This is a genomic window from Hymenobacter terrigena, from assembly GCF_054776515.1.
The window spans coordinates 459999-665643 of sequence record NZ_BAAHBU010000004.1; the positions used below are offsets into that span (position 1 = coordinate 459999).

Consider the following 205645-nt stretch of genomic DNA (forward strand, 5'->3'; position numbering starts at 1 on the left):
GAAACCATACGCCCCCGTGAGCAGGAGGCGCGGGTAAGCGCCGGCCTGCCGGTTACGCAGGTCGAGGCCCGCGAGGGCCTGTTGCGTTTCCAGGGTCGAGAATTCGATGCGGTTATTATAGTTGAGCGCCCCACGGGCTGCGATGGGCATACCGCCCGATAGGGCTGCCTGCTGGTCGAGGCGGCTTTGGGCGGCGGCGTTATCGAGGCCGGGCGGGGTGGGCGCAGTGGGCACGGCCCCTACGCCAGCGCCGCCCTTCTCCATATCGGCCGCGCCGAGGCGCTGGCGCAGGGCCCCGGCATCTACCACGGCCGCACCAAGCGAGTCGGTGAGCTGCACGGCTTGCTGCTGCGGCAGCCCCATCTGAAACTTGAGCAGCGCCACGCTCAGCTCGGTGAGGCGGGCGGCCTTCTGCTGCTCCACCACCAGGTTGTTGCGCTGCACGCGCAGGCGGTCCACATCCAGCTTCTCGGCGAAACCCGCCTTGAAGGTCTGGTTGGTCTGAAACAGCACGGTATCGAGGCGCTGCACGTTGCGAGCTAGCAGGGCAAGGCGCGAACGGGCCACGAGTGTGCTGTAATAGGCCTTGCTCACCTGCTCCACCACGTCGATTTCGGCCTGCTGGGTTTGCTTTTTGGCCAACTCTTCGTACACTTTAGCCGCCTTCAAACCAATCAGATACGCGCCATCAAATAGCAACTGCGATACCGAGGCACTGGCGTTGCCGGCATATTGCAGGCCGAAGGCAAACGCCTGGGGCGGCAGCGGCGTGCTGGGCAGCGTCACGGGCTTGATGTTCACCGTCTGGCCCGATTGCGCGGCCGTAATATCAGCCGCCGTGAGCGGCGTGGCCGTGGAGCCGCCGCCCAGAGCCGAGAAATCGACTAGGCTTTTCTGCAGCTTAAAGTTGTCGGAAACCGTGGCGGCCACGTTCACCTGCGGCAGGCCGGCGCTCTTGATTTCGCCCACCTTGGCGCGGGCCGTGGCCTCGCCCAGGCGGGTAGCCAGCAGCGTCGGCTTGTTCTGCACGGCGTAGCTGATGGCCTGTTGCAGGCTCAGCGGCATGGTGCCGGCCGTGGGCGTGGTCGCCAACGCCGCGTTGGGCCGGGTTTGGGCAAGCAGCGCCTGAGGCACGGCCGCACTCAGGGCGGCCACCAGCAGGAATCTGGTTCGAAACAGCGTGTTCATAAAAACAGCAAAAAGGAAAACGGGTAAGCGGGGGAAAACGGGTGGTTATTCTTCGTCGGTGACGTTGCGGTACTGGTTGATGAGCCGGTGGCCCTTCAGTGTAGCTACGCCGAGCATGAAGTGCTCCAGCAGGGCCTGCGACACCCGCTCGTTGGGGAATTGCAGGGGCGGGTACACCTCGGAGTTGAACATGATTTCAATCTGGGCCAGGCGCATCCGGGCGATGACGTCCACGTCGAGGTCGGCCCGGAACAAGCCTTCTGCAATGCCCCGACGCAGGTTCTCAATGATTTGGGTGAGGATAAACTGGTTTTTATGAGCCAGCCAGAGCTTCCAGGTGCCGGGATGAAACTTCTGCAGGTCGTAGAAAATGCTGGGGTGCACGTTGCTGAATTCCTGCCGCGTCCACTTCATCATTTGAAACAGTTCGTCGATGGCCGAGGTGGCCGATTGTATCATGGCCGTGCAGTCGAACTGCGTGCCGGCCAGGTGGCGGGTCATCGAAGCCTCCACAATCTGGTCCTTGTTTTCGAACCACTTGTAAAGCGTCTTTTTCGACATGGCCATGTCGGCGGCGATGTCATCCATGCTCACGCTTTTGATGCCGTTGCGCATAAAAAGCTGCTGGGCGTGGTTCAGGATTCGGTCTTTGATTTCCATAGTTAACGCCGCAAAGATACAGCGGAAACTTTTAACGTGCTCAAAGTTTCCAACGCATTTTTACGGTCTGCAACCAGTGCAAGGCCTTTTTGCGCGTAGCCAGACGCGCACGCCTCCCGTTTACTTTAGCCCAATGCGAAAAAAGGTATTCAGGCCCCTGCATGACTAACTAATTTTATTGGTAATGCAAAGCTAATAAATTTAGCTTAATAGTATTCCCAAATCAGATTATTTATTTGTGACCTACGCTCAAGCCTACTGCGCGGCGGAAGCGCGGGGCGCGGGTACTTTTGCGCCGGGCCGCGGTGGCCCGCTTGCATTCGCGCTTATGAAAATCCGGACCGGCTTCGGCTACGACGTTCACCAATTGAAAGAAGGGCTGCCCTTCTGGCTCGGCGGCATTGAGGTGCCGCACACCCACGGCGCCCTCGGCCACTCCGATGCCGACGTGCTCATCCACGTCATTTGCGACGCGCTGCTGGGCGCGGCCAACCTGCGCGACATCGGCTTTCACTTCCCCGACACCGACCCGCAGTACAAAGGCATCGATTCGAAGAAGCTGCTCTCCGGCGTGATGCGCCTGCTGCGCGAGCGCGGCTACGAGGTGAGCAACATCGACTCGACCATTTGCCTGGAGCGCCCCAAGGTGAACCCCCACATCCCGGAAATGCAGCGCGTGCTGGCCGCCGTGATGGGCATTGCCGAGGAAGACATTTCCATCAAAGCAACCACCACCGAAAAACTGGGTTTTGTGGGCCGGCAGGAAGGCGTGGCCGCCTACGCCAGCGTGCTGATTGTGAAAGCGTGATTCGACAACACACCCCGAACAACTCTGTCATCCTGAGCGGAGCGAAGGACCTTATTACGCCTGAACAAATAGCTACCCAGCGGTGATAAGGTCCTTCGCTCCGCTCAGGATGACAGATACATAAAAAGCCGTTTTTTAATCGGCTGCTCCCAAAATATCAATCCCACCATCCAAAATCAATGAAGCAAACCCCTCTCCTGCTGGCCTTTCTCGCGCTGGCCAGCGCGGCCCCGGCCCACGCCCAGGGCAAGGTTAAAGTAAAAAGCAAGCCAGCGGCCGGTGCGTCCGCCATCAAAATCAAAACCACCAACGGCAAAACCGCCGGCAAAGACTGGAGCGTGAAATACGCCGACCAGGTAACTGCCGAGCGCCTGCGTACGCACCTGGCCGTGCTGGCGTCGGATGAGTACGAGGGCCGCGAAACCGGCCAGAAAGGCCAGCACATGGCCGCCGACTACGTAGCCAAGCAGTTTAAGGACGCGGGCCTGACGGGCCCGGTAACCACCGGCACCGACCCTTACCAGCAGCATTTCGACGTGGAGCAGGTGACCTGGGCCGAGGGCAACACCCTGAAAGTGGGCAGCACGAGCTACGACTGGCTGACCGATTTCTATGGTTTGGGCGACTCGCCTTTCGGCCAGGAAACCAGCGTGAAGCCGGTTTTTGTGGGCTACGGCATCGAGCAGTCCGGCTACTCCGACTATGCGAATGTGGACGTGAAGGGCAAGGACATTCTGGTGCTGCTGGGCGAACCCACCGGCGACGGCGGCAAGGCCCTGCTCAGCGCCGACGGCTCACCCACCAAGTGGGGCGCCGACTACCGCGGCAAGGCCCAGCTGGCGGCCCAGAAGGGCGCCCGCACGGTGTTTTTCGTGAGCTTCAACCCCACCAGCAACTTCGCCAAGCAAACGGCGCGCATGGCCCCGTTCATCGCGCGGCCGTCGATGGTGATGGTGGGCAACGACAAGCCGAGCCGCGTGCCGTCGTTCTTCATTTCGCCGGCCGTGGGCCTGGCCGTGCTGGGCACCACGGATGCCGCGATACAGACGTATCTGGGCAAAATCAATAGCACCAAACAACCGGTGGCCGCCACGTTCAACGTGGTGCCGATGCAGATTAAGGCCGAGCGCAAGCGCGAAAAGCTGGACACGCAGAACGTGCTGGGCTTCATCGAGGGCACCGACAAGAAGGAGGATGTCATTGTGATTTCGGCTCACCACGACCACCTCGGCAAGCACGACGGGCAGGTGTTCAACGGGGCTGACGACGACGGCTCGGGCACCACGGCCATTATTACGATGGCGGAGGCCTTTGCCAAGGCGAAGAAAGAAGGCCACGGCCCGCGCCGCAGCTTGCTGTTTCTGAGCGTGACGGGCGAGGAAAAGGGTTTGTTTGGCTCGGAATATTATTCGAAGCACCCCATTTTCCCGCTGGCCAGCACCGAGGCCGACTTGAACGTGGACATGATTGGCCGCACCGACGTGGAGCACGAGGGCAAGCCCGACTACGTGTACGTCATCGGTTCGGACAAGCTGGCCTCGGAGCTGCGCGTGATTTTGGAGGCGGAGAACAAGCAGTACGGCCCCATCGACCTGGATTACCGCTTCGACGACCCCGCCGACCCGAACCGCTTCTACTACCGCTCCGACCACTACAACTTCGCGGTGAACAAGGTCCCGGTGGCCTTTTTCTTCAACGGCGTGCACGCCGACTACCACCAGCAGAGCGACGAAATCGAGAAAATCCAGTTCGATAAAATGGAGAAGCGCGCGCGGCTGGTGTTCCACACCGCGTGGGAGCTGGCCAACCGCGACGGCCGCATTGTCGTTGACTCGAATAAGCCGTAATTTTAGTTGTCGTTCAATCCGTCTGTCATCCTGAGCAAAGCGAAGGACCTTATCACGTTTGAGCAGTTTGCAAGCGTCAATTGCTGCTAATCGTTCAGCCGTGATAAGGTCCTTCGCCGCGCTCAGGATGACAGACGTTTTTTATTGCATCCCCTCCTCAGTCTTTCCTCGCACCCATGCTGAAAACATACGCGCTGGCCACCTTGCTGTTGGCCAGCTATCTACCCGCCGCTGCTCAGACCGCGCCCGCCAAAATCAAGGTAAAAGCCAAGGGCACAGCCGCTGCTCCCGCCGCGCCCGACCTCTCCCAAACCTACGCCGCCCTCATCCAGCCCGCCGACCTGCGCGCGCACCTCACGGTGGTGGCGTCGGACGCATTTCAGGGGCGGGAGACCGGCCAGCCGGGCCAGAAGTTGGCGGCGGAGTATCTGGTGAAGCAGTTTGCGGAACTTGGCCTGCAAGGGCCGGTGGCGGGCAGCGACAACCCGTATTTGCAGCACTTTCAGCTGACGCACAGCCTCTATGCGCCGGGTGGCTTCATTAAAGTGGGCGGTCAGCGCTACGACTACCTGAGCGACTGGTTCAGCTACGGGCCGATGCCGTCGCCTTTTCTCACCGAAACGACTTCGCAGCCGGTGTTTGCGGGGTTTGGGGTAGAGCAGGGCGCGTATTCGGACTACGCGGGGCTCGATGTGAAGGGCAAGGACGTGGTGGTTATGATGGGCGAGCCGCAGGACGAGCGGGGCCGCAAGCTGCTCAAGCCGCTGGGCCGCAAGGCCGACTATTGGGACTCGGGCCTGCGCAAGGCGGCGCTGGCCAAAGCCCACGGCGCGCGCAGCATTTTCCTGATGACGTTTGCCCCGGCAACGGTTTTCCAGAAACAGACTTCTGAGTTGGGCGAGTCGCTGCGCGAGCCGGCATTTTCCCTGCCCGACCCCGGCCCCGAAATCATCGACACGGTGGCCGAGAATATTCCCCCGGGTATCGGCGTGTACTTCACCTCGCAGGATTTGGGGCTGGCCATGGCGGGCACCACCATGAACGGGCTGATTGACTACGTGCGGGCGCTGGGCCAGGCGGGGCGGCCGGTGCCGGCGGGATTTCAAGCCCCAACGGCGACCATTTATTTGCCCCAAAACCAAGCGCCGCTCACCACCGAAAACGTGCTGGGCTTTCTGGAAGGCTCCGATAAAAAGGACGAAGTGCTGGTGGTATCGGCCCACTACGACCATCTGGGTGTAAAGCACGACACCATTTATAACGGGGCCGATGACGACGGCTCGGGCACGGTGGCGGTGCTGGCGCTGGCGAAGGCATTTGCCCAGGCCAAAAAGGACGGCCACGGCCCGCGCCGCAGCATATTATTTGTGCTGATGACGGCCGAGGAAGAAGGCCTGTTCGGCTCCGAATATTACACGGCGCATCCCGTTTTCCCACTGGCCAGCACCATTGCCGACCTCAACATTGACATGGTGGGCCGCACCGACCGCAAGCACAGCCCGAAGCGGCATTTTGTGTGCATCGTGGGCTCGGATAAGCTGTCGTCGGAGCTGCACGCCATCAACGAGGCGGCCAACCGCGACTACACACACCTGGAACTGGACTACCACTTCAACATTCCCGGCGAGCCGGAACACATCTACTACCGCTCGGACCACTACAACTTTGCGCGCCGCAAAATCCCGGTCATCTTCTACACCACCGGCGAGCACGCCGACTACCACAAGGCCACGGACGACGTGGAAAAAATAGAATTCGATAAATTGGCGGAACGCGCGCAGCTGGTGTTCCACACCGCCTGGACGCTGGCCAACCGCGAGCAGCGCATCGTGGTTGACTCCAACAAGCCCTGATTTGCCATGACCACCGCCACCAAAGCCAGCCAGTTTCAGCTCGACGCCGAGAAGAAAGCCTTCGACCGCGAGCACCGCCGCAAAATCCGCTTCAACATCGGCAAATATGATGCGGCCGTGAGCGCCGGCATGAAGCTCTACGACCAGCACGAGCTGGCCCGCGACCGCGGCGCCTACATCAAAGCCACCGTACTCGAAAAGCTGGACGAATACCTGCTCCAATTCGAGGCCGCCTTTACGGCGCGGGGCGGGCGCGTAATCTGGGCGCGTGATGCCGCCGAGGCGCTGGCCGAAATCGGCAAACTGACCAAGGCCCGCGCCACCAAAACGGTGGTAAAAGCCAAGAGCATGACCACCGAGGAAATTCACCTCAACAAGTACCTCGCCACGCAGGGCATCGAGTCGGTGGAGACGGATTTGGGCGAATACATCGTGCAGCTGAACGGGGAGCGGCCCTACCACATTGTGACGCCCGCCATGCACCTGAGCAAGGCCGACATCGCCAATATTTTCGTGAAGCACCTCGGCATTGAACATACCGACGACGCTCAGGAACTGGTGCTTACAGCCCGCCGCCTGCTGCGCAATAAGTACACCGCCGCTGAAGTGGGCGTGACGGGCGGCAACTTCCTCATTGCCAAAGAAGGCGCCGTGGCCGTGACTGAGAACGAGGGCAATGCCCGTCTCTCGGCTACCTTTCCCAAGCTGCACATTGCGGTGGTGGGCATCGAAAAAGTTATTCCGCAGCTCACCGATTTGGATTTGTTCTGGCCGCTGCTCAGCACCAGCGGCACGGGGCAGCAGGTCACGGTTTATAATACCGTGTACTTCGGTCCGCGCCAGCCCAGCGAGGTGGACGGGCCGGAGGAAATGGTGGTGATTCTGCTCGATAACGGCCGCACCAACCTGCTGGCCCAGCCCGACAAGCGCGCGGCCCTGCGCTGCATCCGCTGCGGGGCCTGCCTGAACGTGTGCCCGGTGTACAAGAACATCGGCGGCCACACGTATGAAACCACCTATTCCGGCCCCATCGGCTCGGTCATCAGCCCGCACTTGAGCGGCTTGCCCGAACACAAGCACCTGAGCTACGCCAGCAGCCTGTGCGGAGCCTGCACCAGCGTGTGCCCGGTGCGCATCCCACTGCACAACCTACTGCTGCTCAACCGCCAGCAAAGCGTGCAGGAAGGCCACACGCCCACCGAGGAGCGCGCCGCCATTGGCCTCTGGAAGTGGAGCATGCAGCACCGGTGGGCGCTCGATTTGCTGCCCGTGAAGCTAAAGGACTGGAGCCTGGGCCGCCTGCTGGGACAGGTGGGCTGGAGCAAGCGCCGCGAGAGCCTGCACATCGCCGGCCCCTCGTTTCGGGAGCTGTGGAAAGCGCGGGCGGCCCAACATTAGCCGCGCTAGAACATTAGCTATTCGGCTTTTCAGCGTTTTCGCCCGTATTAGTGGTTTTGCTGAGCCATGCCCGCCTACTTGCTTGTTGCCCTGCGCGTGATTACCGGCCTGGGCGGGGTTGTGCTGGTCATAACCACGCTATCAGCGGCCATTCGGTCATTTGTGCTGCCCCGCAACGAGGTGGTGCGCCTGAATGTGTGGGTGTTCATGGGCATTCGCGTGTTTTTTGATTTGGCGGCGAAAGTGTCCAATTCCTACGAGCGGCGCGACAAAATCATGGCGCACTACGCCCCGGTGGCGCTGGTGGCGTTGCCCGTGGCCTGGGAAGCGCTGGTGGGCCTGGGGTACACCTGCCTGTACTGGGCGTTGGGCGAGGGCAGCTGGCTGCGCTGCTACGAGCTGAGCAGCAGCTCATTGATGACCCTCGGCACGACCGACACCCGCCACGTATTTATTTCCGTTTTCACGTATTCGGAAGCCACCTTGGGGCTGCTGCTGCTCACGCTGCTGCTTTCGTATTTGCCCACCATCTACCAAGCCTTTGCGCGGCGCGAGTCCACGGTAGCCCTGCTGGAGCTGCGGGCCGGCACGCCGCCCACGGCCACCTGCCTGCTCAGGTGGCTCAACCACGACGGCTCGGTGCAGAACGACGACCAGCAGTGGGCTGATTGGGAGCGGTGGTTTGTCGAGATTGAGGAAAGCCACACCTCGCTGCCCATCCTCTCGTTCTTCCGCTCGCCGCAGCCGGGGCGCTCCTGGGTTACGGCCGGCGGGCTGATTCTGGACACGGCCGCGCTGCTTTTTGCCGCCGTAGACGGCCCCCAGCCACGTCAGGCCCAGATTACCTTCAAGGCTGGCTGCCTGGCCCTGAACCGGGTGTACCGGTTTTTTGACACCAAAGCCGGAGCCGAACCCGCCAGCTTGCTGCCCGACGAAGAGGCCGCCCCCGGCCGCGCCGATTTCGACCAGGCCTGCCAGGAGCTGGCCGAACACGGCCTAAAGGTGTGCGCAGACCGCGCCGATGCCTGGCGGCGCTACTGCGAGCTGCGCAGCCGCTACGCCACGGCCTTCGGCTTCCTGGCCCGCCTCACCATGGCACCGGGCGTGAAAAGCAGCAATTAGTCTCTCTTAACGGCATTTTCCGGAAAATGACTTGGTACTCGCTCAGCCTGGGCACCAAGGACAGCCGTGCGCCGCCTAAAGGTTTGGTTAGAATATATCTTGCGGGCAAAAACCGGCTTAACATGGTAGCAGAATGGCTTTTGCATAATTTCCGCAACAAGAAGGACTACGTCCTTACCAAGGATAATAGCCAAGCACTGGAATATTGATTAATTTACGCCCCCATTTGCTGGGCTTATTCCATCTACGCTTTTTTCATTTCAACTTCTCTCTTCACCCTCATCCCCAACTCTATTTCCAAACCTCTATGCACACACCTTTTCTAAGCAACCGGCTGGGCCGGTGGCTGGCGGTGACGCTGCTGGCGCTGCTAAGCGCTACGTCGGCGCGCGCTCAGCTCACTGGCACTAAAGCCATTCCGGGCGACTACTCCACCGTGGCCGCCGCCATCTCGGCCCTCAATGCGCAAGGCGTAGGCGCGGGCGGCGTCACGTTCAACGTAGCGGCGGGCTACACCGAAACGGCTGCCAATCTGGTCATCACGGCCACTGGCACCGCCGCCAACCCCATTGTGTTCCAGAAATCGGGCACCGGCGCTAACCCGCTCATTACGGCGGGCGTAGGCGTGAGCACTTCCGTGGATGCGGTAATTGCCCTGGCTGGCTCCGACTACGTGACGTTCAATGGATTGGACGTGGCCGAAAGCGCCGCCAATACCACGACCACCACGCAGATGGAGTTTGGCTACGCGCTGGCCCGGGCCTCGGCCACCGACGGCGCGCAGTTCAACACCATCCGCAACTGCGTGGTGACGTTGAACAAGACCAATACCGCCACAATCGGCATCGCGGGCCTGGCTTCGACTGTTGCCAATACCACGGCCGTGCCGGCCACAAGCGCGGCCGGAGCCAACTCTGGCAACAAGATTTATGGCAACGTAGTAACCAATTCGCTGGTTGGCATTTACTTGGCGGCCGGTTCGGCCACGGCCGTTGCTTATTACGACCAGAACAACGAAATCGGAGTAACGGCGGGCAACACCATCGGCAACTTCGGGGGCACGGCTTCGGGCTACGGCGCGGGCGGCACCTACCAGAACGGCCTCAAGATTTCGGGCAACACACTGAACAGCACGCTGAACTACACCTCGGCTACGGCCTCGACGGCCGTGGCGGCCAGCACGGTGACCAGCACCCTACGCGGCATTTACACGCCCAATGGCACGTCGTCGAACCTCGACATTACCAACAACACCTTGGTGCTGGCCAGTGGAGCCACCACTTCGCAGCTGTCGGGCATTGAGAACTCCATGGGTGGCACGGCGGCGTCGAACACGGTTAACATCACGGGCAACACCTTGTCGATGTCGTACCTGACGGCCACTTCGGCCACGGTGTACGGCATTTACAACAACATCTCGCCGGCCACCATCAACATCTCGAACAACACGCTCAACGCCACGACGCTCTCGACCACTGGCAGCACCTATCTTATCTACAACAACCACAGTGCCGCGGTAGCAACCATAAGCGGCAACCAAGTATCGGGAGTGACGCGCACGGGTGCCTCAGGCACGATGTACGGCTACTACAACAACGGCGCGGGGGCCGGCACACATTCGTTGACCAACAACGTGTACAACAACATTTCGGTGGCGGGTTCCTCGGTATTCTACGGCCTGTACAACACCAGCTCTTCGAGCGAAACGGAGCTGTGGTCGGGCAATCAGATTACCACCATCACGGCGGGCTCTACGCCCACCGGCACGCTGTATGGCATCTACGACACGTACGGGGCCAGCGGCTCGCAGTTCTTCAACAATACGGTGACGGGCCTGAGCGGCGGCAGCACGGTGTACGGCCTGAACCTGACCAATTCGTCGCTGGCGCAAGCCGCTGTTTACGGCAACACGGTTGGCGGGCTGAGCACTTCGGGGGCTTCGTCGATTTATGGCATTTACACGTCGGTTACGACGCCCACCATCTACCGCAACAAGGTGTACGGCCTATCGGGCACCAACGCCGGCGTAACGCTTTACGGCATTTATACGGCCGGGGGCACCACCATCACCCTGTACAACAACCTGGTGGGCGACCTCCAGGCGCCCGCAGCCACGGGCCTGACGGCAGCCAACGGCCTGTACTTCAGCTCGGGCACTACCATCAATGCCTATTTCAATACGGTGTACCTGAATGCCAGCAGCACGGGCGCCACGTTCGGCACCTCGGGCATTTACTTCTCGAGCACGCCTACTACCGTGGACCTGCGCAACAACATTGTGGTGAACAAGTCGACGGCCGCTGGCACGGGCGGCTACACCGCCGCGTTGCGCCGCAGCACGGGCACGGCGGGTACGGTGCCCACCAACCTGGCCACTACCACCAACAACAACCTCTACTACGCCGGCACGCCCTCGGCCACGAACCTGATTTACGTGGAGGGCACCACCACGGCCACCAACGCGCAGCAGACCCTGGTCGCCTACAAAACCTTCGTGGCGAACCGCGACCAGGCAGCCGTAACCGAAGACGTGCCCTTCCTGAGCACCACGGGCACGGCGGCCACCTTCCTGCACATCAACCCGGCCGTAGCAACGCAGGTGGAGAGCGCCGGCGCTCCCATCAGCAGCATCACCAACGACTTCGACAACGATACCCGCAACACAACCACCCCCGACCTGGGTGCCGACGAAGGCACCTTCACCCCGCTGGATTTGACGGGCCCGACCATTACGCTGGTTGCGCTGGGCAACACCAGCAGCACGGCCAACCGTACCCTCACTGTCACCATCACCGACGCAAGCGGCATTTCGACGACGGCCCCGCGCATCTTCTACCGCAAGGGGACGAGCGGCGCGTTCACGTCGGCCCTGGCCACGAGCGTGAGCGGCAACGCCTACACCTTCACGCTGAACAGCACCACGATGGGCGGCGTAGGGATTGGCGATGTTGTTCAGTATTATGTAGTGGCCCAGGATGTGCCCGGCAACATTGCGTCGAACCCGGTGGGTGGCACCTTCAGCACCAATCCGGCCTCTGTTTATCAGTACACCATCCTGAGCGCGCTGAGCGGCGTGTACTACGTGGGCGCGGGCACCTCGCCCAACCCGGCCCGGACCTACGCTACGCTCACAGCCGCGGCCACGGCCTACAACACCAGCGGCCTAGCCGGCGCGGTTACCTTCCTGCTGCTCGATGCGACGTATTCGACGGCGGAAACCTTCCCCGTTGCCTTCGGCAACAACCCGGAAGCCAGTGCCACCAACACGCTCACCATCAAGCCCAACACGGGCATAACGAGCACCATCAGCGGTGCCACGTCGCTGTTGGCCTTCCAAAACCCGCGCTTTATCACGCTCGACGGTTCGAACGCCACCAATGGCACCTCGCGCGACCTGACCCTGACCACCACCAGCACCACCAGCGGCGCGTACCACGTGCTGGTGCTGAGCCCCACCACCAATACGCTCGGCTCGACGAATATGACCATTCGCAACCTGAGCATTGTGGGCGGTAGCGCCATCACATCGGGCTTGTTTGGCATTGTAGCCCAGGGAACCGATAACGACAATCTAACGGTGCAGAACAATAGCGTTGTGGGCGTTACGACGGGTATTCAGCTTAACGGCGCAGCCACGGTTTCGGCCGGTGGCAACGACAACACCGTGGTACAGGGCAACATTGTGGGCCCCGCCACGGCCGCGACTGCAACTAACATTGGTACTACGGCCCTATACGTGGGCAACGCGGTGAACGCCACGGTATCGGGCAACACCCTGCAAAACGTGACCAACTCTTCGGCTCCCTTTGGCCTGAGCCTGGTGGGTGTGACCGGCGGCACGGTGAGCGGCAACACGGTGCGCGGCATTGTGAACACCGGCACGGGCGGCTACGCCTACGGCATCAACGTGAGCACGGCCTCGACGGGCCTGGTCATCGACGCCAACCGCATCAGCGGCGTGGTGGGCGTGGGCACGGGCGGCTACGGCGGCTACGGCATCCGGGTGTCGACGGCCACGGCCAACAGCAACCTGCGCATCAGCAACAACTTCATCAGCGACATTCAGGGCACCAGCTACACGACCCTGACATCCGGTGCCACAGTCGGCCTGCTGCTGACCTCGACGATGAGCGGCGTGAACGTGTACTACAACTCGGTGAACCTGACCGGCAACTACAACTACGCCGCTGGCTTCTCGGTAGCCTTTGGCGTTGATGCCTCGGTAACGGGCCTCAACGTGCAAAACAACATCTTCGCCAACGCGCAGGTGAACAGCGCCGGCGCGGGCAATGCCTATTCGTTCTACAGCGCGGCTCCGGCTACGGCCTACACCACGCTCAACTACAACGACTACTACAGCAGCGGCACCCAGGCCACCCTGGCCTACTTCAGCAGCAACCAGACGACCCTGGCGGCCCTGCGCACGGCCACCGGCAAGGACGCCAACTCCATCAGCGCGGACCCATTGTTCGCCTCGGCCACCGACCTGCACGCCTCCGCAGTAGCCCTGAACGCCGCCGCAACGCCCATCGCGGGCATTACGACCGACTTCGACGGCGAAACCCGCAATGCTTCGACCCCCGATATTGGGGCCGATGAATTCACGCCGCTCTCCTTCGACCTGGCCGCCATGGCACTGGTGGCCCCAGCCACGACCAGCACCTGCTACGGCACCGCCGAGCCGGTGAGCGTGAGCATTCGCAACGCCGGTACGGGTACACTCGACTTCAGCACCACGCCGGCCACCATCAACGTAGTTGTGACGCTACCCAGCGGTGGCACCACGCCCCTGACCACGACTCTGAACACGGGCACGCTGGCTAGCGGCGCCACTCAGACCGTGACGCTGCCTGGCACGCTCAACATGAGCACTGCGGGCACGTACTCGTTCGCCGTCACGGCCACCGTGACCGGCGACGGCAACACCGCCAACGACCTATTGACGCCTACCCCCACCCGCACGGTGGCGCCCCCGGTGGCCGGCACGTTGGCCCCCGCCGCTAGCAGCCTCTGCGTGAGCGGCACGGCCACGCTAACCCTGACGGGTGCAGCCAATGGCAGCATCCAGTACCAGAGCAGCACCGACAACGTGAACTTCACGGACATCGCCAATGCGACCAGCGCTACGTACACCACGCCGGTTCTCACGGCCACCACGTACTTCCGCGCCCAAGTGCGCTGCAATACCGGCACGGCTACTTCCAACGTGAGCACCATCACGGTGAACAATCCGCTGGTGGTTTCCACTAACACGCCGGTGGCCATCTGCGCAGGCAGCACGGCTACCCTCACGGCTACGCCTTCGGCAGGCGCTTCGGTGCGCTTCTTCAGCGCGGCCACGGGCGGCACTGCCCTGGCTACGGCCGGCACCTACACCACGCCGGCCCTCACGGCTAACACGACCTATTATGCCGAAGCCTTTAACCTGACAGGCGGGAGCGAGGCAGTGGGCAAGGCTACCTCCATTCAAACCAACGGCGGCTACAGCGGCACGGGTACGGGCGTGGTGTTCACCACTACCGGTCCCCTGACCCTGCTATCCACCACTGTGTACAATGCCACGGCTACGGCCGGTTCAATGAGCGTCGACCTGGTGAACAACACCACTGGTGCCGTTATCACGACGGTTGGGCCGTTTGCCATCCCGGCCGGTAGCACCACGGCACTTGTTCCGACGGTATTGCCGCTGAACCTGGCCGTACCGGCTGCCGGTACCTACCGCCTCGTCACGTCGAGCACCCCCACGCCGCCCACGCTGTACCGCGACTCGGGTAGCAACACGTTCCCCTACACTTCGCCCAGCGGCCAGATATCGGTTACGGGCGGCTACATCAGCGGAGCAAGCTCGACGTACTACTTCTTCTTCAATATCCAGGTTAGCGCCGAGTGCGTAGGCGCGGCCGCTCGCACGGCCATTCAGGTGAACGTGACGCAGCCGGCTACGGCCAGCTTCCCGGCCGCCACGGCCAGCACCTGCGGCACCTCGGCCTTCGCACTGACGGGTACCGTAGGCGGCTCGGTTACGACCGGCACCTACAGCACCAGCGGCACGGGCACGTTCTCGCCCAATGCCACCACGCTCAATGCGACCTACACGCCTTCGGCCGCTGACGTGGCTGCTGGCACGGTGACCATCACGCTGACGTCGGCGGCTTCGGGCCCTTGCGCCGCTGCCACGGCTACGCAGACGCTGAGCATCAGCCCCGCTCCAGTGGCAACGTTTAGCTACCCGACGGCCACGACGTATTGCGCCGGCAGCACCAGCACCGTTTCGCCCACGCTGGGCACCGGTGCCACCGCGGGCACGTTCTCCTCGACCTCGGGCTTGAGCATCGATGCTACCACCGGTGTTATCACGCTCAGCACTTCCACGGCCGGCACCTACACTGTGACCAACACGGTGGCTGCCAGCGGTGCCTGCGCCGCCGTTTCGGCAACGACTACGGTGACCATTACCCCGGCCACCACCGCCACGTTTGCGTACACCACGGGCACGTTCTGTGCCAGCGGCAGCAACCCGACCCCCACGGTGACAGGCACGGCCGGGGGCACGTTCAGTTCGACGACCGGCCTGAGCATCAATGCTACCACCGGCACTATCAATCTCAGCGCTTCGACCCTGGGCACCTACACCGTGACGTACACGGTAGCCGGGGCTTGCGGCAGTTCCGCTACGGCTTCGGTAACCATCACGGCGGCTCCGGTGGCAACGTTTAGCTACCCTACAGCTACCACATACTGCGCGGGCAGCACCAGCACCGTTTCGCCCACGTTGGGCACGGGCGCTTCGGCCGGGACGTTCTCCTCGACCACGGGCCTGAGCCTGAATGCCGCCACCGGCGTTATCACGCTCAGCACTTCGACGCCCGGTACCTACACCGTGACCAACACGATTGCGGCTTCGGGCTCGTGCGCCGCCGCGACGGCCACCACAACGGTTACCATCACGCCGGCTACCACGGCTACATTCGCCTACTCGGGCACGACGTTCTGCGTCAGTGGCACGAACCCCACTCCCACGGTGACGGGCACCAGCGGCGGCACGTTCAGCTCAACCACGGGCCTGAGCATCAACGCCACGACGGGTGCCATTAACCTAAGCGCATCGACGCCAGGCACCTACACCGTGACCTACACGGTAGCCGGGGCCTGCGGCAGCTCGGCTACGGCTTCGGTGACCATCACCGCCGGCCAAGTCGCTACGTTCAGCTACGGCACCACTTCGACTTACTGCGTGAGCGGGACCACGGCTCCGACTGTCGTGCTGGGCACGGGGGCTACGGCTGGTACGTTCACTTCGACCACGGGCCTGACCCTGAATGCCACCACGGGTGCCATCACCTTGGCCTCGTCCACCCCCGGCACCTACACCGTGACCAACACGGTAGCCGCTGCCGGTGGCTGCGCGGCCGCCACGGCTACTGCTACGGTGACCATCACGGCGGCTCCGACGGCCACGTTCAGCTACGCCACCACGGCGGGCTGCGCGGGTTCGACCACGGCCGTGACGCCCACACTGGGCACGGGCGCTTCGGCCGGTACGTTCACCTCGACCACGGGCCTGGTGATTAACGCCATCACCGGCGCCATCAACCTGGCCACTTCGACGGCCGGCACCTACACCGTGACCAACACGGTGGCTGCTGCCGGCGGTTGCGCCGCGGCCACGGCAACGGCCACCTTCACGGTGAACCCCCGCCCGGCCACGCCCACCATCAGCGTGGTGTACAACGGCACGACGACGACGCTGACTTCCAGCGCCACGACCGGCAACCAGTGGTACCTCAACGGCAACATCATCACTGGTGCCACGGGCCAGACCTACGTGGTGAACGGCTTGCCCGCTCAGTACGGCTCCTACACCGTGACCACGACCAACGCCAACGGCTGCGTGTCGCTGCCCTCGACTCCGCTGGTTATCACGGCAGCTCGCAACAGCATTGCCGGAGCCAGCCTCCAGGTGTACCCGAACCCCACTCCTACGGGCCAGATGACCCTGGAGCTGACCGGCTACCGCCTCGTTACCCAGCTCACCGTGCTTGACGCATTGGGCCGGGTTCTCATCAGCGAGCTGCTGCCGGCCAACGCCGGTACCGCCACCCGCACCCTCGACCTGACGGGTGTGGCCACGGGCGTGTACCTGCTGCGCCTGCGCAACGCCGACGGCGTGGAAACCCGCCGCCTGGTGCGCGAGTAGTCGCGGTAAGCACCCATTGAAAAGCCCCGCTGGCAATGCCAGCGGGGCTTTTTTGTGCGTTGTTGGCAAGCCTAATGGTCGGCTTCGTCGGGCAGAATGTTCACATCCTGCACCAGCACCATTTTCTCGATTTCCTTGCCGCGCTTGGTGGCGGCTAGGCCGCCGAGGGCGGTTTCCTTATAGCGGGTTTCCATGGCCTGGCCCACTTCGCCGAGGGCGGCCACGCACTGGTCGACGGGAATAACCGGGTCGATGCCGGCGATGGCAATCTGGGCCGAGGAGAAGGCAATGGCGGCGGCCGAGGCGTTGCGCACCACGCAGGGCACTTCCACGAGGCCGGCCACGGGGTCGCACACCAGCCCGAGCATGCACTGAATGGTGACGGCCACGGCAGCAAACACCTGCTCGACCGGCCCGCCCAGGCAGTACACGATGGCCCCGCTGCCCATGGCGGCGGCCGAGCCGGTTTCGGCCTGGCAGCCGCCCACGGCCCCGGCCAGCGAGGCATTTTGCTCGATAATCAGGGCAATGCCGGCCGCTACGAGCAGGCCCTCCAGAATCTGGCGGTCGCTCAGCTTGTGCAGGTCCTGAATGGTGACCAGCACACCGGGCAGGATGCCCGAGGCCCCGGCCGTGGGCGCAGCCACCACCCGGCCCATGCAGGAGTTCACCTCCTTGGCACCCAAGGCGCGGGTGATGAGCTGCTTGAACTCGGGCGAAAGGACGGTGACGGGCGAGGCAGCAATTTTCTTGGCCCCGTTGTTTATCATGCCCGAACGCGAGGTCATGTCGCCGGTCAGGCCTTCCTTCACGGCATCGCGCATCACGTCGTAGGCGCGTTGCAGGCCGGTCCAGATTTCGTCTTCGGTGCGGCCTTTCTGCTCGATTTCGTAGGCAAGGACAGGCTGGTAGAGGGGCTCGCCGGTTTCGGCGCAGTGTGCGGCCCAGGAGGCGAAATCATTAAATAACAAAGACATGGCGCGGGTGGGAAGGTGGGCTAAAAAGTAGTAAACGCAAAGCCCCGGCCGAAGGTGTCTTCAACCGGGGCTTAAAGCTACGGGATTGGGGCAAGGCAGGACGGCTGGCCTGCCATCAGCCACTCGCAAAATTACAGCTGCTGCCAGCGCGCCTGCCACTGCCGGCTGCCGGCGCGCAGGTGCACCAGGTACAGTCCGGCCGGCAGGTTGGCGGGGAGCGCCAGGGTGCCGCGCAGGGCCTGCGCGGGGGTGCTGGATAGCACGGCCACCTGGCGGCCCAACTGGTCGAACACGGCCCCACTGGCAGCGCCCCCTCCGGTTTCCAGCAGAATTTGGGCTTGAGTGCCCGCTTCGCTGGGATTTGGCACCACGGCCAGGCGCTGATGGGCCAGCGCCCCGCGGCTGCTCGTCACCTGCTGGTAGTTGAACAGCACCCGCGACACATTCACGAAGGCACTACCCGTCCAGTCCTGGCTCGTGAGCGAGGCGATGTCGCCGGCGGCGTTGTAGGCGTACAGATTCTGCGAGCCAAGGGCCCACGCATTATTGACCCACTTATCGGTAGTCACTACCGAGGGCCGGTCCTGCGCGTCGTACTGGTAAGTATCGCGGGTGGAGTTGGCGTACACGCCGGTGGTAGGCGGCGCCGTTTCGTTGATTACCTGCTGCACCTTGCCCGTCGCGGTGTACGTGGTGGTGCTGCGGGTAGAAGGCACCCAGGTAGCGCCGTTGTTGAGGGTGTTTTGGGTTTCCTCAATGGATACCAGGTTCTGGGCATTGTAGGTGTACAAGTCGCGCGAGGTGGCCAGGTACGTTCTCGCCGCGTAGAACTGGTGGAGCACCTGCGTAAGCTGGCCGGCCGCGTTGTAGGTGTGCGTGCTGCGGCTCGTCGAATCGAATGGCACGCTGGCGGCGCTGCCCGGCGCCCGGCTCAATGTCCACTCCCAACGCACCTGGGTGGGGGTGTTGTAGGTATTGACCAGCACGGCAAACGGCCCAAACGTAGGCTGCTGGAACTGATAAATCGTGTCGGTGAGCACCAGCCCGGCCGAGTTATAGCGCAAGTGGCTGGCCGAAGCAAGGGTCCAGGTAGTGCCGGTTCTTCGGTCGGTTTCAATCAGGCCGGGCAGCAGCGGAGCGCTGTAGCGCGAGTATCGGGCGCGCGAAAAGTCGACCCAGTCGCCGTTGGTGTAGTTCTGAAAGACGGCTTCCTGCAATGGCAGGGCGGTGATTTGCCGCAGAAGCGAGACGGGCACCCCGCCGGTGGCCTGGCTTTCCAGTTGCCCACCCGTGGCGCTGGGCGGAGAACTAACAGTTTGGGCCGAAGCTACGGCTCCCGCCAAAAACAAGCCTGCTGCGATGGAAAAAGTAGTTTTTAACATGGCGCTAGGGATTTGGGATAAAAAAAGCCTGGTCAGTCAGCAGAAGCTGACCAACCAGGCACAATTTACTAAATATATTAAATAGTATATATAATATATTATTTAGAAATCATCAGCCGTTGGCGGGCTGCTCCTGCTGCACCAGCTTGATGCTGGCCGAGTTGATGCACAGGCGCAGGCCGCTGGGCGCGGGGCCGTCGGGAAACACGTGCCCCTGGTGGGCATCGCACACGTTGCAGAGCACTTCCACGCGGGTCATGCCGTAGCTGGTGTCCTTCTTGTAGCGGATGGCCGTTTCATCGACGGGCTGCGTGAACGAGGGCCAGCCGGTGCCGGACTCGAACTTGGTGCGCGAATCGTAGAGCGGCGTGCCGCAGCACACGCAGGCGTAGAGGCCGGCCTCGTGGGCCTCGCAATACTCGCCGGTGAAGGCGCGCTCGGTGCCGTGCTCGCGGGTGACGTGGAACTGCTCGGGCGTGAGCAGGGCGCGCCACTCGGCGGGCGTTTTCTCCACGCGGCGCGGCGAAGGGATGGGGTGGTTGGCGAGGCGGATGACGTCGTTCCAGGTTTGCATATCAGCGAGGAGGGTTAAGGGAAAGCGGAGGAACAAGGTAAACGCGGCCAGGACCGGGAAGTTTTCGGCCGCGCTGGGCAGACGATGTCCCGGTTCCTTCCTTACACGCTGCGGCTCGCCGCCAACTCCCCCGATATGGGCGCGGTCACGTTGCCGGTGCGCTGGAGCACGCCCCAACTTTGCAGCTCGCCCTTGATGGCGCGCAGCACCGAGCGCAGCAGCACCACGTACATCAGCTGGCGGTACACGAAGCGCTGGGGCAGCAGGCCCCACAAGCGGCTCCGGCGCTCGCCCTCAAAGCCGAAGGCCAGCGCAGCGGCGGCGGCATCGACCAGCAAAAAGGCCAGGTAGTAGCCCAGCACCGGGCCGCCCTGCCCGGTAAAGAGCGAGTAGAGCATCAGCAAATCGGCCAGCGGGTTGAGGAAGGGCAGGATGAGCTGGAACACCAGCAGGTTGGGGAAGGCCACCAGCCCGAGCGCGCCGTAGCGCGGGTTGAGGCACACGGCGCGGTGCTTCCAGAACGCCTGCATGATGCCGAACGACCACCGGAAACGCTGTTTCAGGAACATGCCCACGGTTTCGGGCGCTTCGGTCACGGCCAGGGCGCGGGGGGCGTAGGCGACGCTGTAGCCGGCCCGCTGCAGCCGGATGGTGAGGTCGCAGTCCTCGGCCAGGGTATCGGTGGTGAAGACCCCAACGGCCCGCAAGGCTTCGGTCCGAAACGCGCCGATGGCCCCCGGCACCACCGTGATGCAGCCCAGCAGCTCGAAAGCCCGGCGGTCGAAATTCTGGCTCGTAATGTACTCGATGGCCTGCCAGCGGGTGAGCAGGTTGCGCTCGTTGCCCACCTTCACGTTGCCGGCCACGGCTCCCACCTGCGGCGAATCGAAGTGACTGATGAGCTGGCGCAGGGCGGCCGGGTCGAGCTGGGTGTCGGCATCGATGCACACCACGAAGTCGCTGGCGGCGCGGGCAATGCCGTAGTTCAGGGCCGAGGCTTTGCCGCCGTTGGGCTTGGTAAGCACCCTCACCTGCGGATGGCCGGCGAAGGCCGCCGACACCAGCGCGTGGGTGGCATCCTTCGAGCCATCATCGACAAACACCACTTCAAAATCGGGGTAATCGAGCCGCAGCAGGCTTTCGAGGCTGCGCACGGCGTTTACCTCCTCGTTGTAGGCTGGCACAATGATGCTCAGGCGGGGCCATTGGCCGGCGGTTTCGGCGGGCGGGGCGGGTGCGGCGGCTTCACGGGCGCGGGTGCGGCGGTGCTGCACCCAGGCCAGTGCGGCCACGGCCAGCTGCCGCCCCAGCGTGAGGATGATGCCCAGCAGCATGAGCGTGTAGAGGCCGTGCTCCAGGAAATACAGGCCCACCACGGTGGCCCAGTTGGCTTCGGCCAGGTCGCGGTCGCGGCCGGCGGGCAGGGCGGGCATCAGCTCGGCTTTGGGCTTGTGCATCAGCTCCGACACGGTGATGAAACGGTAGCCTTGCTGCTTGAAATAGTGGATAATGCGCGGCAGGGCGGCCACCGTGGCTTCGCGGTTGCCGCCGGCGTCGTGCAGCAGAATCACGCTGCCGTTGGCCTGCTCCTTCACTACCTGATTGAAAATCTCATCGGCCGTAACGCCCTTGCGCCAGTCCTGGGGGTCGATGCTTTCGCCCACCGTGAGGTAGTTTTCGTGCTTGGCCAGCATGATGGGCTCGATTTCCTGCAGGCTCTGCGGCTCCGAGTCGGCGTTGTAGGGCGGGCGGAACAGGATGGTGCTGTGCCCGGTCACGCACTCAATGAGGCGGCGGGTGGCGTTGAGCTCCAGCGCGGCGCGCCGGGGGCTCACATTGGCGATGTTGGGGTGCGAGAAGGTATGGTTGCCGATTTCGTAGCCGTCGTCGTAGAGCTGGCGCAGCAGCGGCACGTTGTTCTCGGCGTTTTCGCCCACCACGAAAAATGCGGCCGGCACGTTTTCCTGCTTCAGGATATTGATAATCTGCGGCGTGTAGGTTTCGTCGGGGCCGTCGTCGAAGGTCAGCACCACGGTTTTGGGGGCCAGGCCGAGCTTGCGCACCACGTAGCTGGTGGGCAGCACGGCATAGTTCTCCTCACTGATGAGCTGGTCGGGCGCATTGAGCCCGAGGCCGATGCGTCCGTTTTGCGGGCCGCTGAGGATGTCAAGCACCTCGCCTTCGCCGATGTAGTCCACATCGGTGGCGCCCACCGGCCGACGCAGGCGCTGCATGAGCGCGGGGCCGGATTTCTGCAAACTGTCGGCCCGCAGGCTGCGGTTGAAGAAGGTCCACAGGCGTGGGTCTTCGGAACCCAGGCGCCACACGGCTACGCCCGCCAGGCCCTGGTCGTCGGCCGTGCGCATGGCGTTAAAGTTGGTGGCTGCATCGGTGAAAAACACCTGGTGCGGGCGGTCGTACTCGTCGGCGTAGCTGAAATCGAGGTTGTAGGTGTCGTTATCGAAATGGATTTTGCCTTCCGATTCCTTGGCCGTGGTCAGGGCTTCCTGGTAGGTGAGGTCGGTGCCTTCGATGTGTTTTTTGCCGCCGTCGGTGCGCCAGTCGTAGCCGTAGGCGGCCAGGCCCAGCACCAGCTTTTGGGGGTCAACCTGGGCTTCCATTTTGGTCAGAATGTCCTCCACCCACTTGTGGGCGGCCACGGGACCGGGGCCGCTGCCGGTTTCGTGCTGGTCGTAGGCCATCAGGATGAGGTAGTCGTTCGAGCGGGCCAGGGTGGCGGGGTCGTAGTCGTCGTTGAGCGGGGCGATGTCCTGCGTCACGAGGTAACCGCCAGCGTGCAGGGCGGCGTAGAGCTCGCGCTGAAAAGTTTCGAAGGGGGCGCGGTCGTCGAGGTTCAGGTTCTCGAAGTCGATGTTCACGCCCTGAAACCCGTAGCGCCGGATGGCCTGCAACACGTTGGTGATGCACGCCTGGCGGGTGCGCTCGGTGGCAATCATGCGGCGCACGTTGCCGCCGTTCCACTGCTCGTGGTAGTAGTTCGAAATCATGGGTACCACGGCCACGCCGGGGTGGCGGCGCAGCAGCGCTAGGGCCGCCGTGTCAACGTCGGTGCTGAGATGGCCGGCCTGGTCGGGCACAAACAGCCACTCGGGCAGCACCATGTTCATCTTATCCACCTGATGCCGCAAGGTATTGAGTGATTGTGCGTCCCAGTTCACGTAGAAGCCCGCCCGGATGGGCAGGCCATTGCGGAAGGCCGGGGCGGGGTTCCGGCGCGGGGGCACCTGCTGCGCCAGCGGTACGGCGGCGCGGCTGCGCGGGTCGCGGTAGCCGTGGGCGTGCTGGGGCAGCTGCTTCCGCAGGGCCTGGTAGGCACGGTTGTGGCGGTTGGCCAGCGTGGCGAGGCGAGCGGGGTTGAGAATCTGCTTGTAGGTTTCGTTCGGCCCGAAGGCTTTCGGCAGCAGCGTGGCCGACTGCTGGAACAAGGCCCAGGCCAAGCCCGCGCCGGCCAGCAGCAGCAGCGCCACAGCTAGGCGCGCGCCCCACACGAAGCGTTGCCAGCGCCGGGGCGAGAAACTCTGAAAAACCTGGGGGGAAGACTCGGCGGCGGACATGACCAGGGCAGAAAGCGTGAGGGTTGAGAGTAGCAAAATTCCCTCATTAAGATGTAGGCTGAATGAATAAGCCCACCCCACTTTTATCCCATAAAACATTCATTTAACGCCGGTTAATCTTGTCCCGAAGGCGTTGGTCTGACACCATTGGCCGGGCTGTTTCCGTCGGCTATCGGGGCACACCTCACGCCCCTTCTTTCGCTTCCCTCCCCTTGCTGTTTGCGATGTGCCTATTGCTTATGTTTCTGCCGTTTTTGATGCTGCCGAAGTTGCAGCCAGCTGCCGCCCAAAGCCTGGCTCCGCCCGCCGACTCAGTGGCAGCCCGTCGGGCATTATCCAGGCCAGCAACGCCGCCGCGCTTCGTCGTGGACCTGACCACGGCCAACCGCAACGCCTACCTCATGCGCGCCCCCGAGGCGACCGACGACCACGGCTACCTCGGCACCCAGCTCACCTACCAAACCCGCAGCGGCCTGTACGCCGGGGCCTACCTCAACAGCTCCTACGGTCCCGGCCAGCCGCTTTTCGACGACTACGAGGGCACCCTGGGCTACGTCCATGCCGGCCACGGCCCCGCCGAGTGGAGCCTGCAATACACCCACCTCTTCGTGCCGGCCGACAGCAAGCTGCTCCGCGCCACCATCACCGACAACGTGGAAGCCAGCCTGTCCCACGATTTTGACTTTGCCTACGCCAGCCTCACCGCCGATGCCTTTTTCGGCGGCACCCGCGACGTGGTGCTCACCTGGAATGTATCGCACGCCTTCCCGTTGCCGGTTTTCGCCCACGACACCCTCAACATCACGCCCACCTTCGAGTTGGGCACGGGCACGCAGCGCTTCTACGCCGCCGGCCTGGCCCGCCGCGTGCAGCAGCAAGTCATGACTACTAAGAAGAACGGCCAGACCAAAACCAAAACCAGCAACGTGCTCGAAACGCCCGATACGCCGGGCTTCACCAGCACCGGCTACACGCTGTCGTTGCCCATTTCGCTGGATGCGCGCCGCAGCAGCTTCGCCCTTATTCCGGCCTATCTCGTGCCGCTGCACGTGCCGGACTGGGGCAATGCCGAGCGGCTGTTCTACGTATCGGTGGAGTTCACGCGGCGGTTTTGGTAGGTGGCGATTAGGGGAAATGACGGGCTGCCTTCGGCAACTCCCACTTCCTTTACATTCATCCCAACTCCTCCAGCAGCGCCAGGCCCACCGGCCACTCGCCGTAGCCGCTGGCGGTGTTGATGTGGCCGGCGGTGCCGATATCGACCAGCTCGCTGCCCCAGGCCTCGGCAAACTGCCCGGCGCGGGCCGGCGTCACCCATTCATCGTTCTGGCTGAACACAACTTTGCTGGGGAAGGGCAGCCGGGCCAGCGGCATGGGCGCGAAGCCGGTGGTGGGGAAAGCGGCATAATGCGCGGTTTCCACGTCGCTGGGCGCCACCAGCAGCGCACCTTTGATGCGGTGGCCGTACTGCCCGGCCCAGTGCGCGATGGTAGCGCAGCCCAGACTATGGGCCACCAGCACCACCTCGCTCAGGTCTTCGCCATCGAGAGCGTCTTCGAGGCGGGCGACCCATTCGGCGCGGTCGGGCGCGTCCCACTCGCGCTGCTCAATGCGCGTAAAATTCGGCTGTGTGCGCTCAAAATACGTTTGCCAATGGTCGGGGCCCGAGCTGCCGAGGCCAGGCACAATGAAGACGCGGGTGGTTTCTTGCATGCTCAAAAGTAGCCGCTCTGTTCCTTTCCCAACTGCTATGAAAATCCTGACCGCCGCCCAAACCCGCGACCTTGACCAGGCCACCATCCGGGAGCAGCACCTGCTCTCGGTGGAGCTGATGGAGCGGGCCGCAACCGCTTTTCTCCAGTGGTTCAGCAGCCACTTCACGCCGGCCGAAGCCGGCGAAACCCTGATTCTCTGCGGCCCCGGCAACAACGGCGGCGATGGCCTGGCTATCGCCCGGCTGCTGCTCCAGCAGAACTACGCCGTGCGCGTGGCCCTGCTGCCCGCCGACCAGCACTCGCCCGACTGGCAGCACAACCGCAAGCACCTGCCGGCCGCTGTGCCCGTGGCCGACCTATTACCCCAACACCTGCCCGCCATTGCCCCGAACGCGCTGGTTATCGATGCCCTGTTCGGCACCGGGCTTTCGCGCCCATTGGATGGCGTGGCGGCGGCCGTGGTGCAGCACCTGAACGAGGCCCAGGCCCGCGTCGTGGCCGTAGATATTCCCAGCGGCCTCTTCGCCGACGCGCCCCAGCCGGCCAACAGCCCCGTGGTGCGGGCGCAGCACACCGTCAGCTTCGGCCTGCCCAAGCTGGCTTTCCTGCTGCCGCAGAATGCGGATTTTGTGGGCGAATGGCATGTGGAGAACATCGGACTGAGCGCCGGTTTCATTGCCGAAGCAGCCACGCCCTGGCACTATACCGATGCCGCCGCCGTGGCCGGCCAGCTGCCGCCTCGCCCCAAGTTCAGCCACAAAGGCACCTTCGGGCACGCGCTGCTGCTGGCCGGCAGCCGGGGCAAGATGGGCGCGGCCGTGCTCTCGGCGGGGGCCTGCCTGCGCGGCGGCGTGGGGCTGCTCACGGCCCACATTCCCGGCTGCGGCTACGACATCTTCCAAATCAGTCAGCCCGAAGCCATGTGCCTGACGGATAAGCAGGCCGATTTCATCAGCGAATTGCCGGAGCTTAAACCCTACCAGGCCGCAGGCATCGGCCCCGGACTGGGCCAGGCACCAGCCAGCCTCGCCGTGCTGCGCCAGCTGCTGAAAGCGGCCGATAAGCCCCTCGAAAAAACCAGCCAGCCGCTCCCCCTCGTCATCGACGCCGACGCGCTGAACCTGCTGGGCAGCCACCGCGCGCTACTCAAGCAGCTGCCCGAAAACACGGTCCTCACCCCCCACCCCAAGGAGTTCGAGCGCCTCACCGAGCCGGCCCGCGACGACTACCACCGCCTGGAATTGCTACGTGACTTCGCCACCCAACACCGCTGCCTCGTGGTGCTGAAAGGCGCTTACACCTGCCTGGCCACGCCCACCGGCGAGCTTCACTTCAACAGCAGCGGCAACGCCGGCATGGCCACCGGCGGCAGCGGCGACGTGCTCACGGGCCTGCTGCTGGCCCTGCGCGCCCACGCCCAGCTGCCAGCTTTCGAGGCGGTGCGGCTGGGCGTGTACGCCCACGGCCGGGCCGGCGACTTGGCTGCCGCGCAAACCGGGCAGGCCGGGCTCGTGGCCGGGGATATCGTGCGACACATCGGCCCGGCGCTGGCGGAGGTGTAGCCCTTGTTATTCCTCGGCCGCTGCCAGAAACGCCGTTGCATCGCCCGTCAACAGCGGAGCGAAGCGGGTAATTTTCTCGATGGGCCAGTCCCACCACGCCAGGGCCAGCAGGCGGGCGACGGTGCCGGCATCGAAGCGCATGCGAATGACGCGGGCGGGGTTGCCGCCCACGATGGCATAGGGCGGCACGTCGCGCGTGACCACGGCGCAGGCTCCGATGATGGCCCCGTGCCCAATGCTCACGCCCGGCATGATGGTGGCCCGGTAGCCAATCCAAACGTCGTTTCCCACCACGGTATCGCCTTTGTTAGGGTAACTTTTGCCGGCCATGGCCCCGGCCCAGTCGCCGCCGAACACGGCAAACGGGTAGGCGCTCACGGCTTCCGCCAGGTGGTTGGCCCCGTTCATGATGAATTCTACGCCCGAGGCCAGCATGCAGAATTTGCCGATGCGCAGGTGGTCGCCGGTGAAATCGAACAGGTAGCGCACACGGCGCTGGAAGTTGGCAACGTCTTCGAAGTCGTCGTAATACGTGTAGTCGCCCACAGTAATCTGCGGGTGGTCAACCACGTTTTTCAGGAAGCACAGCCGTTCGTAGCCGGCCAGCGGAAATACGGTAGAAGCGTCGGGAACGGCCATAGAAGGGCATTCAAAGGTGAGCAGGAGAAAACACGGCCGGCCACTACACCACCAAATTCAGCACGGCCGGCACCAGCAGCACCCCATCGGCCAGGAAGGCGAAGAAGTAGTCGTTGCGGCGCTCGTCGGCCAGCAGGATGACCGTGGCGGCGGAGAGGCCCGTGAGCAGCAGCCCCAGCGGGGCCACGCCACGCTCGAAGCCCAGCAGCATGGCGGCGGCCAGAAAGGCCAGCGCCACGGCTTTGGCCCCGGCCAGGCCCAGCACCACCGGGAAGGTGCGGGTGCCGGCCGCCCGGTCGCGGCTCTGGTCGCGGATGTCGAACACGATGGCCAGGGCCAGCACCAAGCAGAAGCGTTGGGCCAGCAGGCCTGCGGCCTCGGCCAGGGGGCGGTGCAGGGCCAGCGCGGGCAGCCCCACCGTGATGGCCGACCACACCCCCGCAATCAGAAATATTTTGAGCAGCGGCACCTCGCGCAGGGCCCGGGGCCGCCCGCGCCAGCGCCCCAGCGGCCACGAATACAGCAGCGCCAGCGCCGCCAGCGGCAGCAGGGCCGGCAGGTAGCGCCACCAGCCATCGGCCATAAACAGGTAGCCCGCCACCAGCGCCGCAATGCCCGCCAGCACCGCCAGCCCGCGACGGTGCCGCTGCTGCCAGGCCTTGCGGCCGGAACTGCCGGCCGGCTGTCGGTGCTTGAAGGGCAGCACAGCATCAAGGTTATAAACCAGCAGCGTGGCGGCAAATACGAGTAGCACCACGCGGTAGCTCACGCCGCCAGCGGCGGTAGGCCAGCGGCGAAAGCTGGCGGCCGTTTGGGCCGCGGCCGCGCCGGCCAGCCACACGCTGCTGAACAGCAGCGCATCGAAGGCCCGGCGCGGAAAACCACGGCCGGCGGCTGGCACAACGGGGAGCGATGACGAAACCACACGCGAAGGTAAAGCCGCGAACGGCTGCTTATTTTCCGGTTTCGTGGTGGGCCGCATCTACGGGCTTGCTTTCGGGGGAGCCGTGCTGGCGCAGGAAGATGCTGAGGCCCACGATGCTCAGGATGCTGAGAAACTCGCTCTGCCAGTTCTGCAGCGACTCGAACCAGAACCGCGACGTGCCCATGTATTCCCAAAGGCTTACGGCCGACTTGCCGTCGTGCACTTGCTCGATGCTGTAGACCTCGGCCCCGCCCCGGGCGTGCAGGAAAAATGCCCCCAGAAACAGTACGAAAAACGCCAGGCTCAGGGAGCTTTTGTAGAGCTTGAGCACCAGGCCGCCCTGCCGCACGGGCCAGGGCGCGTCCTTTTTAGACGGGTCGGGCTCGGCATCTACCTCATCCTCTTCGTACAGCTTTTTCGACTCGGAGGAGCCGCGCTGGCGCAGCCACACCGTGAGCAGCACGTAGAGGGCCATTTGCAGAAACTCGCTCTCCCAGTTCTCAAACGTGGCTTCGAGGAAGTGGCCGGAGTGGAAGTATTGCCCGGCCGAAAGCGGGGCCAGCTTCATCTCCTGTAGCTCGTCATTGTAGTCGTGCCAGCCCGTGACGAACTGCCCGGCCAGGGCGCCCACCGTGAACAGCAGGATGATAATGGTGAGACTATTCTCGTATAAAAAACGCCAAAAAGGCGAAGCAGGACGCTGTATTGCCATGCTTCGCCTTTACGGGCATTCCAGAAAAACGTAGCTCGAACGCCGTTATTTAGCGGCGCGGTCGCCGAAGGTTTCTTCGTAGAGCTTGATGCTGTCGTTGATGATGCGGTAGGCGTCTTCCTTGCCCATGAAGCGCTCCACCACCACGTGCTTGTTGTGCTCCAGGGCCTTGTAGTCCTCGAAGAAGCGCTGCATTTCGAGCAGCGTGTGCGGGGGCAGGTCGGAGATGTCGTTGTAGTGGTTCACCGAGATGTCGTGGGCGGCCACGGCGATGATTTTATCGTCCTCCTCGTTCTGGTCCACCATCTGCATTACGCCGATGACCTTGGCCTCCACCAGGCACATGGGTACGATATCGACCGAGCAAAGCACCAGGATGTCGAGTGGGTCTTTGTCGTCGCAGTAGGTTTGGGGGATGAAGCCGTAGGCGGCCGGGTAGTGCACGGCCGAGAACAGCACGCGGTCGAGCTTCAGCAGGCCGCTTTCTTTGTCGAGCTCGTATTTGCCTTTGCTGCCTTTGGGGATTTCGATGATGGACTGAACGACGGTAGGGGTTTCGTCGCCGCGCGACACGTCGTGCCAGGGGTTGAAGTGGGTCATATTCAGGGAAAGCAGCCGCCTATCTTGACGGCCAGGGACAAAATTACAAGCGGATAAGCGAGTTTGTTAATTAAAATGTAGCGTGGACTCTGCGAGTCCGCACGTCGTCCGGTCCAAGCGCGGACTCGCAGAGTCCACGCTACTGCACTTACCGGCCCAGCACCTCGCGCAGTGGCACCCCCGAGCACCCGCTGGGCTCCTGGATGTGCAGAAACTGCGCGATAGTGGGCGCAATGTCAATGGTGTGCACGGCGGCCGACGACTCGCCGTGCTTCACGCCCCAACCCCAGAACAGCAGCGGCACGTGCGTATCGTACGCGCCGGCCGAGCCGTGGGTGGTGCCCTTCACCACGGGGAAGGCGTAGGCTTCGAGCCAGCCAGGGGCCAGCACGGTGAGCACATCGCCGGAGCGCGGGGCGTAGAAGCCGTTTTCCTGGTACATGCCCAGGCCCTCGCTCCAGTGGGCGCGCTGCAGGTCGAGGGCGGTGAGGGCCTGCGTGACGCCGGGCAGCGTGAGCAGCGCGGCGGCCACGTCCTGCTGGGCCTTAGCCAGGTCGATGTTCTTCTTTTTGAGCAACGGACGGTTGAGGTACACCTGCTGGTTTTCGTAGCTGAGCACCCACTGGCCGGGGCCGTAGTGGCGGGTGAGGGCACGCTGCACCGAGTCGCGCATCACCGACGGGCCCACCCCGCCGCCGGGCAGCCGATGGGCCTGCGAGAAGCCCACGGCGTGGGCGGCGGCGTGGTCGGCGGTGAGGAAGACGAGGGCCTGGCCCTTGCCCACTTGCTTGTCGAGGGCCTCGAAGAGGCGGGCCAGCTCGCGGTCGAGGCGCAGGTAGGTGTCTTCGGCTTCGATGGAGTTGGGGCCGAACTGGTGGCCCACGTAGTCGGTGCAGCTGTAGCTCACCGCCAGGAAATCGGTGATGTTGCGCTGGCCCATCTGCTCCTGGCGCAGGGTTTCGAGGACAAAGTCCGTGGTCAGGCTGTTGCCGAAGGGCGTGCTGCGGATGAGGTCGAGGTTCTGGGTGGGGGCCTGCGGGGCCTTGGTCGCCTCGCCGGAATTCTTGAGGGCGGGCTGCACCGAGGCGGGCGCGCCGGCCGAGAGCACCGGCAAGTCGTGTGGAAACACCGGCTTGGCTTCGCCCTTGAAGGCCCCTTCCCAGGGCACGTCGTCGGCCGAGCTTTCGGTGTAGTCGGCGATGGGCAGCAGCGTGTTCCAGGGCTTGGAGAGGTACTGGGCGGCGTGGCCGGCGGCGTTGAACTTGGCTACCCACTCGGGCAGGGCCGGCTGGTAGAAGGTGCTGCTGATGAAGGCTCCGTTGGTGCCGTCGTACCAGTAGGCGGCGGTGGCCGAGTGGCCGGCCGGCAGGATGCTGCCCCGGTCCTTCATGCTCACCCCAATGGTTTTGGCCTGGAAATTCGTGGCCAGGCGCAGCTCGTCGGTGATGGTGGTGCTCAGCAGGTGGCGCGGCGACATCTGGCCGGCGGCCTCGGTGCCGCCCACGGCTTTCACGGTCTTGTCCTCGGTCACGTAGGTTTCGCGGCCTTCCTCGCGCACCCACCAGTTGTTGCCGATGATGCCGTGCACGGCCGGCGTGGTGCCGGTGTACACGCTGGCGTGGCCGGGGCCGGTGTAGGTGGGCACGTAGTTGTAGTGGCAGCTTTCGTAGCTGAAGCCTTCGCCCAGCAAGCGCCGGAAGCCGCCAGCCGGGTACTTGCTCCAATAGCGGTAGATGTAGTCGTAGCGCATCTGGTCCACCACGATGCCCACCACCAGCTTGGGCCGCGGCACAGGCTCTTCGGGTTTGGCCGCCAGCATGGGCAGGGCCAGGAAAGCTAGGGCAAGAAGTCTCTTCATGAAATGGCAATTGAGCGAAAGCTCGGCAAAGATACCGCCGCGCTTGCCCTGCCGTGCGTACGCCAGATTATGAAACCAGCCCTCATCTTCGACATGGACGGCGTCCTCGTCGACAACACGCCCGTGCAGGCCCGCGCCTTCCAGCTCCTCTTCCGCGACCTCGGCCTGACCACCAACGCCCGCCAGCTCCTCAAGCGCCTCAACGGCATGCCCGCCGGCGACATCATCCAAAGCGTCTTCCGCCACCCCATCCCCAAAAAGCAGCTCGACATCTATGCCGAGCAGCGCGAGCTCCTCTACCGCACGCTGTACTGGAGCAAGCGGCAGGCCTTGCCCGGCCTCGTGGCCTTCCTGCAAGCCGCCCGCGCCGAGGGCTTCCCCATCGGCTTGGGCACCGGCTCGGGCGGCCCCACCCTCAGCTATATCCTCGACCACCTCGACCTGCGCCGCTACTTCGATGTGGTCATCGGCAAGGACGACGTGCCCAAGGGCAAGCCTCATCCCGACACCTACTCCATCACCGCCGCTAAGCTGGGCGTGCAGCCGGAGAACTGTATTGTGTTCGAAGATGCCGTGCTGGGCGAGCAGGCCGCCTACCGCGCCGGCATGCGCTGCGTGGCCGTGGCCACCACCCTACAAGCGCAAGACTTTCAGGCCCCGCTTACCGTCATCAAGGACTTCACCGGCCTCACCCCTGCCCGCCTGCTGGAGCTGCGACAGCAGCAGTCCGAAACGCCCAAGCCCCAGAAGCGGCGCGGCTAAGGTTCCTTCGACGGCAAGCCTGACGGCGGTTCTCGCTTCTTAGTACACTATAAGGCGCCGAGTTTCGGTGTGCGGGCCAGCTTGCAGCCGCAGTAGGTACGCGCCAGCCGGCAGCTGGGAACCGTCAAGGCTGACTTGGGCTCCACTGGCGGGTAATCCGGCCTGCTGGTGCCGCACAGGTTGCCCCAGCATATTCAGCAGCGTAAGCTGCACCGTGGCCGCACCGGCCACCGGCGGCACCACTACCGTAAACTGGCCAGGCCCGGGGCTCGGATACACTAGCAAGCCGGCCGCCGGATGGGCGGTGGCAGCGGCCAGCGCACCGCTGGTCACAAAGCGGGTATTGCTGGTGAGAATACCCCGGGGCGTGGTGATGGTGACGGGACCGGCGGTGGCCCCGGCGGGCACCACCGCCTGCAGCAAAGTGGGCGAAACGATGCTAAAGCTGCCCGCCGGCACCGGGGTGCCGTTGAAGCTCACGGCGGTGGCTCCGGTTACGTCGGTGCCTCGCAGCATCACGGTCGTGCCCACCGTGCCGGTAGACGGGGCCAGCGTGGTGCGCAGGCTGGAAAGCTGGTTCAGGCGCACGCTTACGGTGCCGGTGCCCCCGCCCGAGCCGCTGCCACTGTTGTTGTTATTCGCCGTCAGCAGGTCCAGGTTGCCGTCGCCGTCCACGTCGCCCAGGGCCACGGCCCACGGAAAGCTGGCCCCCACCGCCGGCTCCGGTGCGAAGACGGGCTCCAGGAAAAGCCCGCTGCCCAGGCCGCCATTCAGGCGCAGGGTCACTGCCCCGGTGCTGTTGTCGTTGCCAATCAGCATATCCAGGTCGCCGTCGCCGTCCACATCGCCCAGGGCAATGTCGAGGGGCTGGCGCGAAACGCTTATGCTTTGCGAGGCTACGAATCCATTACCGCCGCCATTGAGCCAGGTATCCACGCTGCCAGTCATGGTTCCTTTGCTCACCACCAGGTCGGGGTAGCCGTCGTTGTTGATGTCGCCCAGGGTGGCTTTGTTGGTGAAAGCCCCCAGGCTAAAATTCGCATTCGAGGCGGGGGCCACGAAGGTGCCGCTATTCAGGCCGCTATTCAGCCGCACGCTGGCCAGGCTGGTGTTCCCGGCGCAAATCGCTACCAGGTCCAGGTCGCCGTCGCCGTCAATATCGCCCAGCAAGACCTGGCTGGGGCTGGTTCCGATGAAGACTTCGGCCCCGCTGGCCGGGGCCACAAAAATCCCGCTGTTCAACCCGTCATTCCGGCGGATGCTGACCGTGCCGCTGCCCGAATTTGCCGTGAGGGCATCCAGGTCGCCGTCGCCGTCCACATCGCCCAACGCCAGGCCGAGCGCGAAGCCGCCCACGGCCACAGCGCCCTGGCTGGAGGGCACGAAGACGCCGCTGTTCACCCCGCTGTTCAGGCGGATGCTCAGGCTGCCGCTGGCCGAGGCGGCCAGCAGGTCCAGGTCGGTATCGCCGTCGATGTCGCCCAGGGCAAGGCGGACCGGCCCCGGCGAGGTACTCGGCGAAAAATCAGGGCTGGTGCCGGAGGGCATGAAGGTGCCGCTGTTTAGGCCACTGTTCAGGCGCACGCTCACCACGCCGCCCCCGGTGCCTACCAGCATATCTAGGTCGCCGTCCCCGTCCACGTCGCCCACGGCCAGGGCCTCGGGGCCGGTAGCCACGGGCACCAGACCGGGGCTGGAAGCTGGGGGCGCAAACGTGCCGCCGCCAAACCCGTCGACCCCGGTCGTGAACTGGTAGCAGTAGGGCGCCGCCCCACCGCCCGCCGCGTTCTGCACCGTAGCGGGTACGGTCACCTGAACGGTTTCGCCGGGCAGAAAGGGGGTGGTCGGCGCAAAGACAACGGTGTTGCCACTGGCGCTGAACGTGCCGGCTTTCCGCCCGCCTGCCCGCCCCGAATGCACCTGCACCGTTCCCGCCGAACCCGAGGCAATGGCCTGCGACAAGGTGATGCTGACAGGAGCCGTGCGCGGAGCCGCTACGGCATTGCGGCCCGGCTGCAGGCCGGTAACCACAGGGCCCTGCGCACAGGCAGCGGTGCTAAGCAGCAGCAGGCAGGCAACGGGTAGAACTACTTTATACATCTGGGACAGGAAAGAATGATGAGCGAAAGGAGAGCCGGCAGCAGCGCAATCGGCGCTGCAAAGTACGCCGGCACTCCGGCCCGAGCCCATTATTCTCCGCCACAAAAAACTCCACCTGGCAGAGGTGGAGTTTTTTGTGGCGGAGACAACCTGCTTACTCCACCGTGAGGCGCAGGGCGTGGGTACCGGCCCGCACCACGTACACGCCGGCGGCCCGGCCAGCCGGCAGGGTCAGCGTGGCTGTGCCGGTGGTATCGGCAGTGGCGGCCAGCACCGGGCGGCCCAGCGCGTCGAACACCGTCACCACCGTACCGGGCAACGCCCCCGTGAGCGTGGCGGCGCGGGTGGCCGGGTTGGGGTACAGGGCCAGCCCTGCGGCCGCGCCCGCCAGGGCCACCGTGCGCACGGGCGAGTAGCTGAACGTGCCGTCCGCGTCCACCTGCTTCAAGCGGTAGTAGAGCGTGGTTGCGCCACTGGGCAGCTGGGCATCGAGCAGCTCGTAGCGGCGGGTGGCGCTGCTGCCGCCTGCTGCGGCCACCGTACCGATGGTTTTAAATATCTCGCCATCAAAGCTGCGCTCTGCATCAAAGCGGGCGCTGTTCTTTTCCGAAGCCGTGGCCCACTGTAGCTGCACAGCAGAGCCCGCCAGGGTGGCGGTGAAGGTGGTCAGCTCCACGGGCAGGGGATTGCCGGTGGGGGCGGCCAGGGCCACCTGAATGGAAGTGCCCACGGAAGTAGGCACCGCCAGGTCCAGGGCCCCGTCGTTGTTCAGGTCGGCCAGGGTGGCCGTTCGGTTATTGGTCCCGCCCGCAGTTGTCAGATAAGTAGGGCCGCTGAAAGTGCCGGTAGCATACTTGAACACGGCCACGTAGCCGGCACCCAGGTTGGCAATAGGGGCCAGCAGGTCGATGCTGCCGTCACCGTTCACGTCGCCGGTGCTTAGCGAGAAGGCCTGCCCGCCTCCCGCGTAAGGAACCAGGCCGGTGGCAATGGCCGTGGCGTTGATGCTGCCACTGGCCGTGCCGGCCCACACGCTAATCGGAGAGTTGGTAGCAAAAGGCCGCAGGGCCGCCACGTCCACGTAGCCATCGCCGGTGAAGTCGGCCAGGGCCACGGTCAGGGCCCCGGAAGCGGGCAGTTCCTGGCTGGTGGCATCGGCGGCTGGCAGGAAGCCGCCATCCCCGGTGCCCCGCCGGACGCTCACGCTGCCATTGGTATTGCCGCCGCCCCCGTCGTAGGTGGCTGCCACCAGGTCGAGGCGGCCGTCGCCGTTCAGGTCAGCCAGGGCCACGCCCCGGGCACAGTTGGCCAGGCCGGAGTACTGGCGGATGGAGAAGCCCAAGGCACCGTCGCCCAGCGCCACCTGCGCCCAGCCCACATTGGAATAGGACTGCGGCACCACTAGGTCGAGGTTGCCGTCGCCGTTGAGGTCGCCCAGGGCCGGAATGCCGGCCGCCGCCACCGTCAGGGGCGTGCCGGCCGTGAAGGTGCCGTTGCCGTTGCCTTGCAGCACGTCCACCTTGCCCGCGCCCGGGCACACCACCAGCAGGTCGAGGTCGGAGTCGTTGTCCAGGTCCGCCAGCAGCACGTGCTCGGCGCCCGCGTCGATGCCGGTGCTGACGGTGCTGGTGTTGCCGACCGGATAGGCCCCCGCGCCGTTGTTCAGCAGCACGCTCACCGTGCTGGCGCCGCCGCCGTTGTAGTTGGCCACCACCAGGTCCAAGAAGCCGTCGCCGTTGAGGTCACCGGCGGCCATGCCCCGGGGCTGGGTGCCCACGGTGGTGCTGGTGGCGGCGTTCAGGCCGCTGGTGGTGCGGGTGCGCACCGTGAACTGGCTCACGTAGGCGGCCTCCAGCGGCGCGCCGGCGCTGGAGGTGGCCGCCGTGGTGAGGCTCACCTGCACCACTTCGCCGGCCTTGAAGCGCCCGGCCGGGTCAAAAATGATGGTGTTGCCGCTGGTGCCGGTGGTGCCAGCTTTGCGCCCGCCGTACTGCAGGCTGCTCACCTTGAGCGGGGCCGTGGTGCTGCTATTGGCAGCGGGCGCGGCGTTGAATGTGGCCACCACACTGGTGTACTCCTTAGCCGTGGTGGCGTTGGGCGCGGGCGTGAGGCTAACCACCGCGAAGGGCAGCACGGTAAACGCGACGCCGTTGCTGGCCCCGCCGGCCGTGTACACCAGCAGCGGCCCGGTGGTAGCGCCTACGGGCACCGCCACGGTAATGGTGTTGGGGCTGACGCTGGTGTTGAGCGTGAACGTGGTGGTTTCCGTGCCGTTGAAGCTCACCCGCGTGGCGCCGCCAAAGGAGTTGCCCGAGATGACGACGGAAGCGCCCACGGCTCCCGCCGTGGGATTCACGCCGGTAATCACCGGCGTTACTTGGAACACGCCGCCGCCAGCGGTGCTGCCGTTGGTCACCGTCACGGCCCCGGTCAGGGCCGTGGCGGGCACGGTGGCTGTAATCTGCGTATCCGAGTTCACCACAAAGCTGGCCGCCACGCCGCCAAAGCTCACGGCCGTGGTGCCCGTGAAGCCCGAGCCGGTGATGATGACCGAGGTGCCTGCCGGCCCGCTGGTGGGGCTAAGGCCGGTGATGGCCGGCCCCGCCACGGTGGTGATGGTGAAGCTGGCGTCGGAGATGTCGAAGAAATAGTTGTCAGCGGCTTCTACCATGATGCGGGCCGTGGTGCTGGCCACGTTGGGCACCGTGATGTTGGCCGTGCCAGTGCCGTCGGCGTTGGGCACGCCGGCGGCCAGCAGCGTGGGGTAGCTCAGGCCGCCGTCGGTGCTCAGGCGAATGTTCACGGTCTGGCAGTTCACGGCCGAGGTTTTGGTGCCCACACCGTTCCAGGTCACGCTTTGGGTGGTGCCGGCGGCCCAGGTCACGGTGGTGTTGGGTGCCGTCACGGCGAAGGGCGTGGGATTGGCCGCGCTCACGGTCAGGGTCACGGTGGGGCTCAGCGTCACGCCGCCCACAATGCTGGAGTTGGTGCTGGTAGCCACGGCGCCGCTCACGGCGTGGTTGTCGCGCACGGTGCAGCGCAGGTTCAGAGCGCGGGCCACGGTGGGCAGGCGCTCGGTGGGGCTGGTGCCGGTGATGCCGTTGTAGTTGCTCAGGGCCGGGAAGTAGCGCACGTTGCCCGTGAGGCTGGGCAGCAGCGAGCGGAACAGCGGCACGTTGTTGTTGGCGGTCTGGGGGGTGTTGAGGTTGGCGGCCGGGCCCAGGTCCAGCTCTTCCCAGGTGTACTTGAGGGTGGCGGCGTCGGCCGCGTCGGCATCGGTCCCGGTGGCGGTTAGCTTAAATGGCGTGCCCTGGGGAATGGTGCGGTTGGCCGGCACCGCGATGGTAGGCGCGGTATTGCCCGAGTTCACCTTGGTGCCCACGGCCGGGATGCTTTCGATGTAGGTCCGTATCTGCTCCAGCGAGCCGGTGTGGTAGTAGTCGTCGGAGCGGGCCTGGATGACGTTGCTGTTCGGCGAGTCGCAGCCGCCGTCGGTATAAGCCATGATGGTCGAGCCCTTGCCCGGCTCCCAGGCCGAGGCCGTGGGGAAGGGGCTGCACGAGCCCTGCGCGTTGCTGAACGTGTGCGTGGCCGAGAACTGGTGGCCCATCTCGTGGGCAATGACGCTGGTGGAGAAGTACGAGGCCGGCGAGGTCCGGTTCAGGTTGCCCGACACGGCCCCGGCCTTGTAGGTATTGGCCGCGCCGCCGGTGGCAGTGGTGCCCACCACACCCGTGTAGGCCAGGCCGGTGCCTGAGGTGGCAAACAGGTGCCCCAGGTCGAAGGCCGCCGCGCCGAACTCCGTTTCCACGTTGCTCCGGTTCTGGTCAATCATTTGGCTGTCACTGGCCTGGTTGTAGCCGCCATCGGCCCCCACCTGGTAGAAGTGGGTGCCCACCAGCGTCATCGTCACGGCCAGGTCGCGCTCCTGAATGGTGCGCACGTTGTTTACCAGCGCCGTCACGTCGGCCAGCACGGCGGCATCGGCACGGCCGTTGGTATACTCCTTGGTGGTGGTCACGATGAGGCGGTACACCGTCAGGGTGGGGCCAGTGGGCTGGGTCAGGTTGCTGGGGCCGGGGGCGGCGGGGCTACTTTGTCGGTTGGCGGGCGGCAGCACGCGGGGCAGCTGGTCGGCCCCGCAGCCGCCCCGGCCGCCGGCCAGCGGGGTCACGTCGTGGGCGTAGTAGCTCAGGTAGTGGTCGGCATCGGTCGGGCTGGTCATTTCCAGATAGGCCGCACCCTGGGGCTGGTCGCTGAGCACCTGGGCCTGGCAGCTGGCGGGGCTCACGGTCAGGCTCAGCAGGGCCGTGGGGTCGTCGAGGCCCCGGCCGCCGTAGGTGTGCAGGTCGGGGTACTGGGCTGCGAGGGCGGGGGCCAGCAGCGGGGCCTCCCACACGGCAAAACGCTGGGCCGTGCCGTCGGGCAGAGGCAGGCTGATGACCAGCGGAGTAGCGGCCGCCTTGTTGCGCAGGGGGGCAGCGGCCAGGGCGGTGCGCAGGCCGACCAGGTCCAGGGTGAAGGCCCGGTACTGCCCCAGCCGGGCCACCAGCGGCGAGGCGGCGGCGGCCCGCGCGGCAGGCGCATCGGCTGCGAAGAAGGGGGCCGGGCGCTGCTGCGCCCGCGCCGCGCCGCTCAGGCCCGCCAGCAGTAGAAGGGTGAGGTACCAGAATAGTCGGGACTGGCCGGCGGAGGAAGGTTGTTTTGGGTAAGGGTGCTTCATATAATATTATTAAGGGTGCTTCATATAATATTATAATGAAGAGAGGATGGGTGTGCAGAAGAAAGCAGAAGGCCAGCAGCGCGGCGGCTTGAGCCCGTGGCCCAAGCCGCCGCGCTAAAGTTTCGCCCCCCCTGGACCTGCAAAGCTACGCCCCGTGCCCGCGCGGCCGGGCGTCCTGGCCCGGTTATATTTTGTCTGGCCCATTGTGCAAGCCGCCGCCCCGGGCAGAACAGCGGCCACGGTGGTGGGAATAAGCATGCCTCACTAGCCCTAGCCGAGCCACGCCCAACCCTAGCTGCGCCGTGCCTGGCCCTGGCTACGCGCGGCTGCTTATCCTTAAGATGGTACGCTTGGTCTTGGCCACACGCCGCCGGGCCTTGACTACGAACAATGGGGTCTGGTACGTTGGGTAGGCTACTAACGCCCAAAGGCCGGTCACTGGCTAGCCCTTGGGCGTATTCGTTCAGTGGGAAGTGTTACTCCACTATCAGGCGCAGGGCCGCGCTGCCGGCGCGCAGCAGGTACAGGCCGGAAGCCAGGCCACTCACGTCCAGCATGGCGGTGCCGGCCAGGGCAGGCACGGCGCGCACCACGCGGCCCAAGGCATCGTGCAGCTCAGCGCGGGTGGCGGCGGGCGGTAGGGTGAGCTGCACCTGGCCGGTGGCGGGGTTGGGGTAGGCGGTGAGGGTGGCTGAGGCGCGGCCAGCTGCTGTGGCCAGCGGGCCGCTGCCGCTGTTCAGGCGCACGCTCACGGTGCCGACGGCGGTGGCGTTGGCCGTGAGCAGGTCCAGGTCCAGGTCGCCGTCTACGTCGGCCAGGGCCACGTCGGCGGGGCTGCTGGGGGCCGTCGTGGCATCGCCCACGGCCACATTAGAGCCGCTCCCGAAAGTGCCGCTGCCATTGTTGAGGCGCACGCTGGCCGTGCTGTTGCCCGAGTTGGCCGTGAGCAGGTCCAGGTCGCCGTCGTGGTCCACATCGCCCAGCACCACCGTGGGCGGGTAGCTGCCCACGGCCACGTTCTGGGTGCCCGAAAACTGCCCGCCGCCGTTGTTCAGGCGCACGCTCACAATGCCGTTGTAGAGGTAGCTCACGGCCAGCAGGTCGAGGTCGCCATCTTGGTCCACATCGCCCAGCGCCACCCCCAGGGGCTGCCCCCCGGTGGGCACCTCCTGACCGCCCGAAAAGGCTCCGGCCCCGTTGTTGAGGCGCACGCTGGCGGTACTGGCCAGCAGGTTAGTGGCCACCAGGTCCAGGTCGCCGTCGCCATCCACGTCGCCCAAGGCCAGGCCCTGGGGGCCATCGCCCACCAGCACGCCCCGGCTGCTGCTGAAGCCGCCCAGTCCGTTGTTCAGGCGCACGCTCACCGAATCCACGTCGCGGTTGGTGGCCATCAGGTCCAGGTCGCCGTCGCCGTCGAGGTCGCCCAGGGCCAGGCCCTGGGGACCGAAGCCGGCGGGCACATCGGGGCCGGGACCAAAGGTGCCGCCGTTGTTGAGCCGGATGCTCACGGTGTTGCCCACCGCATTGGCCGACAGCAGGTCGAGGTCCCCGTCACCGTCCACGTCGCCCAGCAGCAGCCCCCGCGAGTTGGCGGCCACAGCCACTTCCGCGCCACCCGCGTAGACGCCGCGGCCGTTGTTGAGCCGCACGCTCACGGTAGCCGCGCCTAGGTTGCCGGTCAGCAGGTCGAGGTCGCCATCGCCGTCGAGGTCGCCGACTGCCACGCTGCCGGGCTGCGCCCCCACGGCCACTTCGGTGCCCGGCGCAAAGCTGCCCGTGCCCGTGCCCCCCACCGCCGTGGTAAACTGCTGCACCCGCGCCGTAGCCAGCGCCCCGCTGACACTGGCCGCGGCGCGCGTCACGGTGAGCTGTACCGTTTCGCCGGGCCGGAAGTCGTAGGCCAGAGGAAAGAAGCCCAAATTGCTACCCACCACCGTGGTCGTTCCTCCGCCCCGCAAGCCCCCGCGCTGGCTGCTGAATACCTTAAGGGCCGTGGCCGAAGCCGCCGTGAGCGGCTGGCTGAAGCTGGCCACTACGCCGCCATTGCGGGGCGCGGCCACGGCATTGGCCGCCGGCGCAACGTTGATGAGAGCAGGAGCCTGAGCCGAGGCCGTGCCCAGCACAGCCAGCAGCAGGGCCACCCCGGCGCTGGCCGGCAGGAGGAAGTGATTCAACACAGTAGCAAGTAGAAAGATGATGGCAGCACCCCGGCCCGCACCTGGCAGTGGCGCAGCCGGGGTGCAAAGCTACGCTGGCCCCGGAGCCGCGTCGGCTCCCCCGCCAACACCGGAACCACGGCCAACGCAACCAAGGGTCAGGAAGCTGCCCTCCCCTACTCCACCTTCAGGGTGCGGGCCACGCGCGCCGCACCGGCCCGCACCTGCACGCGGTAGAGGCCGGGGGCGCGGCCCAGCAGCGGCACCTCGGCCGCGCCCCCGGCCCCAGTCAGGCTCACGGGCTGCTCGAAGATGACGGTGCCCAGCGCGTCGGTCAGGGTCACGGTGGCCGTATCGGCCCCCGGCACCGCCGGCACCTGCACCGTGGCCCGGATGTGGGCGGGGTTGGGGTACACGCTCACCTCGGCCAATGGGGCCGGGGCCTGCGCGCCGGCCGTCGGCCCCAGCAGCTCCAGCAGGGCGGGCACGGCCAGCAGAGCCAGGCGGGGCGATAATACGATGCTTATCATAGTGGGATAGGATAGAGAAAATATAACGGCAGCATAAAGCAGGCCTGTGCACTGTGGCCAGCGCCCGTCGCGGGTTCCGTTCGGGTGGTGTCGTAGGTTGGGTTATCGACTTCGCTGCTCCATCAATCATTGCCCCCTCCCTACTCGAAAGCCAGCCCCGGAATTTACCCCGCTATAAACAAGGCCCGCTCCTAACGGCACCGGGCCTTGTTTATTTTGTTCGGCTTAGTGCAAGCCGCCTGCCGCCTGCCGCCTGCGGCGCCGCAGATACGGGCAAAAGGCTGCCAATTGTATCCAACTGTATTCAAAGCAAGCGGCTTGCGTAGCTAACCGGGGTGCAGCCATTGCACTATCAGGGAGCAGCTGGCCTGCTGATTCCCGGCTTCTACTGGCAAGCGGTAGAGCCCGGGTGCCACGCCACCAACGATACCCGGGCCGCGGCTCCGGTAGCCGGCAGCGCCAGGCCGTGCCATTCCACTTGGCTACCAGCGAGGCGGCCACTCCGCCGGCCGCCCGTCTGGTGTCATGCCCACGACATAGACTCGGATATTGCATGAGCCGCGCACTCCAGCCCGCACCGTATCGTCGGAATTAAGTAAGGCATTCTTTTTCAGGCTACCATTTGCACCAGAATAAGCCAATTTTAGCAATGCAAGCAGCAACAGCCATAACGAAAGCCCCCGTTTTGTGGTAGTTGAACAACCTCAACTAGTGCTGAGGAAAGAAGGTGGGTTATGTTTCATGTAAACTGAAACAAGCCATTGAGATGCTGCGAAATTAATCTCATCATTCACCACTTTCTTTCGCATCCGTGCAGTACTTCCGCCCAAAAATGCAAAAGGCCTGCTTCCTCTCGGAAACAGGCCTTTTGCATTTTATAAAAACGAACCCAGCTTACCCCGCCGCCAGCGCCTCAGCACCGCCCACGATTTCGAGAATCTCGGTCGTGATGGCCGCCTGCCGTGTCCGGTTGTAGGTTAGCTTGAGGGCCTTGAGGAGCTCACCGGCGTTGTCGGTGGCTTTGTCCATGGCCGTCATGCGGGCACCGTGCTCCGAAGCGTTGCTTTCCAGCACCGCTTTGTAAAGCTGAATCTTGATGGACTGCGGAATCAGCGTCTGCACGATTTCCTCTTTCGAAGGCTCGAATAGGTAGTCCACGTTCGAAACCGGCGTAGCCGTAGCGGGCGCTTCTTCCTGCACCAGCGGCAACAGCTGCTGGGTGCGGATAATCTGCGTCGCCACGTTGCGGAACTCGTTGTAGACCATCACTACCTCGTCATAAATGCCGTTGCGGAAACCGTCCATCGCTACTTCAGCAGCAGCGCGCACCGTCTCGAACGAGAGCTTGGCGAAGACGTGCGTGTAGTCGCCTACCGTCTGGCCGCGCCGGCCGTAGTAGTCGTGCGCCTTCTTGCCAATGGCCATCACCGAGATGTTGGCCGCCGGCAGGTGGCTGTAGCGGGCCGCAATGGCCGCGTTCACGCCTTTGAACACGTTCGTATTAAAGGCCCCGGCCAGACCACGGTCCGAAGTGATGGCAATAACCAGCACCTTGCGCACCTCGCGGGCCACGCCGTAATCGCTCACGATGTCGGAGTCGGCATTGCGGGTCAGGTTGGTCAGGATGGCATTCAGGCGCTGGGCGTAGGGCCGCATCCGCACGATGTTGTCCTGGGCCCGGCGTAGCTTGGCCGCCGCCACCATTTTCATGGCTTTGGTAATCTGCTGCGTGCTGGTCACCGACTGAATACGGTTGCGGACTTCTTTTAAGCTTGCCATTTATCAAGTTAAGAGTTAGGAGTTAAGAGTGATGAGTTAGGGGCCAAGAGCCGCCGTCTGACAACTCTTAACTCCTAACTCTTAACTCTTAACTTACTTGGCGTAATTCGCCGAAACGTCCTTGGCTACCTCGCGGATGGCCTTGGTGCCAGCGTCCTCCAGCTTGCCGGCTTTCAGGGCCTTCAGCACGTCGGGGTAGCGCGAGTTCATCACCTGGCCGAACTCCTTCTCGAACTCCCGCACGCGGTTCACGGGCACGGTGTCGAGGAGGCCGTTGGTGGCGGCATAGATGATGGCCACCTGGTCCTCCACCTTCACGGGCGAGTACTGGGGCTGCTTTAGGATTTCGAGGTTGCGACGGCCACGCTCGATGGTGAGCTTGGTCGAGGCGTCGAGGTCGGAGCCGAACTTGGCGAAAGCTTCCAGCTCGCGGAACTGGGCCTGGTCAAGCTTCAGCGTACCGGCCACTTTCTTCATCGACTTAATCTGAGCGTTACCACCCACGCGCGACACCGAGATACCCACGTTGATGGCCGGGCGCACGCCCGAGTTGAACAGGTTGGTCTCGAGGAAAATCTGGCCGTCCGTAATCGAAATCACGTTGGTCGGGATGTAAGCCGATACGTCGCCAGCCTGCGTCTCAATCAGGGGAAGAGCCGTCAGCGAACCGCCGCCTTTCACCAGGTGCTTGATGCTGTCGGGGAGGTCGTTCATATCCCGCGCAATCTCGTCCGAGGAGTTGATTTTAGCGGCCCGCTCCAGCAAACGGCTGTGCAGGTAGAATACGTCGCCAGGGTAAGCCTCGCGGCCCGGGGGACGACGGAGCAGCAACGACACCTCGCGGTAAGCCACGGCCTGCTTCGACAAGTCATCGTACACCACGAGGGCCGGACGACCCGTGTCGCGGAAGAATTCGCCGATAGCAGCACCCGTGAAAGGCGCATAGAATTGCAGCGGAGCCGGGTCAGAAGCCGAAGCGGCTACTACCACGGTGTAGTCCATCGCGCCGCCTTTAGTCAGGGCGTTCACCACTTGGGCCACGGTCGACGCCTTCTGGCCGATAGCCACGTAGATGCAGAACACGGGCTTGCCGGCCTCGAAGAATTCGCGCTGGTTGATGATGGTATCGATGGCCACGGCCGACTTACCCGTCTGGCGGTCACCGATAATCAGCTCGCGCTGGCCCCGGCCAATCGGAATCATCGCGTCAATCGACTTGATGCCGGTCTGCATAGGCTCCGTCACGGGCTGACGGAAAATTACGCCGGGGGCTTTGCGCTCCAGCGGCATGTCGTACAGCTCGCCGGCAATGGGGCCGCGGCCGTCGATGGGCTGGCCCAGCGTGTCCACCACGCGGCCCACGATGCCCTCGCCTACTTTGATGGAGGCGATTTTGTTGGTGCGTTTCACCGTGGCGCCTTCCCGGATTTCCGAGTAGTCGCCCAGCATTACGGCACCCACGTTGTCTTCTTCCAGGTTGAGCACAAGGCCTTGCAGGCCGTTCTCGAATTCAATCAGCTCGCCGGCTTGAGCTTTGCTCAAACCGTAGATGCGGGCCACGCCGTCGCCAACCTGCAACACGGTGCCGACTTCTTCGAGCTCGGCTTCGGACTTGAAATTGGACAGTTGCTGCCGCAGGATTGCGGAGACTTCATCCGGACGTACTTCTGCCATTTTGGGAGGGAATAAGGTATAGGGAACACGGGATATGGGGCGGGGACGACGGGAACTTATCCCCTATCCCAACTTCCCTATACCCTACAGTTTTTGTTGGTAAGAATTTTCTTGCAGCGACGTGCGCAGCTTGCGAAGGCTGGTCCGCACGGAATCGTCAATCTGATTATCGCCCACCCGCAGCACGAAGCCGCCGATAAGTTCGGGGTCAACTTTCTCGGTGAGCTGTACCTCAGCAAGACCGGTTTGCTTGGTCACCAGCGCCCGAATCTCGGCACGCGAAGCGGGCGTGAGCGGCGTAGCCGACGTGACTTGAGCCGACTGTATGCCCTGCATTACGTTGTACTGCGCCAGAAACTCGGGCCCAATGCCCTCGATAGCCGACTCGCGGTTTTTCTCGGTGAGGATGGTGAAGAAGCGCATCGTCATGTCCGACACCTTGCCTTTGAAGATGGCGTTCAGGATGGCCAGCTTCTTGTCGTGCTTCACAATCGGGTTGCGCAGCAGCAGGCGTAGCTCGCGGCTTTCGGCCATGGTCTTGCTCAGCAGGTCCATGTCGTCTTTCACTGCGCTCAGGGTGCCCATCTCCTTGCCCAAGTCGAGGAGCGACTTGGCGTAGCGGGCCGCTACTCGTTGGTCAGCCATTGGTTGGTTGTTGTTGTCATGCTGAGCGTGCGAAGCATCTTATCACGCCTGCTCGGCTCGGGTAGTTACTAAATTCTGGCGAAAGCAGCGGTGATAAGATGCTTCCTTCGTCAGCAGGACAGAAACTAGTTCAGTTTCACGTCTTTCAGGTAAGAATCGACCAGCTGCGTTTGGGCGGCGGGGTCGGTCAGCTCGCGGCGCAAGATGCGCTCGGCAATGTCGAGCGACAGCTTGGCAGCGGTGTTTTTCACTTCGGCCAGGGCCGCGTTTTTCTCCTGTTGGATGGCTTCGCGGGCTTGCTGGATGATGGTGTTGGCTTCGGCCGTAGCGCGGGCCTTTTCGGCTTCGCGGTGCTGGTTGGCCATTTGGGTGGCCTCCTGCATCATGCGGTCGCGCTCGAGGCGGGCGTCGGTCAGCAACTTCTCGTTGCCGGCTTTCAGCTGCTGCATTTCAATCTTGGCCTGGTCGGCCATGCGCAGGGCGCCTTCGATGCTGTCTTCGCGCTCTTTGAGAGCAAGCAGAATTGGCTTCCAGGCAAACTTCGCCAGCAGGAACAACACCAACAGGAAGATGACCAGTTGCCAGAAAATCAGGCCGAGTTCAGGGGATAAAAAAGCTGGCAGCATTGCTATTGTTTTTTAGAAAATGTCAACTAATCGAATAAGAGATTAGGAGCAGGTAAGCCCGCCGCGCCAACTGCGTATTGCAGCAGCGGGCGGCGGGCTTCCAACTACTTCCGGGCCCGAAGCCCGGCCCGGCACTAAACGAGTTTCGTCCAGATAAGAACGCAGACTACAACTGCGAACAGACCCAGACCTTCAATCAGAGCGGCGGCGATAATCATAGCCGTCTGGATTTTGCCCGAAGCGTCCGGCTGACGGCCGATAGCATCCATGGCGCTGCCGCCGATGCGGCCAATGCCCAGGCCAACGCCCAGAGCCACCAGACCTGCACCGATACCGGCACCCATTACAGCCAGACCAGGACCGTAGTTAGCCGCCATAGTGACAGCTTGCAACAACAAAGAGAGCAACATAAAAATTGGAAAAAGGGGAAAAAGATAAAGTTCGTCAGTCCCGCAGCGGGGGGGGGGGATTGCCACGGTCTGGCCGAAACAGCCAGTTGGTCGGATGGCGGGCATCCGTCCGGTTAAGTCAGATTAGTGGGAAACGTGGGTCGAGGCCGAGCCGTCGTCGTAGCCCATTTGCAGGTCGGCGTCGTGGTGGTCTTCCACCGCGCCACCGATGTACATCGAGGTCAGCAGCGTGAAGATGAAGGCCTGCAGAACGGCCACCAGCAGCTCAAGCACGTTGATGAACAGGCCGAAAGCCAGGGTCACCGGTGCGACAGCCCACGATTTGAAGATGAACACCAGGCTGATAAAGCTCAGCACCACGATGTGGCCCGCCGTGATGTTGGCGAACAGACGAATCATGAGCGAGAAGGGCTTGGTGAAAATGCCAATCACTTCTACGATAATCATGATAGGAAGCAGCGGCTTGGGCACGCCGGGCGTGGCGAAGATGTGGGCCCAGTAGTATTTGTTGCTCGAAGCCAGGGTGATAACCAGCGTTATCAGAGCCAGCACCATGGTCACGGCGATGTTGCCGGAGAGGTTGGCCGCGCCGGGCGTGAGGCCCAGCAGGTTGTTGAACCAGATAAAGAAGAACACCGTGAGCAGGTACGGCATGTAACGCTCGTACTTGGGGCCGATGTTTTTCTTGGCTACTTCGTCGCGGATGAAAACGATGATGGGCTCGAAAAACGACTGAATGCCTTTGGGGGCGCGGCCGTGGTTCTTGCGGTAGCCGCTGGCTACGGCGGTGAACACCACCAGCATCAAAATGGCGCTGCCGATGAGGCCGGCAACGTTTTTGGTGATGGAGAAGTCGTAGAGCTTGCTGCCGTCGGTGCTCACGAGTTTCTCGTGGTCGAGCTTCAGGCCGTCGTATTCTTTGGCGGGGCCTTCCGATTCGCCGTTGGAAATGTGCTTCGAGGAGAACACCGACAGACCCTTGCCGGGACGGTAGGCGATGATGGGCAGGTAGGTGGTGAAGTTGCCGTTGTCAGTAGCCAGCCAATGCCACTCGTGCGAATCGCCGATGTGGTGCAAAATCATTTCACCAGGATTGAAGCCTTCGGCCTTTGTGCCCTCGGCAGCGGGTTCGTTAGCAAAAACGGACAGGGAGACGAAGCAAAGGAGAATCGAGAGTAAACGCTTCATTCAAAGTTAATTAATGACCAATTCCGGGCTAACGCATTATCATTGCGCTACTTGCTTTCCTGAAATCGGCCGCAAGTTACTCAAAGTAGCCCAGATTTCAAACCCGGCCCATGAAAAGTACAGGACGAAGAAGGCGCCGAGGAAGGTCCAGACACCCCTTGGCTCGCGCGCAATTCCGCCCGCCAGCAGCCACGTGACGAGGCCCAAAGAGACAAGTAACCGGACCGTCATGCCGATGAGGTAACCCATGGCCAGGCTATGCGGGTCGCGGGCCACGAGGCGCGCCGTGAGGCTGTAGGCGAAGTAGGTGAGCGCCGCCATGACGGCAAAAAGGAGCCCGGTGCGCGGGTGCACCACGGCCGGCCCGTAGATGCGGTGCAGGGCGTAGATGGGCAAGCCCAGCGCGGCGGTGAAGACCAGAAACTGACGCAGGAACTTGGGCATAGACGTTACGAACGGTGCGGCCGCGCCTTACAGCGACTCCTTGGTGAGGCTGCGGATGACCTGGAACACGGCCGCGAACACGCCCAGCAGCAGCAGGCCAATGGTGAGCCAGGGCTGGGTGTGGAAACGACCGTCGAGCCAGGTGCCCAGCCAGGCGCTGCCCCCGATGATGGCCAGCATCTGGAAAGCCAGGCCGGAATACTTCATGACGGCCTGTAGGCGGTTGTTGCCGGCGGGCTGAGGGTCGGAGGGAGTGGGCATGGGCGGGATGGGAAAGACGGTTGACAAAGTTACGGCGCGGGCGGGGCTACGTTTGCCCGGGGAAAAACGTAATTTTACCCGTGCGGCTTCGTTATCTGACAGAGCCGTCGAACATTTCCGGCTGCTTTGGGCGTTCCGGCTGCTCCGGGCCGTCCTTTCCCTCGCTTTGATTTTGACACATTATTCGCTGACATATCGCTGGGCAGCGCTGCTCACCTTCCTGCTGGGAGTGGGGGCGGCGGGCTGCGCATCGGACAAAAACCTGGTGGCGCACGCCTTCAACAACGTGGCCGCCCGCGACAATGCCTACTTTCTGGCCCGCGAAAAGCTGCACGCCGCCGAGGACAAGATGTACGCGGCCCGGGTGAACGACTACAACCAGACGCTGCCGCTGTTTCCGACGCTGGACAGTGCCAGTGTGAAGGCCAACCGGGCCGATTTGAACGACATCATCAAGAAGGCCTCAATGCCGATTCAGAACCGGCCGGGCTCGGACTGGACGGATGACGCTTACATCTTGGTGGGCTGGGCGCGGTTTTATCAGATGCAGTTTGACGACGCGGCGCAGACCTTTAAGTATGTAAACTCGACCAGCAAGGACGCCAATGCCAAGCACGAGGCGCTGATTGGGCTGATGCGCACGTTTGTGGCGCAGGGCGAGATGGAAAGCGCCAAAGCCGTATCGGACCTGCTGGACAAGGAAGAGGGCCTGCCGCAGGATGCGCGCCAGCTGTTTCTGACGCGCGCCGACTACTACATCCGCACGGAGGAGCCGGCCAAGGCCATTCCGCAGTTGGAGAAGGCCATTCCCCTCATTGAGTTCAAGAACGAGCGGTCGCGCACGCGCTACATTCTGGCGCAGCTGTACCAGGATGCCGGCGAGAACAAGAAGGCCTACGAGCAGCTGGAGCAGATTATCGCCCGCAACCCGCCGTACGAGCTGGACTTTCAGGCCAAGCTGATGCTGCCGCAGGTATCGGACCTGAGCCCGGCCGACCGCGTGAAGCTCAACAAGAACTTCGCCGCCCTGCTGAAGGACCCAAAGAACAAGGACTACCGCGACAAAATCTACTACGAGATGGCGCGGCTCAACTACCGCGAACAGAACTACCCCGAGGCGTTGAAGCTGCTGCGGCAGTCCATAAAAGCGACGACCACCAACCGCCTCCAGAAAAGCTATACCTACCTGCTGGCCGGCCGCATCTACTACGAGAATTTGCAGAAGTACCGCCTTGCGGCAGCGTACTACGACAGCACGGTGCAGAACCTCAACAAGGAGGCCAAGACCTACGCCGCCATCAAGGAGCGCAGCGGCATCCTGAAGGATTTTGCCAAACAGTACACCATCATCGAAACGCAGGACAGCTTGCAGGCACTGGCCAAGCTGGCACCCGATGCATTGAATCAGCAGCTCAATACTTACGCCGAAGCTGAACTAGCGGCCAAAAAAGCTGCCGCTGACCGACTTGCCGCGCAGCAGAAGAAGCAAGCGGCGGCCGCTGAGTTTGCCGGGCGCACCACTTCGAGCAGCAGCAACCTGGGCAGCAACCTGCCCGGCGGCGCGCCCAGCCCCGACCCGATGGCGTTTGACCCCACGGCCGTGGCGTCGGGAGCGCAGTGGTATTTTGATAATCCGGCCACGCTGGGCACGGCCCGTGCCGACTTCATCCGGAAGTGGGGCGACCGGCAGCTGCAGGACAACTGGCGCACCAGCCGGCAGGCCAGCAGCTCGCCCAACACGACGGCCAACGGCGGCGTGCCCTTGTCGATGACGGGCAACGATAACACGCGGGTAAACGGCGGCCGGCCCGATTCGGCGGCTACGGCCGCCGCGGCCAACCCCGACGCCGCCCGGAATGCCCTGGTGGCGCAGTACCGCGCCGCGATTCCTACTACGCCCGCCCAGCTGGCGGCTTCCGATAAGCAGGTGGAAGGCGCGATGTATGAGTTGGCTGGCATCTACAAAGAGCAGTTGAAGGAGCGCGAGAAAGGCTTCGAAACCTATGAAAAGCAGGTGACCCGCTACGCGCGCGGCGAACATGCCCCCGATGCTTATTACCTGCTGTACCTCTATTACAAGGACAAGCCCGATGCGGCCAAAACGGCGCAGTACGCGGCGGCGCTGCAACGCGAATTCCCACAGTCGCTCTACGCCAAGCTCATTGCCGACCCGCTGTACCGCGAGCACCAGCTGGCCCTGCACAATGCCGTGGCCAGCCGCGTCGATTCGGCCTTTACCTACTACAAAAACCAGGAATTCCGCAAGGCCACGGCCGTATTGGCGCGCACCGAGCAGCAATACCCCAAGAGCGACCTCAGCGACCGGGTGGCTTACCTGAAAACGCTGCTCGTGATTCGGACGCAGCCGCCGCTCACGGCCCGCTCCTCGGTGGAGCAGTTCTATAAGGATTTCCCAGAAAGCCCGCTGGTACCGCAGGCCCAGGCGCTGGCCGCCACTTATCAGAAGAAAGACAATGGCCAGATTGCTGGCGCGCTGGCATCTACCGAAAAGCCCGTGGTGTCCATCTTCCGCCCCGGCGAAATCGACAACCGGATACGCATCGTGTATCGGGAAGGCGACACCCCGGCCAAAGCGCTGGGGCCGACGTCTCCGCCCCCCGGCGCGCCAACCCCTCCCACCGCGCCGGCATCGGATGCTATGCGCGTCCTGCCCAAGCGCTCGGCGGCCGTTGAAGCCAAGCCAGAAGCGGAGGTTCCAGCTGGCGCAGCTGGCTCGGCAATGACTCCTTCAAAAGAAACTCCGACTACCGCTCCGGCCGCAAACGCAGTTCCCGTACTCACGCCGGGCGGGGCACCAGTTACAGCAGCTCCGGTTCGCAAGGGCCGGCCGACCCGTAAGCAATTGGCGGAGGAAGCTGCTGCGAAAAAGGCGGCCGCAGCCGCGGCAACTCCCGCTGCCGGCGCATCGCCAACCACCGCAGAGAGCAGCCCGGCCAACAATGCACCTGCATCTGCTACCGCACCGGTTACGGCTGGTTCCCCGGCCGCTACCACGGCTACGCCAGCAACGGCAGCCCCCGTACACAAGGGTCGCCCCACGCGCAAGCAATTGGCCGATGAGGCCGCCGCAAAAGCAGCAGCGGCTAAAGCGGCGGCAGTAACGGGTGGTACCTCCGGCAGTTCGACTCCTGCGCCGGGCAACACCGCTCCGACAACTGCTGCTCCAGTTTCCACCCCGGCAGCCACGCCTACCACCGGAGCCAGCACGGCTTCCTCAGCTCCGGCCACGGCCTATACCACGCAGTTGAACAGCCCCCACGTGGTAGTGCTGGCATTTCCGAAAGACTCGCCCGCTTTGGCGGGCCTAGCGGCGCAACTGGCCACGTATAATACCCGTTTCTTCAAGGCGAATAACCTGACGGTGGAATCTGTGCCGCTAGGAGCTGACCAGGAACTTGTCGTAGTGAAAACGTTGCCTTGGGCCAAAGTGGCCCAGAGCTACGCCACCAAGCTGCGCGGGCCGCAGTCGCCGCTGGCCAAGCTGCGCGGGGCCGGTTACCAGACGTTGGTTATTAGCCCGGAGAACCTAGCCTTGCTGCAAGCCAGCGGCGACTTGGCGGGGTATTTGACCTTCTACCAGCGTGTTTACAAATAGCCGGTTGTCGACCTGAGCAGTACTTCAAAGCCTCCGGCGCGGCCGGAGGCTTTATTTTTGCTGAATAATTCCGTTTTTGATTCCTATGCCCACCTCCTCCCCTGCTCGTCGTCCCAAGCCTATGCCCCCGAAACCGGCCCGTTCGGGGCGGTTCACGGCGTTTGTGCGTACCATGTGGCTGCTGTTTGGCGTGGGCGTGGTGGGCCTGGGCCTGTTTGTGCTGGCCGTGAGCGGCAACTTCCTGAACCTGTTCGGACGCATGCCCAACCTCAAAAGCCTCGAAAACCCGCGCTCGGAGCTGGCCTCCGAGATTTATTCGGCCGATGGCGTACTGCTGGGCAAGTATTTCCGCGAAAACCGCACCCCCGTCGACTTCAAGGACCTGCCGCAGAACCTGATTGACGCCCTGATTGCCACCGAGGACGTGCGTTTCGAGCAGCACTCGGGCATCGATGCCAAGAGTGTGCTGCGGGCGGTGACGGGTGTGCTCACCTTTTCGCACAACGGCGGCGGCTCCACGCTCACGCAGCAGGTAGCCAAGGTGCTGTTCCGCACCCGGGGCGACCTGAACGATGGAACCCTGAACGGCACCGGAAAGCTGGGCCTGCTCATCACGAAGACCAAGGAATGGATTCTGGCCATTCGGCTGGAGCGCAACTACACGAAGCGCGAAATCATTCGGATGTACTTCAACACCGTGGAGTACGGCTCCAACGCCTTCGGCATCAACACAGCGGCCAAGACCTTCTTCAACAAATCGCCCAAGAGCCTGACCACGCCCGAGGCCGCCACCCTGGTGGGCATCGTGAACGCGCCGGGCCGCTTCAGCCCCGTGCTGCACCCCGACCGCTCGCGCAAGCGCCGCAACTGGGTGCTGCGCCAGATGGCCAAGTCCAACTACATCACCGCCACCGAGTTGGCCCAGGATACCGCCAAGGCTATTGTGCTGCACTACTCCGTGGAGAACCCCAGCAAGGGTCTGGCCCCCTATTTCCGGGCCGAGGTGGTGAAGTCGCTGCTGAGTTGGGCCAAGGAAACCGACCACGACCTGTACGCCGACGGCCTGAAAATCTACACCACCATCGACTCGCGCATGCAGGCCTACGCCGAGAAGTCGATGGCTGAGCACATGACGCTTCAGCAGAAATGGTTTTCGGCCCACTGGAAGGGCCAGCTGCCCTGGCGCGATGAGAACGGAAAGGTCATCCCCAACTTCCTCGTGAATTCCATGCGCCGCACCCAGCGTTACAAGTCGCTGATGGCCCAGTACGACGGCAACCGCGACTCCGTCAACTACTACCTGCACAAGAAATACAAGATGCCGGTGTTCACCTGGCAGGGCGAAAAGGAGATGCTGATGTCGCCCTACGACTCGCTCGAATACTACAAGCGCTACCTCCAGGCTGGGTTCATGGCCATGAACCCGCTGAACGGCCAGGTGAAAGCCTGGGTAGGCGGCCCCAACTACAAGTTCTTCAAGTTCGACCACGTGCGCCAGGGCAAGCGCCAGCCCGGCTCCACGTTCAAGCCCATCGTGTACGCCGCCGCCATCGACCAAGGCTACTCGCCCTGCTACCCGCGCCCCGACGTGGCCACCACCTTCCCCGCCGTGGCCGGCCGCGCCGCCTACACGCCCCACAACTTTGAGGGCGGCTTCTCGGGCCGCACCTTCACGCTGCGCCAGGCCCTGGCCCGCTCCATGAACTCCATCACCGCCTGGCTCGTGATGAAGCTCGGCCCCGAAACCATCGCCAAATACGCCAAGCAGTTGGGCATCACCTCGCCTGTCGATGCCGTGCCCTCCATGGGCTTTGGCACCTCCGATTGCAGCATTTATGAGCTGTGCGGCGTGTATTCCACCTTCGTGAACAAGGGCGTGCATACCGAGCCCATCATGGTCACCCGCATCGAGGACAAGAACGGCAACGTGCTACGCGAATTCATACCTCAGACCAAGGAAGTGCTCGGTGAGGAAGTGGCCTACATCATGACCAACATGCTGCAAGCCAGCACCACCGAGCCCGGCGGCACCAGCACCATCCTGCACACCGGCTTCAAATTCCCCTATGAAATCGGGGCCAAAACCGGCACCACCAGCAACTACTCCGATGCCTGGTTCATGGGCATCACCCCCGACCTGGTGTGCGGCATGTGGGTGGGCGGCGAAGACCGCAGCATCCACTTCCGCACCGGCACCTACGGCCAGGGCGCCCGCGAGGCCCTGCCGCTCTACGGCCTGTTCATGCAGAAGGTGTACAAGGACAAGAGCATCGGCATCAACACCGGCCCCTTCCCCGCTCCTGCCGCCCCGCTTAGCATCGAAATCGACTGTTCGAAGTACTACGGCGGTCAGCGCGACACCATTCCCGCCGACCAGAAAATGCAGGTGCCCGACGCGGGAGATTTGGACGATAAGGATATCTAGTCTCCACTTTAAACCGTGGCATTTGCCTTTTTTCAAAAATGACCGGCGACTTTTGCCGGTCATTTTTTGTTATTTCCGTACGCTGAACTGCGGGCTTTTCTCGCCGCATTCTGCCGAATTCGTCTGTCTAACTCTGCGCTATGGCCGCCAACCCCGAACTGCAAGCCCAAATCTCTGCCCTGCCCCACAAGCCCGGCGTCTACAAGTATTTCGATGACGAGGGCATCATCTACGTAGGCAAGGCCATCGACCTGCGCAAGCGCGTGAGCAGCTACTTCACCAAAAATGACCACAACAAGAAAACCCAGCAGTTGGTCCGCAACATCAAGCGGCTGGAGTTTACCATTGTCGACAGCGAATCTGATGCCTTCCTACTCGAAAACAACCTCATCAAGCAGCACCAGCCCAAGTACAACATCCTGCTGAAAGATGGCAAAACCTACCCCTTCCTCTGCCTCACCAACGAGCGGTTCCCGCGCCTCATCCCCACCCGCAACAAGATTAACGACGGCTCGCGCTACTACGGCCCCTACGCCAATGGCACCGCCCTCAACGTGCTCCTGGAGCTCATCCGCGCCCTCTACCCTCTCCGCACCTGCAACTACAACCTGAGCCAGCAGAACGTCGAAGCCGGCAAGTTTAAGCCCTGTCTGGAGCTGCAAATTGGCAACTGCAACGCCCCCTGCATCGCCCGCGAAGACGAGACCACCTACAACACCTATATCCAGCAAATCCGCAACATCCTCAACGGCGACCTGCGCATTCCCAAGCAGTATTTCCGCGAGCGCATGAGCGCCGCCGCACAAGACATGCAGTACGAGCTGGCCCACCAGTTCAAGGTCAAGCTCGATAAGCTAGAAGCCTTCCAGGCCAAATCCACCATCGTGAGCGACACGCTCACCAACATCGACGTGTTCGCCATCGCCAGCAACGAGAAATCGGGCTTCATCACCTATTTAAAAGTGATGAACGGCAGCATCATCCTCACCCAATCCCTCGAAGTCACCAAAAAGCTCGACGAGGATGACGCCGAAATCCTCGCCCCGCTCATCATGCAGCTCCGCCAGGAATTCGAAAGCGAGTCGCGTGAAATCCTCACCAACGTCGCCGTTGAGTTGCCCCTGCCCGGCACCACCCTCACCGTCCCCCAAATCGGCGACAAACGCAAGCTGCTAGAGCTCGCCATCAAAAACGTGCTTTACGCCCGCAAGGAGAAGGAAAGCATGAACGAGAAGAGCAAGGACGTGAACGAGGTGCGCATCATGGAAACCATCAAAAAGGACCTGCGCCTCACCGAGTTGCCCAAGCACATCGAGTGCTTCGACAACTCTAACTTCCAAGGCGATAACCCCGTCTCGGCTATGGTTTGCTTCCGTAACGCCAAGCCCAGCAAGAAAGACTACCGCCACTACCACGTCAAAACCGTGGTCGGCCCCAACGACTTCGATACCATGTACGAAGTCGTCACGCGCCGCTACCGCCGCCTGGTCGACGAAGGTGCCAGCCTCCCCCAACTTGTCATCATCGATGGCGGCAAAGGCCAGCTCAGCATGGCCGTCAAAGCCCTGAAAGACCTCAACCTGTGGGGCCAGATTCCCGTCATCGGCATTGCCAAGCGCCTCGAAGAAATCTACGTCCCCAACGACCCCCTCCCCATCTACATCGACAAACGGAGCGAGTCCCTGCGCCTCTTCCAGCGCATGCGCGACGAAGTCCACCGCTTCGGCATCACCTTCCACCGTTCCCGCCGCGACGCCGGCACCCTCAAAACCGAGCTCACCGATGTCAAAGGTCTCGGCCCCATCACCGCCGACAAGCTCCTCAACAAGTTCAAGTCCGTCAAGAAAATCCGTGAGCTCAGCGAAACCGAATTAATCGCCGAAGTTGGCAAAGCCAAAGCCAAAATCCTCCAAACCTACTTCGCCGAAAACGATGCCCCAGCCCACCCCATGCCTCCCCGACAGTTACCGGCCTAAGCATCTATCATCAAACAAAAAGGCCACCGCATTGCTGCGGTGGCCTTTTTGTTTCAGTAACCGAATGATGCTAGAAGCTCCACAGGTTGTATTCATACTCTACCAGGTCAGCCGCCGTCTGCTGAGCAGCGAGAATGCCCTGTTGGGCACCGCCGTAGATATCATCCAAACGGCTGTCGCCAGCATTCGATACCTTGGTGATGTAGGAGTTGAACAACCACAGCTCAAATGCATCAGCGAGGTTCTTATGCTGTGCATCGTTCTCGGCGTTGAACCAGATGGCATTCTGCGGATTGTTGCGGAATACCTTCACCAAGTCGCTGTATTTGAAGTAGCCAATCGGCTTTTCAATACCCGAGGTGTTGGCGGGCAACGTCGAAGGAACAAAAAGGCCAATGGACTTAATGTCGTGATACATTCGCGACCGTTTCTTGTCGAAAATCATATCTTCCTTCAACTCCATCTCATACAGGTCTTTGTACCGGTACAGGTTGGCGGGGGGGGGAGGCGGGGCTACCGGAGCAACTGCTACGGTTTCGTAAATGGTTTTGCCCTTTTTGTCCTTCATCGGCTTGCCATTGGCCCCAATCTTGGGCTGGCGAACCGTCTTGGCACCGGTGGTTTTCTTTTTAGGAGCCCCCCAGTCATCACCGCCACCGCCCAGGTCGGACTGGCTGAAACCAGCTGCCTTTTCCTCGTCGCTCAGTTTCACAGCTTCGTCGGCAAACGACATATTACCGGAAACTTCCGTCGGCGTCAGCGTAGACGTCAGCGAATCATTCTTGAATGCCTGTAATTCGCCGCGCTTCACTGCCTCCAGAATCACCCGGCTGATTTCTTTGCCTTCGGAGAACATGGGCTTGTTCTGCTTCTCGCGCAGGTCTACCTGCCGCCAGATGCTCTTGCGAAACATTTGGTCCGACGGCGGAATCGGCCGGTGCGAGCCCGTGCTGCTCGCCGTAGTGGCTTGCTCCTGGGCCGAAACCGACAGAGAAAGCGACAGGCCCGCCGCAATGGCGGCCAAGGTGTGAATGGATTTCATAACGGGCAAAAGCAAATTGATTTTAAGATAGTTCGCTAACGTGCACTGCAGCGTAGATATTATAGCAGCGGAATGTTGAACTGTTTCGAAACGCTCACCGGCTCCACGTTACCCTGGAAGGTCTGGCGCTGTACTTCTTTCACTTCGATGTACAGACGGTCACCATCGCGGTAGGCATTCACTACATCGCTCAAGTCAGCCTGCGGGCCAGTGATGGTTTTCGTCGGCAAAGCCGGACGACGGCCACGTACCAGCGTCACTTCGTAACGCGACACGCGGAACTTCGCGTCGTCGGGCAGGAAAGTTGCGAAGCCAGCATCTGGGATAGCGCGCAGGTTCAGCGAGCGCACAGCCGTACCGGGGGTACCCTGCTTCTCGTTGGCCTGACGGCCGCCTACCCAGCACTCGATAGTGGGCTTAGGAATGGGACGCACCTGGAAAGTCTGCGAGCCAATTGCATTGCCACCGCTGCTAACGTTCAGGGTTACTTCTTTCGAGTTCGGAATCAGCGTTACATCGCCCACTTTGCTACCCTGGATAGCCGAAGCACCCGAAGCCGAGAAGCTAGGCTTGTACTGGGCACCCAAAGCCGGAACCGAAACGTTCAGCTTGTTGCCGCACTTGAAGTACAAAGCTTGTACAGAAGCCGACTGAATCTGCATCACCGGCTTGGTGATGGTGTATTCTACTTTTTTTGTAAAAGTCGTATCGCGGCCGTTCTGGTTGAAACGGATGGTGCCAGTCCAAAAAGCTTTAGCATTGCCCGAAGCATCAAAGTTGCCGGGACGAGCCGTGAATTCTATTTTACCGTGGCCATCGGGACCAACCGGAATTGGCGAGCCATTCAACGCCATTTTCTGCTGAAGGCCGGTAGCCGAAGCAGTCAGGAACAGTTCAGCTTTGTACTTGGTGCCAGCAGCCACCGTGTTCGACTCAGCGCTAGCAAAAGCACCGATTTTGTCGAACGAAACGATTTTGGCACCTACTTTTTTAGCTTGCTCCGATAGCGCATCAGCTTCCAGCTTCAGCACTGCCGTTTCCTTCTGCGACAGTACTGCCAGAGCAGCTACCAGCGGCGTATTCTCAAAATTCAGCTCAGCAAAATCCTTGTTGCGCTGCTCCATGGTCGTATGCTCCTTGGAGTTGATAATACGCGCATCCTCTCTGCCGTCCAGTGCCAGCGGGGTTGCGTTGGGCACGTAGGTTTTGATGAAAGTCGAGTAGTTGTTCAACTCTGCTTTCAGCGGATACGCCAAACCATTCTTCTTGCCGCCCAGCATGATAGGCATCACTTTGTTGTTGGCGTCCGGGTCTTTGAAGTCGGGCGAACCCTTTACGTTACCCGTGCCAGCAATGAGCTTATCACGAACATCCTGCAGATAGGCAATCATTGCCTTCGTTTTGGCGCGGATTTCCTCGCTCTGCTTCAACACAGCCACATCACTGGCCATGTTGTGATTCTTGTCCACAGCCGCCTGAATACCTTTCACGGTATTATCAGCCGCCATGTTCGTTTTGCCATTGACGTCAATCAAGCTGTCGTCGATGAACTTGAACTTCAGCAGAATCGCTGAGTTCACTTGGAGCGCCAGAAGAGCGGTTAGCACGAGGTACATCATGCCAATCATCTTCTGCCGCGGGGTTTCTTTTCCGCCTGCCATTATCTGTTTCCGCTAAAATTGGATGAAAACTATCTGATGCGCTGGGTCGGTGCTTAGGCCTGAGCCGGGGCACGCATGGCGTTCAGCATGTTGCCGTACACCCGGTTCAACGAGGTCAGGTTGCTCGTCAGGTCAGATACTTGCTTCTGGAATTGCTCGGTGTCTTTGCCAGCTTGGGTCATGTTGTCCATAGCCTTGCTCAACGTACCGTAGAACTGGTTCATAGACTTCAGGTGCGTGTTGGCATCCTGCAGTTCCATTTCGTACACAGCGTTCAGTGCGCCCAGGTTTTTGGTCACGTTCTGCACCTGCATGTGGTACTCTTTGGCATCCGAAGTAGCATTCGACATTGCCGAAATAGCTTCTACTGTGTTGCCGTAAGCTACATTGATTTTGTCGAGCGAGTCAGCAGCCGAGCGCACTTTCTTGGTGTATTCGTCGGTCACGTTAGCAGCTTCGCCAAGTTGCGACATCTGCGAAGTGGTGGTGCTGAGGCGATTCAGTCCCTGGCCCAGGCTGGTGAGAGCCTCGGGGGTTACGTTAGCATTTTTCAGCATATCGTCCAGCTTCATCGTCAGGCCTTTGGCATCGTTAGCACCACCTACCTGGCGGCTGCTGGTCGAAGGGTCGTAGCCATCGTTCAATTCCGGATAAACCAAGCTCCAATCGGGCTCGTGTGCCTGCGGCTGGAATGCGCTCAGAGCAAAGATGAGAGCCTCCGTACCTAGACCAACAATCAACATCGTATCAGCACCGGCCCAGTGCTCAATTTTAAACAATGCACCGACGATTACAACTGCTGCACCGAGGCCGTAAATTTTGGGCATCAGCGAATCATAAAGAAAACTTTTAGCTGCCATGAGGATTAACGATTGAAAGAGGTTGAAGAAGGTGTGGGGAGGGTGGTTAAAAGATGGCGTCAGCCGTTTAAAATTTTAGTTAAGGGAGCTGTTCGTACCCATCCCGATTTGAATCATCGAGCACCGGAAGCCGATGTAGGAGCGAGCCGAATCCTGATATTCGAAATTGCGGGTGCCAGTTTCGAGGAAGTAAGCAATGTCTTTCCACGAACCGCCACGTACTACTTTGCGGGGCTCGTTATCGTCCGGGTTGGTCGGGTTCAAGTCCCAAACCACCGGCACCGAAGACTCCATGTAGGCATCATCGCACCATTCCGAGACGTTGCCGGCCATGTCGTAGAGGCCAAAATCGTTGGGGAAGAACGAACCAACCTCCGACGTATAGGCAAAGCCATCGGAAGCGTAGTCGCCACGGCCAGGCTTGAAGTTAGCCAACATGCAGCCTTTGCTGTTGCGCAAGTAAGGACCACCCCAAGGGTAGGTAGCCAAGTCACGACCGCCGCGAGCGGCATATTCCCACTCAGCCTCGGAGGGCAAACGGAAGTTCGGGTCGGCAGCCGAGCCGGTTTCTTCGCGGGCAGCGTTCCGGAACTTGGTGCGCCAGTTGCAGAAATACTTTGCCGCAAACCAATCGACGCCAACCACCGGGTAGTCATCGAAGGCGGGGTGCGTGTAGTAGTACTCCAGCAGCGGGTCGCCCATGTGGTAGGTGAAATCGCGTACCCACACCGTGGTATCGGGGTAGAGTTCGGTCATCACGTACTCTTCGCCCAGCACATCCAACGAGTCCTGTTTGATGGCATCGACGAACTGGCGGTATTCGTTGTTAGTAATCTCCGTTTCGTCCATGTAGAAGCCGGCGATAGTCACCTGCTTGTTCATGTTCACCATCGAGGCAGAAATATCCTGGTCGGTCTGGCCCATGTGGAACGTGCCTCCTGGGCAGGGTACCATTCCGAATGGCACTTCCTGAGGATTAAAGAACGGACGGTCCTCGGAGCCGACCAAGTCACCCGTAGGGCCTTTGCCAAATCCACACCCGCCTAATAATGCCCCGGAAATAGCGAAAAGGGATATTGCTAGAAGCTTGTTCATGAGAGTTAGAAATTCTGTTTTAATTGCCAATACCGCTAAAGTACATTTGGATGGGCTGGCAAATCTACACTTTTTTAGGTCGCGGTGCAATACCTGCCTTTCGCAAAAGGCGACCAAATTGAGGGTAAACACGCTGAATAGCGTAAATAACTCGGTTAATCCGTTTTATTCTCTGCGAGGCCGACTAAATTTTATCCTAACTGAATAGGATAATGCTCATCCTGAGTACAAGATAAGAAAATAGGAAAATTAGAAGCTATAACGAGGCGTGCGAATGGCTGGCCGGGTATTAATCGTCGCTTTGGGCAAGCGGTAGGAGAGCATAATTTCGTGCGAGCTGAACGCCCGGGCATCCTGGTTGAAGGCAATGAAGTCGAATGCATAGCCCAGACGCACGGCGTTATCCTTTGCAAAGCTTAAGCCAAGAAGTCCCGAAACGGATTCCTCGGTGCGATAGTTGGCACCAATCCAATACTTATCATCAATGGTAGCACGAACGCCGCCTTCGAAAGAGTAGTTCTTAGAGTTGTTAAATTTGCTTGAGCTGGAGAATTCGCCCGGCAATACTGCTTTCGCAAGCACCATCGGAGTCACTATAACGGAAGAAGAGGCCTCAATATTGTAGCCGGCCGTGAAGTAGGCGTGATTTTCCGCGATGTACTTGCTCGGCTTGCCAGCGTTGCCCGTGCTTTTGAAGGAATACTCCGAACGCAGCAGGTTGTTGACACTGAGGCCGGCGTAGAATTTCGGCGATTCATACCAGACACCGGCACCGGCATCGAACTTGCTGTCGGAAGCGCCGCTGGGCACGTTCACGTCGTTTGCATCGATGGCGATATAGGTGCCCTTGCTCAGGTAAGTATAGATGCCCTGAATGCCGAAACCCAGCTTACCCGAACCCAGCTTGACGTGCTGCGAGTAGGAAAGGGCCGTATTGGTCATTTTCGACTGGCCCACCTGGTCGTAGTACACGGACAGGCCGACGCCACCGTTGAGCGCCAGGACGGGCAGCGAAGCCGTAATCATGCCCGTGCGAGGCGAACCGTTGTTGCCGTCGAACGTGCCGTTGTAGTTATAATACTGGTAACGGCCAATGAGGTTGACCTCTCCTTGGCCTTTAATACCGGCGTAAGCCGGGTTTAAATACATGCCATTCAGGCCATAATGCGTGAACTGGGGCTGTTGTTGGGCAAGCGCCGAGCCAGCCGCAGCCGTGAGCAGCAGAGTAGCGAGTAACGTTCCTTTCATAAGGCGGGGTGGTGATGGTGAAAGAAGAGGGAGGTGGGGGTGCAAAAAAGTGCGGGGGTGGGCACAGTTTAGGAGAACAGCTTCCAAATGTAAGGGAAAAACCGGCGCTAAAAAACTCGGGCAAAAAAAACCGGCGCAATGATGGGTTGCGCCGGTTCTCAGTTGCTTACGGAAACCACTCGTTGGGTTAGGCGTTTTTAACGTTCGGCTTGCCGACATCGGTTTGGGCGTGCCGCCGAATGTAGGCCTCGATGGCCCCGGTCATGGAAGGCGCGTTGGGGTGAGGCGCTTCAATGTCGAGGATGAGGCCAGCGTCGATGACGGCTTTGGCCGTGGTGGGGCCGAAAGCGGCAATGCGGGTGCCCTCCTGTACAAAATCGGGGAAGTTGATGAACAGCGAACTGATGCCGGAAGGGCTAAAGAACGCAATACAGTCGTATTTCACGTCCGACAGGTCGGACAAGTCGCTGGCTACGGTGCGATAAATGACCGCCTCCGAAAACTTGAGGTTGTTGGCCCGCATGAACACCGGCAGGTCATCCTTGCGGATGTCGGAGCAGGGGTACAGGAACTTCTCGCCTTTGTGTTTCTTGATGACGTCGAACAAATCGGCGGCCGTGCGCTCGCCCACGAACAGCTTGCGCTTGCGCAGGACGATGTACTTCTGGAGGTAATTGGCAGTCTGCTCAGAAATACAGAAATATTTCATTTCTGCCGGCATTTCCAGCTTGGCTTCCTGGCAAATGCGGAAGAAGTGGTCGACGGCATTGCGGCTCGTAAAGATTACGGCCGTGTACTCCAGAATATTGATTTTGTCCTTCCGGAAATCCTTGTAGGATACGGGCTGCACATCAATAAATTCCCGGAAGTCCACTTTAATACCGTATTTCTCGGCAATGGAAAAGTAGGGAGAAACGTCGGTGGTGGGTTTGGGCTGGGTAACCAGAATGCTGCTTATGCGCTTGGCGTGCCGGCCTGTACCCGGCTTATCTGCACTATCGGCCATACAGGTAGGAAAGGGTAATGCTTAGGACAATAAGAGAGACGAAAGGAGCTGAACGATACTGCCTGTGAAGGACAATTAATACGTAAAAACAATAAGTTTAAGTAAAACCAGTAAAGGCAGTACTTCAGTAGCACAAAGATAGGCAAACAAATGTAGATTCAGGAGGGAGGCATAGTGGTGCAGGGTACGGGCCACGCGCAACACCGCGCCGACCAGCAAAACGCCAATGGCTGCGCTGGCCGCCCACGCGACGGTGTGGGGCCAGTTGCCGTTGAGGCTGAGATAGAGCAGCAGCACCAGCGGCAGGAACAAACCAGCCAATAAGGTGGTGCGCAGAAACTCACGGTACTGGATATCGGCTAGGGGCTCCAAGCCAAATATGTAGCCCATTATTTTGACATACAGGTACTTACCAAACACGAAGGTGGTGATAACGGCCGTGTAGAGCAGCACCCGGGCTACGATGGCCGTTTCGGGCACATCGAAGAAACGACGGAGCAGGGGAAGGTTTTGCAGGTCGGTGTGGATGGCAGTGAGCAACAACGCAAACGACAGGGCAAAGAGCAGAACCAACAATAAATTGAGCAGCGAGAAGGCCGGCTTGATTAGGAAAGACTGCTGGTCGCTGTTGCGGCCAAACAATTCATCAAGCTGAAAAATGCGCGCCATGCCGGGCTGATAGGTAGTACGAACGGCACCGTAAGACAAGCCTAAGACCAGGAGAAAACCCAGGTAAACGTTCTGGCCCTGGGGGCCGGGCAGGCGGGGCTGGGCCTGGCCGGTGCTGGCTTTGGCCAACTGGCCGGTACCGGCGGGGGCACTGTTCACGCCCGAAAACGAAGCCAAGGCGGGGGAGCCATCGGGCTGCCACACGGCGAGCAGGTGCTTGCCAGAAGGGAGATTGGGAGGCAACAGCCGGGCCAGGTCAAGCGAATAGTTACCAGCCGTAGCAGCGGTGAATACCAGCTGATTATCAATAAACAGGCTTAGGCCACGCTGGGCGGCAAAGGAAAGCGGGAAGGGTTGCGTGTGGCTAACGCGCACCCACTGGTAATACGCGTGCGCCGGCTGGTGATAACCGGGCAGGTAAAAAATGAGGCGGTTGCGGGCGGCGTCGTGGATGAGCCAGTCGGCCGAGAGAGACGTGGGGGAAGCCGGGGGTAGCTGGCGGTACTCGCTGGCGTACGCGGGCCCGCGACTGGCTGCGGAAGCCAGCCACAGACTGATGGCCAGTAGCCATCTCATACGCCACAAGCCCGCGGTTTTCATGAGTGATAACGGCTAATTTCTGCTTTCGGCCGCCAGCAGCTGGCGGCGGGAAATACGACTCTGGTACACCCCGAAGAAGATGCTCAGCAAGGCGGAGAAGATGGCCAGGGCGATGATGAGCACGGTGTTGCCGAGGTAGGCAAACTGGATGACGGAAAGCGTGACCAATATATTGAGCAGTCCCAGCAGCAGCACGGTGCTGATTTGCTGAAAACCCATGGCCAGAATGCGGTGGTGAATGTGGTTTTTATCGGGTGAGAAGGGCGACTTGCCAGCCGCCATGCGCAGCGAGAACACGCGTAGCGTATCAAATAGTGGCACAAACAGGATGCCCACGGCGACCGATGGCGATGAGGAGCCGAACGGCTGGCCGACGCGCAGGCCCATTTCGATGAACTGAATGGCCAGCACCGATACGATGAAGCCGCAGACAAGCGAGCCCGTGTCGCCCATGAAAATGGGGGCGCGGTGGAAGTTGTAGCGCAGGAAGCCCAACAGGCCGCCAATGAGGCAAACGGCTACGTAGGCGTAGTTGCCGTAGCTGGCCCCGCCGTATTGGTAGAAATAATAACCAAATGTGCTGCAGATGATTAGCACCATGGTTCCGGCCAGACCGTCGAGGCCGTCGATGAGGTTGATGGCGTTGGTGATGCCCACAATCACGAAGAAGGTGAAGGCGTAGCTGATGCCCACCGGCAGCGTGCCGATGCCGAGAATGCCTTGGAAGCTGGTAAGGCGCACGTCGGCCATTATCATCACAATGCCCGTGGCCAGGAGTTGGCCCACGAATTTTTTAGAGACGGACATTCCCACCAGGTCATCCTTCAGGCCCACGAAAAACAAGATGATGCAGCCGGCCAGCAGCTCCTTCACGCCGTTTTCGAGGGGGGCGAAGATGGTGAGGGCCGACATGAAGCCCGCGAACACGGCCACGCCGCCCAGGCGCGGCGTGAGCGACTGATGCACGGTACGGCCGTTGGGCGTATCGAGCATGTTTTTGAGATGGGCAATGTAGATGATGGACGGCACTGCGAACAGCGATACCAGCATAGCCCACATCCAGGAAAGACCTAATGGGATATCGAGATGACTCATAGACAATACAGTAAAAAGACGGAGAGAAGCACCGGCGCGCCGCCAGCGCAAGGCGTTTAGCTGTGCAATACGCCCACCCGGTCGAGCAAGGCAATGTGGGTAAAATTATCGGGCACGATGGAATCGGGCACGAAAATAAATTTCTTGTCGAAAATCTTGGGACCGTGGTAGTAGCTTACCCAATACTGATTATTGAGATGCAGCAAGGCCGAATCCAAGGGCTCGATGGGCACGGCGGAGTGGGGCGGCACGGCCTCGAAGAGGTAGCGCAAGGTGGAAGTCCGGATTTTTTCGCCGTCTTCGGGCTGACTGTAGCCGTTGGCGTTGACGATGACGTTCTCCAAAGGGAAACCGTTGTGATTGAGCAAGTAAACCTGCCAGATGGGCTGACCATCGGGCGTGAGGGCGTTGTCTTCGGCGGGCACTACGGCCACCGAAACGCCTTCTACGGGGTCAAAAGAAATGTCTTGCTTCACGAACCGCGGTATTAATTGATTTTAACGGGATTGAGACGGATTACTGGGGGCTGGCGGCCTTGGCACCGAGCAGGGCCAGCAGGTGGGGCAGCAGGCGCTCCTGCACTTCGGCAACGGACACGGAGGTAGTGCCCCCCAACTCCTGGGCCAGGGAGGTCACGGCTTTGTCGGTGATGCCGCAGGGCACAATGTGGCCGAAGTACGAGAGGTCGGGGTTGACGTTGAGGGCAAAGCCGTGGAGCGTGACCCAGCGGCTGCACTTCACGCCGAGGGCGCAGATTTTGCGCGGGTTGGGCGCGCCGGCTTCCCAGTCGAGCCATACGCCGGTGAGGCCGGCAATGCGGCCGGCGTTCAGGCCGTACTCGGCCAGGGTGCGGATGACGGCCTCCTCCAGCACGCGCAGGTACCAGTGGATGTCGGGCCGGAAATTGTCGAGGTCGAGGATGGGGTAGCCCACCAGCTGGCCGGGTCCGTGGTATGTGATGTCGCCGCCGCGGTTGATGCGGTGGAAGCTAGCTTCGTGCGCCGCGAGGGCGGCTTCGTCGAGGAGCAGGTGCTCGGGCTTGCCGCTTTTGCCTAAGGTATAGGTGTGCGGGTGCTCGCAGAGCAGCAGGTGGTTGGGCGTGGGCTGGGGGGCTTCGCCAGTGGTTTCGGCGGCGCGGTTCTGGACCTTGATGGCCAGGGTGGCGTCCATGAGCTGCTCCTGCAGCTGCCAGGTGGGCACGTAGTCGACCAGGCCCAGGCGCTGCACGTGCACTTGCCGGTTGGGAGCGGGGCGGGCGTCGTCGGGAGCGGCGGCGTCGAGCAGTTGCGGGGGGAACTGTTCTACGAAGGAGGCCATGAGGTGGGGTTGATGAAACAGGATGCAAAGGTACTAAGCGCCGTAAGCTTTAGCCTGTCCTATTGCGTGGTTGTTGGCGCGCGCCGACCAAACCGCTAGCTTGCACTGCGCTTGGCCCCTACCCTATTCATTCAATCGCCACCCTTTTGCCAGCTACCAGCCCATGGCCCATGCTCCTCACGAATTAGGCCAGGCCGGCGAAACAGCGGCGGCCGACCACTTCTTAGCCCAAGGCTACGAGGTGCTGGCCCGCAGCTACCGCCACGGCCGGGCCGAGGTGGACCTGGTGCTACGGCGTGGCAATGAGCTGCTGGTGTTCGCGGAAGTAAAGACCCGTTCCTCCGGTCAGTTCGGTCCGCCCGAGACGTTTGTTTCGGCCCGCAAAAAAGAACTATTCCGCCTCGCGGCCACGCACTTGCAGGAGGAGTTGGACTGGCGCGGTGACATCCGCTTCGATATCGTGGCCCTTACCCTGCTCAGCCAAGGCTTCCGCATCGAGCACTTCGAGGACGCTTTTTATTAACTTCCTTACCGGCGCTTGGGCTGCACCTTGGCCGGGGCGCGGGGTACGGTGCGCGGGCTTACGGTGGGCCGGTGCTGGCCGGGGCGGTCTTCCACGTCGGGCTGGCCGCGCTTGTCGATGTTTTTTTCCTTGTCGTAGATGAGGACGGCGTTGCGGTTGTATTCGCGCACCAGCTCGGGCTCGGTCACCTCGGGGTCGTAGCCGGATTCGGCGTACTGGTACTCGTAGCGGCGGCGGGCCCGGAAGCCCCAGTATTTGGTCCAGGTGCCCACGCGCTTGCCGTTCTCAAACTGACCGCGCCAGTCGGGCTGGCCGTTGATGAGAAACTTGGCGTAGTCGCCTTCCAGCTTGCCGTTTACGTAGGGCACCACTTCGTTGATGAGGCTGCGGTCTTCGCCGTAGTAGCTCACGTTGGCATCGCGCGGGAAGCCCATTTCGTAGTGGGTTTTGCTCAGCAACACGCCATTTTTGTCAAACTTCTCCCAACGCAGGTGACGCGTGCCGAGGGCGTAGTAGCCGGTTTCGAGCACCTTGTTGTTTTGCATCACCTTGTAGGGGCCGTGCATAATTTTCAGGTTCGATGCATCCTCCGGAATCTCGGCCAGCTTCAGGATTTTATGCTTCTTGGTGTCGTAGTAATAATAGGCCGGCGCGTAGGCACTCAGCGGCCTGGGGTACTTCAGGAAGTAGAAAATGGCAATTTCCTGGTTGCGTCCCTTGGGCCCGCGCTTCACGAAGGCCCGCTTAATTTTCTCGCCCAGGAAGACGTTTTTCTTCTTCTTTTTTGATTTGCGCTGGGTGTCCTTCTCGGCATCCTTGGCGGCTTTTTCCTGCTCTTTGGTGAGCACCACCTTGCGGGCCGTGCTCAGCGACGGCTTGCCGTTGAGCGAGTCGGTGGTGCGCGTGAGCGTATCGGTACCGAGCGCGGCCAGCGCGGGCTGCTCAGGGTTGCTGTTGAAGGAAACGGCTTTGCGGGTGCACGCCCACGGCAGCAGCGTGAGCAGCACCAGGGCCATGGCCAGAAAGCGTAGCGGCCGGAGCCACAGACTAATAATACGCATGAATCGCACGGGATATTTTCGCGGCATCAACGCAAAGGTAGGGCGATTTGGTGCCCACGAGGCGCGGCGCTAAAACAGAAAAACGGGCCCCGACTCAGTGGGCGCGGCAGCTGGCGATGGCGTGCCCAGGTGCCGCCCGGTATTCGGCTGCCCGGCACTTTATCTTTACCGGTTCCAATTCCTTTCCCCTTTTCTTCAATGAAGCGACTCCTACCCTTAGCGGCTATCTTACTGCTCAGCAACCTGCCCAGCGCGGCCCAAGCGCAGCCCGCAAATCCGCCGGCGTCGGCCACTCAAACCCTTGAATTCATTGAAAACAAAGGCCAGTGGGACGGCCACGCCCGCTACGTGGCGGCGCTGCCCAGCGGCCGTCTCTTCGCCGAAGCCGATGGGCTCACCTTTGCCCTGCTTGATGCGCCCGCCCTGGCCCACCACGGCGCAGCTGCTCACCACGAGCCCGTCGACGGCCAGCCAATAGCCCCGGCCGATTCGGTATTTCGTGGGCACGCCGTAATGCTGCGGTTTGTGGGCGCAGCCCCTACTACCCGTCTGGTGCCCGCTGAGGCCACTGCCGACCGGCGCAACTACTTTCTGGGCACCGACCCAAAGCACTGGGCCCAAGATGTGCGCGGCTACCACCGGCTACGCTACGCCAGCCTGTGGCCCGGCGTGGATGGCCAGGTGTACGAAAGCACTGACCAGCAGCTGGAATACGATTTTGAGCTGGCTGCCGGAGCCGACCCCGCGGCCATTGTGCTGCGCCACGACGGGGCCGAAAAGGTACAGCTCGACATCAACGGCAACCTCCTGCTGCAAACCAGCGTGGGCCGCATCACCGAGCGCGCCCCGCAGGCCTGGCAGACCGATGCGGCCGGCCAGCGTCAGGCTGTAGCCTGCCGCTACCGGCTGGCCGCCGATGGCACCGTGCGCTTTGCGCTGGGAAACTATAACCGGCAGTTGCCGCTGACCATCGACCCAGTGGTGGTGTTTTCGACTTACACGGGCTCGTTTGCTGATAACTGGGGCTTCACTTCGACTTATGATGCGCAGGGCAACCTGTACTCGGGCGGCATTGTGTTTGGGGTGGGCTACCCGACCAGCCCGGGCGCTTTTCGCACCACGTTTGCCGGGGTCACAGACATTGCCATCATCAAGTACAATACGGCCGTGAGCGGTACGGCGGCGCGGGTGTGGGCCACCTACCTGGGCGGCAACAACGCCGATTTCCCGACCAGCATGGTGGTGAACAGCCAGGGCGAACTGGTGCTGCTGGGGGTCACCTCAAGCAGCGACTACCCCACTACTACCGGGGCTATTCAGCGCACTTTCGCGGGGGGTGCCTACACCGACCCTTACGGCAGTGGCGGCAACACCAGCCTACCTAATGGCACCGACCTGGTGATTACCCGCTTCAATGCCAGCGGCACCGGGCTGGTGGGCTCGACGTACCTGGGCGGCAGTGGCAACGACGGTGTGCTATCTTTCGACCGATTTCCGGTTACGGGCCAGTTGGTAAATAACTACGGCGATTCTTTCCGGGGCGATATTACGGTCGATGCGACCGACAACGTGTATGTGGCCTCGCACACGGCTTCGACTGGTTTTCCGGTGGCGCGGGGCCTTGCGGGCGGCTACCGCGGCGGGGCCACCGATGGGCTGGTGCTCAAGCTCAACCCGGCCCTGACCACTTTGGTGTGGGGCAGCTTCCTAGGCGGCAGCGGGCCGGATGCGGCTTATTCGCTGCAAGTGGAGCCCGTGAGCGGCGATGTGTACGTAGCGGGCGGCACCATCGGCGCCAATTTTCCTATCACGACCGGCAGCTACCGGCCTACCGCACCCGGTTTCATTGATGGGTTTGCGGTGCGCATCGCGGCCAGCGGCACCAGCCTGTTGCGGGCTACCTACGTGGGCACGCCGGACTATGACCAGGTCCATTTCCTGCAGTTGGGCTCCGATGGCGGGGTGTACCTGCTGGGCCAAACACTGGGCACTTACCCCCGTACGCCGGGCACTTTCGGCACCACCAATGGCAGCTTGTTTGTGCAAAAGTTGGCAGCGGACCTGGGCAGCAGCTTGATTTCGACCACCTTCGGCAGCACCGATACCCGCAACCTGGGCCACGTTTCCCTTTCGCCCACCGCTTTTCTGGTGGACCAGTGCGACCGGGTATACGTGTGCGGCTGGGGCGGCGGGGCCAACCAGAGCAATAGTTTCTCGTCCTACCTGGCCAACAACGGCTCCACGTTTGGCCTGCCCGTGACGGCCGGCGCCATCCAGCCCAACACCGACGGCAGCGACTTTTACCTGGCGCAGTTCACGGCGGGCCTCACGGGGCTGGCGTATGGCACCTACTACGGCCGGAATGGCAGCACCGGCGACCACGTGGACGGCGGCACGGCGCGCTTCGACCCGCGCGGGGTGGTGTACCAGGCGGTGTGCTCCTGCACGGGTTCAGGCTTCCCGATTCTGGGCGGGGTCAATACTTTTTCGCCCACCAACAATAGCAACAACTGCAACAACGCCGCCTTCGTCCTGAACTTCCAGCCCAGCATTGCCAACGCCGGCACCGACCAGCAAGTATGTGCCACGGCCGGCCCCCAGGCCCTGGTGGGCACGCCGGCCGGCGGCGTCTGGACCGGACCGGGCGTCACGGGCAGCGTGGCCACGGGCTTCGTTTTCACACCTTCAGTTGCCCTGCTCGGCCTGCAAACCCTTACCTACACGGTGGCCAGTACGGGCATTTGCACCACCACCGGTACCCGCCGCATCACGGTGGGCAGCCCGCCCACGGTCACGTTTGCGCCGGTGGGCACGGGCGTGTTTTGCCGGGCCGCTACGGACCCGGCATTGGCCCGGGTGCCGCTGGTGGGCACGCCGGCCGGCGGCACTTTCAGCGGCCCCGGCGTGGCCAATGGATTTTTCGACCCCATGGTGGCCGGCGCGGGAACGCATACGCTCACCTACACCTATTTCAACGGCTGTACCGTGGCGCTTGCGCAGCAGGTACGGGTGTCCTTTGTGACGGCGGGGGCGGCGCAGCGGGTGTGCACGCCGGGCCCGCCGGTGGCCCTGACGGGCAGCCCGGCGGGCGGCACCTGGGCGGGGCCAGGCGTGACGGGCAGCGCCGCCACGGGCTTTGTGTTTACGCCGACCGCCGGGCTGGCCGGAGCCAATACGCTGACCTACACGGCCTCCACCACGGCGCCGGCTACGGCGGCAGCGTGTACGGCCAGTAGCAGCGTGGTTTTCACAGTGGTGCCCACGCCGGTTATCAGCCTCACGCCGCTGCCGGCTTTGTGCACGGCCACACTCACGCGCCAGCGGCTGGTGGCCACCCCAGCGGGCGGCACCTGGACCGGGCCAGGCGTGGGATTTGATGCCGCAGGCTACTTCTTTCAGCTGCCGCAGGGTCTGGTGGGCACTTACCAGTACACCTACACCGTGGGCGACAGTCCCTGCACGGTTTCGGCCGTGCTGAGCGTGGTAATTTCCGGCTTGCCCGTGGTGACCGTGCCGGCCGACACGGTGCTTTGCCCCGGCAGCACCACGCCGTTCCGGCTGCGCGGCACGCCGGCGGGCGGCATCTGGACGGGGCCGGGCGTGACGGGCAGCGCCGCCGCGGGCTACCAGTTTGCGCCGGCCGGGCTAAGCGGCTTCGCCAGCCTGACCTATTCGGTGGCCAATGTGGGCTGCACGGGCACGGCCACCCGGCGCATATCCATTGCGCCGGTGCCGGATATGGTGCCGTCGTGGGTGCCCGAAATCTGCGCCGAAACCCGGCTGGCTCCGCTCACGGTGCGCTTCCGGCTGGCCAGCACTCCGAGCGTGGCTTACACCGGGCTGATATGGGAGTTTGGCGACGGCACACAATCGGCCGATATCACCCCCCTGCACACTTACACCACGCCCGGCAGCTACCAGCCCCGCCTGCGCACCCGTTACAACCAGGGCCGCTGCGAAACGCAAACCACGCTGCCGACAGTGGAAGTAAAAGAGCGCAAAATCCCCAACATCATCACGCCCAACGGCGACGGCCAGAACCAGACCTTCCAGCTTGGGCCCGACTGCCCACCCCACCTCCAGGTGTTTTCGCGCTGGGGCCAGCGGGTGTTCGAGGCCGCCACTTATCGGGATGACTGGAACGCCGAGGGGCAGCCCGATGGCGTATATTATTACCTAGCCAGCTACCCGGACGGTCATCAGCTCAAAGGCTGGGTGGAAGTGCGACGGTAGCGGCACATTCGGCAAAGCCAGCAGGGTGTAAATTTCACCCTGCTCTGGCTACCAAGCAGCGGTTTGGTCGTACTAATCAGCACATTGTTTTTCAATTAGCGCACATGAAGCAATTGCTACTCTTGGGGCTGGGGCTGCTGGCTGGTTTCAGCAGTTTTGCGCAGGCAAATAAATATAATGAGCATACTACGCACACGCTGGAGTTCATCGAAAACAAAGGCCAGTGGGATGCTCACGCCCGCTACGCGGCGGCCCTGCCCGGCGGCCGCCTCTTCGCCGAAGCCGATGGCCTGACCTTCGCGCTGCTGGCTGATGAGGGCCGGTCGCACCACGGGCGGCACACAGCCAGCGACGCGCCTCCGGCTAGCCGTATTGTGCATGGCCACGCTCTCACCCTGCGCTTCGAAAACGCTGCCCCTACCCTGCTCACGGCCGAAACCCCAACCGCCGAACACCGCAGCTACTTTCTCGGGGCCGACCCCAGGCACTGGGCCGGCGACGTGCACAGCTACCGCGAGCTGCGCTACGCCGAGCTGTGGCCCGGCATCGGAGCCCGGGTATATGAGAGCGCCGACCAACGCCTGGAGTATGATTTCACACTGGCCCCAGGGGCCAACCCAGCCGCCATTGGCCTGCGGCACGACGGCGCCGACGACCTGACCCTGGACGGCGAAGGCAACCTCGTGGTGAAAACCAGCATCGGCAACCTCACCGAGCGCGCCCCGCGGGCCTGGCAGACCGATGCCGCCGACCAGCGCCACGCCGTGCCCTGCCGCTACGTGCTGGCGGGGCGCACCGCGCACTTTGCCCTGGGCCGCTACGATACTTCCCGCCCGCTCACCATCGACCCGGTGGTGGTATTTGCGTCTTACACCGGAGCCACGGCCGATAACTGGGGCTTCACCGCGACTTATGATGCGCAGGGCAACCTGTATTCGGGCGGCATCACCTTTGGCGCGGGCTACCCGGCCAGCCCGGGCGCGTTCCAAACCACGTTTGCGCAGCTGATTGACATTGCCATCATCAAGTACAACCCCCATGTGAGCGGGCCGGCGGCGCGGGTGTGGGCCACGTACATCGGCGGCAACGGACCGGAATTTCCGCATAGCATGGTGGTGAATAACCAGGGCGAGCTGCTGGTGCTGGGCTCGACGGGCTCCGGCGACTACCCTACCACGGCCGGGGCCATTCAGCGCATTTTTGGCGGCGGCCCTGCGGCGCAGCCGTTTGGCAATTTTGGGCCGCCCTATGACTTGCCCACCGGCTCAGACATTATTGTAACCCGCCTGAACGCCAACGCGACGGCCCTGGTGGGCTCCACCTACCTGGGGGGCAGCGACAACGACGGCGTGTTGCCGTTGTTTCCCAACCTCTACCCTTCCAGCTCCGCAAAGCAGCTGGTGCACAATTACGGCGACCCTTTTCGGGGTGACATTCTGGTGGACGCGGATGACAACGTATACATCGCCTCGCACACGGCGTCGACCGATTTTCCAGTGACGCGGGGCCTTGGCCTTACCTATCGCGGCGGCAGCTCCGATGGCGTGGTGTGCAAGCTCACGCCCGCCCTCACGGCCCTGACCTGGGCCAGCTACCTGGGCGGCCGGGGGGCCGATGCCGCTTACTCCATCCAGCTGGAGCCCACCAGCGGCGATGTATACGTGGCGGGCGGCACCACCAGCAACAACTTTCCGGCCACGACCGGGGCCTACCGTACCACCCCGTATGGCGATGTGGAAGGCTTTGCGGTGCGCATCGCGGCCAATGGCAGCAGCCTGCTGCGGGCCACCTACGTGGGCACGCCGGACTATGACCAGGCGTATTTCCTGCAATTGGGCACCGATGGCGGGGTGTACCTGCTGGGCCAGACATTGGGCCAGTTCCCGACCACGCCCGGCCTGTTCCACACGGCCAATGGCACACAGTTTATTCAGAAGCTCGATGCCAACCTGGGCCAGAGCCTGCTCGCCACGTCTTTCGGCAGCCTCGACTCTGTCAATGTGGGCCGGGTCAGCTTCTCCCCCACGGCTTTTCTCGTCGACCGCTGCGACCGGGTGTACGTGTGCGGCTGGGGTGGCATGGTGAACGGCCGCTACCTGCCCGATTTTCCGGCCGCTAACCCTTACCAGGAAGGCAACGGCAGCACCACCCGCCTGCCCCTGACCCCCGATGCGCTCCAGTCCGCTACCGATGGCAACGACTTCTACCTGGCCCAATTTTCGGCCGGCCTCACGGCGCTGACCTACGGCACCTACTACGGCAACGTGGACCCCAACGCCGAAGGCGAGCACGTGGACGGCGGCACCTCGCGCTTCGACCCGCGCGGCGTGGTTTATCAGGCCGTGTGCTCGTGCTTTTCTTACACGGGCTTTCCCATTCCGCCCGAGGCGAATACGTATTCGACAACCAATAATAGCGGGACGCTGGGCGGGCCGGCCGGTTGCAACAACGCGGCGTTTGTGCTCAACTTCCAGCCCAACATTGCCAACGCCGGTCCGGCGCAGGCGCTGTGCGTCACGGCCGGGCCGCTGCCGCTGGTGGGCAGCCCCGCCGGTGGCACGTTCACGGGGCCGGGGGTATCGGGCAGCGTGGCCACGGGCTTCGTGTTCACGCCCACGCCCGCACTGGTGGGCGTGAACACCGTGACCTACACCGTGCTGAGCACTGGCCTGTGCACCACCACCGACACCCGCCGCATCACTGTGCTGGCCCCGCTCACGGCCGGGGCTGATACCGTGGTGTGCCCTGGCAGCACACAAGCTATTCGGCTGAGCGGTACCCCGGCGGGCGGCACGTTTAGCGGGCCGGGGGTGACGGGCAGTGTGGCCACGGGCTTCGTGTTCACGCTCCCGACGGGTTTCACGGGCACCGCTACGCTGACTTACACCGTCGCCAATATCACTTGTTCGGGGGCCAGCACGGCTACCCGGCGCATCTCGGTAGCGCCCGTTCCAGCGGTGCAGGCCAGTTGGCAACCCGTGGCCTGCCCCGAAAACCGTCAGGGTCCGCTCACCTTGCGTTTCACACTTATTAGCTCAAGTAATTCTTCAACGCCTGCTGTGGTCTGGGAATTTGGTGATGGCACCCAGTCGACTGAGGTGAGCCCCGTCCACACCTATACCACGCCCGGCAGCTATCAGCCCCGCGTGCGGCTGCGCTACAACTTGGACCGCTGCGAAACCACCGCGACCACGCCACCGGTAGAAGTGCAAGAGCGCAAACCCATACCCAACATCATCACCCCCAACGGTGACAACCAAAATCAGACGTTCCAGCTCGGCCCCGGCTGTCCGCCGCGCCTGCAGGTGTTTTCGCGCTGGGGCCAGAAGGTATTCGAGGCCGCCGCTTATCGGGATAGCTGGAATGCCGAGGGGCAGCCCAACGGCATCTATTATTATTTAGCCACTTATCCCGATGGGCAGCAGTTGAAAGGCTGGGTGGAAGTGCGGCGGTAACAGGCATGAATTACAGGTGCTGAACCACACGCTGCCACAGCCAGCGCACATCGGCCCAACCCGGCAGAATATCCGCCCACGTCGCCTCAATGGCCCGGCGGTAGCGCCCCACCAGGTACAGCACCCCGGCCGCATACGAAGCCGACATGCTCAGCGCCGCACCCACGATGCCCAATTGCGGCACCAGCAGCAAGCACGCGGGCACCGTCACGGCCAGCCCCAGCAGCGTAGCGCGGTTGTTGATGCCGTACTGGCCCGTGCCGGCGAAATACGTGCTGGCCTGCATCCCCGCTCCGTTGATAAAAATACCCGGAGCCAGCGCCATTATCACGCCGTGCGCCGCCCCAAACTCCGGCCCGAAAATGGCGGCCAGCCACCCGGCTGGCACGGCGGCCAGCACCAGTACGGCCCCGGCCGTAGCCAGCAGCGTGAGCCGGCTGCCGCGCAGGGCCGCGTGGGTCTGCTCGCGCTTGTCGGGTGCATTCACCAGCGCCACGTATTGGATGAGGGCAGTGCTGCGCGGAATCAGCCAGATAGCCTCTGCCAAAGCCACGCCGACCGAGAGGATGCCCAGTGCTCGCGTGTCGGCCAAATACACCACGGCGTAGTAGCTGAAGCGGTAGTTGGCAAAGGCTAACAGGTTGGATAAGTGCGCGCCCCGGCTGTGACGGGCCAGTTCCCGGGCTGCCGCCCGGCGACGAATGCGGCGGCTGCCCCAGGCATCGGGCAGGCGCAGCAGCAGCACCGTGCTGATGAGCCACGGCAGACCATAGGCTAGGTAATTGGCGTAATAATAGGCTTCGATGGAAAGCCAGCATAATGCAGCAAACGCCACCGCCAGCGCTACGGCCAGCAGCGCCGCTTGCACGGTGGTGAGCACGTTATACGTCCGCTCCCGCTGCCGGCCCAGCAGCAGAAACACGTTGATGGACAGCAGCACCTGCACCAGCGTTACCATCCCCAGGTGCAGCACATAGGCCACGCCCACCGGCCGCAGCAGGCCCACAATGGCCGCCCCGCCCAAGCTCACCAGCGCGCCCCAACCGTAGGCAGGCAGCAGCAGCAGCCACACGTTGCGGCGCGGCACCAGGTATATCAGCGAAGAGCCACCCACCAGCCCGGCCAGCAGTGCCAGACCCGCCACATCGGTGATGAACAGGCTGACCTGCCCGCGCCCCGCTGCTCCCAGATAGCGCGCGGTGAGCCACACCACCACGAAGCTTAGCCCCGCCGTGAGCACCCGCGCCGCGAAATGCTGAAGAATGCGCTTTATCATACCAAAGAAGGAATCGGTCGAAATGGAAGGCGCATAGTGCTGTCGGAACCGCAAATCCGGTTTTTGTACCTATTCTGTACTTTTATTACTCGTTTAATACTTTTTGATATAATTTTCCAAACGCCTGCCCTACTGCCGCCGGGGCGCAGCGGGCCGTTGCATCGGCCCGCAATTGGGCTGAATCGAAGCGAACACCTCCGGTAATCACCTGTTTAATAGCTAATTCTAACGCAGCCTCATCATCAGGATTTACCAGTAGCCCGAAGGTATTTTCGGGTTGAAAAAGCTCCGGCACGCCGCCGGTGCGGGTAGCCACCACCGGGCAGCCGCTGGCCCGGGCTTCCAGCAGCACGCAGCCGAAGGTTTCGGCTCGGCTGAACGACACCAACGCAGTAGCACGAGCCATCTCGACCGCTACGGCCTCATGCGGCAGTTTGCCCAGGAGGGTCACGGTACCGTCGGCAAGCAGGTTTAGCTCGGTGGCATAGGCGCGGAGCATCTGCTCATCGGGCCCGTAGCCGGCAATGCGCAGCTTCAGGCCGGGCCAGACGGTGCGCAGCCGCGCCACTACCCGCAACACGCCGGAAATATTCTTCACCTGGTCGTGAAACGCCGAAACGTGTAGCAGCGTGGACGAAATAATGGCTTCGTCAGCAGTTGATGAAGCATCAGCTACTTTAGTTTCAGTCAATTTTTCAGGATGGAAAAGCTCCGTATCCACCACGTTGGCGATGACTACAGAGCGCGGATTCACGAAGCCCAGCGCGGCCATGGCCCGTCGCAGTCCATCCGACACGGTGTGCAGGGCCGCCGCCCGCCGCACCACAGCCCGTGTGAGTACCCGCCGCAGCCACGAAATGCCGCCCGCCCGCTCGGGCAAATACAGCGTCCAGTGCTCGGTAACGATGAACGGAATGCCGCGCACCGCCCGCAATGCCCACGCAAACAGGCCCGTGCGCAGCAGCACGTGCACGTGCACCACATCAGGCCGCCGGCCGGCCCAATACCGCCGCAACCGCCGGTAGCCGCGCAGCAGGCACCAGAAATACAGCAGCAGTTTCAGCGGCTTATCAACCAAACCCAGGCCGGTGGGCGCGGCGCGGTAATAGTAGCGCAGCGTGGGCCACGCGCCGCTGAAATCCTCATCGGCCTCAATTAATCCCGGCAGCGGCCCGCGCGCTACGGTCGCAAACAGCACTGCTACCTCCGCTCCACCGTGCGCCGCGATGGCCGCCACGTGCCGCGCCACGAAGTCGCCGTCCTGGTCGTCGTAGCGGTTGGGGTACCACTTGGGCAGGTGCAAAACGCGGGGCGCTTTCAACGGTTAATAGTGCGTAATTAGTAGTTAATGAATCTGCAAAGCTAGGCTTTCGGCAAGCAGCGACTCTAAAAACAAAGCCGGCCCTGAAAATCAGGACCGGCTTGCTTAGCATAGTCCCGGCATATAACGTGTATTTACCGGGACGGAATTATGGGGCCAATATTTCATGGCAGCCACCCGCCACGGCATCAGTCACTTGGCTTTAAATAGGCGGAACGTACCCCATAGAAGTTCAAGGTCACTTCGCCGGACTGGTCCACTTGCTGTTGCGTATCCGAAACCGCCACGGCAGCCCGGCCGCCTCGGCCCCGGCGTAGGCCAGTCCCACCCGCGTACTGGCCACTACCTCAGCTTCGGCCACCGTTTCGCCGTGGTCTTCAAACCAGATAACATTTCCGGTAACCGGCTGGCCGGTAAGCATGGGAGTGATGCCCATCGCCTGGCTTAGCACGCCCGGCCCCGCCGTGAGGGCGCGCACGGACTTGGTCAGCCCGCGCCGGTGCAGCATTTCTTCCACGCCAATGATGGGCTCGATGGCGCGGATGAGCACCGCGTCGGGATGGTGGGCATCGTGCGTGGCAATGTTGAACAGGGCGTGCCGGTTATACACGGTGTAGATGTAGGCGTGGCCGCCGGGCACGTGCAGGCCCTGGGCCTGGTGGCGCTTGCGCTGCAGGTGCATCGTAAGCGAATTGTCGCCCTCGTGCCGGTAGGCCTCGGTTTCGACAACGCGGCCGGCGGTAAGCCCCCCGTCGATGCAGGTGTAGAGGTGCTTGCCCAGCAGGTCGCGGGCAATAGCCAGCACATCGGGGCGCTGGAAGAAGGCGATGGGGAGTCTCTTAGGCATGACGGGGAGTTGATAAAGTGCCCACCGGGCCCTACCGCAACCGGTACAGCAGCCCGAGGCTGAGCAGCCAGGGCCGGGGCTGCCACGGCAGCGCAGCGGCGGGCTGGTCGTTGGCCCGCACGATTACGTCGGGGTGGGGCAAATCGACGGCGGCAGCACGGCGGGTCAGGAAAAAACCACTTTCCTCCGTCAGCTGCAGTCGGGTGCGGGTGCGCAGCAACCTTAGGTAGCTGGCATCGGCCACCAGTTCCAGCCGGTGGCTGAGTTCCAGGCCCAAGCCCAGACTGGGCTGCAGGGCATCGGTCACGGTTTGCACCTGGGCGCTTAGCTCATCGGCCCCGAGATGGGTACCGGCCACCCGCAGGCCGGCATCAGCATTGGAAAACGTGCCCAGGCTGCGGCCCGCGGCCTGCCGGGTGTAGGCCAGGCCGGCGCGGCCATAGAGCGGTCGGTGCCGGGGCCGGAGGTTGCGTTGGTAGCTCAGGCCCGCCGTCCAGCCGTCGCTGCTGAACTGCCCATACAAGTGCTGGGTGGCCAAGCGTACGGCCAGTTCCCGAGTCAATTCAAATTGGTATTCAGCCTGCGAAAAGATGGAAATCGACTGCGCCTTCACGTCTTTGTTCGACTGAAAATTAAAATGATAACCAGCCGGCGCGTACGTCACCGCCAGGCTTGCTGCGGCCACCGAAAGCGGCCATACCCCCACTGTCCCCCCGTAGCGGAAGCGGCTCAGAAACTTCCCAAACAACGTTTGTGGGGCATTGGGTGCTTTTTGGGTTGCGGTTGAATCGCCGGCAGCCACTGGCCGGAAGAGCGAGTCGGCCCGGTGCTGGCGCTGCTGGTCGAGCAGGGCTTGCCGCAGGGTTTCGGGGGGTAGCAGCGTGGTGTGGCCCCGCCAGAAAGCCGAATCATAGGCCACGGCATTATGCAGGAATACGTCGTGGTACTGCGCCCGTTCCAGGTAGCTGGGCCGGGCCGTTTGCGCCGTGTCGATGGCCGTGGTCAGAAATTCACCGAAGTAGTTCAGTGGTGGGCCGATGGGTAGGCGGGCTTTGGTTTGCCACCACACGGTTTTGAGGTGCCAGCGCCCGGCGTAGGGCTGATAAGCCACGCGCAGGGCGCGCGAGTCAGCCCGATTGGTAGAATGCCGCAGGCCGACGGGTGTGTAGTGCCACTCAGCCCCTAAAAAAGCATAGGTATCCTGGTCGATGTACATGCGGCCCGCAAAATCGGCGCGGCGGTTGCCGGCTTTTGGGGCGAAGGTGATGACGTATACCGGCCGGTCCTGGAAGCTGCTGCCAGGCGCCAGGCGGTAGTCATAATCCCGAAAATGCGCGGGGTCGATAAACTGCTCCCGGCGGTGCACAAAATCGGCCAGGTGGGCAATGAATGGCCCGCCCGCCCAATCAATCCGCACCAGTTTATCCAACCGCAAGTCAATCTTGCGCGACTGCTGAATTGTGACTTCGCCCGTGCTCGTGCGCTGCTGGTACGGAGCTTTGTATACCGTCAGCAGGCCCTCCACCAAGTAGCGCGGCCGCCCCAGGCTGTCGTTGTCCGACTCGCGATAGAAGCCCGTGAGCTGCGTGGGCCGTGCCGCATAGTTGTGCGGAATGCGCACCACGGCCTCCCGCACAATGCCCAGCACCGAGCCCGTCACCTGTACTTCGCCCAGTGCCTCCGGACTGATTTTCAATTCAATAAGCAATTCCGGCCCGGGCAGCGGTGGCAGCGCCTGGCTGTAGCTTTTGTAGCCCAGTAGGGCCACCGTCAGCCGCTCCTGGGCGTAGGCTGATGGAACACTTAAGGCGAAGCGGCCGGCGTCGTTGGTACTCGTGCCGATGCGGTTATCGGCCACGCCCACCTGGGCGTTGGGGATGGGTTGGTGGGTTTCGGCGTCCAGTACCCGGCCGCGCAGCACCTGGGTGGTTTGGGCCCACCCCTGCCCCGCCCGCAACACCAACCACCCCAGCAACAAGCAGCGTATCGTACTCATCATAGCGTTTTTGTGAAACAGCGCCCGGCCCATGCGGGTCGGTTTGGCCGGTAGATGCACGACCTGCGTCGGTGGTTGCTTCGGTCCCCACGCATTTTCGCCAGGCCAATTTCCAGCCGCCCGCCGGGCCCATCAACGCAGGGGCTCGGCCTTTCCGTATGCCAAACGGCCCCGGCCGGGCATTGCTGCACCGCCGGGGCCGTTTGGCTTTTGGGGTTGGGGTTTTAGCTGTTTCGCTCGAACCTACTTGCTCACCAGGTATTCGGCAATCTGCACGGCGTTGGTGGCGGCGCCTTTGCGCAGGTTATCGGCCACCACCCACATATTGAGGGTTTTGGGCTGGGTTTCGTCGCGGCGTAGTCGGCCCACCAGCACAGCGTCTTTGCCGTGGCTGTCTTTGGGCATAGGGTAAGTGTTGGTCGAAGGTTCGTCGACCAATTCCACGCCGGGCGTATTGGCGAGGATTTCGCGCACCTCGGCCAAATCAAACTCCTCGGCAAACTCCACGTTGATGGATTCCGAATGCCCACCCATCACCGGAATCCGCACGCAGGTAGCCGTCACGCGGATGCTGTCGTCGCCCATAATTTTCTTGGTCTCGTTCACCATTTTCAGCTCCTCCTTGGTGTAGCCGTTGGGTTCGAACACGTCGATGTGGGGCAGCACGTTCAGGTCGATGGGGTGCGGGTAAGCGGGGTTGCTGGCCGTTTGGCCGGCGCGCTCTTCCAGGAGCTGGTCCACGGCTTTTTTGCCGGTGCCGGTCACGCTCTGATAGGTGCTTACCACAATGCGGCGCACGTGGTATTTCTTGTGCAAATCATTCAACGCCACCACCATTTGGATGGTCGAGCAGTTCGGATTGGCAATAATTTTATCTTCCGGCGTGAGGGTATCGGCGTTCAGCTCGGGCACCACCAGTTTTTTGGTGGGGTCCATGCGCCAGGCCGAAGAATTGTCGATAACGGTAGTGCCCACGGCGGCAAAGCGCGGCGCGTGCTCCTTGCTCACCGAGCCGCCGGCCGAGAAAATGGCAATGTCGGGCCGGGCGGCAATGGCGTCGTCCATGCTCACTACCGGATATTTTTTGCCCTGAAAATCAATAAACTGGCCCACCGATTTGGCCGAGGCCACGGGCAACAGCTCGGTGAGCGGAAACTGGCGTTCCGCCAGCACTTTCAACATCTCTGTGCCCACCAAGCCGGTGGCACCCACAACAGCAACTTTCATACAGATAATAAATTACGGGCTGCCATTCCATCTAGCCGCCTACCGCAAAGGTCGCCAAGAATTGGCTAACGGCCTCATCGTTCAGGCCCCACTTTTTGGTTGGCCGAAGCCGCTACTGCCCAAATCGACCACCCCGCTATGCGCTACGCATGTCCAACGGAGCGCCCGACTATTTGCTCGGTTCACGGCGGCTGCTCCGCGGCAAGCAGCCTGGCGAAATAGACGGGAGCCCAAACTTGTATTATAAATTCCAAAATACAAAACATGACATTTCCACAAAAATGCTCCAATAAGCCAATGATGTGCTTAATTTCTTACTTTAATTATATATAAAATATATTTTCTGTATTCTTTTAATAATAACTCCTGCTATAAATTTGTGCCCCGCACTTACCAACATATTTATATGCAGTTTAAAATTATACTTTTCTTTGTTTTTGCCATTTTTCTACCTTGCACCCTATCGGCTACTACTTATTACGTTAGCAATACGGGCAATGATGCCAATGCCGGGACTTCCCAGGCCCAGGCGTGGCGCACAACGGCCCGCGTCAGCGCGGCGCATTTTCAGCCTGGCGACCGGGTTTTGCTGGCCGGTGGGCAGGTATTTGCCGGAGGCATCTGGCTGCGGGGCAACAGCCAGGGCACGCCCGCTCAGCCGATAGTTTTCCGGTCGTACGGCGCGGGGCGGGCCACCATCCAGAGCGATTCTTCCTATGGATTTTATGCACACAACGTGGCCGGCATCGAGCTGCGGCAGCTCAACTTTGTGGGCTCGGGGCGACTCAGCAATCGCAATTCGGGCGTCGTATTCTACCTGGATTCAGCCAATGCCAACCTGCCGCACCTGCGCTTCGACAGCCTGGACGTGAGCGGCTACCGCAGCACGGGCCTTTCCATCGGCAGCTGGAACGGCACGAGCGGCTACACCGATGTGCGCATCACCAACTGCCAGCTGCACGCCAACGGCGAAGCGGGGCTGAGCTCCTACGCTGAATACCCGCTCCTGGGCCACCACAACTGGTACGTGGGCAACTGCGCGGTGTATGACAACGCGGGCCGGGCCGACATTACGACGACGCACACCGGCAACGGCATTGTGCTCTCGGGCATCGACCAGGCGCTGGTGGAGCAGTGCACCGCCTACCACAACGGCTGGCTGAACGCCAACGCATCGGGCGGGCCGGTGGGCATCTGGGGCTGGAATTGTAACCGGCTCACCATTCAGCGCTGCGAATCGCACCATAACCAATCCGGCACGGCCCTCGACGGTGGGGGCTTCGACCTGGACGGCGGCTGCACCAATTCGGTGTTGCAATACAATTACTCGCACGACAACCAAGGACCGGGCTACTTGCTGGCCCAGTTTGGGGGCGCTCCGGCGATGCACGACCTCACCGTGCGCTACAACATCAGCCGGAACGATGCCCGAAACTATAACCAGGGGGCTATTGAACTCTACTCCTCGGGGTCGAACGGCGGCATTGTCCGGGCTGCCATTTACAACAATTCCGTGCTGCTCGACCAGCCCGCGAATGGCAGCGCCCCCAAAGCCGTATATGTGCTAAGCGGCGGAATCACCGACGTGACCCTGCGCAACAACGTTTTGCAAACGGCAGCGGGCTTGCCAGTACTGGCCACCAACACCACCACGGGCCTGCGCCTGGAAGGCAACTGCTACTGGACGCCCAACGCGGCCTTGGCCATCGATTGGCAGGGCACGGCTTACACTTCGCTGGCTGCCTGGCGGGCCGGCACCGGCCAGGAAACCCTCGGGGCCGCGCTTCGCGCCACGGGCATCTGCGCCGACCCTGCTTTTGCCGCTCCTACGGCTACGGCCTCTCTGCCGATGACGGATGCGCTGGCCTGCTACATCCCGCGCCATCCCTCGGCGCTGCTGGGAACCGGCCTCAGCCTCAGCGCCGAATTTGGTATTGACCCCGGCACGCGCGACTTTTTTGGCAACCCCGCGCCCGCGCCCGGCACGGCCGGCAACATTGGGGCCGCCGAGGCGCAGCCCGCGGTGGTGAGCGCGACCGCCCACAGCGCCCCGGCCGATGCCTCGGCCTGGTTCCAGGTGTACCCCACGGTCGTGCGCGATGAAATCCGGGTCGTCTCCGGGCACCGTCTGCTGTCAGCGGTCAGCTTTCGGCTGTTCGACATGCTGGGCCGCGAATGCCGGACGTGGAGTGGCCCCGGCCCCCAGTTGCAGGCGGGCGGCCTGGTCTTGCCGGCAGCTGGCTTGCCACAAGGTCGTTACGTGCTGCACATCCAAAGCGAAAATCATTCGCAGCGTCAGTCCCTGGTAGTAGCCGAGTAGCTAACCGCCGGTACCGAAGCCGCCCTCACCAGCACCGGAATGTTGGCTGTGCCCACGCCGCCGTGCCCGTCGAATACGCGGGCATAGAGCCGGTAGAGGCCCGGCTGGCTAGGCATCCGCACCAGGGCTTGCTGTTGGCCGGTCTGCATTATCAGCCCTGCCAAGGGTTCCAGTGGCGTTGTCACTTCTTTGATGCCGGGCCTATAACGCATTTCCGGCAACATCTGCCAGCGGGTCGTGAGTGAATCGCCCTCCGGGTCGGATACCGTTACGACGGCTGGATACGAACGCCCGGCCACCAGCTGCACGTTGTTTACCGCCCTTTTGCCGTCCAGTCGCATCTCGGTCAGGTGTGGGCAGCGGTTGGCCGGGTAGTGCCCTTTCCACAGCAATTGCAACTCATCCACCAGTTCGGTTTTTTCGCCGGTCGGCTCAAATAAGCTGAACCAGGTAGGGGTATATTCAAATTTGGAGCCCCAGTAAAAAACATACCCTCCCAGGCAGGCAGAGTCGTGCGCGATAACTTGCCGGTACCGTGTGCTCATAAAGGCAGCTTTGGTGGCGCTGGTTTGCTCAATTGGCACTTGCCAACCGGTCGAGTCCGTTTCCCAGTAGCCATTGCCCCCGTACTCGCTGACGATGTAAGGGCCGTGCCAGCCGCTCATTTTCAGCATTACTGGCAAGTAGCTCATGCCGCCGTAAATGTTAATGGACAGGATATCCACCGCCGGGGCCAATCGTTGAAATTCAGCCGCCTTGCCCACAATATTGCTGAGGGAATAGGTTACAGGATGATACGGGTCCAGCTCATGAATCATGAGAGCCAATTCATTGATGGCGTTGAACAACCGGGGGCCGGGGGCGGTCAGCTCCAGTTCGTTGCCTACGTTCCACATTAGCAAGGCCGGGTGGTGACGGAAACGTAGTACTTGTTGTCGCACCCGCTGCCGCTGGGCCTGCACCATGGCCGGGTCATAGTAGGTAAAATACTTACTTTCCGGCTCTAACCAAATCCCCAGCATAACCGTCAGGCCCTGGCTATGGGCGGCGTCGAGGAGTGGCCCGGCGTAGTCGGTGCTCCATAGCCGCACGGTGTTGCCGCCGGCCGCCCGCAGCTGAGCAAACTGCTGCAACCCACCACCGCCCCGCAGAAAATATGGCTGGTCACCGCGCAGCAGCCGGTAGCCATGCCCGGTTTTTTCCACCCGCACGGCTACCACGCTCTTGGCACTATACCCGCGCTGCACCGCCGCGGGCGGCCGCTCCGCCGGGCCGCTACAGCCTAGCAGCAGTCCCAACCCAGCGTGTAACAATACTCCGGCGCTCAGGCGAAACAATCGAACGCCTGCGCAGGAACGAATAAAATGGCGTAGGGAGGCAAGCATACGGTACGACTAAGCTTAGGCAACTGCTCGGCAACGGAAACAAATTACAGAGAAAAGTGAACCTTTTTTCTAAAAAGCCATATCAATTCCTTAAATAAGAACAAATATTAATTAAGCACATCTATAAGAAAAGCAATAGTTTTTATTGTTTATGTCATCAAATAAACGAACAATTGAAAATATTGTCTTAGATTAGCATCTATATCACAGCAAATTCTTGGATGGGTCATAAATCTGCCAAACATTATTGTACTATGCGCCTGTAAACATCGCTTTCACTTTATATAAAAATTATTAAAGACTTATTTTAATTATTTATGAGGTATCCTTTCCAGCGAGCAAATTCACCTATTACCAATGCCGGGCCAGGTGCAACGCCCTACCGCGTAGCCTACCAGCAGGTAGCCGGACTGGGCACGATGCGCTGGCTGGTAGCCGCCGGCTTCGCGTGCATGTTTTTTTTCCTGTGGTGGTTTTTCAGCACGCTGCGGGTGGGCTACGCGCCCCTGTTCTGGCTGCTGGCGGTTTCGTTTGGCTTCAAGCTGCTGCGCATGCTCCACGAATGGGTGCACTACATACAGATGCAGGTGCCCGTGCCGCCCACTTATGCAGCCGCCCCGCGCCGGGTCGACGTGCTGACGACGGCTTGCCCGGGCGAGCCCCGGGCCATGATTGTCCGCACCCTGGAAGCCATGCAGGCCATCCGGTACCCGCATGCCAGCTACCTCTGCGACGAAGGCGACGACCCCGTGCTGCGCGCCGCCTGTGCCCGCCTCGGCGTGGTGCACGTGACCCGCGCGGTGAAAAAAGACGCCAAAGCGGGCAACATCAACAATGCCCTGCGCCAGGCCACCGGCGAAGTATGCGTGGTGCTCGACCCCGACCACGTGCCCGCCCCCGACTTTCTGGACCACGTGCTGCCGTATTTCGAAGACGAGCGGGTGGGCTTCGTGCAGGTGGTGCAGGCCTACGGCAACCAGCAGGAAAGCCTGGTAGCGCGCGGTGCGGCCGAGCAGACGTACCATTTCTACGGCCCGCTGATGATGGGCATGAACGGCTACGGCACGGTGCAGGCCATCGGGGCCAACTGCACCTTCCGCCGGGCGGCCCTCGACTCGATTGGCGGGCACGCGGCCGGGCTCACGGAGGACATGCACACGGCCATGCGATTGCACGCGGCGGGCTGGCAGTCGGTGTACGTGCCCAAGGTGCTGAGCCGGGGCCTAGTGCCGGCCTCGCTGGCGGCCTTCTACTCGCAGCAGCTCAAATGGTCGCGCGGGGCGTTCGACCTGCTGTTCCGCGTTTACCCCCGGCTTTTTGGAAAATTTACCTGGGCGCAGCGCCTGCACTACCTGCTGCTACCCCTCTACTTCTTCTCCGGCGTCATCGCCCTGATTGACCTGACGTTACCATTTTTTTCACTGACAATGAGTCAGTTCCCTTGGCTGGTGGGCCTTGACGCGCTGGCCCTGCATGCGTTGCCCATGCTGGGCATGTCGCTGCTGATACGCTGCTACGTGCAGCGCTGGCTGCGCGAACCTGGCGAGAGCGGCCTGCACCTGGCGGGCGGTTTTTTGCGCATTGGAACCTGGTGGGTGTATACGCTGGGCTTTGTATACGCGGTGCTGGGCGTGCGCGTGCCCTACATTCCTACCCCAAAGGAAGGCCGCTGGGGCAACGAATGGCTGCTGGCCCTGCCCAACCTGCTGCTGGCTGCCCTGCTGCTGGCAGCGTGCAAGTATGGCCGCGATACTGCTAGTGGATTGTATACCAATATGATGGTGGTGCTGGCTCTGGTGAATGTGGCTATTCTGATGGCCGCCGCCGCCCTGGGGCAGCACGAGGCCACGCGCAATTTTATTCGGGATATGGCGGAGTGGCCGTTTCGCGGCTTGGTGCTGTGGCTGCACCGGCTGCAGGCACAGCTGGCCTTGGAGCTGGTGCCTCGCCTGCGCCGCTTCAGCCGGCCGGTGGCAGCGGCGAGCCTGGTTGCCGTGGGCATATCCTGCCATGTCCGGGCCGACTGGATGACCCACGACACGCCCCAGTGGCTGCTCACCAACACGCAAAGCCTGCACCTCGGGCAGGACATTGACTCGCCGGCGGCCAGCCTGGTCAGCTCCTTCGTTGCCCTGGGCCGCGCAAAGCCAGTAGCGGCAGAATGCGACATTGCCGCCCTGCGGGTTGAATTGCAGGAAACCTCGGCGCGGCTTCCCCAACTCGTGACCACCCTGGCCAACCAGCAAAAAGTGCCCCTGCTGAGCTGGCCCGTGAATGCTGCTGCCAGCCAGCAGGCCGGCTATTGGCACAATGCGGCGCAGCAGTTGCGGCAGGTGCCGGGGCCGGTAATGCTGCGGCCCCTGCTAAGCGCCCCAACGGCCCTGACCTACCGGCGCGCCTGGAAGCACATGGTGGACGCGTTTCGGCGCGAAGGCGTGCGGAATGTGGTGTGGGTGTGGAGCCCCGAAGCGGCGGATACGCTGTTGCAACGGTTTCCGGGCGTGGCCTATACCGACTGGGTAGCCGGTTCGCTGCTGGCCGGCCAGGGGGCATCCTATGCTGCACTGCGGCCCCAGCTGGCCCAGAACCTGGAGTTCCATCAACTGCCGGTGATGCTGCTGGCCCCGCCGCCAAATGCGGCCGTCACTAATGTGGCCCGCCTGAGCTGGCAATACCCCGAGATTAAAGCCGTCGTATTTTCGGCCCCGGCGCATACCGCCACCCCCACGGCCGGCCGGTTTATCCAATCGCCCCGGTACACGGCGGCGCTTTCCTCATCCTGGCACGCCAGCCTGATTCTACACTGACGCGGCCCGGAGGCGGGGTTCAGCAGTGCGGTTTTGCCGTTGGAAAATTTTGAGACTGAAGGCCGGATTGACAGCTAAAACGGCTGCTAATCCGGCCTTTATTTCATTACTGCATGGCACGGCAGGCTGGCAGGCAGCAGAACAGGAAACGCGCCCTGATTTCGGCCAATTATGCTGCTATCGGCAGCGCTGTTTTTTTACTATCACTAATAACGACTTACATTGTGCATAACTAAGACTTATCTGCGTTTGCATGAAGCAATTTTTACTGCTGCTCCTATTTCTGCCCATGTTGGCCCACGCCCAGCTGGCCGACAATTTCACCGATGGCAACTTCACCGCCAACCCTACCTGGACCGGCGACGCGGCCAGCTTCCAGGTAAACAGCCAGGTACTGCAAAGCAACGGCCCCACCGTCACCACCACCCAGATTGCCCTCAGCACGCCCTGCCAGGCCAACATCGGTACGGTATGGGAATTCTGGGCCAACCTGCGGGTAGTTGCCACTTCCGGTAATTACGCCGACGTGTGGCTCATCGCCTCGCAGACGGACCTGAAGCTTACCAGCAACTCCGGCTACTTTGTGCGGCTTGGCGGCACCGGTGGTAAAATCAGCCTTTTTCGCAAAGACTCAACCCGCACCGCCGTGCCGCTCATCGACGGCGCGCTTGGTAGCCTGTCCACGACCAACAACTTGGTGCGCGTGCGCGTGACCCGCACCACGGCCAACCAGTGGACCCTGGAGCGCGACCTCACTGGCGGGCGCACCTTCGTTCCCGAGGCGGCTCAGCCCTTCGATGCCACCTACCAGCGCAGCGTGGCCGTAGGCGTGTTCCTGAATTATTCCGCCACCAACAACCGCAATTACTACTTCGATGACTTTGTGGTGACCGATGCCACGGCCCCGCTCCTCGCCCGAGCTGTGCCCGCCGATGCCCGGCAGGTCGACGTGGTTTTCAACGAAGCCGTGGCCGCTGCCAGCGCCGGCCTGCCCGCCAACTACCGCCTGCAAAGCGGCGCGGTGCCGGTGTCGGCGCAGCCTTCGGCCACCAACCCGGCCGTGGTGCGTTTGACCTTCGCCGCCGATTTCCCGGCCCAAAGCGTGCTGGAAGTTCGCAACGTGGCTGACCTCTACGGCAACGTGGCGGCCGGGCCGCTCACGGCCGCCTTCACGGCGCTGCCCGTGCCGCCGGCTTTTGGCGACCTGATTATCAGTGAAATCTTTGCCGATGAGACCCCGCAGGTGGGCTTGCCGCTTTCCGAATACGTGGAGATTTACAACCGCAGCCTCACCAAAACCCTGAGCCTGCGCGGCGTGCGGCTGGGCAAAACCGGCAGCACCACCTTCGCCGCCTTTGCCGATACGGCCAAGCTGCTGCCCGGCCAGTACGCCGTGGTGTGCGGCAGCACGCGTATCAGCCAGTTTGCCACGCCCGGCGTGAAGGTGTACGGCCCCACCAACTTCCCCTCGCTCAGCAACGGCGGCGACCAGCTCATTCTGCGCGGCCGCGACGGCCGCACGCTGTTTGAGGTGACGTATTCCGATGCCTGGTACCGCGACGTGGTGAAAAAAGACGGCGGCTGGAGCCTGGAAATGATTGATACCAACAATTTCTGCGCCGGGGCCAGCAACTGGATTGCCAGTGCCGACCCCATCGGTGGCACGCCTGGCCGCGCCAACTCGGTGCGCGCTGCCAACGCCGATGCCCTGGCCCCGGCCCTGCTCCGCGCCGAACTGCCCGGCACCAACACGCTGCGCCTCACGTTCTCTGAAAAGCTGGACAGTGCCTCGGTGAGCAACGTGGCCCGCTACACCCTCGCACCGGCCAACACCATCACCCGCGTCATGCCCATCGGGCCCGATTTTCGGCAGGTGGACCTCACGCTCGGCACGGCAGTTTCTACGTCGGCCGTTATCCGCGTTACCGTGCAAACGGCCTCCGACTGCGTGGGCAACGTGAGCGGCAGCCTGCAAACGGCCACCGTGGCACCGCCCGTCGCCCCAGCAGTGGGCGACTTGATTATCACGGAGATTTTTGCCGATGAAACCCCGCAGGTGGGCCTGCCACTGTTTGAGTACCTGGAGATTTATAACCGCAGCGCCACCAAAACCATCAGCTTGCGCGGGGTGCGCCTTGGCAAAGGCAGCACCACCACCGTGGCAGTTTTCGATACTGCCCGGCTGGCCCCCGGCCAGTACGCCATTGTGTGCGGCAGCACCCACACCACCGACTTTGCGACCTACGGCAAAGTGTACGGCCCCACCAATTTCCCCACCCTCAGCAACGGCGGCGACCAGCTGGTGCTGCGTGGGCCGGATGGCCGCACGCTGTTTGAAGTCGCTTATTCCGATACCTGGTACCGCGACCTCAATAAGAAAAACGGTGGCTGGAGCCTGGAAATGATTGACACCAATAACTACTGCGGCGGGGCCGAAAACTGGACCGCCAGCACCGACCCCAGCGGCGGCACACCCGGCCGCGCCAACTCGGTGCGAGCCGCCAACGCCGATGCCCTGGCCCCGGCCCTGCTCCGCGCCGTGGCCCTGAACGCCACCACCGTCCGCGCCTATTTCTCCGAAAAGCTGGACAGCACCGCCGCCGCTACCGTGGGCCGCTACGCACTGGCCGCGCCCGGCCCGGCCATCACGCGGGCTGCGCCCGTGGGGCCCGATTTCCGGCAGGTCGACCTCACGCTGGCGGCTGCCCTGCTGCCCAGCCGCCCCGTCACCCTTACCGTGCAAACGGCGACCGACTGCGCCGGCAACGCCAGCGGCGTGCTGCAACCGGCCACTTTCGCCCTGCCTGAAACAGCCGTTAGTGGCGATGTGGTGATAAACGAGTTGCTGTTCAACCCCCGCGTGAGTGCGGTGCGGTTCGTGGAAATCATTAACCGCAGCAACAAATTCATTGATTTGCAGGGCTGGCAGTTTTCGCGCGGCCGCGTGAACGGCCGCGCCACGCCTACCCCCATAACGTCTGCGCCGTTGGTCATTGCGCCGGGGCAGCTGTTGGCTTTCACTACGGATGTAGCCAACATTCAGGTCCAGTACCCTACCAGCAGCGACCCGGCCAGCCTGATTCAGGTAGCCAGCCTGCCCTCGTTTGCCGACGTGGACACGGTGATGCTGCTCGATGCCGGCAATGCAGTGCTGGACCGGCTGGCGTATTCCAAATCCCTGCATCTGAGCCTGCTGGCTACCCAGGAGGGCGTGTCGCTGGAACGCATTCGCACCAACGGGCCGACGCTGGGCAGCAACTTCCATTCGGCAGCCAGCGCCGTGGGCTACGCCACACCCGGCCGGCCCAATTCGCAGGCCCAGGACGAGGCCGGCGGCAACCAGGAGCTGACCGTAACGCCCGAAGTCTTCACCCCCGACGACGACGGCCAGCAGGATTTTGCCACCCTCAACTACCACCTCGACGCGCCCGGCTACGCCGCCAGCGTGACGGTGTACGACGCCCTGGGCCGCCTCACCCGCCGCCTTACCCGCAACGAAACGCTGCCCACCAACGGCTTCATTCAGTGGGACGGCATCGATGACCGGGGCCGCAAGGCGGCCGTGGGCTACTACATTCTGCTCGTCGAACTGTTCCGCCCCAGCGGTGGCGAAAAGCGCGAATACAAGAAAACGGTAGTACTGGGGGCGCGGTTTTAACTGGACGAAGCCGCCTGTCATTGCAAGCGCAGCGCGGCAATGACAGGCGATTTCCCGGCAACTCTTATTAAACCCCGCCCGCTGGTCCGCGTCTTACCGCCATGAACAGCACCCAGCAACTGCAACACCTCTACTGGCGCGCCGGCTTCGGCCCCCGCCCGCAGGACGTGGCCGCCGGCCTCAGCCCACGCAAAGCCCTGCGCCAGCTGCTGCACGATTCGGAAGTCTACGAGCCCCTCGCCGGCCCTAGCCTGAACTATACCGACCCGCAGGGCATGGTGATGACCGACCCGGCCTCGACCAAAAACAACCCGGTGCCCAACGGCATGGTGACCACGCCGGACCAGCCCGCGCCTCCTGGCGCGCCGACTGCCCCCATAGCGGCGATGCGGCCGCGCGCGGCGTTCAAGGGCGGCACTATTGCGGCCGGGGTGCCGCGCCTGCGCCGTGCCGACCTCACGCCTGCTCAGCGCAAGATGCAGAATGAAGGCATCCGTGACGCGTTCAACAACATGAGCACGGCCTGGATGGAGCGCATGGCCACGTCGCCGGCGCAGCTGCGCGAGAAGATGACGCTGTTCTGGCACGGGCACTTTGCCTGCCGCGTGCGCCAGCCCGACGCCGCCCTCAGCCTGCACAATACCACCCGGCAGCATGCTCTGGGCAAATTCCCGGACCTGCTGCTGGCCGTGAGCCGGGAGCCGGCCATGCTCCAGTTCCTCAACAATCAGCAAAACCGCAAAGAGCACCCCAACGAAAACTTCGCCCGCGAGGTGATGGAGCTGTTCACGCTGGGGCGCGGCAACTACACCGAAACCGACGTGAAGGAAGCCGCCCGCGCCTTCACCGGCTGGGGCTACGACTACCAGAGCAATTTCAAGTTTCGGGAGCGCGAGCACGACGCGGGTACCAAAACATTCCTGGGCAAAACCGGCAACCTGACCGGCGAAGATGTGCTGACGCACATTCTGGCGCAGCCTGCCGCCGCCACCTTCCTGACCACAAAAATCTACCGCTTCTTCGTAAACGACGTGCCCAACCCGGCGCACATCGAGCCGCTGGCGGTAGCCTTCCGCAAGAGCGGCTACGACATTGCCGACCTCATGGAGCGCCTGTTTTCGGCCGATTGGTTCTACGAGCCGGCCAACATGGGCACTCATATTAAAAGCCCGGTGGAGCTGCTGGCCGGCATCCGCCGCACGCTGAATGTGAAGGTCGACAACGCGCAGCCGCTGCTGGGCTACCAGCGGGCGCTGGGCCAGAACCTGTTTCAGCCGCCCAACGTGGCTGGCTGGCCCGGCGGCCGCAACTGGATTGATTCGTCGTCGCTGCTGCTGCGCTTGCAGCTGCCGGCCATCCTGTTCAAGAACGCCGAGTTTGCCGTGGCCCTGAAGCAGGACGAAAACGACATCGCCCCCAACCAGACCAAGGCCGAGCGCACCGTGCGGCCCGGTGCGGGCGCCCACCTGCCGCTGGCCCCGCTCCAGCAATTGCTCGGGGCCACGCCCGTTGCCCAGCAGCCCGAGAAGCTCAGCAGCTTTCTGCTCCAGGCCAGCATCCGGCCCGAAAACCTGCAGCTGGTGCAGCAGGCCGCCCAGCAAAAAGAGCCGGCTGAAGCATTACGAGCCACTTTGGTGAGCTTGCTGAGCCTGCCCGAATATCAATTGGCATAACCCCTCCTTTCCAATAGAGCTATGGCTTCCACCCGCCGCGAATTTCTCCGCACTTCCGCCTTGGCCAGCACCTTGCTGCTGGTGCCCAAGTTCCTGCACGCCCTGGACCGGGGCCCGGGCCTCGCCGGCCTGCGCGACGCCACCGGGGCGCGCCGCCTCATTGTGGTGCAGCTGGGCGGAGGCAATGACGGGCTGAATACCGTCATCCCCTACCGCAACGACTTATATTACAAGGCCCGGCCCACGCTCGGCATCAAGGAAACCGAGGGAATTTTAGCTTTGGATAAGGACCTGGGCCTGCACCCGGCGCTGAAGGGCTTGAAGGGCCTCTACGACCAGGGCCAGCTGGCCGTGCTGAACTCGGTGGGCTACCCCAACCCCGACCGCTCGCACTTCCGGTCGATGGACATCTGGCAATCCGGCTCGGGCTCCGACCAGGTAGTGAGCACTGGCTGGCTGGGCCGCTACCTCGACTCCAGCTGCCCCGATTGCCAGCGCCCCTACAACGCCCTCGAAATCGACGACACGCTGAGCCTGGCCCTGAAGGGCAGCCAGCGCAAAGGTCTGGCCCTAAAAAGCCCGGATAAATTCCACCAAATCAATCAAAACCGCTTGCTGAGCAAGGTGAGCAAGGAAACCGCGCCCGCCCACCAGGAGCAGGTCGACTACCTCTACAAGACGCTGGCCGAAACTGCGTCCTCGGCCGATTATCTGTACGACAAGTCGAAAATTTACAAGTCGGCCGTGACGTACCCGAACTCCGACTTCGGCAAAAACCTAAAAACCACCGCCGAGCTGATTAACTCCGGCGTAGAATCCCGTGTGTACTACCTGGCGCTGAGTGGTTTCGACACCCACGTACGCCAGCACGAGCAGCAGCAGCGCCTCTTCACCGACCTCGGCGACGGCCTCGCCGCCCTGGCCGACGACCTGCGCCAGCACGACCAGTGGAATAACACGCTGGTGCTGGTGTTCAGCGAATTTGGCCGGCGCGTAGGTCAGAACGCCAGCAATGGCACCGACCACGGCACGGCCAACAACGTGTTCCTGGCCGGTGGCGCCCTCCAGAAAAAAGGCGTGATAAACGATGCTCCCGACCTCGTAAACCTCGACCAGGGCGACCTGCGCCACCAAGTCGATTTCCGCAGCATCTACGCCAACATCCTCAAAGACTGGCTCGGAGCCGACGACACCGCCATTCTAGGTACCGGTTTTGAGCGCATGAGCGGGCTGGTGTAATTGCGCAGCTTGTCATTGCGAGCGAAGCGTGGCAAACGAAGTTCAGCGAAGCTAATCTTTTCTCTCAAAGCGACTAACCCTGAGATGTGATAAAGCCTCTTTTAACAGAAAGCCCCGATACTGAGCAGCATCGGGGCTTTCTGTTAAAAGAGGATGCCTGGCTTTTACAGGACGGATTAGCAGAAATTAATTTCGGGCCGGGTGTTAGCTTGGTGGCAAATTTTCCTTTCCACCACTTTTTCAGTTCTGCTGCTCGCCTTATGACGCCGGCCCTCTACCCTCCCAGCCCGGCCAATGTGCCGGCGGGTTTCACGCGCCCGTCGGGCCGCTACATGGGGCTCGTGGCCGCCATGTTGGTTAGTATTCTGCTGTTTCTGGTGTTGTATGCGGCATTGCTGGCCGGGGCGATGGGCCTCGTTTATCTCACCCTGACGCATCATTTCGACAGCTATGGGCTGTGGACGGGCCTGTTCCACCTGGGCTGCGTGGTGGGCGCGCTTATGCTGGTGGCGTTTCTGCTGAAGGCGCTGTTTAAACGCGGCCCGGTGAGCAGCCTCAGCCAGCACCCGCGCCTAAGCCGCGAGGCCCACCCAGCCCTGTTTGCGTTTGTGGACCAACTCTGCGCCGAGGCGGGGGCCGACCGTCCTAAGTACATCTGCGTGAGCTCCGATGTGAACGCGGCGGTATTCTACGACAACGCCACGCGCAGCCTGTTCTGGCCCACGCGCAAGAACCTGCTCATCGGGCTGGGCCTCGTTAATGGCCTCACGCTCTCGGAGTTCAAAGCCGTGCTGGCGCACGAGTTCGGCCACTTTGCGCAGCGCAGCATGCGCCTGGGCTCCTACGTGAACACGGCCAGCCGCATGATTCACGACATGGTGTACGAGCGCGACAAGTGGGACGAAATGCTGGTGCAGTGGCGCACGCTCGACATCCGCGTGTCGGCCGCCGCGTGGCTGATGACGGCCTTGGTCTGGATGATGCGCAAGCTGTTGCAGCTAGCTTACCAGGGCATTCACCTGGTGCACGCCTCGCTTTCGCGGGAGATGGAATTTCAGGCCGACCGCGTGGCCGTGAGCCTGGCCGGCTCCGAAGCCATGTGCCAGGTGCTCTACCAGCTGGGGCCGGTGAGCACGGCGCTGAGCGCGGCCACCGGGCAGTTGGGCATGGCCCTGGAGCACAAGCTGGCCACCGATGACGTGTTCTACCACCAGTCACTCTACCTGGCCGAAAACCTGGCCCAGCGCGAAGCCCCCGCGGCGCCCGCGCCCGGCGAGCCGCGCCGCCTGTTCCGGCCCGACGAAGTGAACGTGGTGGAGATGTACGCCAGCCACCCCGCCGATTACCTGCGCGAGGAGCAGGCCCAAGCCCACCCCGTGCCCGGCCCCACCGACGAGCGTTCGGCCTGGCTACTGTTCAACAACCCCGCCGAGCTGCGCCGCCTCGTGACCCAGCGCATCTACCCGGAATTTGCGGCGGGCAAAGCGCCCGAAGTGCGCCCAGCGGACGAAATCGAAGATTTCCTGGCTACCGAGCGGGCCGAAACCACTTACCATCACATGTACGGCGGCACGTACGAGCAGCGCATCGTCACCACCCTCAACCCCGACAAGCTGGCCGATTTGGTGGACACTACCGCCCTGCCGCCCGGCACGTTGGCCGACGCCCGCGCCGCCCTTTTCGGCCCCGAGCTGAAGACCCGCACCGATGCCCACACCGCGCGCCAAGCCGATTTGCAGAAGCTCGCGCTCTTCAAGCAGGGCCACACCAAGGACAAGTTTTTCACCGTGGCCGGCACCCGATACCCCGCCGCCGAGGCTGCGACGGTGGCCGCCCAGCTGGAGCGTGAAAACGAGCTTTACCGCGCCGAATGCGCCGATTTTGACCGGCAGGTGGCGCTGCTCTACCACCACTTATTTGCGCAGGCCGCAGCGCCGCAGCGCGAGGAATGGCTGGCCCGCTTCCGCTTCCAGTTCGGCATTCAGCGCGCTTTTGAGACTGTGCGCAACGTAGACATCGCGGCGCACCGCCTGGTTTTCCAGATTCAGCAACAGGGCACCATTCAGCAAGCCGATGTGTCGCGCTACGTAGCCGAATTTGAACAGCTCCGCACGCTGCTCGACTTGGCACTGGAAGACGCCCGCGCAGTGCCAATGCTGCCGCTGGCCCATCTGGAAGGCTTTGCCACGCTCACGGATTTCGTGCTGCAAAACCGGGCGCTTCCCCACTACGCCACCTTCACCAATGAGTGGATTAACACCTTCCTGAGTGGCACCAGCCTGAGCGAGGAACGGCTGCGGCGACTGTATTTCAAAAACCTGGGCGTACTGCTACGCTTGCAGGAAGCAGTGTAGCAGCAGTTTTTCCATCGTCTACCGCCCAAACACGGCCCCGGCCAGCGCCAGCACGGCCCGGCGCGTGGCCTCGGGCTGCTCCAGATACGAGAGGTGCCCGCTGCCTTCCAGAAACAGCGCGGAGCCCACCGGCGGTAGGGCGGCCTGGCGCACGGCATCATCGAAATGCACGGCCACGTCGTGCTTGCCGGCCACCATCAATACCGGAAAGGGGGCTTTGGCCAGCACCTGAGTGCGCTCGGGGCGGGCGGCCATGCCGCGCAGGGCACCGGTGATGGTGGTGGCGGGCGTGGCTTTGCCGATTTCCTCCAGCAGGCCGCGGGCATCGGTCAGCTTGTCGCGGTTGGTGGGCGCGAAAAGCGGGCGCACGAACGATTCCATGAATTTGCCCACGCCGTGGCGCTCCACGAAGCTGATGTTTTTCTCGCGGTTCTGGCGCTTCTCGTCGGTATCGGGCAGGGCGGTGGAGTTGATGAGGGCCAAGCCGGCCACGCGCTGGGGCCAACGCTCGGCCAGGGCCAGGGCCACGTAGCCGCCCATGCTGTGGCAGACCAGCAGCACCGGGTCGGGGCAGCCTTTTTGGTTGAGGTACTCGATGATGTGACGCGCCTGGGCCTCCATCGAAAAATCGGGCACTGGGGCCAGGTTAGTGCCGTGGCCGGGCAGGTTGGGGGCCAGCAGCCGGTAGCCATCGGGGAAGGCGCGGGTGAAATCGGTCCACACCTCGCGGCTTTCGGCAAATCCGTGGAGGAAAACGATGGTGGGTGGGTTGGAAGCGGGCGTCATACGGGCAAAAGTAACGGTCCCCGCTTTCCGCTTCCTTATTTATTTCCCCGCTTATTCTGCCTGCCGCAGCGACGACTCCCGCACGAACAGCTGCGGCTGTAGCACCACCTGCCGCTGCGAAAACGCCGTGCCTTCGGCCGCGGCCAAATCGGTGAAGAGGCGGAAGGCGGCCTGGCCCATTTCCTCGCAGCGCTGGTCCACGGAGGTGAGGTGAGGCTCGGCCACCATCGTCAGGGCCTCGTTGCTGAAGCCGGCCAGGGCCACGTCCTGTGGCACGCGCAGGCCCCGGCTTTTCAATACCTGTAGCGCACCGAGAATGGCCGAGTCGCCGGCCGCGAACACGGCATCGGGCGGGTTGGGCAGGGCCAACAGCTGCTTCATGCACTCCTGGCCGCCTTCCAGGGTCATGTCGCAGTCGATAATCAGGCTTTCGTCCGGGGCGATGCCGCGGCTTTGTAGGGCGTCGAGGTAGCCCTGGCGGCGGTTGCGGTAGATGTTGAGGTGCTGCGGGCCGGCCAGATGGGCCACGCGGCGGCAGCCCTGCTCCAGCAGGTGGCGCGTGGCCTGGAAAGCGCCGTCCTGGTCGTTGAGGACCACGGCATTTACGCTGTCGCCTTCCAAAATGCGGTCGAAAAACACCAGCGGCACCCCGCGCTTGCGCACTTTATCGAAGTGCCGGAAATCGAGCGTGGTGCGCGAAACCGATACCAGAATGCCCGCCACCTGCGCGCTGAGCAGGGTCTCAAGGTTCTTGCGCTCCTGCGCCACGTCTTCGTTCGACTGGCAGATGATGACGCTGTAGCCGGCCTTGCTGGCCGCCGTTTCGATGCCGTGCACCACCGAGGCAAAAAAGCGCCCTTCGATGTAGGGCACAATCACACCCAGCAGCGTGCTGGTGCCCTTGCGCAGGGCCGAGGCCATGCGATTGGGCTGGTAATTCAACTTTTTGGCCAGCTTGAGCACGGCCTGCTTGGTGGCCGGCCCGATGCTGTGGTGGTCGCTCAGGGCCCGCGAAATCGTGGTCATCGACACGCCCAGCTCCCGGGCCAAATCGGCCATGGAAACAGGGCTGTGGCCCGAGTCGGAGGGGTTGGAAGAAGAGCGGCGTCCGGCCATTTTAATGAGGCGATAGATAGAACTACAATGCGTAAAGCTAGTAGAAGCTGTTTAGAAAGTTGATTGAACGTCCTATTGAAAGCGTCACAACGGAACGTCATGCTGAGCGCAGCCGAAGCATCTCTACCGCATGGTTGCAGCCGTCATTGATTACTGGCGCGGTAGAGATGCTTCGACTGCGCTCAGCATGACGTTCTTATTTCAGAAGGACCGTTTTTATTAACTCAAACACCTTCCAACGACCGCAACGATTACCCGACGGCCCGGTTCTAACCCGGCAGCTTGCCGGAGAAGAACGTAATTTTTTTACCTCCAATTCCACAATTCCGCCGGCCGAGACCGTACAACAACGCCTGTCTTTCCGGACCTTTGGCCCCATCTGAACCAATTGCGACTCTATGAACCCTCTCGTTGACATCCGCCAGTTCGACCAAAGCCTGTGGCTGGACTTTATCAGCCGCCCCATCATCATCGACGGCAAGCTCCAGCGCCGCATTCAGGACGAAGCCCTGCGCGGCGTAACCTCGAACCCCGCCATTTTTGCCAAGTCCATCGGCGACACGGCCGACTACGATTCGGCCATCAAAGCCTTGGCCCTGCAGGGCAAAACCACCGACGAAATCTACACCAACCTGGCCGTGTCCGACGTGCAGGCCGCGACCGACCTGTTCCGCCCCCTCTACGACGGCCCCGACCACGGCTCCGACGGCTACGTGAGCCTCGAAGTATCGCCCGAGCTGGTGAACGATACCGAAGGCACCATCGCCGAGGCCCTGGCCCTGTGGAAAGCTGTGAACCGTCCCAACGTGATGATTAAAGTGCCGGCCACGCTCGAAGGCCTGCCCGCTATCCGCCGCCTCATTTCGGAAGGCGTGAACGTGAACGTGACCCTGATTTTCGGCCTGGAGCGCTACCGCCTGGTGGCCGAAGCCTTCATCGCCGGCCTCGAAGACCGCGCCCAAAAGGGCGAGCCGCTGGCCCGCATTGACTCGGTAGCCAGCTTCTTTCTAAGCCGCATCGACGTGCTGATTGACCCCATGCTGGAGAAAATCGCGGCCGAAGGCGGCGAGAAAGCCGCGTTGGCGCAGTCGCTCGTGGGCGAGGTGGCCATTGCCAGCGCCAAGCAGGCTTATCAGATTTACAAGGAGATTTTCTCGGGTCCGCGCTGGGAGGCGCTGGCTGCGAAAGGTGCCGCAACCCAGCGCCTGTTGTGGGCCAGCACCGGCAACAAAAACCCCAAATACGACAACCTGCGCTACGTAGACGGCCTCATCGGCCCGCACACGGTGAACACCGTGCCGGTGGAAACGCTCGACCTGTTCGGCAAAAGCGGCAAGGTGGCCGTGACCATTGAAGACAACCTGGAGCACTCGAAAGAGGTGCTGGCCCGCCTGCCCGAGCTGGGCATCAATCTGGAGGAACTGACCCAGCACCTCGAAGAAGACGGCGCCACCAAATTCAAGGAGCCCTTCGCCAAGCTGATGCAGTCCATCGAAAAGAAGCGCGCCCTGGCGGTGCAGGACCAGGTAGACGACTCCAAAATGGAACTGGGCCAGTACCAGGCCGCCGTGGATGCGCAGCTGGCCAAGTTCAAGGCCGACAACTTCGTGGCCGGTTTCTGGGATAAAAAGGCCGACCTGTGGACCAGCGACGAGGCTGGCCAGCACAGCATCCGCAGCTACATGGGCTGGCTGCGCGTGGCCGAAACGATGGTGGGCGCGGTGCCCGAAATCGAGCAGTTTGTGCACGAGGTGCAGGCCGCTGGCTTTAAGCACGTGGTGGTGATGGGCATGGGCGGCAGCACGATGGCTCCCATTGTGTTCAAATCCTCGTTTGCGAAAGGCGAAAACGGCCTGCCGATGTCGGTGCTCGATACCACCGACCCCGGCACGGTGCGCGAAATCGAAGCTTCCGTGCCGCTGGCCGAGACGCTATTCATCGTGGCCAGCAAGTCGGGCACCACGGCCGAGCCGCTGGCTTTCGGCGACTATTTCTACGCCAAAGTGAAGGAAATCAAAGGCGACAAGGCCGGCGAAAACTTTGTGGCCATCACCGACCCGGGCTCGAAGTTCGTAACCGACGCCACGAACGCCAAGTACCGCCGCATCTTCCTCAACTTCCCCGAAGTGGGCGGCCGCTTCTCGGCCCTCACCTACTTCGGCCTGGTGCCGGCGGCCCTCTACGGCCTGCCCATCGGCGAAATTCTGGAGCGCGCCATCCTGATGATGCGCGCCTGCGGCGCCTATGGCCCGACCGATAAAAACCCCGGCCTCGAATTCGGCACCGCCCTGGGCGTGCTGGCGTCGCAAGGCCGCGACAAGCTCACCATCGTGGTGCCCGATGCCCTGCACGACCTCGGCCTGTGGCTGGAGCAGCTCATCGCCGAAAGCACCGGCAAGGAAGGCAAGGGCATCCTGCCCGTGGCCGGCGAGCCGCTGGGCGACCCGAGCATCTACGGCACCGACCGCGTGTTCGTGTACGTGGGCTATAAGGACCAGCCCGACGAAGCCAACACCAGCAAGCTGCAGGCCCTGGCCGCCGCCGGCCACCCCGTCATCACCCTGCTGATGAAGGACGCCTTCGACCTCGGCCAGGAGTTCTACCGCTGGGAAGTGGCCACGGCCGTGGCCAGCGCCGTGTTCCAGATTAACCCCTTCGACCAGCCCAACGTGCAGGCCGCCAAAACGGCCACCGACAAGCTGATGAAGGCCGTGGAAACCGAAGGCAAGCTGCCCGAAACCGAAGCCCCCGCCGCCAGCGAAAACGGCGTGGACTACTACACCGCCGCCCACGGCGACGGGGCGGCCGGCGTGCTCAAAGCCTTCTTCGCCCAGGCCAAGCCCGGCGATTTCGTGTGCCTGCAAGCCTACCTCACCGAAACGCCCGCCGTGAGCGCCAGCCTGCTGGCCCTGCGCCAGCGCGTGATGCAGGAGCTGCACTTGGCCACTACCTCAGGCTACGGCCCACGCTTCCTGCACAGCACCGGCCAGTACCACAAAGGCGGTCCCAACACCGGCCTGTTCATCCAGTTCACCGACGACAACCCGCAGGACCTGGCCCTGCCCGGCCGCTCCTACACCTTCGGCACCTTCAAGAATGCCCAGGCCCTCGGCGACCTGCAGGCCCTGCTCGACAACGGCCGCCGCACCCTCCGCGTGAACCTCGGCAAGGATGCTGAAGCCGGCCTGAAAACCATGCTGGCCGCCCTGCCGCCGCTGAAGTAGCGTTTAGGAATTCATAGCAAAGCCCGCCGCGCTCGATAGCACGGCGGGCTTTTGCGTTGGAAGGGCCAGCTGTTATGGCAGACCACTCGGCGTTCCCCTTATAATACCAGACTGTTGCCACCGAATGCAAAAAAGAGCTTACGCTGACCGTTCGTAGTGATGCGCTGACCGTTCGGAGTCTTCCGCTGAGTGTTCGGAGGAAGCAGCTAACCGTTCGGCAGGGTGGGCTGAGGCTTCGGCCAGGCCAGCGGCGCGTTCGGTGGGAGCGGCTGAGCGTTTGAAGGGATGGGCGGGCCGTTCGGAGCCGATTGGGAAGGAATACCCATGCCACGCGGCGACTCCCGGCAACGGGGGCCGCCGCGTGTTACTTTTGGCCCCGTCCCTTTGTTTGAAATGTTATGAACGAGCAGCTAGTTGTCAAGAATTTCGGCCCCATCAAAGACGCCACCGTGGACTTCAAGCGCGTCACCGTTTTCATCGGGCCGACGGGCGGCGGGAAGAGCACGCTGGCGAAGCTGGCGGCGGTATTTCGAAGTTTTATGCTTCTAGGAAAGCCTGATGCAAACCAGACACTTTTTGACACTTATAAAATTCAAGGATTCGTTAACGAACATTCGGCTTTAAACTGGTTTTTCGATGGTCATTATGTACAGATGCGGGGGCACGACATGAACCTTAGCAGCAGTTTGGTACAGCAGATAAATAACGCTGTAGTCAATACTCATAAAGAACTAGCCAAGAGAGCACCAATTCCAACTTTGATACAGCTTATCGAGATGGCATCCGATAAGATGATAAAAGAGAAGTCAAGTACGCTTCCTTTAAGTGCATTTAAGAATTTGCTTGACGAAATAACTAGTAGCGCTATAATTAGTGCTATGCCCTCTAATAGTGCTAAATATATCCCAGCGGAACGGGTTTTTGTGCCGACAGTGGAATACTCTTGGGCCGGATTGATGAGGGATGACATTGGCTTGCCCAAAACGCTTCTAGAGTTTGCTAACAGCTTTTCATTAGCCCGCAAGGCAATCCCTGAACTTGACATCCCTTTCTTCGATGTCAAATACCAACACATTGGCGGCCGCGACTTCATCAAAATACCTAACCGCGAAGAGCCATTAATGCTCTTAGAAACCGCCAGCGGCATCCAATCCGTCACGCCGCTGCTGGTGCTGCTGGAGCATCTGAGCCGTGACACCGAGCAGGCGCAGAGCTTCATCATCGAAGAGCCGGAGTTGAACTTGTACCCCACGGCCCAGCAAGGCCTGCTGAACTGGCTGGTGGAGAAATGCACCAAGGGCGAAAACGACCTGACGATTACCACGCACAGCCCCTACATCCTATCCAGCTGCAACCTGTTGCTGGAGGCTTACAAAGTGGCCCAGCAGCGGCCCGAGCTGGCCGATGAAATCGACAAGATTGTGCCCCGCGCCTGCTGGCTGAACCCCGAGGAGTTTGCCGCCTACTACGTGGCCGATGGCACGGTAAAGCCCATCACCGATGAGCGCACGCATCTGATTGGAGGCAATGAGTTAGACGCTGTTTCCGGCGATATTTCTGACAGCTTCCGCAAATTGCTACGGCTTAAAAAACAGGTAGTGTAATGCGGGAAGCGTTAGAAAGGTATTTCGACCACTGCCGCCAAAAGGGCTGCATCAACGTTTATCCCGAACCAGTTTCATACTTCGAAGACCCTCCCGGTGAAGGTTTTGTGCAGCGAGTAACTGCCGAAGAATTCGACCCTGAACGTCATTTTACTGTTCGCAACTCTGCTGAACGGCCAGTACAACTGATAGCAGTTGATAAATGCCTGATTATGCAGGGCACTAAGCGGTGCGACTGCGTTTTCTCCGAAGGCCGCGACGTCTATTTTGTTGAGTTCAAGTTGCGGGCCGAAGACCGTGAAGTAGCTGACGACCGGCGGATAGAAACCCGTTTGGAGGAAGCCTGGGAGCAGTTATTAACGACTGTCCTGCTTTTTGAAAACGAAGGGTTTCTGAGTCGTGAGCATAATGTCCGGGCATACGCATACGTCGGATACGGCCCTCTCATTCCAGCCCCAACGACTACAATATTGAATCTGGCAGAAGAATTTGATAACCGAATTCGGTATTCAGCCGACTTTGACGTGAAAGACAGCGCATTATTTTGAGACACGAAGAAGCCCCCGCAGCACTAGCTACGGGGGCTTCTTCGTGTCTCAAAACGCGCAGCTATCGCAGGACCGTGGCCCGCGTACCGGCCGCCACTTTGGTGCCCAGCTCGCGCACGGCCTGGGCGATGCCGGCCGCATCGAAGCCGCACTCTTTGTAGAGTTCATCTTGCGTGCCATGCTCCACCACACGGTCGGGGATGCCGAGGCGGACGACGGGCAGATGGAAGCCGTGGTCGGTGAGGAATTCGAGCACGGCCGAGCCGAAGCCGCCGGGCAGGCAGCCGTCTTCTACCGTCACGATGGCGCGGTAGCGGCGGGCCACGTCGCGCAGCATTTCCTCGTCCAGCGGCTTGCAGAAGCGCATGTCGTAGTGGCCAGCGTCGATGCCTTCGGCAACTAGGGTTTCGGTGGCTTTCACGGCGTAGTTGCCGATGTGGCCGATGCTGAGGATGGCCACGCCACCGGCTTCGCCCTCGCGCACCACGCGGCCCGTGCCGATGGCCACGCGCTGTAGGGGAGTGCGCCACTCGGGCATCACGCCCTCGCCGCGCGGGTAGCGGATGCTGTGCGGGCCGGCGTTTTCGGGCAGGGTAGCGGTGTACATCAGGTTGCGCAGCTCCTGCTCGTTCATCGGGGCCGACACCACGATGTTAGGGATGCAGCGCATGTAAGCCAGGTCGTAGCAGCCGTGGTGGGTGGGGCCGTCGGCCCCGGCAAAGCCGGCGCGGTCAAGACAGAACACCACGTGCAGGTTTTGCAGGGCCACGTCGTGCACCACCTGGTCGTAGCCACGCTGCATGAACGAGGAGTAGATGTTGCAGAACGGAATGAGCCCCTGCGTGGCCAGGCCGGCCGAAAACGTGACGGCGTGCTGCTCGGCAATGCCCACGTCGAAGGCGCGGGTGGGCATGGCGGCCATCATGATGTTCAGCGACGAGCCCGAGGGCATGGCCGGCGTCACGCCCATGATTTTGTCGTTGGCCTCGGCCAATTCCACCAGCGTGTGGCCGAACACGTCCTGGTACTTGGGCGCCTGGGGCTTGTCGTGGGTCTTTTTGTAAATCTCGCCCGTGATTTTGTCGAACAGCCCCGGCGCGTGCCACAGCGTCTGGTCTTTCTCAGCCAAGGCGTAGCCCTTGCCCTTCACCGTCACGCAGTGCAGCAGCTTGGGGCCGGGAATGGATTTTAGGTCGTTGAGAATGGTGACGAGGTGCTGCACGTCGTGCCCATCCACGGGACCGAAGTAGCGGAATTTCAGCGCCTCGAACAGGTTGCTCTGCTTCATCAGGGTCGCCTTCATGGCGGCCTCCACTTTGCGGGCAATCTGCTGGGGGTTGGGGCCGAACTTGCTCAGCTTGCCAAGCACGTTCCAGAGCTCGTCGCGCACCTTGTTGTAAGTGCGGGAGGTGGTGATGTCGGTGAGGTATTCCTTGAGCGCGCCCACGTTGGGGTCGATGCTCATGCAGTTGTCGTTCAGCACGACAATCATGTTGTTGTTGAGCACTCCGGCCTGGTTCATGGCCTCGAAGCTCATGCCCGCTGTCATGGCCCCGTCGCCAATCACGGCGATGTGCTGGCGGTCGAACTCACCCTTATAATCCGAGGCCACGGCCATGCCCAGCGCCGCGCCGATGCTGGTGCTGCTGTGGCCCACACCGAAAGCATCATATTCGCTCTCGCTGCGCTTCGGGAAGCCCGACATGCCCTTGTAGCGGCGGTTCGTCGGGAATTTATCGCGGCGGCCGGTGAGGATTTTGTGCCCGTAAGCCTGGTGGCCCACGTCCCAGATGAGCTGGTCGTGGGGCGTGTTGAAGACGTAGTGCAGCGCCACGGTCAGCTCAACCACGCCCAGCGAGGCGCCGAAATGCCCACCGTAGATGCTCACGGAGTCGATGATGAAGTCGCGCAGCTCGGTGCTGAGTTGGACTAACTGCTCGGGAGCGAGCTTTTTGAGGTCGTCGGGCGAGTCTATTGCCGCAAGCAGCGGGCCGGGTTCAACTATCATCGGGGCAGGCGTGGTGGGATGGGTGACGGAAGGTAACCGCCTGACCCGCTAAAAGATTATCGGGCTGGCACAAAGGTACGACGGCGGGCGAAGTGCGGTTGTACGGCCGAAGGAATTCAGGGCTTGGTCGGGGTTAGGGGTTTGATAATCTAGTTTTCTGACAGAAACGCCTTCGTTGCGAGGACCTTTGCGTAATGCGCAAGCGCCAGATAGCGATATAGCCACTAACCGGCTTGCCCCACAAACAACAAATGTGCCGGGAGGATGCAACCCCCGGCTTCGATTACGGCACTTTGGCCGTTATGAATTGTATGAAACGAACCTTACCGGCTTCGGCCGTAGTGCTTACTGCTCTGCTGGGCATCAACCATTTAGCGGCTGCGCAGCAAGGCCCGCCCACGGGTGCCCGCCCGGCTACGGCAGCTCCGACCGTCCCACGCGCGGCGGCCGGCCGCGTGAGCGGCACCGTGACCGATGCCACCACTGGCAAGCCGGTTTCCTACGCCACGGTGGCCGTGCTGGACGCTGCGGGCTCGCCCGTGAACGGCGGCGTGGCCGGCGACGACGGAAAATTTGTACTGGCTGGCATTCCGGCTGGCACTTATAAGGTCCAAATCAGCTTCCTGGGCTATAAAAACGAGGAACGTCCTGGCGTGGTGGTACCCGCCGGCGGCGTGATTAATCTGGGCACGGTGGCGCTGGGCACTTCGGCCCAAAAGCTGGGCGAAGTGGTGGTGACGGGCCAGAAGGCCATCATCGAGGAGCGGGTAGACCGCACGGTGTACAACGCCGAAAACGACCAGACCGCCCGGGGCGGCGACGCCACCGACGTGCTCAAGCGCGTGCCGCTGCTGAGCGTGGACCTGGATGGCAACGTGAGCCTGCGCGGCTCCAGCAACATCAAAGTCCTTATCAATAACAAGCCTTCGACCATTGCCGCCAACAGCATTGCCGATGCCTTGAAGCAGATTCCGGCCGACCAGATTAAGACCGTGGAGGTTATCACCTCGCCCTCGGCCAAGTACGACGCCGAAGGCTCGGGCGGCATTATTAACATCGTCACCAAGCAGAACAACCTGCGCGGGGCCACCCTGGGCATCGACGCCAGCGCCGGCACCCGTAGTAGCAACCTGAGCCTGAACGGCAGTCTGCGTACCGGCAAAATGGGCTTCTCGCTGGGTGGCTTCGGCCGGGCGCAGTACAACGTGCCGGGCGAGTTTTCAAACACGCAGGTGACGCGCAGCATTGCCGACGGCTCGGCCACGACCACACTGCAATCGTCCAATACGCGCCTGCAACAGATTTTTGGACGCTACACGCTGGGCTGGGACTACGACATCGACAAGTTCAACTCCATCCAGGCCTCGGTGGCCTACGGCACCCGCAACGGCCAGAACTACCAGGATGGCCTGCTGCGCACCAGCTACGCCGGCGCTTTCGCCACCGGCGCGCCCCTGAGCACCGACCAGCGCGACACCTACTCGAAGGACCTGTCGGGCACTGTGGATGCCAGCCTGAATTACACGCACAGCTTCGAAAAGCCGCAGCACGAAATCAGCCTGCTGACCTTGTTCAGCCGCAACGACCGCACCAACAGCTTCACCAACAACATTCTGACCACCTCCGATGCGACCAGCCTGGCCCGCCGCATCGTGAACGACAACCCGAGCTACAACGAGGAATACACGGTGCAGCTGGATTATCAGAACCCCATCAGCAAAACCCAGATTCTGGAGATGGGCGCGAAGAACATTCTGCGCCGCGTGAATTCGGATTACAGCACCACGTCCTACGGGGCCGATGGCGCGGTGGTGCCCTCAGTGGGGCTGTCGTCGAGCAACGTGTTCAACTACCGCCAGAACGTGACGGCGGCCTACGCCGCCTATACCCTGGGCCTGCCCAAAGGCTTCACCCTCAAGCCCGGCCTGCGCTACGAGTACACCAGCATCAGCGCCGATTTTGCTAACTCGACTACGCCCGTCAACATCCCGAACTACGACGTGCTGGTACCCAGCGTGAACTTCTCGCGCAAGCTGGCCAACGGTAACGTGCTGAAGCTGGCGTACAACAAGCGTATCCAGCGCCCGTCGCTGCAGTTCCTGAACCCCAACCGCAACGCCCAGAACCCGAAGAACATCAGCTACGGCAACCCCGAGCTGGACCCCGAATACACCAATAACTACGAGCTGGGCTACAGCACCGCCTACAAGCGCCTGAACCTGAATTTCAGCACCTTCATGCGCAACACCACGGGCTCCATTGAGGCGCTGCGCACGGTGGAAGGCGCCGACATAGTGACGACCACCTACGCAAACATCGGCAAGCAGGATGCCTACGGCGGCAGCGTATTCGCCAACATCAACAACGGCAAGCTCAGCCTGAATGCCGGTACCGATTTCTACTACGTCAAGCTCACCAACAACGTAGCCGATACCCGTTTCAACGCCGCCAACGAAGGCTTTGTGATGAGCGGCCGGGTGTTTGGCTCCTACAATTTCACGCCGATATGGGGCCTGCAGGCCTTCGCCTTCTACCGCGGCAACCAGGTGCAACTGCAGGGCAGCCAGAGCGGTTTTGGCGTGTACAGCCTCAGCGTGAAGCGTGATTTTGCCGAGAAGCGCGGCAGCATCGGCTTCGGGGCTGAGAACTTCTTCACGCCCAGCATCACCATCCGCAACACGGTGGTGTCGCCGCTCATCGACCAGAGCAGCCGCAACGTGCTGCACAACATGAGCTTTAAGGTGAACATCAGCTACCGCATCGGCAAGCTGACGGTGGCCCCGCCCACCCGCCGCGGCAAGAGCATCAACAACGACGACCTGAAAAGTGGCGGCGAAGGCGGCGGCGGTGACATGGGCGGCGGTGGCGGTGGTGCTCCCGGCGGTGGCGGTGGTGCCCCTGGCGGCGGCGCACGCCCCGCGGGTGCGCCCGCTGGCGCAGCCCGCCCCGGTGGCTATCCTGGCGGTGCTCCCGGCATGGCTCCGGCCGGCGCGGGTGCCCGCCCCGGTGGCTACCCCGGCCAGCAGCGCACCGCGCCGGCCGATAGCACTTCGGGCAAGCCGGCCACCGACAGCACGGGCCGCCCCCAGCCCGGCCAGCGCCCCGGCGGTTACCCCGGCCTGCGCCCCGCCACGGCCCAGCCCGCCGACACGACCAAGCGCCAATCCCCGGCTCCGACCGGCAACCCTATCAACACGCCTGCCAACGTGCCCTCGCAGGGCACCAGCACGCCCAACGGCACCGTGCCGGCCGGCAGCCCCGGCGGCCGGCCCTAGCGCCGCCCGGCAGGTTATTACCGAAAAACGTCATGCGGAGCTTGTCCCGGCATGACGTTTTTCATATCACCTTAATGCGTTTTTAATCAGTCGCTGGCTGGCTACTCCCTATTTTTGCCCGGCTGCTTTATTTGCTTTGATGACCGATAGCCCCCTCGCTCCCCTGCCCGAAGACGACGCGCATTTTTTGCAGCGCTTGCAGCCCTCGCGGCTCATTCTGCCCGTCGTCATTGGCCTGAGCGTGGTGGGGTTTATGTTCTGGCGCAGCTATAAGCCTGGCGACCTTGCCCCGCTGGCCCACGCCCGGTGGCAGTGGTTGCTCATCACGCTGGGGGTGCTGCTGGCCCGCGATTTTGGCTACATCTACCGCATCCGGCACATTGCCGAGCGTGAGCTGAATTACCGCCAAAGCCTCGACGTGATTATGATTTGGGAGTTTGCGTCGTGCGTGCTGCCTTCGGCAGTGGGCGGTACGGCGGTGGCCTCGTTTATTCTGAACAAGGAAGGCATTCCGCTGGGCAAGTCCCTGGCCTACATTATGGTTACGGCCCTGATGGACAATTTGTACTATGTCATCATGGTGCCGCTGGTGGTGCTCATTGCCGGGGCCGGGCTTTACCCGCACGAGGCCATGCAGGGCGCGTTTATCGCCACACTGCGCATTGCGTTTGTCATCAGCTACGTGGCCGTCACGGCCTACGCGGGGCTGATGCTTTACGCTATTTTCATCAATCCGAAATCGGTGCGCCGGCTGCTGGTGCGGCTGTTTTCGTTCGGGCCGCTGCGGCGCTGGCAGCGCTCGGCCTACAAGCACGGGCAGGGCATGATGGATGCTTCCATGCAGCTGCGCGGCAACCCGGCCATCTACTGGTGGCGGGCGGCGGCCAGCACCTTCTTCGTCTGGACGGCCCGCTATCTGGTTATCGGCTGCCTCATTGCCGCCTTCGTGCCGATGGATGCCGACACCTTCCTGTTCATCTTCGCCCGCAACCTCACCTACAAAGTGCTGCTGTTGCTGGCCATCACGCCCGGCGGCGCGGGCATTGTGGAGGGTGCGTTTCCCACGTTTTTCGGCAAATTTATCGGTACGGCCACGCTCACCAGCTTCATGGTGCTGCTATACCGGGTGGTTACGTACTACCTGTATCTGGTGCTGGGCACTGTTTTCCTGCCTCGTTGGGTGGCGCGGGTGTTTGCGAAGCGGCCGGTGGGTGCGGCTCAGCCTGTCGCAGAATAATTAGCACAAAAAAGCCCCGAACCAGGTTGGTTCGGGGCTTTTTCGATTGGTTGAATTCTGAGTGCTTTACTCGGCTTCGAGCATCAGCGCCGCGCCGTCGGCCGATTTCAGCGTGAGCTTCTTGTCGGTGAGGGTTTCCACGGCGAAGGTGTTGCTGGTGGTGGCACCATCGGGCGTCAGGGTGATGGTTTTGCCGGCCTGGTCAAACGTATATTTGCCCGAAACGGCGCCGCTGGCCCCGGTCATGTTGTAGGTGCCATTGGCAAAAATGCGCAGCTCTTCCTGTTTCTGGGCGTCGGTTTGCTTCACTTTGTCGCCGGCGGTGTCGGTTTCCTTGGCGGTTTTCCACACCTTGCTATCGGTGCCGTACAGCATGTTCACGCCCTCTACTTTGCCTTTGTCGTTGCTGCACGAGGCGGCAAACAGCGACACAAGCAGCAGCAGGCTGGCGAAGTAACGGAGCGAAAAAAAGGACTGGAGTTTCATGTGCACAAAGGGTAATGGTGAAAGAATGAAAACATTGCACACGGGGTGCAGACTCGTCGGCTTACGACGCAGACGCAAAAGAGTTTAGAACGAAACCCCGCCTGAGCTTGTCCGTATAGCAACCCGGTCGGCCCGCCCGCAAGCGTTTCCGGCAGCGTGTATTTTTCCATTTAACTTCACCGAAACCATGGGACTCTTCGATTTCATCAGCGACAAAGGCGAGCAAAAGCCCGTAGAGCCCGCGGCTAAGCCAGCGGCTGGCGGCACCGATTTTTTTGGCAATGCCAAACCAGAAACGTCCGGCGACACGTATACCGTTGTCAGCGGCGATTCCCTTTCCAAAATAGCCAAGCACCACTACGGCGATGCCGCCAAGTGGCACCAGATATACGACGCCAACAAGGCGCTCATCGGCGACAACCCTGACCACATTGAAGTGGGGCAGGTGTTGACCCTACCTAGTCTCTAGGTACTTTTTTGCAGAAAAAAGGTGAGAAAAGCCACTCTGTTTCAGGGTGGCTTTTTTGCGTTTGGTGGAGTAGGAATGGGCGGGGTTGAAACGACAAGAGAAGGCTGGTCATGCAGAGCGCAGTGAAGCATCTTTACTGCTCAACGCAATCCAATTGAGCGAATTAGTGACTGCGGTAAAGGTGCTTCGCTGCGCTCGGCATGACCGTTCTTTTTGACTGTTTCAAAAGAAATCGAAAAAATATTTTCATCTCACCGCTTGCTCATCCCAAAAATTCCCTCGTACATTTGCCGATACCAACCCGGTACTCCCCGCTAACGGTGGGCAGTTTCAAGTTTTATACAGAAGTGGCGAGAGACTAGGCTCCGTGACCCACTGGCAACCTTCGCAAAACGAAAGGTGCCAATTCCTACCCACCCGCAGCTCCGGCCGCGCTGGGACAGATGATTCGAGTGCCATGGAACATTCTTCGAATTCTGCTTTTTCTCTCCCGAATGCTTCGGCTGCTTTGCGCGCCGCAGGTTCGGGTTTCTTCGTTTCGGCCGCTGATGACCGGAATGTGACTGGGTTCGCGTCGCAGCGAATGCGAATGTGCTGTTGCCGCCCGTGTTGTTGCTAAGCTGACTCCAGCTTAGAACCCCTCCCCCCTCTTCTGGATTTTTTTGGTGGCCCCGTGGGTCTGCCGCGTGCGCTTTTGGGCCTTCGCGGTGGGTTTGGGCCACGCCGGCAGCACGGGCCATTTCGGGGAGTTCCAGCGCATAAAATGCCTTTTCCAGGCTTGTAGCGCATTTTTCCACTTGCCATTTCGGTTTTTCAAAACTTCAAAGCTTCCCTATCATGTCTGTTCAGCCCCAGCACTTCGAAACCCTCCAACTCCACGCCGGCCAGCAGCCCGACCCCACCACCGGGGCCCGCGCCGTACCGTTGTTCCAGACCACCAGCTACGTGTTCAAGAGCGCCGAGCATGGCGCCAACCTGTTTGCCCTGAAGGAGTTCGGCAACATCTACACCCGCCTGATGAACCCCACCACCGACGTGTTCGAGCAGCGTGTGGCAGCCCTCGAAGGTGGCGTGGCGGCCCTGGCCACCGGCTCGGGCCAGGCGGCTCAGTTCATTGCGCTCAACAACATCCTGCAGGCCGGCGACAATTTTGTGAGCACGGCCTACCTGTATGGCGGCACCTACAACCAGTTCAAGGTGGCATTCAAGCGCCTGGGCATCGAGGTGCGCTTTGCCGACGGCGACAACCCGGCTTCGTTTGAGGAGCTGATTGACGAGAAGACCAAGGCCATCTACCTCGAAACCATTGGCAACCCCAGCTTCAGCATTCCCGATTTTGAGGCCATTGCGGCCATCGCCAAAAAGCACGATTTGCCGCTGATTGTGGACAACACCTTTGGCGCGGGCGGCTATCTGTTCCGGCCTCTAGAGCACGGCGCGCACATTGTGGTAGAATCGGCCACGAAGTGGATTGGCGGGCACGGCACCAGCGTGGGCGGCGTGATTGTGGACGGCGGCACCTACGACTTTGGCAACGGCAAATTCCCGCAGTTTACCGAGCCGAGCGAGGGCTACCACGGCCTGATTTTCAACGATGTATTTGGCAAGAACGGGCCATTTGGCAACATCGCCTTCATCATCCGGGCGCGGGTGGAGGGGCTGCGCGACTTCGGCCCGTCCATCAGCCCGTTCAACTCCTGGCAGTTGCTCATCGGCCTCGAAACCCTGAGCCTGCGCGTGGACCGCACCGTGGAAAATGCCCTGAAAGTGGCCACCTGGCTCGAGCAGCATCCGCAGGTGGAAAGCGTGAACTACCCCGGCTTGCCCAGCAGCCCCTACCACGCCATTGCCAACAAATACCTGAAGCGTGGCTTCGGCGGCGTGCTCTCATTCCGCATCAAGGGCACGAAAGAAATTGCCACGCAATTCATTGATAACCTGAAGCTCATTAGCCACCTGGCCAACGTGGGCGACGCCAAGACGCTCATCATCCAGCCCTCGGCCACCACGCACCAGCAGCTGAGCGAAGAAGAGCAGCTGGCATCGGGCGTGACGCCGACCTCGCTGCGCTTGTCGGTAGGCATTGAGCATTTCGACGACATCAAGGCTGACTTGCAGGCGGCGTTTGATGCCATCGGCAACACCGCCAGCCTGCCAACTGAAGGCGACGAAGTGGGCGAGCCCGAGCTGGAGCACGCCCAGCCACTGGAAGTCTAAACCAGAATTGCCGCCAGCGGGCCACCCCTGGCGGGTCGGTGCCAGTCTCGCTGGCGGCCGAGTTTTATCGCAGCCTTAGAATCAGTGCATCGGTCCGGGCCTCTTCCGTGATGGGAGGAGAAATGGGAGTGAGAAACTATTGCGCCGGGCCGGTTCGCTGGTTCTAAAGCTGCGCTATTGTATTGAATTATGCCAACCCAAATATTTGAACTACCCGGCCTTACGCTGGAAAGCGGCGAAACCCTGACCGGGGCGCACGTGGCCTACCAGACCTGGGGCCAGCTCAACGAAGACCGCGACAACGTGGTGTGGGTGTGCCATGCCCTCACGGCCAATGCCGACGTGCTGGCCTGGTGGCCGGGCCTGGTGGGGCCGGGCTGCTACTACGACCCGGCCGACTGGTTTATCGTGTGCGCCAATGTACTAGGCTCGTGCTACGGCAGCACCGGGCCGCTCGACGCCGACCCGGCCACCGGGCAGGCGCGCTTCCAGCACTTCCCGCTGCTCTCGATTCGGGACCTGGTGGCAGCCCACGAGGCGCTGCGCCAGGAACTGGAGCTGACGGATATCAACACGCTGATTGGCGGCTCTTTGGGCGGGCAGCAGGCGCTGGAGTGGGCCGTGCAGCGGCCCGATTTGTTTGACCATTTGGTCGTCATTGCTACCAACGCCCGGCACTCGGCCTGGGGCATTGCGTTTAATGAGGCCCAGCGGCTGGCCATTGAGGCCGACCCGACCTACGCCGCCGGCCAGCCCGGCGGGGGCGACGACGGCCTGCGCGCCGCCCGCGCCATTGCGCTGCTCAGCTACCGCAGCTACTCGGCCTACGGCGAAACCCAGACCGACCCCGACCACGACGAGCTGCTGCGCGAGCACCGCGCCAGCACCTACCAGCGCTACCAGGGCGACAAGCTGGTGTCGCGCTTCGATGCGTACAGCTACGTGTCATTGAGCCGGAGCATGGATACGCACCACCTGGGCCGCAACCGGGGCGGGGTGCCGGCGGCGCTGGCCCGCATCGGGGCGCGCACGCTGGTGCTGGGCATTACGTCGGATGTGCTGTTTCCGCTGAGTGAGCAGCGCGAGCTGGCTGCCCACATCCCGGGGGCGATGTACGGCGAACTGGACTCGCGTTACGGGCATGATGGTTTTTTGCTGGAAACGGCCGCCATCACGCACTTCCTGGAGTTGTTCTACGCCCCCACGTTCGTGCATTAGATTTTAGAAAGTGGCACTGGGGATGCCTGGAGGCCCTTTCCAGTTGTGCACATTGGCACAAACCTCTCGGCGACAGCACAAACAGCTGCGCGGGAGTACAAGCCTGCCTGCAAAGGCACAAAACACCGATAGCGGGTACAAATAGCTTGCTTTTTCGGAGCTATTTCCGCTACCCGAAACAACTTATCCATGAATCATTCTGAACACCCCTTGCGCCTGGGCTTGATTGGCTTTGGCTGCGTGGGACAGGGCTTCTACGACATCATTCAGCAGCAGCCCGGCCTGGGGTTGGCCATCACGCGCATCGCCGTGAAAAGCCTCACTAAGCCCCGCACCCTGCCCGCTGACCACTTCACCTACCACGCCGACGAATTACTGAGCGACCCCACTCTGGACGTGCTGGTGGAAGTCATCGACGACGCAGCCGAGGCGTTCCGGCTGGTGAGCGCGGCCCTGCGCCAGGGCCGCCGCGTGGCCACGGCCAACAAGGCCATGCTGGCCCGCCACCTGTCAGAGCTGGTGCACCTGGAGCGGCAGCACGGCGGTGCGCTGCTGTACGAGGCGGCCGTGTGCGGCAGCATTCCCATCATTCGCACGCTGGACGGCTATTTCAGTCACGAACCGCTGCGGACGGTGCGAGGCATCTTCAATGGCTCGTCGAACTACGTGCTGACGCGCATGAGCACGGAAGGCTCGGACTACGCCGCGGCGCTGGCCGAGGCGCAGGCGCTGGGCTTTGCCGAAACCGACCCGACGCTGGACATGGGCGCATTTGACCCGCGCTCGAAGGCGGTGATACTGGCGGCCCACGCTTATGGGGTTTTTCTGGACGCCGACGAGGTTTTGAAGCTGGGCATCGAGGCCGTGGGCGCGGCGGATATTGCCTACGCCGCGGCGCGGGGCCAGAAAGTGAAGGTGGTAGCCAGTGTGCAGCGCCTGCCCAACGGCCGCGTGACGGCCCTGGTGACGCCGCAGCTGCTGGGGCCGGAGTCTCCGCTATTTGCCGTGGAGCACGAGTTCAACGGCGTGGTGGTGGAGGGCGAGTATGCCGGTCCGCAGTTCTTAAGAGGGCGCGGCGCGGGCGGGCACCCCACCGGCTCGGCGGTGCTGGCCGATGTGCTGGCGCTGCGCCGGGGCCTGCGCTACGCTTATGCGAAACAGCCTACGGCCCCGGCCCTGCAACCAGCCGAGGAGCTGGAGCTGGACGTATACCTGCGCCACCCCGACGTGGGCGTGCTGCGCGAGGTGCTGACGTGGCTTGAGCTGCCCGCCACGGCCCTGCGCACCGACGTGCACGGCGTGTACGCCACCGGCCCGGTGCCGCTGCTGCGCCTGCGGCAATGGCGCGACGAGTTGCGGGCAGCCGGCGTATTTGTGGCCCGGCGGGGCGAGGCGCGGGTGGTGGAAGCGGTGGCGGAAGGCCAATTAACAGCATCAACGCTGGCCTGAAAAGCCCCCATCCAACAATTTCTGGTTGAGTAAAGAGAAGGGAGAGATTGTCGCGCTTGGCCGGGCCGGGCATCGCATCAACATGCGATACCGCCGCCTTGAAGGAAGTCAGACCTTTGCGGCAAATTTCATGCGCTCTTCTCTTTTTTATGACTGGTAATTTTACTTCTCGCTACGTGCGGCTCGTCTTTGCGTGGCTGTTGCTGCTTGGTGCCTTGCCGGCGCTGGCCCAGGTGCCGCCCGGCAACGCGCTGGCCTTCGACGGCGTGGACGACTATGTGCAGGTAGCCGATGCCAATTCCCTGGACTTTGGGGCCGCCGACTTCACGGTGGAGTACTGGGTAGTTAAGAAAGCCAGCTCGTCGGGCTACAGCAATACCGTACCAGTAGGCAAGTGGAACACGGGCGCTACGCCCGGCACCAACGAATGGATGCTGGGCATGTCGGCGGGCGGCAACGACGACAAGCCCTGCTTCTGGGTCGAGAGCGGCAACACCATTTACCAATGCAACGGCACGGTGCCGCTGACGCTCAACCGCTGGCACCAGCTGGTGGGCGTGCGCCAGGGCAGCTGGCTCTACCTCTACGCCGACGGCGTGCTGCAGGCCAGCACCTACGTGGGCACGGCCGCCGTCAACAATGTGGGCCGCGACCTGCTGATGGGCAAGATACTGGCGGGCTACAACGTGAACATGCGCCTGGACGAGGTGCGCATCTGGAACGTGGCCCGCACGGCCGCCCAGGTGCTGGCCGCCTACACCAACCAGCCTGCCTTGCCACAGGCCGGACTGGTGGCCGCCTACAGCTTCGACCAGGGCACGGACAGTGGCAGCAATACCGCCTTAACCACCCTCACCGACCAGACCGGCAACCTCAACGACGGTACGCTGCAGAACTTTGCCCTCAGCGGTACGGCCAGCAACTGGGTGGAAAGCTACGCGCTGTCGGCCCCGGTGCTGACGACCGCCACCGCTGTATCGGCCGGCGGCTTCACGGCCAACTGGACGCCGCCGCTGGCCGGCGCGCCCGACAACGGCTACCTGCTGGAAGTGGGCACGTCGCCTTTCTTCGCGGCGGCCACGCTGCTGGGCGGCGCGGCCCAGGCCGTACCGGCCGGCACGACCAGCAAGGCCGTGGCCGTGCCCGACCCCGGCCAGACCTACTACTACCGCGTGCGCGCCGACAAAACCAGCGTAACCGGCCAGGGCGCCACTAGCCCCACGGCGGTGCAGCGCCCGACGTCGTCCCAAACCCCGCCCGGCAACGCCCTGGCCTTCGACGGCGCCGACGACGTGGTGGTGGTCGATACCCCGCCCAGCTTCCAGAGCCTGGGCCTGGCTTCCTTCACGGCTGAGGCCTGGGTGAACTGCGCCAACACGAACATGGTCAATTCCATCATCCGCAAAGACGGCGACTACAACCTGTACCTAAACGCGGGCATACTGGGTTTCGACGTGTGGCCCAGCGGCTCGGGCAGTGGCAGTAACCTGACTACTACCACTGCCACCACCGCTATGGCTGCCGGCCACTGGTACCATGTGGCCGCCACCTGGGACGGCACCACCGCCCGGCTGTACCTGAACGGCGTGGACGTGACGGGCACGGCGGCCTTGCGCTCGGGCTACAGTGGTGTGCAGTCGGTGCAGCTGGGCTCGTCGGCGGTGTATGGCCAGCGCCTCAACGGGCGGCTCGACGAGGTGCGCCTTTACAAGGCGGCCCTAGTCCCGGCCCAGGTGCAGGCCGACATGCGCAGCACCAGCGCGGCCCTGCCCGCCAGCCTGCTGCTGTACTACAACTTCGACCAGGGCGTGCCCGGCGGCAGCAACGCCACCTACACCACCGTCGCCAACCAGGCGACCGTCGGCGGCTACGGCACGCTCACCAACTTCGCCCTGAGCGGCACTACCTCGAACTGGGTGGAAAGCTACGCCCTGCTGCAACCCACCGACCTGGTAGTATCGGGCCGCACCGGCACCGGGTTCGCGTCCAGCTGGACGGCCCCGTTCCTTGACGGCGCCGCCCCGGCGGCCGGCGCGGTGGAAGGGTACGTGCTCGACGTGTCGACGTCGGCCACGTTTGCGTCGGGCGTGTCTTCGTTTCCCGTGGCAGGCTATGGCACTACCAGCGCGGCGGCCACGGGCCTGGCCAACGGCACCAACTACTACGTGGGCGTGCGGGCCGAAAAAGCCAGCGTCACGGGCCAGGGCGCCTACTCGGCCGTGGTGCTCACCCACACCATCGGCACCGATGCACTGCTTGCTAACCTGACGGCCTCCACGGGGCAGCTGTCGCCCGCGTTTGTCACCGCCACGCTGACCTACACGCTGTACGTGCCCGCTGGCATCAGCACCTACACCCTCACACCAACAGCCAGCAACGCCTACACCACCATCACGGTGAACGGCACGACCGTGGCCAGCGGCTCGGCCTCGGGGCTACTCAATGTGGGCAGCACCGCCACCATCGTGCTGACGTCGGAAGACGGCAACGCCACCAGCACCTACACCGTGCAGGCGGTGCCGGCGCCCACCTACTTCCGCAGCGTGGCTACCGGCAACTGGGGCAGCCCGGCCACCTGGGAAGCCAGCTACGACGGCAGCACCAACTGGCTGGCCGCGCCGGTAGCACCCACCGGCAGCTACCTGGGCACCGTGAACGTGCGCAACGGCCACGTGGTGACGGTGGCCGCCGCCACCAGCACCAAGACCACCTCCATCGAAAGCGGCGGCGTGCTCAATACCCTGGCCAGCCAGACTCTAACCATCCCCAGCGGCGCGACCATGACCGTGAGCGCGGGCGGCGTGCTCTCCATCGGCAAGCTGACCGGAACCGACGGCGTGACGGGCATCAGCGCCAACACGGGCACGCTGAGCGTGGTCGGGACCAACGCACTCACGGTGAGTGGCACGCTGGTGCTGAACACGGCCAGCGGCACGCCGGCTAGCCAAGGCATCAGCACCACAACTACGACTATCGGAAGCGGAGGCCGGGTGGTGCAGTATGCTACGACTCTTAACACCGCTATGCCGGCCCCCACCTGGAGCACTGGCTCGACACTGGAGCTGGCCGGGGGCATTACCAACCAGACTTACGCCATCATCAACCAGACGCTGCAAAACCTGGACGTGAACCTGGCGGGCCTGCCCATAGGCACCGCTACGGCTACCCAGCCCTACCTGTTCACGACCACCGCCACCGTCACCGTGGCTGGCACCCTCACCGTGCGCAGCACCGGCGCGGGCACCCTGCGCCTGTTCAATGCCCCCAGCACCGGCACCCTCACGCTGGGCAGCGTGGATGGCAGCGGCAACCGCACCGGCGGCTACGTGCAGCAGGCCAACACGAGCGTGATTGGCGCCTATGGCGGCAGCAGTGGTACCTCGGGCACGCCCATCACGGTGCAGGGCCGCTTCCGGCTCGACGGCGGCACGTTTGCGGCGGCCCAGCCCAGCAGCGCCACCACCAGTAGCCTCCGGGCGGTGCCGCTCACGGTGAACGGCGACTTCGCTGTAGCCAGCGGCGCGACCTTCAACCTGCTGACGGCCACCACCGGCCCGGCCGTGAACTACCTGGGCGGTACCGTGGCGCTGACCGGCAACTTCAGCAACGCCGGCACCGTGAGCACCGGCAACACGGCCAGCACCACCCAGAAGCTGCAGTTTAGCAAACCCAGTCCCATCACTGCGCAAACCTTCGTCAACTCCGGCACCATCACCGGCCTGGTGAACGTGCTGGTGAGCAACGGCACCGTCCTCGACCTCGGCACCCAGGCCATCACCGGCACCGGCAGTTTCAACACGGCAGTCGGCACTACGCTGCGCCTGGGCAGCCCGGCTGGCATCAGCACCAGCGGCACAGCCACCGGCAACGTGCAGAGCACCGGCACCCGCACCTACAATGGCAACTTCGAGTATTATGGCCCGGCGGCGCAGCTGACGGGCACGGGCTTGCCGGCCATCCTGTCCGCCAGCAACTCGCTCATTTTCAACAACCCGGCCGGCGTCACGCTTTCGCAGGCTACCATCGTGCCCGGCGCGCTCAACCTGAAGCAGGGCGTGGTAACGACCACCGCCACCAACCTGCTCACATTGGGTACCGACCCCACCACGCCCGGCTTTCTCGATGCCACGGCCACCAACACGGGCATCATCGTGGGTCCCATCAAGCGCTGGATTGCAGCGGCTACCGGCGCGAGTACCTTCCCGGTAGGCACGGCCACGCAACTGCGGCCAGCTACCATCAACTTCACCACCGCGCCCACCACGGGTGGCACGCTCACGGCCGAGTTCATCGCCAGCCCCGCCGGCAGCCAGGGCCTCCCACTCACCGAAGGCAGCATCACCGTCAACAAAGCCCCGGGCGATGGCTACTGGCATTTCACCGCCGCCTCCGGCCTCGTTGATGGCACCTACACGCCCACGTTCACCTTCAGCGGCATCCGGGGCGTGGCCGACTACACCCAGCTCGTGCTGCTGAAGCGCACCGACCCCAGCGCCGACTGGGCCCTGGTAGGCACCCACGTACCCACCACCGGCAGCAACGCCGCCCCCGTGCTCAGCCGCAGCGGCGTGGCGGGCTTCTCCGACTTCACCGCCGGCGGCGACTTCAACGTGAACCCCCTGCCCGTGGAGCTGACCGCCTTCACGGCCCAGGCCCAGGGCACCACTGTGGCCCTGAGCTGGCGCACGGCCACCGAGAAGAATAGCAAAGCCTTCGAGGTGGAGCGCAGCGAGGATGGCAAGTCGTTCGGGCGCATCGGCACGGTGGCCGCCGCCGGTAGCAGCAGCGCCCCCCACAGCTATGACCTGCTGGACACTCCGTTACTCAGCCACTCAGCCACGCTTTACTACCGCCTGCGGCAGGTGGACCTGGACGGCACATTCAGCTATTCGCCCGTACGCAGCATCGTTCTGAAGGGCGCGGTTGCCGGGCTAAGCCTGTACCCAAACCCAACCACCGGCGCGGCCACCCTCATCGGCGCGCAGCCCGGCACAAGAGTGACGGTGTATGATGCGCTGGGCCGCCCGGTGCTGACCGCCCCAGCCGATGCTACCGGCACGGCTACCCTGGCCCTGCCCGCTGGGCTGCCTACCGGCGTGTACGTGCTGCGGGCCGGCAACCAGGCCCTGCGCCTCACGGTGGAATAAGCCCCCACGGGCGGCAATGCAAAAGGGCAGGCCATTGGCCTGCCCTTTTGCGTGGCGGTGGATACGGGGGCAGCGCGGCCCGCCGGCCCCTAGCGGAACTCGATGCGCACCGCCGGCTGGCCGGGGAATTTCAGCGAATAAACGCCCCCTTTGAGGGTACCGCGCGGCACGCTCAGCTCGCGGGAGGTGGGCTGAATGAGGCGCACGACGCGGCCCGCCGCGTCCAGCAGTTGGGCTTCGGCGGCGGTGGCCCAGGCGGCGGGCAGCTCGATGCGAATGGCGTCGTCGGCGGGGTTGGGGTAGGCCTGGGCGACGGGCGCGAGGGTGGCCGGGGCCTGGGCGGCCGTGACGACGAGGCCGGGCAGGGCCAGCACGGGGCGCAGGAAGTCGCGCATGGTGCGGAAGGTGGTGTCGGCGTAGGCCGCGTTGCTCTCGAAAGGGATGTGGCCCGCGCCGCGCAACGGGCGCAGCGTGTTGCGGATGCCCAACGCAGTAGCGCGGGGGTTCAGGCGGCCGCTGCCGTACACGTACTTGGGTGGCAGCAGCGAGCCCACGCGGCCTTGCAGGTAGGGTACGGTGGCATCGGCAGTGCCGTGCACGCTGCACAGGGGGGCGTTGCCGGCCTCGATGTAGTTGGGGGTTTCGGTGGCGCCGCTCAGGTTGAGCACGGCTTGGGGCAGGCTGCTGTAGCCGGGGTTGCCGCTCACGCCTTCCACGCCGCCCAGGGCGGCAATGCCCACGTAGGCCGGCACCTCGGAGGCCTTGTCGAGATAGCCGACTTCGAGCGCGGCGAAGGCCCCTGCCGAGGAACCGCCCACAATAATGTAGCTGGGATTAACCCGATACGTGTTGGTAGTAGCGGCATCTTTGCGGAAGAAGCGCACGGCAGCGCGCAAATCCTGCATGCCCCGAATGGCCGACTTGGCGATGTTCACCGTATCGAAGCCCCCGCCGAGAACAATGCTGAAATCCAGCAACCGGTAATCAATGCTGGCCGTGACGTAGCCGAGTTTGGCAAATTTCGTGCACACGTCCACCATGTAAGCATCGGTTTTGGTGCCCGACACGAAGCCACCTTGGTGGGCGAAGATGATGACCGGACGCCGGGCCAGCGCATCGCCGGTGGGCTGGTAGATGTCCATGGTCAGCGTCTGGTTGGTGCCCACCGAGTTGATGGCTGCGCCGTAGGTCACGCCCGAGGTCACGGTGACGTTGGCAAACACGGGCCGGTAGTAGCGCCCGCCGGTCGTGTCGATGACGGTTTGGGCGCTGGCGGCCTGGACTGCAGTAAGCAGCAGGGCCGTGAGGAAGAGGAGAAGTGCTTTCATCATGAAAAGGAATAATTGGCTGAGCAATTGACCGGAGCCCGGTTTCAGCATCAACGCCAACAGGTCGGTTAAAGTTGGGGCGACGGCCAGGCGGTGCTGGTTCCGAAGATACGGCCTGCGTTATTTGCAGCCGCTTAGCCGTTCAATTTTATGTCGATTTCCTTTCCGTCCCCTTTGCAAGCTGGCCAGCGCGTGGCCATCGTCAGCCCCGCCCGCAAAATCAGCGCCGCCGAACTGGCCCCCGCCATCGCCACCCTCGAAAGCTGGGGCCTGGAAGTGACGCTGGGCGAAAGCATTGCCGGCGACCACCACCAGTTTGCCGGCCCCGACGACCTGCGCCGCCGCGATTTCCAGCAGCAGCTCGACGACCCCGGCATCCGGGCCATCCTCTGCGCCCGGGGCGGCTACGGCACGGCCCGCATCGTGGACGGGCTCGACTTCACCGCCTTCAAAACCCAGCCCAAGTGGGTGGCCGGCTTTTCCGACATCACCGTACTCAACTCCCACCTGCTGGCCCTGGGCCACGCCAGCATCCACGGCGTGATGCCCGTGCTGTTTCATCAGGCCGGCGGGGAGCTGGCCCTCGAAACCTTGCGGCGGGCCTTGTTCGGCGAAGCCTTCCAGCCCATTACAGTTGCGCCACACGCCCTCAACCGGCCCGGCACCGCTACCGGCGCGCTGGTGGGCGGCAACCTCAGCCTGCTCCAGACCATCACGGGCACGGCTTCGCAGGCGGGCTTCGCGGGCCGCATCCTGTTTCTGGAAGACCTCGACGAGTACCTCTACCACATCGACAGAATGATGCTGCACCTGCACCGTTCTGGGCAGCTGGCCGGCCTGGCCGGGCTGGTGGTGGGCCATTTTTCCGCTATGCGCGACAACGCCATTCCGTTCGGCAGCACGGCCCTGGAAATCATCGACCGCTACGCTCGAATGTATGATTTCCCGGTCGGCTACGGCTTCCCCGTAGGCCACGAGGCCGACAACCTGGCCCTGACGGTGGGCCAGACGGTGACGCTGACCGTGGACGGCGCGGGGGCACGGCTGGAGGATTAAATCACGCCTCCTCCCTCCTCTCAGATTTTCGGGCTTCGGCGGCTGGCTGCATAAGCCGGTGGGCGAAGCGTGCTCAATTCTTCCAGCCGCTAGCCGGGACAGCTTTTATACGGGCCTCATCAATCAATAAAACACAAATTTTTACCCTGGACTTGATTATAATAATATCCGGTTGAAAGAAACAATGACAATGGCGAAAACGCGAAATTCGCGCTGCTGCTGGTAGTTACCAAGCAGTTAAATTTGTACACACAATTGATTTATCTATTCCCACCCAACGCATACTTAATAAGTATAATCCTAATTCCAACATATTTACTTTTTACTCTTTCCACATGAAAAACCCCTACCTGCCAGCCCTGGCCCTGACGCTTCTCGGGCTGGGCACGGCCCAGAAGGCCGCTGCCCAATACAGCTTCACTGATAGCAACTTAGCTCCCTATTCACAGGATTTCGACACGATGAGCGGGACCGTGCGCCTCACGGCGGCGGGCAGCCTGCAGCTGCCCTCGCTGGCGGGCGTGTATGCCGCCGCGCAGGCCGATGCCCAGTTTGGCAGCCGGTCGGCCAGCCCCGATAGCCTGGTGGCCAACGACGGCTCCAACGTGGCCGGCAACTACTACCACTTTGGCGCGGCCGGCAGTTCCGACCGCTCCTTCGGCGGCATTGCCGAGAGCGGCGCCTACACCGGAACCGGCTTCGTGGGCATTCGCCTGCGCAACGATGCCAGCGTAACCATCCAGAACCTGGAGGTACAATACGCTATGGAACAATGGTATAACTCGGGTAATGCCGCCGCTGCCTACGTGAACGTGGCCTACCGCAAAAGCAGCGGTGCAACCGGCGAGAACATGGCCCAGCTCATCAACGGGGCAGTGGGCGATGCCTGGACCGCCGTGCCCGCCCTCACGGTGCAAGCGCCCTCCACCGGCACCACCATTCAGAACCGCGACGGCAACGCCGCCTCGAACCGCCGCGTGGCCCAGGCCATCCTCACCGGCATCGACCTGGCTCCCGGCCAGGAAATCATGCTGCGCTGGGACTACGTGCTGAACCCCACCACCAACGGCAACGGCGTGAGCATCGACGACGTGGTGATTACCCCACAAACCGGCGTCAGCATCGGCCAGGGCGGCACGAGCCTGAGCTGGACCAACGCCCCGACCACCCCGAGCGCCCCCAACCAGACCTATTACCTGGCCGGCACCGTGAACGCGGCCGACCTGGCCACCATCGACGGGGCCAACGCGAAAATTATTGTGGGCACCCCGGCTCTCAACGGCCAGGCGGCCCAGCCTGCCACCCTGGTACTGAGCGATAACACCGCCCTGAACGTGCCGGTGGAAGTAGCCGCCGGCTCCACGCTGCGCATTGAGGAGGGCGCGGCCACGGCCCCCATTACGCTGGGCCTGCTGGCCCCCACCAGCACGGTGGTGTACGCCGGCACGAGCACGCCGCAAACCATTCGGCCCGCCAGCTACGGCCAGTTGCGGCTGGAAGGTGCCGGCCCCAAAAATCTGGGCGGCGATGTATTGACGCAGGGCAACCTGGAACTGGCCGGCGCCCGGCTGAACTTGGGTAGCTTCGATGCGACCGTGACCAAAGGCGCGGCCGTAGTGGGGGCCTCGCCCAGCGCCTATGTGGTGACGGACCAAGGAGGCCGCCTGCGCCAGTCGGTACTCAGCGATAATGCGGCCGTGGTATTCCCGGTGGGCACCAGCGCGGCTTACCTGCCGCTCACGTTGCAGCAATCGGCCACGCGGTCAGAAGACGTGTTTGCCGTGCGGGCAAGCGCTGACAAGTACGCCCGTTACGATGCCACCGATGCCGGCATCGGGACTCCCCTGGCTTCGACCCAAAGCGTGAAAAACACCTGGCTGGTGAGCGAGGAAGTGAAAGGCAATGCCAACGTGACCATGCGGGCCCAATGGAACACCTCCACCCAAAGCTCCGACTTCGACCCGGCCAAAGCTTATATCAGCCACTACCGCAACGGTTTCTGGGACCGCACCGCTACCGAGGTAGGCGCCACGCTGGTGCCCGCCACCACCGATACCTACACCCTGGCGCGCTCGGGCATCACCAGCTTTTCGCCCTTCACCGTATCGGCCGATGCGGCGCAGCCGCTGCCCGTTGAACTCATGTCGTTTGAAATTCAACGCGGCCCCAACGCCGTGTATACTTCCTGGGCCACGGCCAGCGAGCGCAATAGCCAGCGCTTCAGCCTAGAGCGCAGCCTGAATGGCGAGCAGTTCGTCGAAATCGGCAGCCTGCGGGCAGCGGGCACCAGCACCACCACCCGCACCTACACCCTGACGGATGACAAGCTGCCCGCCAATGCCACCACGCTCTACTACCGCCTGCGGCAGGTAGATGCGGATGGCAGCTTCAGCTACTCGCCCGTGCGGAGCGTAACGCTATCAGCTTCGGCTACCAGCCTGCAGCTGTTTCCTAACCCGGCCATTGGTGGCCAGACGGCCATTATTGGCACCGTGCCCGGCACGCTGGTACGCGTGTTCGACGGCATGGGCCGGGCCGTGACCACCGCCACGGCCGATGCCGCCGGCACCGCCGCCCTGAAGCTGCCCGCCGGGCTGGCCAGCGGCGTATACGTGGTGCGCGCCGGGGCTTCGGCCCTGCGCTTCACGGTAGAATAAGGCTCCGGCCGACATCTTGTTGCGGAAAGGGCGGGCCAGATGGCCCGCCCTTTTCTGTTGCCTCATCCCCGCGCTCCCGCTGGCCGCCCAGCGCTACGCCCACAACACCGAACACTCGGCTGCCGCTCCGCAGCTCACCACTGCCCTCTCCCCTACCCTAGCCAAGGCAAAGGCCGAAGAAGGGTGGGGGTGCCCACTGATACCAGAAACGGCCGACAGGTTACCCCGCCGGCCGTTTTAAGTCTTTTGTCCTGTTAGCGCCTAGTCCACGTACAGCGTCTGCAACATGGTCTGGCCCACGGCTTTCATCGTGTTCCGGTCGATGATGGCCATGTTGTCGGTGGTGGCGTGGTGGTAAGCGGGGAAGTAGTCGGTGGGCGCGTTGTAGTGGTAGATGTCGATGGTGGGGATGCCGGCCCGGTTGGTGTACACGTGGTCGTCGGTGATGCCGCCGGTGTCTTCGTAGCGGAAGTAATCGGAGTAGCCCAGCTGCGAGGCTACGCCCCAGATTTTATCGAGGGCCGAGCGGGCGTTGGTGCGCGAGGTTTCCTCGCGGGTGAACTTGCCATTCTTCGCCCCCACCATGTCGAGCAACACGCCGTACTCGGCCTTGTAGTTGGCGGGCAGCAGGTGCGCGGCCCAATACTGCGAGCCCAGGCACCACGAATCGGTGCCGCTGCCGTCGAGCTGGTTCTTGAGATTGGCCTGGGTCGTGTCATCGTGGCCCCAGTCTTCGGCGTCGAAGAAGATGAAGTCGACGCCCACGTTGGGGGCCAGCTTCTCGGGCTGCTGCGAGAGCACGCGGGCCATTTCCAGGGCCACGGCCACGGCGCTGGCGCCATCGGAAGCACCATCCATGGGGGCGTTTTTCTTCACCTTGTCGTTGTCGGCAAAGGGGCGAGTGTCCCAGTGGCCGAAAATGGCCACGCGCCGTGCCGCCTGCGGCTGGTACTGCGCAATGATGTTGCGGGCATGGATGTTGGTGCCGTCAAACGTCATCGCCTCGAAGGGCTGCTCCATCACCTTCAGGCCGTAGCTTTTGAGCTTCGCCACCAGCCAGTTCCCGGTGGCAATATGGGCTTTGGAGTTGGGCACACGCGGCCCGAACGCCACCTGCTTGGCCGTGAAGGCGTAGGCCGAATCGGCGTTGAAGACCGGGGCCTTGGGCAGCTTGGCCTCGGCCGGGGCGCTGGTTTCGGCGGGCTTCTTGTCGGGGCAGGCCGTGAGCAGGAAGGTGGCGGCAAGCAGGACGCTCAGCCGGGGAATAAGATTTTTCACGCAGTATTTCGCAGTGTTTAAAAACGCAGTGTTCCGCGGGTGTGGTTATTCCTCGCTGTAGGCCCACTCCACGCCCGCCTTGGTGTCTTTTATCACGATGCCCTGGCTTTTGAGAGCGGCCCGGATAACATCGACTTTGTCGTAGGCTTTCTCGGCTTTGGCTTCGGTGTAGAATTCCAGGGTCAGCTTGAGCAGCTCCTCGGCATTGGCGCGGGGCTCGTCTTGCAGGCCCAGAATGTCCGTTACCACGGCACGGTAAGCATCCACGGCTTCGTTGAGGGCGGCCGAGGAGACGGTGGCCATCGCGGCCGTGGTAGCGGCCAGGGTGTTGAACTTGCGCAGCAGGTTGAACAGGCTGGCAATGGCGCGGGCCGTGTTCAGGTCGTCGTTGAGGCCCACGAACACGTCGGCCACCAGCTTGCGCAGTTCGGTGTCGCCAGCAGCGGTATCGGGCTGGCGGCCTTCAGCCAGCGGCGCCACCGTGCGGTCGCGGATTACCTCGCCCGAGAGGCTGTCGGCCGTGAGGCGGTCGAGCAGGCGCAGGCCATTCATCAGCTTGCGGTAGCCTTTGCGGGCGGCTTGCAGGGCGTCGTCGCTCACATCAACCGGGCTGCGGTAGTGCGCTTGCAGCAGGAAGAAGCGCACCACCATCGGCGAGTAGCCGAAAGCCAGCGGCCCGGTCGGGCCCTTGAACATGTCGCCGAGCAGCACGAAGTTGCCTAGGCTTTTGCTCATCTTGGTGCCGTTCACGGTTATCATGTTGTTGTGCACCCAGAAGCGCGCCTCGTCGGTGTGCGAGTGGCTGCCCTGGCTCTGCGCAATCTCGCACTCGTGGTGCGGAAACATCAGGTCGAGGCCGCCGCCGTGGATGTCGCTCAGGTCGCCGAGGTACTTGCGGCTCATGGCCGAGCACTCCAGGTGCCAGCCGGGGAAGCCTTCGCCCCAGGGCGAGGGCCAGCGCATGATGTGCTCGGGCGAAGCCTTCTTCCAAAGGGCAAAGTCCAGCGGGCTGCGCTTCTCGCTCTGGCCTTCGAGGCCGGCGCGGGAGTTGGCCATCTGGTCCTCAATGCTGCGGTTCGAGAGCTTGCCGTAGCGCTTGCCTTCCTCGTCGTACTTCGGCACGTCGAAATAGACCGAGCCGTTGACTTCGTAAGCCAGGCCGTTGCCGATGATTTCCTCAATCACCTGAATCTGCTCGATGATGTGGCCGCTGGCCTGGGGCTCGATGTCGGGCGGCAGGCAGCCCAGGCCCAGCATGTGCTGGCGGTAGCGGTTGGTGAAGTGCTGGGCCACCTGCATGGGCTCGATGCGGGCGGCGCGGGCGGCCTTTTCCATCTTGTCCTCGCCGGTGTCGGCGTCGCTTTCGAGGTGGCCCACGTCGGTGATGTTGCGCACGTAGCGCACCTGATAGCCTAAATAGCGCAGGTAGCGCGTGAGCACATCGAACACCACGGGGCCGCGGGCGTTGCCGAGGTGGGCTTCGCTGTACACGGTAGGGCCGCACAGGTACACGCCCACCTGGGGCGGATGCACGGGCTGGAATTCTTCTTTCTTGCGGGTAAGCGTGTTGTAGAGCGTAAGCGACATGGTGCAAAGGTAGCGGGCCGGGCGACGTGCGCCGGCTGGCAGGCCACAACAAAACATTAGGGCCTTTTGCTCAATTCGCCGGAACGTTTTGTGCAAAAGGTGCCGGCGGCGGGCTTGCCCCTATTTCAGCCGGTACAGGGCTTCGACGGGAAAATGGTCGCTCCATTTAATCTCGCGGTGCACGCGACAGCCCAGCACCTGCCACTCCCGGCTGGCAAACTGCTGGTCGATGCGCAGGCCGGGCAGCTTGCCATTGTAGGTGGCGCCCAGGCCGAAGCCCACGGTGGCCCAGGCGTTCTGGAGGTGGTCGGCCAGCTGGTCGTAGACGTAGGAATAGGGCAGGTCGTTGGTGTCGCCGGCCAGCAGCACGGGGTAGGGCGAACGGGCCACGCGGGCCACAATGGTGTCGACCTGAATGCCCCGGGCCACGGCCCCGTTGCGGAAGCGGCGCAGCAGGTTGGGGGCTTTGAGGCGCAGGCCGGCGCGGCTTTCGGTGGCCGTGGCGATGTCGCTTTCGGCCATGGCCATGCTTTGCAGGTGCAGGTTGAAAACGCGAATGGTATCGGGGCGGGCGCGGCCGGGGCCGGCGGGGCGGGCCAAATCGGCCCACATGGCGTGGTTTTGCGAGAGCTTGCCAAAGGGAATGACGCCCTGCCGCACAATGCGAAAGCGCGAGAAAATGGCCAGCCCGAACTCGGCCCCCGCGCTGTTGGTGAGGCTGGTGGACACGAAAGCGTGCCGCCCGCTGCCCTTGCCCAACTGGTCTTCGGATTGGAAAATGCCGCCGCTTTCCTTCGAGCGGCGCGGCTCGTTATAAAACTCCTGGAGGCAGAGCACATCGGCCGGGCTGGCAGCCAGCCAGCGGATGAAGCCCTTGGAGGAGGCGTAGTCCGGGTCGCGCAGCTGGGCATACACGTTGAAGATGCGGACGTTGGCCGAAATCAGTGAAACACTGTTGGTCACAGGAACAAAGAAGGAAGAACGCAGCATTTCGCCATTGGCCACTTGCTGAGTCTTGGCCTTTGACTCCCCATTAAGCGAAGCGTGCAAAGCCAGCCCCCGCTGCACGTGCGGCCACGTGAGGCCCAGCACCACGATGGGCAGCAGAGCCACCCGCCAGTTGCGCCGCAGCCAGTACAGGGACAGCAGGGCCGTGAGCAGCAGTGCCCCCGGCGTGGTGAGCGCCCCAAACACCACCGGCCAGAACGCGCCGGCCGGCACCTGCTCGCAGGCAATGGCCAGCAGCAGCCAGGCCAGGGTAAGCAAGGTAAATTTGAAAGCGAAAGAGCGGCGCACGGCACAAGCAACAGAGCCGGCAAAGGTAACGGCCGGCCCGTGCTACGGCCCGCCAAGTTGCTAATCGGCCGGCGGGGTGGGCACGGGCCGGGCCGTGGGCTCGGCCAGTCCCGTTTCGCGGACGAAGCCGGCCTTGAGGTGCTCGTAGAGCGAATGCGGGTCGATGAGCGACGCCACGCCCTGGGCCAGCAAGCCGCTGATGAGCAGCTGAAAAATGGCCGAGTGCCGGTCCGTCATTTCGAGCACGAGGATGGCGGCCGTGAAGGGCGAGCGCACCACCCCGGTCAGAAAGCTCACCATGCTCACCAGAATGAGCAGGTTGCGGTCGGGCAGGGCCACGTCGAACACCTGGCAGATGCCGTCGCCCAGAATGGCCCCGGCGCTGAGGGAGGTAGCAAACACGCCGCCCGCCCCGCCGCTGCTGTAGCTGAGCGCCATGCCCGCGAAACGCACCGGAAACAGGTACCACGGCGTCACGCCGTTGTTCTGGAACAGCAGCCGGTTGATGATGGGCTTGCCCGTGCCCACGCCCTCGATGCCCACCCAGTAGGCCAGCCCGCCCAGCAGCAGGCCACAGCCCAGCACCCAGCCCGCCTGCGCGGCCAGCGTGGTGAAGCGCTGGCGGTAGCGGCCCAGCCAGAGCAGCGTTTTGGCAAATACCGCCCCGGCCAGCCCGCACGCCAGCGCCACCACCAGCACCAGCACCTGCACCCGGCCGGTGGCCGGAATGATTTTGGGGAAGCCCAGGTACAGGTAAGGCCCCAGGAACGTCTGGGCCGTGAGGCCGGCGATGATAACGGCCGTGAATACGGCCATCCGAAACCGGGCCATGTGCATCTGGGTCAGCTCCTCCACCACAAACACGATGCCGCCCAGCGGCGTGTTGAAGGCCGCCGCCAGGCCCGCCGCGCCGCCCGTGACCAGGGCAATCTGGCGCGAAAGCTGCGGCCAGCCAGTGGGTTGCAGCTTATTGATGGCCCGAAAAATAGCCGCCGATACCTGAATGGTCGGCCCCTCGCGGCCGATGACGCCGCCGCCCAGCAGCAGCACCACGCTGCTCAGCACCTTCACAATGGCCACCCGCAAACTCAGCAAATAGGCCGTGCGGTGGTGCTGGCTGGGGCTGGAGAGCTGGATGCCGGCCATAACCTGCGGAATGCCGCTGCCCCGCGCCGCCGGCGCCCACTGCCGCACCAGCAGCCACGACGCCCCAAAGGCCAGCGGCGTCAGCACAAACGCCAGCCACGGCGTGCGCGTGAGCCAGACAAAGCTCACCTGCTCGGCCCAGCCAAACACCTTTTCGTAGCCCACGGCCACCACGCCGGTCAGAATGGACGCCACCCAGAACGGAAAGCTCTGCAGAATGAGCCGCCGCACACGGTCGGTCGACAAAGGCTGAATGACGCGGCGGTCGAGCCAGGCGAGGAAGCGGGTATAGCGGGACGGTGAATCAGGCATTCTCGGGAGGCAATGAATAACAAAGGGCAGGCGGCGCTTTCGTTGCTTTCAGCAGGCGCACGGGCAGTCAGGGGCCGGGTGGTGCGCACCGACACCACGACGGTGGTACCGGCCCCATGCGTGGCGAAATGAGCGCAAGCTGAGAAAGCGGCCAGTGCCCTACCCCGCCTCCAGCCACGCCGTGGCCTGCTCAATGTCGTCGAAGAGGGCCACCTCGGCGTAGTGGCGCAGGGCCTGCACCACTTCGTCGGTGTGCAGGCGGCGCTGCGGGTCGGGGCTGGGCAGGGCGGCGTAGCGCACGCGCGGTACTTCGTCGGTGGTGTGCGGAAACCACTCATCAAGCAGCCAGACGCGGTCGGCCTCGCTGAAAGCGGCCGGCATGGCGCGGTGGTCGGCCAGGATGCGGCGCAGGTTGTGGCGCAGCAGCAGGTTGCGAGCATGCACGTAGAGGGCACGTAGTTCGACGCTGCTCAGGGCTTCGCCCGTCCAGTGCAGGTACACGAAAGAGCCGGGAACGTACAGAACCGACCCGACCGCGTTGGAAAAATAGTGCTTCGTTTCTTCTAGCATTAAAATGGATATCCTTGGCAACCCTGAAGCGAATCAGGCATGCAGGGCGGCCAGACAAAGCCGTTTACCTGAAGAGCTTTAACGGGAGTTTTGGCACAAAGGACGGCCTTCATATGACTAAAACCGGGCCGCGCCGCGGCACACCCGCGCGCAAGCCCTTAGCAACAAGCCCAATGCGGGCAGAAGCGCACGAATTTTGCATCATTGCCGTTCCGGCCAAAACGCCTGCTGCCATTGGGCAAGCCCCGGGTTTTTCCCTAATCTTTGCCTTTCCACTCCTTTCTGCCTCTGGCTTTTCTATGCCGATACCTTTCCTCTCGTTGAGCCGCGGTTTGCTGGCCGTGGGTTGCTACGCCGCCTTATTTTCTCAGCCGGCGCAAGCGGCGCGGGGTGCGGCAGCTGTGCCCTCCACCCCCAGTCTCGAATTTGTGCAGAACAAAGGCCAGTGGGACAGCCGCGTGCGCTACGAAGCCAACCTGCCGGCCGGCACCTTGTTTGTGCTGCCCGATGCGCTGACCTATGCCTTCCTGGACCCCGCGGCCCTGCACCACCACGACGGCACACCCCGCCCCGCCGGCAGCACGGCCAAAGCCACCGACATCGCGGCCCATTCCTACACCGTGCACTTTGAAAAAGCCAGTGGCCACGCCCGCCTCACGGCCGAAACACCTACGGCCGGCGAGCGCAACTACTTCATCGGCAGTGACCGCGGGCGCTGGGCCAGCCACGTGGGCGCGTTCCGGCAGTTGCACTACGCCAGCCTGTGGCCCGGCATCGACCTGACGCTCTACGAAAACACCGGCCGAAACCTGGAGTACGACGTGCTGCTGGCCCCCCGCGCCAACCCCGCCCGCGTGGCCCTGCGCTACGACGGCGCCAGCGCCCTGGCCCTGGACGCCGCCAGCAACCTCGTCATCAAAACCACGGTGGGCACCACCACCGAGCTGGCTCCGAAGGCCTGGCAGCTCGATGCGACCGGGCAGCGGCAGGCGGTGGCCTGCCGCTACGTGCTCACGGGCAATACCCTCTCCTTCGCCCTCGGCAGCTACGACCACGCCCGCGCCCTCACCATCGACCCCACGGTGCAGTTTTCGACCCTCACCGGCTCGACGGCCGACAACTGGGGCTTCACGGCGACCTACGACAATTCGGGCAATATGTACTCGGGTGGCACCGTGGCCAGCAACCTGGGCGGCACCTACCCGGCCACGCCGGGCGCGTTCCACACCAGCTTCAGCAGCATCGAGGACATTGGCATCATCAAGTACAACACCGGCGCGAGCGGCGCGGCGGCGCGGGTGTGGGCCACGTACCTGGGCGGCAACAGCAGCGAGTTTCCGCACAGCTTGGTGGTGAACGCGCAGAACGAGCTGGTGGTGCTGGGCAGCACATCCTCCACCGACTACCCTACCACGGCCGGCGTGGTACAGCGCAACTTTGGGGGCGGCACCAACTTCGCCCCTTTAGGCGACGGCCCTCCCTACAACATGCCCAACGGCTCCGACCTGTTCGTGGCCCGCTTCAGCGCCGACGGCAGCCGGCTGCTGGCCAGCACTTACCTGGGCGGCTCGGGCAACGACGGCGTCACGAGTTCCGCGCTGGCGGCCAACTACGGCGACTGCTTCCGGGGCGATGTGCTGCTGGACGGGGCCGGCAACGTGTACGTCGCCAGCAATACCTTCTCGCGCAACTTCCCATCGATGAACAACGGGTTTAATAGCGTGCCAGCGGCCGGCAGCCAGTCCGATGCCCTCGTCTGCAAGCTGACGCCGGGCCTGAGTGCCGTGCTCTGGGCCGGCTACCTGGGCGGCACCGGGGCCGATGCCGCCTACTCGGTGCAGTTCGACACGCAAGGCCGCACCTATGTGTGCGGCGGCACCACGTCGCCCAACTTCCCCACCACCACCGGGGCCTACCGCCCGGCCGCGCCCGGCGGCCCCGATGGCTTCGTGGCCCGCATTAGCGCCGATGGCCGCACCCTGGAACGCAGCAGCTACGTGGGCACCAATGCCTATGACCAAGCCTACCTGTTGCAGCTCGACGCGGCGGGCAATGCCTACTTATTGGGCCAGACGCTGGGCCAGTACCCCGCTACGCTGGGCCTCTACGCCACGGCCAACGGCACTCAGTTTATTCAGAAGCTGAACCCCGACCTCACCGCCGGCCTCTACAGCACGGCGTTTGGCAGCGGCAGCAACGCCAACGGCCCCAACCTGGTGCCCACGGCCTTCCTGGTTGATGACTGCGAGCGGGTTTACGTATGTGGCTGGGGCGGGCAGGTGAACAGCCGGGGCACCGGCTACCTGGGCGGCAGCACGGCCGGCCTGCCCACCACCACCGGGGCGGTTCAAACCACTACCGACGGCTCCGATTTTTACCTGGCCGAGTTTTCGGCGGGCATGACCCGTCTGGAATACGCCACCTTCTTCGGACAGAACGGCGCCCTTGAGCACGTCGACGGCGGCACCTCGCGCTTTGATAAACGCGGCGTGGTGTACCAGGCCGTGTGCGCCAGTTGCAGCAGCAACCAGGGCTTTCCGCTGCCGCCGGGCGCGGGCACCTACACCGTGCGCAACGGCAGCTCGAACTGCAACAACGGGGCTTTCAAAATGAATTTTGAAGTGCTACAGGCCGACCCCGGCCCACGTCGCTACGTGTGCCTCGACAATGGCCCCGTGGCGCTGGCCGGCAGTCCGGCCGGGGGCGTGTGGGCTGGGCCGGGGGTGCAGGCGGCCCCGGGCGGGGGCTACCGCTTCGTGCCCACGGCCGTAGGGCCGGGGCACTACGTCATCAACTACACGGTGGCGACCACCGGTATTTGCCTGAGCACCCGCAGCGTGCGCTACGTGGTGGCCCCGCCGGTGGTGCCCACGTTTGCGCCCGTGCCTCCGCAATGCGTGGCCGGGGCGGCGGTGGCCCTGACGGCCACGCCGGCCGGCGGCACCTTCAGCGGGCCGGGCGTGAGCAATGGCCGTTTCGACCCGGCCGCGGCCGGTATAGGCACCCACACGCTCATTTACAACATCTCCGATTCGCTAGGCTGCGGCACCCTTAGCCAGCAGGTGGTGGTGAACCGCCTGCCCGTCATCACGCCCGGCCGCGACACCACCCTGTGCGCCGACCTGCGGCAGCCCTTCCAGCTGCGCGGCTACGCGCCGGCCGGGGGCGTGTGGAGCGGCACCGGCGTCACGGCCGGCGGCTTTTTCACCCCGCCGAATACCGGCAACCGGGGCGGCGTGTTCCCGCTCACCTACACCGTGACGCAGGGTCCCTGCCAGGCCACAGCTACCCGCACGGTGGTGCTGGCGCCCGTGTCGGCCCAGGATGTGGGGCTGAACCTGCCGGTGTGCGCCGCCTCGCCGCGCTACACCGGCCTGGCCCCGTTCGAATGCCCACTCTCGCCGGTGCTGCTGGCCCCGCACGCCACGTATAGCTGGGATTTTGGCGATGGCAGCGAGCCCAGCATCCTGGCTGAGCCGAAGCACCTTTATGCCCAGCCCGGTACGTATCACGTCACGCTCACGGCGCGCTACGGCAACTGCGAGGTGCTTACCGGCTTCTCGCCCGTGGAAGTGGGCGACGTGTTCATGCCCAACATCATCACGCCCAACGGCGACGCCGCCAACCAGACCTTCCAGCCCCGTTTTAGCTGCCGGCCGGCTTCGCTGGAAGTGTACACCCGCTGGGGGCAGCGCGTGTACCAGACCGATGACTACCACAACAACTGGGACGCCACCGGCCTGCCCGACGGCATCTATTACTACCTGCTGCGCGACGCCGACGACCGCCGGGCCAAAGGCTGGGTAGAAGTGCGCCGCTAAGCTCAGAACTGTCATTCCGAGCGCAGCGAGGAATCTGAGTAAAACGATTGGAACGGCTTTGCCCAGATTCCTCGCTACGCTCGGAATGACAGCCTATACCCCGGCAGACCGCACCTCGCGGCCGGCAATGTCCACGGCCTGGCCGGCTACCAGCACGTGCAGCTGCAAGCCATGCCCGCTGATAACCGCGCCTTCTGCCAGGCCGGGGAGGTTGTTGTGGGTGACCTGAGCCGCATCGATGACCACCACGGCCTCTTCGCCGAAGACGTGCGCGGGCTGGCCGGGCCGGATAACGAGGCCGGTTTCTTCGCTCAGGCCAATGCCCAGTAATTCGGGCTGGGCCAGCACGGCGTGCATGAGGCGCGGGTAGCGGCCGCGCTCGGCAAAGTGCTGGTCGAGCAGTACGCCGGGCAGCAGGTTCAGGCCGGGCTTCACCTCGATGCGGCCGCCCAGCAGGCTGCGCCAGCCGTGGCCATTCACCAGCATAAACTCGGCCACGGCACAGGCCCCGGCGCTGGTACCGGCCACAATGAAGCCGGCTTCAGCCTGGTATTTCTGCCTGAGAATGGCCAGGAACTCGGTGCCGAGCAGGAAATCGGTGAGGCGCTCCTGGTCGCCGCCGCTCATGAAGACGAGGGCGGCTTTGCGCAGGCGAGCCAGGGTGGCGGGGTCGTCGGCGGGGTAGTCTTCGTTCACCTGCAGGTGGCGCACGTGGGGGCAGCCCAGCTGGTGCCAGGCGTGGGCGTAGGCGGCGGCGGTGCGGGCGGGCTGGCGGCGGGTGGCCGTGGTCAGCACTTCAATGGGCAGGTTGCGGTCGGGCAGGAGTTCGGCCAGCAGGGTGAGCAGGGGGTCGTCGTCGCCGCCGCCGAGCACCACGAGGGTGCCCAGCGGGGCGGCAATGGGAGAGGCATCTTCAGGCATGAGCGCGGGGATTGGGCGGCAAGATGGGGCAGCGGCGGAAATTTGGGCGGTGGCAGGGCTGCCGCCACAGTTACGGGAGAAACACTGAAAAGAACGTCCTGCCGAGCGCAGCCGAAGCATCTTGCGTGGGGTAGCAACTCAATGGATTGGATTACTACTGCACGCGAGATGCTTCGGCCGCACTCAGCACGACGTTCGACTTTATTCAATACAACCCCAGCAACAAACCGCCCTACAATACCCGTTTACCGCCTGCTTGGCGCTACTTTTGTGGCGCTTATTCTCTCCATCAACCCCGCTTGCCTAGCGAAGCACCTCCCTCCCCTCTTTTTCATGCAGCCGCAGTCCGTGGAAACCATCACGTCCCTGATTCAGGAGGGCGAATTTTTTAAGCTCAAGCAGCTGCTCCGCGATTTCCAACCTTCGGAGCTGGTCGCGCTCATTGAGGCCGAAGAGGACCGGGAACAGCTCATTATCTTCCGGCTGCTGCCCCTCAAGCTGGCCACCGAAGTGTTCGAATACCTCGATTTGGAGGAGCAGCGGCACTTTCTGGATAACCTGGCCCAGGACAAGATGGCCGACATCCTCAACGAGATGTCGCCGGACGACCGCACGGCCCTGCTGGAGTTTCTGCCCGCCAACTTCGTGGCCGAGCTCGTGCAAAGCCTCTCGGAAGAAGAGCGCAAGGTGACCCTGCAGCTGTTGGGCTACCCCGAATATTCGGTGGGCCGCCTGATGACGCCCGACTACATCGCCATCCGCGAAAACTGGACGGTGCAGCAGGTGCTCGACTACATCCGCCAGCACGGCGGGCAGTCGGAAACGCTGAGCATGCTCTACGTGACCGACGCGCAGGGCGTACTGATGGATGACATCCGCATCCGGGAATTTTTGCTGGCCGCGCCCACGGCCCGGGTGCGCGATTTGATGGACCGCCGCTTTGTGCAGCTCACCGCTACCCAGGACCAGGAAGACGCCATCGACGTATTTCGGCGCAACGACCGCAACGCCCTGCCCGTGGTTTCGGACCAGGGCATCCTGCTCGGCATCGTGACCATTGACGACATCCTGAGCATTCGGGAAGAGGAAGACACCGAGGACATCCAGAAGTTCGGCGGCTCCGAAGCCCTCGACGAGCCCTACCTCACCATGCCCCTCATGAGCCTGGTGCAGAAGCGGGCCGGCTGGCTGGTGGTGCTGTTTCTGGGTGAATTGCTCACGGCTTCGGCCATGCAGTTTTTCGAAGGCGAGCTGCAAAAGGCCATTGTGCTGGTGCAGTTTGTGCCGCTCATCATCAGCTCGGGCGGCAACTCGGGCTCGCAGGCCACGTCGCTCATCATCCGGGCCATGGCGCTGGGCGAGTTCACGCTGGGCGAGTGGTGGCGGGTGCTGCGCCGCGAGCTCATCACCGGCTCGGCCCTGGGCCTGATTCTGGGCCTGGTGGGATTCGGGCGCATTGCCATCTGGCAGAGCATCACGCCCATTTACGGCGAGCATTGGGCCCTGGTGGCCCTCACGGTGGGCATCGCGCTGGTGGGCATTGTGCTGTGGGGCTCACTGGCGGGCTCCATGCTGCCGCTGCTGCTCAAGAAGCTGGGCCTGGACCCGGCCACGTCCTCCGCGCCCTTCGTGGCCACGCTGGTCGACGTCACGGGCCTGATTATTTACTTCTCGGTGGCCCTACTCATCCTGCGCGGCACGCTGCTGTAGAGACGCAAATTTGCGTCTCTACTTCCCGGCCAACGCTCTGAGAACCTATTCCAGCCGCCGCCGGCTGGCCTTCTTCTCGCCCTGAATCTTTTTGCCTTCCAGGCGCTTGCGCACGGCGCTTTTGCTGGGCTTGGTGGGCTTGCGGGGCTTGGGCCGGCGCAGGCTTTTCAGCAATAATTCGTGGAAGCGGGCCAGCACGATTTCCTTGTTGCGGAGCTGGCTGCGGTCGTCCTGCGCGGCGAGCAGCAGCAGGCCGTCGGCGGTGAGCTGGTTCGCCAGCTTCTCCAGAATCAGCTGCTTCTGGCTATCGGTGAGGATTTCGGAGTTCAGCAGGTGCCAGCGCAGCTCCACGCGCGATTCCACTTTGTTCACGTTCTGCCCGCCCGGCCCGCTGGCCCGGCTGGTCTGGAACGTGATTTCGGGCAGGAAGGCGGCAGCGGGAGGAAGCATGAGGTAAAAGTAGCGTGGACTCTGCGAGTCCGCGCATGGGCGCTTTGGATAGCTCGGGCAGGCGCGGACTCGCAGAGTCCACGCTACACTACTTGTTCAACAACATCGCCCCGTACGAGTACCCGCCGCCAAACACCGTAATAATCACCTTATCGCCGCTTTTCAGGGTGTCCCATACCTCGGCCAGGCCGATGGCGGCCCCGGCGCAGCCGGTATTGCCGAGGCGCTCGATGTTGTTCACGGTGCGCTCCAGCTCGATGCCGAGCTGCTTGGCCACATTTTTCGAGATGCGCAGGTTGGCCTGGTGCGGGATGAGGTAGGTCAGGTCGGGCGTGGCAATGTGGTGCTTGTCGAGCAGCGTCTGGGTCACGCGGGCCATGTAGGTGCAGGCCTGCTGAAATACGTCGCGCCCGAAAGGCATCACGATGCCTCTTTCTACCGGCTTCAGGGTCACGGCTTCGTCGGCCTTGCCCACGGGGGCCGCGCCGCCGGTAATGACTTCGGCGATGTGCAAATCCCCAGGGCTGATGCGCTCCTTGCTGATGAGCAGGGTCGCCGCGCCGTCGCCCCAAAGGTGGCCGGCCATGGTGTCTTCCTCGTTGTTGTAGGCCGTGTTGTGCTCGGTCACTACTATCACGGCGCGGCTGGCCTTGCCCATGGCAAAGTAGCCTTCCACGATTTCCACGGCGTTCAGCAGCGAAGAGCAAGCCGAGGAGATGCTGACGGTCGGGATTTCGTTGATGTCCAAATCGCGCTGCACGGCGTGCGCGGCGGTGAAAATGGTATCGTGCGGCGTGTAGGTGCCGGCCACAATAAGGTCGACACTAGCCTGGGCAAAATCGGGAGCGGCGGCCAGCGCGGCGCGGGTAGCGGCAATGGCCATGGTGTTGGCATTCTCGCCGGGGCCCGCTTTGCGGCGCTCCTGAATGCCGGTGCGCTCAATTATCCACTCGCTGGCCAAACCATTAAGACGAGTGAAATGAGCATTGGTAACGACGGCCTCCGGGAGGTAGGCCGCCACATGATGAAGATACACGGGGTGGTATTGGGTGAAACGCAAAGCCGACAAGCGGCCCCACAAAGGTACGGCCCGCATTCTCCGGCGGTCGGCCCGCCCCGGCCATATGCCCGAATTTTATACCCGCAGGCCACTATCGGCCACCAAAAAGCCCCGACCGCCAGCGGCAGTCGGGGCTTTTCCACAGTCTTTTAGTGCGTTATTCCTTCACCACCCGGCCGCTGCCGTGGGTGCTGCTGCTAAGCTGCGCCCCACCGGCCACGTACAGGCTGCCTGAGCCCGAAATCGACCCATCGGCCGTGCGGCTGGCGTACACGTGGGCATCGCCCGAGCCGCTGATGCGGGCGCGGGTGGTTTCGGTTTTCAAATCGTGGGCCTTCACTTTGCCCGAGCCGCTGATGCGGATTTCGTTGCTGGGGCAGGTGCCGCCCACCGTAACATCGCCCGAGCCCGACACGGCCGTTTCCAGGCGGCCGGCCTTGAGCTGCGGCACCACGAGGTCACCCGAACCGCTCACGGCCAGCGTCATGGCATCGGCTTGCAGCCCGCCGTTCACTTCCATCTTGCCCGAGCCGCCCACGCGCAGCGCCGTGAGGCTGGGCGCAGTCACGTACACCGTCACGGGGCCGTGGCTTTTGTTGCTGAACATGCGGCCTTCCTGGTTGCGGAAGCCCAGGTGCAGTTGGTTGCTTTTTACCTCGGTTTCAAAATCGGCCAGGTCTTCCTTGCTGGCTTCCACCACCACGCTCTGGGGGCTGCCTTGCTTCACCACTACCCGGGCCGAGCCGCCGAGGCTGATTTCACTGAACGAACCTACTGAGCGGGTTTCGCGGTCAGTCAGGGGGCGGCTGGTGAAAGACGACAGCGCGCCCACGGCCAGCACCAACAGGCTGGCGCACATCGAGGTAATCCGAAAATTCTTCATGCGAAAAAAGGTAAAGGGTGAGTGAGTAAACCCGGTTACCGCCATGATGCCGTAAGCGTTACAGCGGTTGCCCGAAGTTATTTCTTTCTACCTTTTTTCTACTCAACCAGAACGTCATGCTTCGCTGCGCGCTGCATGACGTTCTTTTCTCCTACCAGACCCAACCGGTTTCTAAAACTCCACGTGCAGGCGCACGGCCACCACATGCACCGGGCCGCTGCGGTCTTTATTATACGCCGGGTTGATAACTAATTGGTAATCGGGACTGATGGAGGCGTGGTACTGCGGCAGCGCAAAGCTGTAGTACACCTCGCCAATCTGCTCCAGGCCGTAGTTCAGCGCCCCGCTGTTAGCCACGTAGCCCGTGCCAGGGCCATCGCCCACAATGAAGCCGTAGCCGCCCGCGCCCAGGTAGGCGCGGTGCTCGGGGCTCAGGCCGTTCACGACGATGGCGGCGCCGAGGCGGTCATCGGGCCGGGCCCACCGGTCGCCGGTGCTGGCAATGCCCAGGCTGGCGCTTTGGTCGATTTCAGTGAAGGCCCAGGTTTCGTTCTTGCCGTCGTTGTAGCTCACGCGGGCAAAGAGGCCCACGTTTTTGGCAATTTCCTGCTCTGCATTCAGGCCGAAGCCAACTTTGGTGTGGCCGTCGTGGCGCACCAGCGTCACGTCGGGCTGTTCGCCGGTGAGCTGGGCCAGCCGGATGGCCGTGTTGTAAGTGGCCATGGCCGCCACGTTGCGGAAGCCCAGCGCCCGAATGGTGCCCTGCCGCCCCCTGAGGTGGTACACCTTGGTCAGCTCCACGGTTTCGGCGTGGGCCGTGCCGTAGTGGAAATCCAAGATGGGGCCGTTGGCCAGCGTGGGCATGAGCGTGGACGCAAACCGGGCCGTGAAACCAGGCGTGACGTACTCGAAAACCCCGCCCACGGTGTAGCCGCGCGTGTTAGCGGCGTAGTCCCAGGCCCCGGCGCTCATCAGGCTCCAGTTCAGAAACTGGGTGCGCGGGTCGTGCGAATAGCTGTTCTGGTCGAAGAAATCGGCGGTGCTGAACTTGCCCAAATTGAGGGAGAAGTAGCGCTGCGGCGTGGGGCCGGCCACCTGGTTGAGGTCGTCGAGGTCGAAATCCGTCGCCGTACCCAGCGCAAACACCTGCCGCAAATACAGCCGGGCCAGGTACAACTGCGGCGAAGGGTCGCCGATACGGAACGTCTCGCCGTTGGTGAAGCCGGCCACGCCGCGCGCGCCGCTCAGGCCGCTGCCGCCCGCCACTTCGGGGTTGAAATACACGGCCGCCCCCTTCCACAGCCGCCGGCCGATGAATACGGTGCTGGTAAACGACAGCTTGGCTGACTCGCGGTCAGCCAGGCTATAGTCGCCCGAGTACGGCGTGGTCAAATCGTTGTGCCACTGGTCGATAAGCGTCTGTTGGAAGTGCAGGCTCCAGTTGCGGGCCTTTTCGGCGGGCTGGTGCATCGGCTCCTGGGCCGAGGCGGCGTTGGGCGGCGTAGCGGGCGTGGTAGAGCCGGGCGGCGTGACCTGGGCCAAGGCGGGCAAGGCCAGCAGCAGCGCCCCGGCAAGGAGTAAATATGTGTGTTTCAGAACAAAAAATTAAGCAGGCCTAATAAAATGAGGCGAAAGTTCCCGCGCCGCAGATGTTGAATGAGTGAAGTTTACCCAACGCCTACCGTTGTGGTCAGGGCCAACGCTTCCGGCAGCCCGCAGCCGCCCGTGCGGTCCAGGTACTGCTTGCCCCAGCCCACCAGCTCGCCAAAGAGCGGCTGCACGCGCTGCCCCTGCTCGGTGAGGCTATAATCGACACGCGGCGGCACGGTCTGGTGCACGGTGCGGGCCACGATGCCGTCGGTTTCCAGCTCACGCAGCTCCTGAATCAGCATCTTCTCCGTGATTTCGGGCATCAGCCGGCGCAGCTCGCCGTAGCGTCGCGGCTCATCGAGCAAGTACGAGAGAATGAGTAATTTCCACTTGCCGCCCAGCACGTTGAGGGTGGTCCGCACCGGGCACGTCAGGTTGCGTTCGGCATCGGCTGATGACCAATAGGCTTCGGCGGTTTGTTGCTTGGTTAGTTTCGACATAAAATTATTCGCCTGATTGACAGCAATTTTTACTTTTAAGTAAGTACCCTACTTTTTAGTAGGTACTTGCGAAAAGCAAAGTTAGGCATTCACCTTTGCATCGCCGCAGCGCAACAAAGCCCCGGCCTAACCTTTTGCTCTTATGTCCAAGAAAATCACCGTCCTTGGTGCTACCGGTCACATCGGTACCGCCATTGTTCACACCCTCCTGAAGCAAGGCCACCAGGTAACGGCCGTGGCTCGCCCCAGCGCCCGCCTCGACGCCCTTGCCCAGGCCGGGGCCACCATCAAAGCCGGCGATGCCCACGACGCGCCCTTCCTCACCGAAGCCCTGCGCGGCGCTGACGCAGCTTTCCTGATGATTCCGCCCAACGTGACCTCACCCAACGTGCTGGCCTTCATGGATGAAATCGGCGAAGCCACCGCCCAGGCCGTGCGCGACTCGGGCCTGAAAAAAGCCGTGCACCTGAGCAGCATCGGGGCCGACGAAGCCGCCGGCACCGGCCCCGTAGTGGGCCTGCACCGTCAGGAAGCCCGCCTCAACGCCATCGAGGGGCTGACCGTGGTGCACCTGCGCCCCGCGTATTTCATGGAAAACCTGCTGGCCAACGTGGGCATGATTCAGCACATGGGCATCACCGGCTCGGCTACGAAAGCTGACGTGGCGTTCCCGATGGTGGCTACCAAGGACATTGCCGCCAAAGCCGCCGAGCTGCTGGCCGCCGACAAGCTGGAAAACCACGCCGTGCAGTACCTGCTGGGACCACGCAACTACACCTTGGCCGAGGCTACGGCCGCTATCGGCCAGGCCATTGGCCGGCCGGAGCTGCCCTACGTGACCTTCTCCTACGAGGACGCTAAAAAAGGCATGGTCGGGGCCGGCTTGAGCGAAAACCAAGCCGACCTCTACGACGAAATGACGCGTAACATCAACGAAGGCAAGTCGATGGCTAACAGCCAACGCGACACCGCCAGCACCACGCCCACTACCGTGGAGGAGTTTGCACGCGAGGTATTTGCGCCGGCGTTCAAGGCAGCCACGGCGTAAAAAGGGCAATAGTGCGTGTAGGGGCGAGGGTTGTCCCCGCCCGTTGTTGAACGGTTCACATACGAGTCGTTTAACAACGGGCGGGAACAAGCCTTGCCCCTACTTCATTTACTGCTTTCCCTGGCCTGCGCCCTACTTTTGCCCCATGCCACTACTTCATCACCTCGACCAGGGCCAGGGCCGCCCGCTGGTTATTCTCCACGGGCTTTTCGGTACGCTTGATAACTGGCAAAGCCTGGCGCGCCGCTGGGCCACCGAAGCTGGCCTACGCGTTGTCAGCGTGGATTTGCGCAACCACGGCCGCTCGTTTCATTCGCCGGAACACACCTACGCCCTCATGGCCCAGGACGTGCTGGAGCTGTTCGACCACCTGCAGCTCGGCCCCGACACTACCCTCATGGGCCATAGCATGGGCGGCAAAGTGGCCATGCGCCTCGCGCTAGACCATCCCGAGCGGCTGGCCCGCTTAATTGTGGTCGACATCGCCCCGCGCTTTTCCGACATGGAGCACCAGGACGACATCGTGGCCGGCCTGAAGGCGGTCGATTTCACCACCTGCACCAACCGGCAGGAGGCCGATGCCGCGCTGGCGAAGTACGTACCCAACGTAGGCACCCGGCAGTTCCTGCTGAAAAACCTCTACCGCAAGGAGGACAACTCCTTTGCCTGGCGCATCAACCTGGACGTGCTGGCGGCGCAGCTGCCCGCCGTGGGCGAGGAAACCACTGGCAAAGCGCCCTTTATGAAGCCGACCCTGTTTATTCGGGGTGGCAAGTCGGACTATATCACGGCCGAGGATAAGCTGCACGGTATTCCGGCCTTATTCCCGCATTCGCAGGTAGCTACCGTGGTGGACGCTGGCCACTGGGTGCACGCCGAGAAGCCAGAAGAGGTATTTGGGCTGGTGAAGGCGTTTGCGCAGCAGTAGGCCAGCGGCAGCGCTACAGCCACTTGCCGAGGTTGAGTCCCAAACACATCAAGCACAAACACCTTTTACACAGCAATTTACCTTCCCAACCACATAAGCGGGCATCGTTTTTTATCACTTCCTTGCTTTAGAGTTTGGCAGCAATAACCTTATGCAGACTTGCATGATAACAATGTTTCGCCGATTAAAAAAATATTGGTTTGATTAAAATATTTATTCAAAAAGTTTTAAAATAATTTTATTTGCATTATTTCATCAATATTTTTAATCATAAGCGGTAATTATCGCTTCGATATTGCTGTTTTTCCTACCAGCATTAGCAATCCGCGCTTCAAAGCTTAACATTTTAAAGCTACGAAAGCAATATCATTTAATAAATATAATATTATTTTAATGTTTATTTAAATAAATACATGTGTTGGGAATTATGATTTGAGAGAAATAATATTGTGTCACTCTCGGCATAGTGTTATTTTTTCTTTATTCAACAAAATTCCCACACCGCATGAAAACTCAATTACCTCTGAGGTTTTTGTTGAGCATGACATCAGCTGGGGCCCTTGTGGCCGTACCAATGCTGAGCCATGCGCAGACCGGCATTGGCACGCGCACCCCGGACCCGTCGGCCGCACTCGATATTTCGAGCAGCAACAAGGGCCTGCTCATCCCGCGGGTAGCGCTAAAATCGGCCACGGACAACACAACGGTTGAAAATCCGGCCACCGGGCTCATGATTTTCAACACCAGCCCGGCGCTTCCGGGCGGGCCGGGCCTGTACTACAATGCCGGGGGCAACACCGGGAGCAAAGGTACCAGCCCCACCAACTGGGTGCGCGTAGAAACCAGCGGAGCGCCCGTTGGCGTCGACAACTGGCACTCGGTGGCTAAAGTTGCGCCCATTGAAGTGCTGGGCACCGCAAGTTCGGGCAATGGTTCGGCGGCTGCTTCCGCGGCTTTCATTAACAATGGCACCACTGTACAGAACCAAGCCAGTTTCAACATTGACGGCTCTGGCACGCTCGGCGGCAATTTGACGGTGGGAGGCAATGCCACCATCCCCTCATTGGCCGCGGCGGCAGGTACCACCAAGCAGGTAACGGTGGATGCCACCGGCAAACTGCTAACCCGCCCGCTTGACGTGCTGACCCTGAGTGGCCAGCAGCTCAGCCTGGGCGCGGGAACTGCTGCGGTTACGCTGCCCACTTCCACCGTAGCCGTGGGCACCACCACCACAGGTGCAGCGGGCACTAGCGCCACCGTTACCAACAGCGGTAGCAGCACGGCCGCAGTGCTCAACTTTAAGGTTCCGGCCGGCGCCACTGGGCCGGCTGGTCCGCAAGGGGCTACGGGGGCTACTGGCGCGCAAGGCGCAGTGGGTGCCACGGGCCCCGCCGGGGCAACGGGCGCAACCGGCCCCCAGGGCGCGACGGGTGCCACCGGAGCCACGGGTGCCAAAGGCGATACTGGTGCGACCGGGCCAATAGGACCTGCTGGCCCTCAAGGTGCGACCGGCGCAACGGGAGCAACAGGCATTGCTGGCCCCGTAGGGCCAGCCGGCGCTACCGGTCCGCAAGGCCTGCAGGGACTGACGGGCCCGACGGGTGCGCAAGGCCCGATTGGCATGACTGGAGCGCAAGGAGCCACGGGCGCTACCGGGGCACAGGGGGCGCAGGGCCTCACCGGCGCTACTGGCTCGCAGGGCCCGCGAGGGGATATTGGTGCCACCGGTGCTACGGGCCCCACGGGCCTGACCGGTGCCACGGGGGCCACTGGCGCGACCGGGGCTACCGGCGCTAAGGGCGACACGGGTGCCACGGGTGCCACGGGTCCAATTGGCCTGACCGGTGCCCAGGGCCAGAAAGGTGATACGGGAAGTCAAGGCCCGGCTGGCCCAGCTGGCGCACAAGGCGCTACTGGCCCGGCCGGCCCACAGGGCTCGCAAGGCCTCATCGGGGCCACTGGCTCGCAGGGCCCTATCGGCCTGACTGGCGCGCAGGGTGCCCAAGGTCCAATAGGCTTAACTGGTGCTCAAGGCCCCAAGGGTGATGCCGGTCTGCAGGGCCCCATCGGTCTGACAGGTGCCACCGGCGCCACGGGGGCTACCGGGGCCACTGGGCCTACTGGCGCTAAAGGCGACACCGGGGCCACGGGCGCTACAGGTCCAATTGGCCTAACCGGTGCCCAAGGCGTGCAGGGCGCAACTGGCCCGATGGGCTTAACTGGTGCCCAAGGCCCAATTGGTTTGACTGGCGCTACCGGCGCGCAAGGCATACAAGGAGCAGTCGGTCCAATTGGCCCAACCGGTGCCACCGGTGCCCAAGGTCTTCAAGGTGAAATGGGCCCGATTGGCTTAACTGGTGCACAAGGCGTGGTCGGTCCGATGGGCCCAACTGGTGCTACTGGAGCCACTGGTGCCCAAGGTATTCAGGGCGAGGTGGGCCCAATTGGCTTAACTGGAGCTCAGGGCCCAATGGGTTTGGCTGGTGCTCAAGGCATTCAGGGCGAAGTTGGTCCGATGGGTCCAACTGGCTTGACCGGTGCTACCGGCGCGCAGGGCATCCAGGGTGAGGTGGGGCCAATTGGACCGGTTGGGCTGACCGGTGCCACCGGTGCACAGGGCGAGATGGGCCCGATTGGCTTGACTGGTGCTACTGGTGCAACCGGTGCTACTGGTGCACAAGGCCCACAGGGCATTCAAGGTGAGGCTGGCCCAATCGGACCGATTGGGCCAGCCGGTGCTCAAGGCGTGCAGGGTACAGTTGGCCCGATGGGTTTAACTGGTGCCCAAGGCCCAATTGGTTTAACCGGAGCCCAAGGCGTTCAGGGTGAGAGAGGCCCCATTGGTCTGACGGGTGCACAAGGTGCTCAGGGCGAAGTTGGTCCGATTGGTCCGACCGGCGCGCAAGGTATTCAGGGTATACAAGGCGAGACTGGCGCTACCGGAGCGCAAGGCCAGATGGGCCCGATTGGTTTGACTGGTGCCCAGGGCCCGATTGGCTTGACCGGCGCTACCGGTGCCCAAGGCCTTCAAGGCATACAGGGTATTCAAGGCGAAGTGGGCCCGACCGGCGCTACGGGTGCTACGGGTGCCCAAGGTGCAATGGGCCCGATTGGCCTGACCGGCGCTACCGGCGCCCAGGGCGTACAAGGGGAAGTCGGTCCAATTGGCCCAACCGGTGCTACCGGTGCCCAAGGTCTTCAAGGTGAAATGGGCCCGATTGGCTTAACTGGTGCACAAGGCGTGGTCGGTCCGATGGGCCCGACTGGTGCTACTGGAGCCACCGGCGCCCAAGGCATTCAAGGTGAGGTTGGCCCAATTGGCTTAACTGGTGCTCAGGGCCCAATGGGTTTGGCTGGCGCTCAAGGCATCCAGGGCGAAGTTGGTCCGATGGGTCCAATTGGCCTGACCGGTGCTACCGGTGCCCAGGGCGCACAAGGAGCAGTCGGTCCAATTGGCCCGACCGGCGCCCAGGGCGCACAAGGCGAGGTCGGTCCGGTGGGTCCAACTGGCTTGACCGGTGCTACCGGCGCGCAGGGCATCCAGGGTGAGGTGGGCCCGATTGGTGCCACTGGCGCAACCGGCGCACAAGGCCCACAGGGCATCCAGGGTGAGGTGGGGCCAATTGGACCGGTTGGGCTGACCGGTGCCACCGGTGCACAGGGCATTCAAGGCCTGAAAGGCGATACCGGTGCGCAGGGCGAGCAAGGCATTCAAGGGCCGAAAGGCGACACTGGGGCTACCGGCCCTCAAGGACCGAAAGGCGATACTGGTGCCACGGGTGCAGCTAGCACAGTAGCCGGCCCGGTTGGTCCTACTGGTCCGACTGGCCCGGCTGGTCCAACTGGCCCACAAGGCGCGGCTGGAACAGCTGCCACAGTAGTTATAAACTCTACTACAACGGGAGCCGCTGGTTCTTTTGCATCGGTCATGAACTCTGGCACTTCTTCCGCTGCTAAGTTCGATTTTGTGATTCCGACTGGGGCTGCTGGCCCTGTTGGTCCCACCGGCCCGGCTGGTGCCACGGGTGCCACAGGTGCAACGGGTGCTACTGGCCCGGCTGGTCCTACGGGTGCCACCGGCCCGGCTGGTGCCACAGGCGCCACTGGCCCTGCTGGCCCGGTAGCGCTCACCATCAATACCAACAAACTGGATGGAGGGCCCTCAACAGGCGGCTCAATTGACTTGATATCAGCCATTTCTACCGGCAATTATGTTGAACTGAACCCTTCCACAACCAATAAAGTGAATTACGTATTGACAACGGCGGCGGGCACGGCCGGCCGCTTAGTTTACCTGCACAATTACAGTGCGGTTTCTGGTGCCAATGCCGTTATTTTCTTAAACTCCACCGGCGGCAGCTCAGTTACCGTTTCCCTTGGCCAAACCCGTTTGTTTGTTTTCGACGGTTCATCCTGGTTCGCTCTTTAATCAGATACCGCCATGAACCGATACCTCAAACGTTTCGAACCGCCCAAGGCCGCGTTGGCGCTGCTGCTGGTGTGTGGAGCTTCGGCCCTGCACACCAGCCAGGCCCAGGGCCTCTACAACGGCAAAGGTGGCCTGGTGGCCCTCTCCGACTCGGTGCGCTACGTGCGCGGCGATGTGGAAAATGCCGGTGAGCTCGACCTGACCCGCACGGCCGGTCTGGCCGCCAACCGGCTTTTCATCGACGAAGGCAACCTGCTCAACACCGGCACCTTCACCGCCGCCCACAGCACCGTGGTGCTGATGGGCCTGACGCCGCACGTGCTCAGCCTGAACGGCGCCACGCTCTACCACCTGCGCCTCGACAACCCGGCCGGTACCACCCTGGGCTCCGATGCGGGCGTAGCCGCCGGCCTGCGGCTGGCTACCGGCAACCTGCTCACCACCAATGCCTATAGCTTGCGCCTGGAACCCGGCGCCCAGCTCTTTGGCCCCGGCCCGGCCGGTACCGAAGACGACAGCCACTACGTGAAAGGCAGCCTCGTGCAGAAGCAAGCCGTGCACGGCACCGAAACCGTCAACTTCGGCAACATGGGCTTTAAGCTGAACCCCAACGACCAGCCCCTGACGCTGACCGTGGACCGGCGCACCGGCCTGAACCAGCCCAACTACTCTTACGGCCAAAGCCCGGGGTTTGCGGGCAAGCAGGGCATCGACCGCATCTGGCGACTCAGCACGGCCGATGAACGCAACCCGACCCAGGAAGTGAAGCTGTCGCTGAGCTGGTTGGCCGACAACGACCACGGCCTCGACTTTGGCGGCGCCCTGGCCCAGGTGTGGCACTCCACCGACCAGGGCCAAACTTGGATAAAAACCGGCGAGCCGCAGCCCGCCGTGGCGCGCACCGTGGCCGTGGCCACCACCGAGCTCAACGCCTGGTACACCGTGAGCCTGAACAGCGCCCCAGTCGTGGCATCCATGGCCCAAACGCTGTTTTCGGGTACGGCCCGCAGCACCGACGCTGTGCTGACCTGGTCGACGACCACGAAGCCGAGCAACGGCTGGTATGTCATCGAACGCTCGACGGACCAGCAGAAGTGGCAGGAAATCAGCCGGCAGGTGGTCGCCAGTCAGCGGTGGTCGCCGGCCGCCTCCACGGCCATCGACAAAGACGCGAGCCGACTTGGGGCTACGCTGTTCTACCGCCTGCGGCAGCTCGACACTGAGGGCAATGGCCAGCTCAGCAAGGTGCTGGCCGTACATTTTGCCAGCTCGGCGGTATTCAAGCTTGACGCCTACCCGGTGCCGTTGCAGGAATACCTAACCCTGGACTTGATGACTTCGGGCAAGGGTCCGGTCCAAATCGACCTCTACGACATGGCCGGGCGGGTGCTTATCCATCGCGAGGAAGCTGCGGCCGCCGGTGCGAGCCGCTTCCAGCTCGATGTTCGGGCGCTGGCCAGCGGCGTGTACACCCTGCAAGCCCGCCAGGGCGACCAGCACGTTACCCGCCTGCTGAAACGCGACTAGCCGAGCTGCCACCGGCGCCAATAAATCGCCCCGCTTTCCGGTTGGAAGCGGGGCGATTTTCGTTTGAACGGTTTAGCGTGCGCAAGCACCAGGGGGCCGGTTCGGTAGTGCGGCACCGATAGTTGTCAAGCGGCGGTGCTGTTCCTTTGCGGCTCATTATTTGTGCCCAATGTCCGGAATCCTCTTTCTCATCCCCACGCCCCTGGCCGACAACACGGCCGCGCAGGTGCTGCCGCCGCAGGTAGTGGCCGCCGTGGCCACCCTCCCCTATTTCTTGGTGGAGAATGCCCGCACCGCTCGGCGCTTCGTGAAAAGCGTGGCCCCATACCGCGTAATTGAGGACATCCGCTTCGTCGTTATCGACAAAGACAGCACCGATGCCGAGGTGCGCGCCGCCCTCGCGCCATTGGCAAAAGAGGGAATTGACGCCGGTATCCTGAGCGAAGCCGGCTGCCCCGGCATTGCCGACCCCGGCGCGGCGCTGGCGCGGGAGGCGCACCGGCAGGGCCTGCGGGTGCATCCGCTGGTAGGGCCGTCATCGCTGCTGCTGGCACTAATGGCCTCGGGGCTGAATGGACAGCAGTTTGCCTTCCACGGGTATTTGCCCATCGAAAAAGCACCCCGTGTGGCGGCCATCAAGATGCTGGAGAAGGAGGCGCAGCAGCGGCAGCAGTCGCAGCTGTTCATCGAAACGCCTTACCGCAACGGGGCGCTGTTCGCTGATTTATTGGCGCATTTGCAGCCCGGCACCCGCCTGTGCGTGGCAGCCGATGTAACCGGAGCGGGCGAGTTTATCAAGACGCTGACCGTCTCGGACTGGAAACGGCTGCCGGCCCCGGAGCTGCACAAGATTCCGACGGTGTTTGTGATTGGGACGTAGCGCGGACGCTGTGAGTCCGCGCCTGGGCTGGTAACATTCAAACGCGGACTCGCAGAAGCCGCGCTACATGGCTACGAGGCCCGTACTACAAAGCGCAGCTCTCTTGCGGGCTCCAGTTCCTGCGGGGCGGGCAATACCGTTTCGCCGTGCTGGCTCAGGTCGAGGCCATCGGCTTCGTGGGTGGCGTTTACCCGAATGGGGATGAGGACGTTGGTTACTTTATAGAGCAGGTAGGAGCCGCCGAAGGTGTAGACCGAGATGAAGGCCAGCGCGCCGAGGTGGTGCAGCAGCAGCGTCCAGGAACCGGTGGTGGCCAGGCCGCCATCCTTGGCGAAAACGGCGGTGAGAATCATGCCCACAATGCCGCCCACGCCGTGGCAGGGGAATACGTCGAGCGTGTCGTCGAGGGTGGTGCGGTTCTTCAAATCGACCGCGCCGGCGCTGATGGCGGCCGATACCACCCCGATGAACAGCGCCGGGCCGTAGCTCACGTAGCCCGCCGCCGGGGTGATGGCCACCAGCCCCACCACCGCGCCAATGGCCGCGCCCGCCGCCGACGGCCGCTGGCCGCGCACGGCCTCAATCATCATCCAGGTGAGCATGGCGGCCGCCGAGGCCATGTGCGTGGTGAAGAAGGCCTGCACCGCCGTGGCATTGGCCGCCAGGGCCGAGCCGGCATTAAACCCAAACCAGCCGAACCACAGCAAGCCGGTGCCGATGAGGATGAACGGCACGTTGGGCGGCACGTGGGTGTGGCCTTCGAGGTGGCTGTGGCGGCGGCCCAGCGCCAGCGCGCCGGCCAGCGCCGCAAAACCGGCCGAGATGTGCACCACCGTGCCGCCGGCGAAATCGAGCACGCCCCACTTCAGCAGGAAGCCGTCGGGGTGCCAGGTCCAGTGGGCCAGCGGGCAGTAGATGAGCAAGCTAAACAGGCACATAAACAGCAGGTAGCCCCAGAACCGGATGCGCTCGGCAAAGGCGCCGCTGATGAGGGCGGGCGTGATGATGGCGAATTTCAGCTGGAACGCGGCGTAGAGCACCAGCGGCAGGTTGGGGGCCAGGCGCGGGTGCGCGGCCGTGCCCACGTTGTTGAACATGAAAAACGTGAGCGGATTGCCGATAATGCCGCCGATGCTGTCGCCAAACGCCAGCGAAAAGCCCACCACGTACCACAGCACCGAGATGACGCCCAGCGCGATAAAGCTCTGCAGCATGGTCGAAATCACGTTGCGCTTGCTCACCATGCCGCCGTAGAAAAAGGCCAGGCCGGGCGTCATCAGCAACACGAGGCCGGAGGCCGAGAGCATCCAGGCCAAATCGGCGGGGGCGAAGGCATTGGGGAGGGCGTCGGGATGGTTTTGGGGCAAGAAGGCAGCCACGCCGGCTAATAATAGAATGGCCCCGAGGCAGGCAGCAGCTAAATATCTTTTTCGAGTCATAGTGGGGTAAATTTAGAGGCACTTGACCGAAGATATCAAATAATTCTTACTTACCCACTTTCATATTTACACTCACAAACGTTAGTTACTACTAGTTTTCGCCAATACCCCCATTAATTCAGAGGACAATCAAAAATCAATGCTAAATGCCGTACGGCCGGCCTCATTCGTTTCGAGGCGGAAGCGGAAGCCGTGGGCCAGCAGCACGTCGCGCACCAGCGTGAGGCCAATGCCCTGGCCGTCGCGCTTGGTGCTGAAGAAAGGGGTGAACAGCCGCTGGCTGACCTCGGGCGTGAGGCCGGGGCCGTCGTTTTCGATGGTGAGGGCGAGCGGGCTGAGGGTTGTGCGCACCCACACATTGCCGCCGTGCCCAATGGCTTCGAGGGCGTTTTTGGCCACGTTGAGCAGGGCCTGCTCTAGCTGCTGAGCATCGAGGTTGAGCATGAGCGGGGCGGCGGGCAACTCCAGATGCCAGGCAATGTTGCGCTCCTCGCTCAGGGGCTGGAGCAGCCGGCAGATGCCGCGCAGCAGGATGTGTAAATCGGTGGGGCGCGGCGCGGGCGGGGGCAGGCGCACGAGGTGGGCGAAGTTGGCGATGAAATTGGCCAGCTGGGTATTGCGGGCAATGCTCACCTCCAGGGCCTGCGTGAAGTCAGGCTGGTCGGCGGGGTTAAGCTGGGGGGCGTAGTGCTGGAAGCTGTGCAGGATGGAGTTGATGGCGCCGATGGAATTATTGATTTCGTGCGACATCATGCGGATGAGCTGCCCGTAGGCCTGCTTTTCCTGCTTGATGAGCTCCTGAGTCAGCTCTTCGAGCACGATGAAGCGGCGCGTGAAGCCCCGGTCCAGGAAGTGGGCGGCGTGGGCGCGGTAGGTGGCCAGGCCCGAGAGGCGCAGGGCCTGCGGCTGGTCTTCGGCCAGGGTGGCCAGGGCCGGCCCCCAAGGCGCGGCCAGCTCGGCCAGAACCTGGCCGGCCAGCGCGGCGGCCGGCTGGCCGATGAAGCGGGCGGCGGCGGCATTGGCGCTTTCAATCCGGCCTTCGAAATCGAGGATGAGGATGCCGGCGGGCGAGGCCTGAATGAGGCGTTCAAGCAGGAAGCTTTTTTCGTGCTGGCTCACACGCTCGTGGCGCAGGGCATCAATCATCTGGTTGTAGACGAGGATGAGCTGGTCCATTTCGCGCTGGCCCACGGGCACGAACTTCATGCTGAAATCCTGCGCCTGAATGGCCGCCGTGCCCGCCGCAATGAGCTGAAACGGCCGCACGAAACCCCGGTAAAGCTGCGCGGTGACGGCGATGCTGATGAGCAGCAGCACCTCGCTCCCAATGAACAAATACACATTGGTGGTGCGCAGCTGGGCCGCCAGCACAATCAGCACCACGTGGATGAGGGTGGTAAAAAGGAGAAACTGGACGCGGAGAGACATGGGATGTATGAGTATGACAAGAACGTCATGCAGAGCGCAGCGAAGCATGACGTTCTTTTTGTTCACCAAAGCCCCTACTCGTCGTACGGAATGCCGTGCTTCTCGAACCTTCTATAAAGCGCGCCCCGGCTCAGCCCCAAAGCCTTGGCCACGCGGCTGATGTTGCCCTCGTAGTGCGTCAGCGACTGCCGAATCATCTGGGCTTCGAGCTCATCGAGGGTCATGGTGCCGGGCGCGGGCAGCTCGCCGGGCGCGGGGGCGCGGGGGGGCAGGTGCAGGGCGTTGGCCTGGAAGTCTTCCGGGCCTAATTCTTCCTTGCCGCTGACGAGGACGGCACGCTCCACCAGGTTTTTGAGCTCGCGGATGTTGCCGGGCAGGGGTTGCTCGCGCAGCCAGTGCAGGGCGCGGGTGCTCACGCGCAGGGCCGGGCGCTGGTAGGTAGCGCGCAGCTGGTCGAGGAAGTGCTGGGCGAGGAGCGGAATGTCCTGGGGGCGCTCGCGCAGGGCGGGCAGGCGCACCGAAATCAGATTGATGCGGTAGAACAGGTCTTCGCGGAAGCGGCCCTGCTGCACCATTTCGGCCAGGTTGCGGTTGGTGGCGGCGATGACGCGGATATCGAGCCGGCGAGGCTTCGAGTCGCCGAGGACTTCGTAGGTGCGGTCCTGGAGCACGCGCAGCAGCTTCACCTGCGAGGCCAGCTCCAGCTCGCCGATTTCATCCAGGAAAATGGTGCCGCCGTTGGCCAGCTCGAAGCGGCCCACGCGGTCGGTTTTGGCATCGGTGAAGGCGCCGCGGCGGTGGCCGAACATCTCGCTTTCAAACAAGCTGCTGGAAATGCCGCCCAGATTCACTTTCACAAATGCTTGCTGGCGGCGCGGGCTGTTGCGGTGGATGGCTTCGGCGATGAGCTCCTTGCCGGTGCCGCTTTCGCCCTCGATGAGCACGGCGGCATCGGTGGCGGCCACCTGGCCCACCTGGCGCAGCACGTGCAAGAGTTGGGCATCGTGGCCGATAATATCCCGAAAGGCAAACTGCTGGTCGAGCTGGCGGCGCTGACGGGCGGGGGCTTCGGTGGGCTCGGTTTCGGGCAGGTTCTCGCGCACGGCCAGCACCGTTCGGATGGTCTGGAGCAGCGAGTCGTTGTGCCAGGGCTTGGTCACGAACTCGGCGGCCCCGGCCTTCATGCCCTCCACGGCCAGCGCGATGCTGCCCCAGCCGGTGATGAGGATGACGGGCACCTGCGGGGCCAGGGCTTTCACCTGGGCCAGCAGGGCCAGGCCGTCGTGCCCGCTGGTGTCGAGGGAGAAATTCATGTCCATGAGCACCAGCCGGGGCGGAGCTTCGCGCACCACAGCCAGTGCCTCGGCGGGCGTAGCCACGGCCTGCGCGGGGTAGCCGGCCTGCTTCAGCAGCAGCCGAAGCGAGGTGCGAATGGCGAGGTCATCGTCGACAATGAGAAACATAGGAGGTTAATTTTCAACTGTCATCCTGAGCGCAACGAAGGGCCCTACCACGACAGCTTCGTTTTTTATAACAACCCTGGTTGTTAATTCACAAAGCGCGTGATAAGGTCCTTCGCTGCGCTCAGGATGACAGTTACTATTAGGCTGTTTACTACCGGCTTTTCACGCTGCCGCCGCTGCTGGTGTGCTTGCTCACGCGGGGCGAGCCGGTATAGCGCACGTCGCCGCCGCTGCTGGCATCGGCGGTCAGGGTTTCCTGCACGGTCACGGCCACGTTGCCGCCGCTGCTGGCGTTGGCATCGCAGGCGCGGGCCGTCAGGGCATCGCCCTTGAACACGCCACCACTGCTGGCCCCCACGTCGAGGCGCTGGGCGGTGCCGGCCAGGGTGGCCACGCCGCCGCTGCTCACCTTGGCGCGCAGGTCGGTGCTGGTGAAATTGGCCTTGAGCGTGGCGCCCGACGACGCGGACACGTCCAAGCCCTGGGTGGTGAATGCGCCTACCACTTCGGCGTGGGCGCCGCTGCTGGCGTGCAGGGCCGTGAGGCTGGTAGCGGTGACGTTCACGCGCAAGTGGCGCACGGTTTTCAGGCCCAGCGATTCGGCCCACGCGCGGTCGAAGCTGATTTTGAGCACGCCGTCGCGCACTTCGGTGGTGAGGCGTTCGAGCTGGTCGGCGTCGTCGGCGCTGGCTTCCACGCGCTGGGTACTGCCCGAAGTCAGGCGCAGTTCGACGCCGCTGCTCACTTCCACGGCGTGGAAGCTGGCCACGTTGCGCACCTGCGGCGCAGTTTGGGCAAGGGCCGTGGCCGTGCTCAGCAAGCAGAAAAAGGTGGCGGCGGTGAGGTTTTTCATAACTGATGCAGAAAAAAGGTGAGGGTGTGAAGCGAGTTTCTGACGCGACAGATGCAGCGGGCGGGTTGAGAGTTGCCCGGGTAGCAGGCAAGGTAGCATTTCGTTGCCAGTCAGGTGAAAAATCTGTCATCCTGAGCGCAGCGAAGGACCTTATCACGTTCGCACCAGTCGATTTACTGCAAAACATTCAACCGTGATAAGGTCCTTCGCTGCGCTCAGGATGACAAATGCCCCCATCATGCTGCCCGCTACTCCTCACGCAGGGCCACCGCCGGGTGTATGCGCGCCGCCAGCCGGCTGGGCTGCCACGCGCACAGCGCCGTGATGGCGTACACCGCGCCGGCCGCCGCCGCAATGGCCAGCAGGTAGGGCTGGGCCGGCAAGTCGAAGGCGTTGAGCAGCGGGAACTGCGCCGCCAGCAGCGTGCCCAGCAGCACCCCGAAGGTGGTGACCACCATCATCTCGCCCAGAAACTGCCAGCCGATGCCCGTACCCGTGGCCCCCATGGCCCGGCGCAACCCAATCTCGGCCCGGCGCTGGCTGATGTTGTACCACAGCACCCCAAACAGCCCCAGCGCCACGTTGATGATGAGGAACAGGCCCATGATGCACAGGCCCACCACCGGCACCAGCGTGTAGCGGCGGCGGTGCAGGCGCTCGTCGTCCAACACGCGCACCTGGCTGGTCCACTGGCGCGTCACGCCGGCCACGGTGCGGGCTATTTTCTCCTGCAGCTCGCCGCCCGAGCCGGGGGCCACGCGCACCAGCACGTTGGCCGTTTCCCAGTGGGTGGTGTCGTAGGGAATGAGGCGCTTCCACACCGAGGGAATGGGCGCGGAGAAGTCGCTTTCCATGCGCACGGGGTCCACCACGCCCGTCACCAGGAACTCGTCTTCGGGCTTGGTGGCTTCCTTGCCGGGGTTTTCCCAGGTGAAGATTTTGCCCAGGGCCGGGCCGTTGCCAAACATGCTCTCGCGCAGGTCCTGGCTGATGACCACGGGGCGGTGGTTGCTGCCATCGTCGGAGGGCGCAAACCAGCGGCCCTCGCGCAGGTGCAGTTGCATGGCTTCTGTGTAGTGGTCGTCGGCGTCGTAGACGTTGGCTACCGGCGACTTCTTGCCCTGGTACTCGAATACCGAGTTGTTGGTGTTGAAAATAAACGGCGTGTTGCCACTGGTCAGGGCCACCGTGCGCACGCCGGGCAGGGCCTTCACCTGGCGCAGCACGTCGTCGAGCTCGGCGCGAGGCATTTTCAGGTTCTGGCCGGCACGCACCTCCAGCCGCCACACCTGCTCGTAGTTGAAGCCGTGCGGGGCCAGGTAGTTTTTGGCCGTGGTGATGAGCACCGCGCCCACCCCAAACAGCACCACGAAGGAGAAGAATACTTCGGAAATCAGCAGCAGGTTGGCCCGCTTGCGGTTCCAGATGAGGGTAAAGAGGTGGCGGAGCATGGTTTTGGAGGAAGAATAGCGTAAAAAGGCCGTCATGCAGAGCGCAGCGAAGCATCTTGCCCTCTTCGTTGCGTTGATTGAATTAGTGACTGCGGGCAAGATGCTTCGCTGCGCTCTGCATGACGGCCTCTTGCCCTACCGTTCACCATCTCATTTCTGTTCGCCGCTGCCGCGCAGGGCGGCCACGGGGTTGAGGCGCGACATTTTCCAGGCCGGGTACACGCCGCTCATCAGCCCGAAAATGAGCGTGAGCAGCATGCCCCAGCCAAACACCCGCCAGCTGAGGGTGAAGTGAGCGTAGGCTACGGGGTGCGCTTCGTTCACCAGCGCCAGGGCCCCGGCGGCCAGGGCCAGCCCCAGCAGCCCGCCCACCAGGGCCAGCACCACGTTCTCGACCAGAAACTGCCCCACCAGGTTGCTGCCCGTCGCCCCAAAGGCCTTGCGCACCCCAATCTCGCCCGAGCGCTCCAGGATGCGCGTCACGTTCAGGTTCACAAGGTTCAGGGCGGGCAGCAGCATGAACAGCAACGCCAGGCTGCTCACTATTAGATAAAAAACGCCGAGGTTGTCGTTGTCCATGGTCTGTTCCTGGTGGTTGAGTATGCCCCGCGTGATGCCCGCCAGCATGGGGTCGGCGTAGGAGAACACGGCCTTCACCTCCTTCGGATTCGGGATTTCCACCCGCTTCATCATCTGGCGGTATTCCTCGCGCATGGCCGGTACCGCCGCCGCCGAGGGGGCCAGCAGCACTGGCAGAAAGGCGCCGTTGAGGCGGTTGTCTTTGTAGTAGTCCGCGCTCAGGGTGTAGGGCATCCACACGTCGGCGTAAGAATACACGCGCGCGGCCGACACATTGCGCACCACGCCCGCCACGCGGTAGCGCTTCAGGTCAATTTCGATGATGCGCCCCACCACGTCGGTGCGGCCGAAGTAGGCGCGGGCCGTGGCTTCGTTGATGACGCACACCGGCTGAGCCTGCTGCACCTCGGCGCTGGTGAATGGCCGCCCGCCTAGAAAGTCAAAGTCCATGATGCGCCAGAGGTTGCCGTCGGTGTAGGCCACGTCCAACGGCAGCAGCTTGCTCTTGGTGAAGGCCGTGGCGTTGGACGTGCCTGTGCAGATGCCCACCAGTTCCGGGGTTTTCATCTTCCGCACGTAGTCGTCCACAAAATGAATGCTGGCCGGCATGTTCATCCAGCCGTGGCCGCCTACCATCTGGTGCCGGATGACGTTGACAAACAGCATCCGGTCCACGCGCTTCACCGGTGTGCCCGGCCCCACCAAGTCGTCGAACATGGCCATCACTACCAGTAATATCATCAGCGTGAAGCTCACGCCAAACAGGCTGATGAAGGTGAAGAACTTGCGGCGCATCAGCACCTTCCAGGCGATTTTTAAGTAAGAGAGGAACATGGCTTTGAGAATTATTAGCACGTCATGCAGAGCGCAGCGAAGCATCTTGCCCGCTTCGTTGTGCCGATTGAATTAGTGGTGGCGGGCAAGATGCTTCGCTGCGCTCTGCATGACCAGCCGGCCACCCCACTCTTTTCACCCCACTTGGCTGCCATCGAAAAACCGAATCACGCGTTGCGTCTTCATGGCCTGCTGCAGGTCATGGGTCACCATCACGATGGTCACGCCCTGCTCACGGTTCAGCTCCAGCAGCAGCTCGATAATCTCCTCCCCCATCACCGAATCGAGGTTGCCCGTCGGCTCATCGGCCAGAATGATTTCCGGCCCGCCGGCCAGGGCCCGCGCAATGGCCACCCGCTGCCGCTGCCCACCCGAAAGCTGGGCCGGGAAGTGGCTGGTGCGGGCATTCAGCCCCACCTTATCCAGCGCGGCGAGGGCGCGCTGGCGGCGCTCCTTGCCGCTCATGCCGGGCCGGTACAGCAGCGGCAGCTCCACGTTGTCGACCACGGAAAGGTCGTTTATCAGGTGGTAGCTCTGGAACACGAAGCCGATTTTCAGGTTGCGCAGCCCCGCCAGCTCCTTATCGGAATAGGAAGTCACGGCGCGGCCATCCACCTCAATCACGCCGCTGGTGGGCTCGTCAAGCAAGCCCATCAGGCTCAGCAGCGTCGATTTGCCGCAGCCGCTGGGGCCCATGATGGACACAAACTCGCCACGGTTCACGGTCAGGTTCACCTGGTTCAGGGCCACCGTTTCGATGGTCTTGGTCTGGTAAACTTTCTCGATGTCGCGGAGGCGCAGAACGGGCGCGGCACGGTCGGGCGCGGCGGCAACGGGTTGGCGGAGGTCGGTTTCCGGGCTCATTTGAGAAGGGGAGTTTGGGTTTCGAAATCGAATAAGGTGAGGGCCCGCAGGCGGTAATAGGCCACCCAGCCGGCGCGCAGGGCGAAAATGTAGCCGCGCCGCGCGCCGTCCTTGGCCACCGAGGCCAGAGTCAAATCGGTGAGGCTGATGCGGCCCAGCAGGTAGGTGGCGCGGGCAATGTCGTAGCGGCGCTGGGCCAGCGAGTCGGCCCGGCCCGCCAGCGCAATCTGCTCGGCCAGCGCGGGCTGCTGCCCGGCCTGCGTGAGCACCGTTTGCTCGAAGCTGCGCTCTTCCTGGGCCACGTTGTGGCGGGTCTGGTCGCGGGCCAATTCGGCGGTTTTTACAATGGCCTGGCGGCGGCCCCAGTCCACCAGCGGCAGCGAAAAAGCCAGGCGCACCTGCTGCTGGTTTTGCAGGTTGAGGTAGGTATCCATCAGCTTCGGGGCCTGGTTTACGTAGCCCAGATTAGCCATGAGGCTGGCCTGAAAGCCGGTGGTACCCCGTGCCTGGGCCACGTCGCGCTCGGCCTGCAACAGCCGGCGGCGCAGCGTCAGCGTGGTGCTGCGGTACTGCCGCGCCTCGGCTAGCGCCTGCGCGGGGGCCACGGCCGGCTGCGGGGCTGGCGCGGGCACAGCCAGCGCCAGGGTCCCCTCGGCCGCCGGCTGGCCGGTGTAGGCCTGCAGGGCCACGGCCGCAACCTCCGCATCGAGCCGGGCCTGGTTCTGGGCCTGACGGGCATCCAGCAGGTTCAGTTCCAGCTGCAGTAAGTCGCTTTGTGACAGCCGGCCCAGCGCAAACCGCTCGCGGCCGATGCGCAGCAGCTCGGCGGTGGCCTGGGCATTCTGGCCGGCCACGGCGGCATTCACCTGTTGCAGCAGCACGTCGAAATACAGCTCCGTGACGCGCTGGGCCACGGTTTCGCGCTCCTCCACGTAGGCGCGCCGGCTTTCCTGGTAGCGCAGCGGCTCGATGGCCCGCGCCCATTTCAGATTATTAAACTGGCCCAGCGGCTGCACGATTCCCAGCGTAAATGGCTGGTTGTTATACCGCTTCAGCCCACCATTGAAATCATCGAACCGCTGCACCTCCGCCCCTACCGAAATCTGCGCCCCGGTCGGCCCGATGTTCTGGCTTAGCGTCAGCGCTAAGTTGGAATTGTTGATGCGCACGGCCCGGAAATCGGTGGTGCCGTCGGGCTGTACCACGGGCGTAATCACGCGGCTGAAATTGGGCAGCGTGCCCGCCAGGCCCAGCTGCGGCCGGTAGTTGGCCTGGTAGCCACGCCAGGCCCAGTAGCCGGTTTCGCGGTTGGTTACGGTTTGCTGGCCGGCAGCGGAGTGTTCCAGCGCCTGGGCAATCACCTCGGCCAGCGTGAGGGCGGGCGCGGACGCTTGCGCTACCTGAGCTGCCACTGGCTGCCGCAGCAACCCCAGCGGCGCGAGAAGCAAAAGAAGCTGAATGATTCGGAGTCTCATCGTCGCGCCGCCTTAGTCTTTGAGGGTTAGCTCCGGCGTATCCAGATGCTCTTTCATATCCGACACCACGATTTCCTCCCCGGCATGCAGGCCGCTAGCAATCTGCACAAAGTCGAAATTGCTGTCGCCGAAACGCACCGTGCGGCGCACCACGCGGCCATTGTTGGTCAGCACGAACACCGGCTGCTCCTTGCCGCCCTGGTAAAACGGGCCGTTTTTCACGCGCAGCACGCCGTGGTGGGCGCGGGTTATCACAAACACGTCGGCGCGCAGGTTGGGCCGCAGCGCCGGGTGGTGTGGGTTGTCGAGCTGGGCATAAAACGTCACCACGCCCTTTTCCACGCTCGGGCTGATGCTGGCCACCGTGCCGCGCAGGTCGAGGTCGTTGATGCGCACCTTCACCGGGTCGCCTTGGTGGAGGGCATCGGCGTAGCTGTCCGAAATCGTGGCCCGCACCCGGAAGCTGCTCAAATCGGCCACCCGCGCCAGCGCGTCGCCGGCCTGCACGGTGGTGCCGAGGTTGTCGTTCACCCAGGTCAGTACGCCCGGCTGCTGGCTGCTGATGTCGGCCTGCCGTAGCTTGGTAGCCAGCTCCGCAATGCTGCGCTGCTGCATCGAAACTGTATAGCCCAGCTCCCGCACATCGGCCGCATTCGAACGCTGCTGCGTCTGTATCTGGCGCGTCAGGCGGTCGGCTTCGAGTTGGGCCACGGTCAGATTCAATTCGGCCTGGCGCACGTTTTCGGCCGTACCACCGCCTATTTTCAGCAGCTGCTGCTCATCGCGCAAAGCCGATTGCAGGCTGCGCACCTTCACGGCCTGTACCTGGGCCTGGGCGCGCAAATCGGTCAGGCTGCGCTCCAGCGTCAGCTGCAGCTGCGAGTTTTTGTTCTGGTTGCGCAGCTGCTCATCGTCCAGCTTGGCCAGGCTCGAATTGGCCAGTTCCTTGTCGAGTTCCAGAATGGTTTCGCCCGGCCGCACCCGCGCCCCCACCGCCACCGCCACCCGCCGGATGGTGCTCTGAATCGGGCTCGTCAGTACCGCCTCGCGGCCCGGAATCACGGTACCGGCCGCCGTGAGCGAAGCTTCCACCTCCCCCGTTTCCACGGTAGCGGTCAGGATATCACCTCGACGCAGACTGGGTTTCAGCACCGTGCGGAAGGCCAGCACCGCGCCCAGCACCAGCAGTACGCCCGCAGCTACCGCGAGCCAGCGGCGGCGCTTGCGTTGGGTTTGAATAGAATCGGCAATGGCTCTGTCCATTTTCGTGCAGAAAGAAGGGAGGTTTCCCTATCTATTCCCAAGCCGCATGCCAATCATTTAAAACTTTGATTACCAATGTTATAACAATAAAACTATTTCCCTGTATCTCCCAAAAAGTGTCCGTTAATGAACACCCAGCCCTAAAGCGGACACCGGAATGGTACTTCATTTTCAAAAGTGTATTCAGCCGCGACTCATTCAACAGCCTCTTTTTTCAACTTAATCAAACAATAATTATAAATAAGTTTATACATTGTCCGAACAATCAACTAAAGCCTCTTCCTCATGATTGCCACCGCGACTCCCGTAGCCGCCGAAATCCGGCGCGCCAATGACCTTTTTGAAGCCAACTTCGAGCGGAGCGACGCCGCTGGTATCGCCAGCCTCTACACCCCCAACGGCGTGCTGCTGCCCACGGGCATGGGCGCAATCCAGGGCACGGCGGGCATTCAGGCTTTTTGGGAAGGCGCCATGGCCATGGGCATCAAGCAGGTGCAGCTGCACACCCAGGAAGTGGAAGAAATGCCCGATACCGCCATCGAGCTGGGCCATTACACGCTGCTTGGCCCCAATGCTCAGCCAATAGACGAAGGCAAATACCTCGTAGTGTGGAAACAGCAGCAGGGCCAATGGAAGCTGCATCAGGACATTTGGAACAGCAGCCTGCCCGCTCCTACACCCGCTTCTTAGGCCAGCACCTGGTACACCACAAACGCCGCCACGTAGGCCAGCCCGGTCATGTACACGAGTTGCGCCAGCGGCCAGCGCCAGTTCTTGGTTTCGCGGTAGGTCACGGCCAGCGTGCTCATGCACTGCATGGCAAACACGTAGAACACCAGCAGCGAAAACGCCCGCGCCGGCGTGAAAAACGGCTGCCCGGTGGCGTCTTTTTCAGCGCTGAGCTTCTGCTGCAGCGTGCCCATGTCGGCATCCTGCCCCACGCTGTAGATGGTCGAAATAGTGCCCACAAAAACCTCCCGCGCTGCAAACGAAGTGAGCAGCGCGATACCGATTTTCCAGTCGTAACCCAAGGGGCGGATGGCCGGCTCCAGCACGTGGCCAAACTTTCCGGCGTAAGAGGTTTCTAAGCGCGCCGACGCTACCTGCCGGCTGGTTTCGGCTGCATCCCAGCCGCGAGCGGTGGCTGTTTGTCGCACCTGCGCCTCAGCCGCTGCCTGCTGCTGACCGGGGCCGTAGCTGGCCAACACCCACAGCAGCACCGAAATGGCTACTATCACCCGGCCCGCCTGCAACACGAACGCACTCACCTTCTGATAGATGGTGAGGCCCACGTTCTTCCAGCGCGGCCACTGGTACACCGGGAATTCCATGATGAAGTAGCTCCGCTCGCGCGCTTTCAGCAGCTTCTTCAGGGCCCAGGCCGAGCCCAGCGCCGAAAATAACCCGAGCAGATACAGCGACATCAGCGCCACGCCGCGTAGGTTGAAAATTCCCCACGCGGCCTGGTTGGGCACCACCAGCGCCACCAGCACCGTGTACACCGGAATACGGGCCGAACACGACATGAGCGGCGTCACGAAAATCGTAATCATCCGGTCCTTCCAGCTCTCAATCACCCGCGCCCCCATGATGGCCGGCACGGCACAGGCCAGCCCCGAAATCAGCGGCACCACGCTCTTGCCGCTCAGCCCGAACGGCCGCATCAGCTTGTCCATCAGGAAGGTGACGCGGGCCATGTAGCCCGTTTCCTCCAGCACCGCCAGAAAGCCGAACAGCAGCGCAATCTGCGGAATAAACACCAGCACGCCGCCTAGTCCGGCCAGCACGCCCTCCGTCAGCAGCCGCACCAGCGGCCCCGAAAAGTTGGCCTGAATAATCGCGCTCAAACCCGAAATCCCTTGGTCAATCCAGTCCATCGGGTACTGTGCCCAGGCAAAAATGGCCTGAAACAGCAGAAACAGAATGCTCAGAAAAATGAGGTAGCCGCCCACCCGGTGCGTCAGCACCTTGTCAATGCGGTTGCTTATCGGCTCCCGGGTTTCGGTGCGCACCACCGTCACCGTTTCGAGCAAAATCTCGTTGATGCGCCCGTAGCGCCCAATGGTTTCGGCCGCCTGCGCGGCGGTGGCATCAAACCCAGCCTGCTGCACCAGCTCCTGAATGTGCGCCTTGTCCTCGGCGCTTAGAAAGCTAATCTGGCGGTACTGCTGCGCATAATGCAGCGCCAGGTAATCGTTGTGCAGGTTGAAATAGTAGCGAATCTGGCGCACCAGCGGCAGCAGCTTTTCATCGGGATGCCAGAAGCGCACCGGCGGCGCATCCAGCCGCTGGGCCATCACAATCTTGAGGGCCGCCACGCCAATGCCCTTCCGGGCATTCATCGGAATGATGGGCACGCCCAACTCCCGCTCCAGCGCGGGCAAATCGATGTTCACGCCGTGGCGCTCGGCCACGTCCATCATGTTGAGGGCCAGCACCGCCGGCAGCCCAAGGTCGCCGAGCTGGGTGAACAGCAGCAGGCTACGGCGCAGGTTGTTGGCATCCACCGTCACCACCACAAAGTCGGGGTAGTTGTCGGCGGCTTTATCGTAGAGCAAGTCCGTAATCACCTTCTCGTCCAGGCTCTTGGGATAGAGCGAGTAGGTTCCCGGCAGGTCAATAATCTCGGCCCGCTGGGTAGCCGTGAGCTGGGACACGCCGGTTTTGCGGTCCACCGTCACCCCGGGGAAATTGCCTACTTTCTGGTTGAGGCCGGTGAGCTGGTTGAACAGCGAGGTTTTGCCGCTGTTCGGGTTGCCGATGAGGGCAATGCGCAGGGGCCGGGCACCGGCTTCGGGGCCGACCGGCGGCGCAGCAATTGGCGCTGTTACTGAACTACTTACTGTTACCGCCATTGCGCATCTGCTACTCCTTCAGCAAAATGGTTGCCGCCTCGCTGGCCCGTACCGACAGCGTATATTCCTGGTCACCCAGCACCAGCATCAGCGGGTCGCCGAGGGGCGCGCGGCCGCTTAGGCGCACCTGAACGCCCGGCACGCAGCCCATTTCCAGCAGTTTCAAGGCCATTTCGGGGTCTTCGAGGCAGCAAATGGTGCCGGTTTCGCCCACGCGCAAGTCCTTGGCAGTGCGCCGGGTAGCGGCGCTAGTGACGGTCTTTTGTGGGGAGCGACGAAATAATGACACGGGCGTTGAGCGGGCTGAACCTTATTTAGAAAGAATACAAACAAAGGTACGCCACTAAATGCTTTTCGGCCCACCGCCTTTTTTTTGGCTACCAACATCCCTCTGTGTCTACCCCACGCCACTTCCAGCCAGCGTTTTGGATTATTCGGTTGCATCTGCTAATAATTTCTGATAACTTTCGGCGCAGGAATTTGTAATTTTGTTCGGACTATCCCGCCTACTATGTCTACACGCCTACCACTTATAGCACTATTTTTAGCCTTCGCTGCAACCTCCGGTTGGGCGCAGCAACTTCAGATAAAAGGGGTAATCGTTGATAAAGACACGAAAGAGCCGCTGCCCTTCACGTCCATCGGCCTGAAAAGCGAGCAAATTGGTGCCCTTAGCAACGAGCATGGTCAGTTTATCGTGCCAGCACCTACCAAGAACGACGACGACTCCCTCGTCGTGGTGGCGTTGGGCTATGCCCGCCGGGCCGTGCTGGTGAAGCGGGGGGCCGCCGTGCCCAACCTCACCATTGAGGTGCCCAAGCGGGCCGTCGAGCTCAGCAACGTGGTAGTCAAGGCCGGCAAGGTGAAAAACCTGGGCCTGGGGGCCCGTTCCAACGACCCCGGCGAGGGTATGATTCAGGGCCTGCCGGGCTCGCAGTACGCCTTTTTTGTGAAGAACGACAAGCAGAAAAAGCTCGGCAACGTGCGCACCGTGTCCTTCTACATCGGCGAAAACGGCTTCCCGCGCGAACCCTTCCGCGTGCGCCTCTACAAGGCCGACGGCAACTACAACGCCCCCAACACCGACCTGCTCACCGAAAACGTGGTGGTGTCGGCCCCGCAAGGCGGCCAGTGGTACACCGTCGACCTCACGCCCTACAACATCATGGCCCCGGAGGAAGGCTTTTTTGTGGCCATGGAATGGGTCGTGAGCGGCGATAAGTTCTTCGCCACCAACTTCATGGACGACTACACGCCCTATGGCCAGATTATGCGCCCCACCTTCGAATTCAAGGAAAGCCGCACCTGGAACTACTCCATCGGCAAGGGCTGGAGCCTCATCACGGCCGCCAACAGCCAGGGCCTGCGCTACAACGCCATGATTAAGGCCGAAGTCGACATGATTAAGTAAGGATAAGCGGCTGTCGTTTGTGGTCAATTGATTCATTGCCACACCGCTACTTAATAAATATCTAAAGCAAAAAGGCCCTGCTGATAGCAGGGCCTTTTTGCTGCTCCGGGCAGCAAATTATCTATCAATTGGTTGTTGCTTTTTTACCTCCAGGCCCACCAGCCATTCGCGGATGATTTCCTGTGCTACCGGCGAAAACAACGGCTTCATCTCGCCATTCATGAGTGTCCACTCGGTTTTGGCCGGTTGAAACAGGTGATTGACGCCCGGCAGGCGCTTCACCGTGATGTTATGGTTCACGCTTTTCAACTCTTTTTCCAGAGCGGTCAGGTGCAGGTCGGCGGGCGCTTCGGCGTCATCAGTGCCGCTGAGCAGCAGCACGGGACAGCGCACCTGGTCGAGGTCGGCAATGGGGTCGAAGGACAGAAAGTACCGCCGCCATGGGGTAAGCTGCTGGGCAGCAGCGGCCTGGGCCGCCTGGGGGTCCAGTGTGGGCTGGTCCTGCCGCATCATATTGCTCACAATGGCCAGCGACTGCGGCGGATTGGTTTGCCGAATGATGTCGTACATCGTCCGCTGGCGCTCATAAGCCGCCTGAATTTCCAGCGGAGCCACTTTTTTGGCCTTCTGCTCGTCCACCAACTGTTGCAGCAGGGTTTGCTCGCCGGGCAGGCCGTAGCCTGCCAGCGCCACCACAAAGGCCGGCGGCAAGGGCTGGCCCGCCGCCAGCAGCGCCACGTTGGCACCCTCGCCGTGCCCCAGCACCCCAATGCGGTTTATGTTGATTTCCAGGCGCGCCCGCAGGAAATTCACGGCTGCCTGCACGTCGCTCACCAACATGGCCGTGGTGGCGGTGCTGGTGCTGCCGCCGCTCTGGCCCACGCCCCTATCGTCGTAGCGCAGCACGGCAATGCCGCGCCGGGTAAGGTAATCGGCCAACGAGCCCATCAGGTGGTAGTTGCCCATGGTACCGTCGCGGTCCTGCGCGCCGATGTCGCTCACCATCACCACGGCCGGAAAAGGGCCCGGGCCAGCGGGCACGGTCAGCATCCCGGCAAAATTCAGGCGGGCCGAGGGGTTGTTGAACACCACTTCTTCTTCGCGGTAGGGCGGAGCCAGGCGCGTGCCCTGGGCCGTTACCGAAGGCATGGGCGAATGCAACAGCCGCACCGCCGATTTCACCCCCGCCTGCATCCAGACCCCGTTCAGCTCACGCCGCACCGAATCGAAGCGGGCGGCGTAGTGGCTGCCGGCCGCCGGCATCCACAGCAGCACCGAGTCGCCACGCACGGTCACTTCCGTCACCATGCGGCTCACCTTTTGGGCGGGTACGTCGAGGGCGGCGAAATACTTGCCGCCGGCCAGCGGAATCACACTGATGGTCAAATCCAGGTTGCCTCCCAAAACCGGGAGCTTACCCTTCCACAATCCTCCCAAAGGCAAGCGGCCCTGGGGATTTCGGACGGCGGCCCGGCCCAAAACCGTCCCCACAATCCCAAACAATAGAAGAACGCATAGTAAACTTCTCCTCATTCTATAAAAACTTAACGCGGCTTATGGACCCGAAAGATAAGCAGTGGCTTACTGTCATATAGTAAACCCACTGTCTCAGTATTGGGCCTGAACCAATAAAACAACAATGCAAAATAATAAATAAATATTTACAATATAGCACTTTCACCCCGACTGGAGGCCGTATCAACATAAGCGCGAAACATCCTGTTACTGTTGTGCTTTTTTCTTACTCACTCTTACTCAAGATTATATTCTGCAAGCAGAAAAGCCCCTGCGGAATACCACAGGGGCTTTTTAGACTGTATCCCGTGGCCGTCAAATAAGCTGGCGGCCTGGTTTCAGCGTTGCTTATTTGGTGCGCACCGCAATTTCTACCCGCCGGTTTTCCTGGCGGCCAGCGGCCGTGGCGTTCGAGGCGGCGGGCATGGCTTCGCCCATCGGCTCCACGCTCACGCGGGTGGCGGCAATGTTGCCGTTGGCCACCAGGTAGTTTTTCACGGCCTCGGCGCGCTTCTGGCTCAGGTCTTTGTTGTAGTCCTTGTCACCGCGCGAGTCAGCAAAGCCCATCACGCGCACCTGGCTGGCGTTGTAGCGCTGGTTGATGGAACCGGTGATTTGCTTGAGGGCTTCGGCGGCGCTGGGCTTGATGTCGGCCTTGTCGGTATCGAACAGCACTTTTTCATCCACGCTGTACACGTTGTAGGTGCTGTCGCCGCGAACCGACACGCCAGGCAGGGTGATTTCCTTAAATTTTACGTCGGCGAGCTTGGCTTTGCCCAAATCCCAGGCATTGCTGGCGGCGGCACCGGCGTCGTTGGCCACGTCGGCCACCGTTTTTCCATCGCGGGCCATCACGGCCGTGTCCTGGCCGGCTTCGCTAAGCTGGTCTTTGGTTGCAGAATGTTTGGTTTCGCAGCTGGCCAGTAATGCAGCGGCAGCTACCAGTGAAAAGAAGGATTTTTTCATGAAACGAAGTAGGTAAGTTCTGGAAAATGATTCCGGTCCCAGTACGGGGAAGCATTCTATAATGTTAATTTTTTTATTTCTCAGTTGACCGCAGTATTATTACGAACTTGCTCCAAAAGCCGCCCGCATGGTCTGATGGGGTTGTACAGCAATAAAATCAGTCTCCCGTTGTTAGGCAGCAAAAAAAAATCTGCACATAGCGCGCCAATACACGCTATATAGGAGAAAGGATGCTAACAGAGTGGTTCAAAATTTGTAAATTTGCCAGACTACAACCCATTATAAATTATTTTTGGCGATGATGAAACGCATACCTTTTCTCGCTTTAGTTCTTCTGTTGCTGTTGCCGGCGCTGAGCTGGGCGCAGGAAAACCGCATTACGGGCCGCGTCGTGGATGCCAAAACCAAAGACCCGGTTCCGTTCGCTTCCATCGGTTTGCGCGAAGAGGGCACCGGGGCGCTTACGAACGAATACGGTTATTTCCAGTTGGCCGGCCTCGAAAAAACCAGCCAGGATTCGCTGATTGTGATGACGCTCGGCTACGAGCGCAGCGCCGTATTTATCAAGCGCGGCAGCACCGAGGACCTCATCATCGAACTGAAAAAGCGCGTGATTGAACTGTCGAACGTGACCGTCAAAGGTGGCAAAGTCAAAAACCTAGAACTGGGCTCGAAGTCGAACAACCCCGGCGAGGGCATGATTCAGGGCCTGCCGGGCTCGCAGTACGCCTTCTTCGTGAAGAACGACAAGCAGAAAAAGCTCGGCAACGTGCGCACCGTGTCCTTCTACATCGGCGAAAACGGCTTCCCGCGCGAGCCCTTCCGCGTGCGCCTCTACAAGGCCGACGGCAACTACAACGCCCCCAACACCGACCTGCTCACCGAAAACGTGGTGGTGTCGGCTGCCCGCGGCGGCGAGTGGTACACCATCGACCTGAGCACTTACAATATACCGGCCCCGGAAGAAGGCTTCTTCGTGGCGATGGAGTGGATTGTGGGGGGTGATAAGTTCTACACCACCAACTTCATGGACAACTACACGCCCTACGGCCAGATTATGCGCCCAACCTTCGAATACAAGGAAAGCCGCACCTGGAGCTACACCATCGGCAAGGGCTGGAACCTGCTGACGCTGGCCAACGGCCAGGGCCGCCGCTACAACGCCATGATTAAGGCCGAGGTTGATATGATTAAGTAAGGATAATAGTGAGTTGGGTGCTCCCGTTAGCAAGCATCTCAGCAACAAAAAAGGCCCTGCTTATTAGCAGGGCCTTTTTTGTTGGCTATACATTGGCTGAGCAAGCCACGCAGGCTTTACTTCTTGGACTGGGCCACAATCCATTCCCGGATTGTTTCCTCGGCCTCGGGCGAGAAGTTGGGCTGGGGCTGGCCGTTGATAATCGGCCACTTAGACGGATCGGGCTGGAAGAGGTGGTTGACGCCGACCAGCTTCTTGGAAGTCACGTTCTTATTGTTTTTCAGGCCCTTGGCGAGGGCCGTCATGTTGGCATCGGCGTTAATGGTGAGGTCGGAAGTGCCGTTGAGCAGCAACACGGGGCAGTTGACGGCCGGCAGTTTATCCACCGGGTTGAACGCCAGGAAGTAACGGTAGCGGGGCGAAGTCATTTCGGCGGCGCTGGCCTGGGCCGTGGCATTGTCGATGGCGGCGTTGTTCTGCTTCAGCATGTTGGCCACGATGGCCTGGGCCTGGGCATTGTCGGTGGTCTGGCGAATGATTTCGAGCATGGCCTGCTGGCGCTTGGTCGCGGCCTCAATCTGAGCCGTTTCGGTGCCGAGGGTACGCAGCGTGGTGGCCTGCTGCTGCACCACAATGTCGCGGCCGGGTAGGCCGTAGGCGGCCAGCGTGACCACGAAGGCGGGGGGCAAAGGCTGGGCCGCAGCCAGTAGGGCCACGTTGCCGCCTTCGCCATGGCCCACCAGGCCCAGGTGCGAAAGGTCGATTTCGGGGCGGGTACGCAGGTAGTTGAGGCCGGCCTGGGCATCGGTTACCAGGTCGTCGGTGGTGACGGCGGGGGTACCACCGGATTTGCCCACGCCGCGGTCGTCGAAGCGGAGCACGGCCACGCCGCGCCGGGTGAGGTAGTCGGCCAGCTGGCCCAGCGGGGCAAATTCGCCCACGGTACCGTCGCGGTCGTGCGGGCCGCTGTCGCTAAGCAACACCACGGCCGGAAACGGTCCCGGGCCAGCCGGAATGGTGAGCATGCCGCTGAGGCGGGCATTCACGGCAAGGTTGCTGAACGTGGCTTCCTCCTCGCGGTAGGGCGGCGTGAGGCGCACGTTTTTGGCATTCATGGCCGGCAGGGCGCTGAAGGTGAGCGTCATCGGCACTTTGAAGCCGGGTGACTGCCAGGTGCCGGCCATCTGCTTGCCATCGGCCGAGACGCGGCCCACAAAGCGGGTGGCGGCTTCTTCGGCAAACAGACGCACGGTGTCGCCTTTGATTTCGGTTTTCACGTTCATGCGGCTCACTTTCTGGAGCGGCACGTCGAGGGTGCAGAAATATTCGCCGCCGGTGAGTTTTACGAAGCGGAAGATGACTTCGAGCTGGCCACCAGGCACTTTCAACGGGCCCTTCCAGAGGCCATCGAGGGGCGGCGCATCGGTTGCGGCTGCCACATGGGCCGTTTGAGCCTGGGAATCGGGGGGCGCAGAACCCGCCAGTGCCAAGCAGAAAAGGACGCCGCTGATGAAGCGAAGAGGAAAGAACGTATTGGTTTTCATATTACTGAAGAGCATCACAAAGCTCTGGGCTACCCCAAAGGTATTCCGGCCGCATTACACCGGATGTAAAGTAGCAAAATAAATACCTTGCCAACATTACGCGCACGGGCCGCAACACAAAAAAATACCATCTTTCGGCGTTGAATCTAGCGTTTTGCCGACTGAATCCGTCTGGCTAACCCGGCAGCTTGCACACGTTGGCCAGTGCCTCAAGCCGGCGAGGGCCAGCACTTACTCGCTCACAAAAATGCGTTTCACGCGCTCGCTCACGTTGGTGAGCAATTCGTAGGCGATGGTGCCGATGCGGCCGGCCAACTCCGGCAGCGGCAGCCCTTCGCCGAAGACCACGGCCACATCGCCGGCCCGGGCGGCGGGGATGTTGGTCACGTCCACCATGCACATGTCCATGCACACCGAGCCCACCAGCGGGGCCGGCTGGCCGTGGACGAGCACCGTGCCTGTGCCGTTGCCGAAGCGGCGGTCGTAGCCATCGGCGTAGCCAATGGCCAGCGTGGCAATGCGGCGCTCGGTAGTAGCCGCCGTGCCCCGGCGGCCGTAGCCCACGGTGGTGCCGGCGGGCAGGGTTTTAATCTGGGAAATGGTGGTGCGCAGCTGGCTGACGGGGCGCAGGGCAGCGGGGTCGGCGGTGTTGCTGGCGTCTACTCCGTAGAGGCCAATGCCGAGGCGCACCATGTTGAACTGCGCCTCCGGGAAGCGCAGGATGCCGGCTGAGTTCAGCGCGTGCTTGAGCACGGAATGGCCCAGGGCCGCTTCGAGCGTGGCCGTCATGCGGCGGAAGGCGGCCAGTTGCTCGTGGGTGAAGTCGTCGTGGCCAGGCTCGTCGGCGGCGGCGAGGTGGGTCATCATGCTGGCCACGGGCAGGCGGGCGGCATGCTGGCGCAAGCGGGCGGCGAGCGCGGGCAGGTCGGCTTCGTCGAAGCCGAGGCGACGCATCCCGGTATCGAGCTTGAGGTGAATTTTGGGAATGGGAAGCGTGCTGTCGGATGAGCCAGAGAAGGTGGCAAGGTACTCGTCCAGCATCTCGAAGGAATAGATTTCGGGCTCCAGGCGGTAGCGGCGCAGGGCTTCGAAGGCATCCGGCGCGGCGTTCATCACCATGATGGGCAGGCTGATGCCGGCTTCGCGCAGGGCCACGCCTTCGTCGGCGTAGGCCACGGCGAGGTAATCGGCCCGCTGAAATTCGAGCAGGCTGGCTACTTCGTAGGAGCCCGCGCCGTAGGCAAAGGCCTTCACCATCACCATGAGTTTGGTGCCGGGACTCAACTGACGGCGGTAGTGCTGCAGGTTGTGGCTAAGAGCATCGAGGTTAACTTCGAGGACCGTGCCGTGCTGCTGGGCCTGCAGGGCGGCCACAATGCGCTCAAAACCAAAGCGCCGCGCCCCTTTGATGAGGATGGTTTCGTGGGCGAAATCCGTGGGGTTAAGCTGAGCCAGGAAGGCTTCGGTGGTGGGGTAGAATTCGGTTAAAAGCTGAGAGGCAGGAGTTAGGAGTTGGCTAGCTCGGTCGTCAGACGCTGTTCTTGCCGTTTCTACTCTTAGCCCTTCCTGCTTCTCTCTTAACTGCGACGAAATCTCTTCGCCGATGCCTACCAGCCGGTTCACGCCCGCTGCCGGCAGCAGGGCCGCCACGCGGGCGTACAGCTCCGGGCTGCTCAGGCCGGATTCTAATACATCGCTGAGAATAAGGGTGCGGCGGCCGGGACGCGACTGCCGGGCCAGGGCATTGAGGGCCAGGGCCAGGCCGGCGAGGTCGTTGTTATAAGTGTCGTCGAGCAGGTAGGAATCGTGGCGGCCCAGCTTCATTTCCAGGCGCATGGCCACGGGGTGGAGGCGCAGCAAGCGGCGCTGAATCTCGGCCGGCTCTACCTGCCGATGCAGCAGCACGGCCAGGCAGTGCAGCGCGTTTTCGAGGGAAGGCTCGTCGGCGAAGGGCAGCGTGAACGCGGCGCGGAGGCCGGTGGCCGGGTAGTCGGCGTGCAGGTGGGTGGCGTGGGCGGGGCTGGCTTCGGTGGTGAAGCGCAGGTCGGCGGGCTGCTGGGGCAGGCGCGTCCAGCAGAAGCCGGGCAGGTGCAGGGCGGCCACGGCGGTACGCACCTGCGGCTGGTCGGCGCAGTAGAACAGCCGCTGAAAACCCGGGCCTTGAAACAGCTGCAGTTTCTCCCGCAGCTTCTGTTCCTCGGAGGCAAAACCGGCGTCGTGGGCCGTGCCGAGGTTGGTAAAAATGCCCTCCGTGGGCCGGATGATTTTCGCCAGATGCGCCATCTCCCCTACTTCCGAAATACCGGCTTCAAAAATCCCCAGCGTGTGGCGTTCGGGGTTCAACTCCCACACGCTCAGCGGCACCCCCACCTGCGAATTGTAGGAGCGCGGCGAACGGCAGATGTCCTCGTCGGGGCTCAGCAACTGGGCCAGCCACTCTTTCACAATGGTTTTGCCATTGGAGCCCGTGATGCCGATAACGGGGCCGTGAAATTCGACGCGGTGCGCGGCGGCCAAGGCCTGCAGCGCCGCCAGCGGACTACCCACGGCCAGAATGCCGGCCCCGGCATACGCGGCCAGGCCGCCGGGCAGCGCCGCGCTTTCTTCCACGATGAACAGGCGCACGCCCTGAGCGTAGAGGTCGGGCAGGTAGCGGTGGCCGTCGTGGCTGGGGCCGCGCAGGGCGAAGAACACGGCGCCGGCGGGCGGCCCCACACGGCGGCTATCGAGCAGCAGGTGGCGCACTTCGGCCGTGGCATCGGCGGGGACTTGCAGCAGGCGGCCAGGTACGAGGGCGGGCAGTTCGAGGAAACGGGGGAAGAGCATGATGGCGCAAAGGTCCGGCAAAAAACGGCGTTGCGTTTCACCGCCCGAAAGCTTGGGCCGGCCGTGGAGCAACCCCGAATGTGGGCGCCGCATCTGATGGCTGAGCAACATTCCACCGCCGGCATTCGCGATGTTTCAGCAATAATGTGTAAATCGAACACACTTTCTTCACATTTCACCTTTTCACCTATGAGACAGTTGAACAACCTCCGCTTTGGCTGGCAATGGGCCCCGGCCGTCGCGCTGGTCCTGAGCGCGTGCAGTCACCAGGCTACGTCGGTGGTGACGGCCCCGGCGGCCGGAGTCGCCACCAGCGTGGCTACCACGTCGCCCGCAGCGGCCGGCCCGGCCTTCCAGATTCCGGTGGAATACTACACGCTGCCGAATGGGCTGCGGGTGGTGCTCTCGCCCGACCACACCGCGCCCACGGCCACCGTGGCGGCCTACTACGCGGTGGGCTTCCGCACCGAGCCGCGCAACCGCACCGGCTTTGCGCATTTGTTTGAGCACCTGATGTTTCAGGGCTCCCAAAACCTGGGCAAGGCCGAATTTATCCAGCTCATTCAGAAGAACGGCGGGTCGCTGAACGGCTCGACGCGGTTCGATTTTACCAACTATTTTGAGGTGGTGCCCAGCAACAAGCTCGAAACCATTCTGTGGGCCGAGGCCGACCGGATGCGCGGGCTGGCCATCAACCAAAGCAACCTGACCAACCAGCAGGGCGTGGTGAAAAGCGAGGTGCGCGTGAACGTACTCAACCAGCCCTACGGCGGCTTTCCGTGGCTCGACATGCCCCAGAAGGCCAACAAGAACTGGAACAACGCCCACAATTTTTACGGCGACCTAAAAGACCTGGACGCGGCCAACCTGACCGATACCAAGGAATTTTTCAAAACCTACTATGCCCCCAACAACGCCGTGCTGGCCGTGGTGGGCGACTTCGAGCCCGCCGAAGCCAAGGCCTGGGTGCAGAAATACTACGGCAACATTCCGAGTGCCCCGCAGCCACCCAAGCCCGACATTGCGGAGCCCCGCCAGGAGCAGGAGCAGCGCTTCACAAAGGACGACAAGCTGGCCACCAAGCCGGCGCTGGCCTTTGCCTACCACATGCCCGAGCGCAACACGCCCGAATACTATGCCATGATAATGCTGGACCAGATTCTGTTGCAGGGCAACGACAGCCGCCTCTACCAGGCGCTGGTGCAGAAGCGCGGCTACTCCGACAACGTGAGCGGCGGCATCAATTACCTCGGCAACCAGTTCAATTATAATGGCCCCATGCTGTGGATGGGCGACCTGATATTCGACCCCACCGTGCGGGCCGACTCGGTGGTGGGCGTGCTCGACCACGAAATTAACCAGCTGACCAGCAAAGGTATCGACCAGGCCACGCTGGATTTGGCATTGGTAAAAATCCGCTCGGCTTTTTATGACCAGGTGAGCGGGCCAACCAACTTCGGGCGGGCCGATTTGCTGGCCGCGTTCGCGCTGTTCGACAACGACCCGGCGCGCATCAACCGCCTCGAAGCCGAATTCCGCAAGGTGACGCCGGAGCTTATGCAGAAAACCATCCGCGAATACCTGCGCCCCGGCAACCGCACCATCCTCACCGTCAACCCGCTGGCCAAGAGCTAGCCTTCCCTCCTATCGCCATGAACAAGCTATTTATCGGGCTGCTCGGTGCGGCCCTCGTTGCCAGCGGCGCGCCAGGAGCGCAGGCCCAGAAAGCCCCCGCCAAACCCAAAGCCTCGGCTAAGCCCGCCACCACACGAGCCGCCAGCGTAAGCAAGGCCGTGGCTGCGGCCAATACGCCTGCCGCTCCCAAGGAAACCCCGCCCGAAGGCAGCGCCCCGCGCGACTTTGCCTTGCCCGCCAAGGAAGAATTCACCTTGGATAACGGCCTGAAGGCCCGGCTGGTGCCCTACGGACAGGTGCCCAAAGTGACCATGATGGTGGCCATTCAGGCGGGCAACGTGCACGAGGCGGCCAACGAAGTGGCCGTGGCCGACCTGCTGGCCAAGCTGTTGCAGGAGGGTACGCCCACCATGACGGCTACCCAGCTGGCCGAGAAAGTGGCCCGCATGGGCGGCGTGCTCAACATTTCGGCCGGTGCTGACCAAACCACGCTGCAGGCTTCCTGCCTGAGCGAATACGCCCCGCAGCTGGCCAGCCTGCTGGCCGAGGTGGTGATGCACCCCGCCCTACCGGCCTCGGAGCTGCCCCGCCTCAAAACCGACCTGAAGCGGCAGATGAACCTGGCCCGCGCCCAACCCAGTACTCAGGCCCGCCAGAAGTTTTCGGCCGCCATCTACGGCAGCCACCCCTACGGCCGGCCCTTGCCCACCGATGCGCAGCTCGATGCCCTGGCCCTGGAGCAAGTGCAGAACTTTTATCAAAAGCAATACGGTGCCCAGCGCACCAGCGTGTACGCGGCCGGGCTGTTTGATGCGCCGGCGCTGCGCCAGGCCATTACCAGCGCGTGGAAAGACTTCACGAAGGGGCCGGCCCCGCTTATTGAAGTGGCCAAGCCGCTGACCAGAGGCGACATTCTCACCCAGGACCGTCCCAGCGCGCCGCAGTCGACCATTGTGGTGGGCCTGCCCGCCGCCGACCCCACCAGCCCCGACTACATCCGCCTGCGGGTGACGAACTCGCTGCTCGGCGGCTCGTTTGGCTCGCGCATCACGCGCAACATTCGGGAGGACAAGGGCTACACCTACTCGCCCTACAGCTACCTGGAAACCCACTACCACACCGGCAACTGGAGCGAAAATGCCGACGTGACCACCGCCGACACCTACAATTCGCTGCGCGAAATCATGAACGAAGTGGAGCGCCTGCAAAAAACGCCGCCCACCGAGGCCGAGCTCAAAGGCATCCAGAATTACGAGAGCGGCATGTTTGTGCTCCGCAACTCCAGCCCCGGCGGCATCATCGGCCAGCTCAACAATCTTGATTTGCAGGGTCTGCCCGACAGTTTTCTTACCGAGCAGGTCCAGAACATCAACGCCGTGACGCCCCAGCAGGTGAGCGCCACCGCCCGCAAATACATCCGCCCCGAGGCCATGACCGTTGTGGTTGTGGGCGATAAAAAGCAGGTCGACCCGCAGTTGAAGAAATTTCAGGCCGAGCGCAAGAAACCCCTGTAGCGCCGCTGCCGAGGCTGGTCTGGTGTTGATAATGTTGATAAGCCTGCGGCTGGCGGGCACAAAAAAGGTCCGCAATTGCGGACCTTTTTTGTGCCCGCCAATCCTAGGTTAGCCGTGTTTTACTCATTTAAGCTTGAGCAGCTGGCCCCGGAACCGGCGGGCGAGGTGAAACAGGCCGTGCATCAGGGCTTGGTGCGGATGCACGAGCAAGAAGCACATTGCGGCGGCTTGTTTATCAATATGTTCTTACTTTTTATCAACTAATTCGGAAAAATATTCTGTTTTCTAATTAGTCGGCAAGCCTAATATTTCGTTTTTACGTAACTACCAGCAATTCGCAAGCCGTAGCGACGTTCCTCTCTTTCCTAGCCCGGTTTTTGCAAGCCGACCTTCCTTTCCGTTCCTTTCCGCACTTCTATAATGCCTGTTCCAGCCGCGCGACTGCTGCTGCTATTCCTATGGCTGTCCCTCACTGGCTGGGGGCATCGTGTTCATGCCCAAACCCCGGCTACTGATAGCCTGCGGCGCGTACTGGCCCGCACTCCCGCCGACTCGGCCCGGGTGCTGCTATTGCTGGAACTGGCCCGCACCTACCGCGCCTCGCAGCCCGACTCGACGATGTACCTGGCCCAGGAAGCCTGGCAGCTGGCGCGGCAGTTGAATTTTGACCGCGGCCGCGGTCGCGCCCAGGGCATGATTGGCATGGTGCTGCGCGAACGCGGCGACCTGCCCAAGGCCTACGCCAACCAGCTGATTGCCCTGCAGATAAGCCGCCAAAGCCACGACGCGGAAGGCGAAGCCTACAACCTCAATTGCCTGGGCAACATCAGCCTCGACCTGCGCCAGTACCCGCAGGCCATCGGGTATTACCGGGCTTCGGAAGCGCTGTATCGCCGCCTGCACCGGCTGCCGTGGGTGGCGGGCGCCCTCACCAACCTGGGCAATTGCTACGAGAAGCTCAACCAGCTCGATTCGGCGTTGGCCCTCCAGCAACGGGCCGAAATGCTCCTCGCCCGAAACCTGCGGCCCCGGCTGTCCGTGGTCGCCCTGGCCCTGCGCAACATGGGCATGGTGCAGGCCCGCCTCGGTCACTACCCTGAAGCCTTTGCCTACTACCGCCGGGCACTGCGCGAAACGCAGACGACTAATGACCTGCGCAACCGGGCCATGGCGCACTACCAAATGGCTCTGCTGTTTGAGCAGTTGCACCAGGCCGATTCGAGCTTGCTGCACGCCCGCGCCGCATTGCGCAACGCGCAGGCCGTATCCTACCGCCTCACGGTGATGGGCGCCGGGGCATTGCTGGCGCGGCTCTACCAGGCCCGCCAGCGCCCGGACAGTGCGTTTCACTACCAAAGTCTGGCCGGGGTGGCGCGCGACAGCCTTTTTGGGCCCGAAAAATTTCAACAACTGGAGCTACTGGCTTTTAGCGAGCAGCAGCAGCAGCTTCGGCAGCGCGCGGCGCAGGAGCAGCAAACCGCCAGCTACCAGCGGGCGGCCCTGCTAGCCCTGTTGGGCGTACTGCTGACGGTGGCGCTGGTGCTGGGCTGGGCCAACCGCCGCCAGCGCCGCGCCAACCGCCTGCTGAACGAGCGCAACGCCCAGATTGAAGCCCAGCGCAACGCCCTGGATGAGGCCCTGACGGAGGTGCGCGCCATTCAGGCGCAGCTGGTGGCGGCCGAGAAATGGGCTTTCGTAGGCGAGCTGTCGGCCGGCATTGCCAACGAGCTGCAGAATCCGCTGGCCTTCATGCGCAAGTTTGCCGATGTGAGTGCGGGCCTGCTCGATGGGGAGGCAGCAGCCCACCCCGCCGGCCTGGAGCAGCAAATACTGGACGGTCTGAAGCAGAACCTGCGCGAAATCAGCGAACACGGGCAGCGGGCCTCGGCCATCATCGCCGATATGCTGGCCCACGCCCGCCCCGGCCCCCGGCAGCCCGTGCCCACGGACCTCAACGCCCTCGTTGCCGAAAACCTGCGCCTGGCCTACCAGGGCGCACCCGGCCAGGACCTCACGCCCGCCGTGGAGCTCGAAACCCATTTCGACCCCGCCGTGGGTAGCGTGGCCGCTGTGCCGCAGGAGCTGGGCCGGGCACTACTGAATCTGTTTGCCAATGCCTTCTATGCGGTTAGGCAGCATCAGCAAGCCAGTGGTCCCGGCTTCCAGCCCCAGGTGAGCGTGCAGACGCGCCGCATGGGCGACTGGGTGGAAGTGGAGGTGTGCGACAATGGCTTCGGTATCCCGGCCAACGTGGCGGAACGGGTGTTTCAGCCCTTCTTCACCACCAAGCCAGCCGGCGATGGCACCGGCCTGGGGCTGTCGCTGGCGTACGATATTATTACCAAGGGCCACCAGGGTACGCTAACGGTGGAAACGCAGGAAGGAAAATTCACCCGGTTCACGGTGCGCTTGCCGGCCTAACTTTGCCGGCCCTGCTTGTCACCGCCCGCAATGAAATTGTCCCGAGTTGTTTTTGGTTTGCTGGCGGCTGCGCTGCTGACCACCTGCGCCCGCCGCCCCACCAAACTGGAGATTTACGACGTGGTTATCAACCACGTAACCATTGTAGACGTGCGCACGGGCCATCTCACGCCCAACCAGGTGGTGGCCATTGCGAAGGGCAAAATTGTGAGCGTGCAGCTGGCCGACAAGGACAGCTACGCCGCCCGGCAGTATGTGAACGGCAACGGCCGTTACCTCATCCCCGGCCTGTGGGACATGCACGTGCACTTCCGGGGCGGCGACAGTCTGGCCGCGGCCAATAAAAAAAGCCTGACCCTGTTTCTGGCCCACGGCATCACCACGGTGCGCGACGCGGGCGGCGACCTCACGCCCAGCATCTTCCAGTGGCGGCGCGACATGGACGCGGGCCGGTTGGCGGGGCCGCGCATCTTCACCTCCGGCCCCAAGATTGATGGGCCAGGCGCGTACTGGCCGGGCTCGTTGGAAGTCGAAACCAAGGCCCAAATCAGCAAGGCGCTCGACTCCTTGCAGCGGCTGAAGGTGGACTACGTGAAGATTTACGACAGCAAGATTTCGGGCGCGGCCTACCTCGAAACCATCCGGCAGGCCCAGCGGCGCGGCCTGAAAACCACCGGCCACATGCCTTACTCCGTGAAGCTGAGCGACGCCGTGAAGCGCGGCCTCGACGCCACCGAGCACCTCTACTACTTATTTAAAGCCTGCTCCGGCAAGGAAGACAGCCTCACCGCGCTGGTGCGCAACAGCCTGAGCACGAGCAAGCCACTGGGCCTGTTTGCCACCTTGCCGGCCGTGTACGACACCTACAGCCCGGCCGCCGCCAGCCGCATCTTTGCCCTCATGGCCAAGCGGCACACGGCCGCCGTGCCCACGCTCTACATCGGCAAAACGCTGACGGAGCTTCCCGAAAACGACCACGCCCGCGATACCCTCCTGGCCTACATCGACCCCAGGATTCAGGCCACCTATCAGCGCCGCCTCACCAGCGCCCGCGTGCAGCCGCTGGCCAGCCAGAATTTCAGCAAGAAGTTGGAAGCCAAATTCATGAGCATGATTCCCACCATGCAGGCGGCCGGCGTCACGCTGCTGGCCGGCTCGGATAGCGGCCCGTTCAACTCGTTCGTTTACCCCGGAGCCTCGCTCCAGGAAGAGGTGATTTTACTGGTGAAAGCCGGCCTCACGCCGCTCCAGGCGCTGCAAGCCGCCACCCTCAACGGCGCCCGCTTCATGGGCGTGGCCGAGCAAACCGTGGCCATTGCCCCCGGCAAAGACGCCGACCTGGTGCTGCTGACCGCCAACCCGTTGGAAGACATCGCCAACATCAAAAAAATTGATGCCGTGATTTCACGCGGCAAAGCCTACCCGGCCGCCGCGCTGGCCAACATGATGCGCGCCATCCGCAACCCCTAGGACCACGGATTCGCTCGGATTTTTTCGGATTTCACGGATTTTGTGGACGATTTAACCATGATTAAACCTTCTGAACGAAAGTAAAATGTCGTTGAAGTTCGTCCATAAAATCCGTAAAATCCGGAAAAATCCGAGCGAATCCGTGGTCTAGAAACCTACCCCTATCCGCACGCCCGTGCCCAGCCGTTCCCCGCTCTGCAGGGCGGTGTAGAAATCCACCCGCAGCACTTTCAGAATGTGCTCCACGCCCGCGCCCAGCTCCACATAATGGCCAGCCTGGGCGGTGGTGAGGTAGTTGAGCGACACGACTTCCTGCCATTTCAGCTTGCGGAAAAGTGGGACTTTACTGAAGATGAAGCCGTTGAAATGGTGGTCGTAATGGGCTTCGAGGTAGGTGTTGTTGGTGCTGAAGCGATAGTAGTCGAGTAGCTGGAACTGGCTGAAGTTGCCACTCAGGATGGTTTGGTTACCGGAAAAGTGGCGGTAGTCGATGAAGGTCATCCCCTCCTGCTTGCCCACGAAGCCGCCCACATTCACACGGAAGTTGCTGGTGCCCAATAGCCCCAGTGGCACGGCATCGCGCACGCCGGCCTGCAGCAGCAGGTAGCGCACATCGGCCCCCAGCGCGTGCGGCACAGCCAAGCGGCCCTGCACATTGAAAGTGGGCCATTTCGAGCCGAGGTTGAATCGGCCATCGGGCCGACTGATGTAGCGCTGGCCGGGCTTGAAATCGGCCGACAGCGCCAGGGTGAGAATGCGGCTGCGGCCGAAGCCGGTATCGGGCAGCTCGTCGCTCACGGGCCGGTTGGAAGTGAAGGCGCGGCCGGGCACGTCGTGCAGCAAGCGGTCGGTGGTGTTGTACAGCTCGTGGCGGTCGAAATAGGCGGCGGTGCTGAGCAGCGTGAGGCCCGTCAGCGGCTCGGTGAGGTAGCTCAGCTCGGCTCCGTCGCGGCGGTAGAGCTTGGCGTAGTTGCGGTTGTCAAACAGCGTGTACACCGTGTTGATGAGCGGCGTCAACTGCGAGTTTTTATCGAAATTCTCGATGGTGCGGCCGGCCCTCAGGCCGATTTGCTGGCGGCGGGCCGGGTGCAGCTGCCAGCTGGCCTCCAGGCTGGGGTTCAGCTCGGTGCTGCTGAAGCCGTAGCGCAGCACCGGCGTGATGCTGAAATTCCGTCGGTCGTCGGTGCGCTTGCGGAAGGTGGCCTGGGCGTTGAGCACGGCCCCTTCCACGGTGTTGTACTGAAAAATCTGCGACACCGGCAGCACGTAGAACGACGTCTTTTTAAAGCTGTTGACGTGCGTGTAGCCGCCCAGCAGCAGGCTGATAGGCTCGAACTCGTTGCGCTTGCGGTCCATCGAATCCTGGTAGGGACGCGAGCGGCGGATGACTTCGGTGCTGTCCTTGACGCGATAATCTTTCTTTTCCTCCGCCGTGAGGGGCACCGGGCGCACGGCATCCCAGTAGGCCGAGTCGCGCTCGTTCACGCCTTTTTCCACTAGCTGCACCTCGCCGCGCGGCATCCGGGCGAAGGGGTCGTTGTGGAGCGAATCGCGCTGGGCCTGCTTCACTTTTTTGCGCACCTGGGCGCTGAGGCCGCGCAGGTCGGGCTTGCGCTTGCGGATTTGGGCGGCGGTTTCCTGGCCCACGGGGGCGTCGTTTTTGCCTTCGGCCACCACGGGCGGCGCGGCTTTGGGGGCGGGCGGCGTGGGGTAGGTGGGCACCACGTTGGCGTAGTTGGAAAGCACAGCCGTGATGTAGCCTGACCCTTTGAAACCCAGCCCCGACAGATTGGCCGTTACCTGCTGCGACTGAATGAGCCAGACGTTGGGATTGCCGGGCGCGGGCGCGTACTGCTGGGCCAGGTGCAGCTCGTCTACGTAGTCGAGCTGGGCGTCTTTGTCGAGGTGCAAGTCGACGGAATGAATGCGCCACGAGCCGTCGACGATGTAGATGAAGCCGGCGAAAACGGGGTCGGTGCGGCGGCGCGGCAGTACCCGGATTTTGTGCACCAGCACGCCGTCCTGCGGGGTGCTGCCCACCAGCTCGTACTTGTAGAACAGCATGGCGTTGCCGGCGATGGGCGACACAAACCCACGCTCCGAGAACCCCGGGTTTATCAGGTTTTCGTAGAAGCTCAGGTTGCGCCCCGCGCTGGCCCGGTTGAAGCTGATGCCGCGCGAGTCGCCGCTGATGCGGCTCGACAACATGCGCTCCTTGATGATATTGGGCTGCGTGAAGCTGAAATCCGACACGGTTTCGGAGAGGTAGAAAATGCCTTTTTTGATGTCCGGCCCCAGCTTGAACAGGCCCATGATTTTGGCCGGCGTGTCGGTGATGCGGCCCAGGGCTTTGATGTAGATGCGGGCGCGGTAGGCCGCCACCTCGCGCTTGTGGTAGGCCCGCCACTGCTGCGCCTCCTGGATGATGGCATAGGCCGGGTCGCGGTCGGAGGATTTCACCAGCACTTCGCCCAGGTTGTAGGCCTCGGGCTGAAGCGTGACGTTGACGGTGAGCGTGGAGTCGCCGCCCGGCACACGCACGGGCTCGATGTGCTGCTTGTAGCCCACGTACTGAAACACCAGCTCGTACTGCCCGGCCGGCAGCCGCAGCTGAAACTGCCCCTGCTCGTTGGCCCCCGTGCTGGTGGCCGCGCCGCGCACGGCCACGTTGGCGAAGGCCAGACCGGCCTTATCGGCCCCGCTCACCGTGCCCCGAATAACGCCGGCGTGGCCAAGAAACGGCGCGCTGCTCAGCAGCAGGGCAAAAAACAACCAGCGTATTGGTATCGGCAGCATAAATATCGGCGGGCAGAACAAAGGCCCCCCAAGGTACGCCCCGCCTGCAACTGATGCGCACCGAGGACCTAAAGGTTGCCTGACGGCTAAGAGCCCAACAAATGACGGCTCGTAATAATCCGTATCGGAGTGGTAACGAAGCCCCCGATGCGTTGTTAAGTGTTACTTGCCTTTCGAAAGCCCTTCCGCATGTTCAAAAACCCTGACAAAGCCTCCAAACAGTACACGCCCGGCGAGGCGTTGCAAAAAATCGCCGCCTTCTGCGCCTACCAGGAGCGCACCCAGAAAGAGGTAGAGCAAAAGCTAAAATCATACGGCCTCGACGAGGACGAAGCCGGCGAAATCATCATCCGACTGAGCCGCGAAAAGCTGCTGGACGAGGAGCGGTTTGCCAAGGCCTTCGTGCGCGGCCACTACCGCCAGAAAAAGTGGGGCCGCCGCCGCATCATGCAGGAATTGAAGCAGAAAGGCCTCAGCGAGTACTGCATCAAATCGGGCATGAAGGAGATTGACGGCGAAGAATACTACCAGAACCTGGTGGAGGTGATGGAGAAAAAAGACCGCCAGGAAAAGGAGAAAAACCCACGCGTGCGGCGGATGAAAATATCGCAGTACCTGACGGGGAAAGGCTACGAGCAGGATTTGATAAAAATCGCGCTCGATGAGCTGGGCAAAGCGCCGGAAGAAGATGAGTAGCCCGTAGCGTGGACTCTGCGAGTTCACGCTACGGGCTACTGCTTCGGCCCCACTGTCGGCAGCACCATTTGCTGCCCGATTATCACGCGGCGGCCGGTGAGGGTACGCAGCATGGGCACGAGAATCTGCTCGGCGTTGCGCTGCGTCTGGGCCAGGATGCCGGCTTGCAGGGCGGCGTTGCGTACCTGCTTTTCGGCGTATTTGTAGCCCTGGTCTACGAGGTCGGCATCCTGAAAAAAGCCGTTTTCGGTGCTGAAGACGCGGCTTTGGTCGTGGTTTACTTGGAAGGAGCACAGTTCCGGCGCAGGCAGCACTACACGCACGATGGAGTCACCCTCAAACACCACATCCTGCGGGCGGATTTTTCGCAGGTCGAGGCACCCCACGGCTTCACCGCCCACCACGAGGGCCACTTTGGCATCGGGCAGCAGCGGGTAGCGGCTGGCCCGGCGGTACTCCACAATGTCCTTGAACTTGTAGCGCACCAGCTCCAGCTTGCCCAGGGCTTCAACTTGGGTGAGCACGGTGTTGTGCGTGACGGTGACTTTGGGCTCCGTGTTCAGCGGGTTGAGGTCGGCGAGCGTGGGGCCGATTTTCTTCCAGAGAAACCACCCCAGCCCTACTAAAAACAACAGCGGCAAGAGGCGGCGAACGAGGCGGACTAAATTCATATCGGTGTAAAGTACGCAGGGCGCGGCGCGGCGTTGGGCCGGGCGGCGACCTAGCTTTGTGGCCTGATGCGCGTTCCGACTTCTTTTCGCTTGCTGGCCCAACGCTTGTGGCGGCACCACCCGGCGCTGCTGGCGGGGCTGTGGGTGCTGGTGCAGCTGGTGTACCTGCGCAAATTCCACGGGCCACGCTTTGCCAACGACAGCGGCCGCTACCTGGCCTACGCGGCCAACATCGCCGAGCGCGGCTACTTCGAGCCCGGCCACAACCTGCGCTACGTGCTCTACCCGTTGTTCCAGAGCCTGTGGCTGGGCCTGGGCCTGGGCTGGCGGGGCATAGTAGCCGGCCAGATGGCCATTTCGGCGCTGGCCACGCGGGCCATCTACCGGGGCACAAAGCGGCTGAGCCACGGCCAGTGGGGTGCGGCGGCCTTAGCCACGCTGCTGTTTATCGCATGGCCCGACATCCAGCCCTTCAACGTTTTCCTCCTTACCGAGTCGCTGTTTATCAGCCTGGTCGCACTGTCATTCGGAGCCTTCACGCGGGTGCAAAGCGGCCGACGCAAAGACTGGCTTTGGCTAATTATCGTATTAATTCTCACCGCTCTGGCCCGGCCCAACGGCTTCCTGGTAGCGCTGGCTGCCGCCCTGGCTGGCCTCGATGCCCTGCGCCGCCAGCCCAACCGTCGGCCGTGGCGCGCGGCTCTGGTTGTCCTGGCGCTGCTCTCGCCCCTGCTGTGGGTAGCCCTCAACCACCAGCTCACCACCTATTACCTGATGGACACCTACCAGCGCGGCGAGCTTATTTTCCGCTACCAGCTGTGGGCTGTGCACCAGGCCGCGCCGCTCAATATGCCGCCGCCCGGCACCGGTCCGGTAGCGCGGGTTGTTTATTTCGGCGTGCATAATCCGCTGTATCTGGGCCGCTTGATGCTGGGCAAGCTGTTCGTATTCATCAGCTACCTCAAGCCGCACTACTCACTGGCGCACCGGATTATTGGCGTGGTGGTATTGTGGCCGGCCTACTGGCTGGCGGCACGCGGCTCCCGGCGGGCCAGTGTGTGGCGGCCGGCGCGGGTGTTTTTGGCCGCCATTTTCCTGCTGCAAACGGCCACCATCATGCTGACTGTGGATGACTGGGACGTGCGGTTTCTGGCGCCGGTGCTGACGGTGGTATTCGTGCTGGCTTCGCTCGAAATAGCTGGCTGGCACGCGCGCAGAAAACCGGCCAAAGGTTAGCGCTTACTCCCAAACCGTTCCTCCCAGCCAGCCCACGCCTGCTGCCCGCCGGTGTGGATAGCCACCACCGTGCTACCCCGCCGGAAATAGCCTTTCCCAATCAGATCCAGCACGCCGAACAGCAGCTTACCGGTATAAATCGGGTCGAGCAACACGCCATGCCGCATGCGAAACTGTTGGATAAACGCCAATAATTCGGCCGAGTATTTAGCGTACCCGCCGAAGTGATAATCGGTCTGGAGCGAATAATTATCGAAGGTTAGCCCCGTCGTTGACTGCGTCAGCGCGTCGACTTCAGCGCGCAGGAAGCCGCCGTTTTTCAGCGCCGCCACGCCCACGGCGTGCTGCTGGCCGGCCAGGCCGGTGAGCAGCCCAGCCAGTGTGCCGCCCGTGCCCACAGCCACGGCCAGCGCATCAAAATCAACCTGCTGCCGAATCTCGGCCACGAGCTCGGCGCAGCCGGGCAGGGCCAGCACATTTGTACCGCCCTCGGGCAGCACATAGGCCGGGCCGAAACGGGCCAACTGCTCCGCCACAAATTCCGGTTCGGCCCGGCGGCGGTAGGCCGTGCGGTCGAGGTAGTGCAGGGCCATCCCATCGGCAGCAGCCTGGGCCAGCGTGGGGTTGAGGCCAGCCCCGGCCGCCGGTTCATCGCCCCGAATCAAACCAATGGTGCGAAAACCCAGGAGCCGGCCAGCTGCCGCCACCGCCGCAATATGGTTGGAATAGGCCCCGCCAAACGTGAGTAGCGTGTGATGGCCTTGCTCCCGGGCCGCTACCAGGTTGTACTTGAGCTTGCGGGCCTTGTTGCCGGGCAGGTCGGGATTCACTAGGTCGTCGCGCCACAGCAGCAGCCGTACGCCGTGGGCCGCCGCTACCGGCTCCACCAGCTCTTGAAGCAGCTCAGCCCGGGCAGGCATCCGAACCGAACCTAATTAGGATGAATAGCAACCACCTCAAACATACCGGCGGCGTAGTTCGACGCTATCGGCAGGGCACTGGAGCCGCCCATCACGTTGTTGAGGCTACTGAAATTAATCGGGTTGGGGCCATCAAACATTTTCAAAACATCAACCTTGTACTGCACTTCGGGCAGATGAGCCTCGCGCACCACCAGCGCGGAGATACCAAACGACGGACTTACCGTGCGAAGCGTGTTGTTGGGCTGCTGGAAACCTCCGATGTGAAACACCAAAGCGCCCTCCGACACTCCCGCCGCATGCGGAGCCTGTGGCGAGAGCCCTTCCATCTTCAGGAAAATATAGCCTGAATTCCAAGTCCAGAACATGCCGTTGCTGGGGTCCAAAGCTCCCGTTTGCGCGCCGCTCACATTCCGGGCGCTATCAACGCCCACCACAAAGCTCAGGCCCGTATAGCTGCCCACCGGCACTCCAGCAATGGTGATGGACTGCGAAGCCGGAGCAGCCGCCGACACTAGGTAGTAGCTGTTAGGCACCACGAAGGCCGAGCCATCGGCCCGCAACAGGCGCACGTTGGAGCAATAATAATTGAAAGTAGTTACCCGCAGCTGCTGACCATTTGCCCGCGTATACGCTTGGCCATTAAGCACCAGTGGTGCCCCGTCCATCACCGGGTTAAACTGTAGCACGATGCTGCTCGTGGCTACCGCCACGGCCACTGTGCCAACGAGCGTAGCAGTACTAGCTGTTATAGCCAGTGGCTGCGCGGCTGGTGCCGCAAAGCCCGTGGCAGGCGCAAACGTCAGCGTGTAGTTGCCCCCTGGCAAGTTGCTCAGCGTGAATGCCCCCGTGCCGGCCGCCGGCGTGACGGTATAAACAACACCAGCCGCACTGGTGGCCGTTACGGTCACAACCGCCCCCGCTGGGCTGATGGTGCCCGTGGCGCTACCCGTGGCAGGCGCTACCACAACCGGCGGGGTGACCGGTGCCGCTGGCTCCTCCTTCTTACAGCCGGCCAACAGGCCGAAAGCCAACAATTTCAGCCAGAAATAAGCAGGCAGTTTCCGGGTATTCATAACGCACCAAGACAATGGAAAATGAAAGAATTACTTCATGTAGAACCGGAATACCGGCCCCCAAGCGTCGTTTATTAGGCTACTGGGGCGGCCAATGCTAAATCATCGGCCGTTTCCTTCCGGCGAGCCGCATATACGACCACACCCACCAGCACTAGCAGCAGCGCAATGCTGGCCGCCAACGACACGCCATTGCCCACGGCGTAGGCCTTGGGCTCAAACTTAAACTCGATGGTGTGCGCGCCGGCCGGCACTTGTAGGGCCCGCAGCACGTAATCGGCGCGGATGTGCGGCACCGGCTTGCCGTCGATGAAGGCCTGCCAGCCGTCGGCATAATAGATTTCTGAGAATACCACCAAGCCGTCGTGGGTGGCATTGTAGCGGTACTTCAGCTCGTCGGGGCTGTAGTTGGTGAGGGCAATGTTGGAGCCGGCAATGTCATAGGTCGCAGCTTTTTGCTGCGGGAATTTGCTGGCGTCCACCACGGCCTCGGTAGCGGGGCTCAGGGTGCTGAGAGCGGCCATTTCCTGGTCGGGGCTATTCACGGTCTTCACCTGGCTCACAAACCAGGCGTTGCCCAGCGCGCCGGGGTTGCGCTGCACCGGCTGCTTGGCGTCGCCGGTGATGAGGTAGCGCGTGTTCAGCATGTTGAGCACCTGCTGGTTGTTGTTCGAAATCTGGCGCTCGATGAGGTCCTGGTAGCGGCGCAGCTTGGCCCCGTGGTAGCCCCCGATGCTCTTGTGGAAGTACGAAGTCTGGGCTTCGTTGAAGGGATTTTGCATGTTGAGCACGCGGTAGCTCAGGTCTTTATCCTGCAAAATCATCTGGTCGGCCGGGCTGGGCTGGAATTCCTCGGCGATGGTTTCGCGCTGGAATTTATTGTCGCCAAGGTAGCGCTTGTCCACGCCCCACAAATCCACCAGCACCAGCCCCACCATGATGGCCGCGGCCGGCACCAGTTTCAGCTGGCCTTTCAAATGGAAATACAGCACGCCCAGCGCCGCGCCAATGAACAGCAGCCCACGCCACACGTCGTTGCGGAGCAAATCGGCGCGGTCGGCGCGCAGCGCGCCCAGCAGCTGCGGCGTGAAGCCCTGCTTGGTCAGCTCCCCATCCACGGGAGCGGCAAAATCGAAGCTGAAGCTGGCCAGGTAAGCCAGCACGCACAGCCCGGCCGTAATCGCACCGGCATACAATACCTTGGGCAGCAACGCCGCCGCCTCGGCCGAAATCGGCGCTTTGGTGCCGGGCAGGGTAGGAGCCGCAGCCGGCCGGGGCCGCAGCACCCGGCTCAGGGCCAGCGCACCCAGAATGGGCATGGCCAGCTGCGCAATCACCAGCGCCATGCTCACGGCCCGAAACTTGTTGTAGCCCGGCAGCAGGTCGAAAATCAGGTAGTTAAACGTCTCAAAGTTTTTGCCCCAGGCCAGCAGGATGGAGAGGATGGTGCCCGCCAGCAGCCAGTAGCGCGTGCGCTTCTCCACCACAAATAGGCCCAGAATGAACAGGAAGCACACTACCGCGCCCATATACACCGGCCCGGCCGTGTAGCTCTGCTGCCCCCAATAGGTCGGCATCGACCCCAGATATTCCTGGGGCAGGCCGGCTTTGGCGAGGTTAGAATCGGTGCTCAACGGCATGGAGCTGGCCCCACCGTAGAAGTTGGGAATCAGCAGGGTAATGGTCTCGCCCACGCCGTAGCTGTACTGGAATGCGTAGTCGCGGTCCACGCCCGAGCCTTCGTCTTCGGTTTTGGGAGCGGGAGCCTGGCCGGGGGCAGTCGGGGCGGGCGTTTTCAACTCACTCGGCCCGCGGTTGCTGTATTTGCTGTATTCAGCAGTGGTGTAAAGGCGACCGAAGCTCACGCCCACGGCCAGGGCCGCGCCCAGCGCCAGCAGCGCGGTGCGCTTGGCAAACTCGGGCAAGCGACCCGCTCGCACCGCCGCTACCAGTTCAATAATCCCGAAAATAGCTACCAGCAACAGCAGGTAGTAAGTAATCTGGAGGTGGTTGACGTGCACGTTCAGCGTGAGGCCCACCGCAAACAGGGCCGCACCCAGCCACTTATCGCGGCGGTACGTCACGAGCAGGCCGCCCAGTACCAGCGGCGCATAGGCCAGGGCCAGGCTCTTGGTGTTGTGGCCGGCGGCCAGAATGGCCAGGTTGTAGCTCGAAAAGCCCAGCGCCACTGCGCCCGCCACCGCAATGAGCGGCCGCACGCCCAGCGCCACCAGCAGAATGTAGCCGCAGAGCAGCGCCAGAAACAGGTTGGCCACCACGGCGGGCAGGCCCAGCGTCATGGCCTTCTGCAAATACCCCGACCAGTCGCCCGGAAAGTGCAGGCTGATGAGGTACGTCGGCATGCCCGAGAACATGGAATTGGTCCACAGTGCCTCCTTGCCCATGGCTTTGGCATATTCCTGCGCCTCGTGCGCGCCGCCCTGGAACTGGGTAATGTCGTGCTGGGCCAGGGTTTTGCCATCGAACATGATGGGTGCGAAATACACGCAGGCCAGCAGCACGAAAAACAGCACCGCCAGCACGTGTGGCAAAGCCCGCTGCCACCACGGCGCGGACGAAACAGAAGGAGCAGAAACAACAGCAGCCATCAGGGCAATTTTGGGGAAAATGAAAACGTGCCCGAAGGTACAGTAGAACCGCGCTATCACTCCTACCGCGCGGTTTTGGAAAGGAAAAAGAGGTTTCGCCAGGCAGCGCGAACGTCAGCCTGACGAAACCTCTTTCTCCTTTCACAATATTTTCTCTCCTTACTTCACTTCCTCAAAATCAACATATTCTCCACCCTTGAAGTCGTGCGGTTGGTTGCTATGGTTTGTGGTGGGCGGCACATAGTCCACCCGCACTTGGCCGGGCCGGGAGGTGGGGCCAGCGTCGGGCCGCGCCTGGGGCGGCACCACAAAGCCGCCGTCGCGCATCTGCTTGCGCACAAAGCCGCTCAGCGCCAGCCGCAGCACAATGGGCAGCAGGTAGCGAATCGCGAAAAAAATCAGAATGAAAATGAGCCAGAATTTCATAGAGCCGGAAACGTAAACACCGCCGCAAAGTACGGTCAGCGCCTGCTGACGTGTGACCGGCGCTTTTGCTTTACGCAAACTACCTGCTTCAGCTTATCGTTTCCGCAGGGCCCGCGCCACGGCACCGGCTACCAGCCCGCCCACGGTATACCAGGCCACCGTCATGGCCTGGGTTTGGGGTGTGCGGTTGGTAGGGGCCGTGCCCAGGCCCATTGGCCCCGGCAGCAGCACGCCACCCACGCCAGCCAGTGCCCCCAGGGCTAAGCCGCGCGTCAGCGCGTGCCGGCCGCTGCCCACCATACTGTAATACAAGCCATTGCTCAGCACATCGCCGGCCATGGTCATATCGAACAACGTGTGGTTGTCGGGCTGCGGAGCATCCGCTTTGCCCAGCAGCTTGCGCAGGCCGCGCATGCCCAGCACATCCATGCGGGGCGCGTCTTCGGGGCGAAGCCGGCGGACGGTTTCGTGCAACAGCGTGAGGGCCACAGCACCGGCCAGGCCGGCCGTGAGGGAAGGCAGTAGTTTCATGGGACGACAGATTTGTTGCGAATGCAAACGCATGGCACCGCGTTCGGTTGCTAAATTTTTCTCCATCAGTGGTTGCGCATCTTCCGGCCAATTGCCTATCTTTGCAGCCCCTTCCAAAACCGTTGGTCGGGCACAAGCCGATTTAGCTCAGTTGGTAGAGCAGCTCATTCGTAATGAGCAGGTCGTTGGTTCGAGTCCAATAATCGGCTCCAGTTTAGTTCGGGAAGTTGCTTCTTACTCCACAGAAGCAGCTTCCCGTTTTTTTATGCGCAAGCAATTCGGAGGCTGCTACGCCCGAGTTGCCAATAGGTGCGCTCCGCACCGCTGCCGATTTCGCGGCTATCGGACCCGGCTTTTAACGACAGAACTTAGCTGAAGCGTGGCGGCCGCAAGCCCTACGGAAGCTGCAACTTGAGCGCTCCGGCAGCACTGTTCGCATTAAAAAAGAATTAAAATGGTGTTCTACCCAGTCGCCATTTTTGCGTGGGCTGCGTAACGAGGCTACCAAATTGGAGCCGCACGGCGCAGGCTGAGCGGCTTTTTACCCTTGTCTTGACTATGCCGGAAACCCGCGACAGCATCCACGACATCTGGGGTCCCCGCACGCCCCACCAGGGCCGGTGGCCCGTCCGCATCGACGAACGCACCACCGCTGAGCCCGACCACTGGGTGCAATCGGCCTGTGTATTGTGCTCTAATGGCTGCGGCTGCGACATTGGCGTGAAAAATGGCCGCATCGTGGGCGTGCGCGGCCGGGCCGTCGACCGCGTAAACCACGGCCGTCTCGGGCCCAAGGGCCTGCACGGCTGGGAGGCCAACAACAGCCCCGACCGCCTCACCACGCCGCTCATCCGCCGCAATGGGCAATTGGAGCCCGCCACCTGGGAGGAGGCCATGAGCCTGATTGTGGATAAATCCAAGGAGCTCATTGCCCACGACACCAGCGGCGCCATTGGGTTCTACACCTCGGGCCAGCTCTTCATCGAAGATTACTACACGCTGGGCGTGCTGGGCAAAGCCGGCCTGGGCACCCCGCACATGGACGGCAACACCCGCCTGTGCACCGCCACGGCCGGGGCCGCACTCAAAATCAGTTTCGGCACCGATGGGCAGGCCGGCTCCTACGCCGACCTCGACACCACCGAGGCGGTGTTGCTGGTGGGCCACAACATGGCCTCGCAGCAAACCGTGCTTTGGGCCCGCATCCTCGACCGGCTGGCCAGTCCCAATCCACCCAAGCTGGTCGTCATTGACCCGCGGCGCACCTTCACCGCCGAGCAGGCCACCGTGCACCTGGCGCCCCGCGCCGGCACCAACGTGGCCGTGCTCAACGGCCTGCTGCGCTTGCTGATTGAAAACGGCCACGTCAATTACGACTTCATTGAAAACCACACCGTGGGCTTCGAGGAGCTGGTTAAAACCGTGGGCAAGTGGACGCCGGAGCGAGTAGAAGCCCTGACCGGCGTGCCGGCCGACCAGCTACGGGCAGCGGCCGATATTCTGGGCACCTGCCAAACGCTCGTTTCTACTGCTTTGCAGGGCGTATACCAGTCAATGCAAGCCACGGCAGCGGCGGTACAGGTCAACAACATCAACCTGCTGCGCGGGCTGCTGGGCTCGCCGGGCAATGCCATCCTGCAGATGAACGGGCAACCCACTTCGCAAAACACCCGCGAGTGCGGGGCCGACGGCGACCTGCCCGGCTTCCGCAACTGGAACAACCCGGACCACATCAAAGAACTAGCCGAGCTCTGGAACGTAGACGTGGACAAGATTCCGCACTGGGCGCCGCCCACTCACACCATGCAAATCTGGCGTTACTGCGAAACCGGCACCATCAAGCTGCTCTGGATTCAGGCCACCAATCCGGCCGTGAGCATGCCCGAACTGGGCCGCATCCGCAAAATTCTGGAGAAGAAAGATTTGCTCGTCATCGTGCAGGATGCCTTCATGACCGAAACGGCTAAGCGGGCCGACGTGGTACTGCCGGCCGCGTTGTGGGGCGAAAAAACCGGCACCTTCACCAACACCGACCGCACGGTGCACATCTCCCACAAAGCCGTGGACCCGCCCGGCCAAGCCCGGCCCGACTTCGAGATTTTCCTGGACTATGCGCGGCGCATGGATTTTCGGGACAAGGACGGGGCACCACTCATCAAATGGAACACGCCGGAAGAAGCCTTTGAAGCCTGGAAAGCCTGTAGCAAGGGCCGCCCCTGCGACTACTCGGGCATGAGCTACGCCAAGCTCTCCGCGGGCTCAGGCATTCAGTGGCCCTGCAACGAGCAATACCCCGACGGCGCCCCCCACCTCTATCCCGACCACCGGTTCAACACCCACGCCGACTACTGCGAAACCTACGGCTACGACCTGGTGACGGGTGCCGAAAAAACGCCCGAAGAATACAAAGCCCACGCCCCCAACGGCCGCGCCGTGCTGCTGGCCGCCGACTACGAACCACCCCACGAAGAACCCGATGAGACCTATCCGCTGTGGTTCACCACGGGCCGGGTGGTGCACCACTTCCACACCCGCACCAAAACCGGCCGCGCCCGCGCCCTGCAAGCCGCTGCCCCCGAAGGCTTTGTTCAGCTCTCGGCCGAAGACGCCACCCGCTACGGCATTGCCTCCGGCGATTTGGTGGAAGTGACCTCCCGCCGCGGCCGGGCCACCGAACCGGCCCGCATCGGCGGCATCGAGCCCGGGTTGGTGTTTATGCCCTTCCACTACGGCTATTGGGACCAGGAGGAAGGCGGCCGCCCGCGCGCTGCCAACGAGCTGACCCTAACCGAATGGGACCCCGTGAGCAAGCAGCCGCATTTCAAGTACGCCGCCGTGCGCATTCGCAAAGTCACCGCTTAATTCCGCGTCGCCATGCACTTAGGAAACTACCTCGGCCTTCTCGAAAACAGCGAGCAACAACTCACCGATGCTTTTGAGCTGGTATCGCGGCACCACAAAGACGAGCCCGACATCGAGCAGATGTGCCGGAAGCTGTCGGCGTGGTCGCGCGAGCACCACGGCCGCATAATGGGCTTCGTGGAGAAATACTCCGAAGACCGCAGCCGCGAGCCCCATAACCTGAAACGTGACCTGTTTACCGAGCCCCGCAAGGGTAGTTTGGCCCTGTTGCGCGACCTGCACGACCTATGGCTGCTCACCCAGGAAGTGCAGCTCTGCTGGACGGTCATTCACCAGGCGGCGCTCGCCCTGCGCGACGAAGACCTGAAAGCCGCCTGCGAGTTTTGCAGCACCCGCACCAAGCGCCAGACCGACTGGCTCCTCGGCCGCGTCAAGCAAGCCGCTCCGCAAACACTGGTGGTGGCGGAGTGAGCGGCTACTGTCGGGGCGCATCAGGACGGCCAGGAGCTTTTTTCAGGCAGTGCTTTCCTTCCGTGCGTGCAGGAAGCTCAGCAACATACCGGCGAAGGTCAGTCCCCAAACCAGCAGGGCCACGTAAATAAAATAAGTCGGCACGACCTTGAGCGCGGGCAACGAAAGGGCTTCACTCAATTGAAAGGTAGCCGCAGTGTACATGCCTAGCGGAAACACCATGCTCCAATACGGGGCACTGTAGGCAAAAGCGGGACGGGTGTTCCAGTGGTTCCAGGCGCGCAATATGGCCACCAGCGGCAGCCACCACGTGCTCACGGCCCAAAACAACAGGCACAAGCCCCGCACAAACGGCAGCAGGCTCAGCAACGCCCGCGTTTCTTCCATAGCTTGCACCAGCGCCGCGCCAGCCAGCACGGTAATAGCGCTGGCCCCTACGCTTATCCAGTACGCCGCGCCCACTTCTTCCTCCCGCAGCCGCACAAACGTGAGGCGGTAAAACAGCAGCGTAATGAGCACAAAGTAAAGCACCGCGCCCAACAGAAACGCGCTGGCGATGCCCATCAGCCCCATTTCAGCTGAGGCCGCCCAGCTTGGCACCAGCTTAGCCCCGAGCACGGCCAACGACTCGGTGGCTACCACCAGCAGCAGCCACGCCCCGGTAAGGCCTTTTTCCAAGTCCGGTTTCTCTTCGGCGATGCTCACGCCCACCAGCAGGGCGTAGAGCAAAAGCAGCCAGCCAGCGGCTGCCACCAGCCATAAAGTTCCGCCCACGGTACTGTTGTGACGCAACTGCACAAATTGGTTGCCCACCAAGCAGCTAGCTGGCACAAACGCCAAGAACAGCGGCCCCTTGGCGTGGGAGGTCAAATCAGCCCAGAAAGGCTTAAAGGCGAGCAATGCCCGGCCCAACAGCAACAGCCCACACACCGGGTACGCCACCAAATTGACGTAGAAAAGCCCATTTGCAACACGTTCCAGGTGCAACTGCTGGGCCACCAGGGAAATAATACCGGTGGACATCACCAGCGCGAAGTATGCGGGCGTGAATTGCTCAACAACCTTTCTCATCGCGGCATATACTTCATTCGCACCCCGCAAGTTAATGCCGAGCTTATGCGGCGGTCCGCCCGCAAGCAACATGGGTGCGCTACTGCGCCAGTACCTGGGCCACCTGATTGAATGAAGCAACCACCCCCACTGCTTCGGCCAGAAACTCCGGCTTATCCTCAATGTGGTTGCCCACCACCACCACATCGGCCCCGGCCGCCAAAGCGGCATACACCTTCTCGCCTGAATTCAGCCCCCCGCCCACGATGAGGGGCGCGCTCACCGCCTCGCGCACAGCCGCAATCATTGCGCCGGACACCGGATTTTGGGCGCCGCTGCCGCCATCAAGATACATCAGCTTTAATCCGAGCTGCTCGCCGGCCAGCGCGGTGCAAGCCGCAATGCCCGGCTTGTTGTGCGGCATGGGCATGGTGCCGCTCATGTAAGAAGCCGTGGTGGGCCGCCCCGAATCGACCAGCATGTACCCCGTGGAAAGCAATTGCAGGCCGCTGGCCTTCAGGCGCGGCGCCGCCACTACGTGCTGTCCAATCAGAAAATCAGGGTTGCGCCCCGAGATGAGCGAAAGCAGCAGCAAGCCATCGGCCGGGCCGTCAAGGTGCATGCTATGGCTGGGAAACAGCAGCACCGGCACATCCGAATGAGCCTTAATTAACGTGATGAGGGCAGCCTGATGCGAACTAAGCACCAGGCTGCCCCCCACAAAAAAGTAATCAACTGGATGCGCTTCGCTCAGACTGAGCAGGTGCAACAGACTGGTTTCATTCAGGTTGTCCGGGTCGAGCAATACAGCCAGCGCTTTGCGGCCGTGCTGCTGCCGGGCGCGCAGCGCATCATAAAGGCTTAAGGGGGTTGAACGCATCCGAGGAGTCAGAAGGAGCAGACGAGGCGACGGGAGAAGCCCCGGTTTCGGCCTTGGCGTAGCCGGGAGAAGTCGCAAGGTCGGCATTTTTGTCCGCCGGGAAAAACTCACCTACTTTTTTCGTCACCATGGCCAAAGCTAAGGCAGCAGCCTGTGCCACCAGCACCTTGCCCGTATCGGACTGCAAAAAAGCTTGCAGCACCGAGCCTACCATGCGCGAGCGCGAATTGGCGGCGCTGGCAGCCGGTGCGGGCTCATCAAAAGCGTGCGAAGCCGGCAGACGGCGGCTGTCGTCGTAAGGCAAATCTTGGAAGGGGTCTTCTTCAAATTCTTCATCGGCAAAGGCCGCGCCGGCGGCAAAAGGAGCCGTGGAAGCATTTTCCGAAGCATAATCTTCCGTATGCAACCCCGTAGAGCCAAAGCCCAAATCATCGGTCTCGTGAGCATGCTCGTGGTGCTCCACAAAAGCGCGGGCTGACTCCTCAGCCGACTTATGCGCCAGGTCATCCCCTTTTTTGCCGTTTTTATCCTTCTTGCTTTTGCTGCTGGAATAATAGTCGGCTCCGAACTCGTAGTCATGCTCGGCCTCGTTGTACTCGGCCGTGTGCTGCTTCTGCGTGCGCTTCTTGCCACCAATCAGCTTGGTGATAAGCCACACGCCGCCGGCCAGGCCAGCGCCTACCAGCGCCACCTTGCCCACCACCACCGACTGGTCCTTGATGTGGTCCACGTCGCCACGCAGGGCGCGCTCGTATTCCAGTTTTTTACGTTCGAGGAATTCCTTTTCCTCGTCGAACAGGGGGTTTTGCAACTCACTCATGCTAGGGTTGGCTTAAGCTTGGCGTTTGTCAGATTTATAAATGGTATCCTTGAGCACCTTGTTGGCGAGGCCTTGGAAAGCGGTTTTGTCGACGCCTACCAGCACCAGCACCAGCAGCACCAGGTAGAAGCCCGCTACAATGCCGAAGCCCCAGTATGGGCTATCCAGTGCGGCGTTTAAGGCCAGGCCGGCAAATATGCTCACAAAGATGACGAACAGCAGCCCCAGAACAGCCAAGGTCGCGCCGTGAATGGTACCCACGAAAATGGTGGATACTTTTTGCTGAATTTCCAGCCGAACCAAGTCGATGCGGGTATCAAGGTAGCCCGTCAGGTTACCAATCAGGCTGTCGTTTCGGGGGGTTTTGGAGGTATCGTCGTCGTTAAACATGCGGCGCGAAAATGGAGTGACACAAGAAAAAAAGCCCGACAGTTTCTCTGATTTCGCAGAAAAAAGCAGTGGACTTCGCCGGTTCTACGGAAAATTTCGGCGCGTGGCTGACTTTTGCACCCACCTTTGTGTTAGCCGCTAGCGTGAGTCAGAATCATTACCAAATTCTTGGAGTTGCCCCCACCGCCCCGGCCGCCGATATCAAGCGCGCTTACCGGCAGTTGGTGGTCCGCTACCATCCCGATAAGCATGGCGGCGATATACGCTACGAGGAGCAGTTTAAAGCCGTAGCCATAGCCTACGGCATCCTCGGCGACCCCGCCCGGCGCGCCACCTACGATTTCCAACTGGCCCAAGCCGCCCGCCGCGCCGCCGAAGCCCAACGCCAACAACAGCAACGGCCCGTCTCGCAGCATGTCTACGGCGTGCCCATGCCGCCCCCAGCCCCGCTCCGCACCCGCCCACCAGCCGGCAGCCGCGAGCGGCACTATCAGCGCATTCCCCGTCAGCGCCCCACCTTCAACCGACGCGACTGGCTGTTCACCCTGCTTTTCATCGCGGGCATTGTGCTTTTCGCCATGGCGGTAAAGGTCACCATGGACCGCGTCTCCGCCAATAGCAACTACAACGACGGCCTACGGGCCTATGTACGCGGCGATTGGTCCGCCGCGTACAGCTTCATGGACGAAACCCTGCACTTCCGCCCCGACTACGCCCCTGCCCTGCGCCGACGCGGCGAACTAGCGCGCCTCAGCCTCCAAGATGTCCGCGTCGCTCGTGCTGATTTTCAAGCCGCCCTGCAACACTCCCAATCCCGTCGCCTCACCGCCGACCTTCTATATCAGTTGGGACGCTGCGAGGCCGCTCTCGGTCGCGCCAGCACCGCTGACTTCGATTTCACGCGCTCCATCGCCCTGGACAGCACCCGCAGCGCTGCCTACCTGGCCCGTGGCGAAACCCGTCTGCTCGACCTGCACCAGCCCGACTTGGCCATAGCCGATTTCACCACCGGTTTGAATCAGTACCAGCGTGCCGGCCAAAAAGCCCCTGGGCACTATGTGCAGCTACGCGGCGTGGCCTTCGCTGCCATTGCCCGTTACCCCGAAGCCCGGGCCGATTACTTCCGCGTGCTCCAGGCCAACCCCACCGATGGCCGCACCCACTTTCTGCTCGGTAAGCTCGCCGCCCACACCGGCGACTCCACTGCCGCCTGCGAGTTCTACCGCCGCGCCCTAGCCCTGGGCTACGAATACGCCCGCACGGCCCAAGACGTCTGCCATTAACACGCCCCCATAAACGCAAACAACCGCCGCCGACATAAGGCCAGCGGCGGTTGCCGATGTTGCGTTCAAAAGCTCAGAAAACCTTACTGGGGCATCAGCACCGTGTTCACCACATGGATGACACCGTTGCTCTGCAGCACATCGGCGATAGTTACGGTCGAAATGCCGCCTTTCTCGTCTTTCAGTTCAATGGCTTTGTCCTTCATCATTGCCGTCAGGGTACCGCCACTCACCGTTTTCAGCGAAGCCTTCCCACCGCCAGCCTTGATGGCTTTCATAAGGTCAGCCGAAGTCATACGCCCTGCTACCACGTGGTAAGTCAGGATTTTGGTCAGCGTAGCCTTATTCTCGGGCTTCACCAGCGTTTCCACCGTGCCAGCAGGCAGCTTGTTGAAGGCCTCATTGGTAGGAGCAAAGACCGTGAAAGGGCCAGCGCCCTGCAGTGTCTCCACCAGACCGGCAGCTTTCACAGCGGCTACTAGCGTGGTGTGGTCTTTCGAGTTAACTGCGTTTTCAATGATGTTTTTCGTGGGGTACATGGCCGCACCGCCCACCATTACGGTCTTGGTCTTAGATTGGGCCGAAACGGTGGTAGTGGTAGCAACGCTGAACAGAGCAACGAAGGCGAGCGAAAACAGAGTCTTTTTCATGGATATGAAGAAATGCTTGGGTGTTTTGAATGATGCTCCACCTACGCCACTCCTTCATCTAGCGGATTGCCTCGGCAGTAAAAAATTTATGGACACGCAAATAATATCTTCACATGAAAATAATACATAACACTAATAATCAATATATTACTTAACCAAAATATAAATACCCTAGTAACGCTTATGCCTGCAATATTTACAATTCAACGGTTACTCGACTCCAAGTGAGTTGTGCCATTCTGCATATGCAAGTATCCATTATGTCGTTACTAATTTATCATCTAATAAGCTTTATCTAGCGCATAATTCCTCTCAACGTAACGCTAGCAGTGTCGGGACCATCAGCGCTGCAGAAAACCATACTGCTCTGCATACAACTAATTTGGCACCAGTACCTGACACCAAAATATTTGGTACCAATACAGCAGGCTAAGGCAAACAATACTGTTATACTGGTCAACTTCTCTACAAGTGAGAAGTCATATCGCCGCATTCAATTCCAGCAGTTCTGGTTCAGCACGACGTAAAGCAAAAATCCCTCTTGGTTGCTGGCGAAAGCATCCAAGAGGGATTCTCCTTGTAAAAGGTTGGCGGCGACCGACTCTCCCACCGGTGAAGGCAGTACCATAGGCGCACCG

At 62.5% G+C, this 205645-nt stretch carries 140 protein-coding genes, 1 tRNA gene and 1 riboswitch (1 of these 142 running past the window's edge); of the genes, 54 read left to right on the top strand and 87 right to left on the bottom strand.

Translation table 11 applies throughout. From position 1 onward, the window contains the following. Both ACYU7Q_RS18520 and ACYU7Q_RS18525 read right to left on the bottom strand, forming a co-directional pair. Positions 1–1188, bottom strand: partial view of a TolC family protein gene (locus ACYU7Q_RS18520; protein ID WP_460610921.1) — the 5' portion only. It extends 495 nt beyond the left edge of the window; only the first 1188 of its 1683 coding nucleotides appear in the window; it begins with the start codon at positions 1186–1188; its stop codon lies off the left edge, out of view. Between the two features lie 45 nt (positions 1189–1233). Further along, on the bottom strand, positions 1234–1848 hold the full coding sequence (locus ACYU7Q_RS18525) for a TetR/AcrR family transcriptional regulator (protein ID WP_460610922.1): 615 nt from the start codon (positions 1846–1848) through the stop codon (positions 1234–1236). A 328-nt stretch (positions 1849–2176) separates the two neighbouring features. Between ACYU7Q_RS18525 and ispF the strand changes: the two genes are divergently transcribed. The 6 genes from ispF to ACYU7Q_RS18555 all read left to right on the top strand — a co-directional run bounded on the left by ispF (position 2177) and on the right by ACYU7Q_RS18555 (position 17073). After that, the gene (ispF, locus tag ACYU7Q_RS18530; RefSeq protein WP_460610923.1) at positions 2177–2656 is read left to right on the top strand and encodes a 2-C-methyl-D-erythritol 2,4-cyclodiphosphate synthase; all 480 of its coding nucleotides are present in this window, start codon (positions 2177–2179) and stop codon (positions 2654–2656) included. A 179-nt stretch (positions 2657–2835) separates the two neighbouring features. Further along, positions 2836–4503 carry a M28 family peptidase gene (locus tag ACYU7Q_RS18535; protein WP_460610924.1) on the top strand — a complete coding sequence of 556 codons (1668 nt, stop codon included), beginning with the start codon at positions 2836–2838 and terminating at the stop codon, positions 4501–4503. 176 nt (positions 4504–4679) lie between these two features. After that, entirely contained in the window at positions 4680–6356 is a 1677-nt protein-coding gene (locus ACYU7Q_RS18540) for a M28 family peptidase (RefSeq protein WP_460610925.1), read from the top strand. A 6-nt stretch (positions 6357–6362) separates the two neighbouring features. Continuing rightward, entirely contained in the window at positions 6363–7754 is a 1392-nt protein-coding gene (locus ACYU7Q_RS18545) for a lactate utilization protein B (RefSeq protein ID WP_460610926.1), read from the top strand. A 66-nt stretch (positions 7755–7820) separates the two neighbouring features. Further along, positions 7821–8876, top strand: coding sequence for a hypothetical protein (locus tag ACYU7Q_RS18550; RefSeq protein ID WP_460610927.1), 1056 nt, complete (start codon positions 7821–7823; stop codon positions 8874–8876). 307 nt (positions 8877–9183) lie between these two features. Next, positions 9184–17073: a beta strand repeat-containing protein gene (locus ACYU7Q_RS18555; RefSeq protein ID WP_460610928.1), complete on the top strand. Its 7890-nt coding sequence runs from the start codon at positions 9184–9186 to the stop codon at positions 17071–17073. Between the two features lie 71 nt (positions 17074–17144). Here ACYU7Q_RS18555 and sdaAA read toward each other — a convergent pair whose 3' ends face one another. From sdaAA to ACYU7Q_RS18575, 4 genes are all read right to left on the bottom strand, one after another. Next, positions 17145–18050, bottom strand: coding sequence for an L-serine ammonia-lyase, iron-sulfur-dependent, subunit alpha (sdaAA, locus tag ACYU7Q_RS18560; protein WP_460610930.1), 906 nt, complete (start codon positions 18048–18050; stop codon positions 17145–17147). Positions 18051–18181: 131 nt separating this feature from the next. After that, the gene (locus ACYU7Q_RS18565) at positions 18182–19432 is read right to left on the bottom strand and encodes a hypothetical protein (protein WP_460610931.1); all 1251 of its coding nucleotides are present in this window, start codon (positions 19430–19432) and stop codon (positions 18182–18184) included. A gap of 112 nt (positions 19433–19544) precedes the next feature. Then, entirely contained in the window at positions 19545–20006 is a 462-nt protein-coding gene (gene msrB / locus ACYU7Q_RS18570; protein ID WP_460610932.1) for a peptide-methionine (R)-S-oxide reductase, read from the bottom strand. Between the two features lie 101 nt (positions 20007–20107). After that, positions 20108–23581 carry a glycosyltransferase gene (locus ACYU7Q_RS18575; protein ID WP_460610934.1) on the bottom strand — a complete coding sequence of 1158 codons (3474 nt, stop codon included), beginning with the start codon at positions 23579–23581 and terminating at the stop codon, positions 20108–20110. Positions 23582–23838: 257 nt separating this feature from the next. On the opposite strand from ACYU7Q_RS18575, the gene ACYU7Q_RS18580 reads away from it, so the two are divergent. After that, entirely contained in the window at positions 23839–24699 is an 861-nt protein-coding gene (locus ACYU7Q_RS18580) for a hypothetical protein (RefSeq protein ID WP_460610935.1), read from the top strand. 55 nt (positions 24700–24754) lie between these two features. Here the strand turns inward: ACYU7Q_RS18580 and ACYU7Q_RS18585 are convergent, their stop codons facing one another. Then, the gene (locus ACYU7Q_RS18585) at positions 24755–25294 is read right to left on the bottom strand and encodes an RBBP9/YdeN family alpha/beta hydrolase (RefSeq protein ID WP_460610936.1); all 540 of its coding nucleotides are present in this window, start codon (positions 25292–25294) and stop codon (positions 24755–24757) included. A gap of 37 nt (positions 25295–25331) precedes the next feature. On the opposite strand from ACYU7Q_RS18585, the gene ACYU7Q_RS18590 reads away from it, so the two are divergent. Further along, positions 25332–26858, top strand: a complete 1527-nt coding sequence (locus tag ACYU7Q_RS18590) for a bifunctional ADP-dependent NAD(P)H-hydrate dehydratase/NAD(P)H-hydrate epimerase (RefSeq protein ID WP_460610937.1) — start codon at positions 25332–25334, stop codon at positions 26856–26858. Positions 26859–26864: 6 nt separating this feature from the next. Here the strand turns inward: ACYU7Q_RS18590 and ACYU7Q_RS18595 are convergent, their stop codons facing one another. From ACYU7Q_RS18595 to pafA, 5 genes are all read right to left on the bottom strand, one after another. Further along, positions 26865–27497: a CatB-related O-acetyltransferase gene (locus ACYU7Q_RS18595; protein ID WP_460610938.1), complete on the bottom strand. Its 633-nt coding sequence runs from the start codon at positions 27495–27497 to the stop codon at positions 26865–26867. A gap of 43 nt (positions 27498–27540) precedes the next feature. Then, on the bottom strand, positions 27541–28398 hold the full coding sequence (locus ACYU7Q_RS18600; protein ID WP_460610939.1) for a UbiA prenyltransferase family protein: 858 nt from the start codon (positions 28396–28398) through the stop codon (positions 27541–27543). 52 nt (positions 28399–28450) lie between these two features. Beyond that, positions 28451–29134, bottom strand: coding sequence for a DUF6766 family protein (locus tag ACYU7Q_RS18605; RefSeq protein ID WP_460610940.1), 684 nt, complete (start codon positions 29132–29134; stop codon positions 28451–28453). Positions 29135–29179: 45 nt separating this feature from the next. Next, entirely contained in the window at positions 29180–29734 is a 555-nt protein-coding gene (locus tag ACYU7Q_RS18610; protein ID WP_460610941.1) for an inorganic diphosphatase, read from the bottom strand. A 148-nt stretch (positions 29735–29882) separates the two neighbouring features. After that, positions 29883–31592: an alkaline phosphatase family protein gene (gene pafA, locus ACYU7Q_RS18615; protein ID WP_460610942.1), complete on the bottom strand. Its 1710-nt coding sequence runs from the start codon at positions 31590–31592 to the stop codon at positions 29883–29885. 69 nt (positions 31593–31661) lie between these two features. On the opposite strand from pafA, the gene ACYU7Q_RS18620 reads away from it, so the two are divergent. Then, complete coding sequence (locus ACYU7Q_RS18620) at positions 31662–32354, top strand: HAD family hydrolase (RefSeq protein WP_460610943.1); 693 nt, start codon at positions 31662–31664, stop codon at positions 32352–32354. A 39-nt stretch (positions 32355–32393) separates the two neighbouring features. Here the strand turns inward: ACYU7Q_RS18620 and ACYU7Q_RS18625 are convergent, their stop codons facing one another. From ACYU7Q_RS18625 to ACYU7Q_RS18680, 12 genes are all read right to left on the bottom strand, one after another. Beyond that, positions 32394–34454, bottom strand: coding sequence for an FG-GAP-like repeat-containing protein (locus ACYU7Q_RS18625; protein ID WP_460610945.1), 2061 nt, complete (start codon positions 34452–34454; stop codon positions 32394–32396). A gap of 154 nt (positions 34455–34608) precedes the next feature. Further along, positions 34609–39177 carry an FG-GAP-like repeat-containing protein gene (locus tag ACYU7Q_RS18630; protein ID WP_460610946.1) on the bottom strand — a complete coding sequence of 1523 codons (4569 nt, stop codon included), beginning with the start codon at positions 39175–39177 and terminating at the stop codon, positions 34609–34611. Between the two features lie 476 nt (positions 39178–39653). Beyond that, entirely contained in the window at positions 39654–41354 is a 1701-nt protein-coding gene (locus ACYU7Q_RS18635) for an FG-GAP-like repeat-containing protein (protein ID WP_460610947.1), read from the bottom strand. A gap of 155 nt (positions 41355–41509) precedes the next feature. Beyond that, on the bottom strand, positions 41510–41863 hold the full coding sequence (locus tag ACYU7Q_RS18640) for a T9SS type A sorting domain-containing protein (RefSeq protein ID WP_460610948.1): 354 nt from the start codon (positions 41861–41863) through the stop codon (positions 41510–41512). A gap of 894 nt (positions 41864–42757) precedes the next feature. Then, on the bottom strand, positions 42758–43642 hold the full coding sequence (gene atpG, locus ACYU7Q_RS18645; protein ID WP_460610949.1) for a F0F1 ATP synthase subunit gamma: 885 nt from the start codon (positions 43640–43642) through the stop codon (positions 42758–42760). A 93-nt stretch (positions 43643–43735) separates the two neighbouring features. Then, on the bottom strand, positions 43736–45316 hold the full coding sequence (gene atpA, locus ACYU7Q_RS18650) for a F0F1 ATP synthase subunit alpha (protein ID WP_460610950.1): 1581 nt from the start codon (positions 45314–45316) through the stop codon (positions 43736–43738). 84 nt (positions 45317–45400) lie between these two features. Then, positions 45401–45961 (bottom strand): F0F1 ATP synthase subunit delta, encoded by a 561-nt coding sequence (atpH, locus tag ACYU7Q_RS18655; protein ID WP_460610951.1) that lies wholly within the window; start codon positions 45959–45961, stop codon positions 45401–45403. A gap of 125 nt (positions 45962–46086) precedes the next feature. Beyond that, positions 46087–46587 (bottom strand): F0F1 ATP synthase subunit B, encoded by a 501-nt coding sequence (gene atpF, locus ACYU7Q_RS18660; protein ID WP_354583743.1) that lies wholly within the window; start codon positions 46585–46587, stop codon positions 46087–46089. Positions 46588–46721: 134 nt separating this feature from the next. Next, positions 46722–46997 carry an ATP synthase F0 subunit C gene (gene atpE / locus ACYU7Q_RS18665; RefSeq protein ID WP_460610952.1) on the bottom strand — a complete coding sequence of 92 codons (276 nt, stop codon included), beginning with the start codon at positions 46995–46997 and terminating at the stop codon, positions 46722–46724. A gap of 123 nt (positions 46998–47120) precedes the next feature. After that, the gene (gene atpB, locus ACYU7Q_RS18670) at positions 47121–48185 is read right to left on the bottom strand and encodes a FoF1 ATP synthase subunit a (RefSeq protein WP_460610953.1); all 1065 of its coding nucleotides are present in this window, start codon (positions 48183–48185) and stop codon (positions 47121–47123) included. 39 nt (positions 48186–48224) lie between these two features. Further along, positions 48225–48629 carry a hypothetical protein gene (locus ACYU7Q_RS18675; protein WP_460610954.1) on the bottom strand — a complete coding sequence of 135 codons (405 nt, stop codon included), beginning with the start codon at positions 48627–48629 and terminating at the stop codon, positions 48225–48227. A gap of 27 nt (positions 48630–48656) precedes the next feature. Next, positions 48657–48890, bottom strand: coding sequence for an AtpZ/AtpI family protein (locus ACYU7Q_RS18680; RefSeq protein ID WP_460610955.1), 234 nt, complete (start codon positions 48888–48890; stop codon positions 48657–48659). Between the two features lie 166 nt (positions 48891–49056). On the opposite strand from ACYU7Q_RS18680, the gene porW reads away from it, so the two are divergent. The 3 genes from porW to uvrC all read left to right on the top strand — a co-directional run bounded on the left by porW (position 49057) and on the right by uvrC (position 56907). Continuing rightward, entirely contained in the window at positions 49057–52506 is a 3450-nt protein-coding gene (porW, locus tag ACYU7Q_RS18685) for a type IX secretion system periplasmic lipoprotein PorW/SprE (protein WP_460610956.1), read from the top strand. An 85-nt stretch (positions 52507–52591) separates the two neighbouring features. Next, positions 52592–54931, top strand: coding sequence for a penicillin-binding protein 1A (locus ACYU7Q_RS18690; RefSeq protein ID WP_460610957.1), 2340 nt, complete (start codon positions 52592–52594; stop codon positions 54929–54931). Between the two features lie 140 nt (positions 54932–55071). After that, on the top strand, positions 55072–56907 hold the full coding sequence (gene uvrC / locus ACYU7Q_RS18695; RefSeq protein ID WP_460610958.1) for an excinuclease ABC subunit UvrC: 1836 nt from the start codon (positions 55072–55074) through the stop codon (positions 56905–56907). 70 nt (positions 56908–56977) lie between these two features. Here the strand turns inward: uvrC and porN are convergent, their stop codons facing one another. The 10 genes from porN to lipB form a co-directional block, all read right to left on the bottom strand. Then, the gene (porN, locus tag ACYU7Q_RS18700; RefSeq protein ID WP_460610959.1) at positions 56978–57949 is read right to left on the bottom strand and encodes a type IX secretion system ring subunit PorN/GldN; all 972 of its coding nucleotides are present in this window, start codon (positions 57947–57949) and stop codon (positions 56978–56980) included. A 59-nt stretch (positions 57950–58008) separates the two neighbouring features. Next, positions 58009–59610, bottom strand: coding sequence for a type IX secretion system motor protein PorM/GldM (gene porM, locus ACYU7Q_RS18705; protein WP_460610960.1), 1602 nt, complete (start codon positions 59608–59610; stop codon positions 58009–58011). Positions 59611–59663: 53 nt separating this feature from the next. Further along, positions 59664–60437, bottom strand: coding sequence for a type IX secretion system motor protein PorL/GldL (gene porL, locus ACYU7Q_RS18710; RefSeq protein WP_460610961.1), 774 nt, complete (start codon positions 60435–60437; stop codon positions 59664–59666). A gap of 108 nt (positions 60438–60545) precedes the next feature. Continuing rightward, entirely contained in the window at positions 60546–61565 is a 1020-nt protein-coding gene (porK, locus tag ACYU7Q_RS18715) for a T9SS ring complex lipoprotein PorK/GldK (protein WP_460610962.1), read from the bottom strand. 249 nt (positions 61566–61814) lie between these two features. After that, the gene (locus ACYU7Q_RS18720) at positions 61815–62813 is read right to left on the bottom strand and encodes a PorP/SprF family type IX secretion system membrane protein (RefSeq protein ID WP_460610963.1); all 999 of its coding nucleotides are present in this window, start codon (positions 62811–62813) and stop codon (positions 61815–61817) included. 187 nt (positions 62814–63000) lie between these two features. Next, positions 63001–63819: a uroporphyrinogen-III synthase gene (locus ACYU7Q_RS18725; RefSeq protein ID WP_460610964.1), complete on the bottom strand. Its 819-nt coding sequence runs from the start codon at positions 63817–63819 to the stop codon at positions 63001–63003. A gap of 75 nt (positions 63820–63894) precedes the next feature. Further along, the gene (locus tag ACYU7Q_RS18730; RefSeq protein WP_460610965.1) at positions 63895–65064 is read right to left on the bottom strand and encodes a DUF4271 domain-containing protein; all 1170 of its coding nucleotides are present in this window, start codon (positions 65062–65064) and stop codon (positions 63895–63897) included. A 36-nt stretch (positions 65065–65100) separates the two neighbouring features. Beyond that, positions 65101–66183, bottom strand: a complete 1083-nt coding sequence (locus ACYU7Q_RS18735; RefSeq protein WP_460610966.1) for an MraY family glycosyltransferase — start codon at positions 66181–66183, stop codon at positions 65101–65103. 56 nt (positions 66184–66239) lie between these two features. Next, entirely contained in the window at positions 66240–66659 is a 420-nt protein-coding gene (locus ACYU7Q_RS18740) for a hypothetical protein (RefSeq protein ID WP_460610968.1), read from the bottom strand. A 40-nt stretch (positions 66660–66699) separates the two neighbouring features. Further along, positions 66700–67500, bottom strand: a complete 801-nt coding sequence (lipB, locus tag ACYU7Q_RS18745) for a lipoyl(octanoyl) transferase LipB (RefSeq protein ID WP_460610969.1) — start codon at positions 67498–67500, stop codon at positions 66700–66702. 163 nt (positions 67501–67663) lie between these two features. On the opposite strand from lipB, the gene ACYU7Q_RS18750 reads away from it, so the two are divergent. Then, a complete protein-coding gene (locus ACYU7Q_RS18750; RefSeq protein ID WP_460610970.1) occupies positions 67664–68023 on the top strand; it encodes a YraN family protein in 360 nt (119 codons plus the stop codon). 5 nt (positions 68024–68028) lie between these two features. Here ACYU7Q_RS18750 and ACYU7Q_RS18755 read toward each other — a convergent pair whose 3' ends face one another. After that, positions 68029–69084, bottom strand: a complete 1056-nt coding sequence (locus ACYU7Q_RS18755; RefSeq protein ID WP_460610971.1) for a toxin-antitoxin system YwqK family antitoxin — start codon at positions 69082–69084, stop codon at positions 68029–68031. A 198-nt stretch (positions 69085–69282) separates the two neighbouring features. On the opposite strand from ACYU7Q_RS18755, the gene ACYU7Q_RS18760 reads away from it, so the two are divergent. Beyond that, positions 69283–73317, top strand: coding sequence for a DUF7948 domain-containing protein (locus ACYU7Q_RS18760; protein ID WP_460610972.1), 4035 nt, complete (start codon positions 69283–69285; stop codon positions 73315–73317). 104 nt (positions 73318–73421) lie between these two features. Beyond that, positions 73422–76772: a DUF7948 domain-containing protein gene (locus ACYU7Q_RS18765; RefSeq protein ID WP_460610973.1), complete on the top strand. Its 3351-nt coding sequence runs from the start codon at positions 73422–73424 to the stop codon at positions 76770–76772. Positions 76773–76782: 10 nt separating this feature from the next. Here the strand turns inward: ACYU7Q_RS18765 and ACYU7Q_RS18770 are convergent, their stop codons facing one another. From ACYU7Q_RS18770 to ACYU7Q_RS18790, 5 genes are all read right to left on the bottom strand, one after another. Further along, positions 76783–78048, bottom strand: a complete 1266-nt coding sequence (locus ACYU7Q_RS18770; RefSeq protein ID WP_460610974.1) for a lipopolysaccharide biosynthesis protein — start codon at positions 78046–78048, stop codon at positions 76783–76785. A gap of 85 nt (positions 78049–78133) precedes the next feature. Next, positions 78134–79369 (bottom strand): glycosyltransferase family protein, encoded by a 1236-nt coding sequence (locus ACYU7Q_RS18775; RefSeq protein WP_460610975.1) that lies wholly within the window; start codon positions 79367–79369, stop codon positions 78134–78136. A 238-nt stretch (positions 79370–79607) separates the two neighbouring features. Continuing rightward, positions 79608–80216: a DNA-3-methyladenine glycosylase gene (locus ACYU7Q_RS18780; protein WP_460610976.1), complete on the bottom strand. Its 609-nt coding sequence runs from the start codon at positions 80214–80216 to the stop codon at positions 79608–79610. Positions 80217–80247: 31 nt separating this feature from the next. Further along, positions 80248–82215 (bottom strand): carboxypeptidase-like regulatory domain-containing protein, encoded by a 1968-nt coding sequence (locus ACYU7Q_RS18785; RefSeq protein WP_460610977.1) that lies wholly within the window; start codon positions 82213–82215, stop codon positions 80248–80250. A 240-nt stretch (positions 82216–82455) separates the two neighbouring features. Continuing rightward, positions 82456–83439 (bottom strand): aspartate-semialdehyde dehydrogenase, encoded by a 984-nt coding sequence (locus ACYU7Q_RS18790; RefSeq protein ID WP_460610978.1) that lies wholly within the window; start codon positions 83437–83439, stop codon positions 82456–82458. Positions 83440–83845: 406 nt separating this feature from the next. Between ACYU7Q_RS18790 and ACYU7Q_RS18795 the strand changes: the two genes are divergently transcribed. After that, positions 83846–85759, top strand: coding sequence for a right-handed parallel beta-helix repeat-containing protein (locus ACYU7Q_RS18795; protein ID WP_460610980.1), 1914 nt, complete (start codon positions 83846–83848; stop codon positions 85757–85759). Here the strand turns inward: ACYU7Q_RS18795 and ACYU7Q_RS18800 are convergent. Continuing rightward, positions 85735–87057, bottom strand: coding sequence for a glycoside hydrolase 5 family protein (locus ACYU7Q_RS18800; protein ID WP_460610981.1), 1323 nt, complete (start codon positions 87055–87057; stop codon positions 85735–85737). The two genes, ACYU7Q_RS18795 and ACYU7Q_RS18800, sit on opposite strands and share 25 nt — an antisense overlap. Before the next feature lie 404 nt (positions 87058–87461). Between ACYU7Q_RS18800 and ACYU7Q_RS18805 the strand changes: the two genes are divergently transcribed. From ACYU7Q_RS18805 to ACYU7Q_RS18825, 5 genes are all read left to right on the top strand, one after another. After that, on the top strand, positions 87462–89951 hold the full coding sequence (locus tag ACYU7Q_RS18805; protein ID WP_460610982.1) for a glycosyltransferase: 2490 nt from the start codon (positions 87462–87464) through the stop codon (positions 89949–89951). Between the two features lie 253 nt (positions 89952–90204). Further along, on the top strand, positions 90205–93609 hold the full coding sequence (locus tag ACYU7Q_RS18810; RefSeq protein WP_460610983.1) for a lamin tail domain-containing protein: 3405 nt from the start codon (positions 90205–90207) through the stop codon (positions 93607–93609). A gap of 101 nt (positions 93610–93710) precedes the next feature. After that, entirely contained in the window at positions 93711–95282 is a 1572-nt protein-coding gene (locus tag ACYU7Q_RS18815) for a DUF1800 domain-containing protein (RefSeq protein ID WP_460610984.1), read from the top strand. A gap of 21 nt (positions 95283–95303) precedes the next feature. Then, positions 95304–96521 (top strand): DUF1501 domain-containing protein, encoded by a 1218-nt coding sequence (locus tag ACYU7Q_RS18820; RefSeq protein WP_460610986.1) that lies wholly within the window; start codon positions 95304–95306, stop codon positions 96519–96521. Positions 96522–96781: 260 nt separating this feature from the next. Further along, positions 96782–98875, top strand: coding sequence for a M48 family metallopeptidase (locus tag ACYU7Q_RS18825; protein ID WP_460610987.1), 2094 nt, complete (start codon positions 96782–96784; stop codon positions 98873–98875). An 18-nt stretch (positions 98876–98893) separates the two neighbouring features. Here the strand turns inward: ACYU7Q_RS18825 and ACYU7Q_RS18830 are convergent, their stop codons facing one another. Together ACYU7Q_RS18830 and ACYU7Q_RS18835 are read right to left on the bottom strand one after the other, a co-directional pair. Then, entirely contained in the window at positions 98894–99661 is a 768-nt protein-coding gene (locus tag ACYU7Q_RS18830; protein ID WP_460610988.1) for an alpha/beta fold hydrolase, read from the bottom strand. Between the two features lie 51 nt (positions 99662–99712). Continuing rightward, a complete protein-coding gene (locus ACYU7Q_RS18835) occupies positions 99713–100777 on the bottom strand; it encodes a LacI family DNA-binding transcriptional regulator (protein WP_460610989.1) in 1065 nt (354 codons plus the stop codon). 398 nt (positions 100778–101175) lie between these two features. On the opposite strand from ACYU7Q_RS18835, the gene ACYU7Q_RS18840 reads away from it, so the two are divergent. The 3 genes from ACYU7Q_RS18840 (at position 101176) to ACYU7Q_RS18850 (ending at position 106153) form a co-directional block, all read left to right on the top strand. Continuing rightward, positions 101176–104001 carry a bifunctional transaldolase/phosoglucose isomerase gene (locus ACYU7Q_RS18840; protein ID WP_460610990.1) on the top strand — a complete coding sequence of 942 codons (2826 nt, stop codon included), beginning with the start codon at positions 101176–101178 and terminating at the stop codon, positions 103999–104001. Positions 104002–104399: 398 nt separating this feature from the next. After that, the gene (locus tag ACYU7Q_RS18845; RefSeq protein WP_460610991.1) at positions 104400–105605 is read left to right on the top strand and encodes an AAA family ATPase; all 1206 of its coding nucleotides are present in this window, start codon (positions 104400–104402) and stop codon (positions 105603–105605) included. Beyond that, complete coding sequence (locus tag ACYU7Q_RS18850; protein WP_460610992.1) at positions 105605–106153, top strand: hypothetical protein; 549 nt, start codon at positions 105605–105607, stop codon at positions 106151–106153. Before ACYU7Q_RS18845 ends, ACYU7Q_RS18850 begins: the two co-directional genes overlap by 1 nt. A gap of 61 nt (positions 106154–106214) precedes the next feature. On the opposite strand, the gene dxs is transcribed toward ACYU7Q_RS18850, so the two are convergent. Next, positions 106215–108161, bottom strand: a complete 1947-nt coding sequence (dxs, locus tag ACYU7Q_RS18855) for a 1-deoxy-D-xylulose-5-phosphate synthase (RefSeq protein ID WP_460610993.1) — start codon at positions 108159–108161, stop codon at positions 106215–106217. A 311-nt stretch (positions 108162–108472) separates the two neighbouring features. Here dxs and ACYU7Q_RS18860 point away from each other — a divergent pair, with 311 nt between their 5' ends. Further along, positions 108473–111436 (top strand): TonB-dependent receptor domain-containing protein, encoded by a 2964-nt coding sequence (locus ACYU7Q_RS18860; protein ID WP_460610994.1) that lies wholly within the window; start codon positions 108473–108475, stop codon positions 111434–111436. Between the two features lie 139 nt (positions 111437–111575). Then, entirely contained in the window at positions 111576–112673 is a 1098-nt protein-coding gene (locus ACYU7Q_RS18865) for a lysylphosphatidylglycerol synthase transmembrane domain-containing protein (protein WP_460610995.1), read from the top strand. Positions 112674–112739: 66 nt separating this feature from the next. On the opposite strand, the gene ACYU7Q_RS18870 is transcribed toward ACYU7Q_RS18865, so the two are convergent. After that, positions 112740–113159, bottom strand: coding sequence for a hypothetical protein (locus ACYU7Q_RS18870; RefSeq protein ID WP_460610996.1), 420 nt, complete (start codon positions 113157–113159; stop codon positions 112740–112742). Positions 113160–113346: 187 nt separating this feature from the next. On the opposite strand from ACYU7Q_RS18870, the gene ACYU7Q_RS18875 reads away from it, so the two are divergent. The 5 genes from ACYU7Q_RS18875 to ACYU7Q_RS18895 all read left to right on the top strand — a co-directional run bounded on the left by ACYU7Q_RS18875 (position 113347) and on the right by ACYU7Q_RS18895 (position 123659). After that, a complete protein-coding gene (locus ACYU7Q_RS18875; RefSeq protein ID WP_460610997.1) occupies positions 113347–113628 on the top strand; it encodes a LysM peptidoglycan-binding domain-containing protein in 282 nt (93 codons plus the stop codon). 334 nt (positions 113629–113962) lie between these two features. Then, positions 113963–114078: riboswitch (SAM riboswitch) on the top strand. A 387-nt stretch (positions 114079–114465) separates the two neighbouring features. Continuing rightward, the gene (locus ACYU7Q_RS18880; protein WP_460610998.1) at positions 114466–115845 is read left to right on the top strand and encodes an O-acetylhomoserine aminocarboxypropyltransferase/cysteine synthase family protein; all 1380 of its coding nucleotides are present in this window, start codon (positions 114466–114468) and stop codon (positions 115843–115845) included. Between the two features lie 189 nt (positions 115846–116034). After that, the gene (locus ACYU7Q_RS18885) at positions 116035–117063 is read left to right on the top strand and encodes a homoserine O-acetyltransferase family protein (RefSeq protein WP_460610999.1); all 1029 of its coding nucleotides are present in this window, start codon (positions 116035–116037) and stop codon (positions 117061–117063) included. Between the two features lie 189 nt (positions 117064–117252). Next, positions 117253–118512: a homoserine dehydrogenase gene (locus ACYU7Q_RS18890; protein ID WP_460611000.1), complete on the top strand. Its 1260-nt coding sequence runs from the start codon at positions 117253–117255 to the stop codon at positions 118510–118512. Between the two features lie 149 nt (positions 118513–118661). After that, positions 118662–123659 (top strand): LamG-like jellyroll fold domain-containing protein, encoded by a 4998-nt coding sequence (locus ACYU7Q_RS18895; protein ID WP_460611002.1) that lies wholly within the window; start codon positions 118662–118664, stop codon positions 123657–123659. Between the two features lie 89 nt (positions 123660–123748). Here the strand turns inward: ACYU7Q_RS18895 and ACYU7Q_RS18900 are convergent, their stop codons facing one another. Continuing rightward, entirely contained in the window at positions 123749–124987 is a 1239-nt protein-coding gene (locus ACYU7Q_RS18900) for a hypothetical protein (protein WP_460611003.1), read from the bottom strand. A 150-nt stretch (positions 124988–125137) separates the two neighbouring features. On the opposite strand from ACYU7Q_RS18900, the gene ACYU7Q_RS18905 reads away from it, so the two are divergent. Next, a complete protein-coding gene (locus ACYU7Q_RS18905) occupies positions 125138–126043 on the top strand; it encodes a S66 peptidase family protein (RefSeq protein ID WP_460611004.1) in 906 nt (301 codons plus the stop codon). Positions 126044–126378: 335 nt separating this feature from the next. Further along, positions 126379–128700: a phage tail protein gene (locus tag ACYU7Q_RS18910; protein WP_460611006.1), complete on the top strand. Its 2322-nt coding sequence runs from the start codon at positions 126379–126381 to the stop codon at positions 128698–128700. Between the two features lie 261 nt (positions 128701–128961). Here ACYU7Q_RS18910 and ACYU7Q_RS18915 read toward each other — a convergent pair whose 3' ends face one another. The 5 genes from ACYU7Q_RS18915 to ACYU7Q_RS18935 all read right to left on the bottom strand — a co-directional run bounded on the left by ACYU7Q_RS18915 (position 128962) and on the right by ACYU7Q_RS18935 (position 134889). Beyond that, a complete protein-coding gene (locus ACYU7Q_RS18915) occupies positions 128962–129978 on the bottom strand; it encodes a zinc-binding metallopeptidase family protein (protein ID WP_460611007.1) in 1017 nt (338 codons plus the stop codon). A 45-nt stretch (positions 129979–130023) separates the two neighbouring features. Continuing rightward, positions 130024–131565, bottom strand: a complete 1542-nt coding sequence (gene cysS, locus ACYU7Q_RS18920) for a cysteine--tRNA ligase (protein ID WP_460611008.1) — start codon at positions 131563–131565, stop codon at positions 130024–130026. A gap of 120 nt (positions 131566–131685) precedes the next feature. Then, the gene (locus ACYU7Q_RS18925; protein WP_460611009.1) at positions 131686–132861 is read right to left on the bottom strand and encodes an endonuclease/exonuclease/phosphatase family protein; all 1176 of its coding nucleotides are present in this window, start codon (positions 132859–132861) and stop codon (positions 131686–131688) included. Positions 132862–132921: 60 nt separating this feature from the next. Next, positions 132922–134319, bottom strand: coding sequence for a chloride channel protein (locus ACYU7Q_RS18930; protein WP_460611010.1), 1398 nt, complete (start codon positions 134317–134319; stop codon positions 132922–132924). Between the two features lie 159 nt (positions 134320–134478). Then, a complete protein-coding gene (locus ACYU7Q_RS18935) occupies positions 134479–134889 on the bottom strand; it encodes a hypothetical protein (RefSeq protein ID WP_460611011.1) in 411 nt (136 codons plus the stop codon). Positions 134890–135290: 401 nt separating this feature from the next. Between ACYU7Q_RS18935 and ACYU7Q_RS18940 the strand changes: the two genes are divergently transcribed. Further along, positions 135291–138710: a DUF7948 domain-containing protein gene (locus tag ACYU7Q_RS18940; protein ID WP_460611012.1), complete on the top strand. Its 3420-nt coding sequence runs from the start codon at positions 135291–135293 to the stop codon at positions 138708–138710. Positions 138711–138803: 93 nt separating this feature from the next. On the opposite strand, the gene ACYU7Q_RS18945 is transcribed toward ACYU7Q_RS18940, so the two are convergent. Continuing rightward, the gene (locus tag ACYU7Q_RS18945; protein WP_460611014.1) at positions 138804–139631 is read right to left on the bottom strand and encodes a cyanophycinase; all 828 of its coding nucleotides are present in this window, start codon (positions 139629–139631) and stop codon (positions 138804–138806) included. Positions 139632–139964: 333 nt separating this feature from the next. Here ACYU7Q_RS18945 and mgtE point away from each other — a divergent pair, with 333 nt between their 5' ends. Continuing rightward, on the top strand, positions 139965–141341 hold the full coding sequence (gene mgtE / locus ACYU7Q_RS18950) for a magnesium transporter (protein ID WP_460611015.1): 1377 nt from the start codon (positions 139965–139967) through the stop codon (positions 141339–141341). 45 nt (positions 141342–141386) lie between these two features. On the opposite strand, the gene arfB is transcribed toward mgtE, so the two are convergent. From arfB to ACYU7Q_RS18975, 5 genes are all read right to left on the bottom strand, one after another. After that, complete coding sequence (arfB, locus tag ACYU7Q_RS18955) at positions 141387–141791, bottom strand: aminoacyl-tRNA hydrolase (protein WP_460611017.1); 405 nt, start codon at positions 141789–141791, stop codon at positions 141387–141389. An 88-nt stretch (positions 141792–141879) separates the two neighbouring features. After that, positions 141880–142827, bottom strand: coding sequence for a 3-oxoacyl-ACP synthase III family protein (locus ACYU7Q_RS18960; RefSeq protein ID WP_460611018.1), 948 nt, complete (start codon positions 142825–142827; stop codon positions 141880–141882). Between the two features lie 181 nt (positions 142828–143008). Beyond that, a complete protein-coding gene (locus tag ACYU7Q_RS18965) occupies positions 143009–143734 on the bottom strand; it encodes a head GIN domain-containing protein (protein ID WP_460611019.1) in 726 nt (241 codons plus the stop codon). A 171-nt stretch (positions 143735–143905) separates the two neighbouring features. After that, positions 143906–145285, bottom strand: a complete 1380-nt coding sequence (locus ACYU7Q_RS18970; RefSeq protein WP_460611020.1) for a carbohydrate porin — start codon at positions 145283–145285, stop codon at positions 143906–143908. Positions 145286–145401: 116 nt separating this feature from the next. Next, positions 145402–145824, bottom strand: a complete 423-nt coding sequence (locus tag ACYU7Q_RS18975) for a winged helix-turn-helix transcriptional regulator (RefSeq protein ID WP_460611021.1) — start codon at positions 145822–145824, stop codon at positions 145402–145404. A gap of 142 nt (positions 145825–145966) precedes the next feature. Between ACYU7Q_RS18975 and ACYU7Q_RS18980 the strand changes: the two genes are divergently transcribed. Together ACYU7Q_RS18980 and ACYU7Q_RS18985 are read left to right on the top strand one after the other, a co-directional pair. Continuing rightward, a complete protein-coding gene (locus ACYU7Q_RS18980) occupies positions 145967–146872 on the top strand; it encodes a Rossmann-fold NAD(P)-binding domain-containing protein (RefSeq protein WP_460611022.1) in 906 nt (301 codons plus the stop codon). Between the two features lie 145 nt (positions 146873–147017). After that, on the top strand, positions 147018–147800 hold the full coding sequence (locus ACYU7Q_RS18985; RefSeq protein ID WP_460611023.1) for an alpha/beta fold hydrolase: 783 nt from the start codon (positions 147018–147020) through the stop codon (positions 147798–147800). Between the two features lie 2449 nt (positions 147801–150249). On the opposite strand, the gene ACYU7Q_RS18990 is transcribed toward ACYU7Q_RS18985, so the two are convergent. The 3 genes from ACYU7Q_RS18990 to ACYU7Q_RS19000 form a co-directional block, all read right to left on the bottom strand. Then, a complete protein-coding gene (locus tag ACYU7Q_RS18990; RefSeq protein ID WP_460611024.1) occupies positions 150250–150543 on the bottom strand; it encodes a hypothetical protein in 294 nt (97 codons plus the stop codon). A 57-nt stretch (positions 150544–150600) separates the two neighbouring features. Beyond that, on the bottom strand, positions 150601–151002 hold the full coding sequence (locus tag ACYU7Q_RS18995) for a hypothetical protein (RefSeq protein ID WP_460611026.1): 402 nt from the start codon (positions 151000–151002) through the stop codon (positions 150601–150603). Positions 151003–151122: 120 nt separating this feature from the next. After that, entirely contained in the window at positions 151123–151515 is a 393-nt protein-coding gene (locus tag ACYU7Q_RS19000) for a hypothetical protein (protein WP_460611028.1), read from the bottom strand. Between the two features lie 213 nt (positions 151516–151728). Between ACYU7Q_RS19000 and ACYU7Q_RS19005 the strand changes: the two genes are divergently transcribed. The 3 genes from ACYU7Q_RS19005 to ACYU7Q_RS19015 all read left to right on the top strand — a co-directional run bounded on the left by ACYU7Q_RS19005 (position 151729) and on the right by ACYU7Q_RS19015 (position 154636). Next, the gene (locus ACYU7Q_RS19005; RefSeq protein ID WP_460611030.1) at positions 151729–152229 is read left to right on the top strand and encodes a hypothetical protein; all 501 of its coding nucleotides are present in this window, start codon (positions 151729–151731) and stop codon (positions 152227–152229) included. Positions 152230–152241: 12 nt separating this feature from the next. Next, positions 152242–153756, top strand: coding sequence for a T9SS type A sorting domain-containing protein (locus tag ACYU7Q_RS19010; protein ID WP_460611031.1), 1515 nt, complete (start codon positions 152242–152244; stop codon positions 153754–153756). A 169-nt stretch (positions 153757–153925) separates the two neighbouring features. Continuing rightward, positions 153926–154636, top strand: coding sequence for an SAM-dependent methyltransferase (locus ACYU7Q_RS19015; protein WP_460611032.1), 711 nt, complete (start codon positions 153926–153928; stop codon positions 154634–154636). A 71-nt stretch (positions 154637–154707) separates the two neighbouring features. Here ACYU7Q_RS19015 and ACYU7Q_RS19020 read toward each other — a convergent pair whose 3' ends face one another. The 9 genes from ACYU7Q_RS19020 to ACYU7Q_RS19060 form a co-directional block, all read right to left on the bottom strand. Continuing rightward, positions 154708–156075 carry an ammonium transporter gene (locus ACYU7Q_RS19020; RefSeq protein WP_460611033.1) on the bottom strand — a complete coding sequence of 456 codons (1368 nt, stop codon included), beginning with the start codon at positions 156073–156075 and terminating at the stop codon, positions 154708–154710. A 129-nt stretch (positions 156076–156204) separates the two neighbouring features. Next, on the bottom strand, positions 156205–157503 hold the full coding sequence (locus tag ACYU7Q_RS19025; protein ID WP_460611034.1) for a sensor histidine kinase: 1299 nt from the start codon (positions 157501–157503) through the stop codon (positions 156205–156207). Between the two features lie 74 nt (positions 157504–157577). Next, complete coding sequence (locus tag ACYU7Q_RS19030; protein ID WP_460611035.1) at positions 157578–158966, bottom strand: sigma-54-dependent transcriptional regulator; 1389 nt, start codon at positions 158964–158966, stop codon at positions 157578–157580. Between the two features lie 151 nt (positions 158967–159117). After that, positions 159118–159819, bottom strand: coding sequence for a head GIN domain-containing protein (locus ACYU7Q_RS19035; protein WP_460611036.1), 702 nt, complete (start codon positions 159817–159819; stop codon positions 159118–159120). Between the two features lie 248 nt (positions 159820–160067). Then, on the bottom strand, positions 160068–161270 hold the full coding sequence (locus ACYU7Q_RS19040) for an FtsX-like permease family protein (RefSeq protein WP_460611038.1): 1203 nt from the start codon (positions 161268–161270) through the stop codon (positions 160068–160070). 150 nt (positions 161271–161420) lie between these two features. Continuing rightward, positions 161421–162683, bottom strand: a complete 1263-nt coding sequence (locus ACYU7Q_RS19045) for an ABC transporter permease (RefSeq protein ID WP_460611040.1) — start codon at positions 162681–162683, stop codon at positions 161421–161423. Between the two features lie 135 nt (positions 162684–162818). Further along, positions 162819–163547, bottom strand: coding sequence for an ABC transporter ATP-binding protein (locus ACYU7Q_RS19050; protein WP_460611041.1), 729 nt, complete (start codon positions 163545–163547; stop codon positions 162819–162821). Then, the gene (locus ACYU7Q_RS19055) at positions 163544–164995 is read right to left on the bottom strand and encodes a TolC family protein (protein ID WP_460611042.1); all 1452 of its coding nucleotides are present in this window, start codon (positions 164993–164995) and stop codon (positions 163544–163546) included. The genes ACYU7Q_RS19050 and ACYU7Q_RS19055 overlap by 4 nt, the downstream gene beginning before the upstream one ends. Positions 164996–165034: 39 nt before the next feature. Beyond that, positions 165035–166285: an efflux RND transporter periplasmic adaptor subunit gene (locus ACYU7Q_RS19060; RefSeq protein ID WP_460611044.1), complete on the bottom strand. Its 1251-nt coding sequence runs from the start codon at positions 166283–166285 to the stop codon at positions 165035–165037. 285 nt (positions 166286–166570) lie between these two features. On the opposite strand from ACYU7Q_RS19060, the gene ACYU7Q_RS19065 reads away from it, so the two are divergent. Further along, positions 166571–166975, top strand: a complete 405-nt coding sequence (locus tag ACYU7Q_RS19065) for a YybH family protein (protein ID WP_460611046.1) — start codon at positions 166571–166573, stop codon at positions 166973–166975. Here the strand turns inward: ACYU7Q_RS19065 and feoB are convergent. Together feoB and ACYU7Q_RS19075 are read right to left on the bottom strand one after the other, a co-directional pair. Further along, positions 166972–169140 (bottom strand): ferrous iron transporter B, encoded by a 2169-nt coding sequence (gene feoB / locus ACYU7Q_RS19070; protein WP_460611048.1) that lies wholly within the window; start codon positions 169138–169140, stop codon positions 166972–166974. The genes ACYU7Q_RS19065 and feoB overlap by 4 nt on opposite strands. A 10-nt stretch (positions 169141–169150) precedes the next feature. After that, positions 169151–169429, bottom strand: a complete 279-nt coding sequence (locus ACYU7Q_RS19075; RefSeq protein ID WP_460611049.1) for a FeoA family protein — start codon at positions 169427–169429, stop codon at positions 169151–169153. Between the two features lie 222 nt (positions 169430–169651). Between ACYU7Q_RS19075 and ACYU7Q_RS19080 the strand changes: the two genes are divergently transcribed. Continuing rightward, on the top strand, positions 169652–170551 hold the full coding sequence (locus ACYU7Q_RS19080; protein ID WP_460611051.1) for a peptidase associated/transthyretin-like domain-containing protein: 900 nt from the start codon (positions 169652–169654) through the stop codon (positions 170549–170551). Between the two features lie 117 nt (positions 170552–170668). On the opposite strand, the gene ACYU7Q_RS19085 is transcribed toward ACYU7Q_RS19080, so the two are convergent. Both ACYU7Q_RS19085 and ACYU7Q_RS19090 read right to left on the bottom strand, forming a co-directional pair. After that, entirely contained in the window at positions 170669–171955 is a 1287-nt protein-coding gene (locus tag ACYU7Q_RS19085) for an alpha/beta hydrolase family protein (RefSeq protein WP_460611052.1), read from the bottom strand. 459 nt (positions 171956–172414) lie between these two features. Next, positions 172415–173032 (bottom strand): OmpA family protein, encoded by a 618-nt coding sequence (locus ACYU7Q_RS19090; protein ID WP_460611053.1) that lies wholly within the window; start codon positions 173030–173032, stop codon positions 172415–172417. Between the two features lie 301 nt (positions 173033–173333). Here ACYU7Q_RS19090 and ACYU7Q_RS19095 point away from each other — a divergent pair, with 301 nt between their 5' ends. Further along, the gene (locus tag ACYU7Q_RS19095; protein ID WP_460611054.1) at positions 173334–174230 is read left to right on the top strand and encodes a carboxypeptidase-like regulatory domain-containing protein; all 897 of its coding nucleotides are present in this window, start codon (positions 173334–173336) and stop codon (positions 174228–174230) included. Positions 174231–174346: 116 nt separating this feature from the next. Here the strand turns inward: ACYU7Q_RS19095 and ACYU7Q_RS19100 are convergent, their stop codons facing one another. Beyond that, positions 174347–175774 (bottom strand): alpha/beta hydrolase family protein, encoded by a 1428-nt coding sequence (locus tag ACYU7Q_RS19100; protein WP_460611055.1) that lies wholly within the window; start codon positions 175772–175774, stop codon positions 174347–174349. A gap of 231 nt (positions 175775–176005) precedes the next feature. After that, complete coding sequence (locus ACYU7Q_RS19105) at positions 176006–178600, bottom strand: type III PLP-dependent enzyme domain-containing protein (RefSeq protein WP_460611056.1); 2595 nt, start codon at positions 178598–178600, stop codon at positions 176006–176008. A 189-nt stretch (positions 178601–178789) separates the two neighbouring features. Between ACYU7Q_RS19105 and ACYU7Q_RS19110 the strand changes: the two genes are divergently transcribed. The 5 genes from ACYU7Q_RS19110 to ACYU7Q_RS19130 all read left to right on the top strand — a co-directional run bounded on the left by ACYU7Q_RS19110 (position 178790) and on the right by ACYU7Q_RS19130 (position 185640). Next, positions 178790–180235: a M16 family metallopeptidase gene (locus ACYU7Q_RS19110; RefSeq protein ID WP_460611057.1), complete on the top strand. Its 1446-nt coding sequence runs from the start codon at positions 178790–178792 to the stop codon at positions 180233–180235. A gap of 17 nt (positions 180236–180252) precedes the next feature. Beyond that, the gene (locus ACYU7Q_RS19115; RefSeq protein WP_460611058.1) at positions 180253–181749 is read left to right on the top strand and encodes a M16 family metallopeptidase; all 1497 of its coding nucleotides are present in this window, start codon (positions 180253–180255) and stop codon (positions 181747–181749) included. Positions 181750–181839: 90 nt separating this feature from the next. After that, a complete protein-coding gene (locus ACYU7Q_RS19120) occupies positions 181840–182013 on the top strand; it encodes a hypothetical protein (RefSeq protein WP_460611059.1) in 174 nt (57 codons plus the stop codon). 156 nt (positions 182014–182169) lie between these two features. Further along, complete coding sequence (locus tag ACYU7Q_RS19125) at positions 182170–184170, top strand: sensor histidine kinase (protein WP_460611060.1); 2001 nt, start codon at positions 182170–182172, stop codon at positions 184168–184170. A 30-nt stretch (positions 184171–184200) separates the two neighbouring features. Beyond that, the gene (locus ACYU7Q_RS19130; RefSeq protein WP_460611061.1) at positions 184201–185640 is read left to right on the top strand and encodes an amidohydrolase family protein; all 1440 of its coding nucleotides are present in this window, start codon (positions 184201–184203) and stop codon (positions 185638–185640) included. A gap of 147 nt (positions 185641–185787) precedes the next feature. Here the strand turns inward: ACYU7Q_RS19130 and ACYU7Q_RS19135 are convergent, their stop codons facing one another. Further along, the gene (locus tag ACYU7Q_RS19135) at positions 185788–188436 is read right to left on the bottom strand and encodes a DUF5686 and carboxypeptidase regulatory-like domain-containing protein (RefSeq protein WP_460611062.1); all 2649 of its coding nucleotides are present in this window, start codon (positions 188434–188436) and stop codon (positions 185788–185790) included. Positions 188437–188625: 189 nt separating this feature from the next. Between ACYU7Q_RS19135 and ACYU7Q_RS19140 the strand changes: the two genes are divergently transcribed. Then, positions 188626–189132, top strand: a complete 507-nt coding sequence (locus tag ACYU7Q_RS19140) for a regulatory protein RecX (protein ID WP_460611063.1) — start codon at positions 188626–188628, stop codon at positions 189130–189132. Between the two features lie 35 nt (positions 189133–189167). Here ACYU7Q_RS19140 and ACYU7Q_RS19145 read toward each other — a convergent pair whose 3' ends face one another. Then, positions 189168–189803 (bottom strand): DUF4230 domain-containing protein, encoded by a 636-nt coding sequence (locus ACYU7Q_RS19145; RefSeq protein WP_460611064.1) that lies wholly within the window; start codon positions 189801–189803, stop codon positions 189168–189170. 66 nt (positions 189804–189869) lie between these two features. Here ACYU7Q_RS19145 and ACYU7Q_RS19150 point away from each other — a divergent pair, with 66 nt between their 5' ends. Beyond that, a complete protein-coding gene (locus ACYU7Q_RS19150) occupies positions 189870–191039 on the top strand; it encodes a hypothetical protein (protein WP_460611065.1) in 1170 nt (389 codons plus the stop codon). Here ACYU7Q_RS19150 and ACYU7Q_RS19155 read toward each other — a convergent pair. The 5 genes from ACYU7Q_RS19155 to ACYU7Q_RS19175 all read right to left on the bottom strand — a co-directional run bounded on the left by ACYU7Q_RS19155 (position 191036) and on the right by ACYU7Q_RS19175 (position 196601). After that, positions 191036–191959: a 1-aminocyclopropane-1-carboxylate deaminase/D-cysteine desulfhydrase gene (locus tag ACYU7Q_RS19155; RefSeq protein WP_460611066.1), complete on the bottom strand. Its 924-nt coding sequence runs from the start codon at positions 191957–191959 to the stop codon at positions 191036–191038. The genes ACYU7Q_RS19150 and ACYU7Q_RS19155 overlap by 4 nt on opposite strands. A gap of 11 nt (positions 191960–191970) precedes the next feature. Next, positions 191971–193035, bottom strand: a complete 1065-nt coding sequence (locus tag ACYU7Q_RS19160; protein WP_460611067.1) for an MbnP family protein — start codon at positions 193033–193035, stop codon at positions 191971–191973. A 74-nt stretch (positions 193036–193109) separates the two neighbouring features. Beyond that, complete coding sequence (locus tag ACYU7Q_RS19165; RefSeq protein ID WP_460611068.1) at positions 193110–195644, bottom strand: YfhO family protein; 2535 nt, start codon at positions 195642–195644, stop codon at positions 193110–193112. A gap of 159 nt (positions 195645–195803) precedes the next feature. Then, positions 195804–196070, bottom strand: a complete 267-nt coding sequence (locus tag ACYU7Q_RS19170) for a DUF4834 family protein (protein WP_460611069.1) — start codon at positions 196068–196070, stop codon at positions 195804–195806. Between the two features lie 93 nt (positions 196071–196163). Beyond that, positions 196164–196601 (bottom strand): hypothetical protein, encoded by a 438-nt coding sequence (locus ACYU7Q_RS19175; protein WP_460611070.1) that lies wholly within the window; start codon positions 196599–196601, stop codon positions 196164–196166. Between the two features lie 136 nt (positions 196602–196737). Between ACYU7Q_RS19175 and ACYU7Q_RS19180 the strand changes: the two genes are divergently transcribed. The 3 genes from ACYU7Q_RS19180 to ACYU7Q_RS19190 all read left to right on the top strand — a co-directional run bounded on the left by ACYU7Q_RS19180 (position 196738) and on the right by ACYU7Q_RS19190 (position 199934). After that, a tRNA-Thr gene (locus tag ACYU7Q_RS19180) sits at positions 196738–196813 on the top strand. Between the two features lie 346 nt (positions 196814–197159). Further along, positions 197160–199463: a molybdopterin oxidoreductase family protein gene (locus ACYU7Q_RS19185; RefSeq protein WP_460611071.1), complete on the top strand. Its 2304-nt coding sequence runs from the start codon at positions 197160–197162 to the stop codon at positions 199461–199463. A 12-nt stretch (positions 199464–199475) separates the two neighbouring features. Beyond that, entirely contained in the window at positions 199476–199934 is a 459-nt protein-coding gene (locus ACYU7Q_RS19190) for a molybdopterin oxidoreductase (protein WP_460611072.1), read from the top strand. 42 nt (positions 199935–199976) lie between these two features. On the opposite strand, the gene ACYU7Q_RS19195 is transcribed toward ACYU7Q_RS19190, so the two are convergent. From ACYU7Q_RS19195 to ACYU7Q_RS19210, 4 genes are all read right to left on the bottom strand, one after another. Beyond that, positions 199977–201005 (bottom strand): tellurite resistance/C4-dicarboxylate transporter family protein, encoded by a 1029-nt coding sequence (locus ACYU7Q_RS19195; protein ID WP_460611073.1) that lies wholly within the window; start codon positions 201003–201005, stop codon positions 199977–199979. Between the two features lie 79 nt (positions 201006–201084). Next, a complete protein-coding gene (locus ACYU7Q_RS19200; RefSeq protein ID WP_460611074.1) occupies positions 201085–201864 on the bottom strand; it encodes a geranylgeranylglyceryl/heptaprenylglyceryl phosphate synthase in 780 nt (259 codons plus the stop codon). After that, positions 201836–202684, bottom strand: a complete 849-nt coding sequence (locus ACYU7Q_RS19205; RefSeq protein ID WP_460611075.1) for a hypothetical protein — start codon at positions 202682–202684, stop codon at positions 201836–201838. The genes ACYU7Q_RS19200 and ACYU7Q_RS19205 overlap by 29 nt, the downstream gene beginning before the upstream one ends. Before the next feature lie 12 nt (positions 202685–202696). Continuing rightward, a complete protein-coding gene (locus tag ACYU7Q_RS19210) occupies positions 202697–203074 on the bottom strand; it encodes a phage holin family protein (protein WP_460611076.1) in 378 nt (125 codons plus the stop codon). 143 nt (positions 203075–203217) lie between these two features. Here ACYU7Q_RS19210 and ACYU7Q_RS19215 point away from each other — a divergent pair, with 143 nt between their 5' ends. Beyond that, on the top strand, positions 203218–204357 hold the full coding sequence (locus ACYU7Q_RS19215; protein WP_460611077.1) for a DnaJ domain-containing protein: 1140 nt from the start codon (positions 203218–203220) through the stop codon (positions 204355–204357). 83 nt (positions 204358–204440) lie between these two features. Here ACYU7Q_RS19215 and ACYU7Q_RS19220 read toward each other — a convergent pair whose 3' ends face one another. Beyond that, positions 204441–205007, bottom strand: coding sequence for a fasciclin domain-containing protein (locus tag ACYU7Q_RS19220; RefSeq protein WP_460611078.1), 567 nt, complete (start codon positions 205005–205007; stop codon positions 204441–204443). Positions 205008–205645 lie beyond the last annotated feature (638 nt).

Excerpts from the sequence above, each read along its gene's own strand:
- ACYU7Q_RS18525 (WP_460610922.1), bottom strand. The coding sequence starts at position 1,848 with ATGGAAATCAAAGACCGAATCCTGAACCACGCCCAGCAGCTTTTTATG.
- ispF (WP_460610923.1), top strand. The coding sequence starts at position 2,177 with ATGAAAATCCGGACCGGCTTCGGCTACGACGTTCACCAATTGAAAGAA.
- ACYU7Q_RS18535 (WP_460610924.1), top strand. The coding sequence starts at position 2,836 with ATGAAGCAAACCCCTCTCCTGCTGGCCTTTCTCGCGCTGGCCAGCGCG.
- ACYU7Q_RS18540 (WP_460610925.1), top strand. The coding sequence starts at position 4,680 with ATGCTGAAAACATACGCGCTGGCCACCTTGCTGTTGGCCAGCTATCTA.
- ACYU7Q_RS18545 (WP_460610926.1), top strand. The coding sequence starts at position 6,363 with ATGACCACCGCCACCAAAGCCAGCCAGTTTCAGCTCGACGCCGAGAAG.
- ACYU7Q_RS18550 (WP_460610927.1), top strand. The coding sequence starts at position 7,821 with ATGCCCGCCTACTTGCTTGTTGCCCTGCGCGTGATTACCGGCCTGGGC.
- ACYU7Q_RS18555 (WP_460610928.1), top strand. The coding sequence starts at position 9,184 with ATGCACACACCTTTTCTAAGCAACCGGCTGGGCCGGTGGCTGGCGGTG.
- sdaAA (WP_460610930.1), bottom strand. The coding sequence starts at position 18,050 with ATGTCTTTGTTATTTAATGATTTCGCCTCCTGGGCCGCACACTGCGCC.
- ACYU7Q_RS18565 (WP_460610931.1), bottom strand. The coding sequence starts at position 19,432 with ATGTTAAAAACTACTTTTTCCATCGCAGCAGGCTTGTTTTTGGCGGGA.
- msrB (WP_460610932.1), bottom strand. The coding sequence starts at position 20,006 with ATGCAAACCTGGAACGACGTCATCCGCCTCGCCAACCACCCCATCCCT.
- ACYU7Q_RS18575 (WP_460610934.1), bottom strand. The coding sequence starts at position 23,581 with ATGTCCGCCGCCGAGTCTTCCCCCCAGGTTTTTCAGAGTTTCTCGCCC.
- ACYU7Q_RS18580 (WP_460610935.1), top strand. The coding sequence starts at position 23,839 with ATGCTGCCGAAGTTGCAGCCAGCTGCCGCCCAAAGCCTGGCTCCGCCC.
- ACYU7Q_RS18585 (WP_460610936.1), bottom strand. The coding sequence starts at position 25,294 with ATGCAAGAAACCACCCGCGTCTTCATTGTGCCTGGCCTCGGCAGCTCG.
- ACYU7Q_RS18590 (WP_460610937.1), top strand. The coding sequence starts at position 25,332 with ATGAAAATCCTGACCGCCGCCCAAACCCGCGACCTTGACCAGGCCACC.
- ACYU7Q_RS18595 (WP_460610938.1), bottom strand. The coding sequence starts at position 27,497 with ATGGCCGTTCCCGACGCTTCTACCGTATTTCCGCTGGCCGGCTACGAA.
- ACYU7Q_RS18605 (WP_460610940.1), bottom strand. The coding sequence starts at position 29,134 with ATGGCAATACAGCGTCCTGCTTCGCCTTTTTGGCGTTTTTTATACGAG.
- ACYU7Q_RS18610 (WP_460610941.1), bottom strand. The coding sequence starts at position 29,734 with ATGACCCACTTCAACCCCTGGCACGACGTGTCGCGCGGCGACGAAACC.
- pafA (WP_460610942.1), bottom strand. The coding sequence starts at position 31,592 with ATGAAGAGACTTCTTGCCCTAGCTTTCCTGGCCCTGCCCATGCTGGCG.
- ACYU7Q_RS18620 (WP_460610943.1), top strand. The coding sequence starts at position 31,662 with ATGAAACCAGCCCTCATCTTCGACATGGACGGCGTCCTCGTCGACAAC.
- ACYU7Q_RS18625 (WP_460610945.1), bottom strand. The coding sequence starts at position 34,454 with ATGTATAAAGTAGTTCTACCCGTTGCCTGCCTGCTGCTGCTTAGCACC.
- ACYU7Q_RS18630 (WP_460610946.1), bottom strand. The coding sequence starts at position 39,177 with ATGAAGCACCCTTACCCAAAACAACCTTCCTCCGCCGGCCAGTCCCGA.
- ACYU7Q_RS18640 (WP_460610948.1), bottom strand. The coding sequence starts at position 41,863 with ATGATAAGCATCGTATTATCGCCCCGCCTGGCTCTGCTGGCCGTGCCC.
- atpG (WP_460610949.1), bottom strand. The coding sequence starts at position 43,642 with ATGGCAAGCTTAAAAGAAGTCCGCAACCGTATTCAGTCGGTGACCAGC.
- atpA (WP_460610950.1), bottom strand. The coding sequence starts at position 45,316 with ATGGCAGAAGTACGTCCGGATGAAGTCTCCGCAATCCTGCGGCAGCAA.
- atpH (WP_460610951.1), bottom strand. The coding sequence starts at position 45,961 with ATGGCTGACCAACGAGTAGCGGCCCGCTACGCCAAGTCGCTCCTCGAC.
- atpF (WP_354583743.1), bottom strand. The coding sequence starts at position 46,587 with ATGCTGCCAGCTTTTTTATCCCCTGAACTCGGCCTGATTTTCTGGCAA.
- atpE (WP_460610952.1), bottom strand. The coding sequence starts at position 46,997 with ATGTTGCTCTCTTTGTTGTTGCAAGCTGTCACTATGGCGGCTAACTAC.
- atpB (WP_460610953.1), bottom strand. The coding sequence starts at position 48,185 with ATGAAGCGTTTACTCTCGATTCTCCTTTGCTTCGTCTCCCTGTCCGTT.
- ACYU7Q_RS18675 (WP_460610954.1), bottom strand. The coding sequence starts at position 48,629 with ATGCCCAAGTTCCTGCGTCAGTTTCTGGTCTTCACCGCCGCGCTGGGC.
- ACYU7Q_RS18680 (WP_460610955.1), bottom strand. The coding sequence starts at position 48,890 with ATGCCCACTCCCTCCGACCCTCAGCCCGCCGGCAACAACCGCCTACAG.
- ACYU7Q_RS18690 (WP_460610957.1), top strand. The coding sequence starts at position 52,592 with ATGCCCACCTCCTCCCCTGCTCGTCGTCCCAAGCCTATGCCCCCGAAA.
- uvrC (WP_460610958.1), top strand. The coding sequence starts at position 55,072 with ATGGCCGCCAACCCCGAACTGCAAGCCCAAATCTCTGCCCTGCCCCAC.
- porN (WP_460610959.1), bottom strand. The coding sequence starts at position 57,949 with ATGAAATCCATTCACACCTTGGCCGCCATTGCGGCGGGCCTGTCGCTT.
- porM (WP_460610960.1), bottom strand. The coding sequence starts at position 59,610 with ATGGCAGGCGGAAAAGAAACCCCGCGGCAGAAGATGATTGGCATGATG.
- porL (WP_460610961.1), bottom strand. The coding sequence starts at position 60,437 with ATGCCCAAAATTTACGGCCTCGGTGCAGCAGTTGTAATCGTCGGTGCA.
- porK (WP_460610962.1), bottom strand. The coding sequence starts at position 61,565 with ATGAACAAGCTTCTAGCAATATCCCTTTTCGCTATTTCCGGGGCATTA.
- ACYU7Q_RS18720 (WP_460610963.1), bottom strand. The coding sequence starts at position 62,813 with ATGAAAGGAACGTTACTCGCTACTCTGCTGCTCACGGCTGCGGCTGGC.
- ACYU7Q_RS18725 (WP_460610964.1), bottom strand. The coding sequence starts at position 63,819 with ATGGCCGATAGTGCAGATAAGCCGGGTACAGGCCGGCACGCCAAGCGC.
- ACYU7Q_RS18730 (WP_460610965.1), bottom strand. The coding sequence starts at position 65,064 with ATGAGATGGCTACTGGCCATCAGTCTGTGGCTGGCTTCCGCAGCCAGT.
- ACYU7Q_RS18735 (WP_460610966.1), bottom strand. The coding sequence starts at position 66,183 with ATGAGTCATCTCGATATCCCATTAGGTCTTTCCTGGATGTGGGCTATG.
- lipB (WP_460610969.1), bottom strand. The coding sequence starts at position 67,500 with ATGGCCTCCTTCGTAGAACAGTTCCCCCCGCAACTGCTCGACGCCGCC.
- ACYU7Q_RS18750 (WP_460610970.1), top strand. The coding sequence starts at position 67,664 with ATGGCCCATGCTCCTCACGAATTAGGCCAGGCCGGCGAAACAGCGGCG.
- ACYU7Q_RS18755 (WP_460610971.1), bottom strand. The coding sequence starts at position 69,084 with ATGCGTATTATTAGTCTGTGGCTCCGGCCGCTACGCTTTCTGGCCATG.
- ACYU7Q_RS18760 (WP_460610972.1), top strand. The coding sequence starts at position 69,283 with ATGAAGCGACTCCTACCCTTAGCGGCTATCTTACTGCTCAGCAACCTG.
- ACYU7Q_RS18765 (WP_460610973.1), top strand. The coding sequence starts at position 73,422 with ATGAAGCAATTGCTACTCTTGGGGCTGGGGCTGCTGGCTGGTTTCAGC.
- ACYU7Q_RS18770 (WP_460610974.1), bottom strand. The coding sequence starts at position 78,048 with ATGATAAAGCGCATTCTTCAGCATTTCGCGGCGCGGGTGCTCACGGCG.
- ACYU7Q_RS18780 (WP_460610976.1), bottom strand. The coding sequence starts at position 80,216 with ATGCCTAAGAGACTCCCCATCGCCTTCTTCCAGCGCCCCGATGTGCTG.
- ACYU7Q_RS18785 (WP_460610977.1), bottom strand. The coding sequence starts at position 82,215 with ATGATGAGTACGATACGCTGCTTGTTGCTGGGGTGGTTGGTGTTGCGG.
- ACYU7Q_RS18790 (WP_460610978.1), bottom strand. The coding sequence starts at position 83,439 with ATGAAAGTTGCTGTTGTGGGTGCCACCGGCTTGGTGGGCACAGAGATG.
- ACYU7Q_RS18795 (WP_460610980.1), top strand. The coding sequence starts at position 83,846 with ATGCAGTTTAAAATTATACTTTTCTTTGTTTTTGCCATTTTTCTACCT.
- ACYU7Q_RS18805 (WP_460610982.1), top strand. The coding sequence starts at position 87,462 with ATGAGGTATCCTTTCCAGCGAGCAAATTCACCTATTACCAATGCCGGG.
- ACYU7Q_RS18810 (WP_460610983.1), top strand. The coding sequence starts at position 90,205 with ATGAAGCAATTTTTACTGCTGCTCCTATTTCTGCCCATGTTGGCCCAC.
- ACYU7Q_RS18815 (WP_460610984.1), top strand. The coding sequence starts at position 93,711 with ATGAACAGCACCCAGCAACTGCAACACCTCTACTGGCGCGCCGGCTTC.
- ACYU7Q_RS18820 (WP_460610986.1), top strand. The coding sequence starts at position 95,304 with ATGGCTTCCACCCGCCGCGAATTTCTCCGCACTTCCGCCTTGGCCAGC.
- ACYU7Q_RS18825 (WP_460610987.1), top strand. The coding sequence starts at position 96,782 with ATGACGCCGGCCCTCTACCCTCCCAGCCCGGCCAATGTGCCGGCGGGT.
- ACYU7Q_RS18830 (WP_460610988.1), bottom strand. The coding sequence starts at position 99,661 with ATGACGCCCGCTTCCAACCCACCCACCATCGTTTTCCTCCACGGATTT.
- ACYU7Q_RS18835 (WP_460610989.1), bottom strand. The coding sequence starts at position 100,777 with ATGGCCGGACGCCGCTCTTCTTCCAACCCCTCCGACTCGGGCCACAGC.
- ACYU7Q_RS18840 (WP_460610990.1), top strand. The coding sequence starts at position 101,176 with ATGAACCCTCTCGTTGACATCCGCCAGTTCGACCAAAGCCTGTGGCTG.
- ACYU7Q_RS18845 (WP_460610991.1), top strand. The coding sequence starts at position 104,400 with ATGAACGAGCAGCTAGTTGTCAAGAATTTCGGCCCCATCAAAGACGCC.
- ACYU7Q_RS18850 (WP_460610992.1), top strand. The coding sequence starts at position 105,605 with ATGCGGGAAGCGTTAGAAAGGTATTTCGACCACTGCCGCCAAAAGGGC.
- dxs (WP_460610993.1), bottom strand. The coding sequence starts at position 108,161 with ATGATAGTTGAACCCGGCCCGCTGCTTGCGGCAATAGACTCGCCCGAC.
- ACYU7Q_RS18860 (WP_460610994.1), top strand. The coding sequence starts at position 108,473 with ATGAAACGAACCTTACCGGCTTCGGCCGTAGTGCTTACTGCTCTGCTG.
- ACYU7Q_RS18865 (WP_460610995.1), top strand. The coding sequence starts at position 111,576 with ATGACCGATAGCCCCCTCGCTCCCCTGCCCGAAGACGACGCGCATTTT.
- ACYU7Q_RS18870 (WP_460610996.1), bottom strand. The coding sequence starts at position 113,159 with ATGAAACTCCAGTCCTTTTTTTCGCTCCGTTACTTCGCCAGCCTGCTG.
- ACYU7Q_RS18875 (WP_460610997.1), top strand. The coding sequence starts at position 113,347 with ATGGGACTCTTCGATTTCATCAGCGACAAAGGCGAGCAAAAGCCCGTA.
- ACYU7Q_RS18880 (WP_460610998.1), top strand. The coding sequence starts at position 114,466 with ATGTCTGTTCAGCCCCAGCACTTCGAAACCCTCCAACTCCACGCCGGC.
- ACYU7Q_RS18885 (WP_460610999.1), top strand. The coding sequence starts at position 116,035 with ATGCCAACCCAAATATTTGAACTACCCGGCCTTACGCTGGAAAGCGGC.
- ACYU7Q_RS18890 (WP_460611000.1), top strand. The coding sequence starts at position 117,253 with ATGAATCATTCTGAACACCCCTTGCGCCTGGGCTTGATTGGCTTTGGC.
- ACYU7Q_RS18895 (WP_460611002.1), top strand. The coding sequence starts at position 118,662 with ATGACTGGTAATTTTACTTCTCGCTACGTGCGGCTCGTCTTTGCGTGG.
- ACYU7Q_RS18900 (WP_460611003.1), bottom strand. The coding sequence starts at position 124,987 with ATGAAAGCACTTCTCCTCTTCCTCACGGCCCTGCTGCTTACTGCAGTC.
- ACYU7Q_RS18905 (WP_460611004.1), top strand. The coding sequence starts at position 125,138 with ATGTCGATTTCCTTTCCGTCCCCTTTGCAAGCTGGCCAGCGCGTGGCC.
- ACYU7Q_RS18910 (WP_460611006.1), top strand. The coding sequence starts at position 126,379 with ATGAAAAACCCCTACCTGCCAGCCCTGGCCCTGACGCTTCTCGGGCTG.
- cysS (WP_460611008.1), bottom strand. The coding sequence starts at position 131,565 with ATGTCGCTTACGCTCTACAACACGCTTACCCGCAAGAAAGAAGAATTC.
- ACYU7Q_RS18930 (WP_460611010.1), bottom strand. The coding sequence starts at position 134,319 with ATGCCTGATTCACCGTCCCGCTATACCCGCTTCCTCGCCTGGCTCGAC.
- ACYU7Q_RS18935 (WP_460611011.1), bottom strand. The coding sequence starts at position 134,889 with ATGCTAGAAGAAACGAAGCACTATTTTTCCAACGCGGTCGGGTCGGTT.
- ACYU7Q_RS18945 (WP_460611014.1), bottom strand. The coding sequence starts at position 139,631 with ATGCCTGAAGATGCCTCTCCCATTGCCGCCCCGCTGGGCACCCTCGTG.
- mgtE (WP_460611015.1), top strand. The coding sequence starts at position 139,965 with ATGCAGCCGCAGTCCGTGGAAACCATCACGTCCCTGATTCAGGAGGGC.
- arfB (WP_460611017.1), bottom strand. The coding sequence starts at position 141,791 with ATGCTTCCTCCCGCTGCCGCCTTCCTGCCCGAAATCACGTTCCAGACC.
- ACYU7Q_RS18965 (WP_460611019.1), bottom strand. The coding sequence starts at position 143,734 with ATGAAGAATTTTCGGATTACCTCGATGTGCGCCAGCCTGTTGGTGCTG.
- ACYU7Q_RS18975 (WP_460611021.1), bottom strand. The coding sequence starts at position 145,824 with ATGTCGAAACTAACCAAGCAACAAACCGCCGAAGCCTATTGGTCATCA.
- ACYU7Q_RS18980 (WP_460611022.1), top strand. The coding sequence starts at position 145,967 with ATGTCCAAGAAAATCACCGTCCTTGGTGCTACCGGTCACATCGGTACC.
- ACYU7Q_RS18985 (WP_460611023.1), top strand. The coding sequence starts at position 147,018 with ATGCCACTACTTCATCACCTCGACCAGGGCCAGGGCCGCCCGCTGGTT.
- ACYU7Q_RS19005 (WP_460611030.1), top strand. The coding sequence starts at position 151,729 with ATGAACTCTGGCACTTCTTCCGCTGCTAAGTTCGATTTTGTGATTCCG.
- ACYU7Q_RS19010 (WP_460611031.1), top strand. The coding sequence starts at position 152,242 with ATGAACCGATACCTCAAACGTTTCGAACCGCCCAAGGCCGCGTTGGCG.
- ACYU7Q_RS19015 (WP_460611032.1), top strand. The coding sequence starts at position 153,926 with ATGTCCGGAATCCTCTTTCTCATCCCCACGCCCCTGGCCGACAACACG.
- ACYU7Q_RS19020 (WP_460611033.1), bottom strand. The coding sequence starts at position 156,075 with ATGACTCGAAAAAGATATTTAGCTGCTGCCTGCCTCGGGGCCATTCTA.
- ACYU7Q_RS19025 (WP_460611034.1), bottom strand. The coding sequence starts at position 157,503 with ATGTCTCTCCGCGTCCAGTTTCTCCTTTTTACCACCCTCATCCACGTG.
- ACYU7Q_RS19030 (WP_460611035.1), bottom strand. The coding sequence starts at position 158,966 with ATGTTTCTCATTGTCGACGATGACCTCGCCATTCGCACCTCGCTTCGG.
- ACYU7Q_RS19035 (WP_460611036.1), bottom strand. The coding sequence starts at position 159,819 with ATGAAAAACCTCACCGCCGCCACCTTTTTCTGCTTGCTGAGCACGGCC.
- ACYU7Q_RS19040 (WP_460611038.1), bottom strand. The coding sequence starts at position 161,270 with ATGCTCCGCCACCTCTTTACCCTCATCTGGAACCGCAAGCGGGCCAAC.
- ACYU7Q_RS19045 (WP_460611040.1), bottom strand. The coding sequence starts at position 162,683 with ATGTTCCTCTCTTACTTAAAAATCGCCTGGAAGGTGCTGATGCGCCGC.
- ACYU7Q_RS19050 (WP_460611041.1), bottom strand. The coding sequence starts at position 163,547 with ATGAGCCCGGAAACCGACCTCCGCCAACCCGTTGCCGCCGCGCCCGAC.
- ACYU7Q_RS19060 (WP_460611044.1), bottom strand. The coding sequence starts at position 166,285 with ATGGACAGAGCCATTGCCGATTCTATTCAAACCCAACGCAAGCGCCGC.
- ACYU7Q_RS19065 (WP_460611046.1), top strand. The coding sequence starts at position 166,571 with ATGATTGCCACCGCGACTCCCGTAGCCGCCGAAATCCGGCGCGCCAAT.
- feoB (WP_460611048.1), bottom strand. The coding sequence starts at position 169,140 with ATGGCGGTAACAGTAAGTAGTTCAGTAACAGCGCCAATTGCTGCGCCG.
- ACYU7Q_RS19080 (WP_460611051.1), top strand. The coding sequence starts at position 169,652 with ATGTCTACACGCCTACCACTTATAGCACTATTTTTAGCCTTCGCTGCA.
- ACYU7Q_RS19090 (WP_460611053.1), bottom strand. The coding sequence starts at position 173,032 with ATGAAAAAATCCTTCTTTTCACTGGTAGCTGCCGCTGCATTACTGGCC.
- ACYU7Q_RS19095 (WP_460611054.1), top strand. The coding sequence starts at position 173,334 with ATGAAACGCATACCTTTTCTCGCTTTAGTTCTTCTGTTGCTGTTGCCG.
- ACYU7Q_RS19100 (WP_460611055.1), bottom strand. The coding sequence starts at position 175,774 with ATGAAAACCAATACGTTCTTTCCTCTTCGCTTCATCAGCGGCGTCCTT.
- ACYU7Q_RS19105 (WP_460611056.1), bottom strand. The coding sequence starts at position 178,600 with ATGCTCTTCCCCCGTTTCCTCGAACTGCCCGCCCTCGTACCTGGCCGC.
- ACYU7Q_RS19110 (WP_460611057.1), top strand. The coding sequence starts at position 178,790 with ATGAGACAGTTGAACAACCTCCGCTTTGGCTGGCAATGGGCCCCGGCC.
- ACYU7Q_RS19115 (WP_460611058.1), top strand. The coding sequence starts at position 180,253 with ATGAACAAGCTATTTATCGGGCTGCTCGGTGCGGCCCTCGTTGCCAGC.
- ACYU7Q_RS19125 (WP_460611060.1), top strand. The coding sequence starts at position 182,170 with ATGCCTGTTCCAGCCGCGCGACTGCTGCTGCTATTCCTATGGCTGTCC.
- ACYU7Q_RS19130 (WP_460611061.1), top strand. The coding sequence starts at position 184,201 with ATGAAATTGTCCCGAGTTGTTTTTGGTTTGCTGGCGGCTGCGCTGCTG.
- ACYU7Q_RS19135 (WP_460611062.1), bottom strand. The coding sequence starts at position 188,436 with ATGCTGCCGATACCAATACGCTGGTTGTTTTTTGCCCTGCTGCTGAGC.
- ACYU7Q_RS19140 (WP_460611063.1), top strand. The coding sequence starts at position 188,626 with ATGTTCAAAAACCCTGACAAAGCCTCCAAACAGTACACGCCCGGCGAG.
- ACYU7Q_RS19145 (WP_460611064.1), bottom strand. The coding sequence starts at position 189,803 with ATGAATTTAGTCCGCCTCGTTCGCCGCCTCTTGCCGCTGTTGTTTTTA.
- ACYU7Q_RS19150 (WP_460611065.1), top strand. The coding sequence starts at position 189,870 with ATGCGCGTTCCGACTTCTTTTCGCTTGCTGGCCCAACGCTTGTGGCGG.
- ACYU7Q_RS19155 (WP_460611066.1), bottom strand. The coding sequence starts at position 191,959 with ATGCCTGCCCGGGCTGAGCTGCTTCAAGAGCTGGTGGAGCCGGTAGCG.
- ACYU7Q_RS19160 (WP_460611067.1), bottom strand. The coding sequence starts at position 193,035 with ATGAATACCCGGAAACTGCCTGCTTATTTCTGGCTGAAATTGTTGGCT.
- ACYU7Q_RS19165 (WP_460611068.1), bottom strand. The coding sequence starts at position 195,644 with ATGGCTGCTGTTGTTTCTGCTCCTTCTGTTTCGTCCGCGCCGTGGTGG.
- ACYU7Q_RS19170 (WP_460611069.1), bottom strand. The coding sequence starts at position 196,070 with ATGAAATTCTGGCTCATTTTCATTCTGATTTTTTTCGCGATTCGCTAC.
- ACYU7Q_RS19175 (WP_460611070.1), bottom strand. The coding sequence starts at position 196,601 with ATGAAACTACTGCCTTCCCTCACGGCCGGCCTGGCCGGTGCTGTGGCC.
- ACYU7Q_RS19185 (WP_460611071.1), top strand. The coding sequence starts at position 197,160 with ATGCCGGAAACCCGCGACAGCATCCACGACATCTGGGGTCCCCGCACG.
- ACYU7Q_RS19190 (WP_460611072.1), top strand. The coding sequence starts at position 199,476 with ATGCACTTAGGAAACTACCTCGGCCTTCTCGAAAACAGCGAGCAACAA.
- ACYU7Q_RS19195 (WP_460611073.1), bottom strand. The coding sequence starts at position 201,005 with ATGAGAAAGGTTGTTGAGCAATTCACGCCCGCATACTTCGCGCTGGTG.
- ACYU7Q_RS19200 (WP_460611074.1), bottom strand. The coding sequence starts at position 201,864 with ATGCGTTCAACCCCCTTAAGCCTTTATGATGCGCTGCGCGCCCGGCAG.
- ACYU7Q_RS19205 (WP_460611075.1), bottom strand. The coding sequence starts at position 202,684 with ATGAGTGAGTTGCAAAACCCCCTGTTCGACGAGGAAAAGGAATTCCTC.
- ACYU7Q_RS19210 (WP_460611076.1), bottom strand. The coding sequence starts at position 203,074 with ATGTTTAACGACGACGATACCTCCAAAACCCCCCGAAACGACAGCCTG.
- ACYU7Q_RS19220 (WP_460611078.1), bottom strand. The coding sequence starts at position 205,007 with ATGAAAAAGACTCTGTTTTCGCTCGCCTTCGTTGCTCTGTTCAGCGTT.